This is a genomic window from Nakamurella deserti (genome assembly GCF_003260015.1).
In the GTDB taxonomy this organism is placed as follows: domain Bacteria; phylum Actinomycetota; class Actinomycetes; order Mycobacteriales; family Nakamurellaceae; genus Nakamurella; species Nakamurella deserti.
Map to the genome: position 1 here is coordinate 2,068,642 of NZ_QCXS01000002.1, position 230,686 is coordinate 2,299,327.

General features: G+C 72.2%; 213 protein-coding genes, 4 tRNA genes and 1 pseudogene (1 of these 218 cut by a window edge). 38 read left to right on the forward strand and 180 right to left on the reverse strand.

The genetic code is table 11. The features are described from left to right. The 4 genes from DB033_RS09420 to DB033_RS09435 form a co-directional block, all read right to left on the reverse strand. A protein-coding gene (locus DB033_RS09420) for an ABC transporter substrate-binding protein (RefSeq protein ID WP_111766447.1) crosses the window boundary here: on the reverse strand, positions 1–772 show its 5' portion. The gene continues 599 nt to the left of window position 1, outside the view; 772 of the gene's 1,371 nt are visible here — the first part of the coding sequence; the start codon lies at positions 770–772; the stop codon falls past the left edge of the window. Between the two features lie 111 nt (positions 773–883). After that, entirely contained in the window at positions 884–2,341 is a 1,458-nt protein-coding gene (locus tag DB033_RS09425; protein ID WP_111766448.1) for a YcaO-like family protein, read from the reverse strand. A gap of 237 nt (positions 2,342–2,578) precedes the next feature. Next, positions 2,579–3,388, reverse strand: coding sequence for an exodeoxyribonuclease III (locus DB033_RS09430; RefSeq protein WP_170315507.1), 810 nt, complete (start codon positions 3,386–3,388; stop codon positions 2,579–2,581). 19 nt (positions 3,389–3,407) lie between these two features. After that, a complete protein-coding gene (locus DB033_RS09435; protein ID WP_111766449.1) occupies positions 3,408–4,625 on the reverse strand; it encodes an NADP-dependent isocitrate dehydrogenase in 1,218 nt (405 codons plus the stop codon). A 178-nt stretch (positions 4,626–4,803) separates the two neighbouring features. Between DB033_RS09435 and DB033_RS09440 the strand changes: the two genes are divergently transcribed. Next, positions 4,804–5,274, forward strand: coding sequence for a MarR family winged helix-turn-helix transcriptional regulator (locus DB033_RS09440; protein WP_111766450.1), 471 nt, complete (start codon positions 4,804–4,806; stop codon positions 5,272–5,274). 12 nt (positions 5,275–5,286) lie between these two features. Here DB033_RS09440 and DB033_RS09445 read toward each other — a convergent pair whose 3' ends face one another. From DB033_RS09445 to DB033_RS09500, 12 genes are all read right to left on the reverse strand, one after another. Continuing rightward, entirely contained in the window at positions 5,287–5,547 is a 261-nt protein-coding gene (locus tag DB033_RS09445; RefSeq protein ID WP_111766451.1) for a DUF3017 domain-containing protein, read from the reverse strand. 24 nt (positions 5,548–5,571) lie between these two features. After that, positions 5,572–6,429, reverse strand: coding sequence for a bifunctional methylenetetrahydrofolate dehydrogenase/methenyltetrahydrofolate cyclohydrolase (locus DB033_RS09450; RefSeq protein WP_111766452.1), 858 nt, complete (start codon positions 6,427–6,429; stop codon positions 5,572–5,574). Between the two features lie 208 nt (positions 6,430–6,637). Continuing rightward, positions 6,638–7,504: a 3-methyl-2-oxobutanoate hydroxymethyltransferase gene (gene panB, locus DB033_RS09455; protein WP_111766453.1), complete on the reverse strand. Its 867-nt coding sequence runs from the start codon at positions 7,502–7,504 to the stop codon at positions 6,638–6,640. 35 nt (positions 7,505–7,539) lie between these two features. Further along, positions 7,540–8,391, reverse strand: coding sequence for a pantoate--beta-alanine ligase (gene panC / locus DB033_RS09460; protein WP_111766454.1), 852 nt, complete (start codon positions 8,389–8,391; stop codon positions 7,540–7,542). Further along, positions 8,388–9,170 (reverse strand): DUF2520 domain-containing protein, encoded by a 783-nt coding sequence (locus DB033_RS09465; protein ID WP_205843742.1) that lies wholly within the window; start codon positions 9,168–9,170, stop codon positions 8,388–8,390. The genes panC and DB033_RS09465 overlap by 4 nt, the downstream gene beginning before the upstream one ends. Before the next feature lie 83 nt (positions 9,171–9,253). Further along, positions 9,254–10,816 (reverse strand): bifunctional phosphoribosylaminoimidazolecarboxamide formyltransferase/IMP cyclohydrolase, encoded by a 1,563-nt coding sequence (purH, locus tag DB033_RS09470; RefSeq protein WP_111766455.1) that lies wholly within the window; start codon positions 10,814–10,816, stop codon positions 9,254–9,256. Then, positions 10,813–11,421, reverse strand: coding sequence for a phosphoribosylglycinamide formyltransferase (purN, locus tag DB033_RS09475; protein ID WP_170315508.1), 609 nt, complete (start codon positions 11,419–11,421; stop codon positions 10,813–10,815). The genes purH and purN overlap by 4 nt, the downstream gene beginning before the upstream one ends. Before the next feature lie 257 nt (positions 11,422–11,678). Beyond that, positions 11,679–13,790 carry a cell division protein PerM gene (locus DB033_RS20645; RefSeq protein WP_157970603.1) on the reverse strand — a complete coding sequence of 704 codons (2,112 nt, stop codon included), beginning with the start codon at positions 13,788–13,790 and terminating at the stop codon, positions 11,679–11,681. Positions 13,791–13,880: 90 nt separating this feature from the next. Beyond that, positions 13,881–15,572 carry a DUF5336 domain-containing protein gene (locus DB033_RS09485; protein ID WP_111766457.1) on the reverse strand — a complete coding sequence of 564 codons (1,692 nt, stop codon included), beginning with the start codon at positions 15,570–15,572 and terminating at the stop codon, positions 13,881–13,883. A gap of 226 nt (positions 15,573–15,798) precedes the next feature. Continuing rightward, entirely contained in the window at positions 15,799–16,680 is an 882-nt protein-coding gene (gene sucD, locus DB033_RS09490; protein WP_111766458.1) for a succinate--CoA ligase subunit alpha, read from the reverse strand. 16 nt (positions 16,681–16,696) lie between these two features. Then, positions 16,697–17,866 carry an ADP-forming succinate--CoA ligase subunit beta gene (gene sucC, locus DB033_RS09495; protein ID WP_111766459.1) on the reverse strand — a complete coding sequence of 390 codons (1,170 nt, stop codon included), beginning with the start codon at positions 17,864–17,866 and terminating at the stop codon, positions 16,697–16,699. A 168-nt stretch (positions 17,867–18,034) separates the two neighbouring features. Further along, positions 18,035–19,891 carry a hypothetical protein gene (locus DB033_RS09500; protein ID WP_157970604.1) on the reverse strand — a complete coding sequence of 619 codons (1,857 nt, stop codon included), beginning with the start codon at positions 19,889–19,891 and terminating at the stop codon, positions 18,035–18,037. Positions 19,892–19,981: 90 nt separating this feature from the next. Here DB033_RS09500 and DB033_RS09505 point away from each other — a divergent pair, with 90 nt between their 5' ends. From DB033_RS09505 to DB033_RS09515, 3 genes are all read left to right on the forward strand, one after another. Beyond that, entirely contained in the window at positions 19,982–20,689 is a 708-nt protein-coding gene (locus DB033_RS09505; RefSeq protein ID WP_111766461.1) for a CPBP family intramembrane glutamic endopeptidase, read from the forward strand. A 70-nt stretch (positions 20,690–20,759) separates the two neighbouring features. Then, entirely contained in the window at positions 20,760–21,131 is a 372-nt protein-coding gene (locus DB033_RS09510; protein ID WP_111766462.1) for a hypothetical protein, read from the forward strand. Further along, a complete protein-coding gene (locus DB033_RS09515) occupies positions 21,124–21,570 on the forward strand; it encodes a hypothetical protein (protein ID WP_240615813.1) in 447 nt (148 codons plus the stop codon). The genes DB033_RS09510 and DB033_RS09515 overlap by 8 nt, the downstream gene beginning before the upstream one ends. Before the next feature lie 41 nt (positions 21,571–21,611). Here DB033_RS09515 and DB033_RS09520 read toward each other — a convergent pair whose 3' ends face one another. The 6 genes from DB033_RS09520 to DB033_RS09545 all read right to left on the reverse strand — a co-directional run bounded on the left by DB033_RS09520 (position 21,612) and on the right by DB033_RS09545 (position 28,716). Further along, positions 21,612–22,535 (reverse strand): RNA polymerase sigma-70 factor, encoded by a 924-nt coding sequence (locus tag DB033_RS09520; protein WP_111766464.1) that lies wholly within the window; start codon positions 22,533–22,535, stop codon positions 21,612–21,614. A gap of 4 nt (positions 22,536–22,539) precedes the next feature. Further along, positions 22,540–23,148: a carboxymuconolactone decarboxylase family protein gene (locus DB033_RS09525; protein WP_111766465.1), complete on the reverse strand. Its 609-nt coding sequence runs from the start codon at positions 23,146–23,148 to the stop codon at positions 22,540–22,542. 81 nt (positions 23,149–23,229) lie between these two features. After that, a complete protein-coding gene (gene pcrA / locus DB033_RS09530) occupies positions 23,230–25,581 on the reverse strand; it encodes a DNA helicase PcrA (RefSeq protein ID WP_420814056.1) in 2,352 nt (783 codons plus the stop codon). Between the two features lie 200 nt (positions 25,582–25,781). Beyond that, on the reverse strand, positions 25,782–26,774 hold the full coding sequence (locus DB033_RS09535) for a sodium:calcium antiporter (RefSeq protein ID WP_205843743.1): 993 nt from the start codon (positions 26,772–26,774) through the stop codon (positions 25,782–25,784). A 620-nt stretch (positions 26,775–27,394) separates the two neighbouring features. Further along, entirely contained in the window at positions 27,395–28,015 is a 621-nt protein-coding gene (locus tag DB033_RS09540; RefSeq protein WP_111766468.1) for a DUF2461 domain-containing protein, read from the reverse strand. Further along, positions 28,012–28,716: a ribonuclease FAU-1 family protein gene (locus tag DB033_RS09545; protein ID WP_157970605.1), complete on the reverse strand. Its 705-nt coding sequence runs from the start codon at positions 28,714–28,716 to the stop codon at positions 28,012–28,014. The genes DB033_RS09540 and DB033_RS09545 overlap by 4 nt, the downstream gene beginning before the upstream one ends. Before the next feature lie 395 nt (positions 28,717–29,111). Here DB033_RS09545 and DB033_RS09550 point away from each other — a divergent pair, with 395 nt between their 5' ends. Continuing rightward, positions 29,112–29,414 carry a chorismate mutase gene (locus tag DB033_RS09550; RefSeq protein WP_111767380.1) on the forward strand — a complete coding sequence of 101 codons (303 nt, stop codon included), beginning with the start codon at positions 29,112–29,114 and terminating at the stop codon, positions 29,412–29,414. A gap of 7 nt (positions 29,415–29,421) precedes the next feature. On the opposite strand, the gene DB033_RS09555 is transcribed toward DB033_RS09550, so the two are convergent. Both DB033_RS09555 and DB033_RS09560 read right to left on the reverse strand, forming a co-directional pair. Then, on the reverse strand, positions 29,422–30,081 hold the full coding sequence (locus DB033_RS09555; RefSeq protein ID WP_111766470.1) for a response regulator: 660 nt from the start codon (positions 30,079–30,081) through the stop codon (positions 29,422–29,424). Further along, positions 30,078–31,511, reverse strand: a complete 1,434-nt coding sequence (locus DB033_RS09560) for an ATP-binding protein (RefSeq protein WP_111766471.1) — start codon at positions 31,509–31,511, stop codon at positions 30,078–30,080. Before DB033_RS09560 ends, DB033_RS09555 begins: the two co-directional genes overlap by 4 nt. Before the next feature lie 451 nt (positions 31,512–31,962). Between DB033_RS09560 and DB033_RS09565 the strand changes: the two genes are divergently transcribed. Then, a complete protein-coding gene (locus DB033_RS09565; RefSeq protein WP_111766472.1) occupies positions 31,963–33,444 on the forward strand; it encodes a PspC domain-containing protein in 1,482 nt (493 codons plus the stop codon). Beyond that, on the forward strand, positions 33,441–33,653 hold the full coding sequence (locus tag DB033_RS09570) for a hypothetical protein (RefSeq protein ID WP_157970607.1): 213 nt from the start codon (positions 33,441–33,443) through the stop codon (positions 33,651–33,653). Before DB033_RS09565 ends, DB033_RS09570 begins: the two co-directional genes overlap by 4 nt. A gap of 59 nt (positions 33,654–33,712) precedes the next feature. Here the strand turns inward: DB033_RS09570 and guaA are convergent, their stop codons facing one another. Next, on the reverse strand, positions 33,713–35,251 hold the full coding sequence (gene guaA, locus DB033_RS09575; RefSeq protein ID WP_240615883.1) for a glutamine-hydrolyzing GMP synthase: 1,539 nt from the start codon (positions 35,249–35,251) through the stop codon (positions 33,713–33,715). Between the two features lie 252 nt (positions 35,252–35,503). Between guaA and DB033_RS09580 the strand changes: the two genes are divergently transcribed. Both DB033_RS09580 and DB033_RS09585 read left to right on the forward strand, forming a co-directional pair. After that, positions 35,504–35,779 (forward strand): DUF4031 domain-containing protein, encoded by a 276-nt coding sequence (locus tag DB033_RS09580; protein WP_111767382.1) that lies wholly within the window; start codon positions 35,504–35,506, stop codon positions 35,777–35,779. Positions 35,780–35,815: 36 nt separating this feature from the next. Beyond that, positions 35,816–36,892: a magnesium transporter CorA family protein gene (locus tag DB033_RS09585; protein ID WP_111766474.1), complete on the forward strand. Its 1,077-nt coding sequence runs from the start codon at positions 35,816–35,818 to the stop codon at positions 36,890–36,892. A gap of 52 nt (positions 36,893–36,944) precedes the next feature. On the opposite strand, the gene DB033_RS09590 is transcribed toward DB033_RS09585, so the two are convergent. From DB033_RS09590 to DB033_RS09615, 6 genes are all read right to left on the reverse strand, one after another. Beyond that, the gene (locus DB033_RS09590) at positions 36,945–37,658 is read right to left on the reverse strand and encodes a DUF559 domain-containing protein (RefSeq protein ID WP_111766475.1); all 714 of its coding nucleotides are present in this window, start codon (positions 37,656–37,658) and stop codon (positions 36,945–36,947) included. A gap of 284 nt (positions 37,659–37,942) precedes the next feature. After that, entirely contained in the window at positions 37,943–39,082 is a 1,140-nt protein-coding gene (locus DB033_RS09595) for a GuaB3 family IMP dehydrogenase-related protein (protein ID WP_111767383.1), read from the reverse strand. A 39-nt stretch (positions 39,083–39,121) separates the two neighbouring features. After that, entirely contained in the window at positions 39,122–40,645 is a 1,524-nt protein-coding gene (gene guaB, locus DB033_RS09600; protein WP_111766476.1) for an IMP dehydrogenase, read from the reverse strand. Between the two features lie 145 nt (positions 40,646–40,790). Beyond that, positions 40,791–41,987 carry a hypothetical protein gene (locus DB033_RS09605; protein ID WP_111766477.1) on the reverse strand — a complete coding sequence of 399 codons (1,197 nt, stop codon included), beginning with the start codon at positions 41,985–41,987 and terminating at the stop codon, positions 40,791–40,793. Next, positions 41,984–42,571 (reverse strand): RNA polymerase sigma factor ShbA, encoded by a 588-nt coding sequence (gene shbA / locus DB033_RS09610; RefSeq protein WP_111766478.1) that lies wholly within the window; start codon positions 42,569–42,571, stop codon positions 41,984–41,986. The genes DB033_RS09605 and shbA overlap by 4 nt, the downstream gene beginning before the upstream one ends. A gap of 891 nt (positions 42,572–43,462) precedes the next feature. Further along, on the reverse strand, positions 43,463–44,059 hold the full coding sequence (locus tag DB033_RS09615; protein ID WP_111766479.1) for a response regulator transcription factor: 597 nt from the start codon (positions 44,057–44,059) through the stop codon (positions 43,463–43,465). 494 nt (positions 44,060–44,553) lie between these two features. Between DB033_RS09615 and DB033_RS09620 the strand changes: the two genes are divergently transcribed. Beyond that, a complete protein-coding gene (locus tag DB033_RS09620) occupies positions 44,554–44,841 on the forward strand; it encodes a WhiB family transcriptional regulator (RefSeq protein WP_170315509.1) in 288 nt (95 codons plus the stop codon). Between the two features lie 783 nt (positions 44,842–45,624). Here the strand turns inward: DB033_RS09620 and groL are convergent. The 5 genes from groL to tsaB form a co-directional block, all read right to left on the reverse strand. Beyond that, a complete protein-coding gene (gene groL, locus DB033_RS09625) occupies positions 45,625–47,244 on the reverse strand; it encodes a chaperonin GroEL (protein ID WP_111766481.1) in 1,620 nt (539 codons plus the stop codon). Positions 47,245–47,407: 163 nt separating this feature from the next. Further along, positions 47,408–47,743 (reverse strand): co-chaperone GroES, encoded by a 336-nt coding sequence (gene groES, locus DB033_RS09630; protein ID WP_111766482.1) that lies wholly within the window; start codon positions 47,741–47,743, stop codon positions 47,408–47,410. Between the two features lie 213 nt (positions 47,744–47,956). Next, on the reverse strand, positions 47,957–49,033 hold the full coding sequence (gene tsaD, locus DB033_RS09635) for a tRNA (adenosine(37)-N6)-threonylcarbamoyltransferase complex transferase subunit TsaD (RefSeq protein ID WP_111766483.1): 1,077 nt from the start codon (positions 49,031–49,033) through the stop codon (positions 47,957–47,959). Then, positions 49,033–49,482, reverse strand: coding sequence for a ribosomal protein S18-alanine N-acetyltransferase (gene rimI / locus DB033_RS09640; protein ID WP_111766484.1), 450 nt, complete (start codon positions 49,480–49,482; stop codon positions 49,033–49,035). Before rimI ends, tsaD begins: the two co-directional genes overlap by 1 nt. Then, positions 49,479–50,144, reverse strand: coding sequence for a tRNA (adenosine(37)-N6)-threonylcarbamoyltransferase complex dimerization subunit type 1 TsaB (tsaB, locus tag DB033_RS09645; RefSeq protein ID WP_111766485.1), 666 nt, complete (start codon positions 50,142–50,144; stop codon positions 49,479–49,481). Before tsaB ends, rimI begins: the two co-directional genes overlap by 4 nt. A gap of 118 nt (positions 50,145–50,262) precedes the next feature. On the opposite strand from tsaB, the gene DB033_RS09650 reads away from it, so the two are divergent. Further along, complete coding sequence (locus tag DB033_RS09650) at positions 50,263–51,282, forward strand: LacI family DNA-binding transcriptional regulator (protein ID WP_111766486.1); 1,020 nt, start codon at positions 50,263–50,265, stop codon at positions 51,280–51,282. 22 nt (positions 51,283–51,304) lie between these two features. Here the strand turns inward: DB033_RS09650 and tsaE are convergent, their stop codons facing one another. The 7 genes from tsaE to DB033_RS09685 all read right to left on the reverse strand — a co-directional run bounded on the left by tsaE (position 51,305) and on the right by DB033_RS09685 (position 59,468). After that, positions 51,305–51,781 (reverse strand): tRNA (adenosine(37)-N6)-threonylcarbamoyltransferase complex ATPase subunit type 1 TsaE, encoded by a 477-nt coding sequence (tsaE, locus tag DB033_RS09655; RefSeq protein WP_111766487.1) that lies wholly within the window; start codon positions 51,779–51,781, stop codon positions 51,305–51,307. After that, entirely contained in the window at positions 51,778–52,968 is a 1,191-nt protein-coding gene (locus tag DB033_RS09660; RefSeq protein ID WP_157970608.1) for an alpha/beta fold hydrolase, read from the reverse strand. The genes tsaE and DB033_RS09660 overlap by 4 nt, the downstream gene beginning before the upstream one ends. Then, entirely contained in the window at positions 52,965–54,083 is a 1,119-nt protein-coding gene (gene alr, locus DB033_RS09665; RefSeq protein ID WP_111766489.1) for an alanine racemase, read from the reverse strand. The genes DB033_RS09660 and alr overlap by 4 nt, the downstream gene beginning before the upstream one ends. After that, positions 54,080–55,480, reverse strand: a complete 1,401-nt coding sequence (locus DB033_RS09670) for an NAD(P)H-hydrate dehydratase (protein ID WP_111766490.1) — start codon at positions 55,478–55,480, stop codon at positions 54,080–54,082. The genes alr and DB033_RS09670 overlap by 4 nt, the downstream gene beginning before the upstream one ends. Next, positions 55,480–55,848: a holo-ACP synthase gene (locus DB033_RS09675; RefSeq protein ID WP_111767384.1), complete on the reverse strand. Its 369-nt coding sequence runs from the start codon at positions 55,846–55,848 to the stop codon at positions 55,480–55,482. The genes DB033_RS09670 and DB033_RS09675 overlap by 1 nt, the downstream gene beginning before the upstream one ends. Positions 55,849–55,888: 40 nt before the next feature. Beyond that, on the reverse strand, positions 55,889–57,742 hold the full coding sequence (glmS, locus tag DB033_RS09680) for a glutamine--fructose-6-phosphate transaminase (isomerizing) (RefSeq protein ID WP_111766491.1): 1,854 nt from the start codon (positions 57,740–57,742) through the stop codon (positions 55,889–55,891). A 76-nt stretch (positions 57,743–57,818) separates the two neighbouring features. Next, positions 57,819–59,468, reverse strand: coding sequence for an AAA family ATPase (locus DB033_RS09685; RefSeq protein WP_111766492.1), 1,650 nt, complete (start codon positions 59,466–59,468; stop codon positions 57,819–57,821). 176 nt (positions 59,469–59,644) lie between these two features. Between DB033_RS09685 and DB033_RS09690 the strand changes: the two genes are divergently transcribed. Both DB033_RS09690 and DB033_RS09695 read left to right on the forward strand, forming a co-directional pair. Beyond that, entirely contained in the window at positions 59,645–60,454 is an 810-nt protein-coding gene (locus DB033_RS09690; protein ID WP_111766493.1) for a dienelactone hydrolase family protein, read from the forward strand. A 232-nt stretch (positions 60,455–60,686) separates the two neighbouring features. Next, positions 60,687–62,120 (forward strand): GH1 family beta-glucosidase, encoded by a 1,434-nt coding sequence (locus tag DB033_RS09695; protein ID WP_111766494.1) that lies wholly within the window; start codon positions 60,687–60,689, stop codon positions 62,118–62,120. A gap of 1,030 nt (positions 62,121–63,150) precedes the next feature. On the opposite strand, the gene DB033_RS09700 is transcribed toward DB033_RS09695, so the two are convergent. The 7 genes from DB033_RS09700 to eccCb all read right to left on the reverse strand — a co-directional run bounded on the left by DB033_RS09700 (position 63,151) and on the right by eccCb (position 73,215). Then, positions 63,151–63,906: a hemerythrin domain-containing protein gene (locus tag DB033_RS09700; RefSeq protein ID WP_111766495.1), complete on the reverse strand. Its 756-nt coding sequence runs from the start codon at positions 63,904–63,906 to the stop codon at positions 63,151–63,153. A 1,019-nt stretch (positions 63,907–64,925) separates the two neighbouring features. Further along, entirely contained in the window at positions 64,926–66,275 is a 1,350-nt protein-coding gene (gene glmM, locus DB033_RS09705) for a phosphoglucosamine mutase (protein ID WP_111766496.1), read from the reverse strand. Between the two features lie 10 nt (positions 66,276–66,285). After that, positions 66,286–66,753, reverse strand: coding sequence for a 30S ribosomal protein S9 (rpsI, locus tag DB033_RS09710; RefSeq protein ID WP_170315551.1), 468 nt, complete (start codon positions 66,751–66,753; stop codon positions 66,286–66,288). Positions 66,754–66,857: 104 nt separating this feature from the next. Beyond that, positions 66,858–67,301 carry a 50S ribosomal protein L13 gene (rplM, locus tag DB033_RS09715; protein ID WP_111766497.1) on the reverse strand — a complete coding sequence of 148 codons (444 nt, stop codon included), beginning with the start codon at positions 67,299–67,301 and terminating at the stop codon, positions 66,858–66,860. Positions 67,302–68,615: 1,314 nt separating this feature from the next. Further along, a complete protein-coding gene (locus DB033_RS09720; RefSeq protein WP_111766498.1) occupies positions 68,616–68,918 on the reverse strand; it encodes a WXG100 family type VII secretion target in 303 nt (100 codons plus the stop codon). A 150-nt stretch (positions 68,919–69,068) separates the two neighbouring features. Then, a complete protein-coding gene (locus DB033_RS09725; protein WP_111766499.1) occupies positions 69,069–69,380 on the reverse strand; it encodes a hypothetical protein in 312 nt (103 codons plus the stop codon). A 142-nt stretch (positions 69,381–69,522) separates the two neighbouring features. Continuing rightward, the gene (gene eccCb, locus DB033_RS09730) at positions 69,523–73,215 is read right to left on the reverse strand and encodes a type VII secretion protein EccCb (protein ID WP_170315510.1); all 3,693 of its coding nucleotides are present in this window, start codon (positions 73,213–73,215) and stop codon (positions 69,523–69,525) included. A gap of 165 nt (positions 73,216–73,380) precedes the next feature. On the opposite strand from eccCb, the gene eccD reads away from it, so the two are divergent. After that, positions 73,381–74,694 (forward strand): type VII secretion integral membrane protein EccD, encoded by a 1,314-nt coding sequence (gene eccD / locus DB033_RS09735; protein WP_111766501.1) that lies wholly within the window; start codon positions 73,381–73,383, stop codon positions 74,692–74,694. 7 nt (positions 74,695–74,701) lie between these two features. Here the strand turns inward: eccD and eccB are convergent, their stop codons facing one another. Beyond that, entirely contained in the window at positions 74,702–76,147 is a 1,446-nt protein-coding gene (gene eccB / locus DB033_RS09740) for a type VII secretion protein EccB (RefSeq protein ID WP_111766502.1), read from the reverse strand. Positions 76,148–76,359: 212 nt separating this feature from the next. Between eccB and DB033_RS09745 the strand changes: the two genes are divergently transcribed. Next, complete coding sequence (locus DB033_RS09745) at positions 76,360–77,517, forward strand: type VII secretion protein EccE (protein WP_157970610.1); 1,158 nt, start codon at positions 76,360–76,362, stop codon at positions 77,515–77,517. A gap of 84 nt (positions 77,518–77,601) precedes the next feature. Here DB033_RS09745 and truA read toward each other — a convergent pair whose 3' ends face one another. The 22 genes from truA to rplN all read right to left on the reverse strand — a co-directional run bounded on the left by truA (position 77,602) and on the right by rplN (position 91,929). Beyond that, complete coding sequence (truA, locus tag DB033_RS09750) at positions 77,602–78,807, reverse strand: tRNA pseudouridine(38-40) synthase TruA (protein WP_205843744.1); 1,206 nt, start codon at positions 78,805–78,807, stop codon at positions 77,602–77,604. 30 nt (positions 78,808–78,837) lie between these two features. Next, positions 78,838–79,485 (reverse strand): 50S ribosomal protein L17, encoded by a 648-nt coding sequence (rplQ, locus tag DB033_RS09755; protein WP_111766504.1) that lies wholly within the window; start codon positions 79,483–79,485, stop codon positions 78,838–78,840. A gap of 194 nt (positions 79,486–79,679) precedes the next feature. Then, on the reverse strand, positions 79,680–80,720 hold the full coding sequence (locus DB033_RS09760; RefSeq protein ID WP_111766505.1) for a DNA-directed RNA polymerase subunit alpha: 1,041 nt from the start codon (positions 80,718–80,720) through the stop codon (positions 79,680–79,682). A 135-nt stretch (positions 80,721–80,855) separates the two neighbouring features. Continuing rightward, on the reverse strand, positions 80,856–81,461 hold the full coding sequence (gene rpsD, locus DB033_RS09765) for a 30S ribosomal protein S4 (protein WP_111766506.1): 606 nt from the start codon (positions 81,459–81,461) through the stop codon (positions 80,856–80,858). A gap of 17 nt (positions 81,462–81,478) precedes the next feature. Next, a complete protein-coding gene (gene rpsK, locus DB033_RS09770; RefSeq protein WP_111766507.1) occupies positions 81,479–81,889 on the reverse strand; it encodes a 30S ribosomal protein S11 in 411 nt (136 codons plus the stop codon). Positions 81,890–81,894: 5 nt separating this feature from the next. Next, the gene (gene rpsM / locus DB033_RS09775) at positions 81,895–82,269 is read right to left on the reverse strand and encodes a 30S ribosomal protein S13 (protein WP_111766508.1); all 375 of its coding nucleotides are present in this window, start codon (positions 82,267–82,269) and stop codon (positions 81,895–81,897) included. Between the two features lie 166 nt (positions 82,270–82,435). Beyond that, positions 82,436–82,549, reverse strand: coding sequence for a 50S ribosomal protein L36 (gene rpmJ, locus DB033_RS09780; RefSeq protein ID WP_111766509.1), 114 nt, complete (start codon positions 82,547–82,549; stop codon positions 82,436–82,438). Between the two features lie 42 nt (positions 82,550–82,591). Next, positions 82,592–82,813 carry a translation initiation factor IF-1 gene (infA, locus tag DB033_RS09785; protein WP_111766510.1) on the reverse strand — a complete coding sequence of 74 codons (222 nt, stop codon included), beginning with the start codon at positions 82,811–82,813 and terminating at the stop codon, positions 82,592–82,594. 488 nt (positions 82,814–83,301) lie between these two features. Next, positions 83,302–83,988 carry a response regulator gene (locus DB033_RS09790; RefSeq protein ID WP_157970611.1) on the reverse strand — a complete coding sequence of 229 codons (687 nt, stop codon included), beginning with the start codon at positions 83,986–83,988 and terminating at the stop codon, positions 83,302–83,304. Positions 83,989–84,270: 282 nt separating this feature from the next. Next, positions 84,271–85,104 carry a type I methionyl aminopeptidase gene (map, locus tag DB033_RS09795; protein WP_111766512.1) on the reverse strand — a complete coding sequence of 278 codons (834 nt, stop codon included), beginning with the start codon at positions 85,102–85,104 and terminating at the stop codon, positions 84,271–84,273. A gap of 3 nt (positions 85,105–85,107) precedes the next feature. Next, positions 85,108–85,671, reverse strand: coding sequence for an adenylate kinase (locus tag DB033_RS09800; protein ID WP_111766513.1), 564 nt, complete (start codon positions 85,669–85,671; stop codon positions 85,108–85,110). Then, complete coding sequence (secY, locus tag DB033_RS09805) at positions 85,671–87,008, reverse strand: preprotein translocase subunit SecY (RefSeq protein ID WP_111766514.1); 1,338 nt, start codon at positions 87,006–87,008, stop codon at positions 85,671–85,673. The genes DB033_RS09800 and secY overlap by 1 nt, the downstream gene beginning before the upstream one ends. A 554-nt stretch (positions 87,009–87,562) precedes the next feature. Further along, positions 87,563–88,006: a 50S ribosomal protein L15 gene (gene rplO, locus DB033_RS09810; RefSeq protein ID WP_111766515.1), complete on the reverse strand. Its 444-nt coding sequence runs from the start codon at positions 88,004–88,006 to the stop codon at positions 87,563–87,565. Next, complete coding sequence (gene rpmD / locus DB033_RS09815) at positions 88,003–88,200, reverse strand: 50S ribosomal protein L30 (protein ID WP_111766516.1); 198 nt, start codon at positions 88,198–88,200, stop codon at positions 88,003–88,005. Before rpmD ends, rplO begins: the two co-directional genes overlap by 4 nt. 2 nt (positions 88,201–88,202) lie before the next feature. Continuing rightward, a complete protein-coding gene (rpsE, locus tag DB033_RS09820) occupies positions 88,203–88,850 on the reverse strand; it encodes a 30S ribosomal protein S5 (protein ID WP_111766517.1) in 648 nt (215 codons plus the stop codon). Positions 88,851–88,892: 42 nt separating this feature from the next. Beyond that, a complete protein-coding gene (gene rplR, locus DB033_RS09825) occupies positions 88,893–89,300 on the reverse strand; it encodes a 50S ribosomal protein L18 (RefSeq protein WP_111766518.1) in 408 nt (135 codons plus the stop codon). A gap of 3 nt (positions 89,301–89,303) precedes the next feature. Next, positions 89,304–89,843, reverse strand: a complete 540-nt coding sequence (gene rplF / locus DB033_RS09830; protein ID WP_111766519.1) for a 50S ribosomal protein L6 — start codon at positions 89,841–89,843, stop codon at positions 89,304–89,306. Between the two features lie 11 nt (positions 89,844–89,854). Next, positions 89,855–90,253: a 30S ribosomal protein S8 gene (rpsH, locus tag DB033_RS09835; protein ID WP_111766520.1), complete on the reverse strand. Its 399-nt coding sequence runs from the start codon at positions 90,251–90,253 to the stop codon at positions 89,855–89,857. 200 nt (positions 90,254–90,453) lie between these two features. Next, positions 90,454–90,639, reverse strand: a complete 186-nt coding sequence (locus DB033_RS09840; protein WP_111766521.1) for a type Z 30S ribosomal protein S14 — start codon at positions 90,637–90,639, stop codon at positions 90,454–90,456. Positions 90,640–90,641: 2 nt separating this feature from the next. Next, on the reverse strand, positions 90,642–91,232 hold the full coding sequence (rplE, locus tag DB033_RS09845) for a 50S ribosomal protein L5 (RefSeq protein WP_111766522.1): 591 nt from the start codon (positions 91,230–91,232) through the stop codon (positions 90,642–90,644). After that, a complete protein-coding gene (gene rplX, locus DB033_RS09850) occupies positions 91,232–91,552 on the reverse strand; it encodes a 50S ribosomal protein L24 (protein ID WP_111767387.1) in 321 nt (106 codons plus the stop codon). Before rplX ends, rplE begins: the two co-directional genes overlap by 1 nt. Positions 91,553–91,560: 8 nt before the next feature. Next, positions 91,561–91,929 carry a 50S ribosomal protein L14 gene (gene rplN, locus DB033_RS09855; RefSeq protein ID WP_111766523.1) on the reverse strand — a complete coding sequence of 123 codons (369 nt, stop codon included), beginning with the start codon at positions 91,927–91,929 and terminating at the stop codon, positions 91,561–91,563. Positions 91,930–92,391: 462 nt separating this feature from the next. On the opposite strand from rplN, the gene msrA reads away from it, so the two are divergent. Then, on the forward strand, positions 92,392–92,904 hold the full coding sequence (gene msrA, locus DB033_RS09860; protein WP_111766524.1) for a peptide-methionine (S)-S-oxide reductase MsrA: 513 nt from the start codon (positions 92,392–92,394) through the stop codon (positions 92,902–92,904). Positions 92,905–93,196: 292 nt separating this feature from the next. Here the strand turns inward: msrA and rpsQ are convergent, their stop codons facing one another. The 21 genes from rpsQ to DB033_RS09965 all read right to left on the reverse strand — a co-directional run bounded on the left by rpsQ (position 93,197) and on the right by DB033_RS09965 (position 109,542). Next, entirely contained in the window at positions 93,197–93,496 is a 300-nt protein-coding gene (gene rpsQ, locus DB033_RS09865; RefSeq protein ID WP_111766525.1) for a 30S ribosomal protein S17, read from the reverse strand. Then, positions 93,493–93,723 carry a 50S ribosomal protein L29 gene (gene rpmC, locus DB033_RS09870; protein ID WP_111766526.1) on the reverse strand — a complete coding sequence of 77 codons (231 nt, stop codon included), beginning with the start codon at positions 93,721–93,723 and terminating at the stop codon, positions 93,493–93,495. The genes rpsQ and rpmC overlap by 4 nt, the downstream gene beginning before the upstream one ends. Continuing rightward, positions 93,723–94,142 carry a 50S ribosomal protein L16 gene (gene rplP, locus DB033_RS09875; RefSeq protein ID WP_111766527.1) on the reverse strand — a complete coding sequence of 140 codons (420 nt, stop codon included), beginning with the start codon at positions 94,140–94,142 and terminating at the stop codon, positions 93,723–93,725. Before rplP ends, rpmC begins: the two co-directional genes overlap by 1 nt. A gap of 3 nt (positions 94,143–94,145) precedes the next feature. Continuing rightward, a complete protein-coding gene (rpsC, locus tag DB033_RS09880) occupies positions 94,146–94,997 on the reverse strand; it encodes a 30S ribosomal protein S3 (protein ID WP_111766528.1) in 852 nt (283 codons plus the stop codon). Further along, the gene (gene rplV / locus DB033_RS09885) at positions 94,997–95,452 is read right to left on the reverse strand and encodes a 50S ribosomal protein L22 (RefSeq protein ID WP_111766529.1); all 456 of its coding nucleotides are present in this window, start codon (positions 95,450–95,452) and stop codon (positions 94,997–94,999) included. Before rplV ends, rpsC begins: the two co-directional genes overlap by 1 nt. Positions 95,453–95,500: 48 nt before the next feature. After that, positions 95,501–95,782, reverse strand: coding sequence for a 30S ribosomal protein S19 (gene rpsS, locus DB033_RS09890; RefSeq protein WP_111766530.1), 282 nt, complete (start codon positions 95,780–95,782; stop codon positions 95,501–95,503). A gap of 24 nt (positions 95,783–95,806) precedes the next feature. Continuing rightward, a complete protein-coding gene (gene rplB, locus DB033_RS09895; protein WP_111766531.1) occupies positions 95,807–96,646 on the reverse strand; it encodes a 50S ribosomal protein L2 in 840 nt (279 codons plus the stop codon). 25 nt (positions 96,647–96,671) lie between these two features. Beyond that, on the reverse strand, positions 96,672–96,968 hold the full coding sequence (gene rplW, locus DB033_RS09900) for a 50S ribosomal protein L23 (protein ID WP_111766532.1): 297 nt from the start codon (positions 96,966–96,968) through the stop codon (positions 96,672–96,674). Beyond that, a complete protein-coding gene (rplD, locus tag DB033_RS09905; RefSeq protein ID WP_111766533.1) occupies positions 96,965–97,693 on the reverse strand; it encodes a 50S ribosomal protein L4 in 729 nt (242 codons plus the stop codon). Before rplD ends, rplW begins: the two co-directional genes overlap by 4 nt. Beyond that, positions 97,693–98,349, reverse strand: a complete 657-nt coding sequence (rplC, locus tag DB033_RS09910) for a 50S ribosomal protein L3 (protein WP_111766534.1) — start codon at positions 98,347–98,349, stop codon at positions 97,693–97,695. Before rplC ends, rplD begins: the two co-directional genes overlap by 1 nt. A gap of 50 nt (positions 98,350–98,399) precedes the next feature. Continuing rightward, positions 98,400–98,705 (reverse strand): 30S ribosomal protein S10, encoded by a 306-nt coding sequence (rpsJ, locus tag DB033_RS09915; RefSeq protein WP_003938093.1) that lies wholly within the window; start codon positions 98,703–98,705, stop codon positions 98,400–98,402. Between the two features lie 490 nt (positions 98,706–99,195). Continuing rightward, positions 99,196–100,038, reverse strand: coding sequence for a DUF1206 domain-containing protein (locus tag DB033_RS09920; protein WP_240615819.1), 843 nt, complete (start codon positions 100,036–100,038; stop codon positions 99,196–99,198). Between the two features lie 96 nt (positions 100,039–100,134). After that, positions 100,135–100,386, reverse strand: coding sequence for a DUF6458 family protein (locus tag DB033_RS09925; RefSeq protein WP_111766536.1), 252 nt, complete (start codon positions 100,384–100,386; stop codon positions 100,135–100,137). A 201-nt stretch (positions 100,387–100,587) separates the two neighbouring features. After that, positions 100,588–100,986 (reverse strand): hypothetical protein, encoded by a 399-nt coding sequence (locus DB033_RS09930; protein ID WP_111766537.1) that lies wholly within the window; start codon positions 100,984–100,986, stop codon positions 100,588–100,590. A 250-nt stretch (positions 100,987–101,236) separates the two neighbouring features. After that, positions 101,237–102,370 (reverse strand): polysaccharide pyruvyl transferase family protein, encoded by a 1,134-nt coding sequence (locus DB033_RS09935; RefSeq protein WP_111766538.1) that lies wholly within the window; start codon positions 102,368–102,370, stop codon positions 101,237–101,239. A 46-nt stretch (positions 102,371–102,416) separates the two neighbouring features. After that, on the reverse strand, positions 102,417–103,484 hold the full coding sequence (locus DB033_RS09940; RefSeq protein WP_157970612.1) for a glycosyltransferase: 1,068 nt from the start codon (positions 103,482–103,484) through the stop codon (positions 102,417–102,419). Beyond that, a complete protein-coding gene (locus tag DB033_RS09945) occupies positions 103,481–104,383 on the reverse strand; it encodes a glycosyltransferase (RefSeq protein ID WP_111766540.1) in 903 nt (300 codons plus the stop codon). Before DB033_RS09945 ends, DB033_RS09940 begins: the two co-directional genes overlap by 4 nt. After that, entirely contained in the window at positions 104,380–105,708 is a 1,329-nt protein-coding gene (locus tag DB033_RS09950; protein ID WP_157970613.1) for a hypothetical protein, read from the reverse strand. The genes DB033_RS09945 and DB033_RS09950 overlap by 4 nt, the downstream gene beginning before the upstream one ends. Next, entirely contained in the window at positions 105,705–106,985 is a 1,281-nt protein-coding gene (locus DB033_RS09955; RefSeq protein WP_111766542.1) for a polysaccharide biosynthesis protein, read from the reverse strand. Before DB033_RS09955 ends, DB033_RS09950 begins: the two co-directional genes overlap by 4 nt. Continuing rightward, the gene (locus DB033_RS09960) at positions 106,982–108,037 is read right to left on the reverse strand and encodes a glycosyltransferase (protein WP_111766543.1); all 1,056 of its coding nucleotides are present in this window, start codon (positions 108,035–108,037) and stop codon (positions 106,982–106,984) included. The genes DB033_RS09955 and DB033_RS09960 overlap by 4 nt, the downstream gene beginning before the upstream one ends. Next, positions 108,037–109,542 (reverse strand): tyrosine-protein kinase domain-containing protein, encoded by a 1,506-nt coding sequence (locus DB033_RS09965; RefSeq protein WP_111766544.1) that lies wholly within the window; start codon positions 109,540–109,542, stop codon positions 108,037–108,039. Before DB033_RS09965 ends, DB033_RS09960 begins: the two co-directional genes overlap by 1 nt. 565 nt (positions 109,543–110,107) lie before the next feature. On the opposite strand from DB033_RS09965, the gene DB033_RS09970 reads away from it, so the two are divergent. After that, positions 110,108–110,860 carry an ANTAR domain-containing protein gene (locus DB033_RS09970; protein ID WP_111766545.1) on the forward strand — a complete coding sequence of 251 codons (753 nt, stop codon included), beginning with the start codon at positions 110,108–110,110 and terminating at the stop codon, positions 110,858–110,860. A 574-nt stretch (positions 110,861–111,434) separates the two neighbouring features. Here DB033_RS09970 and tuf read toward each other — a convergent pair. The 6 genes and pseudogenes from tuf to DB033_RS10000 form a co-directional block, all read right to left on the reverse strand. Next, positions 111,435–112,625, reverse strand: a complete 1,191-nt coding sequence (gene tuf / locus DB033_RS09975; RefSeq protein WP_111766546.1) for an elongation factor Tu — start codon at positions 112,623–112,625, stop codon at positions 111,435–111,437. A gap of 423 nt (positions 112,626–113,048) precedes the next feature. Then, entirely contained in the window at positions 113,049–115,151 is a 2,103-nt protein-coding gene (gene fusA / locus DB033_RS09980) for an elongation factor G (RefSeq protein ID WP_111766547.1), read from the reverse strand. A 132-nt stretch (positions 115,152–115,283) separates the two neighbouring features. Continuing rightward, positions 115,284–115,754 (reverse strand): 30S ribosomal protein S7, encoded by a 471-nt coding sequence (gene rpsG / locus DB033_RS09985; protein ID WP_111766548.1) that lies wholly within the window; start codon positions 115,752–115,754, stop codon positions 115,284–115,286. Beyond that, positions 115,754–116,128 carry a 30S ribosomal protein S12 gene (gene rpsL, locus DB033_RS09990; RefSeq protein WP_111766549.1) on the reverse strand — a complete coding sequence of 125 codons (375 nt, stop codon included), beginning with the start codon at positions 116,126–116,128 and terminating at the stop codon, positions 115,754–115,756. The genes rpsG and rpsL overlap by 1 nt, the downstream gene beginning before the upstream one ends. A gap of 493 nt (positions 116,129–116,621) precedes the next feature. Beyond that, positions 116,622–117,143 (reverse strand): annotated as a pseudogene (locus DB033_RS09995) (gluconokinase); the annotation flags it as partial. 1 nt (position 117,144) lies between these two features. Further along, entirely contained in the window at positions 117,145–118,542 is a 1,398-nt protein-coding gene (locus DB033_RS10000) for a GntP family permease (protein WP_111766551.1), read from the reverse strand. Positions 118,543–118,764: 222 nt separating this feature from the next. Here DB033_RS10000 and DB033_RS10005 point away from each other — a divergent pair, with 222 nt between their 5' ends. Further along, positions 118,765–119,586 carry a FadR/GntR family transcriptional regulator gene (locus DB033_RS10005; RefSeq protein WP_111766552.1) on the forward strand — a complete coding sequence of 274 codons (822 nt, stop codon included), beginning with the start codon at positions 118,765–118,767 and terminating at the stop codon, positions 119,584–119,586. Between the two features lie 43 nt (positions 119,587–119,629). Further along, complete coding sequence (locus DB033_RS10010) at positions 119,630–120,085, forward strand: DUF6194 family protein (RefSeq protein ID WP_111766553.1); 456 nt, start codon at positions 119,630–119,632, stop codon at positions 120,083–120,085. On the opposite strand, the gene DB033_RS10015 is transcribed toward DB033_RS10010, so the two are convergent. The 22 genes from DB033_RS10015 to DB033_RS10120 form a co-directional block, all read right to left on the reverse strand. Continuing rightward, complete coding sequence (locus DB033_RS10015) at positions 120,073–122,388, reverse strand: 6-phosphofructokinase (protein WP_111766554.1); 2,316 nt, start codon at positions 122,386–122,388, stop codon at positions 120,073–120,075. The genes DB033_RS10010 and DB033_RS10015 overlap by 13 nt on opposite strands. A gap of 130 nt (positions 122,389–122,518) precedes the next feature. Continuing rightward, a complete protein-coding gene (locus DB033_RS10020; protein ID WP_111766555.1) occupies positions 122,519–123,676 on the reverse strand; it encodes a mannitol-1-phosphate 5-dehydrogenase in 1,158 nt (385 codons plus the stop codon). Continuing rightward, the gene (locus DB033_RS21105; protein ID WP_205843745.1) at positions 123,673–124,113 is read right to left on the reverse strand and encodes a PTS mannitol transporter subunit IIA; all 441 of its coding nucleotides are present in this window, start codon (positions 124,111–124,113) and stop codon (positions 123,673–123,675) included. Before DB033_RS21105 ends, DB033_RS10020 begins: the two co-directional genes overlap by 4 nt. Positions 124,114–124,320: 207 nt before the next feature. Continuing rightward, positions 124,321–125,892: a PTS mannitol transporter subunit IIBC gene (locus DB033_RS10025; protein ID WP_205843746.1), complete on the reverse strand. Its 1,572-nt coding sequence runs from the start codon at positions 125,890–125,892 to the stop codon at positions 124,321–124,323. 665 nt (positions 125,893–126,557) lie between these two features. Continuing rightward, a complete protein-coding gene (locus DB033_RS10030; RefSeq protein ID WP_111766556.1) occupies positions 126,558–130,526 on the reverse strand; it encodes a DNA-directed RNA polymerase subunit beta' in 3,969 nt (1,322 codons plus the stop codon). A 132-nt stretch (positions 130,527–130,658) separates the two neighbouring features. Continuing rightward, on the reverse strand, positions 130,659–134,120 hold the full coding sequence (gene rpoB, locus DB033_RS10035) for a DNA-directed RNA polymerase subunit beta (RefSeq protein ID WP_111766557.1): 3,462 nt from the start codon (positions 134,118–134,120) through the stop codon (positions 130,659–130,661). Between the two features lie 1,363 nt (positions 134,121–135,483). Next, a complete protein-coding gene (locus DB033_RS10040) occupies positions 135,484–137,631 on the reverse strand; it encodes an Ig-like domain-containing protein (RefSeq protein WP_170315511.1) in 2,148 nt (715 codons plus the stop codon). 219 nt (positions 137,632–137,850) lie between these two features. Then, positions 137,851–138,243, reverse strand: a complete 393-nt coding sequence (gene rplL, locus DB033_RS10045) for a 50S ribosomal protein L7/L12 (protein WP_111766559.1) — start codon at positions 138,241–138,243, stop codon at positions 137,851–137,853. A gap of 121 nt (positions 138,244–138,364) precedes the next feature. Next, on the reverse strand, positions 138,365–139,003 hold the full coding sequence (rplJ, locus tag DB033_RS10050; protein WP_111766560.1) for a 50S ribosomal protein L10: 639 nt from the start codon (positions 139,001–139,003) through the stop codon (positions 138,365–138,367). A gap of 677 nt (positions 139,004–139,680) precedes the next feature. Further along, positions 139,681–140,625 (reverse strand): SCO4651 family lipoprotein, encoded by a 945-nt coding sequence (locus DB033_RS10055; protein ID WP_157970614.1) that lies wholly within the window; start codon positions 140,623–140,625, stop codon positions 139,681–139,683. A 215-nt stretch (positions 140,626–140,840) separates the two neighbouring features. Continuing rightward, positions 140,841–141,557, reverse strand: coding sequence for a 50S ribosomal protein L1 (rplA, locus tag DB033_RS10065; protein WP_111766563.1), 717 nt, complete (start codon positions 141,555–141,557; stop codon positions 140,841–140,843). Between the two features lie 113 nt (positions 141,558–141,670). Next, entirely contained in the window at positions 141,671–142,105 is a 435-nt protein-coding gene (gene rplK / locus DB033_RS10070) for a 50S ribosomal protein L11 (RefSeq protein ID WP_111766564.1), read from the reverse strand. Between the two features lie 86 nt (positions 142,106–142,191). Further along, positions 142,192–142,992, reverse strand: coding sequence for a transcription termination/antitermination protein NusG (gene nusG, locus DB033_RS10075; RefSeq protein WP_111767388.1), 801 nt, complete (start codon positions 142,990–142,992; stop codon positions 142,192–142,194). A 292-nt stretch (positions 142,993–143,284) separates the two neighbouring features. Beyond that, complete coding sequence (secE, locus tag DB033_RS21420) at positions 143,285–143,887, reverse strand: preprotein translocase subunit SecE (protein ID WP_240615821.1); 603 nt, start codon at positions 143,885–143,887, stop codon at positions 143,285–143,287. Positions 143,888–143,965: 78 nt separating this feature from the next. Further along, positions 143,966–144,038, reverse strand: a tRNA-Trp gene (locus tag DB033_RS10085). A gap of 198 nt (positions 144,039–144,236) precedes the next feature. Beyond that, positions 144,237–144,668, reverse strand: a complete 432-nt coding sequence (locus DB033_RS10090; RefSeq protein ID WP_111766565.1) for a MaoC family dehydratase — start codon at positions 144,666–144,668, stop codon at positions 144,237–144,239. Further along, positions 144,665–145,111, reverse strand: a complete 447-nt coding sequence (locus DB033_RS10095) for an FAS1-like dehydratase domain-containing protein (protein ID WP_111766566.1) — start codon at positions 145,109–145,111, stop codon at positions 144,665–144,667. The genes DB033_RS10090 and DB033_RS10095 overlap by 4 nt, the downstream gene beginning before the upstream one ends. Positions 145,112–145,118: 7 nt before the next feature. Continuing rightward, positions 145,119–145,289 (reverse strand): 50S ribosomal protein L33, encoded by a 171-nt coding sequence (gene rpmG / locus DB033_RS10100; protein ID WP_111766567.1) that lies wholly within the window; start codon positions 145,287–145,289, stop codon positions 145,119–145,121. A gap of 103 nt (positions 145,290–145,392) precedes the next feature. Next, positions 145,393–145,465 (reverse strand) — tRNA-Met (locus DB033_RS10105). A 104-nt stretch (positions 145,466–145,569) separates the two neighbouring features. Beyond that, a tRNA-Thr gene (locus DB033_RS10110) sits at positions 145,570–145,642 on the reverse strand. Between the two features lie 204 nt (positions 145,643–145,846). Beyond that, positions 145,847–148,447 (reverse strand): putative bifunctional diguanylate cyclase/phosphodiesterase, encoded by a 2,601-nt coding sequence (locus DB033_RS10115; RefSeq protein WP_157970615.1) that lies wholly within the window; start codon positions 148,445–148,447, stop codon positions 145,847–145,849. Between the two features lie 590 nt (positions 148,448–149,037). Beyond that, positions 149,038–149,118: transfer RNA gene (locus DB033_RS10120), tRNA-Tyr, on the reverse strand. Positions 149,119–149,473: 355 nt separating this feature from the next. Here DB033_RS10120 and DB033_RS10125 point away from each other — a divergent pair. Both DB033_RS10125 and rarD read left to right on the forward strand, forming a co-directional pair. Continuing rightward, positions 149,474–149,965 carry a YajQ family cyclic di-GMP-binding protein gene (locus tag DB033_RS10125; protein ID WP_111766569.1) on the forward strand — a complete coding sequence of 164 codons (492 nt, stop codon included), beginning with the start codon at positions 149,474–149,476 and terminating at the stop codon, positions 149,963–149,965. Between the two features lie 43 nt (positions 149,966–150,008). Then, complete coding sequence (rarD, locus tag DB033_RS10130) at positions 150,009–150,911, forward strand: EamA family transporter RarD (protein ID WP_111766570.1); 903 nt, start codon at positions 150,009–150,011, stop codon at positions 150,909–150,911. On the opposite strand, the gene DB033_RS10135 is transcribed toward rarD, so the two are convergent. From DB033_RS10135 to DB033_RS10225, 18 genes are all read right to left on the reverse strand, one after another. Beyond that, a complete protein-coding gene (locus DB033_RS10135; RefSeq protein WP_111766571.1) occupies positions 150,908–151,882 on the reverse strand; it encodes a polyprenyl synthetase family protein in 975 nt (324 codons plus the stop codon). The two genes, rarD and DB033_RS10135, sit on opposite strands and share 4 nt — an antisense overlap. Before the next feature lie 28 nt (positions 151,883–151,910). Then, positions 151,911–153,482, reverse strand: coding sequence for an NADH-quinone oxidoreductase subunit NuoN (gene nuoN / locus DB033_RS10140; RefSeq protein ID WP_111766572.1), 1,572 nt, complete (start codon positions 153,480–153,482; stop codon positions 151,911–151,913). Continuing rightward, entirely contained in the window at positions 153,479–155,131 is a 1,653-nt protein-coding gene (locus DB033_RS10145) for an NADH-quinone oxidoreductase subunit M (protein WP_420814057.1), read from the reverse strand. Before DB033_RS10145 ends, nuoN begins: the two co-directional genes overlap by 4 nt. A gap of 65 nt (positions 155,132–155,196) precedes the next feature. Next, entirely contained in the window at positions 155,197–157,107 is a 1,911-nt protein-coding gene (gene nuoL, locus DB033_RS10150; protein ID WP_111767390.1) for an NADH-quinone oxidoreductase subunit L, read from the reverse strand. A gap of 144 nt (positions 157,108–157,251) precedes the next feature. Then, the gene (gene nuoK / locus DB033_RS10155) at positions 157,252–157,551 is read right to left on the reverse strand and encodes an NADH-quinone oxidoreductase subunit NuoK (protein ID WP_111766574.1); all 300 of its coding nucleotides are present in this window, start codon (positions 157,549–157,551) and stop codon (positions 157,252–157,254) included. After that, entirely contained in the window at positions 157,548–158,423 is an 876-nt protein-coding gene (locus DB033_RS10160; RefSeq protein WP_111766575.1) for an NADH-quinone oxidoreductase subunit J, read from the reverse strand. The genes nuoK and DB033_RS10160 overlap by 4 nt, the downstream gene beginning before the upstream one ends. Next, positions 158,420–158,968 carry an NADH-quinone oxidoreductase subunit NuoI gene (gene nuoI, locus DB033_RS10165; RefSeq protein ID WP_111766576.1) on the reverse strand — a complete coding sequence of 183 codons (549 nt, stop codon included), beginning with the start codon at positions 158,966–158,968 and terminating at the stop codon, positions 158,420–158,422. Before nuoI ends, DB033_RS10160 begins: the two co-directional genes overlap by 4 nt. Beyond that, positions 158,968–160,329 (reverse strand): NADH-quinone oxidoreductase subunit NuoH, encoded by a 1,362-nt coding sequence (gene nuoH / locus DB033_RS10170; protein ID WP_111766577.1) that lies wholly within the window; start codon positions 160,327–160,329, stop codon positions 158,968–158,970. Before nuoH ends, nuoI begins: the two co-directional genes overlap by 1 nt. Further along, positions 160,326–162,806, reverse strand: coding sequence for an NADH-quinone oxidoreductase subunit G (locus tag DB033_RS10175; protein WP_111767391.1), 2,481 nt, complete (start codon positions 162,804–162,806; stop codon positions 160,326–160,328). The genes nuoH and DB033_RS10175 overlap by 4 nt, the downstream gene beginning before the upstream one ends. 64 nt (positions 162,807–162,870) lie before the next feature. Continuing rightward, a complete protein-coding gene (gene nuoF, locus DB033_RS10180; RefSeq protein ID WP_240615824.1) occupies positions 162,871–164,202 on the reverse strand; it encodes an NADH-quinone oxidoreductase subunit NuoF in 1,332 nt (443 codons plus the stop codon). A 9-nt stretch (positions 164,203–164,211) separates the two neighbouring features. Then, entirely contained in the window at positions 164,212–164,961 is a 750-nt protein-coding gene (nuoE, locus tag DB033_RS10185; RefSeq protein ID WP_111766578.1) for an NADH-quinone oxidoreductase subunit NuoE, read from the reverse strand. A gap of 124 nt (positions 164,962–165,085) precedes the next feature. Beyond that, entirely contained in the window at positions 165,086–166,432 is a 1,347-nt protein-coding gene (locus DB033_RS10190) for an NADH-quinone oxidoreductase subunit D (RefSeq protein WP_111766579.1), read from the reverse strand. A 52-nt stretch (positions 166,433–166,484) separates the two neighbouring features. Then, positions 166,485–167,114 carry an NADH-quinone oxidoreductase subunit C gene (locus DB033_RS10195; protein WP_111767393.1) on the reverse strand — a complete coding sequence of 210 codons (630 nt, stop codon included), beginning with the start codon at positions 167,112–167,114 and terminating at the stop codon, positions 166,485–166,487. A gap of 245 nt (positions 167,115–167,359) precedes the next feature. Next, positions 167,360–167,905, reverse strand: a complete 546-nt coding sequence (locus tag DB033_RS10200; protein ID WP_111766580.1) for a NuoB/complex I 20 kDa subunit family protein — start codon at positions 167,903–167,905, stop codon at positions 167,360–167,362. Between the two features lie 75 nt (positions 167,906–167,980). Then, the gene (locus DB033_RS10205; protein ID WP_111767394.1) at positions 167,981–168,346 is read right to left on the reverse strand and encodes an NADH-quinone oxidoreductase subunit A; all 366 of its coding nucleotides are present in this window, start codon (positions 168,344–168,346) and stop codon (positions 167,981–167,983) included. 225 nt (positions 168,347–168,571) lie between these two features. After that, positions 168,572–169,855: a geranylgeranyl reductase family protein gene (locus DB033_RS10215; RefSeq protein WP_205843874.1), complete on the reverse strand. Its 1,284-nt coding sequence runs from the start codon at positions 169,853–169,855 to the stop codon at positions 168,572–168,574. 297 nt (positions 169,856–170,152) lie between these two features. Continuing rightward, positions 170,153–170,758: a sigma-70 family RNA polymerase sigma factor gene (locus DB033_RS10220; protein WP_157970616.1), complete on the reverse strand. Its 606-nt coding sequence runs from the start codon at positions 170,756–170,758 to the stop codon at positions 170,153–170,155. A 240-nt stretch (positions 170,759–170,998) separates the two neighbouring features. Further along, positions 170,999–171,796 (reverse strand): putative protein N(5)-glutamine methyltransferase, encoded by a 798-nt coding sequence (locus tag DB033_RS10225; RefSeq protein ID WP_111766584.1) that lies wholly within the window; start codon positions 171,794–171,796, stop codon positions 170,999–171,001. Positions 171,797–171,931: 135 nt separating this feature from the next. Here DB033_RS10225 and DB033_RS10230 point away from each other — a divergent pair, with 135 nt between their 5' ends. Together DB033_RS10230 and DB033_RS10235 are read left to right on the forward strand one after the other, a co-directional pair. Next, the gene (locus DB033_RS10230; RefSeq protein WP_111766585.1) at positions 171,932–172,330 is read left to right on the forward strand and encodes a CopG family transcriptional regulator; all 399 of its coding nucleotides are present in this window, start codon (positions 171,932–171,934) and stop codon (positions 172,328–172,330) included. Between the two features lie 112 nt (positions 172,331–172,442). Then, positions 172,443–173,600 (forward strand): extracellular catalytic domain type 1 short-chain-length polyhydroxyalkanoate depolymerase, encoded by a 1,158-nt coding sequence (locus DB033_RS10235; RefSeq protein WP_111766586.1) that lies wholly within the window; start codon positions 172,443–172,445, stop codon positions 173,598–173,600. Positions 173,601–173,631: 31 nt separating this feature from the next. Here the strand turns inward: DB033_RS10235 and DB033_RS10240 are convergent, their stop codons facing one another. Together DB033_RS10240 and DB033_RS10245 are read right to left on the reverse strand one after the other, a co-directional pair. Beyond that, positions 173,632–174,324: a class I SAM-dependent methyltransferase gene (locus DB033_RS10240; protein ID WP_111766587.1), complete on the reverse strand. Its 693-nt coding sequence runs from the start codon at positions 174,322–174,324 to the stop codon at positions 173,632–173,634. Between the two features lie 144 nt (positions 174,325–174,468). Beyond that, the gene (locus DB033_RS10245; RefSeq protein ID WP_111766588.1) at positions 174,469–175,857 is read right to left on the reverse strand and encodes a dicarboxylate/amino acid:cation symporter; all 1,389 of its coding nucleotides are present in this window, start codon (positions 175,855–175,857) and stop codon (positions 174,469–174,471) included. Between the two features lie 344 nt (positions 175,858–176,201). On the opposite strand from DB033_RS10245, the gene DB033_RS10250 reads away from it, so the two are divergent. Then, the gene (locus tag DB033_RS10250; RefSeq protein WP_111766589.1) at positions 176,202–177,665 is read left to right on the forward strand and encodes an FAD-dependent monooxygenase; all 1,464 of its coding nucleotides are present in this window, start codon (positions 176,202–176,204) and stop codon (positions 177,663–177,665) included. Positions 177,666–177,736: 71 nt separating this feature from the next. On the opposite strand, the gene DB033_RS10255 is transcribed toward DB033_RS10250, so the two are convergent. The 6 genes from DB033_RS10255 to DB033_RS10280 form a co-directional block, all read right to left on the reverse strand. Continuing rightward, a complete protein-coding gene (locus DB033_RS10255; RefSeq protein WP_111766590.1) occupies positions 177,737–178,807 on the reverse strand; it encodes an NADH:flavin oxidoreductase/NADH oxidase in 1,071 nt (356 codons plus the stop codon). After that, positions 178,804–179,772 carry an amidohydrolase family protein gene (locus DB033_RS10260; protein WP_420814058.1) on the reverse strand — a complete coding sequence of 323 codons (969 nt, stop codon included), beginning with the start codon at positions 179,770–179,772 and terminating at the stop codon, positions 178,804–178,806. Before DB033_RS10260 ends, DB033_RS10255 begins: the two co-directional genes overlap by 4 nt. Then, positions 179,772–180,200 carry a cupin domain-containing protein gene (locus DB033_RS10265; protein ID WP_111766592.1) on the reverse strand — a complete coding sequence of 143 codons (429 nt, stop codon included), beginning with the start codon at positions 180,198–180,200 and terminating at the stop codon, positions 179,772–179,774. The genes DB033_RS10260 and DB033_RS10265 overlap by 1 nt, the downstream gene beginning before the upstream one ends. A gap of 34 nt (positions 180,201–180,234) precedes the next feature. After that, complete coding sequence (locus tag DB033_RS10270; RefSeq protein ID WP_111766593.1) at positions 180,235–181,425, reverse strand: FAD binding domain-containing protein; 1,191 nt, start codon at positions 181,423–181,425, stop codon at positions 180,235–180,237. Beyond that, positions 181,422–182,828: an MFS transporter gene (locus DB033_RS10275; protein ID WP_170315512.1), complete on the reverse strand. Its 1,407-nt coding sequence runs from the start codon at positions 182,826–182,828 to the stop codon at positions 181,422–181,424. The genes DB033_RS10270 and DB033_RS10275 overlap by 4 nt, the downstream gene beginning before the upstream one ends. 116 nt (positions 182,829–182,944) lie before the next feature. Beyond that, positions 182,945–184,447: an aldehyde dehydrogenase family protein gene (locus DB033_RS10280; protein WP_111766594.1), complete on the reverse strand. Its 1,503-nt coding sequence runs from the start codon at positions 184,445–184,447 to the stop codon at positions 182,945–182,947. 225 nt (positions 184,448–184,672) lie between these two features. On the opposite strand from DB033_RS10280, the gene DB033_RS10285 reads away from it, so the two are divergent. Further along, positions 184,673–186,439, forward strand: coding sequence for a helix-turn-helix domain-containing protein (locus tag DB033_RS10285; protein WP_111766595.1), 1,767 nt, complete (start codon positions 184,673–184,675; stop codon positions 186,437–186,439). A 101-nt stretch (positions 186,440–186,540) separates the two neighbouring features. Here the strand turns inward: DB033_RS10285 and DB033_RS10290 are convergent, their stop codons facing one another. Continuing rightward, positions 186,541–186,975 carry a DUF3592 domain-containing protein gene (locus tag DB033_RS10290; RefSeq protein ID WP_111766596.1) on the reverse strand — a complete coding sequence of 145 codons (435 nt, stop codon included), beginning with the start codon at positions 186,973–186,975 and terminating at the stop codon, positions 186,541–186,543. A gap of 160 nt (positions 186,976–187,135) precedes the next feature. Continuing rightward, complete coding sequence (locus DB033_RS10295) at positions 187,136–187,579, reverse strand: hypothetical protein (protein ID WP_157970617.1); 444 nt, start codon at positions 187,577–187,579, stop codon at positions 187,136–187,138. A 143-nt stretch (positions 187,580–187,722) separates the two neighbouring features. Between DB033_RS10295 and DB033_RS10300 the strand changes: the two genes are divergently transcribed. After that, positions 187,723–188,250 (forward strand): RNA polymerase sigma factor, encoded by a 528-nt coding sequence (locus DB033_RS10300; protein ID WP_111766598.1) that lies wholly within the window; start codon positions 187,723–187,725, stop codon positions 188,248–188,250. Positions 188,251–188,330: 80 nt separating this feature from the next. Here the strand turns inward: DB033_RS10300 and DB033_RS20930 are convergent, their stop codons facing one another. The 4 genes from DB033_RS20930 to DB033_RS20940 all read right to left on the reverse strand — a co-directional run bounded on the left by DB033_RS20930 (position 188,331) and on the right by DB033_RS20940 (position 194,401). Continuing rightward, the gene (locus tag DB033_RS20930) at positions 188,331–189,881 is read right to left on the reverse strand and encodes a dynamin family protein (protein ID WP_170315513.1); all 1,551 of its coding nucleotides are present in this window, start codon (positions 189,879–189,881) and stop codon (positions 188,331–188,333) included. An 83-nt stretch (positions 189,882–189,964) separates the two neighbouring features. Next, entirely contained in the window at positions 189,965–192,052 is a 2,088-nt protein-coding gene (locus tag DB033_RS20935) for an Hsp70 family protein (protein WP_111766600.1), read from the reverse strand. Next, positions 192,049–192,411 (reverse strand): nucleotide exchange factor GrpE, encoded by a 363-nt coding sequence (locus DB033_RS10315; RefSeq protein WP_157970618.1) that lies wholly within the window; start codon positions 192,409–192,411, stop codon positions 192,049–192,051. Before DB033_RS10315 ends, DB033_RS20935 begins: the two co-directional genes overlap by 4 nt. Positions 192,412–192,472: 61 nt before the next feature. Continuing rightward, complete coding sequence (locus DB033_RS20940) at positions 192,473–194,401, reverse strand: dynamin family protein (protein WP_111766602.1); 1,929 nt, start codon at positions 194,399–194,401, stop codon at positions 192,473–192,475. A 236-nt stretch (positions 194,402–194,637) separates the two neighbouring features. On the opposite strand from DB033_RS20940, the gene DB033_RS10325 reads away from it, so the two are divergent. Then, positions 194,638–195,927: an isochorismate synthase gene (locus DB033_RS10325; RefSeq protein WP_205843748.1), complete on the forward strand. Its 1,290-nt coding sequence runs from the start codon at positions 194,638–194,640 to the stop codon at positions 195,925–195,927. A gap of 31 nt (positions 195,928–195,958) precedes the next feature. Here DB033_RS10325 and DB033_RS10330 read toward each other — a convergent pair whose 3' ends face one another. The 3 genes from DB033_RS10330 to nicT all read right to left on the reverse strand — a co-directional run bounded on the left by DB033_RS10330 (position 195,959) and on the right by nicT (position 200,433). Continuing rightward, complete coding sequence (locus DB033_RS10330) at positions 195,959–197,500, reverse strand: hypothetical protein (protein WP_111766603.1); 1,542 nt, start codon at positions 197,498–197,500, stop codon at positions 195,959–195,961. 130 nt (positions 197,501–197,630) lie between these two features. After that, positions 197,631–199,295: a 2-succinyl-5-enolpyruvyl-6-hydroxy-3-cyclohexene-1-carboxylic-acid synthase gene (menD, locus tag DB033_RS10335; RefSeq protein WP_111766604.1), complete on the reverse strand. Its 1,665-nt coding sequence runs from the start codon at positions 199,293–199,295 to the stop codon at positions 197,631–197,633. Positions 199,296–199,335: 40 nt separating this feature from the next. Further along, on the reverse strand, positions 199,336–200,433 hold the full coding sequence (gene nicT, locus DB033_RS10340; RefSeq protein WP_240615825.1) for a Nickel transporter NicT: 1,098 nt from the start codon (positions 200,431–200,433) through the stop codon (positions 199,336–199,338). A gap of 359 nt (positions 200,434–200,792) precedes the next feature. Here nicT and DB033_RS10345 point away from each other — a divergent pair, with 359 nt between their 5' ends. Further along, a complete protein-coding gene (locus DB033_RS10345; RefSeq protein ID WP_170315514.1) occupies positions 200,793–201,143 on the forward strand; it encodes an ArsR/SmtB family transcription factor in 351 nt (116 codons plus the stop codon). Positions 201,144–201,259: 116 nt separating this feature from the next. Here the strand turns inward: DB033_RS10345 and DB033_RS10350 are convergent, their stop codons facing one another. Beyond that, entirely contained in the window at positions 201,260–202,240 is a 981-nt protein-coding gene (locus tag DB033_RS10350; protein WP_111766605.1) for an o-succinylbenzoate synthase, read from the reverse strand. 52 nt (positions 202,241–202,292) lie between these two features. On the opposite strand from DB033_RS10350, the gene DB033_RS10355 reads away from it, so the two are divergent. The 4 genes from DB033_RS10355 (at position 202,293) to DB033_RS10370 (ending at position 206,316) form a co-directional block, all read left to right on the forward strand. Then, positions 202,293–203,231 carry a 1,4-dihydroxy-2-naphthoyl-CoA synthase gene (locus DB033_RS10355; RefSeq protein WP_111766606.1) on the forward strand — a complete coding sequence of 313 codons (939 nt, stop codon included), beginning with the start codon at positions 202,293–202,295 and terminating at the stop codon, positions 203,229–203,231. 13 nt (positions 203,232–203,244) lie between these two features. Continuing rightward, positions 203,245–204,354: an o-succinylbenzoate--CoA ligase gene (menE, locus tag DB033_RS10360; protein ID WP_111766607.1), complete on the forward strand. Its 1,110-nt coding sequence runs from the start codon at positions 203,245–203,247 to the stop codon at positions 204,352–204,354. Further along, positions 204,351–205,364, forward strand: a complete 1,014-nt coding sequence (locus DB033_RS10365; RefSeq protein ID WP_111766608.1) for an aminoglycoside phosphotransferase family protein — start codon at positions 204,351–204,353, stop codon at positions 205,362–205,364. Before menE ends, DB033_RS10365 begins: the two co-directional genes overlap by 4 nt. 82 nt (positions 205,365–205,446) lie before the next feature. After that, positions 205,447–206,316 carry a 1,4-dihydroxy-2-naphthoate polyprenyltransferase gene (locus DB033_RS10370; protein ID WP_111766609.1) on the forward strand — a complete coding sequence of 290 codons (870 nt, stop codon included), beginning with the start codon at positions 205,447–205,449 and terminating at the stop codon, positions 206,314–206,316. Positions 206,317–206,328: 12 nt separating this feature from the next. Here the strand turns inward: DB033_RS10370 and DB033_RS10375 are convergent, their stop codons facing one another. After that, positions 206,329–206,655: a DUF4229 domain-containing protein gene (locus DB033_RS10375; protein WP_157970619.1), complete on the reverse strand. Its 327-nt coding sequence runs from the start codon at positions 206,653–206,655 to the stop codon at positions 206,329–206,331. A 56-nt stretch (positions 206,656–206,711) separates the two neighbouring features. After that, positions 206,712–207,176 (reverse strand): Lrp/AsnC family transcriptional regulator, encoded by a 465-nt coding sequence (locus DB033_RS10380; RefSeq protein WP_111766611.1) that lies wholly within the window; start codon positions 207,174–207,176, stop codon positions 206,712–206,714. A 672-nt stretch (positions 207,177–207,848) separates the two neighbouring features. Between DB033_RS10380 and DB033_RS10385 the strand changes: the two genes are divergently transcribed. Together DB033_RS10385 and DB033_RS10390 are read left to right on the forward strand one after the other, a co-directional pair. Beyond that, a complete protein-coding gene (locus DB033_RS10385) occupies positions 207,849–208,052 on the forward strand; it encodes a BldC family transcriptional regulator (RefSeq protein WP_111766612.1) in 204 nt (67 codons plus the stop codon). A 386-nt stretch (positions 208,053–208,438) separates the two neighbouring features. After that, positions 208,439–208,654 carry a hypothetical protein gene (locus tag DB033_RS10390; RefSeq protein WP_111766613.1) on the forward strand — a complete coding sequence of 72 codons (216 nt, stop codon included), beginning with the start codon at positions 208,439–208,441 and terminating at the stop codon, positions 208,652–208,654. 404 nt (positions 208,655–209,058) lie between these two features. Here DB033_RS10390 and DB033_RS20665 read toward each other — a convergent pair whose 3' ends face one another. From DB033_RS20665 to DB033_RS10425, 8 genes are all read right to left on the reverse strand, one after another. After that, a complete protein-coding gene (locus DB033_RS20665) occupies positions 209,059–209,217 on the reverse strand; it encodes a hypothetical protein (protein WP_157970620.1) in 159 nt (52 codons plus the stop codon). A gap of 83 nt (positions 209,218–209,300) precedes the next feature. Continuing rightward, positions 209,301–210,332, reverse strand: a complete 1,032-nt coding sequence (ccsB, locus tag DB033_RS10395; protein WP_111766614.1) for a c-type cytochrome biogenesis protein CcsB — start codon at positions 210,330–210,332, stop codon at positions 209,301–209,303. Between the two features lie 56 nt (positions 210,333–210,388). Continuing rightward, positions 210,389–212,032, reverse strand: a complete 1,644-nt coding sequence (gene resB, locus DB033_RS10400) for a cytochrome c biogenesis protein ResB (RefSeq protein ID WP_240615827.1) — start codon at positions 212,030–212,032, stop codon at positions 210,389–210,391. Continuing rightward, positions 212,029–212,814 (reverse strand): cytochrome c biogenesis CcdA family protein, encoded by a 786-nt coding sequence (locus DB033_RS10405; RefSeq protein WP_111766615.1) that lies wholly within the window; start codon positions 212,812–212,814, stop codon positions 212,029–212,031. The genes resB and DB033_RS10405 overlap by 4 nt, the downstream gene beginning before the upstream one ends. Positions 212,815–212,827: 13 nt before the next feature. Further along, positions 212,828–213,538: a TlpA family protein disulfide reductase gene (locus tag DB033_RS10410; protein ID WP_111766616.1), complete on the reverse strand. Its 711-nt coding sequence runs from the start codon at positions 213,536–213,538 to the stop codon at positions 212,828–212,830. Next, complete coding sequence (locus tag DB033_RS10415; protein ID WP_111766617.1) at positions 213,535–214,215, reverse strand: histidine phosphatase family protein; 681 nt, start codon at positions 214,213–214,215, stop codon at positions 213,535–213,537. Before DB033_RS10415 ends, DB033_RS10410 begins: the two co-directional genes overlap by 4 nt. Then, a complete protein-coding gene (locus tag DB033_RS10420; RefSeq protein WP_111766618.1) occupies positions 214,205–214,588 on the reverse strand; it encodes a hypothetical protein in 384 nt (127 codons plus the stop codon). The genes DB033_RS10415 and DB033_RS10420 overlap by 11 nt, the downstream gene beginning before the upstream one ends. Positions 214,589–214,650: 62 nt before the next feature. Beyond that, a complete protein-coding gene (locus DB033_RS10425; RefSeq protein WP_111766619.1) occupies positions 214,651–215,271 on the reverse strand; it encodes a hypothetical protein in 621 nt (206 codons plus the stop codon). Positions 215,272–215,370: 99 nt separating this feature from the next. On the opposite strand from DB033_RS10425, the gene DB033_RS10430 reads away from it, so the two are divergent. Further along, entirely contained in the window at positions 215,371–215,886 is a 516-nt protein-coding gene (locus tag DB033_RS10430) for a PH domain-containing protein (protein WP_111766620.1), read from the forward strand. Between the two features lie 247 nt (positions 215,887–216,133). Further along, a complete protein-coding gene (locus tag DB033_RS10435) occupies positions 216,134–217,510 on the forward strand; it encodes a PH domain-containing protein (protein WP_111766621.1) in 1,377 nt (458 codons plus the stop codon). Positions 217,511–217,814: 304 nt separating this feature from the next. Here the strand turns inward: DB033_RS10435 and DB033_RS10440 are convergent, their stop codons facing one another. From DB033_RS10440 to DB033_RS10455, 4 genes are all read right to left on the reverse strand, one after another. Further along, positions 217,815–219,341, reverse strand: a complete 1,527-nt coding sequence (locus DB033_RS10440) for a bifunctional uroporphyrinogen-III C-methyltransferase/uroporphyrinogen-III synthase (protein WP_111766622.1) — start codon at positions 219,339–219,341, stop codon at positions 217,815–217,817. After that, positions 219,338–220,240 (reverse strand): redox-sensing transcriptional repressor Rex, encoded by a 903-nt coding sequence (locus DB033_RS10445; RefSeq protein ID WP_205843749.1) that lies wholly within the window; start codon positions 220,238–220,240, stop codon positions 219,338–219,340. Before DB033_RS10445 ends, DB033_RS10440 begins: the two co-directional genes overlap by 4 nt. Positions 220,241–220,521: 281 nt before the next feature. After that, positions 220,522–220,773, reverse strand: coding sequence for a glutaredoxin family protein (locus DB033_RS10450; protein WP_111766623.1), 252 nt, complete (start codon positions 220,771–220,773; stop codon positions 220,522–220,524). Further along, positions 220,770–222,674, reverse strand: coding sequence for a class I adenylate-forming enzyme family protein (locus tag DB033_RS10455; RefSeq protein ID WP_111766624.1), 1,905 nt, complete (start codon positions 222,672–222,674; stop codon positions 220,770–220,772). Before DB033_RS10455 ends, DB033_RS10450 begins: the two co-directional genes overlap by 4 nt. 269 nt (positions 222,675–222,943) lie before the next feature. Here DB033_RS10455 and DB033_RS10460 point away from each other — a divergent pair, with 269 nt between their 5' ends. Beyond that, positions 222,944–223,843 carry an HAD family hydrolase gene (locus tag DB033_RS10460; RefSeq protein ID WP_111766625.1) on the forward strand — a complete coding sequence of 300 codons (900 nt, stop codon included), beginning with the start codon at positions 222,944–222,946 and terminating at the stop codon, positions 223,841–223,843. A 37-nt stretch (positions 223,844–223,880) separates the two neighbouring features. Here the strand turns inward: DB033_RS10460 and DB033_RS10465 are convergent, their stop codons facing one another. The 5 genes from DB033_RS10465 to proC form a co-directional block, all read right to left on the reverse strand. Further along, the gene (locus DB033_RS10465) at positions 223,881–224,801 is read right to left on the reverse strand and encodes a lysophospholipid acyltransferase family protein (protein ID WP_111766626.1); all 921 of its coding nucleotides are present in this window, start codon (positions 224,799–224,801) and stop codon (positions 223,881–223,883) included. Then, a complete protein-coding gene (locus tag DB033_RS10470; protein ID WP_111767400.1) occupies positions 224,798–225,937 on the reverse strand; it encodes an NAD-dependent epimerase/dehydratase family protein in 1,140 nt (379 codons plus the stop codon). Before DB033_RS10470 ends, DB033_RS10465 begins: the two co-directional genes overlap by 4 nt. 104 nt (positions 225,938–226,041) lie before the next feature. Beyond that, positions 226,042–226,143: a 30S ribosomal protein bS22 gene (locus tag DB033_RS10475; RefSeq protein ID WP_111766627.1), complete on the reverse strand. Its 102-nt coding sequence runs from the start codon at positions 226,141–226,143 to the stop codon at positions 226,042–226,044. Positions 226,144–226,332: 189 nt separating this feature from the next. Further along, positions 226,333–226,542, reverse strand: coding sequence for a helix-turn-helix domain-containing protein (locus tag DB033_RS10480; protein ID WP_111766628.1), 210 nt, complete (start codon positions 226,540–226,542; stop codon positions 226,333–226,335). A 201-nt stretch (positions 226,543–226,743) separates the two neighbouring features. Then, the gene (gene proC, locus DB033_RS10485) at positions 226,744–227,580 is read right to left on the reverse strand and encodes a pyrroline-5-carboxylate reductase (protein ID WP_111767401.1); all 837 of its coding nucleotides are present in this window, start codon (positions 227,578–227,580) and stop codon (positions 226,744–226,746) included. A gap of 76 nt (positions 227,581–227,656) precedes the next feature. Here proC and DB033_RS10490 point away from each other — a divergent pair, with 76 nt between their 5' ends. Continuing rightward, positions 227,657–228,865, forward strand: coding sequence for an MFS transporter (locus DB033_RS10490; RefSeq protein WP_111766629.1), 1,209 nt, complete (start codon positions 227,657–227,659; stop codon positions 228,863–228,865). Between the two features lie 9 nt (positions 228,866–228,874). On the opposite strand, the gene ispF is transcribed toward DB033_RS10490, so the two are convergent. The 3 genes from ispF to DB033_RS10505 form a co-directional block, all read right to left on the reverse strand. Then, positions 228,875–229,360 (reverse strand): 2-C-methyl-D-erythritol 2,4-cyclodiphosphate synthase, encoded by a 486-nt coding sequence (gene ispF, locus DB033_RS10495; protein ID WP_111766630.1) that lies wholly within the window; start codon positions 229,358–229,360, stop codon positions 228,875–228,877. Next, the gene (locus DB033_RS10500; protein ID WP_157970622.1) at positions 229,353–229,988 is read right to left on the reverse strand and encodes an IspD/TarI family cytidylyltransferase; all 636 of its coding nucleotides are present in this window, start codon (positions 229,986–229,988) and stop codon (positions 229,353–229,355) included. The genes ispF and DB033_RS10500 overlap by 8 nt, the downstream gene beginning before the upstream one ends. Positions 229,989–230,169: 181 nt before the next feature. Next, positions 230,170–230,652 carry a CarD family transcriptional regulator gene (locus tag DB033_RS10505; protein ID WP_111766632.1) on the reverse strand — a complete coding sequence of 161 codons (483 nt, stop codon included), beginning with the start codon at positions 230,650–230,652 and terminating at the stop codon, positions 230,170–230,172. Between the last annotated feature and the right edge of the window lie 34 nt (positions 230,653–230,686).

Below are 230,686 nucleotides of genomic sequence, written 5' to 3' on the forward strand. Positions count from 1 at the left end.
CGGACGGGATCGCCGCCTTGGTCAGGTCGTCGGTGAGCAGCGTGCCACCGGCCTGGTACAGGAAGGACAACCAGCGGAAGGCGCCGGCCTGGGTCCACGGATAGGCGAACGGGAACTTCGTCTCGGGCAGCGAGGCACGCAGCTTGGTCGCGACCTCGGAGAACTCGTCCCAGGTCCAGGCGCTCTCCAGGGAGTCCGGCACCGAGGTGATGCCGGCGGTCTCGAACGCCGCGGTGTCGTAGATGACGCAGCTGGTGTCGGTCTGGTGCGGCACGCCGTAGGGGACGCCGTTGAACTTGACGGCGTTCCACAGGGCGGGCAGGAACGCCTCGGTCTCGGCGGTGGTGAAGTACGGCGTCATGTCCAGCAGCAGCTCCTCGCTGGAGTACTTGCCGATGGTCGTGTAGTCGACGCGGAACACGTCGGGGGCGTTGCCGGCCTGGAACCCGCGGTCGATACCGGAGAAGAAACCGTCGTACGGCGAAACCTTGAACTCCACGGTGGCGCCCGGGTTGGCCGCCTCGAACTTCTCCTTGGCGTAGCTGAAACCCTTCAGCTCGCCCTCACTGCCGCCCCAGAACGCGAACGTGATGGTGCCGGTGGGGGTGCTGGACGGACTCGCCTTGGCCCCGGCGGACTCGGTGCTGCCGGTCTGGCCGCCCGCGGCGGGCGGGCCGCCGACGCCGGTGCTCTCGTCGGAGCAGGCCGCGAGGCCGAGCAGGGCAGCGCTGCCGAGCGAGGTCTGGATGAAGGAACGACGGGAAAGCGGCATGGGATCAGGGATCTCCTGGTTCGATCTCGGGTGGCGTCGGTGGCATTCAGGTCCGCGGGGTGGCTACCGCGGGGCGTGCGGCGGTGGATGCACTCCGCGGTGGAACAGACCTCACGGCAGGGCCGCGAGCCGTTGCACGGCGTGCCGGCGGGGCTCGCGGTACAGCGGGTACAGCTCGCCGACGGTCGCGTCGACGACGGTGCGGTCCACCCACACCGGGCCGCCCAGCCGTTCTGTCGCGTCGGGAGTCAGGTGCAGCGGCAGCTGGGCGGCGGTGCGGGGGGTGCCGCGCCCGACCAGGGGGCTGCCGCGGTCGAGGAGCCGGCGGGCGACCCGCTCGCCGATCCGCAGGTACGACAGCGTCTCCACCTCCAGGCCCGGGGCCAGCACCTTCGCGGTGACGATGCCGCCGGCGCGGCCGGTGGCGACCAGCACGTCGAAACCGGCCAGCCGTTCGAGCATCAGGTCGAGCAGGTCGGCCGGGGTGGCGTGGCGTGACGGGTCACCGGCGGGCAGCTCGGCGAGGTCGACGGTGCGGGTGACGTGCAGCAGGGTCGGTTCGAGCAGGGCCCGGAGTCGTGCGGCGGGCATCTCCGACCAGGCCCGCATGGTCTCCAACGCGCGCGGTTCCTGGGGTCCGACGGACAGGGTGAGCTCGTGCGCCCAGTAGTCGGGCAGCAGCCGCTCCACGTCGGCGGCCGGACCGAAGGCGAACGCCTTGCGCGCGCGGGAGGAGGCGTACTCGAGCAGCGCCTTGCCGATGGCGACCTGGGGGTCGGGGTGGGCGGCCTCCCCCATCGAGGCGATGGCCGTCGCCGGGGCGTCCGGGTCGGTGTCGGCCGCGGCCACGTAGACGACGGTGGCGAACTCCGTCGAGGCCAGTTTGACCACCGGCTCGATCCCGACCGAGCGGAGCCGCTGCAGGGCCCGCCGGGCGGCCGGGTCGGTGAGGCCGGCGAGATCCAGCGCGACGCCCTGGTCCAGGGCCCGGAACGACACCGTGTCGCCGTCCCGTTGGACGAGCTCCAGGAGCGCGTGCCCGACCGCGCGGTCCAGGGTGTCGCCCGCCCCCAGACCGTTGCTGATCGGGGTGACGAGCGGCTCGTAGCCCGCGGGCAGCCCGGCGCCGGACGACGCGACGAACTCGACCGGGACGAGTACCTCCTCGCCGGTGCGGTGCCGGGTCATCGGCACCCAGGCGCGGCGCATGCCGGGCGTGTACGGCGAACCGGCCGGCAGGGTCAGCGTCACGGGATCGACGGCGGTCGGGCGCAGGTCGTCGTAGGAGCCCCAGGTGACCGGCAGGGCGGCGACCGCCTCGGCCATGACGACCTGCTCGGCCAGCTCGCCGAGGGCGCCGATCGCGGCGGCGTCACCGGTGGTGCCGTAACCCACCCCGTTCGCGGCGTGGCCGTCGGGGGACTCCCACCCGGCCGTCGCGACCGGGATGCCGGTGCGGTCGAATCCGTCCAGGCGGTGCTCGGTGAGCGAGCCCGACGCCGACAGCGCCGCCCGGTAGGCGGCGAGCACACCTGCGGTGGCGTCCGTGGCGGTGGTTCCGTCGGTCATCGCACTCCTCGTCACGACATCCGCCGTGCGGCGGAGGTGGCACGGCGGATGATGCCCGTAAAGGCCGAGGCTGTAAACCGCGTGACGGGTGGTGCACGGGTGCTGTCTGTGCCACCGGGTCGTGACCGGGAGTCGGCGGGCGTGACGGCGCGGTACCGGACGTCCGACCGCCGCACCGGGACCCGTGCCGCCCACCGGGCGGGGCTCGGCGGACGGTCTGTGTGTCCGCCCCGACCGTCAGCCGGCGTAGTCCACGACCACCGGGGCGTGGTCGGAGATGCGTGCGTCGAACGACGCCTCCCGGTCGACCCGGCCGCGGACGGCGCGCGCGGCGAGACCGGGTGTGGCGAGGTGGTGGTCGATCCGCCAGCCGGCGTCGGCGTCCCACGCGGAGGTCCGCCACGACCACCAGGTGTAGGGCCCGTCCTGGTCGGGATGCAGTCGCCGCAGCACGTCCACCAGCCCGGCCGACGACTGCAGCGCGGCCAGCCACGCGCGCTCCACCGGGAGGAACCCGGGGGCCTTCTGGTAGCGCTTCCACCAGCGCAGATCCGCCGTCGTCTCGGCGATGTTGTAGTCGCCGCAGACCAGGAACTCGCGTCCGGCCGCCACCGACGACGCGGCCCGCCGGGTCACGTGCGCGGCGAACTCGGTCATGAACGCCAGCTTGTTGTCCAGCACCGGTCCGGCCTTGTCGCCCTTGGGCAGGTACAGGCTGGCCACCGTCAGGCCGGGCAGGTCGACCTCCAGATACCGCCCCTGGCGGTCGAATTCCGACGACCCCGGCGTGCCGAACCCGACCCGGACATCCGAGGGCTCGTCACGGCTGAGGACGGCGACGCCGGCCCGGCCCGGTTGGTGTCCCTCGTGGTAGCTCAGGTGGTAGCCGTCCACCGCCTCCGGCGGGATCGCGGCGAGCGGGGAGCGCACCTCCTGTAGGCAGACGACGTCCGGTGCGGTGGCCGTCTGCCACCCGACATAGCCGCGCCGCACCGCCGCCCGGATGCCGTTGACATTCACGGAGGCGATGCGGCGCGGTGGTGCCACGGTCGGACTGCTCGGGGGACTACTTCAACCGGGTCTGCAGGTTGGCGTCCAGCGAGTCCAGGAAGTCCTCGGTGGTCTGCCACTGCTGGTCCGGCCCGACCAGGGCGGCGAGGTCCTTGGTCATCTTGCCGCTCTCGACGGTCTTGATGACGACGTCCTCCAGCGCCTCGGCGAAGCCGGTGACCTCGGGGGTCGAGTCGAGCTTGCCGCGGTGCTTGAGGCCACCGGTCCAGGCGAAGATCGACGCGATCGGGTTGGTCGAGGTCGGCTTGCCCTGCTGGTGCTGCCGGTAGTGCCGGGTGACGGTGCCGTGCGCGGCCTCCGCCTCCACGGTGCTGCCGTCGGGGGTCATCAGGACCGAGGTCATCAGACCCAGCGAGCCGAAGCCCTGCGCCACGGTGTCGGACTGCACGTCACCGTCGTAGTTCTTGCAGGCCCAGACGTAGCCGCCCTCCCACTTCATGGCCGAGGCGACCATGTCGTCGATGAGGCGGTGCTCGTAGGTGAGGCCGGCGGCGTCGAACTGGTCCTTGTACTCGGCGGCGAACACGTCGGCGAAGATGTCCTTGAACTGGCCGTCGTAGGCCTTCAGGATCGTGTTCTTGGTGCTCAGGTACACCGGGTAGTTGCGCTGCAGGCCGTAGGCGAACGACGCGCGGGCGAAGTCGGCGATCGACTTGTTGAAGTTGTACATGCCCATCGCCACGCCGCCCTCGGCCGGCATGTCGACGACCTGGAACTCCATCGGCTCGCCACCGTCGGCCGGGGTCCAGCTGATGGTGACCTTGCCGGCACCCGGGACCTTGAAGTTGGTCGCCTTGTACTGGTCGCCGTGGGCGTGACGGCCGATGACGATTGGCTTCGTCCAGCCCGGGACCAGCCGCGGAACGTTGGAGATGATGATCGGCTCGCGGAAGACCACGCCGCCGAGGATGTTGCGGATGGTGCCGTTGGGCGAGACCCACATCTTCTTGAGGCCGAACTCCTGCACCCGGGCCTCGTCGGGGGTGATGGTGGCGCACTTGACGCCGACACCGTGGGTCTTGATCGCGTTCGCGGCGTCGATGGTGATCTGGTCGTCGGTCGCGTCGCGGCTCTGGATGCTCAGGTCGTAGTACGCCAGGTCCACATCCAGGTACGGCAGGATCAACTTCTCCTTGATGAACTCCCAGATGATGCGGGTCATCTCGTCGCCGTCGATCTCGACGACAGTGCCCTGGACCTTGATCTTCGCCATGAGTTGCGCGACTCCTCTCGACTGCGCCCACCGCGCGGCGGCGCGCCGTCGAGCCTAGTGCGTGCTCCGACGGCGCCTCGACCCGGAGCGGCGGCGGCCGCGCGATCTTGCTGTGACCTGCGTCTGATTGGATTCCCTGCGCAGCCGCAGCTTCTGTGCACAGGGGGAATGACAGGGCATGAAGAAACCGCTCGCGATCCCGGACCGGCAGATGGACGCCTGGGTGCTGTTCGTGCACGCCCACGCGCGGCTGATGGCCCGTCTTGGCGCCGATCTAGACGCCGCCCACGAGGTGCCGCTGGGCACGTACGACGTGCTGGTGCAGCTGAGCCAGTGCGGCGGCAAGCTCCGTCTGAAGGATCTGCTGGACCGGGTCATCCTCAGCCAGCCGGGGCTGTCCCGGCGGGTGGAGCGGCTGGAGGCGGCGGGTCTCGTCGAACGCCGGCCCGACCCGAACGACGGTCGCGGGGTCGTGGTGGTGCTCACCCGCGCCGGCCGCTACGCGCTGCGGTCGGCGGCGGTGGTGCACATGGCAGGCATCGACCGGGAGTTCACCCACGACCTCACCGACGAGGAGGCCGAAGTGCTGATCCGGGTGTTCAGCCGGATGCTGCCCGCCGACGTGGACCGGGCGCAGCTCACCGCCTGACCGGACGTCCGGTCACTCGAGCAGCACCAGCCACATGACCGCCCCGCCGAGGGCGGTGCAGAACGCGACGTCGAAGCCCCGCGACCGGACGGCGAGCGGACCCAGCCGTTCGGCGGGCAGCAGCAGCCGCATGCCCGCGGTGAGCAGCAGCGCGGCCGCGAGGACGGTGGACCCGCGACGGAACCGGGACATCGCGACGAGGGTCACCGCGGCGATCAGCAGCGCACCCACGACCAGGAACGGCACGGCGTTGCGGATGCTCCGGCGGGCCATCGGTGCGGTCAACGCCCGGCGAGGTCAGACACCGGCGACCCGGCGCTCGGCCGCGGTCACCACGTTCGTCTGCAGCATCGCCCGCGTCATCGGGCCGACGCCACCCGGCATCGGGGCGATCCAGCCGGCGACCTCCCGCACGTCCGGGTGCACGTCGCCGACGAGACCGGCGTCGGTGCGGGTGATCCCGACGTCCAGCACGGCGGCGCCGGGCTTGACCATGTCCGCGGTGACGATGCCGGGCACACCGGCGGCGGCGACGACGATGTCGGCCCCGCGCACCTCGGCGGCCAGGTCGCGGGTCCCGGTGTGGCACAGCGTCACGGTGGCGTTCTCCGAACGGCGGGTGAGCAGCAGCCCGAGCGGCCGGCCGACGGTGACGCCGCGGCCGATGATGACGGCCTTCGCGCCGTCGATGGGGACGCCGTGGGCGCGCAGCAGGGCGACCGCCCCGGCCGGCGTGCACGGCAGCGGACCGGGCTCGCCGAGCACCAGCCGGCCCAGGTTGACCGGGTGCAGGCCGTCCGCGTCCTTGTCGGGGTCGATCGCCTCCAGCACCTCGCCGGCCTGCAGGTGTGCCGGCAGCGGGAGCTGGACGATGTAGCCGTCGCACGCCGGGTCGGCGTTGAGCTCGGCGATCACCTCGAGCAGGGCGGCCTGGCTGAGGTCGGCCGGCAGGTCGCGGCGGATCGAGTGCACACCGATGCCGGCGGAGTCCGCGTGCTTGCCGCGGACGTAGGCCGCCGAGCCGGGGTCGTCACCGACGATCACCGTGGCCAGCCCCGGGGTGTGCCCGGCGGCGGTCAGGGCCGCCACCCGCTTCCGCAGGTCCGCGAACATCCGTTCGCGCAACGCCTTGCCGTCGAGGAGGGTCGCAGTCACCGCCACATCCTTCCACGGCGGTCCGGCCGGTCCGGGCAGGTCGGCCGGCTACGCCCGTCGGAAGCGTCCCGGTGCGGGCGTCGGGCCGCCGGTGGGTCGGGCCCGGTACGACGTCAGGTGCAGGTGGCGGGCGCAACCCACCCCGGGATCGCGGCCGGGCAGGCCCCCGGTGGGCCGAGCGGTGATCACATGCGGCGCGGGGCCGGGCTCACGACGCCGCGCCGCCCGCCGGCCCCTCCCCGAGCGCGGCCAGGAACCCCGCCCACTCGTCCGGCGGCATGTCGTAGGTGTGCTCGACGGCCGGGAACGCGCCCGACCGGACGTCCTCGGCGTAGCGGCGCACGCCCGCGTCCATCGCCTGCTGGAGGTCCGCGTAGCGCCGGACGAACCGCGGTCCCCCGCCCGCCCGGATGCCGAGCAGGTCGTGGAAGACCAGCACCTGCCCGTCGGTGGCGGTGCCGGCTCCGATACCGATCACCGGGACCGCGAGCCGCGGCATCACCGCCCCGGTCAGCTGCCGCGGGATCGCCTCGAAGACCAGCGCGAAGCAGCCCGCGTCCTGCAGCGCCAACGCCCCGTCGAGGACCCGACACGCGGACGCCGCGGTGCGGCCCTGGGCGCGGTAGCCGCCCAGGGCCGTCGCCGTCTGGGGGGTGAGCCCGACGTGTCCCATCACCGGGACGCCGGCGTCGACCAACGCCCGCGCCCGGGACACCGGGACCCGGCCGCCGCCCTCGAGCTTGACCGCGTCGGCGCCGGCCTCCTTGAGGAAGCGCACCCCCGTCGCGACCGCCTGCTCGTCGCTGATCTCGTACGACCCGAACGGCAGGTCGACCACGAAGAGGGGCGTGCGCACCGCACGGCGGGCCGCCCGGGCCAGCACGAGCATCTCCTCGACCGTCACCGACACGGTGTCGGGGTGACCGAGGACGGTCATCGCGCCCGAGTCACCCACGAGCACCACGTCCACCCCGGCCGCCTCCGCGGCGGAGCCGCTCGGGTGGTCGTACGCGGTGACCATCACGATCGGCCGCCGCTGCCGCTTCAGATCCGCCAGCAGCGGGATGGTGACCATCGGGCGGTCCGCCCCCGGCCCCGTCGGGTGGCTGCTCACGGTGCGCTCAGCAGCACGTTGTCGATCAGCCGGACGGCTCCCAGCGGCGCCGCGACGAGCAGCAGGGCCGGCCGTTCCAGACGGTCGACCGGCAGGAAGGTGCGCTCGTCCACGACCGCGAGGTAGTCCGGCCGGATGCCGGCCGCGTCCAGGGGGGCGCCGGCGATCCGCAGCAGGGCGGCCGCGTCGCGCTCGCCGTCGGCCAGTGCGGCCGCCGCGGCGGAGAGCCCGCGGCTCAGCGCGACGGAGCGCGTCCGGTCGTCGGCGGTCAGCCGGACGTTGCGGCTGGACAGGGCCAGACCGTCGGCCTCCCGGACGGTGGTCACCGGCACCACCTCCACGTCCAGATCGAGGTCGGCGACCATCGCCTGGATGACCCGGAGCTGCTGGGCGTCCTTGCGCCCGAAGTACGCCCGGTCGGCACCGACCATGCCGAACAGCTTCGCCACGACGGTGGTGACCCCGGTGAAGTGCCCCGAGCCCCGGGTCGCGCCCTCGAACGTCTCCACCAGCGGTCCCCGCAGGGCGACCGTCGCGGTGAAGCCCGCCGGGTACACCTCGGCGACCGGCGGCACGAAGGCGACGTCCACCCCGGCCCGGCGGGCCAGCTCGAGGTCACGCTCCTCGGTGCGGGGGTAGGCGGCCAGGTCGGCGGCGTCGTCGAACTGGGCGGGGTTCACGAAGACGGTCAGCACCACGACGTCGCAGTCGGCGCGCGCCCGCCGCACCAGCTCGAGATGGCCGTCGTGCAGCGCACCCATGGTCGGCACCACCCCGACGGTGGTGTCCGGCCGGCGCCGGGCGGCGACCCGGGCGCGGAGGTCGGCGACGGTGCGGGCGACGATCATGGGGTCTCCTCCCGGGAGGCCAGCCGTTCGGTGGCGCGGACGAGTTCGTCGAACAGCGGCAGCAGGTCGGGGGTGCGGTCGGCGACGGCGGACCGGTGCGCGGCGACGGTCCCGACGTCGCCGCGGGCGACCGGTCCGGTGAGCGCGTCGGGTCCGAGCTCGGACCAGGCGGCCAGGGCCTGCCGGGCCAGCGGCAGCACCGCGGTGGGCGGCACGCCGGCGGTGGTGAGCAGCCGGGCGGCCGCCCACTGCACGGTCACCAGGAAGTTCGCCGCCATCGCCGCACCCGCGTGGTAGGCGGCGCGATCGGTCTCGTCGAGGACGAACGGACGCATCCCCGCCGTGACGGCGATGGTGGAGGCGACGGCACGCGCGCCGCGGGAACCCCCGGCGACGGCCGCCGACGCGCCGGTGAAGACGGCCCGGGCGGTGGTGGCGGTGATCAGGGGGTGTACGGAGAACCGGCGTTCGGGCGGCACGGTCGCGAGCACCGACAGCGGCAGGGCGCCGGCGCAGTGCCCGACGAACGGACCTTCCACCAGCAGTGCCGCCGCGGCGGCGATCCGGTCGTCCGGCACGCAGAGCAGCACGGCCTCCGACCCGTCCCCGGCGAAGCCGCGTGGGTGCGGTCCGGACACCGCGGCGCCGGCCGTCCGGAGGGCCACCGACATCCCGCGGCCCATGCGGCCCTGCCCGACGATCGCCAACCGTCCCGCCCACCGCGGGCCGGCGAGGAACCGCTGCGACCTCGGCCTCTCGGGCACCCACGGATCCGTCACCGGTGCATCATCGCCGGACCGACGCCGGTCGGCGGCCTGGAGTGACCACGGCCACTCGGTGCGGCGCGGCGACGCCGGAACCGTCAGTGGAAGAAGTGCCGGGTGCCGGTGAAGTACATGGTGGCGCCGGCGTCGCGGGCCGCGGCGATCGACTCGGCGTCGCGGACGGAGCCGCCCGGCTGGACGACGGCGCTGACCCCGGCGTCGAGCAGCACCTGCAGGCCGTCGGCGAACGGGAAGAACGCGTCGGACGCGGCGACCGCACCGGCGGCCCGGCCGGCGGCCCGCTCGACGGCCAGCCGCGCGGAGTCGACCCGGTTGACCTGCCCCATCCCGATGCCGACGCTGGCTGCGTCCGACGCCAGCAGGATGGCGTTGGACTTGACCGCCCGGCAGGCGCGCCACGCGAAGACGAGGTCGGCCAGCACCTGCTCGGAGACCGGCTCGCCGGCGGCCAGCGTCCAGGCCGCCGGGTCGTCGCCGGGGGCGGCGATGGTGTCGACCGACTGGACGAGCAACCCGCCGCTGATGGCCCGGCTCTCCACCGCGGTGTTCGGCCCGCCGGGGACGGCCAGCAGCCGGATGTTTTTCTTCCGGGTGAGGACGGCCAGCGCGGCGTCGTCGAAGCCCGGGGCGAGCAGCACCTCGGTGAAGATGTCGGCGACCTGCTCGGCCATCTCGGCGGTCACGGTCCGGTTGGTGGCGATGACCCCACCGAAGGCGCTCACCGGATCGCAGGCGTGGGCCTTGCGGTGCGCGGTCGCGACGTCGGCGTCGACGGCGATGCCGCAGGGGTTGGCGTGCTTGATGATCGCCACCGTCGGCCGGTCGCCGTGGTCGTGGGCGGCCCGCCAGGCGGCGTCGCTGTCGACGTAGTTGTTGTAGGACATCTCCTTGCCGTGCAGCTGCGTCGCCTGCGCCAGACCCGGTGCACCGGCGGCGTTGCGGTACAGCGCCGCCTCCTGGTGCGGGTTCTCGCCGTAGCGCAGCACCGCGTCCCGCTCCCAGGTTGCGCCGATCCACTCCGGGAAGCGGCTGCCACCGGGGGTGGCGACGACGACGTTGCCCAGCCAGCTCGCCACCTGCACGTCGTAAGCGGCCGTGTGCCGGTAGGCCTGCGCGGCCAGCGCCTGCCGCTCCGGCAGCGTGAAACCGCCGGCGGCGACGGCCTCCAGGACCGCGGGATAGGCGGCAGGATCGACCACGATCGCGACCGACGGATGGTTCTTGGCCGCCGCGCGCACCATCGCCGGACCGCCGATGTCGATCTGCTCGATCACCTCGGCCGGGGCCGCGCCGGACGCCACCGTGGCGACGAACGGGTACAGGTTCACCACGACCAGGTCGAAGGGCTCGATACCGAGCTCGCGGAGCTGGGCGACGTGCTCGGGCTTGCGGCGGTCGGCGAGCAGCCCGCCGTGGATCGACGGGTGCAGGGTCTTGACCCGGCCCTCGAAGGCCTCCGCGAAGCCGGTGACGCTCTCCACCGACGTGACCGGGATGCCCGCCTCGGACAGGGTCTTCGCCGAGTTGCCGGTCGACACGATCGACACCCCGGCGTCGGCGAGGCCGCGGCCGAGTTCGAGCAGCCCGGTCTTGTCCGAGACCGACACCAGGGCGCGGCGGAGGGGGAGGCGGTCGGTCATGAGGGGACAACCTTTCGTCCGGCGACACGCCAGCCGTGGGTGGCCAGCGACGTCACCACGGAGACCAGCAGGCCGCGTTCGGCGACCTTGATGCGTTCGTGGAGCGATGCGACGGTGTCGTCCGGAAGGACCCGGACGGCCTCCTGCGCGACGATCGGTCCGGCGTCGACACCGGCGTCGACCAGGAAGATGGTGCAGCCGGTGACGTGCACCCCGTACGCGAGGGCGTCCCGGGCGGCGTGCATGCCCGGGAACGACGGCAGCAGCGACGGGTGGGAGTTGATCATCTTCCCGTCGTGGGCGGCCAGGAACGCCGGCCCGACCAGCTTCATGAAGCCCGCACTGACGATCAGGTCGGCGTCGGCACAGGCCGCCGCCAGGGCGGCGTCCCAGTCGGCGCGGGTCGGGTGGTCGGCGAGCGCCACGGTGAACGTCGGGACGCCGGCGGCGGCGGCCCGGTCGAGGGCCTGACAGGAGTGCAGGTCCGAGCCGACGGCGGTGACGGTCCAGCTCCCGGCGGCCGGTCGGGCGTCCAGCAGGGCCTGCAGCAGGGTGCCGGTACCCGAGGCGAGTACGACGACGCGCAGCGGGGCGGTTCGGGGCACGCAGGATCCCTCGGATGACGGCGGAAAGGGCGGCTCCAGGGTAACCACTCCGCGGGCCCGTTCCCGCCGCGCTGTACGGGCACCGTCGCGGACGGTGTGACAGGGGCGGTCTGGCGGGGCGGTATCGCGCGGCGGGGTGCCGCGGCAGCGCGGCGCGGCAGCGCGGCGCAGCGCGGCGGAACGTCCCCACCCAGCCGGGGACTGCGGCGTGACCGACCCTGTCCCCGCTGGCTGGCGCACCGGGCGGGAACGAACGGTCAGGCGTCGTCGCGGGACGGGCGCCGGGTTGCGTCCGGGTCGTCGACCGGGTGCGACCCACCGCCGGACCCGACGGTGCCGACGGTCGGGTCGTCCGGTTCCGGGTCGTCGACGCCGCCGGTGGTTATGGCGCCGCCGGGCGTGGTGAGGTCGGCAGTGGTGCCGTCGGGCGCGGGGATGCCGCCGGGAGTGGTGATGCCGGCGGGAACGCCGTCGGCCCGGCCGGCCGTGGTTCCTCCACCGGTCGTGCCGCCGCCGGGCGTGCCGCTGTCGGGCGTGCCGCTGTCGGGCGTGCCGCTGTCGGGAGTGGTGAGGCTGCCGTCGGTGCCGGCGCCATCACCGGTCGTGCCGTCGGAGAAGGGAACGCCGTCGGGCCGCTCGTCCGCACCCGCGGTGGACTTCGTGGGGGTGACGGCGTCGGTGGCGGGATCGTCGTGGGCGTCGGCCGGGGCCGGTCGGTCCCCGACCGCCCGGACGTCGTCCCGCGCGTCTCCGGTCGCCGGTCGCTCCGGGGAGGCCTCGTCCGCGTCGAACGTGTCGGACCCGTCGAACGCGTCGAACCCGGTTCCGGTCGCCGCGGGGGCGTCGGCGTCCGGGACGGTGCCGTCGCCGGCGCGGTCTGCGCCGTCCCCGTCGGGCCACGTCGTCGTGTCGTCGTCCTCGGCGGGTCCGTCCGCCCCGTCCCCGTCGGTCGCGGGTGCGTCGGCCGGGTGGGCGTCGTCAGGCGCCGGATCCGGCTCGTGTCCGTTGGGGCCGACCGCCGCGCCCCGTGCGGCGGCGCCGACCCAGGCGCCGGCCACCACGAGGACGACACCGGCGAGCACCGGACCCACCTGCCATCCCACCGCGCCGATGTGCGGCCACGGTCCCCCGCTCACCCCGCCGGACCCGGCCCAGACGAGCACTCCGACGGTCACCCCGGCCACGCCGGCGGCGGTGGCCACGCCCGCCCACCGCTGCCGACGATCGGCCACCCGGCGCAGCACCGCGAGCCCGGCGACGATCCCGGCGGCGAGCGGCACCAGCAGCGTCACCAGCCCGACCGCGGACACCCCGGTGGTGCCGGGCACCGCCGCGAGCAGCGGGAACGGGGGCAGGTCGGCAGGTACGGAGCCCAGCGGCGACCAGCGGCCGGCGCCGATCCCCACCCCGACCCCGGTGACGTAGCCGACGGTGCCCAGGACGGCGTTCGGCACGTAGGCGAGCCCGGCCAGCGCCAGCCCCACCGCGTCCCCGGCACCGTCGGCCAGCGTCGAGCCGAGGTCGGAGGCGGTGCCGAAGGCCAGCGCCAGCGACACCGCGAAGACGGCGGCGGCGCCGGCGACCACGGTGAGTGCCGCGGCACCGCCGGCCACGGCGCCGGCGCTGGCCCAGGCCGGGAGCCGCCCGGCCAGCCACCCGCGCAGTGCCTCGCCGCGGCGGACCATCCCCAGCGACAACGCCGCGGCCGCGACGAGCAGGGCGCCGACGGCCGCCCCGAACACCGCCACCCCGGGCGGTGCCAGGGTCACGGCGGCGACGACGACGAGAGCGGCGTAGGTGAGGGCGCCGGCGATCACGGATGCCGCTTCGGCGGCGATCGACGGTCTCGCGACCCGACCGCGGCCGGGGCCGGCGCCGAGGAGCAGCGCGAACACCAGGGTCAGCGACAGCGGGCTGAGGGTGAGCGAGGCGCCGGCGATCCCGACGTGGCCGAAGTGGGCGAGTACGTAGGCGGCGGTGGCGGCGCGGACCGCGGGTTCGGCCCCGAGGTCCGTGCCGGGGTTGATCGCCCACAGGACGAGCCCCAGGGCGACGGTGCCGGCGAAGCCGGCGAACATCACCAGAGCCGCGCGCAGTGCCCCCTCGCCGGTGGCCACGCCGAGCTCGGTGAGGTCCCGGGACGGCGGTGCCGCGGTGACGGTCCCGGCCGGGTGGGCGACGGAGTCGGGCCTCAGGTCGGGCGCAGCATCGGGCGCGGTGTCGGGCGTCCGTCGTCCGACGGCCGACTCGGCCGGTCGGGACGCGGTGGTGCGGGGGGTACGGGCGCCGGGGCCCTGCGGGCGTCGTCCGGTGCGGGCGCGGGAGTCGCGCCGACGGCGTGCGGATGCGCCGCGGTCGTCCTCCCTCACGCCACCACCCTCACACAGTCGGTCCGGGCGGACGGGCCCGGCGCGCCGCCACCCGGGGGTGATGCGTGCCGGACCCCGCCCGCCGCGGGATCACTCGGCGCGCGGGATGGGCCGGTAGCGGTCGTTCTGCTCGGCGGGTGGCTGTCCGGTCCCGTTCAGGGTGTCCTCGGCGAAACCGGCGTCCCAGCCCTCGTGCCGGGCGGAGTCCAGCTTGGGCGGCGCGTACTGCGGGCGCTGCTCGGGCGTCTCGTACCGGACCACGTCCTCGCGCTCCGTCTCGTCGGGGTCGTCGGCGGCGGCCTCGCTGTACGTCGGTTCCCATTCGAAGTCCGACGCTCCGTACCCGGTGCGCTCGTACTCGACCGTCGGGGCCGGGTCCGGTCGCAGCGCGCGCTCCGCCTCCCCCGGCTCGGCCGGGGCGGGCTCGGGGATCCACGGCGGCGGCGGCACGGCCTTCGGCGTCTCGGTCAGGCCGGTCTGCACCTGGCGTCCGGACTGCGGATCGAAGAACGACGGGGACCCGGCCGCCGGCCCGTCCGCCGTTGCCTCGCGGGCGTCGACGCCGAACCGGGCGGTCGGGCTGTACTGGTCGTAGGGGGCGATACCACCTGCGGCCGGATGGGCCGGGGAGTATCCGGCCGGTCCCGCGGACGACGGGTGCGGGGTCTCGCCGCCGGGCTGCGGGGTGTACGCGGTCCAGCCGCCCGCCGAACCCGGCAGCGGCGAGGATCCGGACGGCTGCCGGTAGTCCTGGTACCGCTCGGCCGAGGCGGGCTGACCTGCACCCGGACCGCTCCGGTCGCCCGCACCCCACGACGGTGGCCCGGCCGGGGCCGGTCGTGGCGGCTGCTGCGGACCCCAGGACCCGGCAGCGGCAGGCTGACTCTGCTGACCCTGCTGACCCGGCTCACCCTGCTGACCGAACTGACCAGGCTGTCCCTGCTGACCAGGCTGCCCCTGCTGACTCTGCTCACCGGGCCGGCCCTGCCGCCCGGGGAAACCCGGGCCGCCGTCGGCCGGCCCACCCGCGGCCGAACCGCCAGCGGCGTCGGGGACCGCGCCGGACGCGCGACGGGCCAGCTGCGGCGACTGGGTGAGCAACAGCCCACCGAGGGCGGCCACCAGCTGCAGCAGCCCGAACAGCACCACGAGCACGAGACCGGCGGACACCCCGGACTCGACCGAGCGGTCACCGGCCGCGAGCACGAACCCCAGTCCGGCGTCGGCGCCCTCGCGGGACACCAGGTAGAACAGTCCCCCCACGCCGCCCATGACGGCGGTGGCGGCGCTGACCGCCCACAGGGTCGGGACGGAGACGCCCTTCAGCCGGGTGGCCGCGGCGGCCAGCCCACTGACGACGAGCAGCGCGGGGATCCAGCCGGCGACCGCGTACACCGATCCGAGCGGAACGGACTCGTCGCCCGTGCGGGTCAGCTCCGCCGCCCGGAGGAAGCCGAAGACGGCGTTGAGCAGCGCCAGCGCACACACCGTGAGCACGGCGAGCACCGGCAACGACGGCAGCCCCGCGCGCGGCGCGCGCGGGCGTCCCCCCGGGGTCGGCGATCCGGGCTGCGGTTGACCGGACGGGGCGTATCCGAACTGCTGACCGCCCTGGGGCGTCCCGGACGGGGAGTACGGCTGCTGAGGCGGACCGAACCCGCCCTGCGGTGACGCGCCGTACCGCGGGCCGCCGTACTGCTGACCGCCGTGCTGCGGGCCGCCCGGCTGCGGGTTGTTCCGGGGGGCATCGGCCTGCGGACCACCGCCCTGCGGATGGTTCACCGGGTGGCCCTGTGGCGGACCGGAGGCGTGGGGGTCGGGGTACCCGGGCGGCGTTGGGTTCACGATGCTGCTCCTGTCGAGTTCGTCGTCCAACCCTACGACGCGCCGCCCGGGGCACCCGCAGGGCACGCGGGCACGCGGGACCCGACCCCGGAGACGCCGCTGGGCACCGCCCGGCGGGTGCCGGACGATGCCCAGAGAGGTGCGTGCGGTGCGGACGCGAGGACTAGGCGATGACCTCGCGCAGCAGCCGCGCGGTCTCCGACGGGGTCTTGCCGACCCGGACGCCGACGGCCTCGAGGGCCTCCTGCTTGGCGGCGGCGGTGCCGGCGGAGCCGGACACGATGGCGCCCGCATGGCCCATCGTCTTGCCCTCGGGGGCGGTGAAGCCCGCGACGTAGCCGACGACCGGCTTGCTCACGTTGTCCTTGATGTAGGCCGCGGCCCGCTCCTCGGCGTCGCCGCCGATCTCACCGATCATCACGATCGCGTCGGTCTCGGGATCGTTCTGGAACGCCTCGAGCGCGTCGATGTGGGTGGTGCCGATGACCGGGTCACCGCCGATGCCGATGGCGCTGGAGAAGCCGAGATCGCGCAGCTCGTGCATCATCTGGTAGGTCAGCGTGCCCGACTTGGAGACCAGGCCGATGCGGCCGGGGCCGGTGATCGTGGCCGGGATGATGCCGGCGTTGGACTTGCCGGGGCTGATGATGCCGGGGCAGTTCGGCCCGATGATGCGGGTCTTGTTGCCCGTGCTCACCGCGTGCGCCCAGACCACGGCCGAGTCGTGCACCGGGATGCCCTCGGTGATGATCACCGCGAGCTCGATGCCGGAGTCGATGGCCTCCAGGGCCGCGTCCTTGGCGAACGGCGGCGGCACGAACAGCACGGTGACGTTGGCACCGGTCTCGTTGATCGCCTCGGAGACGGTGCCGAAGACCGGCTGGTCGCCGGAGTCGAAGGAGGCCTTGGTGCCGGCCTTGCGGGCGTTGACGCCACCGACCACGGTCGCGCCGGAGGCGAGCATGCGGGCGGTGTGCTTCATGCCCTCGCCGCCGGTCATGCCCTGGACGATGATCCGGGAGTTCTCGTCGAGAAAGATTGCCATGGTTGTCTGCTCCTGATCAGGCTGCGGCGTGCGCGAGTTCGGCGGCCTTGTCGGCGGCCTCGTCCATGGTGGCCACGACGGTCACCATGGGGTGGGCGGCCTCGGCGAGGATCCGCAGGCCCTCCTCGACGTTGTTGCCGTCGAGACGGACGACCAGCGGCTTGCTGGCCTCGTCGCCGAGGATCTCCAGCGCCTGGACGATGCCGTTGGCCACCGCGTCACAGGCGGTGATGCCACCGAAGACGTTGACGAAGACGCTCTTCACGTCGGTGTCGGACAGGATGATGTCCAGCCCGTTCGCCATCACGGTCGCGCTGGCGCCGCCGCCGATGTCCAGGAAGTTGGCGGGCTTGACACCGCCGTGGGCCTCGCCGGCGTAGGCGACGACGTCCAGGGTGGACATGACCAGGCCCGCGCCGTTGCCGATGATGCCGACCTGGCCGTCGAGCTTGACGTAGTTGAGGTTCTTCTCCTTGGCGCGCGCCTCGAGCGGGTTCTGCGCCGCGGTGTCGGCGAAGGCGGCGTGCTCGGGGTGGCGGAATTCGGCGTTCTCGTCCAGCGAGACCTTGCCGTCCAGCGCCAGCACCTTGCCGTCCGGGTCCTTGACCAGGGGGTTGACCTCGACGAGGGTGGCGTCCTCGGCGACGAAGACCTCCCACAGCTGGACGAGGATGTCGATGACCTGATCGCGCACCTCGGCCGGGAACCGGCCGGCGTCGGCGATCTCGGCCGCCTTGGCGCGGTCGACCCCGGTGACGGCGTCGACGGGGACCTTGGCCAGCGCCTCGGGGCGCTCGACGGCGAGCTGCTCGATCTCCATGCCGCCGTCCTTGCTGGCCATGGCCAGGAACGTGCGGTTGGACCGGTCGAGCAGGTAGGAGACGTAGTACTCCTCGGCGATGTCGCTGGCCGTGGTGATCAGCACCTGCCGGGTGACGTGACCCTTGATGTCCAGGCCCAGGATGGCCTCGGCCTTCTCCCGAGCGTCGGCCGGGGTGGCGGCGAACTTCACGCCGCCGGCCTTGCCACGGCCGCCGATCTTGACCTGGGACTTGACCATGACGGCGGTGCCCAGCTCGGTCGCGGCCGCCTCGGCTGCCTCCGCATCCGTGACGACGACGCCCGGGTTGCCGGGTACGCCGTGCTTCGTGAACAGTTCCTTCGCCTGGTACTCGTAAAGATCCACCTGCTGGCCTCCGGGAATCCGCTGGCGGGTTCCTCCCGCTCCAGCTCGACGGGCCCACCGCTGCCCGTTCCCAGGCGCGCCGTGGACCTGAGGAATCACCCTAGCCACGTGTCCTCGGGGGATGCACACCGAGGAAGCTGCGCGTGACGAACGACTCAGCGACGCTGGTCAGGCCCGCTTTCCGCGCGGCGCGCCGACCGGCCGGCGGGCACCGTCACGCCTGGTCGACCCACCGGCCGGTGCGGTCGCCGGCTCCGGCCGCAGCGCGAGCAACGCCGCCGCGGCCAGGGCCGCGGCCGCCAGCACCGCGGTCAGGACGAGCCCCGCCCGGAGCTCGAAGCGGACCTGGTGGGCCACCGCCGGAGTGACCACGACCCGGGTGAGTGCGACGGCGGCGACGGCGACCAGCAGGGTGGCCGTGGTCAGCCGGGACCGGCTCAGGCAGGCGGCCCACAGACCGGCCGCGAGTCCCAGCGCCAGCAGCCAGGCGGCGTAGACGTCGACCCGTGACCCGGCGACGAACAGCGCCGCCGACGGCCGGTTGTTGGCCTCGAAGACCGGCACCGCGAACGCGACGGCGATCAGCGCGGTCAGGCCGGCACCGACACCGGTCCGCAGCCGGCGGGCGGCGTCGGACCGGTCGGGCGGGTCCAGGTCGGTGGCGGAGTCGCGGTCGGCGAGCCGTCCGTCCAGGACCGCGGCGACGACGGCCGCGACGAGGGCGAGCCCGGCGGCGGCCATCCCCCACCAGGTGCCGGCGGCGCGGGTGACGCCTCCGGAGGTGAAGACGGCCGAGCTGACCCAGATCGACGACGAGCTGAACTCCAGGGTGATCAGCACCGCGGCGACCGGAGGCAGCCAGCCCAGCCGCAGCGCCCGGCGGGCGGGTGCCGCGGTGGGCGGCACCAGGGCCAGGACTCCGATGAGGGCCAGCAGGACCGCCGCCGGCAGGAAGGCGGCTCCGGCGGCGTCGAAGGAGGCCGGCCGGTCACCGATCAGCGTCGTGGCCTGTGGCTCGCGGTACGCGAGCAGCGCAGCCCCCGCCGCGAGCAGCGCGAGCACCGCCACGGCCACCGGCCCGACCCGTAGTGCCGTCGTCAGCGGACCGGGCCCGGTGTCCGGGGCGGCGGCGGGCGCCGTGGGGAGTTCGGCGGTCGCACCACTGCCGCGCACCAGCAGCCCGGCCAGCGCCACCAGGACCGCACCGACCAGGCCCAGCCAGGCGGCGCCGGACGGGACCGTGTCGCCGCCGGCGAGGAGGGCGATCAGTGGTGCGACGGCCGCGGCGGCGCCCGCCCCCAGGAACACCCCGCGCGCCGACCGCGGCGACAGCGCGGGCGCGACCACCGCGACCAGACACAGGACGAGACCGCCGGCCACCGCCCCGGCGGCGCCGAACAGCCCGATGTCGGCCAGGCCGAGCGGCCGCACCAGCGGCACCGGGATGTCGTAGAGCACGCCGAACGACGCGGTGATCACCAGCGCCACGCCGAGCAGTCCCACGAACGTCGCGGGAGTCGCCCGGAAGGGCCGGGGCCGGTCGCGGACGTCCGCGGTCGCCGGGGCGGTCGGGTCGGGCGACTCGAACCCGTCGAACACCTGCCGCGCGGCCAGCGCGGCGGCCACCACGGCCAGCACGTCCGCGGCGACCGGCAGCACCGCACCCCACGACGGGCTGAGCGGGAAGGCGCTGACGGACTCCACACCCAGCAGCTCGGGACGCAGCACGGTGTCCGGGGCGAACAGCAGGCCCAAATCGGCGAGCAGCCGGCCGACCGCGATCGCGCCGGCTCCGGCGAGCACCCCGAGGGTGCCGTCGGTGCAGATCCGGGTCATGACCAGCGCGACCACCAGCGGCAGGGCGATCAGCCAGCCGGTGCCGACGGCGGGGGCCGCGGACGACCCGTCGGCGGTGCTGACCACCGGCACCAGCAGGGTCAGCAGGGACAGCACCACCGACGCCACCAGCGCCGCCATCGGCGGCAGCCACCGGGCCCGGCCGCCGGACATCGAGCGGTCAGTCATGGCGTCGACCCTAGTGGCGTGCACCGTTCCCACCGGTGCGTCGCGGAGCCGTCGGCGCAGCGCGCGACCGGCGGCCGCTAGCCTCCGCGCGTGGACAGCCCCCGTCGCCGCGCGCTCGGTGCCGCCGTCACGGTGCAGGTCAGCCGCTTCCTGGTGCTGTACGCCACCGTTCTGCTGGCGCCGCTGGTGGGGATCTCCGGATGGTTCGTGGGGCTGGCGGCCAACGTCACCTGCACGGTGTTCGCGGTCGTGCTCGTCACCCGGTACCGGCTGTGGCACCGGATCGGCTGGTCGTGGCGGCCGCGCGGGCGGCGGTCGTTGCCGTGGCTGGCGCCGTTCCTCGTCGAGGCCCTGCTGTGGACGCTGCCGGCCGGTCTCGTCGACCGGCCGCCCGGGTACGGGTGGTGGTCGCTGAGCCTGCTCCTGGTGGGGGTGAACGAGGAGCTGACGAGCCGGGGCGTCGTGCTGAGCCGGCTGGAGCGGGCGTTCCCGCCGGGCGTGGCCGTGGCGGTCACCGCCGCACTGTTCGGCCTGCAGCATCTGTCCGCCTTCGCCACCACCTCCCGCGGCGGCGTCGACATCCTCGGCAACGTGCTCGCCTCGGCCTGTTTCGGGGTGGCCCTGGGCGCCTACCAGTCGCGCTTCCGGTGGATCGTGCCGCTGATCGCGGCCCACGCCGTCCTCGACCTCACCCCGACCCTGGGGGCGTGGTCGTTCGGCGACCTCGCCGTCGCCGCCATCTCGGTCGCCTACCTCGCGGTGGGGGTGGCGATCCTGCGCGGACGGGCGCCGTCCTGACCGCACGGCCACCGCACGGGCGGCCGTTACGCTGGCGGGCGACCTGTCCCACCCACGATCGGAACCACGAGTGACCGGCCCGCTGGCGTACGCGCTGATGGTGGCCGGGCTGCTGCTGGCGGCGTGGACCGGGCTGTGGGCCCACCGGCGCAGGCCCGTGAACGCCGGGCAGATCATCGGTGCGCTGGTGCTCGAGGCAGGCCTGCTGGTGCAGTCGGTCATCGGCATCGTGCGGCTCGCCGGGGACGCGACCGTGGCCGAGCCCGTGACCTTCGTCGCCTACGCGATCGGGGTGCTGGCGCCGCTGCCGCTGGGCGTCTACCTGGCGCGCATCGAACGGACCCGCTGGGGATCGGTGTCGTTGTGCTTCACCGCGGTGGTCGTCGCCGTGATGGGTCTGCGGTTGCTGCAGTTGTGGCGGATGGGAGTGCCCGTTGTCTGAGTCGGAGTCCCGGCCGGTGTCCGGCGGACCGCCGGAGGGCGCCGAGCGGACCGGCCCCCGGCGCGCCCTGGTCGCCGTGTACGCCACCTTCGCCCTGGCGGCGACGGCCCGTGCCGCGGTCCAGCTGGGTACCCAGTTCGACCGGGCCCCGCTCGCCTACCTGCTCTCGGCCTTCTCCGGACTCGTCTACATCGCCGCCACCGTCGGGCTCGTCTCCCACCGCCCGTGGTCACGGCCCCTGGCGTGGGCCGCGTGCAGCGTCGAGCTGGCCGGGGTGCTGGTCGTCGGGGTGCTGTCGATCCTGGACGCCGAGGCGTTCCCCCGGGACACCGTCTGGTCGAAGTTCGGCAGCGGCTACGTCTTCATCCCCCTGATCCTGCCGATCGTGGGCCTGTACTACCTGCACCGCACCCGGCCGGCCGCCGCCGTACCCGCCTGACGCGGACCTCCCGCCACGGTCCCGGGACGACCCGGGATCGGTCACGGACCCGGTGACCGCGCCGGCAGGTCGAGAGGGCCGACGCCGCCGGACAGACCGGACAGCTTGTCGGGGTTGGCCACCAGCAACAGCTGCCGGATCAGCCCGTCGGCGACCACGAGCTGGAACACCCCGTACAGCGCTGCACCGGTGGTGATCCGCCACGCCGGCGCCCCGTTGACCTGGACGACCTCCAGAACGGTGTCCGGGTCGGCCTTGCCGGCGATCCCGACCATGAAACGGGCCACGTTCCACGGGCCCACCACCGGATTGCGGGCGGCCTGTCGTTTGCCGCCACCGTCGGACAGCAGCACGACCTCCGGCGCCATCAGGTCCATCAGCCCCTGCACGTCGCCGGTGTGCAGCGACTGCTGGAAACCCGTCATGACCTGCCGCACGACCTGCGGGTCGGTGTCGAAGCGGGGGCGGCGTGCCTGCACGTGTGCGCGCGCCCGGTGCGCGATCTGGCGCACCGCGGCGGGGCTCTTGTCCACCGCCGCGGCGATCTCGTCGTAGTCGTAGCCGAACACCTCGCGCAGCACGAACACCGCCCGCTCGGGCGGTGCGAGCGACTCCAGCACCACCAGCAGCGCCATCGACACCGACTCGGCGAGCACCACGTCGTCGAGCACGTCGGGCACGGTGAGCAGCGGCTCCGGCAGCCACGGGCCGATGTAGTCCTCCCGGCGGCGGGCCGTGGTCCGCATCCGGTTCAGCGCCAGCCGGGTGGTGATCCGCACGAGGTAGGCGCGGGGATGCACGATCTCGTCGGCTCCGGTCGCACCGGCGTCGGCGTGCGCGGCCGACCACCGCACCCACACCTCCTGCACGACGTCCTCGGCGTCCGCGGCGGAGCCGAGCATCTCGTAGGCGACCGTGAACAGCAGCGACCGGTGTTCGGTGAACCGGCGTTCGGCGGCGCTCATCCGGTCAGTGTCCGGGCAGTCGACAGGCCGCCGAGAATCCCTGCGCGACCAGGCCGAGGGCCGCGTTCATCCGTGACCGCTGGTTCTCCAGGGCGACGACGGCGGTCAGCTCGATCGTCGCGGCGTCACCGAGCTCGGCCCGCAGGGCGGCCACCATCGCGTCGGTGACGGCCGGCGGCGTCGCCGTCATGGCCTCGGCGAACTCGATGACGGCGCGTTCGACGGGGCTGTAGAGGGGGCTGTCCCGCCACTGCCGGACGTGCTGCAGCTTCGCCAGGTCCAGCCCGTCCTTCTCGGCCAGGAACCAGCCGAAGTCCACGCACCAGCTGCAGCCGATCTCCACGGCCGCGGTCAGCGTGGCCAGCGTCTTCAGCTGTGGATCCAGCGCCTTCCACGACGCGACCCGGCGTTCGAAGCCGAGGATGCCGAACAGCACCCGGCGGTTGCGGGCCAGGGCCCAGCCGTTGTCGGGGATGTCGCCGTACATCCGGCGGCCGATCCGGCCGGCCAGCGACCACAACCGGCCGGGCGGCGGGGTGATGGGTACCCGCGCGAGCTGCTGCCGGGCGACGTACTCGGTGGCGGCGGCGGGGTGGACGAGCGTGTCGGTCATGGCGTGCTCCTGGACGATCGGCCGGGACCGTTCCCGGCTCGACCACTCCGACACCGCCCGCCGGCCCCGTGTGACACCGACTCAGAGTTTGGTCATCGGGACGCCGCCGATGAGCATCAACCGCACCGTGCCGGCGGCGCCGAAATCGATGGTCGCCGTCGCCCGCACCCCGCTGCCGTCGGAGGCGACGACCTTGCCGAGCCCGTACTTGTCGTGCGAGACGCGGTCACCCACGGCCAGCACCAGGGCCGGCTTGTTCTGCCAGCCCTTGAACCCGGTGCTGCGCATGCCGCCGGCGGCGATCCGGGTCTGCGCCGATTCGCTGGAGGCGTTCTGGTAGCGGCCGCCTCTGTCGCCACGGTCACCGAACCGGCCGGCACTGACCGGTGCCGAGCGGGTCCAGTCGGTCTCCTGCGCCTCCACGAGCCGGCGCCAGTCCATCAGCTCCGGCGGGATGTCGTCGAGGAAGCGCGACGGCGGGTTGGCCCCGGGCTGTCCCCAGTTCGACCGCATCGCCGCGCGCGAGACGTACAGCCGCTGCTGGGAGCGGGTGATGCCGACGTAGGCGAGCCGGCGCTCCTCGGCCAGCTCCTTCTCGTCGGTCAGCGCCCGCATGTGCGGGAACAGGCCGTCCTCCCAACCGGTCAGGAAGACGACCGGGAACTCCAGCCCCTTGGCGGTGTGCAGCGTCATGAGCGTGACGACACCGGCGTCGGAGTCCGGGATCTGGTCCGCGTCGGCGACCAGCGACAGCTGCTCGAGGACGGCGGAGAGCAGCTCGATGCCCGGTGCGTACTCGTCCTCCCCCTGCTGCAGCAGCTCGGCCCGCTCCCGCAGCACGGTGACCAGCTGCTCGAGGTTCTCCACCCGGGGGGCGTCCTGCGGATCGGCGCTGTTCTCCAGCTCGGCCAGGTATCCGCTGCGCTCCAGCACCGTCGACAGCAGGTCGGCGGGCTCCATGCCGTCGGCGAGGAGCTCGCGCAGTCCGGCGATGAGCGTGTTGAACGACTCGATGGCGTTGACCGATCGCGCCACCAGGAACGGGATCTCCCGGACCCGGGTCATCGCCTCGGCGAACGGGATCCGCTCGTTGGCCGCGAACACCGCGATGGACGCCTCGGCGCGGTCACCGATGCCGCGCTTGGGCACGTTCATGATCCGGCGCAGCGACACCTCGTCGGCCGGGTTGGCCAGCGCGCGGAGGTAGGCCAGCGCGTCCTTGACCTCGCGACGCTCGTAGAAGCGCACCCCGCCGACGATCTTGTAGGGCATCCCGAGCCGCACGAAGATGTCCTCGAAGGCGCGGGACGAGGAGTTCGTCCGGTAGAAGACGGCGACGTCGCCGAAGCGGATCTCCCCCGCGTCGACCAGCCGGTCGATCTCGCCACAGACGAACGACGCCTCGTCGTACTCGTTGTCGGCGACGTAGCCGACGATGGGTTCGCCGCTGCCGGACGCCGTCCACAGGCTCTTGGCCCGGCGCCCCGGATTACGGGCGATGACCGCGTTCGCCGCCGAGAGGATGTTCTGCGTCGAGCGGTAGTTCTGCTCCAGCAGGATCGTCCGGGCGTCCGGGTAGTCCCGCTCGAACTCGACGATGTTGCGGATGGTGGCGCCACGGAAGGCGTAGATCGACTGGTCGGCGTCACCCACCACCACCAGCTCGGCGGGCGCGACGGCCTTCGGATCGTCGGGGTCGGCGGTGCCGACCAACTCCTTGACCAGCATGTACTGCGCGTGGTTGGTGTCCTGGTACTCGTCGACCAGGACGTGCCGGAAGCGACGGCGGTAGTGCTCGGCGACGGCGGGGAACGCCTGCAGCAGCGCGACGGTCTCCATGATGAGGTCGTCGAAGTCCAGCGCCGAGGCGCCCTTGAGGCGGGCCTGGTAGCGGGCGTAGACGTCGGCGACGGTGCGCTCGATGTCGTTGTCGGCGCGGTCGGCGGCGGTCGCCGGGTCGATCAGCTCGTTCTTGAGGTTGGAGATCTGCGCGGCGATGCTCTTCGGCGCGAACTTCTTCGGATCGAGCTCAAGATCGTTGGCCACCAGCGCGACCAGCCGCTGGGAGTCGGCCGAGTCGTAGATGGTGAAGCTGGACCTGTAGCCGAGCTGGGTGGCCTCGTTGCGCAGGATCCGCACGCACATCGAGTGGAAGGTGCTGACCCACATCGCCCGCGACCGCGCACCGACCAGATCGCCGACCCTCTCCCGCATCTCGGCGGCGGCCTTGTTGGTGAAGGTGATGGCGAGGATCTCGCCGGGGGTGGCACCGCCCGCGGCCAGCAGGTAGGCGATCCGGCGGGTGAGGACGCGGGTCTTGCCGGAGCCGGCGCCGGCCACGATCAGCAGCGGGGCCCCGCGGTGCTGCACGGCGTCCCGCTGGCGGTCGTTGAGGTCCTCCAGCAGCGACGCGGCGCGCGCCCGGCGGGCCATCGAGGCGTCGTCGGCGGCACGCTGCTCGGCCGTCGGGACGACGTCGACCGCGGGTGCGGCGAACAACCCGTCCTCGACCGGCACAGCGCGGGGGGACACGGAACGGGGGTACGCGGCGGACTGCTGAGTCATATCGGGAACCACGCTACCGCCGCGCACCGACAGCGACCCCCGCCGCGGGACACGGCCGGGCGCGTCGCTCAGTTGATCACCGCGGCGGTGGCCAGGAACGCGACGTAGATGCCGCCGGCGATGAGCAGCGTGCCCGAGGTGAGCCTGCGCAGCCGGCCGAGAGTGACCAGCACGACGATGGACAACAGGGTGACGGCTCCGGCGATGATCAGCGTGGTGTCGAACAGCCACGGGGTGAAACCGATGCCCAGCGCCGAGGGGATGGTCGCCTGGATCATCATCGAGCCGCTGACGTTGCCGATGGCCAGCTCGGTCTTGCCCTGCCGGACCCAGATCACCGCGTTGAGCACCTCGGGGAGCTCGGTCGCCACCGGGGCCAGCAGCAGCGCGACGACGGCCGGAGCCAGGCCGAGCGCGGGTCCGATCCGCTCCAGCTGGCCGACGAACACCTCGGACGCGACGAAGATGACGGCCAGCGTGCCGAGGGTCTGGACGGCGATCGCCCAAGTCGCGGGCCTGCCGGCGCGGGGTTGCAGCTTCAGCGGCTCGAGGTCGTCGTCGGAGTGACCGCCGTCGGCGCCGGCGCTGCGCAGCTCGCGGACGGCGTAGACCACGTACGCGGCGAGGAAGCCGATGGCCAGCCACGGCTTCCAGTTGAACGCGATCAGACCGAGGCCGAGCTTGGCCAGGAAGATGACCAGGAACCAGCGCTGGTCGGAGATGAGGTCGGTGCGGTTGGGCAGCCGCGTGGCCAGCGACTTGGTGGTGACGGCGAGGACGACGCCGATGGTGGCGTAGGCGATGGTCGACAGCGCCAACGGGCCGCCCATCGCGGCCCCGACGCCGATCTCCTTGCGCTCGGGCGAGTCGCCGAACACGACGGCGACGAAGGTGACGACACTCTCCGGCAGTGCGGTACCGATGGCGGCGAGCACGGTGCCGACCGCGACGGTGCCCACGTTGAGCCGGGCACCCAGCCACTCGACCGCGTTGACGAACCATTCGCACGCCAGGTAGATCGCCACCGCCGAGGCGAGCAGCAGCAGGACAGTGAGGAACAACGGAACTCCGAGCGGTGGGTCGAACGCCCGGATCACGTCACGGGCAGCGGAAAGCCCACCCACGCTGGCCGGCCGCATCCGACGCTAACCGCAGGATCGCCGTTTCTGAATCGATTCGGCCCCCCGAATCCGACGTGGAAGGCCCCCCGAACGACACCCCGCCCCGGTGCCGGTCCCCCTCCGCGCCTCCCACCCCGCACACGCCGAACGACACCGCCGCTCTGAACGACACCGCCCGCCCCGGACGGCTCCCTACGCCCCCACGGTCCCGATCCGGAGCACCGCCGTCCGCTCCCTCCCCAGCCGACGAGCGCGACACATCCCCCGAGCGGCCCGGACGGCCACCGAACGGTGCTGCTTCCCTCCGTCGCCGCGAGATGGCTGTTCACGTCACTCGGCAACCACCCGGTTTCGCACCGCCCCGAACGACACCGCCCGCCCCGGACGGCTCCCCCACGCCCCGCGGTCCCGATCCGGAGCACCGCCGTCCGCTCCCTCGCAAGGCGACGACCGCGGCACATCCCCGAGAGGCCCGGACGGCCACCGAACGGTGCTGCTTCTCTTTGTCGCCGCGAGGTGGCCGTCCAGGCCACTCGGGGACCACCGACTTCCGCAACCGACTACACCGCGTGCACCGCCAACCACTCCACGACCGGCCCCACCTTCCGCAACCGCGCCCCAATCTCGTCCACCGCATCCGGTGTGCACAGCCAGTCCGGCGCCCCGAGATCGGCGCCGGCCGTCATGGACCGGTACTTCAACAGCTCCGCCCGCGGATGGTCCTTCGCGAACCCCGAGGGCACCCGCGTCATCAGGTCGCCGTTCACGTCGAATCCGGCGCGCCGGACCGTGGCGACGGCCTTCTCCAGCGCCGGACCGTGACGCTCGTCGTCGACGGCGCGCCGGAACCCGGCCAACTGCTCTGGGCTCAGTTGCCACCGGCCGCCGCCCAGGAGCAGGCCGGCCGCGGAGATCTGCAGGTAGCGGTCGGTCTCGCCGAACCAGGCCCCCTGGTGGGTCTTGTAGGGCGTCTTGTCCTTGGCGAACCGCACGTCCCGGTAGGGCCGGAACAGCTTGGCCGGGCCGAACTCCGGTTCCAGCGCGGCGGTCAGCGCCAGCATCGGCGCCTTGACCGACTCGTCGTACACGGCCTTGTGGGCGGTCCAGAACGCCTTGGAGTTGTCGGCCTCGAGCTCCTCGTAGAAGTCGAGGGCGGCGAACGGAATACCGGCGGTGCTCAAGGGATCTCCCGGTCTCGGGGTGGGCGCAGGACGGTGGCCCGGCGCAGCGCGGCCGGACCCGGAGCCGCCGCCCCGTCGTGGACCGACCAGCGGTCCCAGTCGGCGGTGAACGGGAACGCTCCCGGTCCGGCGGCGGCCAGCGCCTGCCGGCCGGCGTCACGGACGCGGGCGGCGTGCTCCGCCGTCACGGTACCCACCGCTTCGCACCAGGCGAGCTCGTCCGCGTCCTTCCAGTGGGGCCGACCGTCGCCGTCCAGCACGAGGTCCAGGACCCAGTCGCGGGTGTCGAAGCCCAGGCGCGTCCGCCGCCAGGGCTCTTCGAGGTTGACGTAGCAACCAGGACGCCAGCCACCGGCGTCCCACCACCGCCACACCGACCACGGGTCGCCCCGGCGGTGCACCCGCAGCACCCCGGTGCCCGACCACGGCGACTCCCGGTGGCCGCCGTCCCAGCCGTCGGGGTACATGTTGCGGCCCTGCGGTCCGCCGCGGCGGCCGGTACGGGTGACGAGGGTGCTGCCGGCCGGCTGGTAGAGGGCCGCGTACGACGCCTCGTCGGCGATGACCACCGACGGGATGGCCGCCCCGACGTGGTCGTCGAACACCGACCGCAGGACGACGGCCGACCCGGCCGGCCAGACCGGCGGGTGTTCGGTCGCCGACGCCGGATGCGAGCCGCCTGCGGGCCCGTTGAGGTGCACCGTGGTCGCTTCCTTCCGGGTGGGCGTCAGTGTCGTGCCTCCGTGCGGGGGCCGCGACCGGCACAGCGGCGCCGGCGGCACCGGCCGGTGGACTCCTCCCGCGAAGCACCCGGACGTTCGGATCATCCCGCCGCGGAGGGCAGGTCGACCGCACCGCACCGGCCCGCCGAGGCTACGCCGCTGGACGACGCGCCTCCGGGTGTGCCATGCTCCAGCCATGTCAGCGCGCCAGTTTTACTACGGGTACCGGCCTCCGGTGCCCGTGAGCGGCTGATCCAGCTCCCACGACGCGCCCCGAGGTCCACCGGACCCGGGGCGTTTTTCGTGCCTGGACCCGGCTGGGCCCGGGGCAGAATGAGGTTCCCATGCTCAGCACCAGGGTCCGGAAGGCCGACATGACCGAAGACCGGATGCAGCTCCCCCACGTCGCCGTCCCGCAGTCCGAGGACGAGATCGCCGCGCTCCGGCTGGAGATCGACTCGATCGACGCCGAGCTCGTGCGTCTCATCAAGCAGCGCACCGCCATCTCCCACGCCATCGGCGCCGCCCGGATGAAGCTCGGCGGCCCCCGGGTGGTGCACAGCCGCGAGATGAAGATCCTGGACCGTTTCCGCGACCTGGGTCAGCCGGGCGTGGACCTCGCGTTGATGCTGCTGGACCTGGGCCGCGGCAAGCTCGGCCGGTCGCGCTCGTCCTGACCGGTCGTCAGACCAGCCGGCGGTCGGTCGCCCAGCGCGAGAGCTCGTAGCGGTTGCTCATCTGCGTCTTGCGCAACACCGACGAGACGTGGGTCTCGACGGTCTTGATCGAGATGAACAGCTGCGACGCGATCTCCTTGTAGGCGTAGCCGCGGGCCAGCAGCCGCAGCACCTCGCGCTCGCGGGGCGACAGCATGTCCAGTTCCGGGTCCACCAGCGGTGCCGCCCCGGCACGGTCGGAGAACGCGTCCAACACGAAGCCGGCCAGCCGCGGCGAGAACACCGCGTCACCGCCGGAGACCCGGACCACGGCGTCGGCGAGCTCCGTCGCCGAGATGGTCTTGGTGACGTAGCCGCGGGCCCCGGCGCGGATCACGTTGATGACGTCCTCGGCGGCATCGGACACCGACAGCGCCAGGAACACCGCCTCCGGGTAGCGCGCGTGCACCTGCTCCAGCACGGCGCGGCCACCGCCGTCGGGCATGTGCACGTCCAGCAGCACCACGTCGGGTCGCTCGGCGCTGATCCGCACGACGGCCTCGGCGACGGTGCCGGCCTCCCCCACGACGGCGATGCGGTCGTCGGCCAGTCCGGCGAGTTCGGCCTTGACCCCGGCGCGGAACAGAGCGTGGTCGTCGACGAGGAAGACGGTGACGGGAGTGCTCATCGCGGGAGGACCTGCCTGGGTTCGGGGCCGGCGCCGGACGGCGCCACGGCGTCGGACGCTACCGGCTCGGCGGGGCGAACCGGGATGGGCATCGACAGCTCGATCTCGGTGCCCTCACCACGGGTGGAGCGCACGGTGGCCCGGCCGTGGTGACGGTCCATCCGGCCCCGGATGCTCTCGGCCAGCCCGCGTCGGTCGGACCCGACCTGGTCAGGGTCGAAGCCGACGCCGCGGTCGCGGACGAAGACGGTGACCGCGTCGTCCTCGACCTCGGCGTAGAGGCTGATGTCGGGGTTGCCGGCGTGCTTGGCCGCGTTGACCATCGCCTCGCGGGTGGCGGCGACCAGCGCGTGCATGTCGGAGCCGACGCCGCCCATCGCGGTGTCGCCGACGACGACCGGCGTGACCTTGACGGCGTAGGTGTCCTCGACCTCGCCGGCGGCCGTCGCCAGCGCCGCGGCGACGGTGGCGTCGGACTCGGTCACCGCGGCGGCGCTGGACGTCGCGTAGCCGGCCGGGCCGTAGAGCCAGGCACGCAGCTCACGCTCCTGCGACCGGGAGAGACGCAACACCTCCCGCGGGTCGGCGGCCTGCCGCTGGATCAGCGCCAGGGTCTGCAGCACCGAGTCGTGCAGGTGCGCGGCGATCTCGGCGCGTTCCTGCTGGACGACGACCTCGCGGCGCTCCGCCCCGAGGTCACGTACCAGCCGGATCCACCACGGGATCGCGATGATGGCGACCCCGACGAGGGTCAGGACCACCGCGACGAGCGCGCCGCCGGTCGCGCCGACGTCGAACTGACCGAGCGCGAAGACGGCGAGGCCGCCGACGACCAGGGTGATGCCACCGACGAGTCGCCAGAGTCCGCTGCGGGTCTCCCCCACCACGCCCGCGGCCGAGCGGCGCCACCGCTGGCGCTGCGCGTCGTCGGCCTCCCGCCAGATGAACGCGGCGCCGACCGACGCCAGACCCAGCGGGCCGACGATCCAGCCGACGCTCTGGCCCAGCCCCAACGCGGTGCCCAGGACGGCCAGGGCCGCCCCGACCGCGGCGATGCCGATGGCCTGCCGGCGTTCGGTGGCGCTCGGACGGTGCGGCTCGGCGCCCCGGCTCTGCGGCACGAAGATCCACAGCAGCGCGTAGGCGAGAACGCCGACGCCGGACAGCAGTGCGAGCATCGCGAACGTCAGCCGCACCCACAGCACCTTGACCCGCAGGTGATCGGCGATGCCGACCGCGACGCCGCCGATGATGCGTCCCCCGGCGGGACGCACGAGCTTCGCGATGGGGTCGCCGTGACGGTCGGTGCCGACGACCCGGAACGGGTTCTCCACCGGCACGGCCGGCGACGCCGCGACGGTGCCCGGCGTCAGCAGGTCGTCGACAGCGTCCCGGACGGACCGAGCCGGGGGCGCCGGGTGGGTGGCCATGGCGGTGGCCGTGCCCGGGGACGCGGACGGGGCGGTGGTGTGCGGGGCGTGCGTGCCGGGCGTGACCGCGACCCCGCCGGCGGGCGGCGTCCACGGAGCGCCGGACGGCGCCGCGGGCGACGGACCCCACGGGCCCGGACCGGCCGGGGCCCACGGACCGGGAGCGGCCGGTGCGGTGGACGGCCACGGACCGGGGGCCGTCGACGGCGCAGCCGGGTGCGACCCACCCGCTGCCGCCGGGGAGGGCGGCGCAGCCGGGTGCGACCCACCCGCTGCCGCCGGGGAGACCGGAGCAGCCGGGTGCGCCGGCCGGGCAGGCTCGCGCCGAGGATCGCTCACCCTGCCATGGTGGCAGCCCACGGGGCCCCGGGGCATCGGGGAGCACCCTGGTCCGGGAAATCAGGGTGGTCCCCGATGGTGCCAGGACAGCTCCGACGACGAGGCTCGTCCCATGACAGAGACCGGGTTCCCACCCCACACCGAGCACCGCGACTGGTGGTCGCGGCGCCCCCGTCGCTCCCGCTCCGACTCCAAGGTCGCCGGTGTCGCGGGCGGACTGGCCCACTACCTGGGCGTCGACCCCATCCTGTTCCGGGTCGGCTTCGTGGCGCTGACCATCCTCGGCGGCGTCGGCATCCTCGCCTACACGCTCCTCTGGCTGCTGCTGCCGGCGGAGGGCGACGAGGTCTCGGCCGGTGAAGCGCTGCTCGGCCGCGGCCGGTCGTCGGTGTCGCCGATCGTCGCCGCCGTCCTCGCGATCGCGGTCGTGATCAGCGTCTTCGCCACCTTCAACTGGGGCTTTCCGTTCTGGCCGGCGTTGATCATCGGGGCCGTCGCCTTCCACGTGGCCCGCAAGCAGCGCCGCGGACCGTTCCGTCCGGGCAGCGAGTGGGAGCGGCGGATCCGGGCCACCGCCGACGACGTCGCCGCCAACCGCTGGTCGAACGCCGCCACGGCCGGCCCCTCGTGGGGCGACCCCGGCACGGCCGGCGGCTCCCACGGCTGGGGCAACTGGGGCAACTGGGGCGGTGGTTGCGGCGGTTCCGGCCGTCGGCCCGCCGCCACATCGCCGGAGGCCGGCGACAGCCCCTTCGATACGCCCGCTTTCTGGGACGCGTCCCCCGGGGACGCTCCGACGACCACGCAGCCCCGGGTCGACCTCCGCAAGGAGGCACCCGGTCCGGACCCACGGTCCACGGCCGCCGGCGCGCCCGAGGTCCGGGACACCCCGCCCGCCTGGGATCCGCTGGGTGCCGCCCCGTTCGCCTGGGACCTCCCGGAGATCGACCTGGCACCGCCGTCCGACGTCGCGACCCGCACCCGCACCGCGTCGCCGGTGATCGCCCGGGTGACCGGCGGTCTCGCGCTGCTCGTCGTCGCCGTGCAGGTGCTCGGCATCCTGGCCGGCCTGTGGTCGCCGGCCTGGGCGATGGTGGCCGCGAGCGCGCTGACCGTCGTCGCCCTGGGTGTGCTGGCCCAGGCCCTCCGCGGTCGCACGCTCACCCTCATCGGGCAGGGCGTGTTCCTGTCCTTCGTCACGCTGGCGCTGACCGTCGCGGGTTTCACCGGCACCCCGACCTTCGGCGACCGCAACTGGGCACCGACGTCGGTCGCCGACGTGCAGAGCACCTACGAGCTGAGTGCGGGCAACGCCACCCTCGATCTCACCGGGATGGCCCTGCCGGCGGGCGACAGCCTGGTCACCGCCGTCGACGTCGGCGCCGGCGACGTCCGGGTGTTCCTGCCGGACGACGTCGACTACGCCGTGACGTGCTCGAGCAACGCCGGCCGGATCGACTGCCTCGGCCGGGTCGCCGACGGCCTGCACAACGAAGTCGGCCCGATGGTGGCGGACCTGCCGGGCAGGACCGCCAAGGTCACGCTCGACGTGCACGTCGGTGCCGGCAACGTCACGGTGGAGGTGGCCCGATGAGCGGCCCCACTCCTCGCGGCCGGGTGAGCATCACCGGCATCGTGATGGCCCTGGTGTTCCTCGCCGTCGCCACGGTCGGCTTCACCGGTAACCCGTTCTGGCTGCTCGACGAGGGCACCAAGTGGGTGGTGGCCGGCCTGCTGGCCCTCGTCGGACTGGGCCTGGTGGCCAGCACGGTGCCCGGGATCCGGCGCCGCAGCAAGAACTGACCACGACGTGACGAAGGCCCGGCGACCACATGGTCGCCGGGCCTTCGTCGTGCGTCAGGTCATTCCCACTCGATGGTGCCCGGTGGCTTGCTCGTCACGTCGAGCACCACCCGGTTCACCTCCGGCACCTCACCGGTGATCCGGTTGGAGATACGGGCCAGCAGGTCGTACGGCAGCCGCGACCAGTCGGCGGTCATGGCGTCCTCACTGGACACCGGGCGCAGCACGATCGGGTGGCCGTAGGTCCGGCCGTCGCCCTGTACCCCGACGGAACGCACGTCGGCGAGCAGCACCACGGGGCACTGCCAGATCTCGGTGTCCAGCCCGGCGGCGGTCAGCTCGGCCCGGACGATGCTGTCGGCGGCCCGCAGGATCTCCAGCCGTTCGTGGGTCACCTCACCGATGATGCGGATACCCAGCCCGGGCCCGGGGAACGGCTGCCGGCCGACGATCTCCGGCGGGAGTCCGAGCTCACGGCCGAGCAACCGCACCTCGTCCTTGAACAGCTTGCGCAGCGGCTCGACCAGCGCGAACTTCAGGTCCTCGGGAAGCCCGCCGACGTTGTGATGGCTCTTGATCGTCGCCGTACCGGTGCCGCCGCCGGACTCGACGACGTCCGGGTAGAGGGTGCCCTGGACGAGGAAGTCGACACCGCCCTCGGCCTCGGCGATCGACGCGGCCGCGTCCTCGAACGAGCGGATGAACTCGCGGCCGATGATCTTGCGCTTGGTCTCGGGTTCGGTGACCCCGGCCAACGCGTCGAGGAACTGCTGCTCGGCGTCGACGGTGACCAGCTTGATGCCGGTGGCGGCGACGTAGTCCCGCTGCACCTGCTCCCGCTCCCCCGCCCGCAGGAGTCCGTGGTCGACGAACACGCAGGTCAGCTGGTCGCCGACGGCGGCGTGCACGATCGCCGCGGCGACCGCGGAGTCGACCCCGCCGGACAGCCCGCAGATGACCTTCCTGGTGCCGATCTGCTCCCTGATCAGCGCGATCTGCTCGGCCAGGATCGAGTCGGCGGTCCACGATCCGTCGAGGCCGGCGACGTCGTGCAGGAAGCGGCGCAGGACCTCCTGACCGTGCTCGGAGTGCCCCACCTCGGGGTGGTACTGCACGCCGGCGAGGCGCCGCTCGAGGTTCTCGAAGCCGGCGATCGGGGTGTCGGTGGTGCTGGCCGTGACGGCGAATCCCGGGGGCGCCTCGGCGACCGAGTCACCGTGGCTCATCCAGACGTTGAGTGAAGTCGGCAGATCGTGGAACAGCGCCGACGTGGAGTCGGTGACGTCCAGCGCGGTGCCACCGTACTCACGGCGGCCGGTGCGGTCGACGCGGCCGCCGAGAGCGGTGGCCATCGCCTGGAAGCCGTAGCAGATGCCGAAGACGGGGACGTCGGCGTCGAACAGGCCGGCGTCGACCTGCGGTGCGTCGTCCGCGTACACCGACGACGGTCCGCCGGACAGCACGATGGCGGCCGGGTTCTTCGCCAGCATGTCGGCCGTGGACATCGTGCTGGGCACGATCTCGGAGTAGATGTTGGCCTCCCGCACCCGGCGGGCGATCAGCTGCGCGTACTGCGCGCCGAAGTCCACGACCAGCACCGGGTGCTCGCCGACGGCGGCCGCGGCCGCCGTCGGCGGTTCCGCCGCGGGTTCGACGACGAGCGCCGGATCGTCGGTCCCGACCGGGTCGATGACCGGGTCGGTGGTGCTGTCGGCCACGGGGGTGCCGCCTTCCTGGGTCCGCAGTGGTGGTCCGGACGGGTCGGCGGGCGCGGGCCTGTTCGGTGTCCACCGGAGCGGTTGGAGTCTATCGAGCCCGGTCGGTGCGTCCGGCCGCCTACCGTGGGGACGGTGACCGTGCTCATCGACCCGCCGCGCTGGCCGGCCCACGGCCGGCTGTGGGCGCATCTGGTCAGTGACGTCAGCTACGCGGAGCTGCACGCGTTCGCCGAACGCTTCGAGATCCCCTCCCGCGGCTTCGACCACGACCACTACGACGTGCCCGACCAGCGCTACGACGAGCTGGTCGCCGGCGGCGCCGTCCCGGTCGATTCCCGCGAGCTGCTGCGGCGTATCACCGCGGCCGGGCTCCGGCAGCCGCGCCGCGACCGCCGGCCGGTGAACTGACATCCGGTTCGCAGGTGGCGGGGCGATGATGGGGCGATGACCGCCGAAGTCGACCGGCCCGCGCCGGTCCGCCGTACCCCCGCCCACCACTGGTCGCTGCGCTGGGACGGCGGCGCCGCCGAGCACGTCGCGGACCTGCACGCGCTGCGGGTGCTCATCGACGAACGCCGGTCGCGACCCGGTGCCGCCCGCGGCGTGGCCTGGGCCAACCTGGAGCGCGGACAGGGGGCGGAGCTGGCGTCACTGGCCGACGAGCTGCACCTGGACGACGAGGCGCTGGAGGACCTGACCGGGCCGATGGAGCGGGCCAAGCTCGACGTCGGGCGTGACGTCGCCGTCGTGGTGACCCGGGGGTGGACGTTCGACCCGGCGACCTGCCGGCTGACCACCTATCCGGTGTCGGCCGTGGTCAGCGACGGCGTGCTGATCACGATCGCCGACCCGGACCCGTTCGTCACCGGCTTCGACCGCCGGGTCAGCGGCTGCACCGGGGTGGTGACCGCCGGGCACCTGCTGTACGAGATGCTCGATCTCATCGTGGACGGGTACGCCGCGATCTACGAGCAGGTCGCCGACGCGGTCGACGAGCTGTCCGAGCGGGTCTTCGAGGACAAGCCGCTGACCCGCGACGAGCAGATCCGCTCCTTCCACCTGCGCCGGTCGCTGACCCTGATGCGCAAGGTCGGCGTGCCGATGCGGGACGTGACGACGGCGCTGGCCAAGGCGGCCCGCACGGACGGCGCCGACGGCGGGGTCGAGGACGGCGCGGACTGGCTGACCGGTCAGCTGCCGACCAGCACAGCCCGCCGCTTCGACGACGTCGCCGACCACGTCGCGCACGTCGCCGAGGGCGTCGACGGTCTGCGCGAGGTGATGAGCACCCTCATCGAGACCAACCTCTCGCTGGCCGACGTCCGGCTCAACACGGTGATGAAGAAGCTCGCCAGCTGGGCGGCCCTAATCGCCGTCCCCACCCTGATCACCGGCTTCATGGGGATGAACGTGCCCTACCCCGGGTACGACACCGAGGCCGGATTCCTGGGTGCGCTCGTGGTGATGGTCGTCGCCGTCGGCACCCTCATCGTGTTGTTCAAACGCCGCGACTGGCTCTGAGCACTTTCCTCCCCGAGTCGGGTAGCTTTCTGCCCGCCCAGCGGGAACTTGTCTACCCGATCTCGAGGGCGGCGATGGTGGCCGCGATCTCGGAGACCACCGCGACCAGGTTCGTGCGGATTTCGTGGGGTGTGTACCGCAGGACCGTCCAACCGGCCCGTACCAGAGTGTTCTGGCGTGCCCGGTCAGCCCGGAACACGGCGGGCGCCGTGTGCGCCGCGACGCCGTCGACTTCCACGACGAGACGGAGTCCGACGACGGCGAAGTCCAGCCAGAACGACCGCCCGGCGACAGTCACCCGTACCCCCGCACGGACCTGGGTCAGCCCCGCCTGCCGCAGACCCGCGGCCAACTCGCGTTCCGGCGGCGACACCGTCCCGTCATAAGCGTCGTGCAATGCCTCCCTGGCAGCGATGACCCCGGTGGCACCGCCCAACCTGCTGAGGGCGTCCGTCATCTCCGGGACGCTGACGAAGCGCTGCAGAGCACGGTCGAACACATCGGGGCCGCGCTCCACGCGGACGCTCTCGAGCGCCGTCAGCGCACGGGTCGTCACCCGCTTGCCCCGGACATCGCACACGTCCGCCGGGTCGAGGTCGCGCCGTCGAACGGCCGCCCCGGGATGATGGAACGCGGACGACGCGCGGGGAACGGTCAGCGAGACGGGACTGGACGGCGGTTCACGGAGGTCGTGCCACCAGGCCGCCCACCGACCGGAGATGACCGCCGTCGGTCCGAGCCACAGCAGTGCCGCTTCCAGGCGCACCGACGGCGATGGCGCCGTCGCGACGTGCCGGTACACCCCGGGAACTGCGACACCCACTCGCCACTGGTCACCGAGCGGCCGATCCGTGAGGCGCTCGATCCTGCGGCCAATGCCTGCCGTCGGGTGATGAGACCGCCCTGGGCGGCCAGCAGAGTCAGAACATCCACCGTCGCAGACTGACCGCTTGCGGTGACAGCCGTCGACCGCTGTCCACAGTGACGCGGTTGTGTGGACACGTTCCCGCTGAGCGGGCAGAAAGCTACCCGATTCGGGAAGGAAAGTGCTCAGCCCTGGACGCTGAGCTCCACCTTCTGGAACTCCTTGAGGTCGGAGTAGCCGGTCTTGGCCATCGCGCGGCGGAGTGCGCCGAAGATGTTGGTGTCGCCGAGGGTGGTCGACGCGGGGCCCAGTAGCAGGGTCTCCAGCGGGACGTCGGCGCCGCCGCAGTAGGACACGTGCCCGCGGGGCAGCTGCGGGTGCGAGGCGGCGGACACCCAGTAGAAGCCCTGACCGGGCACCTCCTCGGCGGCGGTCAGCTGCTCGCCGAGCATCACCGCGTCGGCCCCGCAGGCGATGGCCTTGACCACGTCGGCCGAGGTCTGCAGATCGCCGTCGGCGATGACGTGCACGTAGCGGCCGCCGGTCTCGTCGAGGTAGGACCGGCGGGCGGCCGCGGCGTCGGCGATGGCGGTGGCCATCGGCACGTCGATGCCGAGCACCTCGTTGGTGGTGGTCGTGGAGCCCGCGCCGTAACCGACGATCACGCCGGCGGCTCCGGTGCGCATCAGGTGGGTGGCCGACTGGTAGTTGCTGCAGCCACCGACGATGACGGGCACGTCCTGGTCGGCGATGAAGCTCTTCAGGTTGAGCGGCTCGCCGCCCTTCTCCACGTGCTCGGCGGACACGATGGTGCCCTGGATGACCAGCATGTCGATGCCGGCGGCGACGACGACCGGCGTCAGCGACGCGGCGTTCTGCGGCGACACCCGCACCGCGACGGTGTTGCCGGCGGCCTTGAGGTCGACGATGACCTGCTTCAGCAGGTCGGGATCGACCGGTGCGGCGTACAGCTCCTGCAGCAGGTCGACGGACCCGGCGAGCAGGCCCTCGGCCTCGTCGTCGGACGACTTCTCCAGGATCCGGGCGAGTGCCGCCTCCGGGTCGGCGTAGCGCGCCCAGAGTCCCTCGGCGTTGAGCACCCCGAGCCCGCCGAGGCGGCCGACCTCGTTGATCACCCGCGGCGAGGAGATCGCGTCCGACGGGTGCGTCAGCATCGGCAGCGCGAAGCGGTAGGCGTCGATCTGCCAGGAGGTGCTGACCTTGCTGGAGCTGCGGGTCCGCCGGGACGGCACGATCGACACGTCGCCGAGTCCGTAGCTCTTGCGGGCCGTGCGGCCCATCCCGATCTCGACGCTGTCCACCACGCGGGTCATCTCCTCAGATCGGCGGGCACCGCCACCCGCTCAGCGGCCGAAGTAGTTCGGCGCCTCGGAGGTGATGGTGATGTCGTGCGGGTGTGATTCTTTCAGGCCCGCGGAGGTGATCCGGACCAGCTTGGCGTCACGCAGCTGCTCGATGGTCGCCGATCCGGTGTAGCCCATCGCGGCGCGGAGTCCGCCGACGAGCTGGTGCGCGACGTCGGCGAGCCGGCCCCGGTAGGGCACCCGGCCCTCGATGCCCTCGGGGACCAGCTTGTCCTCGCTGAGCACGTCCTCCTGCGAGTAGCGGTCCTTGGAGTAGGACTTCGCGTCGCCGCGCGACTGCATCGCGCCCAGCGAGCCCATGCCGCGGTAGGACTTGTACTGCTTGCCGTTGACGAAGATCAACTCGCCCGGGGACTCCTGCACACCCGCCAGCAGCGACCCCAGCATCACCGAGTGCGCGCCCACCGCAATGGCTTTGGCGATGTCACCGGAGAACTGCAGCCCGCCGTCGCCGATCACCGGAATGCCCGCCGGACGGCACGCCTTGGCCGCCTCGTGGATGGCGGTGACCTGCGGGACACCGATCCCGGACACGATGCGGGTGGTGCAGATGGAGCCGGGTCCGACGCCGACCTTGACCGCGTCGGCACCCGCGTCGACCAGCGCCTGCGCGCCGGCCCGGGTGGCCACGTTGCCGCCGACGATGTCGATCTTGTGACCGACCTCCTTCTGCAGCTGCGCCACCATCTCCAGGACGCGGTTCGAGTGGCCGTGCGCGGTGTCGACCATGACGACGTCGATACCGGCATCGACCAGGTGCATCGCCCGCTTGTAGCCGTCGTCACCGACGCCGACGGCCGCGGCGACCAGCAGCCGGCCGTCGCGGTCCTTGGTGGCCATCGGGTACTGCTCGGTCTTGACGAAGTCCTTGACGGTGATGAGCCCACGGAGCCGGCCGTCGGCGTCGACCAGCGGCAGCTTCTCGATCTTGTGCTTGCGCAGCAGTCCGAGGGCGGCGTCGGCGGTGACCCCGACGGCCGCGGTGACCAGCGGCATCGGCGTCATCACCTCGCGGACCGGCCGGGAACGGTCCATCTCGAAGCGCATGTCGCGGTTGGTGATGATGCCCAGCAGCCGGCCGGTGCCGTCAGTGACCGGGACGCCGGAGATGCGGAACTTCGCGCACAGCGCGTCCGCCTCGAACAGCGTCGCATCCGGACGGCAGGTCACCGGGTCGGTGACCATCCCGGCCTCGGAGCGCTTGACGATCTCGACCTGGGCGGCCTGGTCCTCGGCGGAGAGGTTGCGATGCAGCACCCCGATACCGCCCTGGCGGGCCATCGCGATGGCCATCCGGGCCTCGGTGACGGTGTCCATGGCGCTGGACACCAGCGGGATCTTCAGCTGGACGTTGCGCGTCAGTTGGGTGGTCGTGTCGGCCTCGCTCGGCACCAGGTCCGAGGCGTCGGGCAGCAACAACACGTCGTCGTAGGTCAGCCCGATCAGGGCGAACTTGTCGGCGTAGTCGGCCCCGTGGGTGGTGGGGTCGGTTTCGGTGTCCATGGGTTCAGGTGTGCCTTTCACTCGCTACCCGCAACGGGGTCGACCGGGCGAAGAAGCATCGCGGCGGTGAGCTCCATGGTAATGACCGGCGCGCGCCGTTCGGTGCGGGCGCGGGTGCCGTCGCCCACGCGGTCGAGACCGGCACTCAGCCCGCGCTGGGCTCCTCCGCCGGCTGCTGCTCGCTGCTGCTGGTGCCGCCTTCCGGCTCCTCGTCGGGCCGGATGTTGGTGGTCAGCGGTATCTCGTCCTCCGGCGGCGGGGACGTGGTGGTGGTCTCGGACGACGTGGGGTCGACGGGCGGATCGACCGGCGTCTCCACGGGGGTGGTCGGATCGACGGGCGGGGGCGGCGGCACGCTGGTCACCGGCTCCTCGGTCGTCACCGGCGGGGGTTGGACGATCACCGTGGTCGGGTCGGCCGGGGGCACGACCGGGACGGAGCCCGCGGGCGTCGTCGGGGCGGCGCCGCCGCCGTCCGAGGCCGGGTCGTTCGGAGCCGGAGCCGGAGCCGGAGCCTGAGTCGGAGCCGGAGCCTGAGTCGGCGCGGGCACCGTGGGCACGGTCCCGGAACCGGCGGGAGCGCTCGACGACGGCGTCGGGGTGACGGAGGACGACGCCCGACTTGACTCGATCTTGGCCTGGACGCGGTCCAGGTCCGACTGCAGCGTTTCCTGCACGCTCTTGTCGGCTCCGGTGAGCGCCGCGTTGACGCTCTCGAGCGCCGCCTCGGCCTGCTCCGGGTAGCCGGCGTCGATGGCCTTCTCGGCGGCATCGATTGCCTGCCGCGCGTCGATGCTGGCCTTGACCTCGGCGGCGCGGTCCGACCACAGGATCTCGGTGACCGACCACAGCAGGGCGTTGTCGGGGGTCGCCGACCGGGCCCCGACGGCGGTGGAGCCCATCAGCAGCGCGGCGATCGCGGCGGCGACGGCGATCGCCGGGCGCACCGAACGACGGCGCGTCGGCGCGGAGCGGATGACGGCGGCGGCGATCTGGGTGTCGACCGGCGGCGGCAGCGGCACCGCGTCGAGCTCCTCGCGCCAGGAGCGCAGTAGGGCGGCCACCTGGGCGTCGGACGCGACCTCCTGCGGGTCCCGCAGGTCCAAGAAAGCGGCGAGATCCTCGTTCGCGTCGACGGTGTCGTCGTTGGCGTCGTCGTCAGCCCCGGGGGGGACGTCGCCGGCCCCGACGGTCCGCAGCCAGCGTGTCGGCGCCTCGGCGGGATCGTCGAAGAGCGGAGTGCCGCGCAGCGCCTCGATGAGGGCGTCGTCGGCCCGGACCTGCGCCAGATCCACGGGGGTGTCGTCGCCGTCGTTCGGCGTCCGCGAGAAGAAGTCCCTCACAGCAGCTGCTCCGCGAGTCCGTCGTCACCGGCGACGATGGTGCGCAGCTTCGCCAGCGCGCGGTGCTGGGCGACCCGCACGGCGCCGGCCGAGGTACCCAGGGCCTGGGCGGTCTCGTCCGCGGACATGCCGGCACCGACCCGCATGAGGAGGATCTCGCGCTGCGTGGCCGGCAACTCCCGGAGCAGCTCGTGCATCCGGGTGGCCACCGCGGCGTCGACGGCGACCTGCTCCGGGTTGGGATCGCCCGAGATCACGTCGGGAAAGTCGGCGACCGGGTTGCTCTTGGACCGGCCGGCGGCCCGGTGCGCGTCGACGATCTTGTTCGACGCGATGCCGTAGACGAAAGCGAGGAACGGGCGGCCCTCGCGCCGGTACGTGGGCAGGGCGTTGAGCACAGCCATGCACACCTCCTGCGCAATGTCGTCTGCCGTCATCAGAGAGCGGTGCCCGCCCGAGAGCCGGGCACGGCAGTAGCGGACGATCATCGGGTGGATACGTCCCAGGAGGGCCCCCACTGCGACGGTGTCGCCAGCCACCGCACGGTCGACGATGACGTCGAACTCGTCCGCTGCTGGATCCATCGCTTGCGGGCACTCTCTCGTTACACCCAGTTCACACCGGGTCCGGGTCGGCGTTCTGTCACACGCGGATCCGCCGGCGGCCCCACTCCTTCGGGTGGTCCCGAGGGGCGTCGGGTCACGTCCGGCGAACTGTGCCTGATCTTTGTATCAGTGCGGCGCCGTCGATCTGGCCCGTTCGAACGAATCTGCAGAACGCCCCCCGGCTACGGCCGGCGGAGAAACCGCAGGTCATCGTGATCATGGACCGGGAGCCGCCGACAGCCGCCCGCGGTCCCGCATCCGCCACGGACGCCGACGCGCCGACACCCGAACGGTGAGGCCCGGGCGCGTCCCGACGAGCCCGGCGGACCCGTGAGCGGCGCCGCTCCCCCGTCGTGACGACGGAGCGGCCCGGCCCTGTGACAGAGGCGACACCGGCGGCAACCCGCCACGCGGAGGGCGACGCCACCGGACCGCCGCACCGATGGCCCGGCGTGCCGCCGCGCGGCTCCCACCCGGGGGCGCGCCGGCGAGAGGAGGCCCTCGACAACGTCGTCACCACCGGACGGCCCCACGGTCACGGGCCGGACGGCACCCGACGACCACCCCGCGGGTGACGGGACGCCCTCGACGGCGTCTCGCCTCCCTGTCGGCCTGCCGTCAGACCCCGGACGGCACCCGACGACCCACCCCACGAGCGACGGGACACCCTCGACAGCGTCATCGCCACCCGACGGTCCCGTCCGACGCCGGACGGCACCCGACGACCCACCCCACGAGCGACAGGACACCCTCGACGGCGTCGTCGCCACCCGACGGCCCGCCGTCCGACGCCGGCCGAAACCCGACGACGACCCCCCGGCCCGGTGGGCGACGACGAACGACCGACCTGCGTCAGGCGATCCACCAGCGTCAGGCGACCAACCCGCGACGGAACCCGACCGCGACGGCCTGCGCCCGGTCGCGGGCACCGAGCTTGCGGAACAACCGGCGCGCGTGGGTCTTGACCGTGTCCTCGGACAGGAACAGCTCCCGGCCGATCTCGCCGTTGGACTGGCCCTGACTCATCCCGCGCAGCACCTGCAGCTCGCGCTCGGTGAGGTTGACCTGGCTGTCGTCGGCCGCCCTCGGCGACGGCAGCCGTGGGGAGGAGACGGTGTCGGCCAGGGCGGCGATGATCTCCGGCTGGGTGGCGTCCCAGCGGAGGAAGCCGCGGGCACCGCAGGCGATGGCGGCGGCGATGGACGCGGTGTCGTCGGGCGAGCCGAAGACGATGACCACCCCGTTGGGGTGCACCGCGAGCAGCCGCCGGGTGGCCTCGATGCCGCCGGTGAGGGCGCGCTGAGTGCCGATGAGCACGATGTCGGCACTCTCCCGCCCGTACCGGGCGAGCAGCTCGTCGCCGTCGGCGACACAGTCGATGGAACCGATGGACGGCAGGGCCGCCATCACACGGGTCAGGCCGTCACGGGCGCTTCGCCGTTCGTCGCAGATCAACACGCTGGTCACTGCAACCTTCTTTCTCTGGGGATGTGCTGCAAACGGAGGAAGACAGCACGGGGTGATACGGCACGGGGTTCGACGGCGGCGCGGAACGGCATTTCCGCGGTGGCGTCGGCGGCATTTCCGGGTGAACCCGGGTCCGTCGACAGAGCAATCGCGACGGCCGTCATTCCGACCCGTTCGGCGGTACCGCGACGGGCGGTCGACGGTGGGTGAATCCGCACCGGAAACCGATTCAGCACCTGTCCCCGACCGGACCGGGCGTCACGGCCGGACCCCTCGTGAACAGCGGCGGAAATGATTTGATCTTGGTCTTGATGGTGACGGCCACGGACTCTAGGGTCAGTCGTGCGGGTCGTTCCGAGAGGTGGCCGGACCGCGTATTGCCGATCAGTTGCACAACGACGTCTGGGCTCTGCACCAGCGTGCCGCTGAGGTGCCGCGTCCTGCGCGCGCCTTGCGCCACTCCGGTCAGCCCCGTGACCAGAGGAGTGAGTCGAATGGCAGATACGCGACGCTTGCCCGGGCCGAATGCGGACCGGTGGGACTGGCAGCTGGATGCGGCGTGCCGGGGTATGGCCAGTTCGTTCTTCTTCCACCCCGAGGGGGAACGCGGCCCCGCCCGCGCCCGCCGGGAAGCCAACGCCAAGGCCGTCTGCATGGAGTGCCCGGCGATGCTGGCCTGCCGTCGGCACGCGATCGAGGTGCACGAGCCCTACGGCATCTGGGGCGGGCTGTCCGAGGGCGAGCGTCACCACCTCCAGGCGCTGGCGGTCGCGCGCTCCTGACCGCAACGGCGCCCGTGACGGATCCGGGGGCCGATCCGCCTGCGAAAGATCCCCGCCCCGCGCCCGCGGCGCGGCGACGGGCGGCGTCAGCTGAAGGGGATGGGCGACGCCGATCCACCCGCGCGGCATGGCGACCGCGGGAGGACGAGCGCGACGGGTTCGCGGATGGCCGCGTCCAGCACCGCCGGTCCGGCGAGCCGCGGTGTCCACGGACGACCGGACGTGCACCCGTACGGGAGCGCCACCGGTCGAAGCGAACATGGCCGTCAGCCTAACTGATGAAAACGCCGCCGTCACTCCATCGCGCTTGAAACCGCGTCACCCGACGGTGTCTGTGCCCTCGATCCGGCCCAAGATCGGCGTTCTCGCACCGTTCGGTGCAACATTTCCCCGTCTGAGCCACGGTGTGACCTCCTCCGGGTGCGCCCTGACGAGTTCCGAAGTCGCCGCGACACCGCTGGGCCGAATGGGACGACGCAGCGTCCGATCGGTGACGCTGGGCACCGATCGCCTGGGTTCGCCCCGCCCAGCCGGTCATCCGGGTGACCGACGTGTCGGCGTGCTGACCCTCGGTGGCAGCGACCACCGGCTGGTTCCGGACTGCTGCGGTGGTCAGCGGCGATCGGCGGCCGTTCGGCGGCCACCTGCGACCCGCGCCGGCCACCTGTGACCACCCGGGCCGCCCTGCGGCCACCGGGTCCGGAAACACCGCACCCCGCGGCCCCGGCCGGAGCCGGGAACGCGGGGTGCGGGTGAGCCGGGCGGGCCGCAGGCCCGATCCGGTCAGTGGCTGTGCGAGTGACCGCCGTGTGCGTGGGTCTCCGGCTCGTCTTCCTTCTTGTCGACGACCGTGGTGGCGGTGGTCAGCACCATGCCGGCGATGGACGCGGCGTTGACCACGGCGGAGCGGGTCACCTTGACCGGGTCGATGACGCCGTCGGCGATCAGATCGCCGTACTCACCGGTGGCCGCGTTGTACCCGTGGCCGCGCTTGAGCTCGGCGATCTTGCCGACCACGACGGCGCCTTCGACGCCGGCGTTGCTGGCGATCCAGAACGCCGGAGCGGTGAGGGCGCGCCGCACGATGTCGGCACCGACGGCCTGGTCACCGGTCAGCTCGAGGAACTCCAGCTCCGCGGCGGCGTGGACGAGAGCGGAACCGCCACCGGCGATGATGCCCTCCTCGACAGCTGCGCGGGTCGCGGCGACCGCGTCCTCGATGCGGTGCTTGCGCTCCTTGGCCTCGGTCTCGGTGGCCGCGCCGACCTTGATGACGGCGACGCCGCCACCCAGCTTGGCCAGCCGCTCCTGCAGCTTCTCCTTGTCCCAGTCCGAGCTCGACTTCTCGATCTCGGCCTTGATCTGCTTGACCCGGCCGGCCACGGCGTCGGCGTCGCCGCCGCCGTCGACGATCGTGGTGGCGTCCTTGGTGACCACGACACGCCGGGCGCTGCCCAGCGACTCCAGGCCCGCCTCGGAGAGCTTCAGGCCGACCTCGGGCGAGATGACCTCCGCCCCCAGGCTGATCGCCAGGTCCTGCAGGAACGCCTTGCGGCGGTCACCGAAGAACGGCGCCTTGACCGCGACGACCTCGAACGTCTTGCGGACGGCGTTCACCGCCAGGGTGGACAGCGCCTCGCCCTCGACGTCCTCGGCGATGATCAGCAGCGGACGCTTCTGCTCAATGATCTTCTCCAGGATCGGCAGCAGGTCGGCGAGCGCGCTGATCTTGTCGCGGACCAGCAGCACGGCCGGGTTCTCCAGGACCGCCTCGGCGGCCTCCGCGTCGGTGATGAAGTGCGGGGAGATGTAGCCCTTGTCGAACTGCAGGCCGTCGGTGAACTCGAGCCGGGTGCCCGGCGCCGAGTCCTCCTCGACGGTGACGACGCCGTCGGCGCCGACCCGGACGAGGGCCTGACCGAGCAGCGCACCCACGGTCTCGTCGCGGGAGGCGATGGTGCCGACCTGCGCGATGGCCGCCTCGTCACCGGCGACCGGGGTGGCCCACGAGATCAGCACGTCGCTGACCTTGTCGGCGGCGGCCATGATGCCGGTGCGCAGCGCCAGCGGGTCGCTGCCGGCGGTGACGTTCTTCAGGCCCTCGGTGATGAGGGACTGGGCCAGCACGGTGGCGGTGGTGGTGCCGTCACCGGCGACGTCGTTGGTCTTGGTCGCGGCGGTCTTGGCCAGCTGCGCGCCGAGGTTCTCCCGGGCGTCGTCCAGCTCGATCTCGCGGGCGATGGTGACGCCGTCGTTGGTGACGGTCGGGCCGCCGAACTTCTTGGCCAGGACGACGTACCGGCCGCGCGGGCCGAGGGTGACCTTGACCGCGTCGGCCAACTGATCGACGCCGCGCAGCAGTGCCTGCCGGGCGTCGGTGTCGAAGTTGATCTGCTTCGCCATGGGGCGGTTGCTTCTTCCTGTATGGGTGCGCCGGCGGTGCAGGGCTCTGCACGGCGCCCGGCGCGGGATGACTGGTGCTGTCGCACAACGCATTTCGCCCCGGCGACCCGATCAACGGGCCACCGGGGCGAAAGGACGTCAGCGATGGTTCATCGCTCGGGGACTACTTGGTGACCTTGGCCAGCACGTCACGCGCGGACAGGATCAGGTACTCCTCGCCGCTGTACTTGACCTCGGTGCCGCCGTACTTCGAGTAGATGACGATGTCACCCTCGGCGACGTCGACGGGGACGCGGTTGCCCTTGTCGTCGATACGGCCCGGCCCGACGGCCTTGACGGTGCCTTCCTGAGGCTTCTCCTTGGCCGTGTCCGGGATGACGATGCCGGAGGCGGTCGTCGTCTCGGCCTGGTTGGCCTGGACGAGGATCTTGTCCTCGAGCGGCTGGATCTTCACGCTCGCCACGATGTGGTCCCCCTTCTGGGGTGTTTCGGTTGCCATGTGCGGAAAACTGCTGGGCTCCGGTCGTGGTGACCCCGTCGTCGCGGGTGCCGGGATCGCCACCGTCGCCTGTTAGCACTCTAGCCTCGCGAGTGCCAGATTCTCAACCGGGGTGACCGGGTCCGGCCGTTGCTCCCGGGTGTTTCCCCGGCGGTCACCGCAGCGCTGTCCGGCGGTCGCCGGACGGCCGCGGGCCCGACACCGGACCCGCCGTCAGGCCGCCACGACCCGGGCCACCGGCATCCCCGGATCGCCGCCCAGCGTGGGCGCCGACGGCGCCACACCGGCGGCGTAGACGTGCGCGCCGAGGGCGGCGATCATCGCGCCGTTGTCGGTGCACAGGCCCGGCCGCGGCACCCGCAGCGTCACTCCGGCGGCGGCACAGCGTTCGCCGGCCAGGGCCCGCAGCCGACCGTTGGCCGCGACTCCCCCGGCGATGACCACGGTGCGGGAGCCCAGCTCCGTGGCGGCGCGGACGGTCTTGGCGGTGAGCACGTCGACCACCGCCTCCTGGAACGAGGCGCACACGTCGGCGACGGGGACCTCGCGGCCGTCCCGGCGGGCGGTCTCGACCCAGCGGGCCACCGCGGTCTTCAAGCCCGAGAAGGAGAAGTTGTAGGGATCGTCCGACGCACCTGTGAGACCGCGCGGGAACCGGATAGCCGTCGGATCACCGTCGGCGGCCAGCCGGTCGATGACCGGACCGCCCGGGTACCCGAGGTCCAGCAGCCGGGCGACCTTGTCGTAGGCCTCGCCGGCGGCGTCGTCGATGGTGGTACCGATCTCGACGACGTCACCGGCCAGCGAGCCGATCCGCAACAGCTGCGTGTGGCCGCCGGACACCAGCAGCGCCAGCGTGTCGGCGGGCAGCGGGCCGTGTTCGAGGGTGTCGGCGGCGACGTGGCCGGGCAGATGGTTGACGCCGATCAGCGGCACGTCCCAGGCGGCGGCGTAGGCCTTGGCCGCCGCGACGCCGACGAGGAGCGCGCCGGCCAGACCGGGGCCACTGGTCACCGCGACCGCGTCGACGTCGGCGGGGCGCAGCCCCGCCGCGGTGAAGGCGCCGTGCATCGTGGCGGTCATCGACTCCAGATGGGCCCGGGAGGCGATCTCGGGGACCACGCCGCCGAAGCGGGAGTGCTGGTCCTGCGAGGAGGCCACCGACTGGCCGAGGAGTTCGACCCCGCCACCGTCGGTGAGCCGGACCAGCCCGACGCCGGTCTCGTCGCACGAGGACTCCAGCCCGAGCACCACCGCGCCGGGTCCGAGGGTGACGGTGCCGTCGGTCATCAGGGCCTTCCCATCGTGTACGCGTCGGCGCCGCTGGGCTGGTAGTACCGCTTGCGGACGCCCTGGATCTCGAAGCCGAACGAGTGGTACAGCGCGATCGCCGGCTCGTTGTCGGTGCGCACCTCGAGGTGGATCGGCCGGCCGCGGGCCTCGCTGATCAGCGCGGTCATCAGGCGGCGGCCGATCCCGGCGCCCTGGTGGCGGCGCTGCACCCCGATGGTCTGCACGTCGGCACCGTCGGGGTGCACGGCCAGCCCGGCGTAGCCGACCAGCTCGGAACCGTCGAAGACGGCCAGGTAGGTGTGGCCCTGCGCGAGCTCGGACCAGAACATCGCCTCCGTCCACGGCGAGTCACCGGCGAAGAGGTCCTCCTCGAGCGCGGCGACCGCGCCGAGGTCCCACCACCGCAACGGCTCCATCGCGAGGTCGGGGTACAGCGGCGCCGTCATCGGCCGAGCACCGACTTGCGCACCGCGGACGGCTCGGTGGCGTCGGGTCGACGCAGGTAGAGCGGCACCGGTGGCACCGGGGCCGCGGTGAGGTCGACGGCCCCGACGAGGCCGGCGGTCAGCGGCAGCGCGGGCGCGGCCACCGGCAGCAGCCCGTCCAGCAGTGCGACGCCGGGTCCGGTCATCACCGTCGGAACGGCGCCGGCGTCGGCCAGCCATCCGGGGACGGCGGCCGGCGCGACGGGCGCCGGCCCGGCGACGACGACGCCGTCGGCGTGGACGGAGACGTAGACCTCGCGGCGGCGGGCGTCGGTGACGACGAGGACGGTGCCGGGCAGGCCGGCGGCCAGCCCGTCGTGCGAGCCGGTGCCGAAGACGGGGATCCCGAGCCCGTCGGCCAGGGCCGCGCCGGTGGCGATGCCGACACGCAGACCGGTGAACGGGCCGGGCCCGAGCCCGGTGACGACCGCGTCGAGCTCGGACAGGGTGCGGCCCGCGTCGGCCAGCGCGGCCCGGACCAGCGGCATCAGTTCCTCGGCGTGCGCGAAGGCGTCGGTGAGCGTGCGCTCGGCGAGCACGGTCACGCCGGCCGTGCCCTCACCGGAGCGGGCCACCCCGGCGGTGAGGACGGGGGTCGAGGAGTCCAGCGCGAGCACGAGCACGCGTCGATGGTACGAGTCCGCGGCGGGACCACCGACCGCCGCCGGACCGGCGGCTCTTCGCCGGGCCGCGCCGACCTGCGACGATGGGCACCGGACACGGGGACGTGAGGAGGTCGGGATGGGCACACAGGCGACCCTGGCCGACGTGGCCACGCTGGCCGGGGTGTCGTTGGCGACCGCGAGCCGGGCGCTGAGCCCGACCAAGGGCAGTGCCGTCGGGCCGGAGCTGCGGGCCCGGGTGCGGGCCGCGGCGGCCGAACTCAGCTACGCGCCGAACGCCCACGCGCAGGCCATGCGCAGCCCGACGGCGAGCAGCGCCGGGCTCATCGTGCACGACATCGCCGATCCGGTGGCGGCGGCGATCGCGTCCGGGGTGCTGGCCGCGGCGGCCGACCAGAACCTCATCGTCACCATCGGCGCCAGCGGCGGGGACGCGGAGGCGGAGGTGCGGCTGGTGGAGACGCTCCGCCGGCAGCGCGCCCGCGGCATCATCCTGGCCGGCTCGCGGTTCGCCGACTCCTCGGCGCAGCGTTGGCTCGCCGACGAGGTCTCGGCGATCCGGGCGGGCGGCGGGCGGGTCGTCACCATCGGTCAGCACACCCCCGGCACCCACGCCGTCGTCGTCGACGACCGTGCCGGGGCCGACGGTCTCGCCCGGGCTCTGTGGGCGCGGGGCTACCGCCGCTTCGCCGTCCTGGCGGGGCCGGAGTTCCTGATCACGTCCGAGGACCGGGTGGGCGGGTTCCGCGACGCGGTCACCGCCCTGGGCGGCGAGCTGCCCGAGGAGCAGGTGCTGGCCAGCCAGATGAGCCGCGACGGCGGGTACACCTCGCTGCGGGACCTCCTCGACCACGGCGTCGAGGTGGACTGCGTGTTCGCCGTGGACGACTCGATGGCGATGGGTGCGGTGGCGGCGCTGCGCGATTCCGGGCTGCGGGTGCCCGACGACGTGGCGGTGGCCGGCTTCGGCGACATCGCCGCCCTGCGCGACGTGGTTCCGGGGCTGACCACCGTCCGGCTGCCGCTGGCCCAGATGGGCCGTACCGCACTGCAACTGGCCTTCGACAGCCGGGACGAGGCGCAGCTGCGGCACGTCACCGGGACGGTCGTGCTGCGGGACAGCACACCCGCGCGCTGACCGGCGTCGCCGGCAGACAGGCTCAGACCGGGTGCGGACCCAGCAGGAACGTGAGCCGCTCGGCCCAGCGCCCACCGCGCGGGTGCAGCACCGCGGTGCGGGTGTCGTCCGGGTGCCGCTGCAGCTCGATGAGGAGGTGGTCGTCGGCGAGCTGCTCGGCGACGCCCACGCCCCACTCCACCACGACGGCCGCGCGGGCCAGGTCGGTGTCCAGGTCCAGGTCGTCGAGCTCGACGCGGCCGTCGAGCCGGTAGGCGTCGACGTGCACGAGCCCCGGGTGCGGCGGGGTCGCCCGGTGCGAGCGCGCGATCACGAAGGTCGGCGAGGTGATGAGGTCATCGATGCGCATCCCGGCGGCGATGCCCTTGGTCAGGGCCGTCTTGCCCGCACCGAGGTCACCGGCGAGCAGCACGACGTCACCCGCCTCCAGCACGGCGCCGAGCCGCCGCCCGAAGTCGTCGGTCGCCGCGGGGGTGGGCAGGGTGACGGTGCGGGTCATGCGGTGCTCCGGGACGGGGTGAGGGGGTCCTGCTGGGCTTCCATCCGCCGCACGTAGGCCTGGGCGCGGTGCAGCAGCCGGCGTAGCGCGTCGTTGGTCTCCTCCGGCGCCTCCATCATGGCGAGGTGCCCGGCCCGCTCGACGAGGACGAACTCGGCGTCGGGCAGGGCGTCGGCGAGGAAGCGGGACTGGGCCGGCGGGGTGATGCGGTCGCTGTCCCCGCAGAGCACCAGCGCCGGGATGCCCGCGAGCGCGGGCAGCGCCGCGGTCTGGTCGTGGGCGAGCACACCGGGCACGAAATCGGCGATGACCTCGATCGGGGTGTCGCTGAGCATCTCATCGAGGTAGTCGACCAGTGACACCGGGACGTCCTTGCGGGCGAAGCCGATCAGCCGGGTGACCAGCCAGACCGCGTCCCGGGCGACCGGGCGGCTGCGCTCCAGGACGGTGGAGTAGCGGGCCGCGACGTTGCTGACCACCTTGACCACCGGGTTGGACCCGCGCAGGAAGATGCGGCCGATCTCGGCGGTCGGCGTCTGGGTCGCCGAGGTGCTGAGCAGACCGACGCCGGCGACCCGGGCGGCCATGTAGGTGGGGTCGGCACCGGCGAGCGCGAGCACCGACATCCCTCCCATCGAGTGCCCGACGAGCACGACCGGGCCGTGCGGCACCGCGGTGGCCAGCACCGCGGCGAGGTCCTGGCCGAGCATCTCCACCGAGGGGTGCGGTTCCGGGCCGCGGCTGGAGCGGCCGTGCGAGCGCTGGTCGTAGAAGACCAGCCGGACGGGGACGGCCGGCGCCGACGCGGTCGACGCGGTGGCGGCCACCGTCTCCGCGCCCACCTCGACGGCGGCCGGCGGGGTCGCGGCGCCGAAGTCCGGGCCGGTGAGACCGCGGCGCTGGTAGTACCAGGAGCCCATCCGCAGCGCCCAGCCGTGCACCAGAACGACGGTCAGCGGCGCGTCCAGCGGACCGACCTCCTCCACCTGCAGGGCGGCCCCGTCGGCGGCGACGACCGAGTAGTTGCGGTCGGCGTCGATGCTGTCGTAGGTCTCGCCGCCGTTGTCCACCGGTTTGTGGGCACGTCTGACCGCCACCTTCTGCGCCGTGACCCCGCCGAGGGCGACGGCACCGACGACGCCGCCGACCACCCCCGCGGCACCGAGCACTCTGGTCAGGACGCTCACCGCACGCCCCCGAGGTGGACGCGCGGCACCCGGGCGCCGATCCGGGTGACGATCTCGTAGTCGATGGTGTCGCACGCCGTGGCCCACTCCGCCGCGGTCGGCTCACCGCGACGGCCGTCGCCGAAGAGCGTCACCTGGTCACCCGCCCGCACCTCGTCGTCCCCCACGTCGATCACCACCTGGTCCATGGCCACCCGGCCGGCGATCCGGTACCGCCGGCCGCCGACGGCAACCTCGGCCCGGGAACTCGCCGCCCGCGGCACACCGTCGGCGTACCCGATCGGCACCAGGGCCAGCGTCGACTCGGTGGCCGTGCGGTAGGAGAAACCGTAGGAGACGCCGGACCCGGCGGGGACGCGTTTGGTCAACGCCACCGTGGCCCGCAGGGTCATCGCGGGCCGGAGGCCGTGGGTGTCCCGCAGGCCGACGCCGTCGAGGGGGTCCAGCCCGTAGATGCCGATGCCCACCCGGACCAGGTCGTACCGGGTGTCCGGGGTGCCGATCGCGGCGGCGGTGTTGGCCAGGTGCCGGTACCGCGGGGTCAACCCGGCGTCGGCGGCCGTGGCCAGGGCCGCCTCGAACGTCGCGCGCTGCTCGCCGATGCTCCGGTCGCCGATCACCTCGGAGCTGCCCAGGTGGCTCATCACCCCCTGGACGGTGAGCTCGCCGGCGTGCTGGGCGGCCGCCGCGGCCCGGCACAGCGCCGCCCAGTCGGCCGGCCCCGCGCCGCCGCGGCCCAGGCCGGTGTCGACCTTGAGGTGCACCGTGGTGCCGGGGACACGGGCGGCGCGGACGCGGTCGAGCTGGGCCAGGGAGGAGACGCCGAGCATCGTGCCGGCGGCGAGCGCCGGGGCCACGTCCTCGTCGGGGGTCCACAGCCAGGCCAGTACCGGTGCGTCGACTCCGGCCCGCCGCAGCGTGAGCGCCTCGACCGGGTAGGCCACACCGAGCAGGTCGGCGCCACCGGCCAGCGCGGCCCGGGCCACCGGGACGGCGCCGTGCCCGTAGCCGTCGGCCTTCACCACGGCCATCGTGGCGGTCCCGGCGAGCGCCTTGAGGGTGGCGACGTTGGCGGTGACGGCGCCCAGGTCGACCTCGGCGACGGCCCGGGTCATCGCAGGTGCTCCCACAGGGCCTGCGCCCCGGCGTGGCCGGCGGCCTCGGCCTTCTCCCCGGCGCGGCCGTGCACGAAGGCGCCGAGCGCGGCCGCGGTGAACGGGTCGAGGCCGGCGGCCAGCAATGATCCGGTGACCCCGCTGAGGACGTCGCCGGAGCCCGCGGACGCGAGCCATCCGGAACCGGACAGCGTGATCGCGGTCCGGCCGTCGGGGGCGGCGACGACGGTGTGATGTCCCTTGAGCAGGACGAACGCCCCCGATCGGGCCGCGGCGGTGCGGGCCGCGTGCAGCCGGCGGGCGGGGTCGAGGTCGGGGAAGAGGGCGCTGAACTCGCCGGCGTGCGGGGTCAGCACGGTCGGGTGTGTGCGGCGCGCCAGCAGCTCGGGACGCTCGGCGAGCAGCCGCAGCCCGTCCGCGTCGACCAGCACCGGCACGTCGGCGGCGAGCACCTCGGCCAGGACGGCCCGGCCGGTGTCGTCGCCGCCCAGCCCCGGACCGACCACCCACGCCTGCACGCGGCCCGCCTCGGCGACGGTGGCGGTGGCGACGACCTCGGGCCACCGGGTGACCACGGCGTGATGGCTGCCGCCGGCGAAGCGCACCATGCCGGGTCGCAGCCGCACCGCTCCCCCGGCGCACATCACCGCCGCGCCCGGGTACTGCGTCGAGCCGGCGGCGATCCCCACGACCCCGTTGCTGTACTTGGAGTTCGCCACCCCGGAGCGCGGCAGCAGTGCCGCGGCGTCGGCGTCGTCGAGGATCAGGGCGTCGAACGGCGCCCCGGCCAGCGGGAAGTCCAGCGGCTGCACCTCGACGACCCCGGCGTGGTCGCCGACCAGCAGACCGGTCTTGGCGCCGCCGAAGGTGACGGTGTGGTCGGCGGCGAGGACCGGCCCGTCGGTGGTGCCGTCGTCGGGGTCGAGGCCGCTGGGGAGGTCCACCGCGAGCCTGGCGGCGTTCGCGGCGTTCGCCAGTTCCACCAGGCGGGCCGCGGGAGGCCGCAGCGGCGGCCGGGCGCCGATGCCGACCAGCCCGTCGACGATCAGGTCGGCGTGCCCGAGCAGGGCGGGCGCGTCGTCGGTGGTGGCGACCCGTCCACCGGCCCGCCGGAAGGCGTCCAGCGCGGCGGCGTGGGCCCGGTCGACGTCGGTGCAGACGGCGTCCACCCGGAGGCCGCGGCGGGCGAGGTTCGCGCCGGCGAACAGCGCATCGCCGCCGTTGTTGCCCCCTCCCACCAGCAGCACCACCCGGCGGCCGCGCAGCGGTGTGCCGAGTGCGCGGACCGCGGCCAGCGCGACGGCGGTGGCCGCCCGCCTCATCAGCGGGAGCTGCCCCTGTGCGGCGAGCGCGGCGTCCTCGGCGGCGAGCACCTGCGCGACCGTGTAGCTGTGCATCACGCGCCCAGGGCGATCACCACGGCCGCGGCGATACCGGCGTCGTGGGAGATGGACAGCTGCCAGCCGGTCACCCCGGCGGCGGCGGCGGCGGTCGCGACGGTGCCCACCACCGCGAGTTCGGGGCGTCCCGACGGCAACGTGATCACCGAACAATCGTGCCAGTCCATGCCGCGGGGTACCCCGATCGCCTTGGCCACCGCCTCCTTGACCGCGAACCGCGCGGCCAGCGAGGCCGCCGACCGGGGGGCGCCGGCCGGGGTGGTCGCCTCGGCGGCGGTGAACAGCCGGTGCCGCAGCGCCGGGGTGCGCGCGAGCGACGCGACGAACCGGTCGATGGCGACCACGTCGATACCGACTCCGACCACCCGCGCGCCGGACGGAACGTCGGGGAAGGACACGGCGGCGCTACTCGACGGTGACGGACTTGGCCAGGTTGCGCGGCTTGTCGATGTCGTAGCCGCGGGTGCGGGCGATCTCGGCGGCCAGCACCTGCAGCGGCACCGTGGCGACCAGGGGCTGCAGCAGCACCGGCACCGGCGGCAGCTCGATGAGCGTGTCGGCGAACGGCGCGACGATGTCGTCGCCGTCCTCGCAGATGACGATGGTGCGGGCGCCGCGGGCCTGGATCTCGCGGATGTTGCTCAGCAGCTTCGAGTGCAGCAGCGGCCGCAGCTTCGGCGACGGGGTGACCACCACGACCGGCAGCCCCTCCTCGATCAGCGCGATCGGGCCGTGCTTGAGCTCGCCGGCGGCGAAGCCCTCGGCGTGCATGTAGGCGAGTTCCTTGAGCTTGAGCGCACCCTCCAACGCCACCGGGTACCCGACGTGCCGGCCGAGGAACAGCACCGCGCGGGAGTCGGAGATCTCCTTGCCCAGTGCGCGGACCCTGTCCATCCGGGTCAGCGTCTCGCTGATCGCCGCCGGCATCTTCTCCAGAGCGGCGAACTCGCGGCCGATCTCGTCGGCGTACATCAACCCGCGGGCCTGCGCCAGCGCCAACCCGACCAGGTAGTTCGCCACCACCATGCCGAGGAAGGCCTTGGTGGAGGCCACCCCGATCTCGGGACCGGCGTGCATGTAGACGACGGCGTCGGACTCCCGCGGGATCTGCGAGCCGTTGGTGTTGCAGACGGCCAGCACCCGGGCCTTCTGCTCGCGGGCGTGCCGGACGGCCTCCAGGGTGTCGGCGGTCTCGCCGGACTGGGAGACGGCGACGACGAGGGTGTCGCGGGTCAGCACCGGGTCGCGGTAGCGGAACTCGCTGGCCAGTTCGACCTCGACGGGCAACCGCGTCCAGTGCTCGATCGCGTACTTGGCGAGCATCCCGGAGTTGTAGGCGGTGCCGCAGCCGACGACGACGACCTTGTCGACGGTGCGCAGCTCCTCGTCGCCGAGGCGCTGCTCGTCCAGGACGATGCGGCTGCCGTCGAAGTGGCCCAGGAGGGTGTCGGCGACCGCCTGCGGCTGCTCGGCGATCTCCTTGTCCATGAAGAACTCGAAGCCGCCCTTCTCGGCGGCGTCGGTGTCCCAGTCGACGTGGAAGGTGCGGAAGTCCGCGGAGCCGCCACTGAACGAGCTGACGTCGTACCCCTGCGCGGTGATCGACACCAGCTGGTCCTGGCCCAGCTCGACGGCCTCGCGGGTGTGGGCGATGAACGCGGCGACGTCGCTGGCGACGAACATCTCACCGTCGCCGACGCCGACCACCAGCGGCGAGTTGCGGCGGGCGGCGACCAGCTGGCCGGGGGCGTCGGCGTGCACCGCGACCAGCGTGAACGCGCCGTGCAGCCGGCGGCAGACCGCGCCCATCGCGGCGGCCAGGTCACCCGGCCGGGCGTCGTACTGGGCGGCCAGCAGGTGTGCGACGACCTCGGTGTCGGTGTCGCTGGTCAGTTCGACCCCGGCGCTCTCCAGTTCGGCCCGCAGCGGCGCGAAGTTCTCGATGATGCCGTTGTGGATGACCGCGACCCGCCCGGTCACGTCACGGTGCGGGTGGGCGTTGCGGTCGGTGGGGCCGCCGTGGGTGGCCCAGCGGGTGTGTCCGATGCCGGTGCTGCCGGGCAGCTTCAGGTCGTCGTCGAGGATCAACTTCTCGAGGTTGGCCAGCACCCCGGCCTTGCGGGCCACGCCCACCGCCCCGAGATCGTCCTGCACGGCCACCCCGGCGGAGTCGTAGCCGCGGTACTCCATGCGGCGGAGTCCGTCCATCACGAGCGGCAGAGCCTGCTGGGGACCGACGTATCCGATGATTCCGCACATGGGGTTCGAGCCTAGCCGCCGTGGAGGCCGCGACGGCCGACCCGCGGACCCGGCGTGGTGGCGGCGCGCCGGGTGGTCAGACCTCCACGGGACGGCCGCCACGCTGCAGCGCGGCGGCGGGATCGGTCACCGGTGCGGTGGCCGGCGGGACCACCGTGTACCCGGTGCGGTCGGCGACGGTCGAGGCCGACACCGCCCGCAGTGAGGCCCAGGAGCGCAGCGCCGCGATGTCCTCGGCCTGGGTCACCGACAGCGGCACGGTGGTCGCGATGGCGTGCCGGAGGTCGTCCACCGCGAGCGGCCGCCGCCCGTCGAAGGCGTCGAAGCAGGCCGACACCACGGCCTGCTCGATCTCCGAACCGGTGAACCCCTCGGTGGCGTCGGCGAGTTCGGCCAGCAGCGCGTCACCGACGTCGAAGGCCCCGAGATCGGGGCCGGCCGCGAGCCGCAGCCGCAGGTGCAGCCCGAAGATGTCCACGCGCTCCGCCCGGGTCGGCAGGTCGATGAAGAAGATCTCGTCGAACCGGCCCTTGCGCATGAACTCCGGTGGCAGCCGGGAGATGTCGTTGGCGGTGGCGATGACGAAGACCGGCTCGACGCGCTCCTGCATCCAGGTCAGGAACGATCCGAAGACGCGGGCACTGGTACCCGAGTCGCGCTCCCCCGAGGCCGACGCGAAGCCCTTCTCGATCTCGTCGATCCACAGCACACAGGGCGCGATCGCCTCGGCGGTGTCCAGCGCCTTGCGCATGTTCTCCTCCGACGCCCCGACGAGGCCGGCGAAGATCTTGCCGATGTCGAGCCGGATCAGCGGGATGGACCACGCCGACGCCATCGCCTTGGCCGTCATGGACTTGCCGCAGCCCGGGACACCGGTCACCAGCGCGCCTTTCGGTGCGGGCAGGCCGTACCGGGCGGCGTCGGCGGTCCACGCCCCGGTGCGCTTGACCAGCCACGCCTTGAGGTTGGCCAGCCCACCGATGTCGGACAGCGCCAGCGTCGAGGTGACCACCTCGAGCACCCCGGAGCGGCGGATGATCTGCCGCTTCTCGTTCAGCACCACCGGGATATCGTCGGTGTCGAGCCGGTTGTCGTCGGCCATGGCGCGGGCGAAGGCGTTCTCCGCCTCGGCCAGGGTGAGCCCCAGGGCGCCGCGGGCCAGCGCGTCGATCACCGCGTCGGGGCCGTCGCCGAGATCGATGGTGACCGACTTCGAGGCGCGGTTGGCCTCGATCATCCCGACCAGCAGCTCCCGCAGCCGGGCCTGGTCGGGAAGCGGGAAATCGACCACGGTGACGGTGTTCTCGAGCTCGGTGGGGATCCGCAGCACCGGCGACACCAGGATCAGCATCCGCGGCTGGCCGCCGTCGCGGTACTGCCGGGCGAGGTCGCGCAGCTGCCGGACGAGCTGGGGGTCGGCGGGCTGGTTGGCGGTGCCCAGCCACGGGTGCAGGTCGAAGAACACCACCACGGACGCGAGGTCGAGCTTGGCGGCGGCGGCCAGCGCGGAGCCGGGGTTGCGGGTCTCCGGTGAGCCGGCGTCGCCGAGCAGGGCCAGCCCGTTGGTGAACGTCCACGTGTAGATCTCCCGGCGGCGCACCGAGGGATCCGCGACGGCGGCGACCACCGCCTGCAACGCCCGGGTCTCCTCGGGGGTCTGCAGGTAGAGCAACGGGAACCGGGCCCGGATCAGTTGTCGCAGGTCGTGCTCGAAGGTCTCGGCCACCGGGGTGCACCTCTTCTGGTCGGCAGTGCGGCGGAACCGGGTGAGCAGCTGGCGGACGCGGGGCCCCGGGTGCAGAACCGTTAGTCTACGAACGCACCGGGCACCGTCGTGACGACCACCCGTGCGAGCACACCGCCCGAAGACTGCGTGATGAGACCGGAAGCGAGGGCTGCGGCATGGCCGGCTCACCGAGCATCTCCAAGCCCACGATGGACTACCTGACCCACCTGGGCCCGTACCGCGTGGCCGTGGGCGAACTGGCGCTGGCGGGTCTGCCCGGCGTCATCGTCGCCCCGGTCAGCGGGCAGGACCTGCCCGCCGTCGCGTTCGGCCACCACTGGCTGCAGCCCGCGTCGCGCTACCTAGGGACGCTGCGGTACTTCGCGTCGTGGGGCATCGTCGCGGTCGCCCCGACCACGGAGAAGGGCCCGCTGCCGTCGCACCGTGGGCTCGGCCAGGACCTCTCGACCGCGCTGCAGCTGGTGGCGCACTCCCGGCTGGCCGACCGCGCGGTCAGCGTGGACCCGGCGAAGCTCGGCGTCGCCGGACACGGGACCGGCGGCGGCTCGGCCGTGCTGGCCGCCGCCGACGACGACCGGATCAAGGCGGTGGCGACGGTCAACGCCGCCAACACCCGCCCGTCCTCGGTGACGGCGGCCGGTCTGGTGCTGGCCCCCGGTCTGCACCTGGCCGGTGGCCGCGACGACTACACGCCGCTGCGCAGCAACGCCGAGCTGATCGCCCAGGGCTGGGCCGGCAAGGTGCAGCTGCGGACGATCACCAAGGGTGAGCACCTCGGGATGGCCGAGGGGCCGCACTGGACCTCGACCGTCTACGGCAGCAGCCCGCAGCGCAAGACCCAGTCGGTGGCCCGGGCGCTGATGACGGCGTTCTTCCTGCGCTACCTCGACGACCAGGACCAACTCGCCGACGAGCTGGACGACAGGATCGCCGGCACCGTCCGGGCCGACTTCTCCACGATCTGACCGCCGCCGGGGGACGCACGGTGTGCCGGAGCCACACGGCGGCGGCACGCACGAACAGCTTAATCGGGCCCGGTATCGTTCCCGCGGTGCGCCGCCGGCCGCGCCCCGCCGGTCGGTGGGCCAGGATCGACGTGACACCGCCGGTCCCGGCGGCACCACCCACGGCCGCCGACCCTGTGGCCGACGCCCGAGCCGCCGACGGTGGCTCCCGACACCTGAGGTCCTGACGCCGATGTCGCTGTTGTCCGATCGCTCCCGTTCCTTCCCCTCCGACTTCGTGTGGGGCTCCGCCACCGCGAGCTACCAGATCGAGGGGGCCGCACAGGAGGACGGCCGCGGCCCCTCCATCTGGGACACCTTCAGCCACACTCCGGGCAAGGTGGAGGGCGGTGACACCGGCGACGTCGCCGACGACCACTACCACCGCTACGTCGAGGACCTGGACCACATCAAGGGTCTCGGTCTGGACGCCTACCGGTTCTCCATCGCGTGGCCGCGGGTGCAGCCGGGCGGCGCCGGCGCGCTGAACGACAAGGGCGTCGACTTCTACAAGCGCCTGCTCGACGGGCTGCTGGAGCGCGGTGTCCGGCCGGTGGCCACGCTCTACCACTGGGACCTCCCGCAGGAGCTCGAGGACGCGGGCGGCTGGCCGGTCCGTGACACCGCCCTGCGCTTCGCCGACTACGCGACCGCGATCGTCGGGGCGCTCGGTGACCGGGTGCACACCTGGACCACGTTCAACGAGCCGTACTGCACCGCCTACCTCGGGTACGCCTCGGGTGTGCACGCCCCGGGCCGGACGAACGGCGCCGACGCACTGGCCGCGGTGCACCACCTGAACCTGGCGCACGGGTTGGCCGGCCGGATCGTCCGAGACCTGGCGCCGACGGCCGAACTGTCGGTCACGCTGAACCTCGCGGTGATCCGGCCGGCGTCGGATTCGGCCGAGGACGCGGCGGCCGTGCGCAAGCTCGACAACATCGCCAACGGCGCCTTCCTCGGGCCGATGCTCGAGGGGAAGTACCCGGCCGACCTGCTCACCCAGACCGCGCACGTCACCGACTGGGCGTTCGTGCAGGACGGTGACCTCGCGACCGCCCGGGTGCCGATCGACGTACTGGGGATCAACTACTACTCGACGATCCTGGCCGGCCACTGGGACGGCACCGGCGAGCGCCAGCAGGCCGACGGTCACGGCGACTCCGCGGCGACCCCGTGGGTCGGCGTGGACGACGTGAACTTCCTGCTGCAGCCCGGCCCGTACACCGCGATGGGCTGGAACATCGAGCCGCAGGGGATGACCGATCTGCTGCTGCGGATCAGCCGCGAGTACCCGGATCAGCCGATGATGATCACCGAGAACGGTGCCGCCTTCGACGACGAGGTCTCCCCCGACGGCCGGGTGCACGACCCGCTGCGGGTGGACTACCTGTACCGGCACATCGACGCGGTCGGCGCCGCGATGGAGGCGGGCGCCGACGTCCGCGGGTACTTCCTGTGGTCGCTGCTGGACAACTTCGAATGGGCCTACGGCTACTCCAAGCGGTTCGGAATCATCCGGGTCGACTACAACACCCTCGAGCGCACCTGGAAGGACAGCGCGATCTGGTACTCGAAGCTGATCGCCACCGACCAGCTGCCGGACGTGACCTCCGCGGCCGAGTAGGACCCGCCACCCGGCCGGGCCTGGCGACCTTCGTCCGTTGTCCGGCCGGGGAGGAACCGCGCTCCGGCTCGGCCTCCACGGCCGAGCCGGGCCAGGCGACACCTGCCCAGGCTCCCTCTGTTGGCGGTCCAGACGGCGAGGTACCGCCGTCTGGCCTGCGGCGCTGACTTCCGTCGGCGGCCCGGCCGGGTTTCACCGGCCAGGGCTCGGCCTCCGCGGCCTGGCCCCGGCAGGGCGAGACCTGCCCGGGCTCGCCCTGGCTACCTCCGTCGGCGGCCCAGCCGGGTCGAACCGCCAGCCGGCCTGCGGCGCAGGCTTCCGTCGGCGGCCCAGCCGGGTCGAACCGCCAGCCGGCCTGCGGCGCAGGCTTCCGTCGGCGGCCCGCCGGGGAGGAACCGCCAGCCGACCTGTGGCACTGACCTTCGTCGGGGGCCCGGCCGGGTCGGAGCGGCCAGGGCTCGGCCTCCACGTCCGGTCCCGGCCACGCGAGACCTGCCCAGGCTCGCCCTGGCGACCTCCGTCGCCGCCCCGGCCGGAGAGGAACCGCCAGCCGACCTGTGGCGCCGACCTCCATCGGGGGCCCGGCCGGGGAGGAACCGCCAGCCGACCTGTGGCGCCGACCTTCGTCGGCGGCCCGGCCAGAGATGAGCCGACTCCGGCTCGGCCTCTACGGCGGGGCCCCGACCAGGCGAGGCCTGCCCAGGGCTCGCCCTGGCGACCTCCGTCGGCGGCCCAGCCGGGGAAAACCCGCGAGCCGGCCTGCGGCGTCAACCTGCGGCGCCGACCTCCGTCGGTGGCCCGGCCGGACATGAAACGCGCCCCGGCTCGGCCGCCACGGCCGAGTCGACGTGTCCCACCGCCCGATCTCGACGGCCTGGTAGGACCCGCCGGCCGGCCTGCCCCGTCGACCTCCGTCGGCGGCCCGGCCGGTGGGACCGGTCATCCTGCCGGGCGTCGACTCTCGCCGGCGGCTCGGACGTCGTCGTCCGCGGGCGGTCCGTCGCGTGCCGGTCACCGCCGCGCCCACCGGTCAGTGGCGTGACAACGCCGGCCGTCGCGACCGTCGCCTGGTCGGTGTGGTCAGCCGGCGCTCGTAGCGGCGGTAGACCGGACGGCTGACCAGCTTGATGCCCCACATCGCAGCGGGCTCCAGCCTGGTCATGTCGGCCATCTCCTCCGGCGACATCTGGCGGTAGATCATGCCGCCCTCGAGGAGCAGATGGTACGGACGGGTCGCCTTCGTGGCGTAGGTGCTGAAGGCGTTCCACTCCTCGACGCTGAGATACCGCTGGAGGAGCGGCAGCAGGTGCTGCTCCTCGTCGTCGAGGTGCTCGTTCAGTGCCGCGCACAGCGCGTCGAGCCGGTCCGCGAGCGGCTCGCCGGTCGCGGGCTGCGGGTCGTCCTGGAACGCGTCCCACGCCGTCGGGAGGGCGGCGAGATGCTGGGCCACCCTCGCGTGCTGCGTCTCCATGCGGTGCGCCAGGGCGGCGTCGGCCGGCGCCCGTTCCACGATCGTGGGCCAGATGTGTTCGTCCTCGTAGCCGTGGTGGCGGTCCAACGAGGACGACACCATGTCGTAGTGGCGGCGCAGCCGTCGGGCGTGGTCGCGGTCTCCGGGACGGACCGAGCGGACCAGTGCGGGTAGCACACCCAGGCCGGTCCGGAAGATGCGGTGCGAGATGGTCATGCCGTGGACGTACGGCACGCCAGGGGTGTAACGCTGGATCATCGGGAGCGGGTCGGCGGCCGGCTCGTCGGGAGTGGGTCGCTCAGCGTCTGCGGACATCGCGTCGCCTTTCACGTCGTTGTGAGGAGCGGGTCGAGGCGATCGTAGGACGCGAGGTCCGGCCCGTCATCGACCGCGGAGGGTGATCGAGGGCCGTCGGCTGCAGACCTGGAGCCTGCATCGGAGGCGTGACCCGGCACCCGGGCGGACCTGCGCGGACGGGTCAGGGGCGACCCGTCCGGAGGTCCTGCACAGCCCGCAGGTGCCACGTCGGTCCGTCCAGGGCGGTCGGCGTCGGGCAGGACGCCGACCGGTGGGAAGGTCCGGGCGGGATGGCGGTACCGATGGGACCCGGTCCCGGGCGGCGCACACGGCAGTGGGCGGGTCGACAGAGCGAGCGGACTCACGTTTGCGGGTGCCGCGCGGGTCTTCCTCTCCCCGCCTCTTCTTGCTAACTTTCAGTTGTACACCGGTTACGCAATGTCCATTCGCGCAGCTCAGCACACGCTGCTGCTGCCTGGGGTCATGGTCGGTCGGGATGCGTGCGACTGGAGGGGTACGCACGGACCCCGACCGACCACTCCCCCGGTCGGAGCATGGCGGCGCCGACGGCGGCGACACACCGTCCGCACGGCGGCTCGGCCCTCCGGTCGACCGACGCACGACCGTCCGGCGCGGGCCTCCGAGGGACCGGTCGCACGTGTGGTAACTAACGGCCGGTCTCAGGTCCGCCGGAACCCCGTCACTGACGCACGACCGTCGGCCCCGGACCCGTCGTCCGCGCGGCGCGGACCTCCGACAATCGGTCCCACGTGTGGACCGCCGGCCCGGCCTCAGGTCCGCCGGAACCCCGTCACTGACGCACGACCGTCGGGCCCGGACCCGTCGTCCCCGCGGCGCGGACCTCCGAAAAACCGGTTTCACGTGTGGACCGCCGGCCCGGCCTCAGGTCCGCCGGAACCCCGTCACTGACGCACGACCATCCGGCCCGGACCCGTCGTCCCCGCGGCGCGGACCTCCGAAAAACCGGTGGCACGAGGGAAACCCACCGGCGAGGCCTCAAATCCGCCGGAACCCCGTCACTGCCGGCCGACCACCGCGGCGAGGCGTTCGGCGATTCCCGACGCTGCTTCCGCGGTCGGCGCTTCGACCATCACCCGCACCAGAGCCTCGGTGCCGGAGGGACGCAGCAGTACCCGCCCAGAGTTCCCGAGCTCGACCTCGGCGGCCTCCACGGCCTCGGCGACCTGGACCGAGGACGCGACGGCGGCCTTGTCGGCCACGCGGACGTTGAGCAGCACCTGCGGGAACTTGGTGACCACGGAGGCCAGCTCGGCGAGTGACGTGCCCGTCTGCGCCATCTGGGCCATCAGGTAGAGGGCGGTCAGCAGCCCGTCGCCGGTGGTGGCGTGCTGGGCGAGCACGATGTGACCGGATTGCTCGCCGCCGAGGCTGTAGTTGCCGGCGCGCATCTCCTCGAGCACGTAACGGTCACCCACACCGGTGGTTCGGACCCGGATCCCCTCGGCCCGCATGGCCTGGTGGAAACCGAGGTTGGCCATCACGGTGGTGACGACCGTGGCGTCGGCGAGTTCACCGCGGCTGTGCATGGCGGTGGCGAGGATGGCCAGGATCGGGTCACCGTCGACGACGTTGCCGGTCGCATCGACGGCGAGGCAGCGGTCGGCGTCACCGTCGTGGGCGATGCCGAGGTCGGCGCCGTGAGCGACGACAGCGGCTCGGAGGTGGTCGAGGTGGGTGGAGCCGACGCCGTCGTTGATGTTCAGACCGTCGGGCTCCCCGGCGATCACGATGACGGTGGCACCGGCTCGCCGGTACGCCTCGGGCGCGACCGTGGAGGCGGCGCCGTGGGCGCAGTCGACCACCACGGTCAGACCGGCCAACGGATGCGGGGTGACCAGCAGCAGGTGGTCGAGGTAGCGCCGGGCCGGCTCGTCCGCCGTGGTGATGCGGCCGATCCCGGCGCCCACGGGCAGCGGGTGACCGGATCCCATGCCGGCCTCGATCGCGTCCTCGACGGCGTCGGGCAGCTTGACCCCGCCGGCACCGAAGATCTTGATGCCGTTGTCCGGCATCGCATTGTGCGACGCGGAGATGACCACCCCGAGGTCGGCCCCGAGGTGGTCGGTGAGGAACGCGACCGCGGGCGTCGGCAGAACGCCGAGCAGAATCACGTCGGTGCCGGCCGAGGCCAGGCCGGCGGCGACCGCCGCCTCCAACATCTCGCCGCTGGCCCGGGGGTCGCGACCGACGACGGCCGTGGCCCGTGTCCCTGACGCCAAACGGCCCTGCGCCCGGGCCTCGGACAGCACGAATGCCGCCGAGGTCGCGAGGCGCAGGGCCGTTTCGGGCGTCAGTTCGACGTTGGCCAGACCGCGTACTCCGTCTGTGCCGAACAGTCTCGCCATGAGGCCTGAATTACCGCTTCGAGTACTGCGGAGCCTTACGGGCCTTCTTGAGACCGTACTTCTTCCGCTCCTTGACGCGGGCGTCGCGGCTCAGGAAGCCGGCCTTCTTCAGCGGGGGGCGGTCGTTGACGTCGAGGTCGATCAGCGCACGCGCGATCGCCAGACGCAGCGCGCCGGCCTGTCCGGTGATGCCGCCACCGACGAGCGTGGCGTGGATGTCGAAGGATTCCGCCTTCTCCAGGGTGACCAGCGGCTCCTTGATCAGCTGCTGGTGCACCTTGTTCGGGAAGTACGAATCCAGGGTGCGGCCGTTGAGCGTGAACTCGCCGGTGCCGGAGGTCAGGCGGACCCGGACCACGGCTTCCTTGCGACGACCGACGGTCTGGATCGGACGGTCGACGACGATGCGGAGCGGGGCCGAGGTGACCGACGGCGGGGCGTCGGTGTCGCCGTCGACGGGGCCCTCCGTGCCTTCCAGACCCAGGTGGCTGAGGTCGATGTCGGCGGTCAGTTCGCCGTCAGGGGTGAACGCATCGGTCACGGTGTCGTCGTCTTTCGGGTCGGTGCCGGAGGTGGGCTGGCTCACTGGGAGACCTGGCTGATCTCGAAGGGCGCGGGCTTCTGCGCGGCGTGCGGGTGGTTCGGGCCGGCGTAGACCTTCAGCTTGCTCGAGAGGCTGCGGCCGAGCGGACCGTGCGGGAGCATGCCGGTGATGGCCTTCTCCACGAGACGCTCGGGCTTGGTCTCGAGCATCTGGCCGACGGTGCGCTGGCTCAGACCACCCGGGTAACCGGAGTGCGTGTAGAGGATCTTGGTGTTCTTCTTGTTACCCGACACCGCGACCTTGTCCGCGTTGATGATGACGACGAAGTCACCGGTGTCGACGTGGGGCGCGAAGATCGCCTTGTGCTTGCCACGCAGGAGCTGCGCCGCCTGGCTGGCCAGTCGGCCGAGAACGACGTCGGTGGCGTCGATGACGTGCCAGGCGCGGGTGATGTCACCGGGCTTCGGGCTGAACGTACGCATGCCTCTTCTTTGTCCTTTGTGCTGGGTTTTCGGTGGTGGGTCCGCTCCCCGGGGGAACCAGCGTGACCAGCACACCACCAGGTAACACACAGTCGTGAACGCCCGTCGCCTGGAGTGGACCCCCGGGTCACCCCGGGACTGCATCTCCGACCGACGAGCGGTCCTACTCCACATGTCGAGGTCCATGGCGTTCCGGTGTCGCGGCCGGTACGACCGAGGTCGCTCCATGCTGCTGCACCGACCCGATCCGGGCCTGTACTGCCGTACTGCTGTTGATGCTCGAGGTGACGCTTCGTCCGCGCGGACAGTTCGTCCTTGCGCACGACGATCGAGAATACCGCGCCAGGGGGCGGCGGGTCAAAGTGAGCCGTGACGGACCGGGACGCCGAGCCCACCGGCGGCGCCGGTGACGGCCCAGCGCACGGACGGTAGCCACGGTATCGAACGTCGCCGGGCTGCTGCACCGCCCGACGCGACTCTGGACCGGGAGTCAGAGAGTCCTCGATGCAGCCGGAATACGGGGTAACGACGGCGGACGGCACTGCGGTGCCGGGCCACCGCCCTACGACCGGGCGTCCCACCGGGTGGGCCGCGGACCCGCCACCGCTGTCCAGTCCGGTGCCGGTGCCTGAGCACGACGACGGCGCTCGACCTTGCGGTGCCGGGGCCACCCCCCTGCGCCCGGCGTCCCACCGGGTGGCGCAGCGGACCCGCCCCCGATGCTTGGTGCCGGTGACCACGACGGCAGACGGCACTGCGCTACCGGACCGTCGCTCCCGCCTCGGCGTCCGACCGGGTGCGCAGCGGTCCGCCCGGCCGGCGCCCGCCGCCCTGGCGGTAGCGGACACCGGACCACACGGCGCGACGTCCGCACGCGCCGTGCGGCGCCGGCCCGACCGCCGACCGTTGCCGCTCCCCGTCCGCAGGCCGGCGGACCTTTCCTCACAAGCCGAGTGCGACTGGTCGGTCGCCGCCGTGCTCAGTGCCCTCCAGGAATGACAGGCCCACGCCGACAGGCGGCTATCGCCTCCGGACGACGGCCCCGGCCACGCCCGCTGTGCCGTACCGCCCCGGGCCCGGTGCTGATCCCTGCTGTGGCCGCACCGCTCGGGGCCCGGTGCCGGCCACCCCCCGCTGTGGCCGGCACCGACCCGACGCCCGGAATCCCTCCCGTCCCGGCTGCCGCCCGTCGGACGGATCCGGGCGACGCGACGCGTGGTCGCCGCTGATCGCGGCCGGCAGCTTCCTGGTTCCCGTCAGCCGCCCCTCACCCGCCGGCGCCGCTGCGCCGCGGTCCGCCCCACGCGGACGGGGTCAGAGACCGGACCAAGCGGCGGCCACCCGCTGGTCGGTGGCCAGGTACCGGCGGTTGGCCTCGCCGACCGTGACGTGCACCGCAGCGAGCGTGCGGTTCAGCTCGTCGGCCGCGGCGTTCCATTTCGTCTGCTGCCGCAGGTAGGCCTGCTTGCCGTCGCCCTCCCAGGTGGCGAGCAGCGGCGCGAGGTCGCTGTCGAGTTCGGCGAGTGCGGCGGCGATCTGCCGCTGGGACGCCGCCATGGCGACCTCCGCAGCGGTCAACTGGTTGTAGTCGACCAGGATGGGTGAGCCACTGGACATGGATGTGTTCCTCTCGTGTCGAGACAGGCGTCTCGGTGGTGTGGGTGGGTGCGGTTCACGGCGTGGTGCCGGTGCGCAGGTGGTGGAGCCCGGCACCGGCGCCCGGCGGCGGCAAGTGCCGGACGGCCGGGCCGGGCCGGGCCGGGAACGTCACATGCGCAGACCGCCGCCGGCTCCCAGCAGGGCGGTACCGGCGTTGTCGTCCTCGATGCCGTAGGCCTTGGCCTGCTCGGCCAACATCGACTCGAAGGTCGCGATGGCCTTCTGCAGCGCCCGGGCGTGGCGGTCGTACCCGACCATCAGTGCGCGCAACGTGTTGCCGCCGTTGCCCTTCCAGCTCTTGAGCGTCCCCTCCGCGGTGATGCCGATCTCGTTGATCTGGCGGTCGATGGTGCTCTTCGCCGCGGCCATGTCGGCCACCGCCTGCTGCATGACGGCGACGCTGGTGCTGAATGTCCCCATGGAATTCCCCCTTGGATGCACAGCGCCGGACGGTCCGGCGCTCGGTAGAGCGGTCCTGCGGTCATGGCGGGAGGTGCGGCGGGCGGTGCGGGGCCCGCCACGGCCTCCCGAGCCCGGTGGTCGGGTGGCCTGTCGAGGTGGGTCAGTCGTCGGCCAGGGCGAGCTGGATCAGCTCCGACGAGGTGCGGGTGACGAAGAACCCCCGGCCGGGTGGTTGTGGAGCGGCACGCCGGTCGCCGTGCAGCGGGCCCTCGTCGGGCGGTCCGGACAGTACGAGTCCACTCGCCCCCAACTCACGCATCTGCTGCAGCAGCGGGTCGTAGAGAGCGCGGCCGCCTCCGGCGGCGCGTCGACAGACCACGATGTGCAGACCGATGTCCCGCGCGTGGGGCAGCAGGTCCAGCAGGGGCAGCAGTGGATTGGCCCCCGCCGCCACGAGGTCGTAGTCGTCCACGAGCACGAAGAGGTCAGCGCCCGTCCACCAACCGCGGTCACGGAGCTGCTCGGCGCGGACGTCGCCGGACGGCAGGCGGCCGGTCAAGAGCTCGACCGCGTCGGCGATGAGTCCCGCGGTGGCGCGGGGTGCGGTGGAATGACCGGCGAGCCACGGCTCGGGCAGGCGTCCCAGCAGGGTCCGGCGGTGGTCGACGATCAGGAATCGTGCCTGCGTCGGGGACCACCGGGCCGCGACCGTCGTGGCGAAGGTCCGGAGGAACGAGGTCCGGCCGCTGCCACCGTCTCCCCAGACCAGCAGGAACGGTTCGGCGGCGACATCGACGCCCACGGTGCGGAGGTCGGACTCCGCGACTCCGATGGGTACGCCCGCGACAGCCTCCGCCCGGGGGCGGGGCAGGTCCCGGACCGCGACCGTCGCCGGCAGCAGCCGGATCGGCGGAACACCGGCGCCCGGCCACCGGGTCCGGCGCTGGCTGATCAGCTCCTCGACCGCCTCCCGGGCGCCGAGCGGACCAGGCGGCGCCACCAGGAAGTGCAACCCGTCGGCGGTGAGGCCGCGGCCCGGTGTCCGCGCAGGCACGCCCGCCGCGCGCCGCCGGTCGATCTCCGACTCGGCCGGATCGCCGAGCCGCAGCTCGAAACGCAGCGTCATCAGGTCCCTCATCGCGGGACGGACGTCCGCCCAGCGCGCCGTGGCCAGGATGACGTGGATGCCGTGGGCCAACCCCCGTTGCACCAGAGCGGTGACCGTGGGCTCGAGCTCCTCGAACGCGGCACGGAACGTCGCCCAGCCGTCGATGACCAGGAAGACGTCGGGACGGTCGTGGCCACCCGACTCCCCCGTCCCGGACGCCTCGCGGTCTCCCAGCTCGGCCGCGAGTTGGGCCAGCATCCGGTGCACCAGCCGGGGGTCACCACGGCGACCGACGGAGCCGACCTGCGGCAGTCCGGCCAACGGCGTGAGTCCGCCGCCACCGAGATCCAAGACGTGGCAATGGATACGGTCCGGTCCGTGCCCGCGACTGAGGGCCAGCAGCATCGACGTCAGCAGGGTCGTCTTGCCCGACCGGGCGCCACCCACGACGAGAGCGTGCCCGGTGCTGCCGGTGAAATCGGCCCACAACAGGTCACGCCGCTGATCGAAGGGCCGGTCGATGAGTCCGACGGGGACCCGCAGGTCGAGGGGATCCGTCCCGACCGCCAGATCGTCGATCGGAGGAGCCTTGTCGAGGGGCGGGAGCCAGATGGCGGTGGCCCGGGGGCCGTGTGCCAGCAGACGCGACACCCAGAATTGGAGCAGGGAGGGCGTTCCCGGATCGGCCGCAGTCGGCGGAGCGGGCGGCGCGTCGTCGGCGGGTCGCCCGGCGCGCGGCACCGCACCGAAGAGCCGCACGGCCGCGGCCACCGACCGCACGCGCGCGGGCTCCGGGGCCGCGACCGCACCGGAGACGAAGGCGGCGGTGAAACGGTATGCCGTCTCCGCGCCGTCCTTGAGGTAGCCGACACCCGGAGTGGTCGGCAACCGGTACGCCGCGTCGTCGCCCAGCACGGCCCGTGAATCGGCGGCGGAGAACGTCTTCAGCGCGATGCGGAACGACAGGTGCGCATCGAGCCCCCGCATCCGCCCCTCCTCGAGCCGTTGCGACGCCAGGATCAGGTGGACTCCCAGAGACCGCCCGAGACGACCGAGTGCGACGAAGGTCTCGGCGAGATCGGGCTGTTGGACGAGCAGTTCGGTGAACTCGTCACAGACCACCACGAGTGTCGGCAGCGCCGGCAGTGCAGGCGTGTACGTGCGGATCCGCTGGTACTCGACGGTCGACGACGCACCCGCGGTGCGCAACAACTGCTGCCGTCGGCGCAGCTCGCCGTTCAGCGCATCTCGCATCCGCTCGACCAGCACCGCCTCGTCAGCCAGGTTCGTGATCACCGCTGCGACGTGCGGCAGTCCTTCGAGACCGAGAAACGCCGCCCCACCTTTGAAGTCGATCAGAACCACGTTCAGGGTGGCGGGGCCGTGCGTGACCACCAGAGCCAGCACGATCGTCCGCAGGAGCTCCGACTTACCGGATCCGGTCGCGCCGATCACGAGTCCGTGCGGTCCCATGCCGCCGAGCGCGGCTTCCTTGAGGTCGAGATGCACCGGCGTACCGGCATCGTCGGTGCCGATGGGGATCCGCAGGAGGTCGCGGCCGGCGGCGGTCTGGTGGGTTTCGGGCCGGTGGTCCGCAGCCGCCCGCAGACCGAGCAGCGCCACCAGATCGGGTACCGGGTGCCCGCCTCCGGACATGCCACCGGGAGGCGCAGCGTGCGGCGGACCGGCGAGCGCGCGCGCCGCGACGTCGGCCATGGCGGCTCCCACGAGATCCGGTGTGCCCCAACGGACGAGCCCGCCACTGCGCTGGCGGTACAGAGCGGTGGCGGTGGCATGCAGTGCGACAGCACCGGGGACCGTCGAGGTGCCGAGCCCGTCGACGACGACGGCCACGACCGGGAGCCGATCCGCGACGGCGAGCATCTCGACGATCCCGGCCGGCGGTGACACCAGCACCACCACCGTCCGAGCGGCCCTGCCTGGTCGGTCGATCCACCGGAGGAGCCGGCCGACGTCAGCGGTCCGCAACGGCTGATCGTGGTCGACGCCGCCGCGGTGGTGCGGAAGCCACTTGAGCCAGTCCCACCCGGTGACGTCGTCGGCGACGAACACCGCGATACGGCAGTCGGTCGGCCCGGCGGCCCGCGCGCACCGCAGCACCATCCCACGCACCAGATCCGCTGCGCGCGAACCGGACACGGACACGACGACGCCGGGGCGCAGGTCGACGGTCAGCGGCATGTCCGGAGTTTCGGCCCGCGCTTCGAGGAACCACCGGCGGGCGAGAACCGCGAAGGGCTCGGGTTCGGTGTCCGGGTCGTCGGCGGGCCGGACACACGACACCACCGCCGGAACCGCCCCGGTGCCCACCCGGACGGCCGAGCGTGGCGCACCTGCACCGCCGCCGGCGACGACCAACGCGTCGGCGTGCGGATGCCGACGGCGGTCGGTCGCACGGTGCTCGGCCTCGGCGGCGTCGACCGCGGCGCGGGACCGCTCCAGTCGCCGCAGGAAGCGGTCACGTTCGGCGGCCACGGTCGCGGCGGGCTGTGTCTGCCGCCCCCCGCCGGCGATCATCATGCCCACCAGCGACACGACCATCAGACCGCCCATGAGCAGGGAGGTGGTCCCGCCGCCACCGATGACGAGGAAGCCGACGGTGCCGGCGAGCATCACCGCCGGGAGGATCACGACGAAGACACTGCGCGGTGCCGGGGGCTCCAGGACAGGAAGCGGCGGCACGGTGACATCCGTTGCTTCCTTGACCTTTTCGGCGTCGCTCATGGTTCCCTCCCCCCGGAGAACGTGGCGGTGGACAACTCCACCGGGCCATCGAGCGGCAACCATACGATGGCGGCGCGATGCCTCCGGGCGTCTGTCCACATCCCGTCCGGGCGGTTCCACGAGCACCGGTGATCCCGCCGCGACACCCCAGAAACGAGCCCGCCCATGCACGACGCCACCTCGACGACGCACCGCCGTGTCGCGGTCATGGTTCCGACGGGGAGGGTCGATCTGGTGGTTCCGGCGGAGCTCACGGTTGCCGATCTGGTGCCGGTCGTGCTCGAACTCGGTCGGGTCGCCGCCGACACCAGCGGGCACGGCTGGCACCTCGGACGGGTCGGCCGTCCGGCACTGGACCCAGAACGGTCGCTACCCGCTGCGGGCGTCCGGGACGGCGACCTGCTCGACCTGCGGCCGTCGACCCTCAGCGGGGTGGCGCCCGTTTTCGACGAGATCACCGATGCAGCGGCGGCTGTCGCCGCCGACAGCATCCACGCCCGGCGCAGCTTCGCTCGGCCGTCGGCGCTCGCCACCGCAGCGCTGCTGCTGGCGTTGTCCGTCGTGCAGGCCTGGACCGGCGGCAGCGCCGCCTCCAGCGCCGCCGTGGCCGTCGTCCTGCTGGTCGCGGCCTGCCGCGTCGCCCGGCGGATGCGGGACCACCCGGTCGCTGTCGTCCTCGGGTCCGCGGCGGTGGGTTTCAGTGCGGCGGCGGTCGCGGTGTGGGCACCGGGACCGGACGTTGCGACGGCGGTCGCCGCGACGGTGGCCGGCGTCGCTCTCGTGGCGACGCGGCTAGTGGCCGCGGGTCGGCCCGTGTTCGTGGCGCTGGCCGGAACCGGCCTGATGGTGAGCGCCGGACGTGCTGCGTCGCAATTACTCTCGTGGTCGTCGACCGAGGCCGCCGCGATCGCCGTCGTGGTGGCCGTGGCGGTGCTACCGCTGGTGCCGCGGGTCGCATCACGGGCCACCGGTCTGCGGCGGGCGGCCTGGTCGGGGCGAGCCGGCGTGTCCGGTGACGGGTTGCCCGCGGTGATGGCGTCGGCCCGTCGCGCGGTGGACACGGTGGCGGGTCTGTACGCCGCGGTCTCCGTGCTCGGGTGCGGCGCCGGTACCGTCCTCACCGGTGCGGGCGGCCTGGCTGTGGTGCTGGGGGTGGTCGTTCCGCTGGTGTTCCTGCTGCGGACGCGGTCGGTCGCCGTTCCCACGCAGGCGGCGGCGCTGGGTCTGCCGGCGGTCCTGTCCCTGCTGGTGGGCGGCGCGCTGATCGTCCGGCAGCTGTCGGTGTCGCCGGGGGTCATGACGGTGGGTGGCGTCATCGTGGCGTGCATGCTGCTCGCGGTCGGGCGGCACGAGGCGGGGCACCACCGGCCGCCGTCGTGGGGTCGGGTCCCGCGGTTCGTGGAGGGGGTATCGGTGCTGTCGGTGGTTCCACTGGCGGTGGCCGTCGTGGACGGCTACCGCGCGGTCCGTCACTGGTGAGTGCCGGTCAGGGTCCTTCCGCGGGTTGCGGGGACGGCCCCGTGGTGGGCGCGGCCGTCGGCACGCCCGTGATCTCACCGGGATCCCACGCGACACCCGCACTCTCCACAGTCAGCGGCGGTCCCGCCGAGAGCAGGCCGACGAGGGCGGCGGGAACCGCTGGAGGCGTCGCGCCGTCGTCGGTCAGGCCCAACCGCGTGGCCACCTCCGCGCCGAGTGGGTACACCACCCCGGCTCCGGTGATCAGGCGGTCGACCGGATCGGCGTCCCCGGCGGCGTCGACGACCCGCACGACCGCGCCGGCGCCCGGCGGCATCAGGATGCGGTCCACCCGGCTGCCGGGCGCGCTGACGGACGTGCCCTCGAGCGCACCTCCGGCGCTGAGGCCCCAACCAGCGGTGGTGCCCTGCCACGTCGCACAGAGGGAGTCGTCCGCCGGGACGAGCCGGGGGGCCGTCGGGGGAAGCGCCGTGGTGACCGTCGGCGGCTCCTGGGTGTCGGGCAGCGCGGCGACCTGCCATCCCTGGACGGGGACCACACCGGAGCCGATCCGGGCGGCCGCGAGGTCGGCCACCACCGGTGTCAGGGATTCCACACCGTCCCGGTGCAGCAGATGCAGCGTCATGCGCCCGTCCGCCTGTTCAGTACGCAGCACCGCTCCGACCGGGACGGGATCACCGGCTGCATCGGTGATCTCGACGTCGGCGCGGCCGCCGGCGCCGCTCGGCACGGGGGCCGTGGGCGCGGCGACGGCGGGCAGTACCGACGTCAGGGCGCCATCCACCGGTCGTGGAGATGCCCCGGTGACGCCGAGCGCGTCGGTCAGCGCGCGGTCGGTCGGGTCGACCGGGATGCTGCGGCCCGCCCAGATCAGGTGATCCGCCGATCCGCCGGCGCGGTCGTCAGTCCTCACCAGTGCGGCAGTGCTCGCCGGCATCGAGATCCCCGGCGCGGGGGCCCCGAAGACTGCCGTGGTCGAGCTCGACCCGTCAGCGGCCGACTGCACGCACAGCGTCCACCCGGTGGTGATCAACCGGTCCCTCGTCGGCAGTTCCGCAGGGGCCCCCGCGATGCCGATCAGCGGCCCGCGGGGCACACCCTCGATGTCGGCGCCCGACACCTGCAGGGGCTCCGGCGCGACGGGTGTGTCTGCCGCCAGGAGCGCCGACACCAGGTTCAGCGCGGGGTGCAGGACTCCGTCGCGGTTGAGATACACCGCTCCCGAGCCGGTGTCGACCAGCACTTCCGCGGCGGACCAGTCCGGTGCCGGACGGACCGCGGCGATCACCCCGGCACCGGCCAACAAGGCGAGGGCCAGGCCGAACGACGCCACCGTGCTCCGCCGGGCGAGGCGGCCGGGATCGACCGTGGGTGATGTCGTGCCCACGGTCAACGCGAGGTCCATCCGGCGCCGCGCGTAGCGGTGTGCCCGCAGTTGTGCGGGTCCGATCACGCCGCCTCGTTCCACCGTGTCACCTCCTTCGTGGACGCCCGGTCCGTCGCCGACGAGGACGGATGCCCGGCGACGCTAGCGAGTCGCGGGTGGTCGGCCCGCCGGTTGTCCACAGCGCCCCGTCACCGCCCGCAGCTGTGGACAACGTCGGTGCCCGCACCGCCTGATGCCTACGGTGGGCGTTCGGTCGGCGGGTGGGGTGCGGACCGTGGGTGAGGGGGTCGGTGGTGTGGGGACACGACGCGGGACGGGCGCAGTCGCGCGCCTTCCGGTGGCAGGCCGCGGTGGTGGTGCCGGTCGGAGTCGCTCTCTGGCGCCCGGCGGACACGGCCATCGCCCTCGCCGCGATCGTGGTGGCGACGATGGTCGTCCTGCTGCTCACCGTTCCGGCGGCACTGCGGTGGTGCCGTTGGGCGGGTCGGGTCACCCGGCGTGGGTGGCGGATCGCGGAGGACGTGGCACCTGAACCGGGTGCGGCTCCTGGCCGAGCGGTGCTGTCCGACGCCCCGCCGCTGGACCTGGTGTTCCGCCGTGGCCGATGGGTGGTGGTGATGGAGGTCCGCGGGCCGACGGGCGGGTCCGGTGACGGCGCTCCGCTCGCGCTCCTGGCGCCGTTGCTGGAGTCGGCCGGCGTGGTGATCGAGACCATCCAGTGGCTGCAGACGTTCGTGACGACGACCCCGGCTGCCCTGCCCGACGGTGTCGCGCCGGGGCGGACGCTGCTCGTCCTGCGCATCGATCCCGCCCGCAACCTCTCGTCGCTGCAGGCTCGCGGAGGTGGTGAGGACGGTGCGCGGCGGCTCGTCGCGGTGACGGTCGCCCGCGCGACGGCCCTGCTCGCGCCGCGGGGGCTGCGTCCGCGGCTGCTCGACGGTGCGCAGACCCGCGCGGTGTTCGCCGCGGCCGACGCCGCCCCAGGACCGTCCGACCCGGCGGCTCTGCGCTCGGCAGGCGCCGGAACGTGGGAGCGCCGCCGCGATCTGCGGCGTTCCGGCCGGCACCACCGGTTGTTGTGCTGGGCATCGGGAACCGACGATGACACCGACGTCGGCACACTGTTGACGCCGGGTCACGTGGATTCCGAGCCGGTCGCGGCTCCCGTGCACACGGCTGTGGTCGGATCGGAGTGGATCGGATCGGAGTGGATCAGGGCCGGTCCCGGCGGTCGGCGCACGGGCGTGCTGCGGCTGACGGCTTCCCGCCCGGCGGATCTGGACCTGCTGGAGCGCTGGGCCCGCCGCCGTCTCGCGGCCGGCGGGCGGGAGTCGGCAGCCGGAATCACACCCCGGGTGGGTGTCGATCAGCAGTGGCCGTTGTACCTGGCGACGCTGCCGGGTGGCCCGCCGGGCGGGCGAGGTCCGGACCGTTGACGCGGACGCCGCGCGCGTCGCGGTCGCCCACGTCCGAGACCCGCCGCCCGGCGCGCAGTCATGGGCCGGCCGGTTCCCGGAGGTTCAGGCGGCCGGCGGCCGGTCCTGGGCTCCCCCGCGGTCCGACACCGCTGCGGACCGCTCGGTGGCGGCGTCGGACGCCGCCCGCACCGCGCGCGTCAGGTCCGCCCGCTGCCGCAGCGCGGCGTCATCGGGGTAGTCGACCCCCATCAAGGTCAAGCCACGGGCCGGCGCCCCGTGGACGGCGCTGGTCCGCCGACGGGCGGCCAACAACTCGCGGGGACGTGCCACGGGCATGCGGCCGTCCCCCACCGCCAGCAACGCACCCACCAGTGACCGGACCATCGAATGGCAGAAGGCGTCCGCGGACACGTCCACGGCGACGACACCGGGTTCGTCGGGCACCTCGCGGACGCTGAGCGCCTGCAGCTCGCGGATGGTGGTCGCGCCGTCGTGGGCGGGGGGCTTGCAGTACGCGGCGAAGTCGTCGAGCCCGATCAGCGTCTGCCCGGCCGCCGCCATCCGGTCCACGTCCAGCGGACGCGACCAGGCCAGGGTGTCGCGCCGCCGTAGCGGGTTCACCCCGAACTCGGTGGCGGCGATGCGGTAGCGGTAGTGCCGCCGGAGAGCGGCGAATCGGGCGTCGAAACCGTCGGGCGCGACGGTGATCCGCCGGACCCGCACGTCGTCGTCGAGCAGCCCGGCCAGGCGGCGCAGCAGGCCGAAGGCGCCACGCTCCACCGGTGTCAGTCGGTCATCCTGACCGGCTGGTGACCGCCGCGCCAGGGAGATCAGCACCGCGGGGTCGACGTCGATGTGCGCGACCTGCCCCAGCGCGTGAACGCCGGCGTCGGTCCGTCCCGCGACGCCGAGGGGCACCGGGCGACGGAACAACAGTGCCAACGCCGTCGACAGCTCCCCGGCGACGGTCCGGCGGCCCGGCTGCGCCGCCCACCCGGAGAAGTCCGTGCCGTCATAGCCCAGGTCGAGCCGCAGCCGCAGCAGGCGCCCGGACTCCGGTCGCCCAGCCGACGCGGCGACCGCACCGACCGCACCCGAGACGCCCGGATCCGGGGCGTGCGTCGACGACGGATCACCAGCAGCCTCGACCGGTTCCCCGACACCCACCGACCCGGCGGGCCCGGTGTCGCCGGAGCCGGTGGCGCCGGAGCCGGTCTTCCCTGAGCCGGCGTCCCCGGAGACGCCGACGGACCCGGCGGTGGGAGCTGTGGGCTCCACACCACCGGGTCCGTCGGTGGGGTACGTCATGCTGTGTGGCCGGGTGGCCGCACCCGAGAACTACTTGGTGTTCTCGGTGCCGTCGGCCGGGGCCTCGGTGCTCTCGGTTGCCGGAGCCACGGAGATCTCCTCGGCGACGGCCTCCTGAGCGGCCGCCTCGGTGGTGACGTCGGCGGCCGGGGCCTCCGTCGTCGCGTCGGCGGTCACGGTCTCGTCGGTCACGGTCTCGTCCGCGACGGTCCCGTCGGCGGGCGCGGCAACGGCTGCGCCGCCCTTGGCCTGCTTGGGGCGGTCGGCGTTGTTGGACGTCGCCGCACGACGGGCGACCCGCGAAGCGGCCGAGGTCACGGTCTCCTCGGTGATGATCTCGATGATCGCCATCGGGGCGTTGTCGCCCTTGCGGGGCAGCACCTTGACGATGCGGGTGTAGCCACCCGCACGGTTGGCCACCGCCGGCGCGATGTCGGCGAACAGGGTGTGCACGACGTTCTTGTCCGAGATCACCTTCATGACCTCACGACGCGAGTGCAGGGTGCCCCGCTTGGCCGAGGTGATGAGCTTCTCGGCCAGCGGACGGAGCCGCTTCGCCTTGGCCTCGGTGGTGGTGATCTTGCCGTGCTCGAAAAGGGACTGCGCCAGGTTGGCCAGGATCAGTCGCTCGTGGGCCGGCGATCCGCCGAGGCGGGGACCCTTCGTGGGGGTGGGCATCAGGTGCTCCTGCAGTCGTTCCGCGGGAGGTGGTTCCCGCTGTCTGGGCGATCGGAGCGGAGCCGGTCTCCCGGCTCCGCCCGATCAGGGCGTGGTGGTGGTCCCGCCGAGGCGGCACCGGGTCCGTCCCCGAGAGGCCGGACCCTGGTCGTGCGGCAGGTCCCGGCCGTCTCCGGCGCGGGACGAGCAGATCGTCAGATCTGCTCCGTCTCGGCGTAGTCGGTCTCGGTGGTCTCTTCGTCGTCCGACCAGTCGTCGTTGGCGTAGGCCAACGCGGCGGTCGCCGGGTCGAACCCGACCGGGGAGTCCTTGAGCGAGAGGTTGAGACCGGCGAGCTTGATCTTGACCTCGTCGATCGACTTCTGACCGAAGTTGCGGATGTCGAGCAGGTCCGCCTCCGTGCGGCCCACGAGCTCACCCACGGTGTGGATGCCCTCGCGCTTGAGGCAGTTGTACGAGCGGACGGTGAGGTCCATCTCCTCGATCGGCAACGAGAACGCGGCGATGTGATCCGCCTCGGCCGGCGACGGCCCGATCTCGATGCCCTCGGCGGCCGTGTTGAGCTCGCGGGCGAGCCCGAACAGCTCCACCAGGGTGGTACCGGCCGACGCGAGCGCGTCACGCGGGGAGATGGAGGACTTGGTCTCCACATCCAGCACGAGACGGTCGAAGTCGGTGCGCTGCTCGACTCGGGTGGCCTCGACGCGGTAGGTCACCTTGAGCACCGGGGAGTAGATGGAGTCGACCGGGATGCGGCCGATCTCGGCACCGACGACCTTGTTCGGGGCGGCGGGGACGTATCCACGACCGCGCTCGACGACGAGCTCGATCTCCAGCCGGCCCTTGCTGGTGAGGGTGGCCAGGTGCAGGTCGGGGTTGTGCACGACGACCCCGGCCGGCGGAGCGATGTCCTCGGCGGTGACCTCACCCGGGCCCTGCTTGCGCAGGTACATGGTGACGGGCTCGTCCTCCTCGGAGGAGACGACGAGTTCCTTGAGGTTCAGGATGAGCTCGGTGACGTCCTCCTTCACCCCCGGGACGGTGGTGAACTCGTGCAGCACGCCGTCGATGCGGATGCTGGTGACCGAGGCACCCGGGATCGACGACAGCAGGGTGCGTCGAAGCGAGTTGCCGAGGGTGTAGCCGAAGCCGGGCTCGAGCGGCTCGATGACGAAGCGCGAGCGGCTGCCCGAGATCGTCTCTTCGGTGAGTACGGGGCGCTGGGAGATCAGCACAGGGGTCCTCCTTGATCGGTGGCATCCGCTATATGACGCCACGTTGTGACGGGCTCGGTCCGCCATATGACCGGGCCCGGTACCGCGGACACACCACCGCACCCACCCCCGGAGGGGGCGGGTGCGGCAGGTGGCTTACTTCGAGTAGAACTCGACGATCAGCTGCTCGCTGATCTGGGTGTCGATCTGCTGCCGGATCGGCAGGGAGTGGATCAGCACGCGGAGCGAGTTCGGCACGACCTGCAGCCAGGCCGGGGTCGGACGCTCACCGTAGGACTGGCGGGCCAGCTCGATCGGGAACTTCTCCACCGACTGCTTGCGCACGTCGATGATGTCGTACTGGCTGACGCGGTAGGACGGGACGTCCACGCGCTGGCCGTTGACGGTGAAGTGGCCGTGGCTGACCAGCTGGCGCGAGTGCCGACGCGTGCGGGCCAGGCCGGCACGGTAGATCACATTGTCCAGACGCGACTCGAGGATCTGCAGCAGGGTCTCGCCGGTCTTGCCGGGGCGGGACGCGGCTTCCTCGTAGTAGCGACGGAACTGCTTCTCCATCACGCCGTAGCTGAAGCGGGCCTTCTGCTTCTCCTGCAGCTGCGACAGGTATTCCTTCTCCTTCGAGCGCGCACGACCGTGCTGCCCGGGAGGGAACGGACGCTTCTCGAAAGCCGCGTCGCCGCCGACCAGGTCGGTCTTGAGGCGACGGGACTTCTTGGTCATGGGACCGGTGTAACGAGCCATATCTCAATCTCCCCGTATCAGACCCGGCGCCGCTTGGGCGGCCGCGTCCCGTTGTGTGCCTGCGGGGTGACGTCGGAAATCGCACCGACCTCGAGTCCAGCGGCCTGCAGCGAACGAATTGCCGTCTCGCGACCCGAACCCGGGCCCTTGACGAACACGTCGACCTTCTTCATGCCGTGCTCGATCGCCTTGCGGGCGGCGCTCTCGGCCGCCATCTGCGCGGCGAACGGGGTGGACTTACGCGAGCCCTTGAAGCCGACATGGCCGGCGGAGGCCCACGAGATGACCGCACCGGTCGGATCGCTGATCGAGACGATGGTGTTGTTGAACGTGCTCTTGATGTGAGCGTGGCCGTGGGCCACGTTCTTCTTCTCCTTGCGCCGGATCTTCTTCGGGGCTCCAGCGCCCTGGCGAGTCTTGGGGGGCACTGTGCTTACCTAGCCTTCTTCTTGCCGGCGATGGTCTTCTTCGGACCCTTACGGGTACGGGCGTTGGTCTTGGTGCGCTGACCGCGGACCGGCAGGTGGCGGCGGTGACGGATGCCCTGGTAGGACCCGATCTCCATCTTGCGACGGATGTCGGCCTGCACCTCGCGGCGCAGGTCACCCTCGACCCGGTAGTTGGCCTCGATCTGATCGCGGAGGGCGAGGACGTCCTCGTCGGTCAGATCCTTGCTGCGCAGGTCCGGGCTGATGCCGGTGGCCGTGAGCAGCTCGAGCGCGCGGGTGCGCCCGATTCCGTAGATGTAGGTGAGTGCGATCGCCATCCGCTTGTCGCGGGGGAGATCGACACCGGCGAGACGTGCCATCTGGCGAACGCTCCTTCGGTACTCGGAGGTGTCGGTCGTGATCCGTCCCTGATCGATCAGGGCCCCGGCCTCCGACCGGGGGTGTCCGTCCTCGACTGCCGGACGGTTGGAATCACGATGCTTCTGGACGGCCCGTCCACTTCTCGGACGGGCGCAGCCCCGGGGCTCAGCCCTGGCGCTGCTTGTGACGAACGTTCTCGCAGATGACCATGACGCGGCTGTGGCGACGGATCACCTTGCACTTGTCACAGATCTTCTTGACGCTCGGCTGGACCTTCATGGGGCACTTCTTCCTGCAGGCACGTGCCTGCTGTAGCGCTGCTTACTTGTAGCGGTACACGATCCGTCCCCGCGACAGGTCATAGGTGGAGAGCTCCACCACGACCCGGTCCTCGGGGAGGATACGGATGTAGTGCTGCCGCATCTTGCCGCTGATATGGGCCAGAACCCGGTGGCCGTTCTCGAGTTCCACCCGGAACGACGCGTTGGGCAGTGCCTCCACGACCCGGCCCTCGACCTCGATGGCTCCGTCTTTCTTCGCCATATCCTCCGCAATCCGCTGACGTATCCGTTGGTCTTACTGGTACTGCCCGACCGGAACCGCCCGGTCGGTACCGCCCTGCTGGTGCACAACCATTGCCGGCCGGCACGGCCGCGTCCGGGCGAACCGCACGGGTCCTCCGGACACAGCACAAACCAACCAGTTCGGGACGACCCGGCTGGCTGGCTCGGCAATCCTGGGGCACGTCGTACGGTGGTGTTCCCGGCTGTTGCACCGCTCCGGACCACCGCACTGTCGACGCCGATCACCCGCTCCCACCCGGTGGGGACACCGGAACGAGAGGGACATGACGCAGCGCCGGACATGCCGACTACTCAGTGTACGTCCGGGAGGCCTCGACGGCCAACTTCACGGCCGGGTCCGGGCGCGACGGCCGTCACGCACCGTGGTGACCACCCGGCGTCGGCGCTGCGACCGCACCGTCGACGGGAACCGCCGACCGCGACTGCCGCGCCGGCTACACCGACGGCTCAGCCGGCCTGCGCGACCGGCCGGTAGAGGGCTTCCGGACGACCGGCGCTGCGGTGACGCAGGCTGCGGGCCAGTACCCCGGCGTCGGCCAGGTAGTCCAGGTACCGCCGGACGGTGAGCCGGGAGGCACCGATCGCCGACGCCACCGCCGATGCCGACAGCCCCGGTACCTCGTCGGCGGGCGGGGCGCAGCACTCGCGGACGACGACGGTGATCGCGTCGAGAGTGTCGGGACGCATGCCGAGCGGCAGCCCCGACCGGGCGGCACGGGAGCGACGCGTGGGCACCGGCCCCGTGTCGTCGATGGGCGCCCGCTCGGCGGCCCAGGACTGCAGGACGTCGCGGACGAGTTCGAAGCTGAACGGCCGCACCAGCTCGCCCGCGACCCCGGCGGGGAGCGGGCCGGCGGCGGCCACGCGGTCCGCCGCAGCGGTGGTCAGCAGCACGTCACCCCGGAAGCCCTGTTCCCGCAGTCGTGCGGCGAGCTCGACCCCGTCGGCGTCGGGCAACCTGCGGTCCAGCAGCACCAGGTGGACGTCCCCCTTGGCGAGCCGCCGCAGCCCGGCCGCGGCGCTGCCGACGGTGGCCGTGGCGCGGAATCCGGGCAACCGGTTCACCAGCGCGGCCTCGGCCCGTGCAGCCGTCCGGTCGTCCGCGACGACCAGCACGTTGACCACTGTGGACACGCCGATCTCCGTTCCGATCGAGAACTCCCAGGTGACCCGACGGGTCGCGTCCGGCGCATCGACGGCCCGGGCGGTACCGGCGGGCGTGACCCGACCGGCACTCACGAATGGTGACACACACACCCGTTGAGCCCAAGGTGTTCACACACACGATCACTTCTGCTCGACCGTTCATCACCGTGCGCGACGACGATGGACGATCCCTCGTCCCGATCAGGGGACGACGGAACGCCACGCCGCCGGTCGGACTCGGGCGGCGTCGGAGGGCTCGGGCGTGACGGATCAGTCCAGGCTGACGGGCACCACGCCGAACGGCGCCAGACCCGCCACTCCCCCGTCTGCGGCGCTCAGCACGCAGATCCCGTCGTCGGTGATGGCGATGCTGTGCTCGACGTGCGCCGCGCGCGAACCGTCCTTGGTCACGACCGTCCAGTGGTCGTCGAGTTCGCGGGAGGCCGACGTACCCAGGGTGAGCATCGGTTCGATGGCCAGGGCCGTGCCCGGAGGCAGCTTGAGACCCTTGCCCTGCCGGCCGTGGTTGGGCACGAACGGATCCATGTGCATGGCGGTCCCGATGCCGTGACCCCCGTAGCCGTCCACCTCGCCGTAGCGCCGGCCGTCGTTGGCGCCGCTCTTGCGCACACTCGACTCGATGGCAGCGGTGATGGCACCCAACCTGCCGTTCGGCCGGGCGGCGGCGATACCGGCCCACATGGCGTCGTTGGCGGCGGCGATGAGGTCGACCTCGTCCATCGAGGGCGGCTCACCGACGTGGACCGACACCGCCGAGTCGGAGTGCCAGCCGTCCAGGATGCACCCGCAGTCGATGGAGAGCAGGTCGCCCTCCCGCAGGACCCGGTCGGCGGAGGGGATGCCGTGCACGATCTCGGCGTTCACCGAGGCGCAGATCGTGCCCGGGAAGCCGTGGTAGCCCTTGAAATTGGACGTGGCCCCGGCGTCGGCGATGACCTGAGCGCCGATGGCGTCGACGTCGGCGGTGGTCATGCCCGGCGCGACCGCCGCGGTCATCGCAGCGATGGCCCGGGCCAGGATGACCCCCGACGCACGCATCGCCTGCAGTTCATCGCGGGTCTTGAGTTCGATGCCCTTCGACACGGTTCAGCCGTGTTCCAGGTCGCTGCGGCCGAGCGCACGCAGGATGCGGTGCTGAACCTCGCTGATCTCGCCGACACCGTCGACCTCCAGCACCAGGTCGCCGTAGAACTCGACCAGCGGCACCGTCTCCGCGTGGTAGATCGCCAGCCGCCGCTGGATCGCGTCCGCGGTGTCGTCGGCACGACCCCGGGCCATCATGCGTTCCATCAGGATCTCGTCCGGGGCGTCGATCACCAGCACGCTGGTCAGTGCCGACCCGCGTTCGGCCAGCAACTCACCCAGCCACTTGGCCTGGGACAGGTTGCGGGGGAAGCCGTCGAGGATCCAGCCGTTGACCATGTCCTCGTCCTCGAGACGGGCCGCCACCATGGCGCTGGTGACCTCGTCCGGGACGAGTTCACCCTTGTCCATGTAGGTCTGCACCGTCTTGCCCAGCGCGGTGCCGTGGCCGATGTTGAGTCGGAACAGATCGCCGGTGGAGACGTGCGGCACTCCGAGGTTCTCGGCCAGCAACGTGGCCTGCGTGCCCTTGCCCGCTCCCTGCGGACCGACGATCAGCACTCGCATCAGCGCAGGAACCCTTCGTAGTTGCGTTGCATCAGCTGGGTCTCGATCTGCTTCACCGTGTCGAGACCGACGCCGACCATGATGAGCACCGCGGTGCCACCGAAGGGGAAGTTCTGGTTGTTGCCGTCACCGGTGACGTCGAGGAAGAGGTTGGGCAGGATCGCCACGATACCGAGGTACAGCGACCCGGGCAGGGTGATGCGGCTCAGCACGAACTGCAGGTACTCCGCGGTCGGCCGGCCGGGCCGGATTCCGGGGATGAACCCGCCGTACTTCTTCAGGTCGTCCGCACGTTCGGTCGGGTTGAAGTTGATGCCGACGTAGAAGTAGGTGAAGAAGATGATGAGTGCGAAGTACAGCGCGATGTGCGACCAGGTCCCCTGCGCGATGATGTTCTGCTGCACCCACAGCTGCCAGCCGCCGGTGAAGTTGCCCTCGGCGTCGACGGTGGGGTTGCCCACGAGCTGGATCAGCAGCGTGGGGATGTAGAGCAGCGACGTCGCGAAGATGACGGGGATGACGCCGGCCTGGTTCACCTTCAGCGGCAGGTAGGTGGTGGTCCCGCCGTACTGCTTGCGGCCGATCATCCGCTTCGCGTACTGCACGGGCAGCCGCCGCTGACCCTGCTCGACGAACACGACGGCGGCGATGACCAGCAGCGCGATCAGGATGAAGATCGCCAGGATGACGCCGTTGGAGTTGGTGAGGATCGTGCTGCCCTCGCTCGGGATCCGCGCCGCGATCGAGGAGAAGATCAGCAGCGACATGCCGTTGCCGATCCCCCGGTCGGTGATCATCTCGCCCATCCACATGATGACGGCGGTGCCGGCGGTCATGGTGAGGACCAGCACCAGCAGCGCCAGCGGCGACTGGTCGGGGATGATCTGGTCGCCGACGCTGCAGCCGGCGAACATGGTGCCGTTGAGGGCGAGCGCGAGGAACGCCGCCGACTGCAACAGGCCCAGCCCGATGGTCAGGTAGCGGGTGTACTGCGTCATCTTCGCCTGGCCGGCCTGGCCCTGCCGCTTGAGCTGCTCGAAGCGCGGGATCACCACGGTCAGCAGTTGCACGATGATGCTCGCGGTGATGTAGGGCATGATGCCCAGCGCGAACACGCTGAGGCGCAACAGTGCGCCACCGGAGAACAGGTTCAGCAGGGTGTAGACGTCCGACGTCCCGCCCGACGTCTCCTGGATGCACTGGTCGACGACGGCGTACGACACCCCCGGGGACGGGATGGCCGCACCCAGCCGGTAGATGGCGATCATGGCCAGCGAGAAGAGGATCTTCTTACGCAGGTCGGGCGTCTTGAGCGCCGACACGAACGCGGTGAGCAATGATCCTCCTGGCTTTGCCACCGCCGAGCACTCCGTGCGGTGGTGACGTTTCGCGCAGCGGGCCGCGCGTCGAGATGTGGTGACGGACTACGGGTACGTACCGGGTACTGCCTGCTTCGTGCACTGCTTCGTCGCTGTGCCGCTCACTGCGTAGTGCTGATGTCGCTGCGTAGTGCTGGTGTCGCTGCGTAGTGCTGGTGTCGCTGCGTACTGCTGCTCGTACTGCGTCCTGCTGTTCTCACCGCCTACTGCCGGTCGATCCGACCGCCGTACTGGTTGCCGCACTGACCGCCACGACGCCGGACGGGCACCGACGGCGCCGACGGACACCCGACCGCAGAACGCGCAGGGATGCCCGACCCCAAACTCTAACCCACCCGGGACGGTGAACGGCCCGGTTGACCCACGGACCGCGGACTCCCCCGCGCGCGCGGCCGTCCGCGGCCACCGGCCGCCCGGACCGCCTGCCGCCGAACGGTTCCCGGCGGTGGCGAGCCGCCCCGGAACGCCACATGCCCCCCGGCGTGAGCCGGGGGGCATGGGAGCGGTACGGACTACAGCGCGGTGGCGCTGCCGCCGGCCGAGGCCAGCTTGTCCTTCGCCGAGCCGGAGAACGCGTGTGCGCTCACCTGCAGCGACACCCCGGCGATGTCGCCGTCGCCGAGCACCTTGACCAGCTGGCCGCTGCGGACAGCGCCCTTGCCGACCAGGTCCTCGACGGACACGGAGCCACCCTGGGGGAACAGCGTCGCCAGCTGGCCGACGTTGACCACCTGGTAGGTGGTCCCGAAGCGGTTCTTGAAGCCCTTGAGCTTCGGGAGCCGCATGTGGATCGGGACCTGGCCACCCTCGAAACCGGCGGGGGTGTTCTTGCGGGCGCCGGTGCCCTTGGTGCCACGACCGGCGGTCTTGCCCTTGGAGCCCTCACCGCGGCCGAGACGGGTCTTGGCCGTCTTGGCGCCGGGGGCGGGCCGCAGGTGATGCAGCTTGATCGTCATTCGGAACCACCCACTTCTGAAACTTCCTCGACCTCGATCAGGTGCCGCACGGTGTGCAGGTAACCGCGGTTCACCGCGTTGTCCGGCACGACCACCGTGTGGTTGATCCTCTTCAGACCGAGCGAGCGGACGGTCTCCCGCTGGTTCGGCTTGACTCCGATGATGGAGCGCTTCTGCGTGACCTGGAAAGCCATGGTCAGACCCCCACTCGCGCCGAGAGGGCGTTGGCCTGGGCCAGCAGCATCTTGTGCGGAGCGACGTCCTCGACCGGGAGACCGCGGCGGGCCGCGACCTCTTCCGGACGGACCAGACCCTTCAGACCCGCGATCGTGGCGTGCACGATGTTGATCGGGTTGTCCGAGCCCAGCGACTTGCTGAGGATGTCGTGGATCCCCGCGCACTCCAGGACGGCACGCACCGGGCCACCGGCGATGACGCCGGTACCCGGGGAGGCCGGACGCAGCAGGACGACGCCGGCTGCGGCCTCCCCCTGGATCGGGTGCGGGATGGTGTCGCCGATGCGCGGCACCTTGAACATGCTCTTCTTGGCCTCTTCGACGCCCTTGGCGATGGCCGCGGGGATCTCCTTGGCCTTGCCGTAGCCGACGCCGACCGAGCCGTTGCCGTCGCCGACGACGACCAGGGCGGTGAAGCTGAAGCGACGACCACCCTTGACGACCTTGGCGACACGGTTCGTCGCCACGATGCGCTCGAGCAGCGGGTTCTTCTCTACCGGTGCGTCACGGCGGCCGTCGCGACGGCCTCCGTCACGACGGTCACGACGGTCACCGTCGCGAGCGCCGCCACCGGCGGCGTTGTTGTCGCGCCGTGCGGGTCCGGGCATCAGATGTCCCTCTCGATCTTCAAAACGTGCGGTGCAGTCATGTCAGAACTCCAGTCCGGCGCCGCGGGCGGCGTCGGCCAGAGCGGCGATCCGGCCGTGGTACTTGTCGCCACCACGGTCGAAGACCACGGTGGTGACGCCGGCGGCCTTGGCGCGGTCGGCGACGAGCTCGCCCACGCGCTTGGCCTTGGCGGTCTTGTCGGCGGTCAGCCCACGCAGATCGGCTTCCAGGCTCGAGGCCGACGCCAGGGTGTGACCCTGGGCGTCGTCGACGATCTGGGCGACGATGTGGCGCGCGGAGCGGGTGACCACGAGACGCGGCCGCGCGGCGTCGCCGACGACCTTCTTGCGCAGACGGAAGTGGCGGGTGGCCCGGGCCGTGGCCCGCTTCTGCGAGATGTTCTTGCCGGCGCGGACGCCGATCTCGGTGTTGCCTGTCTTGATAGCCATCGCTTACTTACCCGTCTTCCCGACCTTGCGCCGGACGACCTCGCCGGCGTACCGCACACCCTTGCCCTTGTACGGGTCGGGACGGCGCAACTTGCGGATGTTCGCGGCGACCTCGCCGACCAGCTGCTTGTCGATGCCCTCGACGCGGAAGCGGGTCGGGCTCTCGACCACGAACGTGATGCCCTCGGGCGCGGTGACCGGCACCGGGTGCGAGTAACCGAGGGAGAACACGAGGTTGCGACCCTCGGCGGCGACGCGGTAACCGACGCCGACGATCTCCATCGGCTTGACGTAGCCGGTGGTGACACCGACGACCATGTTGTTGACCAGCGTGCGGGTCAGGCCGTGACGGGCCCGGGAATCGCGCTCGTCGTCGGGACGGGTGACCGACAGCGTGCCGTCGGACTCCTTCGTCACCGAGATGGGCTCGACCACGACGTGGCTGAGGGCGCCCTTGGGGCCCTTGACCGCGACGGACGAACCGTTGATGTTGACCTCGACGCCCGCGGGAACGGGGATCGGGAGCCTACCGATACGAGACATGAGACCCTCCCCTACCAGACGTAGGCGAGGACTTCCCCGCCTACCTTCTTCTTGTGGGCCTGACGATCGGTCAGCAGACCGTCGGAGGTCGAGATGATGGCGATACCGAGACCGCCGAGGACCTTGGGGAGCTCGGTCGAGCGCGTGTAGATGCGCAGCCCGGGCTTGGAGACGCGCTTGATGCCGGCGAGCGAGCGCTCACGGCTGGGCCCGTACTTGAGGGTGATCTTGAGGGTCTTGCCGACCGTGGCGTCCTCGGTGGTCCAGGAGCCGATGTAGCCCTCCTTGACCAGGATGTCGGCGATGTGCCCCTTCAGCTTCGAGAAGGGCATCGTCACCTCATCGTGGAACGCCGAGTTGGCGTTGCGGATGCGCGTGAGCATGTCCGCGATGGGATCCGTCATTGACATAGCAGGTGTACTACCTCTCTCGCCCTGGTTCCCCGCCGGGGATTCCGGGTCGGGCCTGGGGCGAAGTGCGTCCCGGCCGGAGCCGGGACTGCCGATGCATCCGGCGGGCGGCCGGGTGCGGATGGGTGGTGCGGATGATGCGGAACGGCGTCCAGCCGGACCCGGGACGCCTCGCGGCTACCGGGCCCGGCTGGGACCGACTACCAGGAGGACTTGGTGATACCGGGCAGTTCGCCGGCGTGCGCCATGTCCCGCAGGCAGATGCGGCACAGACCGAACTTCTTGTACACCGAGTGCGGACGACCGCACTTGTTGCAGCGGGTGTACCCACGGACCTTGAACTTCGGGGTCTTCTTGGCCTTGTTGATCAGGGACGTCTTGGCCATGGTCAGTTCTCCTTGAAGGGGAAGCCGAGCTGCTTGAGCAGCGCACGGCCTTCGTCGTCGGTCGCGGCCGAGGTCACGACGGTGATGTCCATACCGCGCGGCCGGTCGATCCGGTCGATGTCGATCTCGTGGAACATCGACTGCTCGTTCAGACCGAACGTGTAGTTGCCGTTCCCGTCGAACTGGGTGGCCGACAGACCGCGGAAGTCACGGATACGCGGCAGCGCGATGGTCAGCAGCCGGTCCAGGAACTCCCACATCCGGTCGCCGCGCAGGGTGACCTTCGCGCCGATCGGCATGCCCTCACGGAGCTTGAACTGCGCGATCGACTTGCGGGCCTTGCGGACCAGCGGCTTCTGCCCGGTGATGGCCGAGAGGTCGCGGACGGCACCCTCGATCAGCTTCGAGTCACGCGCGGCCTCGCCGACGCCCATGTTGACGACGACCTTGACCACACCGGGGATCTGCATGATGTTGGCGTAGCTGAACTGCTCGTTCAGGCCGCTGCGGATCTCGTCGTTGTAGCGCTGCTTCAGCCGCGGGACCGGACGGGCGAACTCGTTGGTCGGGACACTGTTGATAGCGGTGGTCATTACAGCTCCTTCCCGGTCTTGCGCGAGAAGCGGATGCGACGGGACTCGTCGCCCTCCGTGCCCCGCTTGCCGACGCGCGTCGGCTTGCCGTCGTTGTCCACGACCATCACGTTGGAGATGTGGATCGCGGCTTCCTGGGTGACGATGCCGCCGGACTTCGCGCCACGCTCGGTGCTGGACACCTTGGTGTGCTTCTTGATCCGGTTGACGCCCTCGACGAGGACGCGCTGGGTGTCCGGGTAGGCCTGGATGACCTTGCCCTTGGCGCCCTTGTCCTTACCTGCGATCACCAGAACGGTGTCGCCCTTCTTCACCTTCATGGCCATGTTCAGAGCACCTCCGGTGCCAGCGAGATGATCTTCATGTAGCGCTTGTCGCGCAGTTCCCGGCCGACCGGCCCGAAGATGCGGGTACCACGGGGATCGCCGTCGGCCTTGATCAGCACAGCGGCGTTCTCGTCGAACTTGATGTAGGAGCCGTCCTGACGACGCTTCTCCTTGACGGTGCGGACGATGACGGCCTTGACCACATCGCCCTTCTTCACTCCGGCGCCGGGGATGGCGTCCTTCACGGTGGCGACGATGATGTCGCCGATGCCGGCGTAACGCCGCCCCGAGCCGCCGAGCACGCGGATGCACAGAATCTCCTTGGCGCCGGTGTTGTCAGCCACCCGGAGCCTGGACTCTTGCTGAATCACAGCAGCCCAACCTTCTCGTCTCTCCCGCGGCGTGCCGCGGGAACGTACGCACTGGTCTCGCCCTGAACCGCGGATCCGCCCTCGCGGTGCTCACCCTCGGGTGACCGGCCGCATGACACACGAAAAGACAAGAGGAAGTTCGAGCAGACGCTCGACTTTTCGCTCTTGTCCGTCGGCGTGACGCCGAACCACCCCGGACGGACCGGTGTGGTCAGAAGGCACAGATTCGGGAACTGACGACGTCCTGGCAGAATTTCCGACCCTGCCAGGCCAGAGGCAGGATGCTCGCGCACCCACACCCAAGGGTCCAGAGTACCGACGACACACCGGTTCACCAAATCTGCGCAGGTGGGAGTGCTCACCGCCCGCCGCGGCGACCGTCCCCGTCCCGGAATCTTCTCCGCCACCCGGTCGTTGACCACAGAGCCGGGTCGTTCCGGCCGCGACGATGGAGGAGAGACGATGACGACGCAGCGCGCGGTACTCGCCGGTGGGTGCTTCTGGGGCATGCAGGACCTGATCCGCAAGCAGCCGGGAGTGGTGTCCACCCGGGTCGGCTACACCGGTGGTCACACGCCGAACGCGACCTACCGCAACCACGGCAACCACGCCGAGGCGATCGAGATCGAGTACGACCCGGCGGTGACGACGTACCGGGATCTGCTGGAGTTCTTCTTCCAGATCCACGACCCGTCCACCCGCAACCGACAGGGCAACGACGTGGGCGCCAGCTACCGCTCCGCGATCTTCTACCTCGACGACGAGCAGCTGGCGACGGCGAAGGACACCATCGCCGACGTGGACGCATCCGGTCTGTGGCCGGGCAAGGTCGTGACCGAGGTGGTGCCGGCCGAGGAGTTCTGGGAGGCCGAGCCCGAGCACCAGGACTACCTCGAGCGGATGCCGTGGGGCTACACCTGCCACTTCCCCCGGCCGAACTGGAAGCTCCCGCGACGGGCCACCGTCAGCAGCTGACCCACCGCGACGAGCCCCGCTCCGGAACCTCTCGGGGCGGGGCTCTTCCGTCTCCGGTCCGCGGTCGGCGACCGATGCGCCCGCACCTCGCTCCCCCACCACGGGACCGATACGGTCACCGTGACGAAACCACGCCGGCCCCCCACACCCCCCTCTGACCCGGCGCGGAGCGCCACACCCCTGCGAGGACGAGCCGGAGGCGGTGACACCGTCGCCTGCCGACGCACCCACCCGCGGACAGCAGAAAGCCCCGCCCGGACGAACCGGAGCGGGGCTTTCCCGTGATGCAGACCTACTTGGCCTTCTCGAGCACCTCGACGAGGCGCCAGCGCTTGGTCGCCGACAGCGGCCGGGTCTCCATCAGCAGCACGCGGTCGCCGATACCGGCGATGCCGTTCTCGTCGTGCGCCTTGACCTTGGAGGTCCGGCGGATGACCTTGGAGTACCGCGGGTGCTTGACCCGGTCCTCCAGCGCCACCACGATCGTCTTGTCCATCTTGTCCGAGACGACGAGGCCCTCGCGGACCTTGCGGTCGTTGCGCTTCACGGCCGCCTCAGCAGTCTCGGCTGCCACTTCCTGCGACTCGCTCATGCGGTCACGCCCTTTCCGTCCGGCCCGACCGACAGGCCGAGTTCACGTTCGCGCATCACGGTGTAGATCCGCGCGATGTCGTGCTTCACCGTGCGCAACCGGCGGTTGTTGTCCATCTGGCCGGTGGCCATCTGGAACCGCAGGTTGAACAGCTCTTCCTTGGACTCGCGGAGCTTGATCAACAGCTCGTCCGCGTTCAGTTCACGCATCTCATTGGCTCCGGCCATCAGGATTCACCGCCCTCACGCGTCACGATTCGGCACTTCATCGGCAGCTTGTGGATCGCGCGGCGCAGAGCCTCGCGGGCCACCTCGTCATTCGGGTAACTCATCTCGAACAGCACGCGGCCGGGCTTGATGTTGGCCACCCACCACTCGGGCGAACCCTTACCGGAGCCCATGCGGACCTCGGCGGGCTTCTTGGTCAGCGGGCGGTCCGGGAAGATGTTGATCCAGACCTTGCCGCCACGCTTGATGTGCCGGTTGATGGCGATACGAGCGGACTCGATCTGCCGGTTGGTCACGTAGGCCGGCTCCAGAGCCTGGATGCCGTAGCTGCCGAACGTGACCGCGGTGCCACCGGTGGCCATGCCCGTCCGGTGCGGACGGTGCTGCTTGCGGTGCTTGACCTTGCGGGGGATCAGCATGGCTCAGGCCTCCGTCTCTGCGGGAACGGGCGTGGCCGCAGCCGCGACACTGCCGGCCTCGGGTGTGCCCTCGGCGGCGGCGCGACCGGCGTCGGTCGACGTCGGCGTGGTGCCCGAGGCACCCGAACGACGGCCACGCGGACGCTCGGCACGGTCGCCGCCACGGGCCGGACCACCGGCGGCGCGGGACGCGGCCGCAGCGGCCTCGGCCTTCTGCTCGCCGAGGGTGCCCAGCAGGTCACCCTTGTAGATCCAGACCTTGACGCCGATGCGGCCGAACGTGGTCTTGGCCTCGAAGAAGCCGTAGTCGATGTTCGCGCGGAGCGTGTGCAGCGGCACCCGACCTTCGCGGTAGAACTCCGAGCGGGACATCTCGGCCCCACCCAGACGGCCGGAGCACTTGACCCGGATGCCCTTGACGGCGCCCGAGCGCAGCGCGCTCTGCATGGACTTGCGCATCGCGCGACGGAAGCTGACGCGGTTAGACAGCTGCTCCGCGACGCCCTGGGCGACCAGCTGCGCATCCGACTCGGGGTTGCGGACCTCGAGGATGTTCAGCTGCACCTGCTTGCCGGTCAACTTCTCCAGCTGGGTGCGGATGCGGTCGGCCTCGGCGCCACGGCGGCCGATGACGATGCCGGGGCGGGCCGTGTGGATGTCCACCCGGACCCGGTCACGGGTGCGCTCGATCTCGACCTTGGAGATGCCGGCGCGGTCCATGCCCTTGGCCATCAGCTTGCGGATGGCGACGTCCTCGGCCACGTACTCGGCGTAGGCCTTGTCGGCGTACCAGCGCGAGCTCCAGTCGGTGGTGATACCGAGTCGGAAACCGTGCGGGTTGATCTTCTGACCCACTAGGAGGTCCTGCCCTTCTGGTTCTGCGCGGTGCCCTGGGCCCTGCGGGCCCGGTTGGACCCGCCGGTGTCCGCACCGGACACCGAGACGACTTCGATGGTGATGTGGCTGGAGCGCTTGCGGATCCGGAACGCGCGACCCTGGGCCCGCGGCTGGAAACGCTTGGCGGTCGGACCCTCGTCCACCGTCGCGGTCGCGATGACCAACGTGCTCCGGTCGAGACCGGCGTTGTTCTCGGCGTTGGCGGCGGCAGAGGCGATGACCTTCGACACCGGCTCGGCGGCGGCCTGCGGGGCGAACTTCAGGATCGTCAGTGCGTCCTCGACCGAGCGGCCGCGGACGAGGTCGACAACGCGCCTGACCTTCATCGGCGTCATGCGCACGTACCGCGCCTGCGCCCGGGCACCCTGGAGCGGTGCTCCCTGGGTGGCCCTTGTATCTGGGCGAGCATTCATTGGCTAATTCCTCGAATGATTTGTATTTCGGAAACGGATACGTGCGAACTAGCCGCGACGGGCGCGACGGTCTTCCTTGACGTGGCCCTTGAAGGTCCGCGTCGGGGCGAATTCGCCCAGCTTGTGACCGACCATCGACTCAGTGACGAACACCGGGACGTGCTTGCGGCCGTCGTGCACCGCGATCGTGTGTCCCAGCATGTCCGGGATGATCGTGGAGCGGCGTGACCAGGTCTTGATCACGGCCTTGGAGTTCTTGTCGTTGGCGACGTCCACCTTCTTGAGCAGGTGGTCGTCGACGAACGGGCCCTTCTTGAGGCTGCGTGGCATCGTGGTTTTCCTCCTACTCGGGTGTTAGCGCTTCTTACCGGACTTGCGCCGGCGGCGGACGATGAGGGCATCGCTGGCCTTGTTCGGCCGACGGGTGCGGCCTTCGGGCTTACCGGCCGGGTTGACCGGGTGGCGGCCACCGGAGGTCTTGCCCTCACCACCACCGTGCGGGTGGTCGACCGGGTTCATGGCGACACCACGGACGGAGGGGCGCTTGCCCTTCCAGCGCATACGGCCGGCCTTGCCCCAGTTGATGTTGCTCTGCTCGGCGTTGCCGACCTCGCCGATGGTGGCGCGGCAGCGGATGTCGACGTTGCGGACCTCACCCGACGGCAACCGGAGCTGCGCGTAGGGGCCGTCCTTGGCGACGAGCTGCACCTTCGACCCGGCGGAGCGGGCCATCTTGGCGCCGCCACCGGGGCGGAGCTCGATCGCGTGGATCACGGTGCCGACCGGGATGTTGCGCAGCGGGAGGTTGTTGCCGGGCTTGATGTCGGCCCCGGCCCCGGTCTCGACCTGCGCGCCCTGGACCAGCTTCTCCGGGGCGATGATGTAGCGCTTCTCGCCGTCCGCGAAGTGCAGCAGCGCGATGCGCGCGGTGCGGTTCGGGTCGTACTCGATGTGAGCGACCTTGGCCGGCACGCCGTCCTTGTCCGCGCGACGGAAGTCGATCAGACGGTAGGCGCGCTTGTGACCGCCACCCTGGTGCCGGGCGGTGACCCGACCGTGGACGTTGCGGCCGCCCTTGCTGTGCAGCGGCGCGATGAGGGACTTCTCGGGGGTCGTGCGGGTGATCTCGGAGAAATCCGCCACCGAGGAACCGCGACGACCCGGAGTCGTCGGCTTGTACTTACGAATGCCCATGTTGGTCTGTCTTCCCTATCCCGGCTCAGGCGCCCGTGAAGATCTCGATCGGCTTGCTGTCCGGGGACAGCGAGACGATCGCGCGCTTGGTCGACTTGCGGCTGCCGAAGCCGGCGCGGGTGCGCTTGCGCTTGCCCGTACGGTTCAGCGTGTTCACCGAGACGACCCGGACGGAGAAGATCTGCTCGATGGCGATCTTGATCTGCGTCTTGTTGGCGTCGGGGTGGACCTCGAAGGTGTACCGGCCGGACTCGAGAAGGCTGTAGCTCTTCTCCGAGACGACCGGCTTGAGGATGATGTCGCGAGGATCGGTGACGCTCACTTCTCCTCCTCCTTCTCTGCGGCGGGGGCCTTGGCCAGGCTGACCTCGGCGTCGTCGGCGGCGGTGAGCTCGGTGAGCTCGGCGGCGGTGACGACGGAGACCTGCTGGAACGCGAGGAACTCGTCGAGCGCGGACTTGGTGAAGACCACGTCGTCGGAGAGCAGCACGTCGTAGGTGTTGAGCTGGTCGGCGAAGAGCAGGTGCGTCTCCGGCAGGTTGCGCAGGCTCAGCCAGCCGGCCTCGTCGGTGCGCGACAGCACGATCAGCACGTTCTTGGACGTGGCCACCGCAGCGAGAGCGGCCCGGGCCGTCTTGGTGGACGGCGTGGTGCCCTCGACCAGCGACGACAGCACGTGCACGTTCCCGCCACGGGCCCGGTCGGAGAGGGCGCCGCGCAGCGCGGCGGCCTTCATCTTCTTCGGGACCTTCTGCGTGTAGTCACGCGGCTGCGGGCCGTGCGAGATGCCACCGCCGACGAACTGCGGCGAGCGGGTCGAGCCCTGGCGGGCGCGGCCGGTGCCCTTCTGGCGGTACGGCTTCTTGCCGCCACCGGAGACCTCGGCGCGCGTCTTCGTGGAGTGCGTGCCCTGGCGACCGGCGTTGAGCTGGGCCGTGACGACCTGGTGCATCAGCGGGATGCTGGCCTGGACGTCGAAGATGGTGTCCGGCAGCTCGACGGTGCCGGTGGCCTCGCCGGCCGGCGAGGTGATGGAGACGGTGGTCATCAGGCGCCCTTTCCAGCCTTGACAGCGGAACGGACCAGCAGCAGCCCGCCCTTGGGGCCGGGGACGGCACCCTTGATGAGCAGCAGGTTCTTGTCGGCGTCGACAGCGTGCACGGTGAGGTTCTGCGTCGTCACCTTGCTGTTGCCGTGGCGACCGGCCATCCGCATGCCCTTGAACACGCGACCGGGGGTCGAGCAACCGCCGATGGAGCCGGGCGAGCGGTGCTTGCGGTGCACACCGTGACCGGCGCCGAGGCCCTTGAAGCCGTGACGCTTCATGACACCCGCGGTGCCCTTGCCCTTGCTGGTGCCGGTGACGTCGACGGACACGCCCGCCTGGAACACCTCGGCCGCGGTGAGCTCCTGGCCCACCTCGTAGCCCGAGACGTCCTCGGTGCGCAGCTCGACGACGTGGCGACGCGGGGTCACACCGGCCTTGCTGAAGTGCCCGGTCTCGGGCTTGTTGACCTTGCGCGGGTCGATGGCGCCGAAGGCGAGCTGGACCGCGCTGTAGCCGTCCTTCTCCACCGTGCGCACCGCGGTGACGAGCACCGGGCCGGCGGCGACGACGGAGACCGGGACGACCCGGTTGTTCGCGTCGAAGACCTGGGTCATCCCGAGCTTGTGGCCCAGGATCCCCTTGATCGAGTCAGTCATTGGTTGAAACCTTTTCTCCTCGAGAGCACCCGAGGGGTCCGTGAGAATCCCTACTGGATGTTGACGTCGACCGACGCCGGCAGATCGATGCGCATCAGGGCGTCAACGGTCTTCGGGGTCGGATCGAGGATGTCAATCAGACGCTTGTGCGTACGCATCTCGAAGTGCTCGCGCGAGTCCTTGTACTTGTGCGGCGAGCGGATGACGCAGTACACGTTCTTCTCCGTCGGCAACGGCACCGGACCGACGACACGAGCACCCGTACGGGTCACTGTCTCGACGATCTTGCGCGCGGACGCGTCGATCGCCTCGTGGTCATAGGCCTTGAGCCTGATGCGGATCTTCTGTCCCGCCACGCTTGCCGTCCTTCTCATCTAGCTGCTCTGGTCGTTGTGGCGCGCATGCGCACGCCACTGCTGTTGGGCGGCCCCTCGGGGCCTTCCCGCCGCGGGCAAGACTCACCCGCCGCCACTATGGAGATGTCCAGGTCCTCCGGTCCACGCGGTCGGGCGTGTCGCCTTCGGCGCACACGGTTCAACCCTGCTCGGGCGGAACCCCCCGGTTGACCGGGGACCTTCCCCACGTCGGAGCCGGATGCGCTCGCGAGGAGCGCGACGGTACCGGTGTGGTCATCGCACATCGACTGTTGATCGGGCGACGCCGTCTGATGTAACCCTCGAGGACCGGCCCGGGCGAACCCGGACCCCCGCTCCGACATCGGAGCGCACCGCGGGGCTGACAGCACACAGCATCGACCTGGCAACAGGCAACCTGACAAGTATGCCTCAGCGGCCCGGGGAGATCAAATCACCGTGACGTCGTCGCGGCCGCGGCCGCGTCCGGCTCTCAGGTCTGCTTGACGTGCCGGGACCACGCGAAGCAGTACACGCCGAAGCAGGCGATGCCCAGCGCCAGCGCGGTGAGCAGGTACGGCCCGTACGGCTGCCCGTTCAGCGTGCGCAGGGCGGTGTCCAGACCGCCGGCCCGGTCGGGACTGTAGGTCAGGGCCGCGAGGAGGAAGAGCGCTCCGACGATGGCCAGCACGACTCCCTTGGCCGCGTACCCCACCTGACCGAGCCGCACGACGCCCTGCCCCACTCCCCCGGCGAGGTCGCGGGTGAACTTGCGGGACAGGCCGCGGTAGACGAGCCGACCGCCGGCCACGATCACCACGACCCCCAGGGCGATGACCAGGATGCGGCCGGTGCTGCTGCCCATCAGCGAGGCGGTCATCTCCTTCTGGGTGTCGCCGGACGACGACGAACCGGTGACCACGCGCACGGCACTGACCCCCAGCGCGACGTAGAGCACCACCTTGCCGGCGGATCCGACGCGTTTCACCGTGCGCTTGCGGCCCTCCTCGCGGTCGCGATGGCCCCAGAGCGCTTCGAACAACTGCCACACGGCGAGGGCGAAGAGGCCGACGGCGACCACCCACAGGGTGATCCGGCCGAGGGTGGTGGACGCGAGCTCCTGGAAGGCACCCTGCTGCGAGGCCTCCTCCTGCCGCCCGAACCAGGCCAGCTGCACGGCCAGCCAGGCGACGACCAGGTGGACCACCCCGTAGGAGATCAACCCGACCCTGACCAGCAGGCGGAAGGCGTCACTGCTCTGCACGTCCCGCCCGGCCCGCTCGGCCTGGTCCGAGGCGCGCCCGGCGGCCCGGCGGGTGTTGTCGGCTGCGGTCACTGCGACCTTCTCTCGGGAGGGCACCGCGGACGGCGCCGGGGGCACGGCGCGTGAGCGCCGTGGCATCGCAGGTCCCGGCGCGGCCGGGCGAGCAGGTCAGAGGCCGCTGATGCGGTCGTCGCGCTCGACGACGGCCTGGCGGCCCAGGGAGTCCGTCGTGACGGTGGTGCTGCGGGCGCGGCGGTTGCGCGGCATCAGGAAGGCCGCGCTGAGGATGATCACCAGCAGGCCGCCACCCATCAGGATGTAGCCGATGGTGGTCAGGTCGAAGTCGGCCAGGTTGGCCTTGACCCCGAAGGCCAGGATGGCGCCGGCCACGATCAGGAAAACGCCGAGTCCGATACCCATGACTTACCCCTTGATGCAGTCGGCGGGCCGGTGGGCCCGCGGATGGCCGATGCCGTACAGCGCCGGTGCGTCAGAACTATGCCCGCTCCGGAGTAGTCGCATGCGGCATTCGACGAATCGACCGCGCGGCGCGCCGCCGGTCGGCCGCGTGCGGTCCCGACGTCTGTCACCCGTATGCGCGGGCCTTGTCCTTCCGCCGGGTCAGCTGCCGGGCGGATGGACACGGGGTGTCGCCGCGTGTCCACCGGAGGAGGAGATGCCGTCGGTGGGGATCCGCGGATCGGCGGCGGTGCGCTGCCGCGGAAGCCGGAACTCGTCGCGCGGGGCGGCGGTCGTCCCCGGTGGGGCCGGCGGCACCGGCCGCGGTCCGGCGATGGGTCCGGTCCGCACGCGGCGCCCGGTGCCGGGGGTGGGCACGGTGCCGGTGCCGGTCGCGGCGGACGGGCCACCCGACCCGGCGACCCCGTCGACGTCGGCGTCCACCGCCATCGCGTAGTCGTCCGTGGACGACAGCGGGCGGCGGCTGAACCAGCGGAACCACACCCGCATCAGCGCGACGACCAGCGCCAGTACTGCCACGACGATCAACCACACGTTCATCGCGCCCCCTGCGATGCCTGCCCCGGTCGAGGTGCTGCGTTGCGGCGGCCGGGTCGCGGTTCGCGGCCGGTGACGCCCGTGCAGTGGTGACGTATACGTGATACGCGTCCATTGTGCACCCCGGTTGACCTGCGGCGTCCACGGGAGTCACCCGACCGGGGCGGCTGCCGCGGGCGCGTGGCCGACGTCGGCCACCGGGCGCCGGGCGGCCGCGGCCGGCCCGCCGGCCACCCGCCGATCCGCCGGCCGGTCAGGCCGGACGGCCCGCCGCCGCCAGCGTGCCCACCACCAGCGCGCGCTGCTGCACCCGCTCGTCGGCGGTGGTCTTGAGCGCGTTCCAGAACGCCGCCGGATCGGACTCCAGGGCGGCCACCGCGGCCAGCACGTCCGCGGGGTCCGCGGTCCGGGCGTCGAACACGTACGCCGGCAGTCCGAGATCGCCGTACGCGGCGAAACCCTTGCGTTCGTAGCTCAGGTGCACCGCGGGGACGCCGAGCAGGATCGACTCGAGGGCACCGTGCAGCCGCACCGAGGTGCACACGCCGATCCCGGCGTCGCGGACCGCGTCCAGCAGCGACAGCTCGGCCGCCACTCCGAGCCGCCGGTAGAACAGGACGTCGTTGTTGCCGCCCCGGGCGGACTGCACGATCGGCACCCAGTCCGACGCGGCCAGCAACGCCCGGGCGTTGTCCTCGTACTCACCGGCGTCGGGCAGTGCGCGCAGGATCAGGCCGCGACGGACGGGGGTGCGAGTGCCGGCCCCGTCGGCGCCGCGGCCCGTCGCGCCGCCGGTGGCGCCGATCGCCAGCACCGCCGAGTCGCCCACGCGGTGCGTGTTGGTGAGCCCGGCGAACTCCCGGACCGACTTGTCGTCGCGCAGGAACACCGCGCCGGCCCGGGCCAGCCAGCGCGAGACCAGGGTGTGCGCCACTCCGGTGAACGGCCCGATGCTCTGCGGCAGCAGCACCCACCCGGTGCGCTTCGCCAGCCGGCTGGCGTGCGCCAGCTGGGAGCCGTGCACCAGCAGGCACTTGACCAGCTCCGAGGCGAACCCGCCGCGGAGGTAGGCCCCACCGACGGACACCAGCACGTCGGCGTCCCGCGTGGCCGCCCGGAATCTCCGCGAGAAGCCCAGCCGCCCACCGGTGATCAGCGCGATCGCCCCGCGGATCGCCACCAGCGCACCGTGGGCCGACCCGAAGGGGCTGAGAACGGTGACGGGTGAACCGAAGTCGGTGTCGTCGAACGACGCCGGGTCGTGCGCGGCGACGGTGAAGGTGGTGTCCGCGCCGTAGGCGTCGCGGCCCATCGCGACGGCGAGTTCGGCGAGCAGTCCGTCGCCACGGTTGCGGGCGCTGTAGACGTTGAGGATGACGACGCGCATGCGGGGGCCTCTCACTGCGGGGTGCCGGTCGGACGCTGGAGGTCGGTCACCGCGGTGACCCGGTGCGCAGGAACGTGGTGAGCACGTCCTCGCCGTGTTCGACCGCCTGCACGGCGCGGACCGCCTCGGTGTGCAGCCGTTCACGCTCGCCGTGGTCGCCGAGGGTGCGGACCGCGGCGGCCAGCTCGTCGCCGTCGTCGGCGAACAGCACCGGCCCCTGCGCGGCGAGGTCGACGAAGACGTCCAGCCGGGTCGCCACCACCGGCTTGCCGCGCTGCCAGGCCTCCCAGACCAGCATCGGGTTGAGCTCCTGACGGCTGGGCATCAGCACCGCGTCGCAGGCGTCGATCTCGTCGGTGAGATCACCGACGTGGCCGAGGAAGTCGACGCGGTGCCGGTCGGGCAGCGCGGTCATCGACGCCCGGAGGGCGGTTTCCTGCGAGCCCTGGCCGGCGATGCGGAGCTCGACCGGGGTGGTCACCGCGGCGAGCCAGTCGGGCAACCGGTCCATGCCTTTCTGGTCCTCCAGGCGGCCGGCGCACAGCAGGCGCCCACCAGGGCCGGGCGTCACCGGCAGGGCGACGCCGACCCGCTTGAGCCGGTTGGGCACGTACCGCGTCCGGTCGGGGTGGGACAGCCCGAAGGTCCGCAGCTGGTCCACCGCCCGGTGCGACGGGCTGGTGACCAGCGACGCCTGCCGGGTCGCCCGTCGCAGCGCCATCTCCTCGAGCCGCCAGACCGGCCCGGACCGGTCGTCCACCGGCAGCATGTGGAAGCTCATCGCCAGCCGTTGCACGTCGGACAGTCCGGGCACCAGGCCGATGACGACGTTGCTGGCCCGCATCAGCGAGTACACCCGGTGCGAGTGCCGCAGGTGGGGGCGCAGCTTGACCGCGGCCCGCAGCACACTGACCGGGTTGCGTCGGTCGGCACCGAGTTCGACCACCTCGTCGAACTTGTCCAGGACCGCGCCGTGGTTGCGCGAGCCGCGGAAGACGATCACCAGCCGCTTGGACACCGAGGGGGTGGCGTCGATCAGCCGGGACAGTGCCTCCTGGGCGCCGCCGCCCTGCAGCCACGGCACCACGACGGTCAGCTCCATCGGGGGCGTCACGGGACGAACGGGGGGACGGAGCGGCGGACACCCCAGCGGCGGATCTCCGACAACCGGGCGAGCCGGGCGGAGCGGCTGGCCGACGACGACCGGCCCGCGCTCTGCGCGAGTCCGGCGACGGCCACGGCCACGGCTTCGGCGCGGGCCAGCAGGGCGACCGGGTGCGAGTGGTGCAGCGACACCAGCCGCAGCGCGGCGTCCTGGCGGGCCCGCTCGACCAGCGAGCCGAAGCTCGACGCCGAGCTGCCGCCGACGTGGTCGACCGGCGCGGCGGGCACCGCGAGCAGCGAGAACCCGGCCCCCACCGCCCGTAGTGACAGGTCCGCGTCCTCGCCGTAGAGGAAGAACTGCTCGTTGAACGGCCCCAGTTCGACCAGGTCGTCCCGGCGGCCGAAGAGGGCGCCGCCGGAGACCTTGCGCACCGGGAAGGCGGTGCCACCGGCGCGTGACCGTTCGAGCTCCCGGCGGCTGCGGGACCGCCGCCAGAGCCGGCCACTGGAGAACATCCACAGGGTCAGCGCATCGACCTGCACTCCCCCGTCGTTGAGCAGGAACGCGACGAGCAGGCTCCGGGTGGACTGCGCCCGCAACGTCTCGGCCAGGGTGGCCAGTGCGGTGGGCGACAGCGCGGCGTCCGGGTTCAGGCACAGCACCAGGTCCCCCGCCGCCGCGGCCACCGCCCGGTTCATCGCCTTGGCGAAGCCCAGGTTGGTGGGCAGCCGGACCAGGGTGAGTGGCACCGTCGTCACCGGCAGCACCGGTTCGGTCCGGCTGCCGTTGTCCACGATCACCATCTCGACCGCCTCCCCGGAGGGGAGCCGGCTGGCGGCCACCGACTCCACACAGGCGGCGACGAGTTCGGGTTCGGTGTTGAACAGCACGACGCAGATCGAGATCATGACTCTCCTCGGGGAGCAGGCGGGTCGGAGGCGACCGGGACACCGGTACGGGCGGATGTCCCGCCGTGCCGTGCCGGGTTCCGGGCGTACAGCAAGAAGCCGAGCAGGAACGCCGCCGACGAGACGTACAGGGCGTCGTAGAACAGGCACATCGCCATCACCGACAGCACCCCGACGGCACCGGCCCGCGCCGGGACGTCCCCGACGGTGCCGAGCACCCACAGCGCCCGCGCCACCGGAAGCGCCAGCAGCAGCGCTCCGATCACGCCGAAGTCCCAGTAGGCGGTGAGGAACTGGTTGTCGACGACGGAGACGCCGTTGACCCCCGCCCCCATCCGGAGGCTCTCGCTCAACGAGCCCTGACCGGACCCGAAGGCGGTGCAGAAGGTGCCGCAGGGGCGCAGGTCGGACAGGTCGGAGATGATGGTGACGGCCTTGCTGCGCACCTCATAGGAGTCCGACCCGGACAGCCCGGTGAAGTCGAACAGCCGGGTGGTGCCGAGCAGGTCGCGCCCCCACAGCAGAAAGGCCACGAGCAGGGCGACCCCGACCCCGGTGGAGGCGCCGAGGAAGCGGCGCAGCTCGCCGCGGCGGCTGCGGTGGGTGCGCTCCACCCAGATCAGCAGCCACAGCACGGCGACCAGGATCAGCCCGGAGCGCGTCCCGGTGGCGTACAGCGCGCACAGGGCCATCGCCACCAGCGACGCCGTCAGCCACCGCCGGGCCGCACGGCCGGCCGGCTTCGCGGCGATACCCACGTAGACCAGCAGCGTGACGGTGAGCAGCGCCGCGGGCAGCGGCTGGCCGATGATGCCCTGGGCGCGGAACCGGTCGTCGAGCACGGACGGGAAGTAGGTGGCGCCGAACAGCGACATGAAGACGTGGTCGTGCGCGAGCAGGTCGACCGTCAGCGCCGCCGTCGACGCGGCCGCCATCAGGTAGGCCGCCACCACACCCGACCGGCAGAGCCAGCGCAGCGAGTAGCCGGCGACGATCTGCAGCAGCATCGTGGTGGTGGGGTTCAGCGACCGGTCCTGCAGCCAGGCCACCAGCAGCAGGAAGCCGAACGCCACCGTGAGCAGCGGCAGCAGCCGGTCGCCGCGGTACATCATCACCAGTCCGGTGAGTGCGGCGACCCCGAGCACCAGCGTGTAGAACTGCAGCGTCACGCCGGTGAGCACGGCGAAGTTCAGCGGCAGGAACCACAGCGTGACCAGCAGTCCGGCGACGGTGTGGCGGAGCAGCGAGGCCCCGGGCATCCGGGCGGGCGCCGGATCGGTGACGGCCCGGACGTCGGTGACGGGCGGCGTGGCGAGGGCGGTCACGGCGCGGCCGCGGCCCACACCCGGGGCGCCCGCACCAGCAGGAACCACAGCGAGGTGAGCCCGAGCGCGACACCCGCCCCGTAGATCATCACCGCCGTGCTGCCGGTGACAACGCCGATTCCCCAGCAGATCCCGGTGGCGACCAGACACGGCACCAGGTACCGCAGCTCCTCCTGTGGGCGGCCGATGCCGGTGGCCATCAGGGTGGACGGGGCGGTCGCGGCGTTGACCCCGAACCAGACGAGCATCGCGGCGAACATCCACCACGAGCCGACCACCAGCGACGAGTGGGCGGACAGCAGACTGAGCACGACCATCAGCACGACCGACCCGAGGCTGGACACCAGCACCGCGGCGACGGTGATGCGGGTGGCCTTGCGGGCCAGGTCGGACAGGCCGTGCTGCCGGGCGGCGCGACGGGCGCCGTCGGCGACCAGGACCAACGCCAGGTTGATGGCGACCACCCGCGGGATCGAGGCGAGCCGGACCGCGGTGTCGTAGTCGGCGAGCAGGTCGGGGCTCGCCACGATGCCGAGCACCCAGCGGTCGGCCTGGGTCAGCGCCAGACCGACCATCGTCACCATCGTGCGGCTGGTGGCGAAGGTCCGGAATTCACCGGCGGGCAGGTCGGCCCCGCCCGTGGGGTGTCGCCGCAACACCAGCAGCGCCGCGACGAGCGCGATGCCCGACGACACCGCGGTGGCGATGACGAGGCTGGTCACGCCCACCCCGCGGGCCAGCAGCAACCAGGTCAGACCCAGCTGGAGCAGGGCCTGGGCGAGGACGATCAGCCCGCGCTGCAGCTTGCTGCCGTAGGCGAGCAGGGCGCTGGTGACCACGACCAGGACGGCCCGTACGGCGCTGGCCGCGCCGGCGCTGACGAACAGCAGCACCCCCGCCCCGGCCACGGAGACGTCGGAACGGATCGGGTAGACCGTCCACGCCAACGCGCCGAGCACACCGATGACCAGCGATCCGAGGACCGACGCGAGGGTGCCGCGGACCACCGCCTTCGCGCCGGAGCCACCGATGGCGATCGCCCGCATGACGTAGGCCGGCGCCCCGAAGTCCAGCACGATGGACATGGTCACGACGGTCGAGGCCAGCGCCCAGACCGCGTAGGCGTCCGGGGTGAGGTAGAGGCGCCCGATGAGCGGCACGGCGAGCGAGATACCGGCGGCCAGCACGGTGGGCAGCCCACCGGCGATCATCCCGCGGGCCAGCGAGGCCGTCCGGACCGGTGTGTCGGCGACCGTCGCCACCGGGCCGCCGTTCACGGCGCGGTCCGGACGAGCGGGCGGGGCGCCACCGTGTCGTAGAGCCCGGTCAGGGCGGCCGCCATGGTGGTGGAGTTCATCCCGGCGAGCAGCAGCTCCCCGGCGGCCTGCAGCTCGGCGCGGTAGCCGGGGTCGGACACGGCCCGCAGGACGGCGTCGGCGCAGGCCGCCTCGGTGTCGAACAGGTGCAGCGGCGAGTCGGCCAGCGCGTCGATGCGCCGGGCGACGACCGGCCGGTCGAGTGCCGCGGCGTCCAGCACGGACAGCGGGAAGCCCTCGTAGTTGGCGCTGTGGAAGTAGACCGTCGCGGCGGACAACTCGTCGGCGAGCGCCGGTCCGCGCACCCATCCGGTGATCCGGACGCCCGCGGCGCTCAGCCCGGCGGACAGCGTCGGGTCCCCGTCACCGATCCACACGAACGACACGTCCGGGCGGCGGGCGGTGACGTCGCGGGCGACCCGGGCGAAGAACGCCGGGTCCTTCTGCGGCGAGATCCGGCCCACCATGGCGACCACCGGTGGACCCGCCGGTGCGACGGTGGCCGCTCGCTCGACGGACGGCCGGTTGGGCACCAGGACGGCGGGTACCCGTGCCCGTAGCGAACGGGCCAGCCGCTGCTCGTGCGGGGTGAGCACGACGAAGGCCGCGGTGCGCCGCGCCAGTACCGACTCGACCGCCCGGAACCCGGCCCGGACGGCGGGCCGCCGGGTCTGACCGTCGAAGACGAACGCGTGCGGCTGGTAGACCACCGGCACCCCGAGGCCCGCCACCCTCGCGGTCATCCCCGCCCAGCTGGAGTGGGCGTGGACGACGTCGGGCCGCAGCTCCCGCACGGCCCGCCGGACCGTCCGCACCGCGTCGAGACCGTCGCCGAGCGGACGGATCTCGGTGAACACGGCGGCATCGTGGGCGTGCGGCTCGGGGGTCAGCAGCAGGTGGGCGTCGTCGGGGTCCACCGCGGCGAGCATGTCGACCGCACGGGGCACGCCACCACCGCGGCACTGGGTGACGTGCAGGATCCGCCGCGCGGGGGCGTCGCTGGACTCGCCCATCACTCGGCCCGGATCAGCGACTGGTCGGTGGTGTCCGCGGCGTCGCGCACGGTGTCGTCGGCGTGCCGGGGGGCGCGCCGGCGGGGCGGTGTCCCGGTGGGGGCGCCGGCAGCGGCCGGGGCGGGCCGCGCGTCCGGGGCGACCGGATCGGGGGTGGTGGTCGAGTCGTAGTAGACGGCGCCGTAGCGGTAGCCGTCGACGCCCTTCGCGGGCACCCGGGTGACCACACAGCCGACCAACCGGCCGCCGACCGTGGCGAGCGCCTTGACCGCCTGCGCGGCGGCGGGCGCCGGGGTCGAGCCGTGTCGCACCACCAGGATCACCGCGTCGGCGACCGTGGCCAGTACCGCGGCGTCGGTGACCGCGAGCAACGGCGGCGAGTCGATCACCACGACGTCGAACCGCTCGCGGGCCTCTGCCAGCAGAGCGGCCATCCGCTCGCCGCCCAGCAACTCGGCGGGGTTGGGCGGTGTGGCTCCGCTGGCGAGCACGCTGAGGTTCTCCCGCGACGGCTGGACGGCCTCCATCAGCGGGATGTCGTGGGTGATCACCGTGGTGAGCCCGACCGAACCCTCCAGGCCCAGGTAGGACGCCACCCGGGGGCGGCGCAGGTCGGCTTCGATGAGCAGCACCCGGCGGCCCGCCTCGGCGAGCACGACGGCGAGGTTGGTGGACGTGGACGACTTGCCCTCGTCGGGCAGGGCGGAGGTGACCACGACCGTGCGGGCGGGTTCGGCGGCGTCGATGAACTGGAGGTTGGTCCGCAGTTGGCGGTAGCCCTCGGCCCGCAACGACTGCATCTGGCCGGCGAGCAGCACCGGCGCGGACGCGGCCTCGTTGTCGGCGTAGATCGTGCCGATCACCGGCGCTCCGGTGAGCTGCTCGACCGCGGCGACGTCGCGCACGGCCTTGTCGGTGGCGTTGCGCAGCAGCGCCAGGCCGATGCCGGCCAGCAGGCCCAGGACGCCGCCGATGATCATGTTGCGCAGCGGCGCGGGCTCCACCGGCTGCGGGTTCAGCGTGGGGCCGTCGACGACCTCGAGACGCACGGCGGGTGCGCCGGTCTCACCGCCGGCCTCCATCTCGGCGACGAGCTCGACGAACTCGGTGGAGATGGCGGTCGCGATGTCCAGCGAGCGCTGCGGCGACGGGTCGAGGACCGTGGTGGTCAGCAGGACGGTGTTGAGGTCGCCCTTGGCCGTGATGTGCCGGGTCAGGTCCGCCGCCGTCGTGCCGTCGTCCAGGATCGCGGCCACCCGGGAGGTGGAGCGGTCGGTGGTGATCAGCTGGACGTAGGTGTTGACCCGCTTCTGCCCGAAGGTGTCACCGGTGGCGGAGCCGGCGATGGTGTCGGAGGGGGTGTTGACGAAGAACGTCACCGTGCTGGCGTACTGCGGCGTCGTCGCGAGCGCCAGCCCGGCACCGGTGGCCAGACCGACGGTGGCGGCGACGAGCACGATCCACCAGTGGGCGCGCAGGACCCTGACGTAGGACCAGATGTCCATCAGTTGGTCTCCTCGGCCGGGTGCACCGTCGGACGGCAGGCGGCCGGCCGGGACGACAGGAGGACGGACCGGTCGAGCGCCTGGTCGGACGCCGGCACGGAACGGCGGGCGGCGGCGGGATCCGGCGCGGTCCGGGGGTGAGCGAACACAGGGATGACCCTCTCGGGGCGACGGAGCGAGCAGTGGCGTGCCTGCCAAAAATATCACCGTCTGCAACCGGGTGGTGATCCTGAGTGAGAATTAGCAGGTCGAGTGATTCCCGACGATCCCCTCACAGCCCTCGACGACGCTTTCTCACCAACAGTGACCGTCCGATTCGACGCACTGGTCTCGCCGGGTGGCGCCGGGGCGTCCGCGCGCGCCGCGGTCACGGGCCCGCCGGCGGGGCGCCGCCGGTCCGCCGGACAGCTCGGCGTCCTGCGGCCACGAGGCGTGACCGCGACAACGAGGGTCCGCAACGGCGCGGGGGGCGCCGCTGCCCGTGATACGTCGTAAGGTCGGACGGACCGGCCGCGATGGCCGGAGCGATGCCCATCGGCCTCGCCGGCGGGGCGGAAGCGGGAGCATGCAGACATCACCGGACGGTTCGACCCGTCGCGCGCCGGGTTCGGCGCTGTCCATCGCCGAGCGCCTCCGCAGCGCCTCGGAACGTCCCGCCCCGGCCGAGACGGTCGGCGCGCTCATCGTCATCGCCGTGGAACTGGACGCCTGCGACTCGGTCGGTGTCGTCGGCGCGGTGGGTGCACCGTCGGGTCGCGCGGTGGCACCCGCGCTGGCCACCGACGATCTCGCCGCGGACGCGGACCGCGCCCAGTGCGAGCGGGCTGACGGCCCGTCCCTGGCGGCGATGCGCAGCGGGCGACCCGTCATCGCCGTGGATCTCGACGCCGATCCGGCCTGGGCCGACGCCTGCGCACCCGCTCCGGTCGGCGCCCTGCTGGCGGTGCCCCTCGATCCGGGAAACCCGCTCGGGGCTCTCACCCTCTACTCCCGCGCACCGCGTGACTTCAGCGACGAGGACCGCGCGCTCGCCGAGACCCTCGCCGCGCACGTGTGCGTCGCGCTGCGACACGGCGACGCCATCGACACGCTCCGACGCGCCGTCGACTCGCGGACGGTGATCGGCCAGGCGCAGGGCATCCTGATGGAGCGGCACCGCATCACCGCCGCCGACGCCTTCGCCGCACTGGTCCGGTGCTCCCAGAACCGGAACGTGAAGCTGGCCGTCCTCGCCCAGGAGCTGACGGCCACCGGGACGGTCGACGGCCTGGCCACCGCGCTCGGACGACTGTCCCCCGGGGCCACGCCCGGCGCCTGAGCACCGCACCGGAACCACGCTCGCCCCGGCCGGCACCCAGCCCCCGAGTACCGGGCGGGAGCGACCGTCCCCCGCTCTACGCCCCGCGACCCGGGCAGCCGGGTCGGTCCGGTCCGCTCCTCACCGGCGCGAGGTACAGGCCTGGACGGGGCCCCGAAGGCCTCCGGGACACCGGTACCGCCGTCGCTCACACCATCGGCTTTCGCACCGGCCGGGCCGTCCACCCCCGCGAGGAGGCCTGGCAGTCGACGTCCATCCGACCCGGCCCCGGGTACCGGCCCTGAGGTCATCCGCCGTCGCGAAACGCCCCCTGTGCCCGTCACACCCGCCGCCGGCGGCAGTCGGCTCGCGCCCACCGGGTGCCCGACCGTCGGAGCGCACCGCCCGGCACTGCAGGCGTCAGGCGACCGGTTCCCGCTGTGTCGGCGCATCCACGCCCGCGGCGGTGACGGCCGGCCGACCGCGGCACGGAAGACCCCGGAACGCCGAAAGACCCCGGACCCGAAGGCCCGGGGTCTCCCGAGGTGATGCGGCGGCCGGCGGACCGGCCTTCCGTCCCAGAGGACGGAGTGGACTACTTGACGATCTTCGTGACCGAGCCGGCGCCGACGGTGCGGCCACCCTCACGGATCGCGAAGCGCAGGCCGTCCTCGATGGCGATCGGCTGGATGAGCTTCACGACCATCTCGGTGGTGTCGCCCGGCATGACCATCTCGGTGCCCTCGGGCAGCGAGACGACGCCGGTGACGTCGGTGGTGCGGAAGAAGAACTGCGGGCGGTAGTTGTTGAAGAAGGGGGTGTGACGCCCGCCCTCGTCCTTGCCCAGGATGTAGACCTGAGCCTCGAACTCGGTGTGCGGGGTGATCGAACCCGGCTTCACGACGACCTGGCCGCGCTCGACGTCCTCGCGCTTGGTGCCACGCAGCAGCAGACCGGCGTTGTCGCCCGCCTGAGCCGAGTCGAGCAGCTTGCGGAACATCTCGATGCCCGTGACCGTGGTGGTCGAGGACTTCTCCTTGATGCCGACGATCTCGACGGTGGAGTTCACGTTGATGGTGCCGCGCTCGACCTTGCCGGTCACGACGGTGCCACGACCGGTGATGGTGAAGACGTCCTCGATCGGCATCAGGAACGGCTTGTCGGTGTCGCGCTCCGGCTCCGGAACGGACTCGTCGACGGCGTTCATCAGCTCGACGATGGACTCGACCCACTTCGGGTCACCCTCGAGGGCCTTCAGACCGGAGACACGCACGACCGGCGCGTCCTCGTCGAACTCCTGCGACGCGAGCAGCTCGCGGACCTCGAGCTCGACGAGCTCCAGGATCTCCTCGTCGTCGACCATGTCGGACTTGTTCAGCGCGACCAGGATGTAGGGCACGCCGACCTGGCGGGCCAGGAGCACGTGCTCCTTGGTCTGCGGCATCGGGCCGTCGGTGGCGGCGACGACGAGGATCGCGCCGTCCATCTGCGCGGCACCGGTGATCATGTTCTTGATGTAGTCGGCGTGGCCGGGGGCGTCGACGTGCGCGTAGTGACGCTTCTCGGTCGAGTACTCGACGTGCGCGATGTTGATGGTGATGCCGCGCTGGCGCTCCTCGGGAGCCTTGTCGATCTGGTCGAACGCCGACGCGGTGTTGATGGCCGGGTACTTGTCGGCCAGGACCTTGGTGATGGCCGCGGTCAACGTGGTCTTGCCATGGTCGACGTGACCGATGGTGCCGATGTTGACGTGCGGCTTGCTGCGATCGAACTTTGCCTTCGCCACTGCTGTGTCCTCCTCGGACTGATCTGTTGGTGCCCCACGAGTTTCAGAGGCCCGTGGAACTTGTTACTCGTGCCAGCGGAGGACCGCAGACACAAACCTGTAAGAGCTTAGTGCGTGATCCGCGGTCCGGTGACCTCAGCGGCGGATTGCCGCGAGATCACCCGACCCGGACCGTCACGCGCCGGTCGCCTTCGCTCTGCCTCTCGGCTCGGCGACCGGCGCGCTCCGGTCCTCGGTCGCCAGCGCGACCTGCGTCACTGCCGAACTCCCGGGCGGATTCCGGACCTCGCTCGCTGGCGCTCGCTCGTGTCCTCATCCACCCTTCGTTCAGGAGTTCCTCACGCGCCGGTCGCCTTCGCGCTGCCTCTCGGCTCGGCGACCGGCGCGCTCCGGTCCTCGGTCGCTAGCGCGACCTGCGGTTCCTCACGCGCCGGTCGCCTTCGCGATGACTTCCTTGGCCACGTTGGCCGGAACCTCCGCGTAGGAGTCGAACACCATCGAGTACGACGCGCGGCCGGCGGTCTTGGACCGCAGGTCGCCCACGTAGCCGAACATCTCCGACAGCGGCACCAGGGCGGTGACCACACGGGCGCCGGAGCGCTCGTCCATGCCCTGGATCTGGCCACGGCGGGAGTTCAGGTCACCGATGACGTCACCCATGTTGTCCTCGGGCGTGACGACCTCGACGTTCATCATCGGCTCGAGCAGCACGGGCTTGGCCAACCGGGCGGCTTCCTTCATCGCGATGGAACCCGCGATCTTGAACGCCATCTCGGAGGAGTCGACCTCGTGGTAGGCACCGTCGACCAGGGTCAGCTTGACCCCGAGCATCGGGTAACCGGCGAGGATGCCGTACTGCAGCGCGTCCTGCGCACCGGCGTCGACCGACGGGATGTACTCCCGCGGGATGCGCCCACCGGTGACGGCGTTGACGAACTCGTAGGTCGCGCCCTTGTTCTCCTCGGCGGTCATGTCCAGCGGCTCGACCGTGATGAGGATCTTCGCGAACTGGCCGGAACCACCGGTCTGCTTCTTGTGCGTGTAGCCGTACTTCTCGACCGTGCCGCGGATGGTCTCGCGGTACGCGACCTGCGGCTTGCCGATGTTGGCCTCGACGTTGAACTCCCGCTTCATGCGGTCGACCAGGATGTCCAGGTGCAGCTCGCCCATGCCGGAGATGACGGTCTGCCCGGTCTCCTCATCGTTCTTGACCTTGAACGTCGGATCCTCTTCGGCCAGCTTCTGGATCGCGGTGCCCAGCTTCTCCTGGTCGGCCTTGGTCTTCGGCTCGATGGCCACCGAGATGACCGGGTCCGGGAACGTCATGGACTCCAGGACGATCGGCTTCGCCGGGTCGGCCAGGGTGTCACCGGTGGTGGTCTGCTTCAGACCCATGACCGCGCAGATGTCGCCGGCGCCGACCGAGGCCAGCTCCTCACGCTTGTTGGCGTGCATCTGGTAGATCTTGCCGATGCGCTCCTTGCGGTCCTTGGTCGCGTTGGTGACCTGGGTGCCGGAGATGAGCTTGCCGGAGTAGACGCGGACGTAGGTGAGCTTGCCCAGGTGCGGGTCGGTGGCCACCTTGAACGCGAGACCGGAGAACGGCTCGTCGTCGCTGGGGAGCCGCTCGGCCGGGGTCTCGCCGTCGGTCAGGGTGCCGTGGGTCGCCCCGATGTCCAGCGGCGACGGCAGGTAGGCCACCACCGCGTCCAGCATCGGCTGCACGCCCTTGTTCTTGAACGCCGAGCCACACACGACCGGGTTCACCTTGCCGGCGATGGTCGCGCGGCGGATCGCGGCGTTGAGCTGCTCCAGGGAGAGCTCCTCGCCCGCGAGGTAGGCCTCCATGGCCTCGTCGTCGTTCTCCGAGATCGTCTCGATGAGACGCTCGCGCCACAGCTCGGCGTCCTCGGCCATGTCGGCCGGGATCTCCTCGACCGCGTAGTCCTCGCCCTTGGCGGTCTCGCCGCGCCAGGTCAGGGCCCGCATCTGCAGGAGGTCGACGACACCGATGAAGTCACCCTCGGCGCCGATCGGCAGCTGCAGCACGGCGGGGGTCGCGTTCAGCCGGTCGATCATCATGTCGATGCAGCGGAAGAAGTTCGCACCGGTGCGGTCGAGCTTGTTGACGAAGCACATCCGCGGCACGTGGTACTTCTCGGCCTGACGCCAGACCTGCTCGGTCTGCGGCTCGACACCGGCGACCCCGTCGTACACCGCGACCGCGCCGTCGAGCACGCGCAGCGAGCGCTCCACCTCGACGGTGAAGTCGACGTGACCGGGGGTGTCGATGATGTTGATCTGGTGGTTCTTCCACGACGTGGTCGTCGCGGCGGAGGTGATGGTGATCCCCCGCTCCTGCTCCTGCTCCATCCAGTCCATGACGGCGGCACCTTCGTGCACCTCGCCGATCTTGTACGTGATGCCGGTGTAGAAGAGGATGCGCTCCGTCGTCGTGGTCTTACCCGCGTCGATGTGCGCCATGATGCCGATGTTGCGGACGCGATTGAGGTCCTTTGCAGCCACGTGCTGTGTCTTCTCTCGTCAGTTCGAGCTTCTTGTACGACGTCTGTCCAGCGGTCCTGCCCGACGCAGGTGTACAACGCGGCGGGCCGGGGTCGGCATTCCTGGCGGAAGCCGCCCCCGGCCGGGCGTCGACTACCAGCGGTAGTGCGAGAAGGCCTTGTTGCTCTCGGCCATCTTGTGGGTGTCCTCGCGGCGCTTGACCGCAGCACCCAGACCGTTGCTGGCGTCCAGCAGCTCGTTCATGAGCCGGTCCTTCATGGTCTTCTCACGGCGGGCCTTGGAGTAGCCGACCAGCCAGCGCAGGGCCAGCGTGGTGGCGCGACCGGGCTTGACCTCGATCGGCACCTGGTAGGTGGCGCCACCGACACGACGGCTCTTGACCTCGAGCGTCGGCTTGACGTTGTCCAGCGCGCGCTTGAGCGTGACGACCGGATCGGTCTGGGTCTTCTCGCGGCAGCCCTCGAGGGCGCCGTAGACGATGGCCTGGGCCACCGAGCGCTTGCCGTCCAGCAGCACCTTGTTCACCAGCTGGGTGACCAACGGGGAGTGGTAGACGGGGTCGGCGACCAGCGGGCGCCGGGGAGCGGGTCCCTTGCGAGGCATTAGCTCTTCTCCTTCTTGGCGCCGTAGCGGCTGCGGGCCTGCTTGCGCTTCTTGACACCCTGGGTGTCGAGCGAGCCGCGGATGATCTTGTAGCGGACACCGGGGAGGTCCTTCACCCGGCCGCCGCGGACGAGCACGATGGAGTGCTCCTGCAGGTTGTGGCCCTCGCCGGGGATGTACGCGGTGACCTCGGTGCTGGAGGTCAGGCGGACGCGGGCGACCTTGCGGAGCGCGGAGTTCGGCTTCTTCGGGGTGGTGGTGTACACGCGGGTGCACACGCCGCGGCGCTGCGGCGAACCCTTCAGGGCCGGGGTCTTGGTCTTGGAGACCTTGTCCGTGCGGCCCTTGCGGACCAGCTGTTGGATCGTTGGCATGGAGCTGGGTACTTCCTTCTCACTCGTTGGCTTGGTACTCGAATCGGCGGCCGTCGGCCCCCGACGTCGGGCGTGTCGCGCACCGGGAGGACCCGGTGACGCACCCGCCTGTGCAACGCTGGTGCTCGCGCGCGACCCCGATCGCCGCCCGTTTCCGGACAGGTCTGGACGCACACGAACGGCCCGGCGTGAAACTGCATCCGGGCCGACCACCGATGTTATCAGCCGGGGCGCTTCGTCTCAATCCGATCACGCAGTGCAACCGCGGCTGACGGCCGTGCGGGCGCTCCCCCGGGCCGCCGGCGCCGGGGCTGAGCAGCGGTCAGCGCCCACCGTCGGTGTGCGTCGCCCCGGGACCGTCCGCAGCAGCGGGAGAAGCGACGGCCGGGGATCCACCCGACGGGCCCGACGACCACAGGTCACCCAGCGGCGGCGCGGACGAGTGTCCCGGGACGCGGGCACCCAGCGCGGAGGAGAACGGCTCCGGCACCAGCTGCAACCGCGCGATGATCTCGGCGGCGAGCTGCGCGGGCGGCCGCCCGACGTCCACCACGAGCACGTTCTCGTCGGGCCCCGGCGGCTCCAGAGTGGCGATCTGGGTGTCCAGCAGGCTCGGCGGCATGAAGTGGTCGAGCCGGCTCGCGAGCCGCTGGCCGATCTGGTCCCGGGAGCCGGCCAGGTGCACGAACACCACGTCCGGTCCGCGCATCACGTCGCGGTAGATGCGCTTGAGCGCCGAGCAGGTGATGATGCCCGGGATGCCGGCCATCGTGTGCTCGGTGATCCAGGCGGACACGATGTCCAGCCAGGGCCACCGGTCCTCGTCGGTCAACGGATGCCCGGCGTGCATCTTCTCGACGTTGGCCGCGGGGTGCAGGTCGTCGCCCTCGGCCAGATCCCAGCCGAGCTGCCCGGCCAGGATGCCCGCGACGGTCGACTTGCCGGAGCCGGACACCCCCATGATCACCAGCACCGGCTGCTGGGTGCGTGCGGTCCGGTCGTCGGGGACGGTCATGTCAGATCACCAGGTTCAGCAGCAGGACACCGACCAGGCTGACGACGGAGATGATGCACTCCATCACGGTCCAGGTCTTGAGCGTCTGCGCGACGCTCATCCCCATGAACTCCTTGACCAGCCAGAACCCGGCGTCGTTGACGTGGGACAGGAACAGCGAACCGGCGCCGATGACCAGCACCATGAGGGCGACCGTACCGCTGGGCAGCGTCTCCGCAACCGGGGCGAGGATGCCGGCGGCCGTGGTGATCGCGACGGTGGCCGATCCGGTCGCGACCCGGATGAGCACGGCCACGAACCAGGCCAGGATCAGCACCGAGACCCCGCTGCCGGAGACGGCCCGGGAGATGACCTCCCCGATCCCGGTGTCGATGATGACCTGTTTGAGGCCGCCACCGGCGCCGACGATGAGCAGGATGCCGGCGATCGGCGGCAGCGAGGTCTCCAACGACTTCGCGACCGCGGCGCGGTTCATCCGGCCGCCGCGCGCCAGCACCAGGATGCCGACCACGACGGCGATGCCGAGCGCCACGGTGGGCGTGCCGAGGAAGTCCAGGACGCCCTTGAGGCCGCCCTCGGCGTCGGGGGCGATGACGTCGGCGAACGCCCGGGCCAGCATCAGGATCACCGGCAGCAGCACGCAGAACAGTGCGGCGACGAAGGTGGGCCGCGGCCGGGAGGACGGGTTCTCACCGTGGTCCTCGGCCGTTTCGAACAGCGCCGGGACCGGCACATCGGCCCAGCGGGCGGCGTAGCGGGAGAACAGCGGGCCGGCGATGATGACCGTCGGGATGGCGACCACGATGCCCAGCGCCAGGGTGAGTCCGAGGTTGGCGTTCAGCGCGGTGATCGCGACCAGCGGGCCGGGGTGCGGCGGCACGAGACCGTGCATCACCGACAGGCCGGCCAGTGTCGGGACGGCCACCCGCATCAGCGGCAACCCGGAGCGGCGGGCCACCAGGATGATCACCGGCATGAGCAGCACCAGGCCGACCTCGAAGAACATCGGCAACCCGATGAGCGCGCCGACGGCGGCCATCGTCCACGGCAGCGCCTTCGCGCTGGACCGCCCGACGATGGTGTCCACGATCCGGTCGGCGCCGCCGGAGTCGGCGAGCAGCTTGCCGAACATGGCCCCGAAGCCGACCAGGATGCCCACGCTGGCCATGGTGTTGCCGAAACCGGTGGCGAAGCTCGCGACGGACTTCCCGCCGCCCAGATTGGCGGCCATGCCCAGTCCGACCGCACCCAGCGCGAGCGACAGGAACGGGTTCACCTTCAGCCAGGTGATCAGCACGATGATCAGCGCGATGCCCGCGAGACCGGCGATCACGAGCTGGGTGTCACCGGCACTGGGCACGATGGGTGCCGCAGCGGCGACGAACGATGGTGCGCTCACAACTCTCCCTTGAGTTCTGCCGGCCGGGCCGGCGGCGGTGGCATCTCCGGACGCGTCTCGGACGATCGACGAATAAGCTCACTCTGACGCATTCACATGCTCTACACAAGACTCTGCGGCGATAAGTATGGTGAATGCGGACTTCCGCAACCGGGCCGTGAGACATACGTAGGATGAGTGCCACCGGAACAGCCATCCACTCCCGGCGAAACGGACGACGCCATGACCCCGCCGCCCACCGGCCGCGCGACGGAGGCCGCCGCCACAGCGCCTCCCGTTGATGTCGCGCCGTACGCACAGCTCCACGACACCGTCATCGAGACCCTCGGTTCGGAGATCGTGACCGGCGTGCTGCCGGCGGGCAGCGTCGTGGGCGCGGACGAACTGGCGGCCCGCCTCGGGGTGTCGCGCACCGTCGTCCGCGAGGCCACCCGCGTCCTGGAGTCGGTCAACCTGATCCGCGTGCGGCGCAAGGTCGGCATCACCGTGCTGCCCGCCGACGCGTGGAGTCCCTACGACCCCAACGTCATCCGCTGGCGGCTCGCCGGCCCCGACCGTTACGAGCACCTCAACGCGCTCAGCGAACTGCGGTCCGCGGTGGAACCGCTGGCGGCCCGGCTGGCCGCCCGGCAGGCGACCCCCGAGCAGTGCGGGGCCCTCACCGCCGCGGTGATCGGGATGTCGGCCACCGCCCGTGCCGCGAACTCCGAGGACTACCTGCGCCACGACGCCGACTTCCACCGCACCCTGTTGGCCGCGTCCGGCAATCCGATGCTGCACGGCCTGCGGGACGTGGTGGTCGCCGTCCTCGAGGGCCGCACCGCGCACGCCCTGATGCCGCGGGTGGCCGAACCGGAGGCGGTGCGGCTGCACGGCGTGGTCGCCGCCAGCATCCAGGCGGGCGACCCCGAGGCCGCGGAGACCGCCATGCTGGCGATCGTGCGGGAGTCGAGCACGGCGGTGGAGACCGTGCGCGCGATGGAGACGCTGACCAACGCGGCGCAGGTCATCGGCGAGATGGCGCGCGAGAACCTCTCGCGGTGAGCGTCCCTGGCGCGGCCCGGACGGCGGTGGCAGGCTCGACGACATGACCGTCGACGACATCGCCGCCTGGGTCGAGGGGCTCGGCGGCGTGCTCACCCTCCGCCCGGCGCCGGGTGACGGCTCCCCCGCACTCGCCCACGGCGATCTGTTCTTCTACTGGGCGCCGGACGGGGTGCTGCCACCCGGGCAGCCGTTCGCGACGGTCGTCACCAAGGACTATCCCGGCGAACCGTCGTCAGGGCTCGACCGGCCCGGCGCCTTCCGCGTCAACGTCGCGGCCGGGTCGGAGGAGTTCCGCCGCCGCACCGGGGTGGCGCCCCACGACGCGACCCCGGGCGCGACACCCGACGACGAGGTCGTGGCCCATCCCGTCTACGCCGCCCTCGGGTGGCTGTGCGTGGTCAACCCCGGCGAGCGCGCGGCCGCCGACCTCCGTGACCTGCTGACCGCCGCCCACGGGCTGGCCCGCGGCCGCCGGGAGCGCCGTCAGGAGATCTGAGCGGCCGGTGCGGTCCGGTCCCGGTGCGAGTACGTGCCGGACGGCGCCGCGGCGATCTCCTCCGCGTCGGCCTCCAATGTCGGCACCTCGAGCCGGGCGGCCAGGGTCTCCAGGATGATGCCGAGCTCCTCCCACCACTGCTCGGTGGGCCGGCGGAACTCCCAGTCGGCGAGGTCCTCGGACTGCCGCAGCGAGATGGTCTTCACCCGCCCCTCGTTGAGCCCGATGACCGCGCTCTGACTCCTCCCCTCGGAGATCTGCTTGCTCAGGTAGTCGATGCTGTGCGAGGCCAGCCGGGTCGCCAGGATGCGGTCGAACGGGGTCGGGTTGCCGCCCTGCTGGATGTGTCCGAGCACGACCTCGCGGGCGTCGAACATGCCCTCGCTCTCCTGCTCGAAGACCCGGCACAGGAAGTCCGTCGAGTACATCGTCGAGGCTTTCTCGTTGCGCACCGCGAGGAAGAGCCGCTGCCCGATCTTGAACGAGGCGACCATCCGGTCCACGTCCTCGGCGAGCTGCTTGAGGGTGATGCCCTCCTCGTGCAGGTACACCCGGACCGCGCCGCCGGAGAGGCCGCCCATCGTCGCGAGGTAGCCGCAGTAGCCACCCATGACCTCGATGACGAAGCACCGCTTCGCCGCGGTGCCGGTCTGGCGGATCCGGTCGATGGAATCCACGATGAGGTTCAGGGCGGTGTCGGCACCCACCGACAGCTCGCTGTTGGGGATGTTGTTGTCGATGGTCGCGGGCAGCACGATCATCGGGATCTGGAACGCCGGGTAACGCTCGCGCTCGTTGTGCATCTGGTGGACGGCGTTGAACGCGTCCCAGCCGCCGATGATGAGCAGCGCGTCCAGCCCGTGCCGCTCGATGCCGCGGCCGATGGCGTAGAGGTCCTTGACCGTGGGCACCCGCCGGCTGATCCCCAGCTCGGTGCCGCCGAGACCGGTCCAGCCCTCGACGTCACCCCACTGCAGGTCCTTGACGTCGCCGTCGATGAGCCCCTGCAGGCTGCCGTGGATGCCGACCATCGTGTGTCCGCGGTCCAGCCCCAGCCGTACCGCGGCCCGCGCCGCGGCGTTCATCCCGGGTGCCAGCCCACCGACGTTGACGATGCCGATCCGGCTGGGATGCCGGGGCGGCCGGACGCTGGGCAACGCGTGCGCCATCGCCTCGAAGATGCCGAACATCTCCTGGTAGCTGCTGCCGCGCAGCGCCATCGCGCCGGTGAAGTCCTTCGCGGCGATCCGCTTGGGGACCTCCCGGGTCTGGGCGACGCACTCCACCAGCGGGGCCTTCGCCACCCGGTTGTAGCGGATGCCGATGAGCTGCGGCACGCTCTCCGGCGTGGCGGCGAGGACCTCCTCGACGGCGTGGTACCCCAGGATCGAGGGCATCGACCGGTCGTAGGCGCTCGGGGCGCCGCCGCGCTGGACGTGTCCGAGGATCGTCACCCGGGTGTCCTCGCCCAGCCGCTCCTCCAGCACCGACCGCACGTGGTCGCTGGTGATGGGGTTGCCGTCGGTGTCGATGGCCCCCTCGGCCACCACGACGATGCTGTTGCGGCGGCCCGCCGAGCGGCCGGTCCGCAGCAGCTCGCACATGTGCTCCTCCCAGCCCGGGAAGGCGGGGTTCTCCGGGATGAGCACGTAGTCGGCGCCGCCGGCGATGGCGCTCATGAGGGCGAGGTAGCCACAGTGGCGGCCCATGACCTCGATGACGAAGCTGCGCTGATGGCTGGCCGCGGTGCTCGCCACCGCGTCGATCGCCTCGACGATCCGGTGCAGGGCGGAGTCCGCGCCGATGGTCATGTCGGTGCCGACCATGTCGTTGTCGATGGAGCCGACCAGGCCGGCGATCATCAGCGCCGGGTGCCGGGCGGCATCGTCGGCGGTGATGGAGCCGTCCGCGACGAGCTCGGCCAGCAGGGACGCCCACTCCGACCGCAGCAGGTCGGCGCCGGTGAGGCTGCCGTCGCCGCCGATGACGATCAGCTTGTCGATGCCGTGGGACAGCAGGTTGCGCACCGCCTTGCGGCGGCCGTCCCGTTCGCGGAACTCCAGCGAGCGGGCCGTCCCGATCGTGGTGCCACCGTGCTGCAGGATGCCGCTGACGTCGTCCCAGTCCACGGCGCGGATGAGATCACCGCCCACCACGAGGCCCTGGTAACCCTCGTACACGGCGTAGATCTCCGCACCCCGGTTGAGTGCGGTCCGCACCACCGCCCGCACGGCCGGGTTCATGCCCTGCGCATCGCCCCCACTGGTGAGGACGGCCAGCCGGGGCACCACGGTTGTCGACATTCGGCTCCCACCATCATGTGCGGCCTGTACGGCCGCAGGGGAATCGTAAGGTGCGACGCGGCCCGGCCCGTCCAGCACCTCGGCCCGTCCCCCGGCGGCGTACGCCGGGGGGGACGGGCGCGGGGTGCGGTCAGCCCGTGGTGCGGGCCGTCACCAGGTCGACCACGTCGTCGTACAGCGGGTGGCCCGGTTCCAGCCCGGTGATGCGGGTGGCCGCCTCGTCGGGACCGTGGGTGGCCAGGATCTCGGCGAGCTCGACGCTCTCCGGATCCGCCGGCACGTCGAAGCGCAGCGCCGCCGCCACCGTCTTCAACAGGAACTCCGGGTGCTGACCCCGCTCGGCCAGCTCGGCGGCCGGCCCGATGAGCCGCTCGTGGCGCGACAGTTTGCGCAGCGGCTGCCGCCCCACCCGGTCGACCGTGTCCGGCAGGTACGGGTTCTCGAAGCGGGTGAGGATCTTCTCGAGGTAGGCCTGCTGGACCTCCGGCGGGAAGTCGTGCTTGGCCACCAGCAGCGCCTTGGTCTCGGCCAGCACCCCCTCCACCAGGCCCCGCACCTCCGGGTCGGCGAGCGCGTCGCTGAGCTTGGAGATGCCCTTGACGTAGCCGTGGTAGGCCGTGCTGGCGTGCCCGGTGTTGACGGTGAACAGCTTGCGTTCGATGTAGGGCGCCAGGTCGTCGACCCAGGTGGCGTCCGGGATGACCGGCGCCTGACCCGCGGGAAGTGCTGCGAACGGCGGCTTCTCGATCGCCCACTCGAAGTAGGTCTCGACCGTGACGTCCAGACCGGCGTCGGCCGCCTGCGCCGGCACGATCCGGTCGACCGCGGTGTTGGCGAAGACGGCCTTGGCCGACACCGTCTCCCAGTCGTCGGCGTGCTTGCGGATCTCGGCGACCAGCACGTCGGTGGCGTTGATGGCGTTCTCGCACGCCATCACGGTGAGCGGCTTCTCCGAGGTGCGGGCATGCAGGCCGGCGGCGATCACCGGGGCCACGAACCGCAGCACCGTCGGGCCGACGGCGGTGGTCACGATGTCGGCCGCGGCGATCTCGGCGATGACGTCCGCCTCGTGGGTACGGCTGTTGATCGCGCGGTAGCCGTCGACGGTCTCGTCGTGCGGCTCGTGCCCGACCGCCTTGACCACGTAGCTCGGCGTGTGCGCCAGCGCGTCGATGAGGGTGTCGGCGACGTCGGCGAAGACGACCTCGTAGCCGGCCCGGTGCAGGATCAGCCCCACGAACCCGCGGCCGATGTTGCCGGCCCCGAAGTGGACGGCGGTGCCGCTCATGCCTCGTTCACCGCGTTGAGCTTGGCGAAGACCTCCTCGGCCGAGCCGGCGGCGATCAGCTCGTTCACCTCGTCCTCGTCGGAGAAGATGATGGCGATCTTGGACAGGATCTCCAGGTGGCCGCCGTCCTTGCCGGCGATGCCGACGACGAAGCGGGCCTGCCCCTTGCCGCCCCAGTCGATCGGCGGGTCGTAGCGCACCACCGACAGCGCCGACTCGAGGATGGCGTCCTTGGCCTCGTTGGTGCCGTGCGGGATCGCGAGCGAGTTGCCCATGAACGTCGAGACGGACTTCTCCCGCTCGAACATCGCGTCGATGTAGGCCGGGGTGACGGCGCCGGCGTCGACCAGGATCTGGCCCGCCTCGCGGATCGCCTCCTCCTGGGTGGTGGCCGTGCCCGGCACCTTCACCTGCGACAGCGTCAGAATCTCGGTCATCCGGCGATCTCCTCCTGATATCGGTGGCGCCCGGCGGCAACGGCGCGGTACGCCGTCGCCGCCAGGCGTGTGCTCGTCATGTACCCGGGCGGCCGGGCCCGGACACGACTGTGGGGGGACGCTACGCCGCGTCCCCCCACCTCGTGCGGCCGGGAGCGTCGGTGCTCACGGCCACGGTGTGCGACCGGCTGATGCCGGCCCGCCTGCCTACTGGCCGCGACTCCGTCGGACCTCGTCGACGACCTGGTCGTACTTCGGGCTGTTCATGAAGTTGTCCACCGAGACGTGCTCGGCACTCGGGGCCATCCCCCGGGCGCGCTGCGTCAGGTCCTGGTGGGTCACGATCAGATCGATGTTGTCCTCGAGGTTGGCGATGGCGACGTTGGTCACCGACACGTCGGTGATGCCCGCCTTCTTGATCTTGTTGCGCAGCACCGAGGCGCCCATCGCGCTGGAACCCATGCCGGCGTCGCAGGCGAAGACGATGGTGTTGATCGGCCGGGTGCGGACATTCCCCGCACCCGTCGTGGTGTCGATGTGGTCGCTGGCCGCGGTCGCCGGGCTGACGTTCGCCGCGGCTCCCTGGGCGGCCAGGGCGCCGGCGACCGAGCTCTTCTTGCCCTTCATCGACTCCATGGAGGCGGTCGCCGCGGCGAGGTCGTCCTCGCCGGTGTCCTTGCTGGTCTTCAGGATCACCGAGGCGATGAGGAACGACACACCGGCCGCGATCAGCACCGACAGGATGACCCCGACGTAGGAGTCACTGGCGGTCTGGGCGAGGACGGCGATGATCGAGCCGGGGGCGGCCGGGGCACGCAGGCCGGCGCCGGTCACCACCAGGGTCAGGATGCCGGCGGCGCCACCGCCGATGGCGGCGAGCAGCAGGATCGGCTTCATCAGCACGTACGGGAAGTAGATCTCGTGGATGCCACCGAAGAAGTGGATGATGACCGCGCCGGGGGCGGTGCTCCTGGCCATGCCGCGGCCGAAGATGCAGTAGGCGAGCAGGATGCCGAGGCCCGGGCCGGGGTTGGCCTCGAGCAGGAACAGGATCGACTTGCCGGTCTCCTCCGACTGCTGCACGCCGAGCGGCGTCAGCACGCCGTGGTTGAGCGCGTTGTTGAGGAACAGCACCTTGGCCGGCTCGATGATGATGCTGGCCAGCGGCAGCAGGCTGTTGTCGACGAGGAAGTCGACACCCTTCTCGAACAGGTTGGACAGGCCGGTGATGATCGGGCCGAAGGCGAAGTAGCCGGCGACCGCCAGGATGAGACCGAGGATGCCGGCCGAGAAGTTGTTGACCAGCATCTCGAAGCCGGGCTTGATCTTGCCGTCCCAGATCTTGTCGACCTGCTTCATGACCCAGGCCGCGAGCGGACCCATGATCATCGCGCCGAGGAACATCGGCTGGCCGGTGCTGACGATGACGCCCATGGTGGCGATCACACCCACCACACCGCCGCGGACGTTGTAGATCATCCGGCCGCCCTGGTTGGCGATGAGCAGCGGGAGCATGTACATGATCATCGGGCCGACGAGGCCCGTGTAACTCTGTCCGACCAGCTCGCCGGCGTCGTTCTGGATGAGCGGCTTGTCGGGGTCGACGCCCCACCCGCCGAGCTTCGCGACCGGGGTCCAGCCCTTCTCGATGAACAGCGCGGTGATGAAACCCCAGGCGATGAACGCCGCGATGTTCGGCATGATCATGCCGGACAGGAAGGTGCCGAACTTCTGGACGGCGACTCTCGTCCCGCCCTTCGAAGTGGTGGCTGTGGTCATGGAACGGCCTTTCAAACGATGTGCAGACGGTGAGAGCCCCGCGGGAGTTACGCGTGTGGCGCCTGTCACGATAAACCTCATGCGGGTGAAAGCAAGCTGCCGCACCCGTTCAAGATCAACTGCGGCCGATTCGTCATCTGCGCACGGGCTTTCGACGGGAGCGCGCACCCGGTGGCAACGCGGACGCCGGCCGTCACCCGAACGATCGGCAGCGCCGTGCGGCGACGGCGGCCGCACGGTCTCCTGATGCAGGCGCACCTCCGTGTGTCGCCGCCGACCTCGGGGCCGCGGGACTGCGTGCGGGCCGGCGCCGTCGCGTCGAACTGACACTCCGGCCCCCGCTGGCGCCACCGGGCGGGCTGCTGCGAGCCGGCCCGGGGACATGTGGACAGGTCCGCCGGGTCGGACCGCAGTGCCGTCACTGTGTCCCGGTGGAACTCCGTACGGCGAACTCCCCCGGGCCTCGGCGACCCCGGACGCGATCGACCGGACCCGGCGGCGGGCGCCACCTCGCCGCGGTGCACGGTGCGTGGTGCGGCGCGGGCGCCCACGCCGACCGCCCGGACGGGCGAGCCGTCACCCCCGGGAACGCGGCCCTCCCCCGGGAACGCCGAAGGCCGGCCCCCTGGAGCAGGGGGCCGGCCTCGGTGAACTGCGGACTGCGACTACCGGTAGTCGCGACCCAGGTCGAAGTCGTCCAGCGGCACGGCGGCACCACTGGAAGCCCCGAACGAATCGGCCGAGTAGTACGTGTCGTCGAAGTTCGGCAGCGAGTACGCGGCCGCACGGGCTTCCTCGGTCGGCTGCACCGTCAGGTTGCGGTAGCGGTTGATACCGGTACCGGCCGGGATGAGCTTTCCGATGATGACGTTCTCCTTCAACCCCACGAGCTTGTCGCTCTTGGCGTTGATGGCCGCGTCGGTGAGCACCTTGGTGGTCTCCTGGAAGGAGGCCGCCGACAGCCACGAGTCGGTCGCGAGCGACGCCTTCGTGATGCCCATCAGCGCGGGACGGCCGGCCGCGGCCTCGAGGCCCTCGGCGAGCATCCGCCGGTTCTGGGTCTCGAACTCGCGACGCTCGACGACGGCTCCGGGCAGGAACTCCGTCGAACCGGAGTCGATGATCGTCACGCGGCGCAGCATCTGCCGGATGATGACCTCGATGTGCTTGTCGTGGATCGACACGCCCTGCGAGCGGTACACCTCCTGGACCTCACGGACCAGGTGGAGCTGCACGGCACGCGGGCCCATGACGCGGAGCACCTCGTGCGGGTCGACGTTGCCCTCCAGCAGCTGCTGGCCGACCGCGACCGCGTCGCCGTCGGTGAGCAACCGCTCGCTGCCGTCGACCACCGTGGTGGCCAACCGCTGCGACTTGGGCAGCTTGTCGTACTCGACCTCTTCGCTTCCGTCGTCCGGGATGATCGTGATCTTGAGGAACTTGTCGCTCTCCTCGATCCGGATCCGTCCGGCGGCGTCGGCGATCGGCGCACGGCCCTTCGGGATACGGGCCTCGAACAGCTCCTGCACACGCGGCAGACCCTGGGTGATGTCCGACGAACCCGACGCACCACCGGTGTGGAAGGTACGCATGGTCAGCTGGGTACCCGGCTCACCGATGGACTGGGCCGCGACGATGCCGACGGCCTCGCCCACGTCGACCCGGTTGCCGGTGGCCAACGAACGGCCGTAGCAGGTCGCACAGGTCCCGATCAGGGTCTCGCAGGTCAGCACCGAACGGATCTTCACCGAGGTGGCGCCGGCCGCGATGGCCGCCTCCACGTGCTCGTCCCGCATGTCGGTGCCACGGGCCACGACCACGTTGCCGTCGGAATCGACGACGTCGGTGGCCAGGACACGCGCGACCACGGAGGTCTCGGTGAACTCGTCCTTGACCAGCGCCCCGCCGGCGCCGCGGTGGGCGATCGGCAGCTCGGCGCCACGCTCGGTGCCGCAGTCGGTGTCGCGGACGATGACGTCCTGCGACACGTCGACCAGACGACGCGTCAGGTAGCCCGACTCCGCCGTACGCAGCGCGGTGTCGGCCAGACCCTTACGGGCGGAGTGGGTGTTGATGAAGTACTCCAGCACCGACAGACCCTCACGGAAGGAGGACCGGATCGGACGCGGGATCTCCTCGCCGCGCGAGTTGGCCACGACTCCCTTCATGCCGGCCAGCGACCGGACCTGGATCCAGTTACCGGCGGCACCGGCCGCGACCAGCGTGTAGACCGGGTTGTCCTTCGGGTAGGCGCCCGGGATGGCCGCCTCGATCTCCTTGGTGGCCTGCTCCCAGATGCGCACGAGGTCCTCGTTGCGCTCGGAGTGCGAGAGGTTACCGCGCTGGTACGCGGTCTCCACCTTGTCCGCCTGGGCGTCGAACTTGGCCAGGATCTCGGCCTTCTGCGGGGGGATGATGACGTCGCCGATGGCGATGGTCATCCCCGAGCGGGTGGCCCAGTGGAAGCCGGCTTCCTTCAGCGCGTCCAGGGTCTTGGCGACCAGGGACATCGGGTAGCGCTCGGCCAGATCGTTGACGATCACACCCTGGCGCTTCTTCGGCATCTCCTCGTTGACGAACGGGTAGTCCGCCGGCAGGAGCTCGTTGAAGATGACGCGGCCGAGGGTGGTGTGCGCCACCCACGGATCGCCCGCCGTCCAGCCCTCGCCCAGCGACTCGACGCTGACCTCGGGACCGGGGACCACACCGGTGAGCCGGATGTGGATCGGGGTGCGGACGCTGATGATCTTCGCGTCCAGCGCCATGGTGGCCTCGGCGACCGACGAGTACGTGCGCAGCTGGCCGCGGGCCTCGTCGACCTCACCGGCCATGCCGTGCTCGTTACCGCGCGCGTTCTCGTCCCAGCCGCACAGGTAGTACAGACCGGTCACGAGGTCCAGCGACGGCATGGCGAGCGGCTTGCCCGATGCCGGCGACAGGATGTTGTTGCTCGAGAGCATCAGCACGCGGGCCTCGGACTGCGCCTCGGCCGACAGCGGCAGGTGGACCGCCATCTGGTCACCGTCGAAGTCGGCGTTGAACGCGGCACAGACCAGCGGGTGCAGCTGGATGGCCTTGCCCTCGACCAGCATCGGCTCGAAGGCCTGGATGCCGAGGCGGTGCAGCGTGGGCGCGCGGTTCAGCAGCACGGGGTGCTGGGAGATGACCTCTTCGAGGACGTCCCACACCTGCGAGCGCTGACGCTCGACCATCCGCTTGGCGGACTTGATGTTCTGCGCGTGGTTGAGGTCGACCAGGCGCTTCATCACGAACGGCTTGAACAGTTCCAGCGCCATCAGCTTGGGCAGACCGCACTGGTGCAGCTTCAGCTGCGGGCCGACGACGATGACCGAACGGCCCGAGTAGTCGACGCGCTTGCCGAGCAGGTTCTGACGGAACCGGCCCTGCTTGCCCTTGAGCAGGTCCGACAGGGACTTCAACGGCCGGTTGCCCGGGCCGGTGACGGGACGACCACGACGGCCGTTGTCGAACAGCGCGTCGACGGCCTCCTGGAGCATCCGCTTCTCGTTGTTGACGATGATCTCGGGCGCGCCGAGGTCCAGCAGTCGCTTCAACCGGTTGTTGCGGTTGATCACGCGGCGGTACAGGTCGTTGAGGTCGGAGGTGGCGAAGCGGCCACCGTCGAGCTGCACCATCGGGCGCAGGTCCGGCGGGATGACCGGGACGGCGTCCAGCACCATGCCGAGCGGCGAGTTCTGGGTCGCCTGGAAGGCGGCCACCACGCGCAGGCGCTTGATCGCACGGATCTTGCGCTGCCCCTTGCCGGACTTGATGGTCTCGCGCAGCGAATCGGCCTCGGCCGCGACGTCGAAGTCGCGGATGATGGCCTGCAGCGACTCCGCGCCCATGCCGCCGGTGAAGTACTCACCGAAGCGGTCGTGCAGCTCGCGGTAGAGCACCTCGTCGACGATGAGGTCGCGGACGGAGAGCTTCTTGAAGGTCGACAGCACCTCGTCGAGCCGGTCCAGCTGACGCTGGGCGGCCTCGCGGATGTGGCGCTGCTCGCGCTCGCCGCCTTCGCGCACCTTGCGGCGCACGTCGGACTTCGCACCCTCGGCCTCGAGCTCGGCCAGGTCGGTCTCGAGCTTCTTGGCGCGGGCCTCGATGTCGGCGTCGCGGTTGTTCTCGATCTGCTTGCGCTCGACGCCCATCTCGGCCTCGATGGTGGGCAGGTCGTTGTGGCGCAGCTCCTCGTTCACCGAGGTGATGAGGTAGGCCGCGAAGTAGATGATCTTCTCGAGGTCCTTGGGGGCCAGGTCGAGCAGGTAGCCCAACCGGGACGGGACGCCCTTGAAGTACCAGATGTGGGTGACCGGCGCGGCCAGCTCGATGTGGCCCATGCGCTCACGGCGCACCTTGGCGCGGGTGACCTCGACGCCGCAGCGCTCGCAGACGATGCCCTTGAAGCGGACGCGCTTGTACTTGCCGCAGGCGCACTCCCAGTCGCGGGTCGGACCGAAGATCTTCTCGCAGAAGAGCCCGTCCTTCTCCGGCTTGAGGGTGCGGTAGTTGATCGTTTCCGGCTTCTTGACCTCACCGTGCGACCAGGCACGGATGTCCTCGGCAGCAGCGAGGCCAATACGCAACTCATCGAAGAAGTTGACGTCCAGCACTATTTCATTCCCTGTCTGTTGACACACTCGGTGGGAACAAGCGATCTGCGCCGGTCAACGGCACAGCTCCTCGAACCCGGGGGCCGTCGGGGAGCCCGGGATGGGTGGATTCCCACCCCGGGCCCTGACGAATCAGTTGATGATCTCGTCCACGGACGCGGACTCGTTGCGCGACAGGTTGATCCCGAGGTTGGCCGCAGCCCGCTCGAGGTCGTCGTCGTCGGAGTCACGCATCTCGATGGTCGAGCCATCGCTGGAGAGCACCTCGACGTTCAGGCACAGGGCCTGGAGCTCCTTGAGGAGCACCTTGAACGACTCGGGGATCCCCGGCTCAGGGATGTTCTCGCCCTTCACGATGGCTTCGTAGACCTTGACGCGGCCGACGATGTCATCGCTCTTGATGGTGAGCAGTTCCTGCAGGGTGTAGGCGGCGCCGTAGGCCTGCATGGCCCAGCACTCCATCTCACCGAACCGCTGACCACCGAACTGCGCCTTACCACCCAGCGGCTGCTGCGTGATCATCGAGTACGGGCCGGTGGAGCGGGCGTGGATCTTGTCGTCCACCAGGTGGAGGAGCTTGATGATGTACATGTAGCCGACCGACACCGGGTACGGGAACGGCTCCCCGGAGCGGCCGTCGATCAGGGTGGCCTTGCCGTCTGTCTTGACCAGGCGCTCACCGTCGCGGGTCGGGGTCGTCGAGTCGAGCAGACCCGCGATCTCGTCCTCGGTGGCCCCGTCGAACACCGGCGACGCGGTGCGCGTCCACGGCTCGGCGGTCTTGATCTCGTCGGAGAGGTCGGCGGCCCAGCCCGGGTCACCGGCGATCTCCCAGCCCTGGGCCGCGGCCCAGCCGAGGTGGGTCTCAAGGATCTGACCCACGTTCATCCGTCGCGGCACACCGTGCGGGTTGAGCACGATGTCGACCGGGGTGCCGTCCTCGAGGAACGGCATGTCCTCGACCGGCAGGATCTTGCCGATGACGCCCTTGTTGCCGTGACGGCCGGCGAGCTTGTCGCCGTCCTGGATCTTGCGCTTCTGGGCCACGTAGACGCGGACCAGCTCGTTGACCCCCGGCGGCAGCTCGGCGGCGTCGTCGTCCCGGCTGAAGACCCGGATGCCGATGACCTTGCCGGTCTCGCCGTGGGGCACCTTCAGCGAGGTGTCGCGGACCTCGCGCGCCTTCTCACCGAAGATCGCGCGGAGCAGGCGCTCCTCCGGGGTCAGCTCGGTCTCGCCCTTGGGCGTGACCTTGCCGACCAGGACGTCGCCGTCCTGGACCTCGGCACCGATGCGGATGATGCCGCGCTCGTCGAGGTCGGCGAGGACCTCCTCGGAGACGTTCGGGATGTCCCGGGTGATCTCCTCGGGGCCCAGCTTGGTGTCGCGGGCGTCGATCTCGTGCTCTTCGATGTGGATCGAGGTCAGCACGTCGTCCTGGACGATGCGCTGGCTCAGGATGATCGCGTCCTCGAAGTTGTGGCCTTCCCACGGCATGAACGCCACGAGCAGGTTCTTCCCGAGAGCCATCTCACCCATGTCGGTGCAGGGGCCGTCGGCCAGCACCTGTCCGACCTCGACGCGCGCGCCCTCCTCGACGATCGGCTTCTGGTTGAAGCTGGTCCCCTGGTTGGAGCGGCGGAACTTGTGCAGGCGGTACGTCCGGTGCTGCCCGTCGTCGGCCATCACGGACACGTAGTCGGCGGTGACCTCCTCGACCACACCGGCCTTCTCGCAGACGATCACGTCACCGGCGTCGACCGCGGCACGCAGCTCCATGCCGGTACCGACCAGCGGGGCCTCCGAGCGCAGCAGCGGCACGGACTGGCGCTGCATGTTGGCGCCCATGAGCGCACGGTTGGCCTCGTCGTGCTCCAGGAACGGGATCATCGCGGTCGCGACGGACACCACCTGGCGCGGCGAGACGTCCATGTACTGCACCTCGGACGCGCGGACCTGGTCGACCTCGCCGCCACGGCGACGGACCAGCACGCGGGCCTCGGTGAAGTTGCCCTCGCCGTCGAGCTTGGCGTTGGCCTGCGCGATGACGAAGCGGTCCTCCTCGTCGGCGGTCAGGTACTCGGTCTGATCGGTGACGCGGCCGTCCTCGACCTTGCGGTACGGGGTCTCGATGAAGCCGAACGGGTTGACCCGCGCGAACGTCGACAGCGAGCCGATCAGGCCGATGTTCGGGCCCTCGGGGGTCTCGATCGGGCACATGCGGCCGTAGTGGGACGGGTGCACGTCACGGACCTCGAGGCTGGCCCGCTCACGGGACAGACCACCGGGGCCGAGCGCGGACAGCCGGCGCTTGTGGGTCAGACCGGCGAGCGGGTTGGTCTGGTCCATGAACTGCGACAGCTGGCTGGTGCCGAAGAACTCCTTGATGGAGGCGACGACGGGCCGGATGTTGATCAGGGTCTGCGGGGTGATCGCCTCGCGGTCCTGGGTGGTCATCCGCTCGCGGACGACGCGCTCCATGCGGGACAGGCCCACGCGGATCTGGTTCTGGATGAGCTCGCCGACGGTGCGCAGGCGGCGGTTGCCGAAGTGGTCGATGTCGTCGACCTCGACCGCGCGGTCCTCACCGTTCGGCTGCCAGAACTCGTCGCCCTGGTGCAGACGCAGCAGGTACTCGACGGTGGAGACCAGGTCGTCCTCGGTGAGGATGCCCGTGGTCGTCGGCTGGTTCACGCCCAGCTTCTTGTTCAGCTTGTACCGGCCCACCTTGGCCAGGTCGTAGCGCTTGTCCTTGAAGAACAGGTTCTCCAGCAGGGCCTGCGCGGACTCACGCGTCGGCGGCTCTCCCGGACGCAGCTTGCGGTAGATGTCCAGCAGCGCCTCGTCGGTGCCGGCGATGTGGTCCTTCTCCAGGGTGCCCAGCAGCACGGGCGACCAGCTGAAGCGCTCACGGATCTTCTCGACGTCCCAACCGAGCGCCTTCAACAGCACGGTGACCGGCTGGCGGCGCTTGCGGTCGATGCGGACGCCGATGGTGTCGCGCTTGTCGATGTCGAACTCGAGCCAGGCGCCCCGGGACGGGATGACCTTGACCGAGAACACCTCCTTGCCGGCGAGCTTGTCCATCGTCTTGTCGAAGTACACGCCCGGGGACCGGACCAGCTGCGACACCACGACACGCTCGGTGCCGTTGATGATGAAGGTGCCCTTGCTCGTCATCATCGGGAAGTCACCCATGAAGACGGTCTGGGACTTGATCTCACCGGTCTCGCCGTTGACGAACTCGGCGGTGACGAACAGCGGCGCCGAGTAGGTCATGTCCTTGTCCCGGCACTCCTCCTCGGTCGCCTTGACCTCGTCGAAGCGCGGGTCGGAGAACGACAGGCTGAGCTCGCCGGAGAAATCCTCGATCGGCGAGATCTCGGCCAGGATCTCGTCGAGACCGCTGGACAGGGAGGGGTCTTCCTGCCGTGCGCGCCACGCCGGTCCGCCGACGAGCCAGTCGAACGATTCCGTCTGCAGGGCGAGCAGGTTGGGTACTTCCAGCGGCTCACGCAGCTTGGCGAAGGAGACTCGCTTCGGAGCGCCGGGAAGTGTGGGCAGGGAGGGGGTGGACGTGCTGCTGACTGCCAAGATTCGTCCTTCCAAGGACCGCGGTAAAGATAACCGTCGTTGACTTTCCCGCTGCTCCCGGCGGGCTGTCGACGGTCACCGCGATCCGGTCGATCTGCACGTTCGCATGCAGTGTGTCGGTGGGACGTGACACACTTCTGGCGTAGACGGTGCGGTCGGCGGGTCGGGGCTGAACGAGGGCAGCACAAAGAGGGCAGCGCAAAGTTCAAGAGTAACGCTCAGGAGCGCGTCTGTCCACTCGGACGGCAGTCGCGCGGCGACGGATAGCGCTTCGACAGCACTCACATCGGGGCGGCGACCTCAGGCACGTCGCAATTCGTGGACTTCACTGCCTCTCGTGCACTCAGCGTGAGCCCTGACCGGGGGTTTCGTCAAGACTCCGCGCCGAATGACCGTCCCCGGTTCGTCCGCACTCCCCCACCCCGGCTGTCCGCGGGTCGGACGGCACCGTGCGCGCTCGCTTCGAGGCGCGGCGCCCCCGGCACGTCACCTCCGGCACACCGGACGGGCACCCGCGCTGAGTGCTCGCCGGCCGCCCGACTGAAACCCGACCGGCGCGGGGGACGCTCACGGCGGCACCGCGCGGGCGACGTTCACACGGGCGGCACCGCGCGGGTCGCGCCAAGGGCGGCACCGTGCGGGCCGGCACCGGGCCCCGGCGCTTCTCCGCACGTCACCTCCGGTGCCGGAGGGACACCGGACGGGGAGGCGCCCCGCGACTCCCGGAGAGCCGGACCAGCACACCCGCCCGACGCCGGAGGACGTCCCGGCGCGTCGCGATCAGACACCGGCAGGCGCAGGTCGGATAAGTCCGGGAAGCCGAGCCGGTCAGGCCTCGGCCCGACAATCCCAGGACGCGGCCGGTCACGACCCCGGCTCGACAATCCCAGGACGCGGCCGGTCACGACCCCGGCTCGACGCGGGGACGCCCGGGGCGGCACGGCGCGGACCCACTCCGAGACCAGCCGCTACGGGCACGTCACCTCCGGTGCCGGCTGGACACCGGGCGGGGAGTCGTTCCGCGAACTCTCCGGCAGCGGAGCCCGAACGCCGGCCCGACATCGGAGGACGTTCCAGGGCGCCGGTCAGGCCTCGGCCCGACGAAGGTCGACAATCCTGGGGCGCCGCCGGCCAGGACCCGCCTTGACGCGTGGACGCGCAGGGGCGGCACGGCGCGGACCCACTCCGAGACCAGCCGCTACGGGCACGTCACCGCCGGTTCCGGGTGGACACCGGGGCGGACGTTGTCCCCGCGACTCTCCGGCAAACGGGGCCTGGACACCGGCCCGACGTCGGTGGACGTTCCGGAGCGCCGGTCAGGGCCCGATCCCACGCCGGTTCGAGGATCCCGGGACGCCGCCGGTCAGGACCCCGGGCGCCGCCGGGCGACCAGCACGAAGCCGCTCCCGAACAGGGTCAGGGCCGCCGCGGCGCCCAGCGTGGTCGCCGGATCGGTGCCCGTGTAGGCGAGGTCGCCCGGCCCGCCCGGGATCGAGCGGAGCGGTGGGGTGCCGTCGGCCCCGCCAGGACCGTCGTAGTCCGAGCCGTCGTAGCCCGAGCCGTCGTAGCCCGAGCCGTCGTAGTCAAGACCGTCGTAGCCCGAGCCGTCGTAGTCAAGACCGTCGTAGCCGGAGGCGTCGTAGTCAGGACCGTCATAGCCGGGGCCGTCGTAGCCGGAGGCGTCGTCGAACGGACTGTCGTCCAGCGGGCCGCCGGAGCCGGTCGCGTCCCCGGGCTGACCGACCTCCGGCTCGTCGACCGGCTCGGCGCTCCCGTCCGCGGGCACGTCGACGGTGAGCGTCCGGACGACCGTGGTGACATTGCCGGCCGCGTCGGTCACGGTGACCCGGACCTCGTGGGAACCATCGGCGAACGGCGGGGCCACCACGGACCAGCGGCCGTCGTCACCGACGATGGTGGTGACCGCCCGCCCTGCGATCGTGACGGTGACCGGCGATCCGGCGGGCGCGTCGGTGCTCCCGGCGATCACGGGGGTGGCCGTGGTGCCGGTCAGGCCGCCGTCCGGCGTCACGATCGGCGCCACGGTGTCGACGGTGAGCTCGTCGCTGACGAGCGTTTCGTTGCCGGCGGCGTCGACGAACCGCACGACCACCGGGTGCAGTCCGTCCGCCAGGTCTCCCGTCCGGACCGTCCATCGGCCTCCGCTCACCGTGGTGGTCAGCGGCACGTCGTCGACGGTCACCGCGACCGGGCTGCCGGCGGGCAGGTCGGTGCCGCCCGACAGGGTGACGTCCCGGGTCGACGTGACGCCCGGTGCGGCGATGGTGCCGGTCGGGGCGACGGTGTCGACGACGAGCCGTTGACGCGCTCCGGTGGTGTTGCCCGCCGGGTCGCTGACGGTGACGGTGACGACGTACCGCCCGTCCGGCCACACGGCGGGGTCCGCGGGGGCGTCGGTCGGCGCGGTCAGGGCCACCGTCCAGGATCCGTCGGCCGCCACCGTACCGGTGAACTCCCGGCCGTCCACGGATGCCGTGACCGCGGTGCCTTCAGGGGCGTCGGTGGCACCGGTGACGATCGGGGACGGCGAGCGGACCTGCCGCTCGGCGGCCAGCGTGAGGCGGGGTGCGGTGGTGTCGACGGTGAGGCGGCGTGGTACTTCGGTGACGTGACCGGCGGGGTCGGGGGCGGCCACGGTGACCGCGTGGTCGCCGTCGGGCAGCCGCGGCAGCGTCACGGCCCAGACGCCGTCGGTGACGGTCGCGGGATGACGCGATCCGTTCACGGTGACGGTGACCGCGGCGGCGTCGGTCTCTCCGGTCAGCGTCGGTGTCGCAGTGGCGACCAGGACGGGCACGGCGCCGTCGACGGACAGCGTCGGAGCGACGGTGTCGACCACGACCGTCTGCCGCACGACGGTCACGTTGCCGGCGCCGTCGGACACGGTGGCGATCACGGGGTGGTCGCCGTCCGCGACCGGGAGCGGCGTGAGCGACCAGTGGCCGTCCGCACCGACCACCGTCTCCAGCAGCGCGTCGGCGACCTCGACGGTGACCGTGGTGCCGGCGGGGGCACCTGAGGTGCCGCTGACCATCAGGTCGGCAGTGAGCCGGTACGTGGCCGGGCCCCCGTCGAGAGTGAGCGTCTCGGGCACGGTGTCGACGGTCAACGTCGCCAGGGTGCGGCTGCCGTCCGACGCGACCACGGCCACCGGATACCGGGCGTCGGCGAGCGGGTCCGTCAGGGCGAGAGCCCAGACACCGTCCACGACCGGCACCGGGTACGCACGGTCGGCCACGGTGATCGTGACGACCCCGTCGGACGGCGCCGTACCGGTCAGCGTCGGGGTCCGGACGTTCGTCAGCAGGGTGGGGCCGCCGTCGACGGTGGGTTCGGGTGGCAGTGGTTGCAGCGCCAGCACCTCGATGGACGGGCTCGAACCGCCCGCTGTCGGAGCTGCCGCCGCCACCGCCGGGGCCCCCACCGAGCCCAGCAGGCAGAGCAGGAGGGATGCGGCGGCAGCCGCCCTCCGGATCACGGTGCGGCGCATGGAGTCCACCTCGGTCATCGGGACTCGCGCACTGCGAGTGACTACCGATTACCTTAAGTCATCATTGCTGTCAGTGTCGATAGACGTACGGACTGTCACAGCCGGCTGCACGTCATTCACTGGGGACACCTCTGGAAATGCAGAAAGCGGGTGAGCCGCCTCTCGGCGACCCACCCGCTCGATCCTGCAGTGCGGACGGATCCGCGGTGGAACTCGGAACTACTTGACGGTCGCCTTGGCGCCGGCCTCTTCGAGCTTCGCCTTGGCGGCCTCGGCCTGGTCCTTGGCGACCTTCTCGAGGATGGCCTTGGGGGCGGCGTCGACGAGGTCCTTGGCTTCCTTCAGACCCAGACCCGAGACGAGCTCGCGAACGGCCTTGATGACCTGGACCTTCTTCTCGCCGGCCGAGTCGAGGATGACGTCGAACTCGTCCTGCTCCTCAGCGGCCTCGGCGGGCGCGCCACCGGCGGGGCCGGCCGGGCCGGCGACAGCGACGGGAGCCGCGGCGGTGACGCCGAAGGTCTCCTCGAACTGCTTGATGAACTCGGACAGCTCGATGAGGGTCAGTTCCTTGAACGCGTCGAGCAGTTCATCGGAGGACAGCTTGGCCATGATGGCTTCCTTTCACTTCTGCACCCCGACCGGGCGAACCGGGCGGGACATCGATTACGGATGGATCCGGTCGAACTGACCGGGGTGGCTTCCCCGACGGATGTCGGATCGGCCGGCCAGCTCAGGCCAGATCGGCCGGGGCTTCGGTACTGGCGGCTTCCGCCTGGTTCTGCTCGGCGTTCACCACGCCGTCGTCGGACGTCGCGTCGGCGGCCGGCGCGGCGTCGGCCGGAGCAGCCGCCTCGCCGGAGGCCTTCTGCTCCTGCAGCGCCGCGGCGAGCCGCGCCATCTGCGAGGGCAGTGCGGAGAACGCGTAGGCGGCCTTCGACAGGTTGCCCTTCATCGCGCCGGCGAACTTCGCCAGCAGGACCTCGCGGCTCTCCAGATCGGCGATCTTGTTGACGTCGGCCGGCTGCAGCGGCTTGCCGTCGAGGTAGCCGCCCTTGACCACGAGCAACGGGTTGCCCTTGGCGAACTCGCGGATCGCCTTGGCGGCCTCGCTCGGCTCGCCCTTGACGAACGCGATCGCGGTGGGACCGGAGAGCAGGTCGTCCAGACCCTCCACTCCGGCGTCGGCCGCGGCGCGCTTGACGAGGGTGTTCTTGGCGACGGTGTAGTCGGTGGTGGTGCCGAGGGCCCGCCGCAGAGCAGTGATCTGCTTCATGGTGAGACCGCGGTACTCGGTGATCACCGCAGCCGACGAATTGCGGAACTGGTCCGCGAGATCAGCGACGGTGGACACCGATTGTGCCTTGACCATCTCGCCTCCTTCCTGCGTACGTGTGCGTCCCGATAGCGAAGAGCTACCGGCCACCGTGACCGCGGAAGGCAGACTGCTGGCATCAGGTCCGGAAACGACGAACGCCCCGGCGCAGTGGCACGGGGCGTGGAGACGCACATCGCCTGGCGACGTGCGGATCGGAACCTCGTCCTCCTGCGTGGGTCGCCCGCTGTCGCGGACCTTCGTCCTGGAGCCCGCACGCGGGCAGCAGAAAACCGACGGTCTTCGGTGGATCACCGATCACTGTACGGGACGCGAGCCGCACCGACAACCGCGCGACGACGCGGCCACCACCCCGCGCGCCCCGGCTCCGTCCGGCAGGGGGCACCTCGGGAACGACCTGACCCCACGGCGCGGCCTGTGACTGCGCCTCACCACGGAACGCTGAAGGAAGCGCACCTCGGGAACGGCGCGGCCCCGGGGCGGAGCGCCTCGGCACGACCTGGCTCAACAGCGCACTCGGGAACTACCTGACCCACGGCGCAGCCCGTGACTGCACACCTCGCCACGACACAGCCCAGCACACCACACCACGCGACCGGCGCTGCCAGGGGCGGAGCACCCCGTCCAGGCCGGCGCCGTTGTGAGCGCCCCAGCTCGGTGTAGTGCAATCGGCAGCACCCAGGCCGGCAGCCCCCTGCGCGACGCCGACGGGGTCAGGGTGCGACGACGATGAGCGAGGCGTCCGGTACCGCGATCTCCAGCGGGGCGTCGAAGTCGGTGAACGCCGCGACCGTGGTGATGTTCTCGCTGCCGACGGCCAGCGTCTGCTCGGCGCGCAACAACCGGCCCTCGCCGTCGATCCAGTACAGGCAGGGGACCTCGGTGATGCCCTGCGCGACCACCGCCTCCAACGAGGCGCGGACGCTGTCGTCGATGTCGACCTCGTCGAGTGCGGTCAGATCGAGCGTCAACGCGTACCGCCGGGCGTCCACCCCGTCGACCTGATCGGGTCCCTCGTCGGTGGTGTCCCGGGCCAGGGTCAGGAAGGTGACGTACTGCGTGACCGAGGCGCTGTTGATCGAGTCGGCGAGCGAGGTGTACAGCTCGCTGAGCGTCGGATCGGTGGTGTCGGCGGTGATCTCCACCCAGGTCCCGTCGTACTGCTCGGCGATCACACCACCGATGAAGAAGCGGTCCTCCACCAGCAGGATGGGCAGCGACGTCGGCCCCTCGGCGCCGGGGACCGTCACCTCCATCTGCAGCGCGGTCACCTCGGCCCCGTCGGTGAGCTGGCCGAACGTGGCCAACGGCTCGTCCCCGCTCAGCCCGCCGCCGTCCACGCTGATCGTTCCGGTCAACGACGAGGTGGCCGCCGCCCCGGCGAGCAGTCTGCCCACCAGCTCGGCGGCGACCGGGTCGGTGCCGGCGGTACCGCCCGTGGTGCTCCGCCCGGTCGACCCCGTGGTGGCGGTGGACGTACCGGAACCCGTCGCCGACGACGTCGTGGGTGGGGCACTGGTGGTCACGGTGGGGCTCTCGATCGACCGGGAGACGCTCGTCAGGGTGGTGGCCGGCGCGGGCGACCCGTCCTGTGTCGTGCCGCAGGCGGCGAGGGTGAGCATCAGGGTCGCGGCGAGCGCGACGGGGAGCGTCTTCACGGTGGTCCTCGTCAGCAGGGGTGCGGCCGGTGTGCGTGCGGTCCGCCGCACCGGAGGGATCACCCCACGCTAACCCGCCGCCCCGACAGCACTCCCCCGGCCCGTTCCACCCGGGAACTCCACCCGGGACGCCGACAGCCCCGGCGCACACCTGGCAGGTGCGACGGGGCTGTCGGGATGACACGGGTTCCGACCCCTGACCGGGTCGGAGAGGATCAGACGGCGGCGGTCTCGTCCAGCATGTTGCGGGTGATGGTCGAGTCGACCGGGATGCCCGGGCCCATGGTGGTCGTGAAGAAGATCTTCTTCAGGTAGCGGCCCTTGGAGGTGGCCGGCTTGGACCGGAGCACCTCGTCCAGGGCGGCGGCGTAGTTCTGCACCAGCTGCTCGGGGGTGAAGGACACCTTGCCGATCACGAGGTGCAGGTTGGCCGCCTTGTCGACCCGGAAGTTGACCTTGCCGCCCTTGATCTCGCTGACGGCCTTCGTGACGTCGGCGGTGACGGTGCCGGTCTTCGGGTTCGGCATCAGGCCGCGCGGCCCCAGGACGCGCGCGATGCGACCGATCTTGGCCATCTGGTCGGGGGTGGCGACGGCGGCGTCGAACTCGAGCCACCCACCCTGGATGCGGGCGATGAGGTCGTCGCTGCCGACGACGTCGGCGCCGGCCGCGATGGCCTCCTCGGCCTTGTCGCCGACGGCGAACACGATGACGCGGCTGACCTTGCCGGTGCCGTTGGGCAGGTTGACGGTGCCACGCACCATCTGGTCGGCCTTGCGCGGGTCGACACCGAGCACGAGGGCGACCTCGACGGTGGCGTCGTACTTCGTGTTCGAGGTCTGCTGGGCCAGCTTGACGGCCTCCAGCGGGGTGTACTGCTTCGTCTTGTCGACGAGTTCGGCGGCCTTGCGGTATGCCTTGCTGCGCTTCATGAGCTCTCCTCGAGCGGAAATCGGAGGTGTGGGTAGCGGGCCGGCGCGGGCCCTACCACCACCGTGACCGGACGGTCACGGCGTCGCGGCACCCGGAGGTGCCGACGGGGTGATCAGTCCTTGACGGTGATGCCCATGGAACGGGCGGTGCCGGCGATGATCTTGATGGCCTGGTCGACGTCGTTCGCGTTCAGGTCGACCTGCTTGACGGTGGCGATCTCACGCAGCTGCGCGGTGGTCACCGTGGCGACCTTGGCGGAGTGCGGGGTGGCCGATCCCTTGTCCACACCGGCGGCCTTGAGCAGCAGCCGGGCGGCCGGCGGGGTCTTGAGCTCGAACGAGAACGAGCGGTCCTCGAAGATCGAGATCTCGACGGGGACGACCTCGCCGCGCTGGGTCTCCGTGGCGGCGTTGTACGCCTTGCAGAACTCCATGATGTTGACGCCGTGCTGGCCGAGCGCCGGACCGATGGGCGGTGCCGGGTTGGCCATTCCGGCCTTGATCTGCAGCTTGACGATCGCCGCAAGCTTCTTCTTCTTGGGAGGCATGGTGTCGCTTCTTCTTCCTGGGGAGGTTTCCCGGTGGTCTCACCGGGGCTTCCGACCGGGCCGCTGCCAGGGCGGCCGGCCGGCGGTCAGAGTTTCGAGACCTGCGAGAACGCCAGCTCGACCGGGGTCTCGCGTCCGAAGATGGACACCAGGACCTTCAGCTTCTGCTGGTCGGCGTTGATCTCGTTGATGGTGGCGGGCAGCGTCGCGAACGGACCGTCCATGACGGTGACCGATTCGCCGACCGAGTAGTCGACCACGGTGCGCGCCGGGGCGCGGCCGGCGGTGCTGACCTTCTCGGTGGTCTTCTTCGGCCCGGTCGGGGCGAGGATCTTGACCACGTCGTCCAGCGAGAGCGGCGACGGGCGCGAGTTCGCGCCGACGAAGCCGGTGACGCCGGGGGTGTTGCGGACCGCCGACCACGAGCCGTCGGTCAGCTCCATCCGGACCAGGATGTAGCCGGGGTAGACCCGGCGCTGGACCTTCTTGGGCTGGCCGTTCTTGATCTCGGTGACTTCCTCCTCCGGCACCTCGATCTGGAAGATGTAGTCCTCCATGTCGAGGGACTTGATCCGGTTCTCGAGGTTGGCCTTGACCTTCTTCTCGTAGCCGGAGTAGGAGTGCACGACGAACCAGTGACCCGGGGCCCGGCTGAGGGCCGACCGCATCTCCGTGGCCGGATCGACCTCGGGCTCGTCGTCCGCGGCGTCGTCGGCGCCCGCGGTGGCGTCGTCGGCGGGCACGTCCGCGTCGGCGGCGGCGAAGGGATCGGCGACGTCGGAGGCGTCCGCGCCGTCCGAGACGTCATCGGACTGCGTGGAGGCCTCGTCGGCGGCCGTCGCGTAGTCCTCGATGAAGGGGTCGACGTCGGCCGCGGTCGGCGACAGGTCGAACGGGTTGTCGAGACCGGTGTACCCCGTCGAGTCGTCGTCGGCGCGCGAACGCTCGCTTGCGAACGGATCGTTGTCGGACACGGTGCTCACTCTCTTCCGTACTGCTGGTCCGGCCGTGCTGCTGACCGGTACTGCGATGGATCACTCTTCGGACACTGCTCTGTGGGCCCTATGGGCTCTGTCGGGCGGAGGACGCGGGCGGTACCGCCCCACGGCGGGCCGGCCCGCCGACGTGCCCCGGTGGCCGGACCACCGACGCGCCACCCGGCCCCGGAGGACCGGGAACTCAGCCCAGGACGTTGCTGACGATCAGGTGGAACAACAGGTCCAGCCCGGAGACCAGCGCCACCATGATCACCAGGAAGACGATGACCACCACGGTGTAGGTCACCATCTGCTTGCGGCTGGGCCAGATGACCTTGCGCAGCTCGGCGACGACCTCGCGGAGGAAGCGGCTCAACCGGGCGAACATGCCTTCCCGGTCGGCCACGTCCCGCGACTTCGTCGGCGCGTCCTTCTTGCCGGTCACAGCGGCCGAGGTGTTCCCCCGCCGCCCACGGCTGCCGCCGCCGACACCGGCGCCGACCAGTTCTTCGCTCTCGACCCGCTCGCCGTCGGCCTCCTCGGCGCGCTGGGCGGCAGCGGACTCGGTGGCGTCGTCGGACGCACCCGGCTCCAGGCCCGCCGACTCCTCCGCCGCCTCGATCTGGGCTTCGACCTCGATGGCGTCCGGTGCGGTCGTCTCGGGATCGTGCAGCACGTCGTCGCTGTCACCAGCCGCCGAGCTCGCCCGGAACGGGGTCGAGCCGGTCGACGGAACTCCGTCGGCGCCGGGGACACCCGGTGCGAGGTTCTCGTCGTCGGAGAACCCGTCGCGGTCCTTGCTCACTCGGTCCCTCGTCTTCTGCTCTGCGGGTGCTGCGGTGCGCGGATCCGCGCGAGCCCGGTCCCCACGACGGGACCAGAGCAGGGGTGACAGGACTTGAACCTGCAACCTACGGTTTTGGAGACCGTTGCTCTACCACTTGAGCTACACCCCTTCGGCGGTGAACACCCCGTCCCCACCCACCCGGAGAACCGGAGCGGAGGGGGATCCCGGGAGATCCACACCGAACCGGGGCGTCACCGTCACCCACCCGCGAGCGGGCACGTGGGGTCACACCCCGGACAACCCAGTGTAGGCCACTGACGACGGATGGCCTAAACGGAAAGCCCACGACCCCCGGTCGGGGTCGCGGTCAGGCCAGCGCGACCACGGCTCGGGCCCTGCCCAACACCGTCTGGCCCTCGAACGTCGCGGTGACGTCGACCCGTACCGTCCGGGCCTGTTCGTCCAGCGCGCCGACGACCGCGGAGATCTCCAGCAGCGCACCCTCGTCGTCGTCAGGAACGACGACGGGGCGCGTGAACCGGACGCCGTACTCGCGGACCGCCGCCGGATCGCCCACCCAGTCGGTGAGGACCCGGGCGGACAGCGCCATGGTCAACATGCCGTGGACGATCACCCCGGGCAGTCCGACCGAGGTGGCCACCCGCTCGTTCCAGTGGATGGGGTTGAAGTCGCCGGAGGCGCCGGCGTAACGGACCAGCTGGGCCCGGGGTACCCGCAGTGACAGCGGCGGCAGCACGGTGCCGACCGCGACGTCGTCGAAGTGCACCGAGGCGGTCATGCCGCGGCCCGCGAGACGAGCGTGCCGTGGGCGGTGGCGACCGCCGCACCGGCGGCGTCGGTGACCTCGGTGCGGACCGCGATCACGTCGTTGCCGGCGAGCACCTTGATCGAGTCGACGTGCACGGTGGAGTGCAGCACGTCGCCGGCCACGACCGGCCGGTGGTGCACGAAGCGCTGGTCCAGGTGCACGACCCGGGAGAAGTCGAGCCCGAGCGCCGGGTCGAACATGACCCTGTCCTGGGCCCGCGCCACGACGGCGATCAGGAAGGTCGGGGGCGCAACGACGTCAGGGTGGCCCGCTGCTCGAGCGGCCACCCTGTCGACGTACATCGAATTGTCATCGCCGATCGCGGAGGCGAACTGGCGGATGCTCTCGCGGCCCACATCGTAGGGTTCGTCGAACGGAAAGCTCCGGCCGACGAAGGCCCGGTCCATGGCCACGCGCGGACTACCGGGTCTCTTTGTGGTTCCGGTGGCACTTGCAGTTCGGGCAGAACTTCTTGATCTCGAGGCGATCGGGATCGTTGCGCCGGTTCTTCTTGGTGATGTAGTTCCGGTGCTTGCATTCTTCGCACGCCAAGGTGATCTTGGGGCGGATGTCAGTCGATTTCGCGGCCACGGCCGTCGGCCTCTTTCTGCTTCTCGTACGGGCGGCACGGAAGACCCGTGCCGGCTGTGTGGTGAGCGGTCCGGATCGGGAACACCTGATCCTGGCCTGTGGGTAGCGGTGGCCGGACTTGAACCGGCGACCTAACGATTATGAGCCGTTTGCTCTGCCAGCTGAGCTACACCGCCACAAGGTGCGCGTACGGCGCGAGCACCGTACCCACGAAAGAACGGCCGCAGACGGAGAACCATTCCCGTTCCCGGGTGGTCCCAGCCCACGGCCGCGTCCTCCGAGCCCCCTTACGGAATCGAACCGTAGACCTTCTCCTTACCATGGAGACGCTCTACCGACTGAGCTAAGGGGGCCTGTCCTCTTGGCACTTCTACTTCGTTACTGCCAACTGCGATCTGCGGTACTGCTGCCGGTTCGCGAGCCGGTCTCCTGCACTGTCGTCCTCGGTCCCGGGATTCGGTGTCCCGGCCCTCGTCCGCAGCCTCGACCACTGTACATGAGCTGATGCCGCTAACCGAAATCGCTGGTCCGGGGCGGTCTGCCGGGGCGCGGACGGCTCAGCCGACCACCCGCATGATCGGCATGTCGACCCCGTTGGTGGTGCGCACGGTGCGGGAATCCAGCCAGGCCTCGAAACGGTCCACCGGTTGCGGCCGGCTCAGCAGGAACCCCTGGATCCCGTCGCACTGCATCGACTTCAGGACCACGCGCGAGGCGTCCTCCTCGACCCCCTCCGCGATGACCTTCAGCCCCAGCGAGTGCCCGAGATCGATGATCGACTGGACGATGGCCAGGTCGCCCAGCGCGGTGGACATCCCGAGCACGAACGACCGGTCGATCTTGATCTCGTCGATCGGCAGCCGCCGCAGGTAGGCCAGGGACGAGTAACCGGTGCCGAAGTCGTCGACCGACAGCATGATGCCCATCGAGTGCAGCGCGTCCAGGATCGGCATCGCCGTCTCGGGGTCGGTCATCACGTTGGACTCGGTGAGCTCGAAGGTGAGCAGCTCGGCCGGTACCTGATGGCGCTCCAGGGCGGCCCCCACGCGCTCCGGGAAGTGCTTGCCGGTGAGATTGCGCATCGACAGGTTGACCGCGACGCTGATCCGCAGCCCGCGGTCGAGCCAGCCGCGGATCTGGGCGAGCACGATCTCCAGCACGTGGTTGAGCAGGATGTCGATGGAGCCGGTGGCTTCGATGGCCTTGACGAACTCCCCCGGCGTGACCATCCCGAACTCGGGGTGCACCCAGCGGACGAGGGCCTCGACCCCACGGAGCTGGTTGTCCTCCAGGCTGACCTTGGGCTGGTAGTGCACGACGATGTGGCCCTGGTCGACCGCGCCGCGGAACTGGGTGACCAGCTGGAAGCGACGGCGGTACACCTCGCCCATCGTCGGGCGGAAGATCTCGAAGCGCTCGTGGCGGTTGCGGCTGGCCAGCAGGGCCATCTCGGCACGTTGCAGCAGCGCGGCCGCGTCCGGATGCTCCAGGGAGTGCTCGTCGACCACGACGGCGATGCCGGCGTGCGGCTCGACCTCCACGTCCACCCCGGCCAGGCTGTACGACGGGCTGATCCGGCGCAGGATCGACGACACCTCCAGCGCGAGCTCGGCCTCGGGCATCGGCTCGAGCAGGATCGCGAACAGGTCGGACTCCAGACGGGCCACGGCCCGGTCCCCCGCCTGCAGTATCCGCTGCCCCGCCTGGACGAGGAGCTCCTCGCCGTGCCGGTGCCCCAGCGCGTTGTTGACCTGCGAGAGCGTGTCGAGCTGGATCAGCGCGAGTGCTCCCAGCCGGTTCTCGGCCAGCAGCTCCTCGGCGTCCACGGTCAGCCCGGCGCGGCTGCGCAACCCGGTCACCGAGTCGCGGTAGGCCTCGTGCCGTAGGTTGGCCAGCAACTGGACGTTCTCCAGCGCGGTCCCCATGTGCACGCTGAGGGTTCCCAGGAACTCGGCGTCCTCCTCGGTGAACTCGCCCCACCGGCTGAGCCGGTCACGGACCTCGACGTACCCGCGGACCTGGTGCGAGGCGGTGAGGGCGACGATCATCACCGCCTTGGCGCCACGGGCACGCAGCGCCGCGAGCACCGCCGGGTCGGTGTCCTTGTCCACCGACGCCCGCACCACGCCGTGGGTGCCGGCCAGGGCGAGCAGGTGGTCGTCGGCGTCGAGCGGCGCCACTCCCACCTGGCCGTGCAGGTCGACCGCCAGTCCCACCAGCTTCGCCGGTGCGGGCCCGGGGGCGGTGGCCTCGCCGGTGAAGTCGGCGACGTCTTCCAGGTACAGCACCGCGGTGGTGGCGTTGTTGTGGGACCGCACCATCTCCATCATCTCGGGCCAGCGGGTGTTGTCGGCCTGGGTGACGCCGACGCTGCGGATGAAGGTGTAGAGCTGGTTGAGGTTCGCGTGCCGGCTCATCATCGACCGGAAGGCGAGGTAGATGAGCACGGCGAAGGCCATCAGCGCGGTGGCGATGTAGGGCCCGGCGCCGACGTCGGACGTCCACAGCAGGAACTCCACGAGCGCGAACACGATGACGAAGCAGGCGCCGCCGCTGGACCGGGCGATGACCTTCCACACCGGCTCGACCGGTCCGAGCAGCCGGTAGGCCAGGCCGACGATCACCGGGCTGGCCATCGTGCCGGCCAGGACGCCCGCGGCCACGACGAGCGGCCAGGCGAGGTCATCGGGCTTCACCCCGGTGGCCGCGCCGAGTGCGATCATCGCCGAGAGGGCGACACCCGTGTCGGCGAGCACGAGCGCCACGTTGAGCAGCGAGTGCGGCCAGTCGTCCTTGCGCAGCACGTACACCGAGACACCGACGACCAGTTGCGCGCCGAGCACCAGGAACCAGGGCAGCACGAGGAACCCGATGACCAGCGGGAACTCCAGCAGCGCCACCATCATGGTCTCGGTGCGGAACTCCACCCGCAGGGGCACGAGCTCGCAGAACACCAGGATCCCGATGAGCAGCGCCGTCAGCCCGGCGGTGGGCCAGAAGCGCAGGTCAGGCGCGTCGATGGCGTCGGGGTGGTTGACGATCAGGGTGTAGATCGGGATGCAGGCCGCGAACACCAGCGCGGTGGTCGCCGGGAACACCTGACTGGGCCGCCAGGTGCGCCGCGGCGGCGCCGGGGACTCGGCGAGGACCTCGCTCATACCGCCGCTCCCGTCGCCGGCGCCCCGGGCGCGCGGACCGCTGAACGACGCGCGCGCGGAGGACGGGAGGGCATGCACGGAGCGTAACGTTCCGTCGCGATCAAGGGAATCTTGCGCCACAAACCCGACAGCGCTGGTCTGCCCGTGCAGAGCCGTTCGAGTGACCGACGGCAGGGCGTCCCTCCAACGGGTCGCTACGTCGAGACGACCCCCGTCGGCACTCATCCGACAGTGGCAGCAGACGGCGAGTCGCCGTGACCACCGCCCCTTCGGATCACCGGATGCTGACCCGCCGTCATCGGGAGGTTCGCTCTTTCGGGACTCTCCAGGCCCGGACGAGCGCTCGACGACGTCCGTGAGATCGCTCACATCGGCCGGATCGGCACCAACCCGGATCGTGGTCCGGAGATTTCACCTCATCGCCGTACCAGGAGTGCCCGTTCGGGGAGCACCCGCCGGGGCCCGCCGGCTCCGACCGTCCCGCCCGGTACCGGCCCACGCAGGGCACCACGGCGCGGAACCGCCCCGACGACACCGGCCCGGGCCCGACCCCCGGAGGGGCCGGCCCCGGGCCGGTGGATGGTGCGGTGTGGCAGGTGAGAGATTCGAACTCCCGTAGCTTGCGCGGCTGATTTACAGTCAGCTCCCTTTGGCCACTCGGGCAACCTGCCCCGCGGGACGATCCGCCACCCGCGGTGGCGCAACGTCCGGTTGTCGATACTACAAGTGGCCCCGCGGTGGACGAAATCCGCTGGTGGGAGCCCGCAGACCGCCCCCCGGTGCCGTGCGCCGTGGGCCGTGGTCGTGGCCGCGTCGTGGCCCGCGGCACCTGGCGGCACGGGACGGCGACGGACGGCGGGGACCGCGCGGCGACGCGCGGGACGACCGGCTGACGGAGGTGGTCTTCCGGCCGCGGTCCGCCGCGCCGGGCGGGCCGGTGGAGAATGGGCCGGGGTCGCGCCGCCCTGGGGGCGGCGCCCGTGACGTCGAGCGTCCCGGTCGGGACGCACCGGAGAAGGAGGCACCATGGCGGACGCATCGTTCGACATCGTCAGCAAGGTCGATCACCAGGAGGCGGACAACGCGCTCAACCAGGCGGCGAAGGAGCTCTCCCAGCGGTTCGACTTCCGCGGCGTGAACGCGACCATCGTGTGGGCCGGCGAGGACACCGTGACCCTGACCGCCGACACCGAGGAGCGTTGCGCCGCGGCGATCGACGTGTTCAAGGAGAAGCTGATCCGGCGGGACATCTCCATGAAGGCGCTGGAGATCGACAAGCCCCAGGCCTCGGGCAAGATCTTCAAGGTCACCGGCACGCTGGTCTCCGGCATCCCGACCGACAAGGCGAAGCAGATCGCCAAGCTGATCAAGGAGCAGGGACCCAAGGGCGTCCAGGCCCAGATCCAGGGTGATCAGCTCCGCGTGACCGGCAAGAAGCGCGACGACCTGCAGGCGGTCATCGCCCTGCTCAAGGGCGCCGACCTCGATCTGGCGTTGCAGTTCACGAACTACCGCTGACGGTGCGCACGCTCCCCCGCCCCTGGGCGCCGGTGGTGTCCTGATGCGCCGGGGGATCGTCTTCGGCCTCGTCGCGTACGGCGTCTGGGGCCTGTTCCCGCTGTTCTGGCCGTTCCTGGAGCCGGCGTCCGCGCCGGAGATCCTGGCCCACCGGGTCGTCTGGTCCCTGGTGTTCATGGCCGTCGTGCTGACGGTGCGGCGACACTGGCACGCGCTGCGGTCGCTCCCCCGGCGAACCTGGCTGCAGGTCGCGGCGGCGTCGGTGCTGATCGCGGTGAACTGGGGCGTGTACATCTTCGCCGTCAACAACGGCCTCGTCGTCGAGGCGGCGCTGGGTTACTACATCAATCCGCTGGTCAGCGTCGCATTGGCCGTGCTGGTGCTGCGCGAGCGGCTGCGGACGTTGCAGTGGGTCGCGGTGGGCATCGCCGCGGCGGCCGTGGTGGTCATCGCCACCGGCACCGGCGGGCTGCCGTGGATCGCGCTGACGCTCGCGTCGTCGTTCGCGCTGTACGGACTGGTGAAGAAGGTGATCCCGCTCGCGGCGGCGGAGTCGCTGACGGCGGAGGCGCTGGTGCTGGCCCCGGCCGCACTGGCCTTCCTGACCTGGCTGCAGTTCGCCGGCCGGTCCACCCTGACCGACCACGGCGCGGGGCACGTGCTGCTGCTGGCCGCCGGCGGGCTGGTGACCATCGTCCCGCTGGGCGCGTTCGCGGTCGCGGCGCAGGCGTTGCCGCTGTCGGTGGTCGGGTTCCTGCAGTACCTCACGCCCACCATGCAGTTCGTGCTCGGGGTGTTCTGGGCGCACGAGCACATGTCGGCCACCCGGTGGGTGGGCTTCGTGATCATCTGGGCGGCGTTGGCGGTCTACTCCGTCGACGCCGTCCGCCATTCCCGGGGCGGCCGGCGGGAGCCCGCGGCAGCGACGGTGGCCGGGCGCAGCTAGCGGGTGCGCTCCACCACGAACCGGGTCAGGGAGGTCAGGGCGTCCCGGGCCGACGACGGCGGCAGGTCGCTCAGCGCGGCGGCCGCCTCCCCGGCGTAGCTGTCCAGGGTCTGCCGGGCCTGGACCATGCCGTCGGACGCCGACAGCAGCGCGACCGCCTCGGCCACCTCGGCCTCGTCGCGCAGCGGCCGGGACACCAGGTCGATGAGCCGGGAGTCGGTGCCGGCGGCGATCGTGTACAGCGCCGACAGGGTCGGGACACCTTCACGCAGGTCGGTGCCCGGGGTCTTGCCGGAATCGGCGGACACGATGTCGATGATGTCGTCGGCGATCTGGAAGGCGACGCCGACGGCGCGGCCGTACCGGCGGAGTGCGGCGATCTCGGCGTCGGTGGCGCCGGAGAACATCCCGGCGTAGCGGGCACAGGTGTCGATCAACGAGGCGGTCTTCTCGTCGAGCACCAGCAGGTGGTGCTCGATCGGGCTGCCGGTCGGCCCTGGGCCGACGGTCTCCCGGGTCTGCCCGGTGACGAGTTCGGCGAAGGTCTCGGCGATGATGCGGACGGCATCCGGACCGAGGTCGGCGACCAGCCGGGAGGCGTGGGCGAAGAGGAAGTCGCCGGTGAGGATGGCGATCGAGTTGTCCCAACGGGCGTTGGCCGACTTCGCGCCACGGCGCACCTCGGCCTCGTCCATGACGTCGTCGTGGTACAGCGTCGCCAGGTGCACCAGCTCGACCACCGCCGCGGCGATGGCCACCTCGGGGGCGTCCGGTCGCGGTCCGATCCCGGCGGCGACCAGGGTGAACAGCGGGCGGAACCGCTTCCCGCCGGCGTGCATCAGGTGCGAGGCGGTCTCGGTGACGAACCCGAACTCGGACTGCAGTTCCTTGTCGAGCAGGTCTTCGACCGTGGCCAGGCCGTCGGTCACCCGCCGGGCGAGCGCCGGGTCGGCGAGCTCGATCCCGGCCATCACGCGAGGAGCAGTCACACCGACGACATTACGACAGCAGCGGAACCTGGACGGCCAGAACGTCCAGGGCGGCGCTCGGGTACAGCCCCAGGCCCAGGGTCACCACGCCGCACACCACGACGACGGTCAGCACGAACGGGCTCGGCACGGTCACGGCGGGGCCACCGTCGACGGGCTCGGCGAAGAACATGAGCACCACGATCTTGAGGTAGAAGAACGCGGTGATCGCGGTCGCGACCATCGCCACCACCACCAGCGGCCCCATCCCCTGCTCCATCGCGGCGCTGAACACGGTGAGCTTGCCGATGAAACCGCTGGTCAGCGGGATGCCGGCGAACGACAACAGGAACAGCGTCATCAGTCCGGCCACCCACGGGGACCGCCGGGCCAGACCCGCCCACTGCGACACCTGGGTGGCTTCGCCGTCGGCGTTGCGGACCAGCATCACCAGGGCCAGCGTCCCGATCGTGGCGAAGCCGTAGGTCAGCAGGTAGAACAGCGTGCCGGTGACGCCGTCGCTGGTGAGAGCCATCACGCCGAGCAGCAGGAAGCCCGCGTGGGCGACCGAGGAGTAGGCCAGCATCCGCTTGACGTCGCTCTGGGTGATGCCCAGGATCGCGCCGATCAGCATCGAGGCGATGGCGACACCCCACAGCGTGCCCTTCCAGTCCCACACCGAGGGCGCGAACGCGGAGTACAGCACCCGGGCCATCGCGGCGAACGCGGCGACCTTGGTGCAGGACGCCATGAACGCCGTGACCGGGGTCGGCGCCCCCTGGTAGACGTCCGGCGTCCAGGTGTGGAACGGCCCGACCGACCCCTTGAACAGCAGTCCGACCATCAGCAGCGCGAGACCGCCGAACAGCAGCGCATCGGTCCGGCCACCGGCCTGGGTGGCCAGGCCGATGTCGGCGTACCGCAGGCTGCCGGCGTAGCCGTAGAGCAACGCGATGCCGTACAGCAGGATGGCCGACGCGAAGGCGCCGAGGAGGAAGTACTTGACCGCCGCCTCCTGCGAGATCAGCCGGCGACGGCGGGCCAGCCCGCACATCAGGTACAGCGGGAGCGACAGCACCTCCAGACCGACGAACAGGGTGATCAGGTCCGCCGACGCCGGGAAGATCAGCATGCCGCCGGTGGCGAACAGCGCCAACGGGAAGACCTCGGTCTGCATGGGGGCGATCGTGCGGGTGCGGGCCCGCTCGCGGACCGCGGCGAGCGGCGCGGCCTGGGCCACGAAGGCCCCGCCCGGCTCGGCGGTGCGGTCGGCCATCAGCAGCACCGACGCCAGCGCCAACGCCAGCAGCACCCCCCACATCGCATACGTCGCCTGGTCGATCGACAGGGCCCCCGCCAGGGTCACCGCGTAGTGGCCGCCGGTGCCCTGCAGCACGGTGACCACCCCGGCCGCGACGATCGCCGTCACGGTCAGCGCGACCTGTGCGGCATAGCGCTGCCGGGCCTTGAGCAGCGCCTCGACCAGCACCCCGAGGCAGGCCGCGCCCAGGATGATCAGGATCGGCAGGATGGCGCCGTAGTCGATGCTCGGCGCGCTGATCGGCGCCACGGACACGGGGGCGGCCAGGATCACCGTGGTCACGGGTTGGCTCCTTCGATGGCCGGCGCCGGGTCGCTGTGCCCGGAGTCGGTGACGATCTGGGCGGCGGTCGGGTTGATGACGTCGAGCACCGGCTTGGGATAGACGCCGAGCAGCAGGATGAGCGCGACGAGCGGGGTGAGCACGGCGATCTCGCGGGCCTTCAGATCACCGAACCGCAGCCGCGCGCGGACGGCCCCGAGCGGATCGGCGCTGTGCGCGTTCTCCTGCCCGGTCTCCTCCTCGTCCTCCAGGACGGCGTGCCGGGCCGGGGCGGTCAGCACCGCCGTCGAGGTGCTGCCGGTCAGCCGGCCGGTGGAGCCACCGCCGGGAACGGCCCCGAGGTCGGGCTCGGGCAGCAGCACACCGGCACCGCGGACCGGGCCGGTCATCGTCCGCTGGAAGATCCACAGCATGTAGATCGCGGCGACGACGATGCCCACGGTGGCGATCGCTCCCCACACCGGCTGGGTGGCGAAGGTGCCCAGCAGTACCAGGAACTCGGCCACGAAGGAGCTGGTGCCGGGCAACGCGATGGTGGCCAGTGAGCCGATGAGGAACATCCCGGCCAGCAACGGCGCCACCTTCCAGACCCCGCCGTAGTCGCCGACCAGCCGGGAGCCGCCGCGGGCGGTGAGCATCCCGACGACGAGGAACAGCAGTCCGGTGGCCAGGCCGTGGGCGACCATGTAGAACACCGCGCCGCTCATCGCCTGGGTGGTGAACGCGAAGACCCCCATCGCGATGAAGCCGAAGTGCGCGATCGAGGTGAAGGTGACGAAGCGCTTGAGGTCACGCTGGCCGGCCGCGACGAGCCCGCCGTAGAAGATGCCGATGACCGACAGCGTGATGATCACCGGCGCGAGCTTCGCCGACGCGGCGGGCAGCAGCGGCAGGCAGATCCGCAGGAAGCCGAAGGTGCCGACCTTGTCCAGCACGCCGACGATCAGCGTTCCCGATCCCACCGGCGCCTCGGCGCCCGCGTCGGGCAGCCAGCTGTGCAACGGGAACAGCGGCGCCTTGATGGCGAAGGCGATGGCGAAGCCGGCGAAGATCCACATCTGGGTGGACTCCGGGATCTGGTCCGCGATGGCCCGCAGCTCCGCCCAGTCCAGCGTGCCGACCCCGGTCGCGGTGTGGCTCTTGCTCGTGACGTAGAGCCCGATGACCGAGGCCAGCATCATCAGGCCGCCGAACAGCGAGTACAGGAAGAACTTGGTCGCCGCGTACGTCCGCCGCGGCCCGCCGAACGCCCCGATGAGGAAGTACATCGGGATGAGCATCAGCTCGAAGGCGACGTAGAAGACGAAGACGTCGGTGGCGGCGAAGACGGCCATCATCGTCGACTCGAGCACCAGCAGGAGCGCGAAGTAGCCGCCGATGGTGCGCCCGGCCGGCAGCTTCTCCTCCCAGGAGGCACCGAGCACGATCGGCACCAGGACGGCGATCAGCGCGATCATCACCAGCGCGACGCCGTCGATGCCGACGGAGAAGCCGATGCCCAGCGCCGGGATCCAGTCCGCGGACGCGGCGAACTGGTAGCCGGTGGCCGCCGGGGTGTACCCCACCCAGATCAGCGCGACCACCACGAGCTCGACGAGCGAGATCGCCAACGCGACCGTCTTGACCGTCGACGCGGGTGCGGTCTTCATCGCGCCGACGACGACGCCGCCGACCAGCGGCAGCAGCAGGACCACCAGCAACAACGCCGGACTCGTCACACGAACCTCACCAGCAGCAGGGCGGCGACGACCAGGAAGGTGCCGCCGAGCATCGACAGGGCGTAGGACCGGACGAAGCCGGTCTGGGTACGGCGGGCCCGCGCGCTGAACGCGGCCAGGACGGTGCCGGAGCCGCTGACCGTCCGGTCCACCGCGGAGGTGTCCAGGTCGGTGAGCGCGCGGGTGAGGGCGATCCCGGGACGGGCGAAGAGCGTCTCGTTGACGAGATTGCCGCCGACGTCGGCCCGGGCCAGCCGGACCAGCGCGGGCACCCGGGCCGGTGCGGTGACCGGCACCGGCCGGTTGCCCACGCGGACCCAGGCGACGGCGATGCCGAGCGCGATCACCACCAGCGTCGCGACGGTGATCACCAGCGGCGACAGGATCTCCGGGTGGGGCTCGGTGAACTCCCCCACCGAGGGGGTCAGCCAGTGCGCGAGCCGCTCGCCGCTCGCGAGGACGAACCCGGCGAAGACCGAGCCGAACGCCAGCACCACCATCGGCGCGGTCATCGTCACCGGCGACTCGTGCGGGTGGTAGTCGTGCCCGTCGGCCGAGCGCTGTCCCTGCCAGCGCTGCTCGCCGAAGAACGTCATCAGCATCAGCCGGGTCATGTAGAACGCGGTCAGGCCGGCGCCGATCAGCGCGGCGCCGCCGAGCAGCCAGCCGCGCACGCCGCCCGCGGCGAACGCCGCCTCGATGATCGGGTCCTTGGAGTAGAAGCCGGACAGGAACGGGAAGCCGATCAGCGCCAGGTAGCCGAGGGTGAAGGTGGCGAAGGTGACCGGCATCAGCCGCCACAGCCCGCCGTAGTGGCGCATGTCGACGTCGTCGTTCATCGCGTGCATCACCGAGCCGGCCCCGAGGAACAGCCCGGCCTTGAAGAAGCCGTGGGTGAGCAGGTGCAGGATGCCCAGCGCGTAGACGCCGGCCCCGAGGCCGACGGCCAGGAACATGTAGCCGATCTGGCTGACCGTGGAGTACGCCAGCACCTTCTTGATGTCGTCCTTGGCGCAGCCGGCGATGCAGCCGACCAGCAGGGTCACCGCGCCGATGATGGTGACGACGAGCCGCCCGTCGTCGGTGAGGTCGAACACCGGGTAGGACCGGGTGATCAGGTAGACGCCGGCGGTGACCATGGTGGCCGCGTGGATGAGCGCCGACACGGGGGTCGGGCCCTCCATGGCGTCGGGCAGCCAGGCCTGCAGCGGCACCTGGCCGGACTTGCCGCACGCACCCAGCAGCAGCAGCAGCGCGATCAGCGTGACGGTGCCGGGTGACACCTCACCGATGCGGCTGAACACCCCGTCGAAGCTGGTGGTGCCCAACTCCTTGAACATCAGGAAGATCGCGATGGCCAGGCCCACGTCACCGACGCGGTTCATGATGAACGCCTTCTTCGCCGCGGTCGCCGCGGCCGGGCGGTACGACCAGAACCCGATCAGCAGGTACGACGCCAGACCCACGCCTTCCCAGCCGGCGTACAGCGTGACGAACGAGTTGCCCAGGACGAGCAGCAGCATCGCCGCGACGAACAGGTTGAGGTAGGCGAAGAACCGCCTACGGTCGGGGTCGTGGGCCATGTAGCCCAGCGAGTAGACGTGGATGAGCGAACCGACACCGGTGATCAGCAGCACGAAGGTCAGTGACAGCGGGTCGATCCGCAGGCCGAAATCGACCTGCAGCGCCTCCACCGGGATCCACGAGAACAGCTGGACGTCGTTGATCCGGGCACCCTCGGGCAGCCCGGTGACCTGGAGGAACATCAGCACGCTGAGGACGAACGGCGCCGCGACCATGGCCACGGCCAGGTACGGCCCGACGGCGTTCAGCCGCCGGCCGCCGATGAGCAGCAGGGCGCTGCCGACCAGCGGCAGGGCGACCAGCAGCAGGGCCGCGGCGGAGATCCCGGTGGCGGCGGCCGCGGGGACGTAGCCCTCGGCGGCGAGCGCTTGGGCAGCCGGTGCGGCCTGGGTGAGAACGGTCATTGTCCTGGGGTCCCCGGTTCGGCTCGGGTGAGTCTGGGAGGCGGTGGCGAAGCGGCGGGTGGGTCAGTACTTCAGCAGGTTCGCGTCGTCGATGGAGGCGCTGCGGCGGCTGCGGAAGATCGACATGATGATGGCCAGCCCGACGACGACCTCGGCGGCGGCGACGACCATCACGAAGAAGGCCATCACCTCGCCGTGCAGGTTGCCGTTGATGCGGGAGAAGGTGACCAGCGTCAGGTTGACCGCGTTGAGCATCAGCTCGATGCACATGAACACGACGATGGCGTTGCGACGGACCAACACGCCGACGGCCCCGATGCCGAAGAGCAGCGCGGACAGCAGCAGGTACCAGGTGGGGGTCATCGGTTCTCCCTCTCCGACCGCGGCTGGGGACGCGCCGGCGGACGGCCGGCGGTGAGCTCGGACGTCTCGGACGCGGTGTCGCCCGCGTGCCCGACCTGCTCCAGTGGCGACAGGTCCCGGTCCTCCCGGTGCCGTCGGGCCACCTGTTCGCTGACACTCTGCTCGACCAGCGACGACACCGACTCGGGGGCGACGGTGCCGTCGGGCAGCAGCGCCGGGGTGGCGTTGGACGACGAGGTGGCGAACACGCCCGGGCCGGGCAGCGGCGACATCCGGCCCGACCGCATCCGCGCGCGGACCATCTGCTTCTGACTGCGCTTCTGGCCGGGGGTGCGCTCCACGTGGGCCAGCACCATCGCGCCCAGCGCCGCGGTGATCAGCAGCGCACTGGTGAGCTCGAACGGGAACAGGAACGTCGTGAACAGCTCCTCGGCGATGGCGCCCATCTCACCGCGTTCGGCGATCGCACCCTGCAGGCCGAGCGGCTCGATCCCCGACAGCGCGTGCACCAACCCGGTGACGAGCAGCCCGACGAGCCCGATGCCGACCATGAGGGCCGCGACCCGCTGACCGCGCAGGACCTCGATGATGGAGTCGCCGGAAGCGCGGCCGGTGAGCATCAGCACGAACAGGAACAGCATCATGATCGCGCCGGTGTAGACGATGATCTGCACGAAGCCCAGGAACTGGGCGCCCTGCACCAGGTACATCACGCCGATCGAGAGCATGGTGGAGGCCAGCCACAGCGCCGAGTGCACGGCGTTCTTCGCGAACACCATGCCGATCGCGCCGAGCAGGGCCAGCGGACCGAGCACGAAGAAGGCGATCTGTTCGCCGGTCCCCGCGGCGCCGGTCAGGGCGTCCGGGTTCACCGGGCCGCCCCGTGCTGGACCGGCGTCAACGGCAGCTTCTGCCGCAGGAGCTCGGGCCCGTGGACGTAGTAGTCGTCGGAGTCGCCGAGCCGTAGCGGGTGCGGCGGCTGCTCCATGCCGGGCAGCAGCGGGGCCAGCAGCATGTCCTTGGTGTAGATCAGCCGCTGCCGTTCGTCGTCGGCGAGCTCGTACTCGTTGGTCATGGTCAACGAGCGCGTGGGGCAGGCCTCGATGCACAACCCGCAACCGATGCAGCGCAGGTAGTTGATCTGGTAGTTCGCGCCGTACCGCTCGCCCGGTGAGTACCGCGCCTCCTCGGTGTTGTCGCCGCCCTCGACGAAGATCGCGTCGGCCGGGCACGCCCAGGCGCACAGCTCACAGCCGACGCACTTCTCCAGCCCGTCGGGGTGCCGGTTGAGCTGGTGCCGCCCGTGGTACCGCGGTGCGGTCGGCTCGGGGTTCTTGGGATAGTCCTCGGTGACCACCGGCTTGAACATGGTGGCGAAGGTGACGCCGAAACCCTTGACCGGATCGAAGACGGACATCAGGGCCTCCCTTCCTGGGCGACGGACGACGCGGCGGCGGCCGACGGTGCGGTGGGTACGGTCGTCCGCTGGGCGGGCGCGGGGATGCGCAGGTCCAGCGCCGGGATCGGGTAGCTGGTGGCGGCCGGTCGGACGACGGTGGGCAGCGCCGTCCCCGGCGGCGCGTCGAGCAGGTCGTCGTCGTAGACGGTGCCGTCGTCGTCCGGGTCGTCGTCCGCAGCCGCCTTCGCGGGCCAGAAGAACGCCACGACGAGCAGCACCAGGACCGGCCCGGCCATCCAGAGCACGACCTGGCCGGTGCTCAGGTCGGTGGCGTTGTTGAGCACCCGAGCGGTGCCGACGAGCACGATCCAGGCCAGCGAGACCGGGACGAGCACCTTCCAGCCCAGGGCCATGAACTGGTCGTAGCGGATGCGCGGCAGCGAGCCGCGGATCCAGACGAAGAAGAACATCACCAGGACGACCTTGATCAGGAACCAGACGAAGGTGATCCAGCCGCTGTTGGCGCCGTCCCACAGCGACAGCGGCCACGGGGCCCGCCAGCCGCCGAGGAACAGCGTGGTGGCGATGGCCGAGACGTTGATGACGTTGATGTACTCGCCGAGGAAGAACAGCCCGAACCGCATGCCGGTGTACTCGGTGTTGAAGCCACCGACGAGCTCACCCTCGGCCTCGGCCATGTCGAACGGCGCCCGGTTGGTCTCCCCGACCATGGCGATCGCGTAGACCACGAAGCTGACCGGCAGCAGCCAGAAATACCAGCCGTGCTCCTGCTGGGCGACGATGCCCGAGGTGGACAGCGTCCCGGAGTAGAGGAAGACGGCGACGAAGCACAGACCCATCGCGATCTCGTAGGAGATCAGCTGGGCGGCCGAGCGCAGGCCACCGAGCAGCGGATAGGTGGAACCGGAGGCCCAGCCACCGAGGGCGATGCCGTAGACGCCGATCGCGGCGAAGGCCAGCACCGCCAGCGCACCGGCCGACAGGTCGGTGAGCTGCAACGCGGTCTCGTGGCCGAACATCGTCACCGGCCCGCCCATCGGGATGACGGCGAAGGTGAGGAACGCCGGGATCGAGATCATCAGCGGCGCGAGGACGAACACCACCCTGTCCGCCCCGGACGGGATCATGCCCTCCTTGAAGATGAGCTTCACCGCGTCGGCGACGGGCTGCAGGATCCCCCACGGACCGTTCCAGTTCGGGCCCGGACGGTGCTGCATGCGGCCGACGACCTTGCGTTCGAACCAGATCGCGAACAGCGTCATCAGCAGCAGGAAGACGAAGACGCCGATCGCCTTGATCAGCATCAGCCAGACCGGGTCGCCGGCGAGCAGCCCGGCGACGGAGCCGTCGTCGCTCATGTGGTCCTTCCCTGGGAACGCGGAGACGGTGCGGGAACGCTGATCTCGACGGGGTCGCCGTGCTGCGCGCCGAGCACCCCGGCGAGCGGGAGGCCACCCGGACGCCCGGGCAGCCACACCACGTCGTCGACCATCTCGGAGACGGCCAGCGGCAGCGTCACCGCGCCGCGCCCGCCGCGGACGGTGATCTCGGCGCCGTCGGCGAGGCCGAGCCGGTCGGCGGTCGCGGCACTGAGCCGCGCGAGGTCGGGTCGAGCCGTGCCCGCCAGGTGCGGCTCGCCGTCGAGCAGCGCACCGCCGTCGATGGCCGTCCGCCAGGTGGCCAACCGCAGCCCGGCCGGCGAGCCGGTCCGCGACGGAGAACCGAGCGGGGCGGGCGCGCTGCCGGCCCGGCTGCCCAGCCGGCGCAGCTCGCCGGCCGCGGCCCTGGGGGTCTGGGTGTACAGGTCGACGTCCATCTCCACGCCCAGCGTGTCCAGGATGCGGCCGTCGTCGAGCATCCCCTTGCCGGCGACGGTGGCGTCGAACGAACCGAGCCGGCCCTCCCAGTCGAGGTAGCCACCGGACTTCTCGACCGAGGCGGCCACCGGGAAGACCACGTCGGCCAGCGCCGTGACGGCGGTGTGGCGCAGCTCGAGGCTGACCACGAAACCGGCGGCGGCGATGGCGTCCCGGGCGGCCTCCGGATCGGGCAGGTCGTCGATCGACACCCCGCCGATCAGCAGCCCGCCGAGGACGCCGTGGTGCGCGGCGGCGAGGATCTGCGCGGTGGTGCGGCCCGGCTCGGTGGGGAGGCTCGCGCGCCACAGGTTCTCCACCTCGGCACGGGCCGCGTCGTCGGCGACCGGTCGACCACCCGGCAGCAGGGCGCCGAGCGCACCGGCGTCGACCGCACCGCGGTCACCGGCTCGGCGGGGCACCCAGGCGACCCGGGATCCGGTGCGCTGCACCAGCTCCGAGACCGCCGACAGCAGTCCGGGCACGTCGGCGGCGCGTTCGCCCACGAGCACCACCGTGTCACCCGCGACCCGGCCGGCCAGAGCCCCGCCCGGGTCGGTCAACTCCTGCACGACCCGCGGCTCGTCGCCGGGTGCGGCGGGCACCAGGGTGCCGCCGACCTTGCCCAGACCCCGGGACGCGACCGCGGCGACGGCGAACACGGAGGTCCGCGAGCGCCGGAACGCCTTGCGCAGCCGCAGGAACAGGATCGGTGACTCCTCCTCGGGCTCCAGCCCGACGAGCACCACGGTGGCGGCCCGCTCGACGTCGGCGTAGCTCACGCCCCCGCCGTCCGGTCCGACGCCGGCCACGTGGTGGGCCAGGAAGGCGTCCTCCTCGGCGCTGCCGGCCCTGGTGCGGAAGTCGATGTCGTTCGTGCGCAGCGCGAGTCGGGCGAATTTCGCGTAGGCGTAGGCGTCGGTGACGGTCAGCCGCCCGCCGGTCAGCACCCCGACGCCACCGCGGTCGCGGGCCTTCGACAGGCCCTCCGCGGCCGCGGCCATCGCCGCCGTCCAGGACACCTCGACCAGCTCACCGGCGTCGTTGCGGGCCAGCGGACGGGTCAACCGGTCGGGGGCGGCGACGTAGGTGAAGCCGAAGCGGCCCTTGTCGCAGTTCCACTCCTCGTTGACGTCGGGGTTGGCGGCGGCCATCCGGCGCATCACCTGACCCCGCCGGTGGTCCACCCGCAACGAGCAGCCACTGGCGCAGTGTTCACAGGTGCCCGGGGTGGACACCAGGTCGAACGGCCGGGACCGGAAGCGGTAGGCCGCCGACGTCAGCGCACCGACCGGGCAGATCTGGATGGTGTTGCCCGAGAAGTAGCTCTGGAAGGGCTGATCCGGACTGATCCCGATCTGCTGGCTGGAGCCACGCTCGATGAGGTCGATGAAGCGGTCGCCGGCGATCTGGTCGGAGAACCGGGTGCAGCGCTGGCACAGCACGCAGCGTTCCCGGTCCAGCAGCACCTGGGTGGAGATCGCGATCGGTTTGGTGAAGGTGCGTTTCGCGTCCAGCAGACGCGACTCGGCGGCGCCGTTGGCCAGCACCTGGTTCTGCAGCGGGCACTCGCCGCCCTTGTCGCACACCGGGCAGTCCAGCGGGTGGTTCAGCAGCAGGAACTCGAGGTTGGAGCGCTGCGCCTTCTCGGCCACCGGCGAGCTGATCTGGGTCTTGACGACCATCCCGTCGGCGACCTCCTGGGTGCACGAGGCCTGCGGTTTGGGCATCGGCCGGCCGCCCATCTCGACCTCCACCAGGCACTGCCGGCAGGCTCCGACCGGAGCGAGCAGCGGATGGTCGCAGAACCGCGGGATGGCGATGCCGATCCGCTCCGCGGTGCGGATGACCAGCTCGCCCTTGGGCGCGACGACCTCGACACCGTCGACGGTGACGGTGACGTGGCCCTCCGGGACAGGCGTCTTCGCCGGCCGTTCGCCGGCCCTCGAGTCCGGCGCGTTGGCGGTGTTGGTGTCCACCTTCGGTACCGCCACCGGCGGGTTCGCGCTCGTCACAGCAGTTCTCCCGGGAGGTAGGGCTTCATCAGTGCGCGCCGACGAGCTGGTCGGCGGTGACCGGCGGGGCGGTCGCCCCGCTGACCAGGTCCTCGAACTCGTGGCGGAAGTGCTTGAACGAGCTGAGCACCGGGGTCGCCGCGGCGTCGCCGAGCGCGCAGAACGAGCGGCCCGCGATGTTGGACGCGGCGTCGGTGAGGGTGTCCAGGTCGGCCGGGGTGCCCTGTCCGGAGACGATCCGGCGCAGGATGGCGACCAACCAGCCGGTGCCCTCGCGGCAGGGGGTGCACTTGCCGCACGACTCGTGCTTGTAGAACTCGAGCCACTTCCACACCGCCCACGGCACCGACACGGTCTCGTTGAAGCACATCAGCGCGGTGGTGCCGAGCATCGAGCCGGCCGCGGCGACGTCGTCGAAGGACAGCGGCACGTCGAGCTGGTCGGGGGTGAAGATCGGCGTCGACGAGCCCCCGGGGGTGAAGAACTTCAGCGGGATGCCGTCCTTCATGCCGCCGGCCATCTCGAGCAGCTGACGCAGGGTCGTGCCCATGGGTGCCTCGTACTGTCCGGGGCGGGTGACGTGACCGGACAGTGAGTAGATCTTGGGGCCGGGCGACTTCTCGGTACCCATGCTGCGGTACCACTCGGCGCCGCCGAGCACGATCGGGGCGACGCTGCAGATGGTCTCGACGTTGTTGACCACCGTGGGCGAGGCGTACAGGCCGGCCACCGCGGGGAACGGCGGCTTCAGCCGCGGCTGACCGCGGCGGCCCTCCAGCGAGTCCAGCAGCGCCGTCTCCTCGCCGCAGATGTAGGCGCCGGCCCCGGCGTGCACCACGATCTCGCAGTCGAAGCCGCTGCCCAGGATGTCCTTCCCGACGTAGCCCCTTGCCCGGGCCTCGTTGACCGCGTTGACCATCCGCCGCAGCGGGTGCACCGCCTCGCCGCGGATGTAGATCGCGCAGAATTCGGCGCGGATGGCGAAGCAGGTGATGAGGCAGCCCTCGATGAGCGAGTGCGGGTCGGCCATCATCAACGGGATGTCCTTGCAGGTGCCCGGTTCTCCCTCGTCGGCGTTCACGACGAGGTAGTGCGGCTTGCCGTCACCCTGCGGCAGGAACGACCACTTCAGACCGGTCGGGAAGCCGGCGCCGCCACGGCCGCGCAGGCCCGAGGCCTTCATCAGTTCGATCAGCTGACCGGGCTGACCCTGCAGCGCACTCCGCAGCCCCTGGTACCCGTCCAGCGACTCGTAGGTGTCGATCGTCCACGAGCGCGGTGACGCCCAGCGCCGGGTGAGAACCGGCGAGAGCGGTGCGGCGACCGGCTTGTCGGCCGCGTCGGTCAGCGGAGTGCTCACGGTGGTCCCCTACTTCTTCTCGGGCAGTGGTGGCAGTGCGGGCGTCGTGTCCGGCATCGCCGGCGCCCGCCAGTGCTGCTGTTCGGCCAGGGTCGACCCGCGCAGCGTCGGCACGGTCGCCGACGGCCCGCCGACGGCGGTGTCGAGATCGGTGTACACGCCCGCGATCTGGAGCTCGGTGTCGCGGAAGTCGGTGAGTGGCGCACCCCGAGTCGGATCCGGCTTCTCACCGCGCTGCAGCGCCTGCACGAGGTCCAGCGCCGAGTCCGGGCTCTGCTCGTCGTAGAACTCGTAGTTCACCGTGACGACCGGCGCGTGGTCACAGGCGGCGAGGCACTCCGCGTGCTCCAGCGTGATGCTGCCGGGCGCGCCCGGGGTGCCGGCGGTCCCGTCCGGCGCCACCCCCAGGTGCCGGGTCAACGTGCTCAGGATGGCGTCGCCGCCGAGCACCGCGCACAGCGTGTTGGTGCAGACGCTGACCAGGTGCTCACCGCACGGCTGCCGCTTGTACATCGTGTAGAACGACGCGACCGCCGCCACCTCGGCGGTCTCCAGCCCGAGGTGCTCGGCGCAGAACCGCAGCCCCGAGACGGAGACGCAGCCCTCCTCCGACTGCACCAGGTGCAGCAGCGGCAGCAGCGCCGAGCGGCTCTGCGGGTAGCGGGCGATGATCGTCGCCGCCCGCTCGGAGGTCAGCGCGCTGAAGATGTGGCCGGTCTCGAGGAACTCGGGCAGGCCGATCCGGTGCGAGGTGCTCACGGGGCGCCGCCTTCCTGGCCGGGTTTCGGGGTGATTCCGTTCGCTGAGCGGGCGCTTTCACCCCGGAACCGGGACGGGGGACGGCGCCTCGTCTCCGTCACCTCTGGTCTGTCCGGCATCCGGCTCACCGGTCCACCCCGCCCATGACGGGGTCGATCGACGCGACGGCGGCGACGAGGTCGGCGATCATGCCGCCCTCCGACATCGCCGGCATGGCCTGCAGGTTCACGAAACCGGGGTCCCGCAGGTGCACCCGCCACGGACGGGTCCCGCCCGCCGACACGAGGTGGCAGCCGAGCTCGCCGCGGGGTCCCTCGATGGCGACGTACGCCTGGCCCGGCGGCACCGCGAAACCCTCAGTGACGAGCTTGAAGTGGTGGATGAGGGCTTCCATCGACTGGCCCATGATGTGCCGGACGTGCTCGAGCGAGTTGCCCATCCCGTCGGCACCGATCGAGAGTTGGGCCGGCCACGCGATCTTCGCGTCCGCGACCATCACCGGAGAACCCTCGACCTCACCCAGCTTGTCGATCGCCTGCTCCATGATCCGCAGCGACTGCCAGATCTCGGCCAGCCGGAGCTTGAACCGCGCGTAGCAGTCGGCCTCCTCGAGCACCGGCACGTCGAAGTCGTACTCCTCGTAGCCGCAGTAGGGCTCGGTCTTGCGCATGTCCCAGCCCAGGCCCGCCGACCGCAGCACCGGACCGGTGATGCCGAGCTGCATGCAGCCCTCCAGCGGCAACACCCCGATGCCCTCGGTGCGGGCCTTCCAGATCGGCTGCCCGGTCAGCAGTTTGTCGTACTCGGGGAGCCGCGACCGCATCACCTCGATGAACTTCCCGGTGCGCTCCCGGTAGCCCTCCGGCAGATCCTGGGCGACCCCGCCGGGCCGGATGAACGCCATGTTCATCCGCAGGCCGGTGAAGAACTCCATAAGGTGCAGCGCCTCCTCCCGCTCGCGGAAGCCGGCGGTCATCCCGGTCAGCGCACCCAGCTCCATGCCGCCGGTGGCCAGCGCGACGAGGTGCGAGGAGATGCGGGTCAGTTCCATCAGCAGCACCCGGATGATGGTGGCGCGCCGGGGAACCTCGATGTCGAGCAGCTTCTCGACGGCCATGCAGTAGACGGCCTCGTTGAACGCCGGCGACAGGTAGTCGGCGCGGGTCACGAAGGTGACGCCCTGCGTCCAGGTCCGGAACTCACAGGACTTCTCGATGCCGGTGTGCAGGTAGCCGATCACCGAGCGCGCCTGCGTGACGGTCTCGCCCTCGATCTCCAGGATCAGCCGCAGCACGCCGTGGGTCGACGGGTGCTGCGGACCCATGTTGACGATGATCCGCTCGTCCTCGGCGAAGTTCTGGTCGGCGACGAAGTCGTCCCAGTCGCCGCCGGTGACGGTGAACACCCGCCCCTCGGTGGTGTGCGTCTCCTGGGCCGGACGCGCGGCCCGGGGTTCGTCCAGCGTGCTCATCCCGATCCTCCTCGATCGCCCCGACGCGACATCGCCGATGTGCCGGTGGTTGTCATGTGTACGCCCGTCGCTGGTCGGGCGGCGGGACCTCCGCGCCCTTGTACTCGACCGGGATGCCGCCGAGCGGGTAGTCCTTCCGCTGCGGATGGCCCTCCCAGTCGTCCGGCATCAGGATCCGGGTCAGCGCCGGGTGCCCGTCGTAGATCAGCCCGAACATGTCGTAGGCCTCGCGCTCCTGCCAGTCCGCGGTCGGGTACATCTCGACGGCACTGGGCAGGTGCGGGTCGGACACGTCGACGCAGACCTCCAGCCGGACGCGCCGCCGCCAGGTCATCGACGTCAGGTGGTACACCGAGTGCAGCCGCTGCGGGACACCCTCGCCGTAGTCGACACCGCTGATGGACGAGCACAACTCGAACCGCAGCTGCGGCTCGTCGCGCAGCGCCCACAGCACCCCGGTGAGGTGCTCGCGGGCCACGTAGAAGGTGATCTCGCGGTGGGCGACGGTGGTCTGGTAGACCGCCGACGCGGGCACGCCCCGGCGGCCCAGGGCGGCCGCGAGCTCGTCGGCCACCTCGTCGAACCACCCGCCGTACGGGCGCTCGCTCGGAGCGGGACTGTAGGCGGCGCTGACCAGGCCGCCGAAGCCGGAGGTGTCGCCGGAATCGCGGGCACCGAACATGCCCTGGCCGCCGCGCCCGGTCACCGGGGCCGCGGTCAGCGACAACAGCCGCCGCCCGGCCGCGCCCGACGGGGTGGTCCCGACGGCGGCCGGCACCGTGGTGTCGACGGCGGCGCCCTGGGTCTCGGCGCTGACCGCGTCCGCGCTCGCCGCCGCGGTGGAGTCGACCTGCCCGGGGGCCGCCGGATTGGTCGGGACGGCCTCCACCGCAGGCTCTCCCGAGCCCGGTACCCGGCCCGGACCGGTCACAGCTTCTTCCCGTACTTGACCGACGACGCGACCAGCTCGGTGCGCCGGTCCCCCCACTCGGCGGCCCGCTTCGGGCCCATCGGATCGTCGAGGATCTTCGCGTGCAGCTTCAGGATCGCGTCGATGAGCATCTCCGGACGCGGCGGGCACCCGGGCAGGTACATGTCGACCGGCACGATGTGGTCCACGCCCTGGACGATCGCGTAGTTGTTGAACATCCCGCCCGACGAGGCGCAGACCCCCATCGAGATGACCCACTTGGGCTCGGCCATCTGGTCGTAGATCTGCCGCAGGACGGGGGCCATCTTCTGCGACACCCGGCCGGCCACGATCATCAGGTCGGCCTGCCGGGGGGAGGCCCGGAACACCTCCATACCGAAGCGGCCCAGGTCGTACCGCGGGGCGCCGGTCGTCATCATCTCGATGGCGCAGCAGGCCAACCCGAAGGTGGCCGGGAACAGCGACGCCTTCCGGGTCCAGTTGACGAGCTTCTCGACACTGGCCAGCACGATCCCGTTGGGCAGCTTCTCTTCGAGTCCCACTGCGGCGCCTCCCTTCTCGATTTCATCGTTGAAATACGGAGCAGAAATGCAGGTGGTCGGGGCGGGCCCGGCCGGTCAGTCCCAGTCGAGCCCGCCCCGCCGCCACACGTAGGCGTAGGCGATGAAGACGGTGCCCATGAAGATCGCGATCTCGACGAGGCCGAGGATGCCCAGCGGGATGGCCGACGCCGCCCACGGGTACAGGAACACGATCTCGATGTCGAAGATGATGAAGAGCATGGCGGTCAGGTAGAACTTCACCGGCAGCCGCCCGGACGCGCCCGCCGGCAGCGGCGTGGGTTCGATCCCGCACTCGTAGGCGTCGAGCTTGGCGCGGTTGTAGCGGCTGGGCCCGATCTTGTCGGTGACCACGGTGGCGTTGGTGACGGCGAACCCGCCCGCCACCACGAGCAGCAGCAGGATCGGCAGGTAGGCACTCAGCTCCACGGGAAGCCCTCCTGGGTCGCGACGGTGCGAGACGGCGGGCGGCTCTGCCCACCGCGGGGTGCGGGGATCGGCGGCACGGCGGCCGGCCGATCGGCACCGGGTCGGCGTGTGCACGCCGGCCCGCTGCCGATCCGCCGGAACGACGGGGTGCGGATCGTGGTCACCGGCGGACGACACTGTCCGCCGGCGGGGAGCATCGCCGTGCTCCCCGGGTCGTGGTCACCGGACACCGGGCACCACCTTCGTCAGCCCGACGACGACCCGGTCGGCCCAGTCGCCGTCGTGCGTGTCGTACAGCCCGGCCAGCAGCTTGAGCACCAGGTACATCAGCCGTTTCCGGGGCAGGCCCAGTTTCGTCGCCGCCGCCATGATCTTCGGCTGGCCGATCAGCTTGGAGAACGCCGATCCGAGTCGGTAGTACTGACCGAGGTGCTCGGTCATCGCGACCGGGTACCCGTGCAGCGCGGACTCGCGGCTCGGGCCCTCGGGACGGCCGAGGGCCTGCAGGACGACCTCGGCGGCGATCGCCGCGGATTCCATCGCGTAGGCGATGCCCTCCCCGTTGAACGGGTTGACCATCCCGCCGGCGTCGCCGATCAGCAGCAGCCCGTCCTTGTAGTGCGGGGTGCGGTTGAAGCCCATCGGCAGCGCCGCACCCAGGATCGGGCTGCTGGCGGTGTCCTCGTTGAGCTGCCAGTCACCGGGGGTGCCGGCCATCCACGTCCTGAGCAGCGCCTTGTAGTCGGTCCGCCCGAACGCCTTCGACGTGTTCAGCACGCCGAGTCCCACGTTGACCGACCCGTCGCCCATCCCGAAGATCCAGCCGTACCCCGGCATGAGGATCGGGTTGGCCGGATCGCTGCGGTCCCACAACTCCAGGTGCGACTCGAGGTAGTCGTCGGAGGTCTTCACGTCGCTGTCGTAGTACCGGCGGACGGCAACGCCCATCGGGCGCTTGTCGTTCTTCTGCAGGCCCAGACCGAGCGCGGTGCGGGCGCTGACCCCGTCGGCGGCGATGACCAGCGGGGCCGAATAGGTGACCGGGCCGGCCGCGGTCTTCGCGGTGACCCCGGTGACGCGGCCGGTGACGTCGTCGACGACCGGGCCGGTGACCGTGGTGGCCTGACGCAGCCGGGCCCCGGCCTTCACGGCGAGGGACGCGAGCATCTCGTCGAAATCCTTGCGTGGGCGGACGAGGCCGAACGGCGGGAAGTCGGCCAGGTCGGGCCAGTCCAGCTCCAGGGTGACACCGCCGCCGACGACGCGCAGGCCCTTGTTCTTCATCCAGTCGTCACCGCTGACGTCGACGCCCAGCGCCAGCACCTGCTTGACCCCGCGGGGCGTCAGACCGTCGCCGCAGACCTTCTCCCGGGGGAAGGTGGACTTCTCCAGCAGCAGGACGTCGATCCCGGCGCGGGCGAGGTAGGTGGCGGCGGTGGCACCGGCCGGCCCGGCACCGACGACGATGACGTCGGCGCTGTGGTCGGTCGAGGGCGCGTGCATGTTCATTCCGTCCATGGTGCGGCCCCGGGGCGGCGGGCCCGGGGAGCGAGCTTGTGATTCGTTTCACGAGCTCGACCGTCCCAGTGTAAGCCGCGCCACACCCCCCACCGCCACCGACCCGCCCGCGGATGATCATGGTCGGCGGCGCGAGTCCAGGGTCCCGCCCGGTGGGTCGCGCGGCAGGCGGGGCGCGACCGCGGCGGTCCCGCTCCCACCGAGGGCGGCGGGACGCCACCCGGGGGGAAGCACGGCGCATGCCGCGACGGGGGCGGCGACCGCGGCGCACCGGCGGCCGGGTCAGGAGGTGGCGGCCAGCAACGTGCGCAGCGCCCGCACGGCGTCGCGCACCCGGCTCTTGAAGGTGCCGAGCGGGATGCCGAGCATCGAGCTGGCCTGGGCGTAGGTGTGATCGGTGAAAAAGGCGTAGACCAGGGCCTGCTGCCGCACTTCGCTCAGCCGGCCGATCGCCGCACGGATCTCCTCCACCTCCGTGGCGGCGAGGATGCGCTCCGGGGTGTCGTCACCGGGGCGGCGGTAGGCGTTGCGGGTCCAGGCGGTGTCGCGCCGGCGGGCGCCCTCCGTGGAGCGCACCCGGTCGACGGCCCGATGATGGGCGATCGCCATGATCCACCCGGTGCCGGCGCCGCGGCCGGGGTCGAAGCTCCCCGCCTTGCCCCAGATCTCCAGGTACGCCTCCTGGGCGACATCCTCCGCCTCGGCGACGTCACGGATGAGCCGGCGGCAGACGCCGAAGACCCGCGACGACGTGAGGTCGTACAGCGCGGCGAACGCCTCCGCGTCACCCGCGCCGATACGCACGAGCAACCCGTCGACGTGTCGCTGGAATTCGGTGCGGACGCCGACCGTGGTCGGCGCCGGCTCCGTGCAGGTGGGAGTGGCCACCATCGTCTCCGTACGTCCGCCCGGGATCTCCACTACCGTCCCGGCGCCGAGAGCGGCCGTCGGGCAGGGGATCTCCACGGGGGATGGATGACCGCCGGTTCTTGGACGTGTCGTGCACGAGCACAGCACGCCCTCGACGCGGGCACAGCAGGTCGGCGGGGTGACCGCCCGTCCGCCAGCGGAAAGCCACCGAATGCACGAAAGGGGTCACCCTGCGTCACCTGAGCGTGGCGAGCCGGGTCATCCGGCCGGGGTGGTCACGCAGCCCTCCACCACGGCCGTCACTCCGTCGCGGGCGCGCCGGACGCCCGCACGGAGACCGGCGTCGGCCACCGCCTGGGCAGTCAGGGGCGCCTGGTCACGACCGGTCTCGATCAGCAGCCGGCCGCCCGGGGCGAGCCAGCCGGGCGCGTCCGCCGCCACCCGGCGGTGCAGCGCGACCCCGTCCGGGCCGCCGTCCAGGGCGGTCGGCGGCTCGTGGTCACGGGCCTCGGGGGGCATCGACGCGATCGCCCCGGTGGGCACGTACGGGGCGTTGACCGCCAGCACCGTGACCCGTCCGCGCAGCGCGGGCGGCAGCGGGTCGTAGAGGTCACCGAGGTGGACGGCGGCCCCGAGGGGGTCGAGGTTCTCCGACGCACAGGCCACCGCCACCGGGTCGATGTCGGCGGCGTGCACCTCGAGCCCGCCGGTCTCGGTCGCCAGCGCCAGCGCCACCGCGCCGGACCCGCAGCACAGGTCGACCAGGACATCGCCCGGGCGCAGCACGGCGGCGGCACGGTCGACGAGGAAACCGGTCCGCCGGCGCGGGACGAACACTCCCGGCCGCACGCGCACCCGGATGCCCCGGAACGCCGCCCAGCCCAGGACGACCTCGAGCGGTTCGCCGGCGACGCGGCGGGCGAGCATCGCCCCCAGATCGCCCTCCCCATCGCGGGCGGCCCGCCACAGCAGCCGGGCCTCGTCCTCGGCGAACACGCAACCGGCGGCCCGCAACGTCGCGGTGACAGCGGCGCGGGACGGCGGGGCGGCGGCCATCCCGGCATCGTGCCCGGACGGCGTCACCGCGGCGACCGCTTTCCGGCGAAGCGCGTCGACTCATCCCAGAGCCATCCATGCACCATCCCGGCGGATGGTGTACGGTGATGTCATCGACCGGGAGAGGATGGTGGCATGGCCGACGGCATCGAGAAGACCGAGAAGATCACCATCAACCTGGGCCTGGTCGACCTCGGCGAGATTGACCTGCTGGTCGCCGAGGGGTTCTACGCCAACCGCACCGACTTCATCCGCACGGCCATCCGGCGCCAGCTGGAGACCCGCTCGGGCGCGGTGCGCGACACGGTGGCCCGGCGGACGTTGGAGCTGGGCACCGTGCACCTGACCCGCACACAACTCGAAGCCGCCCGCGACGCCGGCGACACCGTCCGGCTGCACGTCCTCGGCCTGGGCAGCATCGCCGACGACGTCTCCCCCGAGCTCGCCGCGGCCACCATCGCCTCCGTCGAGGTGCTCGGAGCGTTCCGGGCGTCCCGCGCGGTGAAGGCCGCCCTGGCCGACCGCACCGCCTGAGCGACCCACCCCACCGGTCCCCGTCGGCCGTCTTCCCGACGGCCGTGCCCCACCCCCGCGTGACCCGTCACGCCCTCGTTACTGATGCACGCCCACTATCTCTGGAGCAGCCATGTCCGATCTGACCGCCACCCTCGCCCGGGCCCGCCGCATGATGGCCGACCTGCCCACTTCCGGCGCGACCGGGTCGCTGCCCGATCCCACCGGGATCCTGGGCCGGCTCGGACTCTCCGCCACATCCGCCGCATCCGCCGCATCCACTGCTACGACGGCCCCGGTGGGCGAACGGTTCTCGTCCCTGCGGACCGCCTTCGCCGGTGCACCGCAGGCGCTCTCGTCACTGCCGCAGGGTCTCGGCTCACTGCCGCAGGGATTTCCGGGCCTCGCCGCCGGTGCCGGTGGGGCGCGGCACGGCGACCGGGCCGCGGCGGCGGCGGCGCCCGGCGGCCGCCTGGAGCGGCACACCCACCGCGGGACCGCGGGCTCCCGCGACTACGAGCTGTACCTGCCGACCGGACTCGACGGCACGCCGGTGCCGCTGGTGGTGATGCTGCACGGTGGCACCCAGGACGCGACCGACTTCGCCGCCGGCACCGGCATGAACGCCCTCGCCGAGCAGCACCGCTTCGTCGTCGTGTACCCGGAGCAGTCCCGGTCGGCCAACCCGAGCGGCTACTGGAACTGGTTCCGTCCCGAGGACCAGCGGGCCGGGTCCGGCGAGCCGGCCGTCCTGGCCGGCATCGTGGCGGAGGTGACGGCGCGGCACCCGGTCGACGCCGCGCGGGTCTACGTGACCGGGCTGTCCGCGGGTGGCGCGATGGCGGCGGTGATGGCCGCGACGCATCCGGAGCTGTTCGCCGCCGCCGGCGTGCACTCGGGACTCGGCCACCGCGCCGCCACCGACGTCGCCTCGGCGTTCGGGGCGATGTCCACCGGCGGATCCCCGACACCGGGTGGCTCCGTGCCGCTCATCGTCTTCCACGGAGCCGCCGACAGCACCGTCGCTCCGGTCAACGCGGAGAAGATCGTGGCCGCCCGGGTGGCGGGGACGCGCAGCACCGCCACGACCTCCCGCGGCAGCGACGGTGGCCGCAGCTACCGGCGGACCACCCACACCGGGGACGACGGCAGTGTGATCGCCGAGTCGTGGCTGATCGACGGGGCCGGGCACGCCTGGTCCGGCGGCGACCCGGTGGGCAGCTACGCCGACGCCCAGGGACCCGACGCCTCCGCGGAGATGGTCCGGTTCTTCCTCGCCCACCGGCGCTGACCGGGGAGCACCCCGGCCGAGCCGGCCGGGGTCAGCTCTCGTCGCGGATGGCGTGGTGCAGGGCGACGACGCCGAAGGTCATCTGCCGCCAGGCGACGCCCGTCCAGCCGGCGGCGGCGATCGTGCGGCCGAGGTCCTCGGGGTCCATCCACGCCTCGGTGGATTCGGCCAGATAGGTGTAGGCCGCCGGGTTGGTGGAGAAACGGCGCGCCATCATCGGCAGCACCTTCCGGAGGTGGAAGCGGTGCCCGGCCCGCAACGGCGCCAGCCGCGGACGCGACACCTCGCAGACCAGCAGCTGCCCGCCGGGACGGGTGACCCGGGCGAACTCGGCGAGTGCGGCGTGCGGGTCCTGCACGTTGCGCAGGCCGAAGGAGATGGTCACCGCGTCGAAGACGCCGTCGGCGAAGGGCAGGTGCATCGCGTCCCCGGCGACCTTGGGCACCGTGCGCTTGCGGCCGGCGCGCAGCATCCCCAACGAGAAGTCCAGGGCGACCGCCCAGGCGCCGTGCCGGGCCAGCTCCGAGGTCGACACCGCGGTGCCGGCGGCGACGTCGAGGACCTTCTGGCCGGGGAACAGCTGCAGCGTGCGGACCATGTGGCGTCGCCAGCGGCGATCCTGGCCCAGCGAGATGAAGAGGTTGGCCCGGTCGTAACCGCCGGCCACGTCGTCGAACATCTCCGCGACCTGGTGGGGGTCCTTCTCCAAGCCGGCGCGTCCCATAGCGCCCCACCTTACCCAGCGGGGGTCGCCGGTCCGGGTGTGCGCAGGACCGGTCCGGTTCCCGGCGGTGGCCCGGGAACGCCGCACGCCCCCGCACCGGGGGAACCGGTGCGGGGGCGTGCGAGGGGAACTGCGGTGGAACCGTCAGGCGGTGGCGCCGACCGGGACCCGGGTGGGCTCCTGCGGGCTGAGGCCGTCACCGTTCGGTCCGTTGTAGCGGTCGAGATCGAGGATGCCCTCACGCTTGGCCACGATGACCGGGATCAGCGCCTGGCCGGCCACGTTGGTGGCGGTGCGCATCATGTCCAGGATCGGGTCGATGGCGAGCAGCAGGCCGACGCCGGCCAGCGGCAGACCCAGGGTGGACAACGTCAGCGACAGCATCACGATGGCGCCGGTGAGTCCGGCGGTCGCGGCCGAGCCGACCACGGAGACGAAGGCGATCAGCAGGTAGTCGGTGATCGTCAGGTCGATGCCGTAGATCTGGGCGACGAAGATCGCGGCCAGGGCGGGGTAGATCGCTGCGCAGCCGTCCATCTTGGTGGTGGCGCCGAGCGGCACCGCGAAGCTCGCGTACTCCTGGGGCACGCCGAGGTTGCGGGTGGTGACCTCCTGGGTGACCGGCATGGTGCCGACCGAGGAGCGGGACACGAAGGCCAGCGTGATGGCGGGCCAGGCACCGGCCAGGAACTTGCGGGCCGAGAGTCCGTGCAGGCGCAGCACGACCGGGTAGAGCACGAACAGCACCAGCAGGCAGCCGATGTAGACGTCCAGGGTGAACTTGCCCAGCGGCGCCACCAGGTCCCAGCCGTAGCTGGCGATGGCGTGGCCGATCAGGGCACCGGAGCCGATGGGCGCGAGCCGGATGATCCACCACAGCACGGTCTGCACGACCGACAGCGCCGACTCGGCGAAACCGAGGAAGCTGCGGGCCTTCTCGCCGGCCTTGAGGGCGGCGGCACCGATCACGATGCCCACGACCACCAGCTGCAGCACGTTGAACGAGACCGAGGTGGTGGCGGATCCGCTGTCACTGACCGAGGTGCTGGCCTGGATACCCAGGAAGTTGGCCGGCACCAGACCGGTCAGGAAGTCCGTCCAGCTGCCGGCGCGGCCGGACCACTCGGCGTCGGCGACGGCCGCGGTGGAGAGTCCGGTGCCCTGACCGGGGTTGGTCAGCAGGCCCAGGCCCAGACCGATGCCCACCGAGACGAGCGCGGTGATGGCGAACCAGATCACCGTCTGGACGGCGAGCCGGGCGGCGTTGGCGACCTGACCGAGGCGGGAGATGGAGACGATGAGCGCCAGCAGGATCAGCGGCACCACGACGGTGCGCAGCAGCGTGACGAAGATCGACCCGATACGGGCGAGGGTGTCGTCGAGCCAGACGACCTCGAACTGCCGGGCGACGACGCCCAGCAGCGCGCCGATGGCCAGACCGATCAGGGTCTGCGCCCAGAACGGCACCGACCGCCGCTTCGCGGTGGCGATGGATGACGGGCCCGACCGGGCCACGTCGGAACGCTGTGACATTCGAACACCTTTCGTATCTCCGGTCGCAGTTCGCGGGCCCGGAGGAGAACCACGCCGCAGGTTCGAGCGGCACCGGATCGGGGGGGTGGACCTTGTGGGGCCACGGTGTGCAACCCCGGTGGGCAGGTGCCCATTCCGTGGAGTTCCGCCCGCCGTTGTGGTGCTGCGCACCCTGACCGGGGCCGGCGCACGGCCGAAACGGCGTGGATCCCCCCGCCGGGACGATGGTCACCGGCCGCGCCCTCCACCGGCGCCACTGCCACCGTACGACGCGGTGGGGGGCTTGCGGCAAGACCCCCTCGGGCGTCGAGACTGCTGACCCGGTACCGCGGACGGAGGTCGGGATGGCTCGGGTGATGGTGGTCGGCGCCGGGCCGGCGGGGATGATGCTGGCGGCCGAACTGCGGCTGGCCGGGGTCGAGGCGGTCGTGCTGGACGAGCGGGAGTCCGCCGGGCTCGTCGGGTCGCGGGGCGGCGGCATCCACGCGCGGTCGATCGAGCTGCTGGACCAGCGGGGCCTGGCCGGACGGTTCCTGGCCGCCGGCCGCACCCTGGACCGCATCACCTTCGGCGGGACCGCGCTCGCCCTGGGTGGCCTGCCCACCCGGCACCCGTACACCCTGGCACTGTTCCAGAACGAGATCGAACGGCTGCTCGCCGAGCGGCTCGACGAGCTCGGGGTGCGGGTACGGCGCGGCACCGTCGTCACCGGGCTCACCGTCGACGACGACGGTGTGACCGTGCACCGCGAGGACGGCGACCCGCTGCGCGCCGACTGGGTCGTCGGCGCGGACGGCGGTCGCAGCACCGTCCGGCGGGCGGCCGGGATCGACTTCCCCGGAGTGGACGCCACCCGCAGCACGCTGATCGCGGACGTGCGGGTGACCGGCGCACCCGTCGCCACCGGCAAGGTCGACGCGCGCGGCGTGCACGGGCTGCACCCGATGGGTGACGGCACCGTGCGGGTGGTGGTCACCGAAGCGGTCCTGCAACGCGGCCGCCCGACCCTGGACGACCTGCGCCGGGAACTCACCGCGGTGTTCGGCACCGATTTCGGCGTCCATGATCCCAGCTGGCTCTCCCGATTCACCGACGCCACCCGGCAGGCGGCCACCTACCGGTCCGGGCGGGTGCTGCTCGCGGGCGACGCGGCGCACGTGCACTCACCCACGGGCGGCATGGGCATCGGTCTCGGGTTGCAGGACGCGGTCAACCTGGGGTGGAAGCTCGCCCGGGTGGTGCACGGGGTGGCGGACCCCGACCTTCTCGACACCTACACCGCCGAGCGGCATCCGGCGGGGGCGCGCGCCCTGCGCTACACGATGGCGCAGTCGCTGTTCCAGCAGGCCGATCCGCGGCGGGAGGCGTTGCGCGAGCTGCTCGACGAGGTGCTCGCCGTCCCGGACGCCGGCACCCCGATCGCGGCCCTGGTCACCGGACTGGACGTACGCCACGACCCGGGGAACGGCCATCCGCTGTGGGGGCGCCGGATGCCGGACCTGGACCTGGACACCGCCGACGGGCCCCGCCGGCTGTACTCGCTGCTGCACCACGCGGAGCCGCTGCTGCTGGCGCTGGACGACCGGCCGCTGCCCGCGGCCGCACCCTGGGTCGGCCGGGTGCGGCGGCTGCGGGCCGGCGCGGCCGCGGAGTGGGTGCTGCCGGTCGTCGGAGCGGTCCCCGCACCGGGCGCGGTGTTCGTCCGTCCCGACGGCCACGTGGGCTGGGTGGGCGGGAACCCCGGCGGCGGGGGTGGCGACGAAGGTCTCACCGAGGCACTGGCGACCTGGTGCGGACGGCCGGGCTGAGGACCGGTCGGCCGGGGGAACGAGCCGCCGGGAGCCGGTTCGAGGACGGGGCCCGGGGGTGACGGGGCGGATCAGCGCCAGACACCACGGAGGTACTGCTCGGGGTAGGGCAGCGCGCCGGCCGGGACCCCGAGTTCGTGGGCGGCGCGCAGCGGCCAGGACGGCTCCCGCAGCGCGGCGCGGGCCAGCAGCACGACGTCCGCCGATCCCCCGGCGACCACGGCCTCGGCCTGGCGCGGGTCGGTGATCAGGCCGACCGCCCCCACCGGCACCCCGGCGGAGCGCACCTCGCGGGCGAACGGCACCTGGTAACCGGGACCGACGGTGATCAGCTGCCGGGGGTCCAGTCCACCGGAGGACACGTCGACGAGATCGGCGCCGTCGGTGGCCAGCAGCCCCGCCAGCACGGTGGTATCGGCCGGCGTCCAGCCGCCGTCGACCCAGTCGGTCGCCGACAGCCGGACCAGCAGCGGCCGGTCGTCCGGCCATCGGCCGCGCACCGCCCGCACCACCTCGCGCAGGAACCGGACGCGGTGGTCGAAGGAGCCGCCGTATCCGTCGGTCCGCCGGTTGGACAGCGGCGACAGGAACTGGTGGGCGAGATAGCCGTGCCCGGCGTGGATCTCGACGACGTCGAAGCCGGCGTCCACCGCACGCCCGGCGGCCTCGCCGAACGCGCGCACGATGTCGGCGATCTCGTCCACGGTCAGCTCCCGGGGGACCGCGAGGTCGCCGAATGGGAGCGCGGACGGCGCCGCCGCGGTCCAGCCGCCCTCGGCGGCGGGCAGCGACCCGCTGCCCTCCCACGGCACCCGCGCCGACGACTTCCGCCCGGCGTGGCCGAGCTGGACGCCGATCAGCGTGCCCTGCCCGTGGGCGAAGCCGACCACCCGCCGCCAGCCGGCCACCTGCGCGTCGGTGTACAGGCCGGTGTCACGCCGGCTGCCGCGGCCCGCCGCGGTGACCGCGGTGGCCTCGGTGAGCAGCAGCCCGAAGCCGCCGACAGCGCGGGCCCCGAGGTGCACCAGGTGCCAGTCGGTGGGGACGCCGTCGTCGGCGCTGTACTGGCACATCGCCGACAGCCACACCCGGTTCGGCACGGTCAGCCCGCGCAGGGTGATCGGCGAGAACAACACGCTCACGACAGCCCCAGGAAGCCGCGGCCGTTGGCGGCCAGGGTGGCCGCGTCCGGGCCGTGGCTGACGGCGAAGCCGACCGGGTCGGCCTCGGCCATGTCGAAGGGGTAGTCGCTGCCGCACACCACCCGGTCCGGCGAGGCGAGCGTGGTCAGCAACGCGAGGGTGTCCGGGTCATGGGTGACGGTGTCGAAGTACAGCGACGTGAAGGTCTCGGCGGGCGGCTTGACCGAGTGCGCCCGGACGTCGGCGCGGGAGCGCCAGCCGTGACCCCAGCGGCCCACCAGGGCCGGGGCACAGCCGCCGCCGTGGACGAAGCAGATCCGCAGGTCCGGCAGCGCCTCGACGACCCCGCCGAGGGTCGCCGCGGCCACCGCGGTCGCGGTCTCGGTCGGGTTGCCGATCAGGTTGGCCAGATAGTGGCTCCCCCACTCCGGGCGCGGCAGTTGCATCGGGTGCACCAGCACCGACAGCCCGAGAGCCGCAGCGGTGTCGACGATCCCGCGGAGCACTCCGACGTCCAGCGAGGTGCCGGCGAGCAGCGGCGGGATGGCCACCCCGGCGATGCCCTCGACCGACGCCAGTGCGGTGAGTTCGGCCCGGGCCACGTCGGCGTCGTGCAGCGAGACCAGGCCCAGCCCGACCAGGGCACCCGCGGAGCGGGCGACGAAGGCGGCCAGCGCCTCGTTGTAGGCGCGGACGTAGTCGGGGTCGGGGCCGTCGACCGGGAAGGCGAACGGTGGCGCCGACAGCGCCCGGACCCCGACGCCGGAGGCCGCCATGTCGGCCAGCACGGCGTCCTCGTCGCTCATCGCCGAGGTGGCGATGGACAGCGGCAGGGTCCCCAGGTACAGCTCACCGTCGCGGTCGTGCAGACCGCCGAGCGGGGAGCCGGCGGGCAGGCCGAACAGGGCGGCCGGCAGCCAGTGGGCGTGCACGTCCACCACCCCGGGCCGCAGCTCGCCGGTGATCACGACAGGTCCAGCGGCGGGTTGGCGCTGTCCAGGTGCTCGACGGTGGTGAAGACGAGCTCGGTGTCGCCGATGTTCTCGATGTCGTGCAGCAGGAACTCGCCGGACCGGAAGGCGTAGAAGCGGGTCTCGCCGGCGTCGTAGGCGACCTCCCGGGTGGTGCCGTCGGACGTGTGCTGACGGCTCCGGCCGGCGTTGACCGCCGTCCAGAAGTAGTCCAGGACGTGGCGGTGCACGTGCCAGCGCTCGCCCGGAACGAGCCGGATCTCCCAGACCCGGGCCCGTGGCGTCTCACTCAGCAGCCGGGAGCCGACGTGGCCGTCGTGCGAACGGGCCTCGAACTCGGCGCGCAGCGCGTCGGTCCAGCCGTCGAAGCCGGTGCCGGTGAGGGTGCCGGCCAGTGGGGCGTCGGGAAGTGCAGTGGTCATGGGGTTCTCCTGTCGGGGGTGCAGCGGGGATGGGTCAGCGGCCCGGGCCGTAGAGCCCGAAGCGCAGGTCCGGATCGCCGGGCGTCCAGGTGTTGGTGAACTGCGAGCGGGCCCCCATCGCCACCACCCGCTCGACGAGAGCGGCACCGAGGGCCAGCTGGGCCGGCTCCCACTTCCGCAGCGCGGTGCGGATGTCGCCGTCGGCGGACTCCAGGGCGGCGCTGAGCGCCCAGGCGTCGGCGGCGGCCTTGGCGGTGCCGGCGGCGGCGTGCGGACGGGCCGCTGCGGCGGCGTCACCCAGCAGCGCGACCCGGCCGGACGCCATCTTCGCCGAGCGGACGTCGTTGACCACCTGCACGTAAGGCGTCGCCGTGGACAGCACCACCTCCGCCGCGGCGGGCGCCAGGGTGTCGCGGGCGGCGGCACGCAGTTCGTCGATGTAGCGGTCCTGCACCTGGCCCGGGTGCAGGCTCACCGCCCCGGCGAAACCTCGCTTGTCGATGAGCATCTCGGACAGCTCCGGGCCGGCGGGGGCGTTGCGGTACCAGACGTAGTTCATCAGCCGGTCGCCGGCGCCGGTCCCGGATTCCCCCGGGATCGGGTACAGCGTGATGTGCGAGTGCGGCACCACGTTGTAGGTGATGGCGTCACCGAGGAGCTCCACGGTGTGGGGCGTGAGCTCGCGCAGCGGGACGGTGCCGCGCCACCCGAGGTACCCGGAGTAGGTCATCTGCGACTCCGGGTCGAGCCGCTGCCGGCCGATGGAGGTGATGCCGTCGGCGAAGACGAGCAGGTCGGCGGTGGCCTCGAGGCCACTGACGAAACGGACCGTGACCGCGTCGGAATCCTGGTCGAAGCCGCAGGCGAACTCGCCGAGATGGTAGTGCTCGTCCCCGAAGTCGGCCAGCAGCGCCCGGTAGAACGTGCCCCACGAGGTGTAGGTCCAGGTCTTGCGCTCACGGTCGACGATCCGGTCGTCCCCCTCGATGTACTGCACCCAGTCGGTCCTGGTGCTCAGCGTCTCGGGGTGCTGCGAGCTGCGCTCGACGAACCAGCGGACGGTGTCGGGCTGCAGCACGATGCCACTGCCGCGGCCGTCCAGCGCGGACGGGGTGCGTTCGTAGACGTCGACGGCAAACCCCAGGTCGCGCAACAGGAGTGCGGTGGTGAGACCACCGATGGAGCCGCCGATGACGATCGCACGGGAGCCGGTGTAGCTGGTCATGACAGCCTCGCTTCTGCGGTGGTGGAGGGGTTCCCGGGCACGGTCGGCGTCGGCGGACCGGTGGGGGTGGACGGGTCGGAGGGCAGTGCGGCGCCGCGGGTCTCCTTCGCGAAGGCCAGCCCGACGAGGGCGATCAGGCCGACGGCGGCGACCCAGGTGGTGGCCACCCCCAGGTCGCCGTCGAACCAGGACACCGCGATGACACCGGCGACGAGCGGCCCGAGGGCGGTGATGTAGCGGCCGACGCTGTTGGCCAGCGCCATCCCGGTGGCGCGGACGCTGGGCGGGAACAGCTCGGGGCCGTAGACGAAGGTGCCCGACAGCGCACCGAACAGCCCGAAGCCGACGACCGGCATGGCGACCAGGAACTCGGTGTAGCTGCGGTCGAACGGGAACAGGTAGATCACGCTCGCCGCGGAGACCGCGAAGCTGACGGCGAACGTCCGGCGGCGGCCGATGGCGTCGGCCAGGAAGCCCCAGGACGCGTAGCCGAGCACTCCGCCGGCGTTGAACAGCAGCGACGCCATGGCGACCCGGTGGTTGGCCGCGTCCGGGGTGAGCGAGGCGGCCAGCGCGGCCTGCCGGAGGATCTGCGGGTACCAGGTCGAGACGCTCCAGAACGCGATCAGCGAACCGGTGGCCAGCGCGGTGCAGATCAGCGTGCTGCGCAGGAACGGCGGGGTCAGCAGCCGGCGGAGCACGAACCGGTCCTCCGGGGCGCGCTCACCGCGTTGCCGGCGGACCTGGCGGGCGGTGATGGCGGTGCGGATCTCCGGCGGTTCGGGGACGTAGCGGCGGATGAACCAGACGAGCACGGCGGGGACGACGGCGAGAGCGAGCATCAGCCGCCAGCCGTGGGTGCCGAGCAGGCCGTAGGCCAACGAGGCGAGGAAGAAGCCGGCGGCGTAGCCGGACATCATCACGCCGCAGGCGCGGGCCCGGAAGCGGTTGCGCCAGACCTCGGCGATGAGGGCGGCGCCGACGGGCGCCTCGACCCCTGAGCCGAGACCGGCGATGAAGCGCAGAACACCCAGCTGCCACCAGTTCTCGGCGAACGCGGCGGCGGCGGTGAACACCGCGTAGGTGATGATGCCGACCGACAGCACCCGCACCCGGCCGAAGTAGTCGGCCAGGATGCCGAACAGGATGCCGCCGGTGGCCCAGCCGGCCAGGAACAACGCCACGGTCAGCCCGCCGTACAGGCCGATGCTCGAGGGCTGGACGGCGATGTCGCTGTGGGGCAGCAGCTCGGTCATCGCCGGCCCCAGGACGAGGGCGTAGAGGCTGCCGGCGAAACCGTCCAGCGCCCAGCCCATCGTGGTGCCGAGCAGCACCAGCCACTGCATCTTCGTGATCTCGGAACGCCAGCCGGGAGCGGCCGGTGGTGCGGGTTCGTGCGACATGCGCGAGCTCCTTCCGGGCGGGCGCGCGGGCGCCCGTCGACGGTGACGGGTGTGGGGGCGGTGCCGTGCGGGGCGTGCGGGCGGCGGATCGCCGCGGGGCGGCGGCCGAGCCGGGATCAGTTGAGGCGGCCGGGGTCCGCCGAGCCGTACCAGTCGACGTCGTCCTCGGCGATGCGGACGACGACGGTCTTGATCCAGGTGAAGTCGTCGAAGGACTCGGTGCCGGCGTCGCGGCCGGTGCCGGACTCCTTGACCCCGCCCCAGGGCAGCGACGGCTCCAGCCGGTGGTGGTCGTTGACCCAGACCATGCCGGCGACGATGCGCTCGGCGACGCGGTGTCCGCGGGCGAGGTCGTCGGTCCACACGCCGGCGCCGAGCCCGAAGCGGTTGTCGTTGGCCATCGCGACGGCCTCGTCCTCGGTGTCGAACGGCACGACGACGGCCACCGGGCCGAAGATCTCCTGCTGGGCGACGCGGTCACCGTTGGCGACGTCGGCGAGCACGGTCGGCTGCAGGTAGAACCCCTCGTCCAGCGGTGCGGGCAGCTCCGGCACGCCGCCACCGGTGACGAGGGTGGCGCCGTCGGCCAGGCCGGCCGCGATCAGCGCCGCGACCTTGTCACGCTGCACCGCGCTGATCAACGGGCCGAGCTGGGTGCGGGGGTCGGCCGGGTCGCCGATCCGGATGGCCGCCGCCCGGGCCGCGAGTGCGGTGACGAAGGCGGGATAGACGCTGCGCTGCACCAGGAACCGGGATCCGGCGACGCAGGACTGGCCGGCGGCGACGAAGGCGGCGAACGCCGCCCCCTCGGCGGCGCTCACCGGGTCCACGTCGTCGAACACCAGGATCGGGGTCTTGCCGCCGAGTTCGGCGGTGACCCGTGCGAAGCGGCTCGCGGTGGCCACGGCGGCGGCGCGACCGGCCTCGGTGCCGCCGGTCAGGGTGATCTTGGCGATGTCGGGATGGCCGGTGAGGGCCTGCCCGGCCTCGCGGCCACCGGTGACGACCTGCACCACACCGGCGGGCAGTCCTGCGGCGTAGAGCATCTCGACCAGGGCGAGGGTGGTCAGCGGGGTCAGCTCCGACGGCTTGACCACCACGGTGTTGCCGGTCGCCAGGGCCGCGGACAGGCTGCGGGCCAGGATCAGCAGCGGGTGGTTGAACGGGGTGATGATGCCGCAGACGCCGAGCGGGCGGCGCCGCTGGTAGGTCAGGTACGGGCCGTCGCTGGGCAGCACCGCGTCGCGCTGGGCGGCGAGCAGTCCGGCGTTGTAGCGGAACCACTCCGGCACCCGGGACAGCTGCGCCCGGGTCTCGGTGATCGGCCGGCCGTTGTTGGCGGTCTCCAGCTCGTACAGGGCGGCCGAACCCGCCTCGACCGCGTCGGCGCAGCGCAGCAGCAGCCGGGCCCGCTCGGTGCGGGTCAGCGCCGGCCACGCACCGGTGGTGAACGCGGCGTGGGCGGCGGCGACGGCACGGTCGACGTCGGCGGCACCCTGCTCGGGCACGGTGCGCAGCACCGCTCCGGTGGCCGGGTTGCGGATCTCGCGCACCGGCGCGACCGGCGCCGGCGGCGTGGCGGTGGGCGGCAGGGCCGGGGCGGCGATGGTGTCCGTCATGGGGCGTCCTCTCGGGCGGGGCAGCCGCAGCGGTGCGGCCACCCACCCTCCGGAGGGACGGCGTGTGCCCTCCGGTGGGCGGGTGCCGGACCGGGCGGCGGGCGGACCGCCGGGCTGACAACGACGACTGTGCCGTGGCTGCGCCCGCCCCACCATGTCCCGGTGACCACTGATCGCGGCGCGGTGTGTGCGGTGGGACATGGGCGGATCTGTCAAGCTGGTGGCATGACCGAGGCGCCGTCCGACGAGCTCCGCCGCTGGCTCAGCGCGGTGGAGACCCTCAGCGCCGCGGTGACCAGCGGCCGGGACCTCACCGACGTCCTCGACCTGGTCGCGGCGACGGCTCGGGACCTGCTCGGCTTCGACTTCTGCGCGGTCCTCATCCCCGACGAGCCGGCCCGGACGCTGGTCATCACCGGCTGGAGCGGGCTGAGCGTGGCCTACGTCGAACGGGTCAACGCCGACCGGCCGGTCCGGCTGGACGCCGCCGACCCGGTGCTCGCCCCGTCGAGCCGCGCTTTCCGGTCCGGCGCCCCGGTGACCATCGACGACATCGCCGACGAACCGGACTTCCCGTGGAGCGGCGTCGCCCGTGAGCAGGGCTACCGCTCGATGGTGTCGGTGCCGCTGCGCTCCGGCCCCGCGGTCGTCGGCACCCTGAACGGCTACTACGTCACCGCGCACCGCTTCTCCGACCAGGAGCTGGAGCGGCTGGCCCTGCTGGCCAACCACGCCGCGATCGCCCTCGCCTCGGCGACGTTGCTGACCCGGTTGAGCCGGCTCAACGCGTCGCTGCGGGACCAACGCGACCTGCTGCACCGGTCGGAGGAGATCCATGAGCAGCTGCTGGTGGTCTCGGTCCGCGGCGGCGGTGTGCCGGGGCTCGCCCGGTCGCTGTCCGGCCTGGTGGAGCGGGCGGTGCTCATCGAGGATGCGCGCGGCGACATCCTCGCGTCGGCGGGCGATCCCGCCGCCCTGCCCGGTGACGCCGACCGGGCCGGGGGCGACGCCGACCGGGCCGGGGGCGACGCCGACGCGCCGCACACCGCCTGGGACGTCCGGCCGGTCGAGCTGGACGGCGAGACCGTGGCCCGGCTGTGGTGGCCGCGGGAGCCACCGCTGTCGGCGCTGGACCGGCGGGCGGTGGACCATGCCGCGGTGGTGGTGTCGCTGGAGCTCGCCCGGCTGCGGACCGGCCAGGAGGCGGAGTACCGGTTGCGCGGTGAACTGCTCGCCGATCTGCTGGCCGGCGTCCCGGTCGACGAGGTGCGGGAGCGGGCGACCCGGCTCGGACACGATCTCGACCGGCCGCACGTCGCCGTGGTCGGGCGGGTCACCGGCACGGCCGGTTCCGGGACGGCGCTGCAGCGGGCGCTGCGGGCGGTGAGCGCGCTGGCCGCCACCGAAAAGCCGCGTCCGCTGGTCGCGGTGCACCGCGGCGATCTCGTCGTGCTCTGGCCGGCGCCGGACGACGAACGACCCGGTGCCCCCGACGGCGGCCCCGCGGCCGCGATCCGCCGCACGATGGCCGCCGCCGCCCCGGGGGCGACCACGACGGTGGCGGTCGCCGGCTCACCGACACCCCGCGACCACACCCGGGCCTACCGGACGGCGCGGGGATCGCTGGACCTCGCGGTCCGGGCCGGGCGGACCGGCACCGTCCTGACGCTGGACGACCTCGGGGTCACCGGGCTGCTGCTGCAGCTGGACGATCCGGCCCAGCTGCTGGCCTTCGCCGACCGCACCCTGGGCCCGGTCCGCCGGCACGACGCCGAGCGCGGCACCCAGTTGCTGCGGACCCTGCGTACCCACCTGGACAGCGGGCTGCACCGGGCCGAGACGGCCCGCCGGGCCCACGTGCACGTCAACACCGTCGCCCAGCGGCTGCACCGCATCGAGACGCTGACCGGTCTCGACCTGACCGCACCCGCCACGCTGGTCGAGATCGGCGCGGCGATGACCCTGCTCGAGGTCGCCGGCGTCGGCGGCTGATCGCGCGGCGGCCGGACCGGCCCTCAGCCGGCCCTCCCGGCCGGCCGCCTCAACCGGCGGCCTCAGCCGGCCGCCTCAACCGGCCCTCTCGGCCGGCCGCCTCAGCCGGCGGCGGCCCGTCGGCGCAGCGGCCCCCGACGCCGGCGGACCGGGGTGCCGCCGGCGGTCCGTGCGTCGCGGGACCGCAGCCACCACAGCAGCGGACCGGCCAGCACCCAGGTGGCCACGACGACGCCCACCGGCATCACCAGCCCGTTGACCGCCGACCGGCCGGCCACCCGGGCCAGCGTCGGGTCGTCGGCGGCGTACTCGACCACGAATTCCTGACCGACCCGCAACCCCCCGGGATAGAGCACGCCGTCCGGCGGGCGCTGCGAGACACCGGTGTCGTCGACGAACTCGATGCCGGTGCTCAGCGCCGACACGGTGAGCACGGTGGCGGTGGTCCGGACGGGCGCCGCGTCGATGACCATGTCGTTGCGCCACATCCCGATCGCCAGCAGCAGCATCATCCCGGTGACGATCCAGGCCAGCACCCCGACGATCAGCGAGGCACGGCGCCACGGCGACCGCCGCGACCAGGTGTTGCGGTGCGGCCGCGGCGGCAGACCGTCCCCGGGACGGTCGGGGGTCAGGGGCCCCGGAGCGCCGGCGACGGACCCGGCCGTCGGGTCGGTGCCGCCGGGGCGCGCCGGATCAGAAGCCGTGATCGTCGTGCGGGTCGGACCACGTGGGGCCGCCCGGGAACCCGGCCGGTCCGCCGAGGTCGTGAGCGGACGGATCGTGGGCGGGGAACGCATCGGCGGAGGGCAGCAGATGCGCTCCCCCGTCGTGCGGGTCGTGGTCGACCATCCCGCCGGAGCCGTCGTCGGAGGCGTCGTCCGCGTCGGAACCGCCGGCCGCATCGTCGCCGTCGGTCCCGTCGCCGGCCGGGTCCCCGGCCGCCGCGGCGCCGTCGTCGGCCGGCCACGTCGCGTCGTCCGCCGGGACCAGACCCGGGTTCACCGGTGCCGTGTCGGGGTCCATCGCGTTGGCCAGCAACCGCATCCACACCGTGTCCGGCAGTTCCGGGACGGCCAGCGCGTCCAGCCCGCCGGTGGTCGATCCGTTCATCTCTGACCCCTCGTCCCTGGTCGCCATGTCCGTTCCTCGCCTACCTTCGCCTCGGGCCGCTTTGCTATCTTCGGCGCACCCACCCGCACCATCTCACGACATCGTGTGTACGCGGACCTCCCGGCCCGGCCGCTCCCGCAGCCGTCCGGTGGTCCGCCGGAAGAGGAAGCGTGCTGCCAGACGTCACCGAGAGCGCCCTGGTGGCCCGCGCCCGGGCGGGCGACGGGCAGGCGTTCGCCGAGCTGGTGGGCCGGCACCGGACCCACATCTGGGCCGTGTGTGTGCGGATCACCCATCACGGGTCCGACGCCGAGGACGCTCTGCAGGAGGCGCTGACCGCCGCCTGGCAGCACCTGGACAAGTTCCGCGGGGACGCGAAGTTCTCCACCTGGCTGCACCGGATCGCCGCCAACGCCGCCCTGTCGGTCGTGCGCCGACGGCGGGACGTCCTCGTGGACGAATTCGAGCTGGAGGACCCCACCACCGACCGGTACCGCGAGTTCGACGAGCGCGACCGGGTGCAGACCGCGCTGCGGCAGGTGCCGCCGGACTTCCGGGCCGCCCTGGTGCTGCGGGAGTACGGCGGTCTGTCCTACGACGAGATCGCCGTCCACCAGGGCATCCCGGTGGCCACGGTCAAGACCCGGCTGAACCGGGCCCGCAAGGCGCTCACCGAGGCACTGGCCGTACCCGGCTGACGCCGGCCGCACGGTCGGAGACGGCCCGTCGGTTTCCGGCGACCCGGCCACCGGTCGGCGGTGCACCCCGGTCCGGCGCGTCACCACGGTCCCCGTCCGGCGGTCGCCGGTTCCTGCCGGCGGGCCAGTAGCAGGTAGGACCGTGCGACGACCCGGGCCGCCTCGGCCTCGGCGGGTGAGGTGGCGAACCCGACCCGGGCCTGCGCCCGGGCACCGGCGTCCCGGGCCGCGGCGACCAGCTGCTGCGGGGCGGTGCCCGGCGGGGCACCGAGCATCTCCGTGTCGGAGCCGGCGTCGACCAGATGCGTGAGTTCGGCGCGCAGCGGCGATCCGGGCGCGGCCCGCATCAGCAGGCCGAGGGCCCGCAGCTGCCGGATGGGATGCAGCTCAGGGCTCTGCCGGGCCGCCTCCACGATGGCCTGCACGATGCCGCGGCCGGGTCCGGTCGCCGCGCGTTCCAACCGGATCAACGCGCGGTCGGCCTTGAGGGCGTGCGCCCTCCGCAGGAACTGACGGTGGATCAGTTCCTCGACGGCGCGGATCCCCGAGACGTCCTCCAGCCAGCCGATGAGTTCGCCCGCGCCTCGACCGGCCCTGGACCGGCCGGCGACCACGCCGTGCGGGCCGAGCAGCGCGAGCAACGCGTCGAAGCCGGCCTGGTCGACCCCGGGGGGCAGGGTGCCCTGACCCGCGAGCTGCAGCAGCACCGGGTCGACGGCGGCCAGCGCGGCGAGGCGGCGGGCGTCGTCCTCGCGGAGCCGTCCGGTGCGCGCGGTCTGGGCGAGCAGACCGGCGACCGGGACGACGGCGCCGAGCTCGGCGGACCGTTCACCGGCCAGCCGGCGGGCCTGCGCTGCGGCGACGGCGAACGGGTCGGTGCCGCCCCACGGGTCGCCGCCCGCCAGGTCGGCGTGTGACAGCAGCCCGGCGACGGTGGTCGCGGACGGCCCGAGCGTGCCGAAGGAGTCCTGCAGGTCGCGGAGGAAGTCGACCTCGTGGCGGCGCTCGGCGTCGCGGAACAGGTACAGCACCGCGTCGGCCTGCGAAGTGGCCCGGACCGAGGCCGCGGCGGGGCCGTCGGCGGGATCCGGTGCGGGCGGCGCGTCCGGGGCGCCGGTGCGGGGGTCGGTGTCCACGCCGCCGAGCAGCGCCCGGCGGGTGCTCTCCTCGTGGCCGGTGTTCGTGGTCGCCAGGCCCGGGGTGTCGATGAGGGTCAGGTGGCGCAGCGTCCCCGACTGCAGGTGCACCTCGAGGTGATCGATCTCCCGGACCGGCATCCCGAGCTCCTCGGGCAGCCGTCCGGTGAACGCCAACGGGATCCGGGCGCCGTCCCGTCGGACGATCTCGGCCCGGTCCGGCGAGCCGTAGCGGTACCAGGTGACCACGCGGGTGCACTCCCCCGCGCGGGTCGGCGCGACCATCCGGCCGACGAGGGCGTTGACCAAGGTGGACTTGCCGGCCTTGACCCGCCCGGCCACGGCCAGCCGCAGCGGCTCGCCGAGTCCGGCGAGGACGTCGTGACCGGTGCGGTGCAGACCGGGGTCCAGATCGGGCCGGGTGCTGCGGAGGATCTCGTGGCAGACCCGGCGGACCGCGTCGAGCAGCGGTGCGGGGGTGGTGGGGACGGTCACGCCGCTCTCCTCTCCGGGGTCGGGTCGATGGGGCTCATGGGTGCTGTAGAGGTGGTCGTCGCCGGGACTGGTGGCTACGGCGCTCAGACGGCGCCGCGCAGGTCGATGCTCTCGGGCGACTGGAACAGTGCGCCCGCCATCCAGGCCTGCTCGGACTGGGCGCCGACACCGTCGGGGTCGTTGAAGTAGACCAGCATCGAGTACGGCACCGACTTGTACGCGACGGCCCGCTCGGTGACCGGGCTGGTGGTGCCGTCGTCGTTGGGGACGTCGACGCGCTGGGTCCACTCCAGGGCCGACCCGGTGTCGCCGTCGCCCTCGAGCCGGAAGTCGACCGGCTCCCCGCCGTTGGTGGTGAACTGGCCCTTCGCGGTGTCCGCCGCGTCCCACCGGGACAGGAAGATCGTCGTCTGGGCCAGTTCCTCGACGTGGCACTCGTAGACCTCCAGCTCGCCGACGTACTTCTCCTTCTCGTACGGAGTGCAGCTGCGGGTCCAGCCGTCGGCGGCCGGGAAGATCCACTCCAGAGCCGCCTGCCCCTCCAGCGCGGGGCACAGGTCGGCGCTCGGGGCGGTGCTGGCGTCCCAGCAGTTGACCGGCTTGTCGGTCGGGCAGGTGTCGTCGGCGGGGACGGTGGTGCCGTTCGGGCAGCGCTGCACCGGCCCGGCGGACGTGGTGGTCGAGACCACCGGGGAACCGGTGGTGCCCGCCGCGGTGTTGCTGACCGTGGTCACGTCCGCGGTGGTCCCACCGACGGTGGTCGTGCCGGTCGACAGCACGCGGGGATCGTCGCCGCCGCGTCGGGTCACCAGGACCACGACGACGGCCAGGACCGCCACCAGCGCCGCCGCGATCGCCGGGACCAGCCAGCGTGGCCGCCGGGATCCGGCCGCGTCCGGAGCGGCCGACGGCACCGACTGCGGTACCGGTGCGGTCGGCCCCGGTGCGGTCGGTCCCGGTGGAGTCGGTCCCGCCGTGGGTGGGGGCGGACCGGCGACCGGCCGCACCGGGGCGGCGAACGGCCCGGTGGCGGCGCCGGTCACCGCGGGGGGCGGCGGTCCGGGCTGCGGGGAGCGGGCGGCGACCGGGGCCAGCAGGGCCCCCTGGGCGACCACCAGCTTGGGATCGTCGAAGGTGGCGGGCGGGCGGCCGAGCAGCTCGGTGAGCTTGCGGTGCACCGACCGCAGGTGCGACGACCCGCCGGTCAGGTACAGCGCGTGCAGATCGGCCGGGGTCTGTCCGGACGCCACCAGCGTGCGCCGGGTCAACGCGACGGCCTCGTCGATGTCGGCCTCCACCAGCCGGTCGAACTCGGCGCTGGTGATGGTCACGACCGCCTGCCGGGTGCCGACCGCCACCGGGATCCGGGCGCTCTCGTACTCGCTGAGCTCGTGCTTGGCGTGCCGGACCTGCTCCTTGAGGGTGATCAGGGCGCCCAGGTTCTCGGGTGCGGCGAGGGCGTCGGCCATCTCGCCGTTCCCACCGGCGCGCAACTGCTCCAGCGTCCAGGTCAGCAACCGGACGTCGAGCAGCTCACCGCCCAGCGGGTCCACGCCGTCGGCGGCCAGCACGGTGAAGTCCCCCAGCCGCCCGGGCTCGGCCCGCAGCACCGCGACGTCGCAGGTCCCACCGCCGAAGTCGAAGACGGCGACGCACCGCCCGGGCGGGACCGGCTGGGTCGCGGCGTACCAGGTGGCGGCGGCGACCGGCTCGGTGACGAGCACGACGGTGGCCGGGTCGAAGCCGGCCTCCGCGGCCGCGCGCACCAGCAGGCCACGGCGGCCCTGGGCCCACTGCTGCGGGCAGGTCAGCACCAGCTGCCGGGGCGGCGCACCACCGGCCATCCAGCGCGCCTTCTGCGCGACGTGGGCCAGGACGGCCGCGATCAGCCGGGTGACCGGCCACTCGTGCGGACCGAGGAGGATCTCGCCCTCGCCGATCCGCCGCTTGGGGGTCGGTTCGAAGCGCTGCGGGTCCAGCCGGGCGGCCCGGACCGCGGCGCCGCCGACGGTGATCCCGGTGTCCAGTGCGAGCACCGCGGACGGCACCTGCTCGGCCTGGTCGGACAACCGGACGGGCTGCACCGGCCCGGAGCCCAGGCGGTAGGCGGCAGCGGTGTTCGACGTGCCGAAGTCGACGGCGAGCGTCCACGGTGGGTGCGGCGCGGTCACGGCGTCGTCCCCGGCATCCAGACCACGACCTCGGCGGGCCGCAGGATCCCGGCGGCCGACATCCAGCCGGCCCGCACCTCACGCGCGACGCGGCGGTCGAGGTCCGGCCGCGGAGCGGCCTCGGTGGCCACCGCGAGGTGGAAGGCCGGGTCGAACACGTCGCCCTCGGCGACGGCGACCCGGTCGACACCCGCCGCGCGCAGGGTGCGTTCCAGCTGGACCTGCACCGCCACTCCCCCCTCACTGCCGTCGGGTCCGGACGCCATGGCCAGGTCGTGGGCCGCGATGAGCCCGGCGACCAGCTCGTCCACGGACGCCGAGGGAGCGGGCAGCGCGGGGCCGCCCATGGGGCCGCTCACGCCGACCACGCCGGGCCCAGCGGGCCGCGTCCGGTCGGGATCACCGTTCGGGGTTCGGTCGTCATGGTCGTTCTCCTGCCGCGCGCGTACCGGGAGGGCCGGTCGTCGGGTCATGGGATGCCGCAGCCGCCCCGGATGTTCCCGCACCCGCCGGAATCTGCCGGGGTGGCCTGGTCAGCACCGCCGCCAGCGCCCGGTCCACCTCCTGGCGCTGCGCCTCGACGACGGCCAGGTGCCGGTCGACGGCGGCCGTCCGCTGCTCGCGTTCCCGGCGGTCCGCGGTCGCGGCGGCCTCGGCCTCCCTCAGCGACGAGCGCACCGCCGCCGTGGCGGCGGCCAGGAACTCCCGGAACCCGACGACGATCTCGGGACGGAAGTCGCGGATCACGTTGTCGGTGGTGGTGACCACCTCGGCCTGCACCGCCTGCACGGATTCGGCCAACCAGGTCTGCAGCTGGGTCCGGCCCCCCTTGACCACCCGGTAGGTGACGTTGACGGCCAGCCAGCCGCCGGCCAGCGGCAGGATGAGGGGGCTGAGCAGGGACGCCCCGGCCGCCGCGCCGAACATGCCCTTGGCCATGCTGACCCCGAAGAACGCGGTGGTGACCAGCGAGGGATCGAGTCGGCTGACGCCGCTGGGACGCAGCGGCCGCGGTGCGGGCTGCAGGCGCCCGAGCTCCGGTGAGACCGCCCGGAACACCGTGTCGGCGGCGGCGACGTCGGCGAAGAGCTGGTGGACCATGGCGTACAGCGCCCGGTAGAAGGCCGCGGCGACCCGGCCGGCGGCCGCCTCGAGCTCGGCCGAGATCTCCGCCATCAGCTGGCGCCGACCACCGGCCAGCATGGCCCGGCGGTCCGTGGCGATGAGCGCGGTCCAGCGGTCGCGGACGGCGCCGAACTCGCGCTGGGCCATCGCGATGGCCTGCGCGCGCACGGTGCCCATGTCGCGGTCGAGGTCGAGGTTCCACCGGCTCTGCTGGTCGGCCAGGTGTTCCAGGCGGGCCCTCTCCGCCCGCAGGTCGCCGAGCAGCTCCGCGGAGCCGGCGGCGGCCCGGCGCCGGAGCTCCAGCTGGGCGGTCACCTGGTCCAGTCCGGTACGGACCGTCCGCAGCGCGTTCGCCGCCGCGGTCCGGTCGGCGTCACCGGCCCGGGCGGACAGCAGTGCACCGAGCTCCGGGATACCGGACGCGGCGAGCAGCGCCTCCGCGGTCGCCGGCTCCCCGACCCTGGCCGCGGTCGCGGCCAACGTGCTGGAGACCACCACGATGTCCACCTCCGCGAACCGCGGGGCGTGCGCGCGCAGCAGCCGGCGGTTCTCCGCGGCGACCTCCCGCCACCCGGCCGGGTACAGGTCCTTCTTCGTCATGACCAGGACCACACCGTCGACGTGGGCCGACAGCCCCGCCAGGTAGCCCAGCTCACCGGCGGTCAACGGCTGGCCGCAGTCGCTGACGAACACCAGCAGCGACGCCCAGTCCGCGGAGTCGCGGGCGATGTCGGCGTGCGCGCCGCGCAGCCCACCGAGCCCCGGGGTGTCGACCAGCTCGAGTCCCGGTGCCCACCGGGCGTCGACGCCGACCTCCACCCCGCGGACCAGTGGTTCGTCGCCGCGCGGCTCGGTGTGGGTGCCGCCGACCGCGGCCCACGCCGCGATCTCCGCGGTCGGGATCGTCTCGGACCCACCGGCCAGGACCACCCGGGCGGTGCCGGCCGGGAGCTCCTCCTGCGGCGGGGTGAACCGCAGGAAGCAGTCGGTCGCGACGTCCACGCCCACCGGGGACAGGCCCGGCGTGCCGAGGAGTGCGTTCACCAGTGAACTCTTGCCGCGCTTGACCTCACCGACCACGACGACCACGGGGGCGGCCTGCCGGCCGGGTTGCAGCCGCTGCAACGCGAACCGGGCGAGATCGGGGAGGCCGCGCTCCTTGAGCAGCTTCGTCGCCCCGAACAGCGCGGTCCGGGTGGGCTGGTCCAGCCGGATGCCGGTCACGGCCGGGCGTCCGGGACGGCCGGCGGGCGGGAGCAGACGGAGACGCCGAGCGGGCTCCGCCGGTGTGCGTCCATCGCGGTCATCCTAGTTCGGGCCGGTCCGGCGGGGCCGGTGGCGGTGCTGGTGCGTGGGGGTGACCGGCCGGGCCGGGCGGGTGTCGCAGCGGGTTCCGGACACCCCGGAGGTGTCGATCGTCGCACCGGGGCCACCCGTCCGGCGCACTACGCTGGGGCATCGTGTCCGCCTCACCGCTGTCTCCGCCGTCGGCCCCCCGCCGGGTCGCGCCGGACCGTCCGGTGGTGGCGAGCCGCTTCCTGGACACCCTGCCGTCCGATCCGCTCGCGGCGCTGCCGGAGCCGACCGGGACCATGTCGTTCGTGTCCGGCGGTGACGGTCTGGTCGGCTGGGGCGAGTACGCCCGGATCGGCGTCAGCGGCCCGGACGCCGCCGACCGCATCGCGCAGTGGTGGGCCGGCCTGTGTGACGGCTTCGAGGTCGACGACGCGGTGGGCCTGTCCGGTTCCGGGCCGGTGGTGTTCGTGTCGTTGGCCTTCTCCCCCGGTGACGAGTCGGTCGCCGTGGTGCCGCGCACCGTCGTGGGCAGCCGCGACGGCCGCCGCTTCTGCACCACCGTCGGCGGCACCGAGGCGCTGCTGACCCCGTCGACCCCGGTGCGGGCGCCGGGCCGGATCAGCTACCACGACGGCAGCCAGCCGGTCACCGAGTTCGTCGCCGCGGTGGGCGCCGCGGTCGGGCGGATCCGTGCCGGCGGGCTGCGCAAGGTGGTGCTCGCGCACGACCTGATCGCCTGCACCGAGTTCCCGCTGGACGAGCGGCACCTGCTGACCCGGCTGGCCGCGGCCTACCCGACGTGCTGGACGTTCGCCGTGGACGGGCTGATCGGGGCGTCGCCGGAGATGCTGCTCCGCCGCCACGGGCGCAAGGTCAGCTCGCGGGTGCTGGCCGGCACCGCGTGGCCCGAGCACGCCGGCGAGCACACCGCCGGCACCGTCGCCACCCACCTGCTCGGCTCCGGGAAGGACCTCGCCGAGCACTCCTACGCCGTCGATTCGGTGGCCGAGGTGTTGCGGCAGGTGGCGCCGGACGTGCGGGTGCCGCGCGCTCCGCGGGCGTTGCCGCTGGCCAACCTGACCCACCTCGTCACCGACATCACCGCACGGCTGCCGTCGGAGCGGCGGCGCACCCCCGCGTCCCCGTCGAGCGCGCTGGCCCTCGCCGCCCGCCTGCACCCGACGGCCGCGGTCGGCGGCACCCCCCGCAGCGCCGCCCTGGAGCTCATCCACACGCTGGAACCCGGCAGCCGGGGCCGCTACGCCGCCCCCGTGGGCTGGCTCGACGCCCACGGTGACGGCGAGTTCGCGATCGCCCTGCGGTGCGCGCAGATCCAGGGCGACCAGGTCCGGCTGATCGCCGGCTGCGGCATCGTGGCCGACTCCGATCCGCAGACCGAGGCCCGCGAGGCGCAGGTCAAGATGATCCCCGTCCGGGACGCCCTGGAGGGCTGACCCCCGTGGGCGCCCCGGCCGCGACCGGCGGTCAGGCGCCGACGACGTCCCCGGTGAGCGGGACGTCCAGCAGCTCGGTGAGACCCGGGATGGCCTCGTCGAGGTCGGCACGGGTCATGGTCCGCTCCTTCTCGAACTCACCGTCGGCGTCGGCGTCCTGCGCGAGGGTGTAGGTGCCGTCGCCGTTGTCCCAGATCGCGATGTTCGGCGTGGCGTCACCGTCGGTGTCGACGAGCACCACGTCGGGGTCCGCGTCGGCGTCCAGATCGATGACCTGCTGCCAGGTCCCGTCCGGGTAGCTCCACTGCAGCAGGTCCGCGTCGCCGTCGTCGTCGGTGTCGTAGGCCACCGGCCCGGTCGCGTCGCCGCCGTCCAGCGGGTTGTCGACCGGCTCGGCGGGGGCGTCCGGGGTGGGCTCCGCGCCCGGCCCGGACGGCGCCATGGTGCCGTCCACCCGGGTGTCGAGCAGCTCGGGGACGCCGGGCAGCGCCGCGTCCAGCTCGGCGCGGGTGAGGGTGGTGGTCTCCTCGTCCCAGGCCCCGTCGTCGTTCGAGTCGGCGTACACCGTGTACGTCCCGTCGCCGTTGTCGACGATGCCGACGTTGCCCACGTCGTCGGCGTCGGTGTCGAGAACGAGGACGTCGGCGTTGCCGTCGCCGTCCAGGTCGCGCAGTTCCTGCCAGGTGCCGTCACCGAACGACCACGCGACGGTGTCGACGACGCCGTTCCCGTCGGTGTCGAGCGGAACGGCCGTGTCGCCGTTCTGGGCGACCGGTTCGGCCGGTTCGGTGGGTTCGGTCGGTTCGGTCGGCCCGGTGGGCTGTCCGGCGCCGAGGTCGAGGTCGAGCAGGTCGGTCACCCCGGGCAGGGCGGCGTCCAGATCGGCGCGCCCGACCGTGGTCTCGTCCTCGAAGACGCTGTCACCGTCGGCATCGCGCAGCACCGTGTACGTGCCGTCGCCGTTCTCCATGATCTGCACGTCGGCGAGGCCGTCGCCGTCGGTGTCGATCAGCAGCACGTCGGCCTGGGCGTCACCGTCGAGATCCACCACGGTCTGCCAGGTGCCGTCCCCGAACTGCCACTCCACGGCGTCGACGACCCCGTCGCCGTCCACGTCGTGCTCGACGACGAGGTCGTCACCGGCGGGTGCGTCGACCGGGTCGCCGGACCCGCCGAGAGCGGTGTCGAACAGCTCGGTGACACCGGGCAGGGCGGCGTCGAGCTCGGCGCGGGTGAACGTCCCCTCGGCCTCGTACACGCCGTCGCCGTCGGCGTCCTGGGCCGCGGTGTAGGTGCCGTCGCCGTTGTCGTGGATCTGCACGTCCGCGGCACCGTCACCGTCGGTGTCGATCAGCAGCACGTCGGCGGCGCCGTCGGCGTCGAGGTCCACCAGCTGCTGCCAGGTGCCGTCGCCGAACACCCACTCGACGACGTCGTCGCGGCCGTCGCCGTCGGTGTCGTAGCTCCACGGCTCCGCGCCACCACCGGTGGTGCTCGACCCGCCGTCATGGGTGCCGTCGGTGGGGTCGGAGGCGACCGTGGTGTCGCTGCCGCAGGTGTCGTACTCGGTCATCGCGCGTCCTCGGGAATCGGGGTGCCGTCGGCACCGGGGCGGTGAACGACCGGGGCGGCGACTCGCGCCGTCCGGGTCCTCTCACACGTCAGAGGCGCCGGGACGGCCGAATGTTCCCGTCGGGGCGTGGTCAGCGCAGCGCGGTGGTCACGGCGGCCTTCACGGTCGCCAGCAGGTCCCGCAGCGCGTGCCGGTCGGTGCGCACCTCGACCACCCGGATCCCGGCGGGCGCGGCCAACGCGGCGGTCAGCTCCGCGCGGGTGCCGACCAGGGTGTGCCGGTGACCGGCCCCCCGGACCAGGGCGGCGAGGTCGGCGCCGTGGGGGGTGCCGAAGACCCGCTCGAAGGCGTCGCCGTGCTGCGGCAGCCCGGACTCGAGGATGCCGAAGATGCCGCCCCCGTCGTTGTTGGACACCACGATGGTCAGGTCGGGTCGCGGCTCGTGCGGGCCGACGACCAGGCCCGTCAGATCGTGCAGGAAGGTCAGGTCCCCCAGGTAGGCGACCGTCGGGCCGGGGTGCGCCAGGGCCGCACCGATGGCCGTGCTGACCGTGCCGTCGATACCGGCGGCGCCGCGGTTGGCCAGCAGCCGCACGCCGTCGCGGGGGGCGGGGGCCACGCTCAGGTCACGCACCGGCTGTGAGGAACCGACGACGAGCAGGGTGCCGTCGGCGAGGTCCCCGACCAGCGACCGGGCCAGGGCGGGCGAGGCGGCCAGCGGCTGCGCGTCGACCACCGCGGACACCGCCGCGGCCGCCGCGGTGTCCGCGTCCCGCCACAGCGCCGACCAGTCGTGCGGCTCGGCGTCCGGACCGGCGTCCAGGATCGGCGCCACCCGGCGGACGTTGCCGTTGGCGCCGCGCCAGCCCGTCGCCGGGCCGACCACGTCGACGTGCACTGCCGGATCGGACAGCAGCGCGCTGACCGGGCGGCTCAGCGTGGGCCGGCCGAGCACGATGACCCGGTCGGGGCGGTTGACCTTGCCGAACTCGGGCTGGCCCAGCAGGTGCCCGCCGGCGGCGAGGACGCCGGCGCCGGCGGCGCCACCGGCCTCGGAGACCACCAGATGCCCGGCGGCGGCGAGTCCGGCGGCGGCGGGATGCACCAGGTCGGCCACGACGAGCACCCGTTCGCCGGGGGCGGGCGCCGGGATCGCCGGCCCGGCGGGGGTGCCCGCGTCGACCGTCGTCCACGGTCCGCCACGGCCGTCGAGCGGTTCGGGCCAGCTGCCGTCGGTGGCCGCGGTCCCGGAGTCGGGCAGCAGCGGCTCGGCCAGGCACAGGTTCAGCTGCACCGGCCCGGGACGCACACCGGTCGCCGCGCCGAGCGCCCGGCAGACCATCGAACGCCAGCGCGCGTTCTGGCCGGCGACCGCGGTGGACGTCTCGAACTCGTGGAAGAAGCGCAGCGAGCCACCGAACAGCCGGACCTGGTCGATGGTCTGGTTCTCGCCGACATCACGCAGCCACGGCGGCCGGTCGGCGCTGAGGACCACGATCGGGACCCCGCTGAGGTCGGCCTCCACGACGGCCGGGTGCAGGTTGGCCACCGCGGTGCCCGACGTGGTGACGACCGGTACCGGGCGACCCGACGACCGGGCCAGGCCCAGCGCCAGGAACCCCGCGGTGCGCTCGTCGATGCGGACGTGCAGCCGCAGCCGGCCGTCCCGGTCGGCCCGGTGCAGAGCCATGGACAGGGGTGCGTTGCGCGAGCCGGGGCACAGCACGGCGTCCGTGACGCCGCCCGCGACGAGCTCGTCCACGACCACCTCGGCGATGGCCGTCGAAGGGTTCACCCCGTCATTCTGCGCCCGGCCGGTCGACGTCCGGGAACGGTCAGCGGGCCGGCGGCGACAGCCGCGCCGTCCAACGCTGCTCGACCCGGCCGAACCGCCAGTACCCCACGGCCAGCACCCAGGTCGCCACGAACAGTCCGACCAGCAGGTATCCCACGTTCTCGAGGTCGAGGCCGGCGATCGCGGTGGTCACCGGATCGGTGAGGCCGGCCTTGTCGTGCAGGATCGAGATCACCTCGATGCCACCGATCAGCAGGGCGGCGGCGACGGAGAGCCCGGTGGTGGCGAGGTTGTAGTAGATCGTGCGGACCGGCCGGATGAACGCCCACTGGTAGGCGGCCTGCATGAAGGCGCCGTCGAGGGTGTCGAACAGGCTCATCCCGGCGGCGAACAGCAGCGGCAGCACCAGGACGGCGTACCAGGGCAGCCCGGTCGCGGCGCCCGTGCCGGCCAGCACCAGCAGACTGATCTCGGTGGCGGTGTCGAAGCCCAGCCCGAACAGCAGACCGACGGGGTACATCTGGCCGGGGCGGCTGACCGAGCGCAGCAGCGGGGCCAGCAGCCGGGTGAAGAGACCGCGGGACTCCAGCGCCCGCTCCAGCCCGGCCTCGTCCATCCGGCCCGTCCGGGCGTGCCGCCACACTCGCCAGATGGCGACGAACGCGATCAGGTTGACCACCCCGAGCAACAGCAGGAACAGCCCGGACACCGAGGTCCCGATCAGACCCAGGGTGTCGTGCGCCGTGGAGTTCTCGTCGACCAGGGTGCCCACGACCCCGGCTCCGGCGGCGACCAGGACGGCCATCACGAAGACGACGCTGGAGTGCCCGAGGGAGAAGAACAGCCCCACCGAGACGGGGCGTCGACCGTCGGTGACGAGCTTGCGGGTGGTGTTGTCGATCGCGGCGATGTGATCGGCGTCGAAGGCGTGCCGGACCCCCAGCAGGTAGGCGGTGACGGCCAGTCCGACGCCGAACACGGCACCGCCGATCTCGTGGCGGCCCGGCAGCACGACGGCCACGAGGACCACGATCGGCACCACGTGCAGCAGCGCGACGACCAGCATCGCGCCCCGGAAGCGGCGGCGGGAGTCGGCGTCGAAGAGGGCCCGGCGGGCGGGCGGGTCGGTCGCGGTCACCGGGCTCCTCGAAAAGGTCGGTCCGGGTCCGCCCCGGCACCGGGGAAGCGTAGAACACCGGCCCAGACGCTCCGATGACCCGGTGTCGTCGGTGAGGCGAGGGTCGGTGACGCGAGGTGGCGTGGACGCCGGGGCCACGTCCGTGCCGCTGTGGACGGACCTGCGGGGTGGACGTTCGGGGTGGATGTGCGAGGCGTACGCGCCCGGTGACCGGGACGCAGGACCGCACGCGTGGCGCCGGACCGGCGCGTGGCGCAGCACGCCTGACCGGACGCCGCGCTCAGACCGGTCCGCGGGGCCGCCGGACCGGCGCGTGGCGCAGCACGCGGGTGCACCCGACCGGATGGGAGGATCGGGCGGTGGTCACCCCGCACGCTCCCGACGTCCACCTGACGCTGGCCCGCGCCGCGGTGGCGGCCGCGCCCGTCGACGACTGGGCGACCGTGTTCGCCGCCCTCGGCGACCCGAACCGGCTGCGCATCCTGCTGGCGGTCCATCACGCGCCGGGCATCAACGTCTCCGCGCTGGCCGCTGCCACCGGGATGACCGACAACGCGGCGTCCCACGCACTGAGCGCCCTGCGGCTGCGCGGCCTCGTACAGGTGCGGCGCAGCGGCCGGGAGCGGCAGTGGGAGCTCTGCGACGACGCCGTCCACGATCTGCTGCACCGCGTCGGTGCAACCCACTCCCCGCTGCACCCGGAGCACTGAGCCGCCGCCGGTCGAGCACGGTCCGCCCGACGGTTACTGCGCCGTCTGCCGATCCGGGCAGGAAACGTCCGCCGATCCGGGCAAAAAACGTCCGCCGGGCCCGGGCCCGGCCGGGCTCAGAGCAGCGCCGCCACCCGGGCGAGCCGTTCCCGCCACCAGCGTTCCCGGTCGGCGGTGGCGCGCACCCCGGCGAGCAGGTCCGGCTCGGGGGCGGACCCCGGCACCGGCAGGTGACCGTCCCGGACGACGAACCCGGCGGAGCCGACGTCTGCGGCCAGCAGACTGCCGGTACCCAGCCCGCAGGCCAGGTCCAGCACCGGCAGCGCGCCGGCCAGCGCCAGCCCGGCGGCCAGCCCCACCGACGAGTCGATCGCCGACGACACCACGACCCGCAGTCCGGTCACCGTCGCCACCTGCAGCGCGCGACGCACCCCGCCGAGCGGCGCGACCTTGATCACCGCGACGTCGGCCGCACCCGCCAGCGCCACCTTCTCCGGGTCCCCGGCCAGCCGTATCGACTCGTCGGCGGCGATCGGCACGCCGACCGCCCGCCGCACCGCGACCAGCTCGCCGACGGTGGCGCACGGTTGCTCCACGTACTCCAGCCCGCCGGCGGCCGCGTCCAGCGCCGGGATCGCGGCCAGCGCCTCGGCCACCGACCAGGCACCGTTGGCGTCCACCCGGATCGCCCCGCCGGGGCCGAGCGCGTCGCGCACCGCCGCCACCCGCGCCGCGTCGGCCGCCAGCACCTCGGCGAACACCCCGCGGTCGGCGACCTTGACCTTCGCGGTGCGGCAGCCGGACGCCGCCACCAGCCGGTGCGCGGTCGCCGGGTCCACGACCGGGACCGTCGTGTTGACCGGCACCCGGTCACGCAGCGGTGCCGGCCAACCCGTACCGGCGGCCTCCAGCGCGGACGCGAGCCACGGCACGCACCGGGCGTCGGCGTAGTCGTCGAACGGAGCGAACTCGCCCCACCCGGCCGGGCCGTGCAGCAGCACGCCCTCGCGGACGGTGACGCCGCGGAAGCGCATCCGCATCGGCAGCGCGAAGACCTGTGCGGTGGCCAGGATGTCCGCGCGCTCCGAGTGCTCCATGCCGCCCATCCTGCCGCCCCGGCCGGCCCGTGCCGCTGCGTAGGCTCCCCGCATGACGAACGGCAGTGTCAGCGAGACCTTCGATCCGACCGTGTGGCGGGAGGTGCAGGGTTTCGACCTCACCGACGTCACCTACCACCGGCACGTCGGCCCCGGACCGGACGGCGGCGTCGTGGACCTGCCGACGGTCCGGATCGCCTTCGACCGCCCCGAGGTCCGCAACGCGTTCCGCCCGCACACCGTGGACGAGCTGTACCGGACGCTCGACCACGCCCGGATGACCAGCGACGTCGGATGCGTCCTGCTCACCGGCAACGGGCCGTCCCCGAAGGACGGCGGGTGGGCGTTCTGCTCCGGCGGCGACCAACGGATCCGCGGTCGCAGCGGATACCAGTACGCGACGGGCAGCACCGCGGAGACCGTCGATCCCGCCCGCGCCGGCCGGCTGCACATCCTCGAGGTGCAGCGGCTGATCCGGTTCATGCCCAAGATCGTCATCGCCGTGGTGCCGGGCTGGGCCGCCGGCGGCGGGCACTCGCTGCACGTCGTCGCCGACCTCACGCTGGCGTCGGCCGAGCACGCCCGGTTCAAGCAGACCGACGCCGATGTCGGCTCCTTCGACGGCGGCTACGGATCGGCGTACCTGGCCAGGATGGTCGGCCAGAAGTTCGCCCGGGAGATCTTCTTTCTGGGCCGGGAGTACACCGCGGCCCAGATGCACGCGATGGGGGCGGTGAACGAGGTGGTGCCGCACGCCGAGCTGGAGCGCACCGCGCTGCAGTGGGCGGCCGAGATCAACGGCAAGTCCCCCACCGCCCAGCGGATGCTCAAGTACGCGTTCAACCTCACCGACGACGGCATGGTCGGCCAGCAGTTGTTCGCCGGCGAGGCGACCCGGCTGGCCTACGGCACCGACGAGGCCGTCGAGGGCCGTGACGCCTTCCTGGAGAAGCGCTCCCCCGACTTCAGGGGCTTCCCGTGGGCCTACTGAGGCCCGCACACCGATGATCGACACGGTCGTCGTCCCGACCGGGGCGGCGGTGCTGGCCCTGCTGCCCCGGCTGGCCGCCGCCCTCGACGGTGCCGGCCCGGCGCTGCGGCCGGTGACGGCGGACACCGCCCTGCCGCCGGCCGACGAGGTCCCCGGGCTCGCGCTCGTCGTCGCCACCTCCGGCTCGACCGGTGACCCCAAGCAGGTGCTGCTCACCGCGGACGCCCTGCGGCATTCGGCCACCGCGGGCCAACGACGACTCTCGCCCGGCGACCCCGGTCAGTGGCTGCTCACCCTGCCGGTGCACCACATCGCCGGCCTCAACGTGCTGCTGCGCGCCGTCGTCGCCGGCCGGGAACCGGTCGTGATGGACACCGCGGCGCCCTTCACGGCCGCGGCCTTCGCGGACGCCACCGACCGACTGGACGGTCCCGCGTTCGTGTCCCTGGTGCCGACCCAGTTGCACCGGCTGCTCGGCGACCCGGCCGGGACGGCGGCGCTGCGCCGATTCACCGCGGTGCTCGTCGGTGGCGCCGCCACCGCCCCGGCGCTGCTCGACCGGGCCCGCGCGGCCGGGGTCGCCGTGGTGACGAGCTACGGGATGAGCGAGACGTGCGGCGGCTGCGTCTACGACGGCCGACCGCTGGACGGGGTGTCGGTGAGCCTCGGCCCCGGCGGTCGCATCGTGCTGACCGGGCCCGTCGTCGGCGTCGGGTACGCCGGCCGGCCACCGTTCCCGTCCGGCCGCTTCGTCACCGGTGACCTCGGGACGATCGCCGACGGCCGGCTGACGGTGCTCGGCCGAGCCGACGACGTCCTCATCTCCGGTGGCGTCAACGTCGCGCCCCAGGCGGTGGAGGCCGCGCTGGCCGGAGCGCCCGGCGTCGGTCAGATCGCCGTCACCGGCGTCCCCGACCCGGAATGGGGCACCCGGATCGTCGCGGTGGTGGTCCCGGCCGAACCGGGCCCCCTGCTGGCCGACCTGCGCGCCCGGGCCACCGCGGTGGTCGGTGCGGCCGCCGCCCCGAAGGACCTGCTGCTCGTCGACGTGCTGCCGCTGCTGCCGGTGGGCAAGGTGGACCGCGTCGCGCTGGCCCGGCTCGCCCGGGCCGCCGTGGGATGACCGGCCCGGACCTCCCCGCGCTGCCGGAGTCGATGCTCGACGAGCCGCCCGACGCGCTGCTCGGCTGGGCCTCCCCGGTGCTGGCCGACGCCGGTTTCCGGCCGTCCGGCGAGCCGCTGGTGCGGCGGCGGGAGTGGTCGACCGTGGTCCGGTGGGACACCGACCGCGGCCCGGTGTGGGTGAAGGGCAACGCCCGCCCGTTCGGCGTCGAGGCGGCCCTGCTCGGGCTGCTCGCCCGGCACGCCCGCGACCACGTCGTGCCACCGATCGCGCTGGACCCGGTCCGCTGCCGGATGGTCCTGCCTGACGGGGGCAGGACCCTCCGGGAGTCCGGTGCGGCCACCGAGGCCGCGTGGACCGGACTGCTGACCGGGTACGCCGACCTGCAGGCGGCCATGGCGCGCCACCCGGCCGCGCTGCGGGCGGCGGGGCTGCCCGACCTGACGCCGTCGGCGCTGCCGGCGTGGTACCGCCTGGTGCTGGACCGCATCCACGCCGAGCCTGCGCTGGAGGCCCTGCTGGACGACGGTGCCCTGGAGGGTCTGGAGGAGCTGGTGCCGGCGACCGCGGCGCTGGCCGCCGAGCTCCCCGCCGACGGGCTCCCGGTGACGGTGGAGCACAACGACCTGCACCCCGGCAACGTCTTCGCCGGCGGGGGTGGCCGGGGGATGCGCCTCTTCGACTGGGGGGACGCGGTGCTCGCCCACCCGTTGCACGTGCTCGGCCGCACGGTGGCCACCGCCGTCGCCGAGCTGCCCGGTGACGATCCTCGGGCCGCGGCGGCGGTCGCCCGACGCCTGCGGGAGGCCCTGCTGCGGACCTGGTGCGCAGGCGGTCCGGTACCGGCCGAGCTGCACCGGTCGGCGACGATCGCCGCCGCGTTGTCGCAGATCACGACGACCGCGAGCCGGCTGCGGATGCCGCTGACCGCGACCCGGGAGCGCCGGCGCGCCTTCGTCGAGCTGCTCACCGGGTACGCCGGCGCGGTCCCCGCTCTCCTGCGCGGGTGACCCGGGTCGGACTCGTCACAGCCACCGCGGGGCGTCTGTTCGGTGTCCGCTCTGCCCGGATCGGCCCACGTAGGGTGCCAGGGTGGCCACGCTGAACGACTGGATCTCCGCGGCCCGTCCGCGCACCCTGCCGGCGGCGGTCGCGCCGGTGCTCGTCGGCACCGGGGCCGCCGAGGAGCTGGGCTCGTTCAGGCCCGGCCACGCACTGCTCTGCCTGGTCGTCTCCCTCGCCCTGCAGGTGGCGGTCAACTTCGCCAACGACTACTCCGACGGCATCCGCGGCACCGACGCGGTCCGGGTCGGGCCGGTCCGGCTGACGGCCAGCGGCGGGGCCAGCCCCACCTTGGTCAAGTACGCGGCCTTCGCGGCGTTCGCCGTGGCCGGGGTGGCCGGTGTGGCGCTGGCCGCGCTGGTCAGCTGGTGGCTGCTGCCGGTCGGGGCCGTCTGCATCCTCGCCGCCTGGTTCTACACCGGCGGACCGCGCCCGTACGGCTACGCCGGGTACGGCGAGGTGTTCGTCTTCACCTTCTTCGGGCTGGTGGCCGTCCTGGGCACCACCTTCGTCCAGGCCCGGGCGATCTCGATTCCCGCGGTGGCCGCGGCCATCGGCATCGGGCTGCTGGCGTGCGCGCTGCTGGTGGCCAACAATCTGCGCGACGTCCAGACCGACGCCACCGTCGGCAAGCGCACCCTGGCGGTCATCCTCGGCGCCCCGATGACCCGCCGGTTGTTCGCCGCGATGGTCGGACTGGCGTTCCTGGCGGTCCTCGTCGTCGGGTTGAGCCACCCCTGGTGCCTGCTCGGGCTGCTCGCCGCCCCGCTCGCCGTGGATCCGGTGCGGCGCGTGCTCACGGGGGCTTCCGGCCGGGATCTCATCGCGGTCCTGGGGGCCACCGGCCGACTCGAACTGGCCTACGCGGTCGCGCTCACCGTCGGTCTCCTCCTGGACTGATCCGGGACGGGCTCAGGAGTCGCCGCGCAGCGCGCTGCGCAGCCGTTCCCGCTCGGCGCGGCGCTCTCCGTGACGTGCCGCCATCGCCGCGGTGAGCCGGGCCCGTTGTCGGCCGAACAGCAGCAGTGACAGCGGCAGCTGCAGGATGATCGCGATGGTCAGCGCGATGATCAGGGGCACGAAGACGAACAGCACCGCGGTCAGGACCACGATCAGGCCGATCCGCAGGGCGGTGAAGGCCAGCAACGCCGGCATCAGGGCCGGGCGGGCGTCGGCGGGCGCGGTACCGGCCGGGCCGACCGGGGCCGGATCGGCGGGCGGGTTCATCGGGCTGCTCACCCGACCCAGCCTAACCGCGTGTTCCGTCGTCGCCGGAAGACGACGGCGCGGTGCGGTCAGGCGCGGCCGTCGTCGGCGGGCACTGAGTGCGGGCGCCCTTCGAACCAGGTGGACAGTACGACGGTGGTCCGGGTCCGGGCCACCCCCGAGATACCCCGCAGCCGCCCCAGGAACAGGTGCAGCTCGTCGACGGTGGCGACCCGGACCTTGACCACGTAGGCCTCGTCGCCGGCGACGCCGTAGCAGCTCTCGACCTCGGGCATCGACTCCAACGCGGCGACGACCTCCGCGTCGGTGGACGTCTCCCCCGGCTCGATGCCGATCAGGGCGGTCACCCCGAGACCGATAGAGGACGGCGCCACCACGGCCCGGTAGCCCGTGATGACCCCGGACGACTCGAGCTTGGCGACGCGCTCGTGGACCGCCGACGACGACAACCCCACCGCCCGGGCCAGTTCGGCGTAGCTGGCCCGGCCGTCGACCCGCAGGGCGTCGACGAGCTTCCGGTCCAGCGCATCCATCGCCACCGTCGCCTCCCCGTGGCGGTGAGCCGCCGTTACGTGTCCACCGCCGGCCGTCGGCCGCGGTGGCCGGGCCGTGCCTGGTGCACGCCCGCCAGCAGAGAGGCTAGCGGTCGCCGGGCGTGGCGGTCCGCACTCGGTGTCGTCCTCCCAAACCGGCGGCATGAGCGGCGCGGTCCCGGGGTAGGAGACTCCACGACAGCGTGACCCCACCTCGCCGGATGCTCCGGTACGGCCGTCACTGATCGCCGCATCGGCCGGCGGCACGCCACGCCGGGGTCACACACGAATCAACACCGCACCGAGCAGATCCGCACGGGTTTTCCCCGGATCGATCACCGTCGAGACCGTCCCGTGATCTGCACTTCCACCGCCGAACGGGCGGTGACCCCACCGAAACGAAACTCACACTCCGTGTCGGTTGACGCTCCCGGACGGGCGGATCCTCACGAATGAGGTTCGCAAGCCGACCGTAGGGTGGAAGCCGACCACCTGCGGCAACCCCATCGTGGCTCACGGTAGCCCGATCAGGTGGCCGACAAACGTCGCGAACCCGGCAATTCCACACGTGCGATATTGGTTGCTTATTGAGCTATTGGTCCGGGGTGTCGCATACTGGGATCAGCTGCTTCCCGCAGCGTGGCCGTCGGGGCCTGATCAAGGAGGTCATCTGTGTCGCTAGAAAGCAGCGAGCGTCTACTCACCCCGGGTGAGGTCGCACTCATGTTCCGCGTCGATCCCAAGACCGTCACCCGCTGGGCGTCGGCCGGTCGGATCGGCTCCATCCGTACGCCCGGAGGGCACCGTCGCTTCCGCGAGGCCGAGGTCCGGTCGCTGTTGACCGACCTCACCGTGGACGCCACCCGCTCCGCCTGACCTGAGCCGCGCGGGCCTGACCCGTTGCACCAGAGCCCCCGGGCGCCCACCGGCGCGACGGGGGTTCTGTGCTTTCCGGGCCCGGTGATACGGCCCCGGCCACCGTCGGCAGCCCCGCGCCCCCGGCAATCCCCGACGTCCTGGACGGCGCCGGCCGGCCCGTCCCGGCACGGTCGGGCCCGACGGCCCCACCCGGCGATACCCCGGGTCCCCTCCTGTGCGGCGCCTGCTCGCGTCCTCCTCCTGGCTCCGCCCCAGCGGGTCCGGTCCCGTGGCGAGGCCCCGCGGACCGTGGTCCGTCGTCCTGTCCCTGCGTGAACGGGCCGTTACGAGAACGTGAGACGCTCCCGCCGGGCGGTGCGTACTCTGGACCGAAAGGAGGAGCAATGCCCTATCTGCTGGTCGCTCTGGTCGTGACGGCCATCGTCGTGCTGCTCGCCTGGCGAGGGCTGGGCAACGCCGACGAAGGTCACAACGACGCCAAGCCCCGTCCCACCCTGCGTCCCCGGAACCGTGCACCCCGGGTGGTCGCACCCGACGACGATCCTGATTTCCTCGGCGAGATCGATCGCAAGTTGCGCGGTGAGGACAAGAGCGGCTGAGCCGCTGCCCCGCCTGACGACGACATCACAGCCCCGCCGGTCCTCCGGCGGGGCTGTCGTCTGTTCCAGGACTGTCCGGGCGTCCGGCCACGCCGACACCACCCCTGCGTCATCCGGCCGACCGGCCGCGGCACGCGTCCGCGCGCCGGTCGCGGCACCGCACTGCATGCCGGTCGCGGCCGGTCGCGGGTCCGCACGCCGGTCGCGGCCGGTCGCGGCACCGCTCCGCACGCCGGTCGCGGCACCGCCCTGCACGCCGGTCACGGCCGGTCGCGGCACGGGTCCGCACGCCGGTCGCGGCACCGCCCTGCACGCCGGTCGCGGCCGGTCGCGGCACGGGTCCGCACGCCGGTCACGGCACCGCTCCGCACGCCCGTCGCGGCACCGCGGAGCACCCGCCCCGGTCAGTGGGCGGACTGCAGGTCCGCGTCGCCGTCGGTCCCGCGCTCGGCGGCCGACGGGTCGCCGTGTCCGGAGCCGGTACCGGCGCTCTCGGCCGACGGGGCCTCGTCGCCGTCCGCGACGGCGCCGGATTCGGTGGTCACGTTCACGGGTTCGGTCATCGGACGAGCCTAGGCCCCGGCGCCGCCGCACGACGACCGGAGATCGACGGTGCGGGGCCGGAACGGCGAGGTGCCGCGGGAGGTCAGTTCAGGCCCGCGTAGGAGTGCAGACCGGCGATGACCATGTTGATGAAGAACAGGTTGAACACGATGGACACCAGACCCACGACGGAGATCCAGGCGGCCTTGGTGCCCCGCCAGCCGGCCGTGGCCCGCGCGTGCAGGTATCCCGCGTAGATCACCCAGGTGATGAACGCGCAGGTTTCCTTCGGGTCCCAGTTCCAGTACCGGCCCCAGGCCACCTCGGCCCACAGGGCGCCGGTGATGACCGCGAAGGTGTAGACGGGGAACGCGAGGATGGCCGTCCGGTACGCGATCCGGTCGATCCTGGCCAAGGTGGGCAGCTTCGACCAGACCGACCTCTGGTCGGCCCCCCGGCTCTCCCACCGCTGCCGCAGCACGTACAGCAGCGAGGCGATGCCGGAGAACATCAGTACGCCGCTGGACAGCGACACCGTGGTGACGTGGATCCACTTCCAGTACGAGTTCAGCGCCGGCTGCAGCTCCGCCACCGGCACGTAGAGCAGCGCGCCGTTGACGTACATGAGCAGGGTGACCGGCGTCAGCACGAACACACCGAGCGCGAGGTCGCGGTGCCGCAGCCGGACGACGAGGAAGGTGCCGATGACCGCGGCGGAGATGGCCGAGGTGAACTCGTACATGTTGCCCAGGGGCAGCCGGTCGGCCGCGAAGCCCCGGGTGACGATGGACACCAGGTGCGCCACGAACCCCAGGACGGCCACGGCCAGGCCGGCGCGACCGAACCGCTCGCCCCACGGGACGGCGGTGCGGGGAGTGTCGGTGACGTGCCCGTAGGGCGACGCGGTGGGCACGATGGGAATCCCGTCCGGGCGACCGTCGCGGGTGAGCGCGCCGGCCCTGACGAGCTGGTCGGCGGTGTCGGTGCGGGCGACGCTGCCGCTGCTCTCGTCGCGGGCGGCGATCCGCCGCGACGAGAACTCGACCGCGGTGCAGATCAGCGCCACGGTGTACGCCGCGGTGGCGGCGCCGAACGCCTGGTCGGAGAACGCGCCGAGCGTGCTGCTGACGGCCATCGATGATGCCTTTCTCGGAGCTGGGAATGCGGTGGTGCCGGTCGGACGGAGGTCCGCTAGCCGGACCGGGAGGGCCGCGCCAGGGCGGCGAGGGAACCGAATTCCTCCCCGTACCCGGCCTGGTCGGTCCGGGCCAGACCACCGACTTCGACGGTACTGCCGCCGGACCCGTCGGGTGTGATGCGGTACCACACACGGCGGCGCTTCACGATCAACGAGACCATCAGGCCGCCGAGCAGGGTGATCGCGAACACCAGGGCGTAGCCCTGGGCCGGGTCGTAGGACGTCTGCAGCTGCACCCACTGCTTGAAGCCGGTGAACTCGATCCTGGTGCCGTCGTCGAGGGTGAAGGACTCGCCGATCGTGAGGTTGGCCCGGTCCAGCTTCTCCAGTCCGCCGTTGTCGATCTGGCGTTGGTCCAGCGCGAAGATCGACTGACCGGCGCCGTCCTCCATCCCGAGATCGCCGCGCCAGGCCTGGATGGCCACGGCGGGATCGTCGGGGGCCGCACCGGCGGAGCTGAGGATGTTGGCGTTGCCGTGCGCGATGCCGGCCGTGGGCGCGAACAGTCCCTGCAGGGCGAGCTGGTGCTGCCGGACCTCGTCGCCGGTGTACCCGGGCGGGTCGGGGAACTTGACGACCCCCTCGGACAGCAACGTCGTGTCGGTCGGCTGGAAGGTCTGCCACGCGGTGCGCACCTCGCCGTTCGGGAAGGTCACCTGGAAGACGGGGCTGAAGCCGTGACCCAGCAGGTAGACCCGCTCACCGCTGATACGCAGCGGGTCGTTGACCTTCAGGTGCCGCGGGGTGAAGTCGGTGGACCCGGCCGCGACCTGTTCACCCGTCTGGTAGCCGATGGAGGCGTCGAAGTCGGTGGCCAGCCCCTGATCGGTGTACTGGGCGTCGAAGCGTTCCAGGTTGACGCAGAACGGCGCGAGGTCGGTGCCGTCGACGAGCAGGCCCGGGCGGAACGCGTCGTAGACCGACGGCGAGCTGGAGCAGAACCCCTGGCCCTCGGTGACGATCACGGTGCCCTCGAAGCCGAACATCTTGCCGACGGCGATGGCCGCCAGCAGTCCGAGCAGCGAGAAGTGGAACACCAGGTTCCCGACCTCGCGGAAGAAGCCCTTCTCCGCGGAGACGGTGACGACGCCACCGGACTCCTCGCGCCGGGTCGACCGCCAGCGGCGCAGGCCGGCGACGATGCGGGTCGCGGCCGCGTCCGGCGCCTCCGCGGTGGGGACGTCGGCGGCGTGGTGCGGCAACCGACCCAGGTTGCGGGGCGTGGCGACCGGCTTGGACCGCAGCGCCCCGACGAAGTCCCAGGTCCGCGGGACCAGACAGCCGATCAGCGAGGTGAACAGCGCCAGGTAGATGGCGGCGTACCAGGGCGATCCGAACACCCCGAAGAAGCCGAGCTCGTCCAGGATCGGCCCGAGCGTCGGGTTCTCGGTGATGAACGTGGCCGTCCGGCCGGCGTCCAGGGTCCACTGCGGCAGCAGCGCGCCCGGTAGCGAGGCCAGCGCCAACAGGAACAGCAGGATGAGCGCGACCCGCATGCTGGTGAGCTGTCGCCAGAGCACCCGGGCGACGCCGACCGCGGCCCGCACCCCGGTGGGGCGGCGGGGCGGTGCCGGAGGCGGGGGCGGCGGTTCGACCTGGTCGTCGGGCCGCAGGTGGGTGGTGTCGTGAGTGGTCACAGCAGCACTCCCCCGTCGCCGCGGACGACGCTGGTCCGCAGGAAGGTGATGAACTCGGTCCACAGCCCGGTCACCATCAGCACGCCGAGCGCGATGAGCAGCGCGCCGCCGAGGATCTGGATCTGGCGGCCGTGCCGGCGCAGGAAGCCCAGAGCGGTGCCGGCCCAGCCGAAACCCAGCGCCAGCAGCAGGAACGGCACACCCAGGCCGAGGCAGTAGAAGACGACGAGGAAGAGCCCGCGCCAGGCTTCGCCGTTCCACTCGGTGCTGAAGGTCAGCGACAGCACCGCGGCCAGCGTCGGACCGAGGCAGGTGACCCAGCCGAGGCCGAACACCACGCCGAGCAGCGGCGGGCCGACGTAGCGGCCGGTGGGCCGGGCGTGCAACCGGTACTCCCGTTGCAGCGGCCGGAAGAACCCGAGCATGACCAGGCCCATGACGATGGTGATGCCGCCGCCGATGCGGGTGAGCAGCTCCAGGTTGCCGGTGAGGGTGCGGGCGACGCCGAGGACCAGGGCGCTCTGCGCGAGGAAGACGGCGGTGAAGCCGAGCACGAACAGCAGCGTCGAGCCGACGAGCTGGCGGCGGACCCGGGTGCGGGTCCGGCCGCCCTCCTCGACGTCCTCGGCCTCCGCCCCGACCAGTCCGGTGAGGTAGGACAGGTAACCCGGGACCAGTGGCACCACGCACGGCGACGCGAACGACACCGCGCCGGCGGCCAGCGACAGCCCGGCCGCCAGCACGAACGGCCCCGAGACGATGGTGTCGGAGATGCCGGCCATCACCGGTCCCCGGTCACGAGGTGGGTGCCGCGTCGGCACCGGTGGTCGGGGTGGTGCCGCCCGTCGGAGTCACGCCGGCCGGCGTGGTCGGGTCGACCGACGGCGCGGTGGTGGGGGCGGGGTCGGGAACGCCGGCGGCCTGGTCGCCACCCTCGGCGACCAGCGCGTCGACGGCCTCGTCGAGCTCCTGGGCCTCGACCACCCGCAGGTAGATCTTGGCCACCTTGTGCTCGCGGTCCAGGACGATCGTCGTCGGGATCGACGAGGTGGGCAGCCCGCTCATCGACAGCAGCGTGCGCGTCGTCGGGTCGTAGATCGACGGGAACGGCATCGCCCGGGCCGCCATGAAGTCGGCCGCGGCCTGACGATCGTCTCTGATGTTGATCCCGAGGAACTGCACGGGATCGCCCGCCGACAACTCGGCCGCGACCTCGAGATCCTCCGCCTCGGCGCGGCACGGCACACACCACGAGCCCCACACGTTGAGCACCATGATCTTGCCGGCGTAGTCCGACAGCTTGATGGTCTGCCCGGCGTCGGTGACGCTGCTCCCGGTGAAGTCCTCGACGGTCCCCCGCTCGCCGGGCGCGTAGGTGAACTCGGACTTGCCCCCGGGCGAGACGAACACGAACGCCCCGTTTCCCGGGATCGCCGTCGCGTTCGACGTGCAGCCGCTGACGACGAGCGCCGTCGCGGCCGCGATGGCGGTCAGGATCCTTCTCATGCGCCGGCCTCCGGCTGGTTGTCGGGATCGGGGACGACGCCGCCCACCGGATCGTCGACCGCCGCGATGTGGGCGGCCGGTTCCCGGTAGTCGACCCGCTGGAAGACGCCGTCGGTGAACGTCAGCGACGTCAGCGACGCCACCGCGCACTGCCGCGACGCCGGGTTGTGCCACAGCCGCTGCCCGCTGAGATACCGCCGGAGCGTCCAGATCGGCAGCTGGTGCGACACGATGACCGCTTCGTGGCCGACCGCCCGGTCGTGCGCGGCGTAGACCGCGGCCAGCATCCGGTGGGCGATCTCCAGGTACGGCTCCCCCCACGACGGCGTGAACGGGTCCCGCATCTTCGCCCAACTGGCGGGGCGGCGCAGCACGTTGTCCCGACCGCTGGTCGGCGACCCGGCGAAGTCGTTGTCGGCCTCCAGGACCCGGTCGTCGGTGACGATCTCCAGCCCGTGACCGGCCGCGACCGGGGTGGCCGTCTCCTGGGCGCGCAGCAGCGACGAGGCCACGACGTGGATGATGTCGCGGTCGGCCAGCGCGGCCGCCGCGGCGTCGGCCATCGCCCGGCCGGAAGCGGCCAACCGGTAACCCGGCAGCCGTCCGTAGAGGATGTTGTCCGGGTTGTGCACCTTCCCGTGGCGCAGCAGATGCACCACGGTCGTCTCAGTACTCACGGGCGGCCTCCGTCGGCCGGGGAGCGAGTCCGGCGGGCGCGTCGACGGCGACCGGCGACGGCGACATCTGGGCGGGGGCCGGGGACCGCCGACCTCGCACCCACAAACCACCGGCGACGGACCAGCAGATCAGGCCGAGACCCCCGAGGGCGACGGCTCCGGCGATCCAGGGGGCGGAGTAGCGCCGCACCTCGTAGGACGGGTCACCCTGGACATACGACGGAAAGGCGTGGGCCGCGATGCCGTGCCGGAACAACGGGACCGTCACCGCGAGACAGATCACGCCGAGGACGACCAGCAGCACCGGCACCCAGGCGCGGCCCCGGGCGTCCGCGACGGCCGACGGGGTCGGCGACGCCGGTCCGTGGTGCACGGACGGGTTCGCGACGGGGTGCGACGCTCTGGCCGGGGCCGGGACGTCCGGACTGGACACGGTTATCTGATGCCCTGCGCCTTGGCCCGGATGAAGTACGTGGCGCCCTTGCCGACGTAGAGCATGGCCAGGCCGATGAGCACCAGCAGTCCGCCGAGCAGCAGCAGGGCATTGCCGAAGAATCCGAGCATGGTGCCGACGAGCAGCAACGCACCGACGATGCTGACCAGCCGGCGGGCCCAGCGCGCGCCCTTGAACAGGCCGTAGCCGCCGACCAGCAGACCGATTCCGATGGCCGTGACCACGATGCCGATCATCAGCAACTGGCCCTGCGCACCGGAGATCTGATCGGCCGTGGGGGCGCTGGCGATGGACCTGCAGAAGGTGATGAGGTCGCTGGTGTCGGTGGTGGTCACCGCGGCGCCCAGGCCGATGCCCTGGTCGGTGCACGACTGGATGTCGGCGACGAGGCCCTCGACGACCGACGTGCGGGTGAGGACGGCGTTGAGGCCGACGAACAGCGACACCACTCCGGCGAACATGGAGAAGCCGCCGGCGATCTTGACCGTGCGGGGCAGCGGGTTGGGTGCGTCCGGGTCCAGGTCGACCGGCTCACGGGGAGCCATCGCGGCCTTGAAGGTGTCCATGAAGCGCGGACGGCCCGACCCGTTGTTCATGCTCATGACCCCAACTTACCTGCTGCGACACACCGGCCGGGTCGACCGGAACGGCCCGGCACCGCTGCGGCGCCGGTGCCCGCTCCGGCTAGCGTGGGAGGCGACATGGACCAGCACACGGACTCCCCGGCGAACGCCCTCTTCGCCCCGCCGGACGCCTCCTGGCAGCGCCTGACCTCGCGGTATCTGTCGATGCGCCGACTGGTGTCGGCGGTGGTGATCGGGGTCGTCACCGTCGTCGCGGCGGCCGTGGTGACCCTCGCCACGGCCCGGCCGTGGCTCGGCGGCGTCGTCGTCGTCATCGGTGTGGTGTCGATCGCCGTCCGGCTGGTTGTCGTCACCCGGAACTGGCGCTCGTGGGGCTACGCCGAGCGGGACGAGGACCTGTATCTGACCCACGGGGTGCTGTTCCGGCGGCTCACCGCGGTGCCCTACGGCCGGATGCAGGTGGTGGAGGTGACGTCGGGGCCGTTGCAACGCGCCTACGGGCTGGCCACCGTCAGCCTGCAGACCGCCTCTCCCGGGACCGGCGCGCAGATCCCCGGCCTGCTGCCCGACGAGGCCGTCCGGCTCCGGGACCGGCTCACCGAGCGTGGCCGGACCCGGGCGATGAACCTGTGAGGCCTGCACCGGTGCGGTCCGGGCCGGTGGCCGTCGGGCGGGCGCGGTGCACTCCGGCGGGCCGCGACCCCGCCCGGCGGCGCTGGGCACCCGCGGACACCACGCGGTGGGACACCGCCGGATGACCGCGCCCGGCCCGCCGGGGTCCACACCGCCCACACCGCCCACACCGCCTTCGCAGCGCACGCCGCCCGCGCAGCTCACCCCGCCCGCGCAGCTCACACCGCCCGCGCAGCTCACACCGCCCATGCCGCCACTGCCCGTCGCGGAGACCGGCAAACGCACCGAACGACCGCATCCGCTGACTCCGTTGATCCGCGGCTGGCTGCTGCTGGTGGCGATCGTGCTGGCCGTGGGCCGGGAGTTCCTGCCCGACGGCCACCGGGACGGCGGCTTCCAGCGCGGTGACCTCCGGTGGCTGTTCATCGCCCTGGGCGTGGCCGTGCTGCTCGCCGCCGCGGCCGGCTTCGTCAGCTGGTGGTTCACCCACTTCGTCATCGACGACGACGAGATCCGGGTCGACTCGGGGGCGCTGTGGCGCCGTTCCGCCCGGGTCGGCTTCGAGCGGCTGCAGTCCGTGGACATCGTGCAGCCGTTCGCGGCCCGGCCGTTCGGGCTGGTCGAGCTACGACTGGAGGCCGGCGGCGGCGACCGGTCGCTGGTGCTGCGGTACCTGCGGCGGGCGCACGCCGACCGGCTCCGCGGCTACCTGCTGGCCCGGGCGCACGGCGAGCAGCGGTCGGTCGCCGACGACCACGGCCCCGTGGCGAGCGGGTTCACCGATCTGGGCGCCGACGACCGGCCGTTGGTCACGGTGTCGTCGGCGCGCCTCATCGGCAGCTTCCTGTTGTCCACGGAGTGGTTGCTCAGCGCGGGGGCGCTGGTCGCGATGCTGGTGCTCGGGCGGTGGTTCGCGGTGCTGTCGTTCCTGGTGCCGTCGATGATCCCGGTGGCGATCGGCACGCTGACCCTCGTCAGCCGACGCGTGCTGGCCATGTTCCGGTTCACGTTGTCCGAGTCCCCGCACGGGCTGCGGGTCGCGCGCGGGTTGACCAACCTGACCAGCCAGTCGGTACCGCTGGACCGGGTGCAGGGCGTGCGCGTCACCCAGTCGCTGCTGTGGCGGCCGTTCGGGTGGTACCGGCTGGACGTCGACGTGCTCGGGTACCGATCCGAGCGCGAGGAGAACAACCGCTCGGAGGCGACGACGGTGCTGCTCCCGGTGGCCGACCGCGGTCAGCTGGCCGGGGCGCTGAGCCGGGTGCTGCCCGGCGTGGACGTCGACGCGGTGCCGTTGCGGCGACCCCCCGCCCGGGCCCGCGCGTTGCGCTGGCTCGACTTCCGGGTGTTGCGCTCGGGGTGGGACGCCCGCGTGGTGGTCACCGATCACGGCCTGTTGGTGTGGACCCGCGACATCGTGCCCCACGGGAAGGCGCAGTCCGCGCGGATCCGGCAGGGTCCGCTGCAACGGCTGCTGCGGCTGGCCGACGTGCATGTCGACACCACCCCGGGTCCGGTGGACGCCGTCGCCCGCCAGCTCGACGTCGCCGACGCCCGGGCGATGGCGACGGGCCAACTGGACCGCACCCGGGCCGCACTGCGCACCCGCCCACCCCGGTCGTGAGCGACCGGCCGACGCCGGGCCCGCCGACTCCGGTCAGGCGTCAGCGACGATCGGGTGATCGGCACACGATGCCCGCCGGCCCGAGCGGCCGACGGCTCCGACCAGGCGTCAGCGACGCCCGGGTGAACGGCACGACACCCGCCGGCCCGACCGGCCGACGGCTTCGACCAGGCATCAGCGACGCCCGGGTCAGCGGCACGACGCCCGCCGGCCCGACCGGCCGACGCCGGTCAGGCGTCAGCGACGCCCGGATGAACGGCACGCGATGCCGCCGGCCCGACCGGCCGACGGCTCCGGCCAGGCGTCAGCGACGCTTGGGTGAGCGGCGCGGCGGCGGCAGCGCGCCCGCGGCCCGCAGCTGGTTGGCGTGCTGGGCCAGTGCCTCCACCAGCATCGACAGGTCGGGCGACTCGGGCTGCACGTCGACGCGCAGGCCGAACTCCCGTGCGGTGTCGGCCGTCTTCGGGCCGAGCACGCCGACCAGCGACCGGGAGTGCGGCTTGCCGGCGATGCCGACGAGGTTGCGCACCGTCGAGGACGAGGTGAACAGGACCGCGTCGAAGCCGCCGGACTTGATCGCCTCCCGCACCGGCGCGGGCGGCGGGGCGGCGCGCACGGTCCGGTAGGCGGTGACGTCGTCGATCTCCCAGCCGATGTCCCGCAGGCCGTCGGCGAGGGTCTCGGTGGCGATGTCCGCCCGAGGGAGCAGGATGCGGTCGACCGGGTCGAGGATCTCGTCGTACTCGGGGAAGACGTCGAGCAGACCCGCGGTGGAGGCGGTGTTCTCCGCGACCAGGTCGGGTTTGATGCCCAGCGCCCGGACGGCCTCGCTGCTGGCCTCGTCGGCGCAGGCGATGCTGACGCCGGAGAACGCTCGCGCGTCCAGCCCGAACTCGAGGAACTTCTCCCAGATGGCGCGGACCGCGTTCACCGAGGTGAACACCACCCACTGGTAGCGGCCGTCGACCAGGCCCTTGATTGCCCGTTCCATCGGCGCCGGGGTGCGGGGCGGCTCGACGGCGATGGTGGCCACCTGCTCGGGGCTGGCCCCGTGCCGGCGGAGCAGCTCGAAGATCGCGTCATCGGTGTCGCGGGTGCGCGGGACGAGCACCCGCCAGCCGTACAGCGCCCTGGACTCCCACCACGACAGCGACGGCCGGGTGGACACCCCGGCCCCGATGGTGACGACCAGCGGGCCGGCGAGGTCACGGCCCAGCGCCGAGAGCGTGGCCAGGGTGGCGTCGACCGTCCGCTGGCTGGGCAGGCTTGTGCCGGCGGTGATGGTGGCCGGGGTCTCGGGCGCGAGACCGTGCTCGACCAGGTTCGCCGCGGTGTCGGCGAGGTGCCCGGCCGCGGCCTGCAGCAGCAACGTGCCGGGGGCCCCGGCGAGACTCCGCCAGTCCGAGCCGGTGCTGGACCGCACGTCGGCGCTGGTGTGCGACGACCCGAGGGCCACACCGGAGTAGGACGCGGCGGCCGCCCCGACGGAGATACCGGGGATCAGGTCGAAGGCGGCCCCGGATTCGGCGACGGCCTGGATCTCGGCGACCACCGGGTCGGCGGTCAGCACGTCCCCGGCGACCAGCCGGACGACGGCCGCACCGGCGCGGGCCGCGGACACCAGGGACGCGGCCACCGTGGCCGGATCGCCGACCGCGGGCCGGACCTCGGCCGACGGCGCCAGCGCGGTGATCGTGTCGGGGACGTCGGGATCGTTCAGGACGAGCGTGGCGGCGGCCAGCAGTTCGGTCGCCCGGACGGTCAGCAACCCGGGATCGCCCGGGCCGGCCCCGACGAAGGCGATACGGCCGGCGACCGTACGTGTGGTCATCGATGGCTCCTTGGGCTGTGGGCCGGCGCAGCAGCCGCGGTCAGAGGGGTGACGAGGGAGGACGGGGAGGCTGCGGTGGTGCGGTCGGAGCCGACGGGCCGGTCGGGCGTCCCACCGGGGGACGCGCCGGCACCGACGTCCACGAATGTGCGAATCGGAGCCACGAGCGATGGTGTCACCGATGCATCATGGGTCCCGCCGATGACGTCGTTGTTAAGCGCAGTGTTCGACCGGCGTTCACCGGGCTGACGCCGGGACTCGTGGAACGCCAGGATCTGCAGCTCCACCGCCAGGTCGACGGTGCGCAGGTCGACGTCGTCAGGGACGTGGATCACCCCGGGGGTGAACGCGAGGATGGCCCGGACGCCCGCCCGGACCAGAGCGTCGGCCGCGCTCTGCGCGGCCGGCTCCGGGGTGGCGATCACGCCGATCGTGATTCCCTCGCGTGCACACGTCGAAACGATGTCGGCCACGTCGCTCACCACGACGCCGCCGACCGTCCGGCCGATGCGCCGGGGGTCGACGTCGAAGAGCGCACCGATGGTCAGCCCGCGGGAGACGAACCCCGGATAGCCGGCGAGTGCGGCGCCGAGATTGCCCACCCCGACGAGGGCGACGCGATGCTGCCGGTGCGAGCCCAGGATGCGGCCGATCTCGGCGACCAGCACCTTGATCTCGTAGCCGACACCGCGGACCCCGTACGTGCCGAGGTGGGACAGGTCCTTGCGCAGGGTGGCCGGGGTGACCCCCGCGACGGCCGCCAGTTCCTCCGACGAGATGGCGTCGGCGGGGCCGTCCATCGCGGTCAACTCCCGCAGGTACCCGGCGAGCCGGGCGATGGTGGCCTCCGGGATGTCCCGCGGTCTGCCGCCGGGTGCCCCGTCCACCTGCTGGCTCACGCGCGGAACCTCCTGCGGATCGGGTCCCACGGACGTGTCGGGGAGCGCTCCGCCACCCGGGCCGGAACGCCCTCACCCTAGCCACCGCTGCAGTCGGGGACAAAGTCGTCACGGGGACGCGGCTCACCCGGCCGCGTGGAAGGTGCCGGGCCGGCCGGCTTCCACCCGCGAAGCGTTACCCACGACCGGGGGTGTGGACGGCCACGCCGTCCCCGTCGGTGACCCGCCGGACGGGGCGGGGCGGATTCCCGTCTCCGGCGCGCCCCGCCGTCCTAGCAGCCCTAGCGGGCGGACGGACCGTTCGCGACCCGCCGCACGAGGGCGTCCCGGTCGACGTCGAAGTAGCTGAACATCTCGTCGTCGACGAGGACGACCGGCACCTGCTCGCCGTACTCGGCGCGCAGCTCGGGGTCGCTGTCGACGTCGAGCTCGGTGAGGGTGAACGGCTGCCGGGCGAGGGCGGCGAGCACCTCGACCCGCGCCTCCTCGCACAGGTGGCAGCCCCGCCGGCCGATCAGCGTCACTGCGGTCATCGCCGGTCCTCGGGGTCGGCCGGCGGCACGGCGGCGGCCGGGGCGCCGACCAGGTCGTCGTCGAAGAGGTCGGAGTCGGTGTCCTGCGCGCTGCGCTGCGACCGGCTGCCGACGCCGGGCAGCCGGGTGCCCAGCCGGTCCAGCTGGTCGACCTCGATGATCTCGGGCGGCTCGGTGGGCTCGGGTTCCGGCGCCGCGGCGGGCGGCTCGACCGGCCCGCCCGGAGCCGGTGACGCCCCGGCGGGCGGGGCGGGCAGGTCGGCGGTGTCCATGTCCGTGTCCGTGACCGAGTCGGTGTCGGGAGCGGGAGCGGAAGCGGCGTCCGGCACCGCGGCGAGCCGCGTCGGCGTGGGTGGCGGCACCAGGGTGAGCCCGAGCAGGTGCGCCCACTCCTGCCGCACGAGGTCGCGGTCCAGCCGGCCGAGCTCGGTACGCGGCAGGATCGGCAGCACCCGGTAGCGCCGCGGCCGCTTGAACGGCGCCAGCAACGCCCCGAGGTGGTCGGTGAGGTCGTCCTCGGTCGGGGTGGTGCCGGGTGCTGCGACCACCGCGGCCGCGAGGTCGACGCCGCCGTCCGCGGCGGGAAGGCCGACGACCGCGGCGTCGCGGACGAACGGGTGCGTCAGCAGGGCCGCCTCGATCTCGCGCGGATAGACGGTGAAACCGGCGACCGCGATGGTCTCGGCCACCCGGTCGATGAGGTGCAGCTCGCCGCGGTGGTCCAGGTAGCCGATGTCGCTGGTGGTGAACCAGCCGTCGGCGTCGGGACCGCCGTCCCCGTCGGGCCAGTAACCGGTGAACAGCTGCGGGCCGCGGATGCTGATGGGGCCGGGGTCGGTGTCGGCCTCGAGGTCGGCGAGGGAGTCCTCGGCGGTGCCACCCGGTGCGGTGCCGGCGTCGACGGCCTCGATCCGCAGCTCGACACCCGGCAACGGCAGCCCCAGCGACCCGGCCCGCGGGACGCTCGTCATCAGGGTGCTGGCGACCGCGGACGCGGCCTCGGAGATGCCGTAGCCCTCCCAGACCGGGGAGCCGCTGCGGCTGCGGACGGCTGCGCCGTCCTCCCGGCTCAGCGGGGCCGCCGCCGAGGTCATCAGCCGCACGGTCGCCAGCGACCGCTCGAGCTGCGGTGACCGCAGCAGCAACCGGTAGAGCGCGGGTGCCCCCGGGATGACCGTCACCCGGTGGTGGTGGACGGCGGTCAGCACGGCGTCGGTGTACGCGGTCCAGGCCGCGGTGCCCTCGACGTCCGGACCGGTGACGGGCGGGGTGTCGGCGATGACGGCCGCCGCGCCGACGGTGGCCAGCGGCAGGAACGCGGTGACGAAGCCGGCGAGGTGGAACAGCGGCAACACCAGGAGCACCCGGTCGCCGCCGGCGAGCTTGAGCTGCGGAGCGGCCACGATCGCCTGCACCGACGCCAGCAGGGCGCGGTGCGACAGCATCACCGCCCGGCCGCCGCGGGACGCCCGCGCGAGCACGCCGATGTCCTCACCGCCACCCTGCGGTTCGACCGGTGCGGCAGCGACGCCGAACCAGCCGGTGACCTCGTCGGCGTGCACCACGGCGGCCGGGTCGAGGCCGGCGCGGTCGCCGGTGACGGTGACGGTGACGCCCAGCCGGGAGGCGATCTCCGGCGCCGCCCGCGACGGGTCGACCGGCACCGCGACGAGGTCGGCGCGGAGCACCGCGAACAGGGTCACGGCCAGCGCGGCCCCGGTCGGCAGGTGGACCAGGACCCGGTCGCCGGGTGCGGTCCGGGCACGCAGGGCCGCCGCCCCGGCGTCGGCCGCCGTGTCCAGCTCGCGCCAGGTCCAGGTCCGGTCGTCGGTGATCAGCGCGGCGGATCCGGGGTGGGCCGCGGCGGCCGCCCGGAGCAGGCCGGCGACGTGTGGGGCCATGGCGCTCCTCCTCGTCCGGGGCCGTCGCGGCAGCCGGGAACCCGGCGCCTGCGCGTCGGGATCGACCCTACTGCCGGTCACCGACCGACCGCCGGGCGACGACGACCCTGCGACCCGCGTCCCGTCGCGCCGTCCGCCACCCGTCCGGGCGGACCCGGAGTGAGCGTCCCGGTGGCCGCCGTCGCGGCGTCGATCCCGGACCACCCGGACTGGCTACGCTGGACCGGCAACCGACGGGGCGGGCGGAACAGTGGAAGGGGTGTCACCAGGTGAGCCGGTTCTCGCGCAGGGCCGACCGGGTGGCGGTCGAACGCGCCGAGCTCGCCGGCGAGGCGTCCGCGGAGGCCGCCGCGACGCTGGCCCTGGACGAGCCGCCGATCGCCGCCGGCGCCGACCTGACCGCCGCCGCCTTCTTCGACGTGGACAACACGATGATGGTGGGCGCGTCGATCTTCCACTACGCCCGCGGCCTGGCCGCGCGGAAGTACTTCACCAGCTCCGACCTGCTCAAGTTCGCGTCCCGGCAACTGCGGTTCCGGCTGCGGGGCGCGGAGAACCTGGCGGTGGTGGGCACCGCCCGCCAGGAGGCGCTGTCGTTCGTCGCCGGCCGCAGCGTGGACGAGATCATCCGGCTCGGTGAGGAGATCTACGACGAGACGATGGCCGACAAGATCTATCCCGGGACCCGCGCGATGGCGCAGCGGCATCTCGACGCGGGCCAGCGGGTCTGGCTGGTCACGGCGACGCCGGTGGAACTGGCCCAGCTGATCGCGCAACGGCTGGGTCTCACCGGAGCGCTGGGCACGGTGGCCGAGTCGGTGGACGGCATCTACACCGGCGCCCTGGTCGGCGAGATGCTGCACGGCCGGGCGAAGGCCGCGGCGGTCCGCGCGATGGCCGCCCGCGAGGGGCTGGACCTGCGCCGCTGCACCGCCTACTCCGATTCCATCAACGACCTGCCGATGCTGTCGGCGGTCGGGACCGCGGTGGCGGTCAACCCCGACTCGGAGCTGCGCGACGTGGCCCGCCAGCGCGGCTGGCAGATCCGCGACTTCCGCACCAGCCGCAAACCCGCCGTCCGGATCGGCGTGCCCTCCGTGCTGGGCGTCGGGGCCGTGGGCGGTGCGGTCCTGGCCGGCGCGGCCGTGCGTCGGCGGTTCCGCGGCTGAGCCGGTCCGGCGGTACGTCCCCGGCCGGGACGGGTGGTCAGCCGAGGAAGGGATGGCCGCGTTTGACCAGCAGCCTGTACAGCGTCTGCTGGATGGTCTCCCGCACGTGGTCGGTGAGATCGAAGATGACGGCCGGGTCCTCGGCGGCGTTGGCGTCGTGGCCGTCGGTGGGGATGGGTTCGCCGAACTCGATGAGCCACTTGCTCGGCAGCGGCACCGCGCCCAGCGGTCCCAGCAGCGGGAACGTCGGGGTCACCGGGAAGTACGGCAGCCCCAGCGCCCGGGCCAGCGGCCTGATGTTGCCCAGCAGGGGATAGATCTCCTCGGCCCCGACGATCGACACCGGGATGATCGGCGTGCCGGTGCGGATCGCCGCCGAGACGAAGCCGCCGCGTCCGAACCGCTGCAGCTTGTAGCGCTGGCTGAACGGCTTCCCGACCCCCTTGAAACCCTCGGGGAACACCGAGACCAGCTCTCCCGCGGTGAGCAGTCGTTCGGCGTCGGGGTTGCAGGCCAGCGTGTTGCCGGTCTTGCGGGCGACCGGTCCCAGCACGGCCGTTTCGAAGACCAGGTCGGCGGCGAGATTGCGCACGATCCGCCGCGACGGGTGGTGGTCGGCGACCCCTGCGGCGAGCATCACCGCGTCGACGGCGATGGTCCCGGAGTGGTTGGCGACCAGCAGCGCACCGCCGGTGTCCGGCAGGTTCTCCAGGCCGAGCAGCTCGACCCGGAACCACTTGTCGTACAGCAGTCGCAGCGGCGGCAGCACCATGTTGCGGGTGAAGTCCTCGTCGTAGCCGAAGTCGTCGACCTGGTAGTCGCCGGTGATGCGGCGACGCAGGAAGGCCAGGCCGCCGGCGACGCCGGCCTTCCAGCCGGTCTCGGGGGGCGACGGCTCCCCCGCGGGCGCGTCGGGCGCGTCGGTGGGCGCCTCGGGGTGCGGGTCCGGGTCTCTCATCGGGTCCTCCGGGGGGCGCGGGGCGGGCCGACCCGGTCCCCCGTGATGCCGACGAGTCTGGGTGCGGTCCGGGTGGCGTCCGGCGGACCGCCGGGCCGGAGGTCGTCGGCGACACCGAGGCCGGTGAGCAGCCGCGTCTCCGCCCGGCGCACCGACTCCCGGTCGACGGTCGGCTCGAGGGTGTGGGCGAAGTCGTCGAAGGCGGCGGCGGTGCTGAACTCGGGGGTGAAGCCGACCTCGGCGCGCAGCCGCGTGGTGTCGACGACCCGTCCGGCCTGCAGCATCCGGACCTGCTCGGGCGAGAAGGTGCCCAGGCCCAAAGCCCGCAGACCGCGGCCCACGGTGTCCAGCAGCGGCAACGGCAGCGGCAGCGGGATGCGGCCCGCCCGGTGGATGGCCTGCGACAGCATCAGCACGCCGTCGCCGGCGACGTTGACGGTGCCGCGGAACGGCGCGAAGACGAGGTGCTCGAGGAGCCGTACCGCGTCGCTCTCGTGGACCAGTTGCAGCCGCACATCGTGTCCGAGCACCGTGGGCACGACCGGAGACAGGGCGAAGTAGCGGGTCAGCGGCGTCTGCACGGTGGGGCCGACGATCTCGGCCAGCCGCGGCACGGCGACCCGGACGTCGGGGCGGCGTCGGGCGAAACCCCGGACGTAGCCCTCGATGTCGATGGCGTCGCGGGCGGGCCCGCGGCTCGGGACCGAGCGCGGCTCGGTGGCCTCGGTGCAGATCGCCGGGTCCTTCGAGCTCTGCCCGTAGACAGCGGTGGTGGACCGGACGACGAGATTGCGCACTCCGCCGGAGCGCTGGCAGGCGGCGAGAAGCTGCATCGTGCCGAGGACGTTCATCTCCTTGGCCAGCGTGCGGGCCTGAGCGGAAGCCGGCGTGGCCGACGCCGAGGCGTGAACCACGGTGTCGACGCCGGCGGCGTCGAGGATGCGCGAGATGAGCGGATTGCGGATGTCGGCGCGGGCGAACTCGGCACCGCCCATCCGGGTCCGGGCCGCGGGTTCGGGCAGCGTGGCGTCGACGCCGATGACGCGGGCCACGCCGGGGTGGGCGGCGAGGCGACCGGCCAACGCGGAACCGACGAAGCGGTTCACCCCGGTGACCAGCACGACGAGTCCGGGCACCTGCTCCCCCACTTCCGCCGCGGCGCGGCCGCGGCTCGGACGGTCCCGGTGCGAGCCGGCGGCGGGCGCATCACGGCGCCCGCCGCCGGCTCAGCGGAGATCGGTTACTTGCCGGCCTTGCGGCGGGCCACACGGGTCTTGCGCAGCAGCTTGCGGTGCTTCTTCTTCGCCATCCGCTTGCGGCGCTTCTTGATGATCGAACCCATGTGTGACCTCTGAGGGGACAAGCCGGACCGCACGGACCGGCGGGATGTGCGTGGAACCACCCGGCAGCGTCCACGGAGGGTCTCTCCACGGCACGGCCCGGCGGGTGCGACCGGCGCGCAGCGGCGCCGACCCGGTTCATCCTAGCGGCTGGGACCGGGCCCGCCGACAGTCCCGCGGGGCGTCACGGCTCAGCCGACGTCGTTGAACGCCCGCTGCAGGTAGTCGTTGACCGCTCTCTCCGACACCCGGAACGAGCGGCCCACCCGGACCGCGGGCAGCTCCTCCGAGTGGACCAGGCGGTACACGGTCATCCTGGAGACGCGCATCAGCGCGGCGACCTCGGCGACGGTCAGGAATCTGATCTCGGCGAGGGCAGGGTCGTGCGGCGTGCGTGCCATACATACACCGTCATTTCGTCCACGTCGTGGCTGCCGGCTTCCCCTCCGGCAACGCGAGCACACGTGGTGGGAGGACTCTATCGGTACCGGTGGGACGAATGCGATACGAGGGTCGGCTGTTCACTCCACCAGCCCTCTCGACACGCCGCCGGGTGGGAGACGGACAGGGCACACGTCACCCGCGACCCGTGTCGGTGGGGATCACCGGTGGGCACGGCCGAGCTCGGCCGACCGCACCGCGGCCGCCTCGATAGCGGCCAGCAGGGCCGCCCGGACACCGTGGTTCTCCAACTCCCGGATGGCCGCGATGGTGGTGCCGCCGGGCGAGGTGACGGCTTCGCGCAGCATCACCGGGTGCTCGCCGGACTCGCGCAGCATTTTCGCCGAGCCGACGGCGGACTGGATGATCAGCTCGGCGGACACGTTGCGGGGCAACCCGAGCAGGATCCCGGCGTCGATCATCGCCTCCACGAGGAAGAAGAAGTACGCCGGTCCCGAGCCGGAGAGTGCGGTCACCGCGTCCTGCTGGGTCTCCGGCACCCGCACCACCTTGCCCACCGCGGCCAGCAGGTTCTCGACGATCTGCAGGTGCTCGTCGGTGGCGTGGGTGCCGGCCGAGATGGCCGACATCGCCTCGCCCACCAGCATCGGGGTGTTCGGCATCACCCGCACCACCGGCACGCCCGCGGGCAGCGACCGTTCGTACAGCGCGGTCGGCAGGCCGGCGCACAGCGACACCACCAGGGTCCCGGGCCGTACCGCGCCCTGCAGATCCGCCAGCACCGGCTCGATGTCCTGCGGTTTGACCGCCACCACGACGACGTCGGCGGTCGCCGCGGCCTCGGTCACCTCGACCGACCGGACGCCGTAGAGCGCGGTGAGCTGCGCCGCCCGCGCCGGGTAGCGCTCGGTGAACAGGACCGCGGCGGGGTCGAGCCCACCCGCCAGCAGCCCGCCCATCAGGGCCTCACCGATCTTGCCGGCCCCGACGATGGCGATGGTCCTCGTGGTCGGCGACGCCGCCGTGGAATCAGTCATGGGGTTCACCCTGACACACCGGTGACGGCACCCCGCCCCGTCCGGGGCCGCTCCGGGCGGGCCCTATCGTGGCCGGGTGACGACTCCCCCGGCCCGCCCCCGTCCGGTGCTCGCGGTGATCGCGATCGTCGTCCTCGCGCTCAACCTGCGCCCGGTGGTGAACTCCGTCGGTTCCCTGCTGCCCGAGATCCGCACGGCGCTGGACCTCTCCGGCACGGCGGGCGGCGCACTCACCTCGTTGCCGCCCTTCGCCTTCGCCGCGTTCGGGTTGCTGGCCCCGCTGCTCGCGTCCCGGTTCCGGCGCGAGCGGGTGGTGGTGGTCGCGCTGGCGGCCATGACCGCCGGCCAGGTGCTGCGCCTGGTCGGGCCCTCGACGCCGCTGCTGTTCGTCGGGTCGCTGATCGCGCTGGCCGGGCTGGCGGTGTGCAACGTGCTGATGCCGAGCCTGGTCCGGGCGTACTTCCCCGACCGGGTGGCCACCATGACCGCCGCCTACACCACCTCGCTCGCCATCGGCGCGACCTCGAGCTCGGCGCTGTCGGTGCCGTTCGCCCGCGGTCTGGACGGCGACTGGCGCACCGGTCTCGGGGTGTGGGCGGTGACGGCGGCGGTCGCGTTGATCCCGTGGGTGTGGATGCTGTGGCGTCCGGGCGGGACGACCGGCACCGGAGCCCGGCCGGCGCTGCCGCTGCGCTCGCTGCTGCGCACGCGCATGGCGTGGACCATGGCGTTCTTCTTCGGCCTGCAGTCGGCGCAGGCCTACATCGTCACCGCCTGGCTGAGCCAGATCGTGGTGGACGCGGGCGCCGACCTCACCGAGGGCGGTTACGCGGTCGGGCTGTTCGCCGGGCTCGGCATCCCGATCTCGGCCGCCATCCCGGCGTTGCTCGTGCGGCAGTCCCGGCTCCCGGTGCTGATCTCGGTGCTGTCGGCCAGCTACGTCACCGGCTACGTCGGACTGATCGTCGCGCCCGCCGCCGGCATGTGGGGTTGGGCGGTGCTGCTGGGGATCGGATCGGGGACGTTCCCGCTGATCCTCACGCTGCTGGCGCTGCGGGCCCGTACCTCGGAAGGCGTGGCGGCGCTGTCGGCTTTCACCCAGTGCACCGGGTACCTGGTGGCCACGGCGGGGCCGGTCCTCATCGGCGCGCTGCACGACCTGACCGACGGCTGGACGGTGCCGCTCGTCGTCACCGCGACGTCGGCGGCGCTGATGGGCGTCCTCGGACTGCGGGTCGCGCGGCCCCGGTTCCTCGAGGACGAACTGGCCGGCGTCCGCCCCTGACCGGACCGGTCAGCGGGTCCGCAGCAGGGCACTGGCGGTGGCCGCGCGACCCTCGCCGCGGCCGGTCAACCCGAGACCGTCGGTGGTGGTGCCGGCCACCGAGACCGGCGCACCGACGACCGCGGACAGCACCTGCTGCGCCTCGGTCCGGCGGGCGGACAGCCGGGGCGTGTTGGCGATGACCTGGACGGCGGCGTTCACCACGACGTACCCGGACCCGGTGACCAGCCGCACCGCCTCGGCGAGCAGCGCCGCCCCGGACGCGCCCGCCCACCGCGGATCCGAGGTGCCGAAGACGGCGCCGAGATCGCCCAGTCCGGCGGCCGACAACAGGGCGTCGACGAGGGCGTGCGCCGCCACGTCACCGTCGGAGTGACCGGCGCAGCCGTCGGCGCCCGCGAACAGCAACCCGGCCAGGTGGCAGTCCCGCCCCGGTTCGACGGGATGCACGTCGATGCCCGTCCCGATCCGGTACTCGCGTTCGCGCTCAACCACGGATGTCGGCTCCTCCTGGTGCGGGTGGGGGCGGCGTGGCGCCGAGCGCTCGCCGCGCCTGGTCGATGTCGGCGACGGTGAGCACCCGGGACGCGTCGGCGTGTCCGGGGACCGTGACCGGTGTGGCACCAGCGGCGACCGCGGCGGCGGGGTCGGTGAGACGGTCAGCGGCGTGCCGGGCCCGCCGGAAGACGTCGGGTGTGTAGCCCTGGGGGGTCTGCACGATCCGCAGGGTGTCCCGGTCCACCAGTGCGGACGCCCGCCCTCCGTCGCCGACGGCGCGGATCGTGTCCACGACCGGCAGGACCGGGATCACCAGCCCGGCACCGGCCCGGACGGCCCCGACGACGCGGTGGACCATGGCGACCGGCGCGAACGCACGGGTCGCGTCGTGCACGAGCAGGACGTCCGGAGCGCCCCCGGTGGACGCGGTCTCCCAGGGGAGCGACCCGGGCCGGTCCGGACCGGAGGTCAGGACGGAGACGGCCCCGCCGAGGATCGGATCGGCGGCCACCTCGGCCGCGGCCTCTCCGTCCGACGGATCGACGAGGATCACCACGTGATCGACGCCGGCGTCCAGCAATCGACGGGTCGCATGCCAGACCAGGGAACGACCGTCGACGTCCACCCAGGCGGGGGCCGACCGGTCACCGCGGTGCGGCGGAACGGGGCCGCCGGAAGGTGTGTCGGGTGGCGGTGGACCGGACGCAACGACAAGGGCGACGACCGTCACCGGTCGCCGCCCACGTCGTACGGGTGCCCGCCACCCGGGATCGGCGTGGTGCGCACGCCGCGGGTGACCGGAACGGTCAGGAAGCCAGGACCTCGTCGAGGCGGTCGCTCGCGCGCTCCTCGTCGATGCCCTCGGCCAGCGCCAGCTCGGACACGAGGATCTGCCGTGCCTTGGCGAGCATCCGCTTCTCACCGGCCGACAGACCGCGCTCGCGATCGCGACGCCACAGGTCGCGCACGACCTCGGCGACCTTCTTCACGTCACCGGAAGCCAGCTTCTCCAGGTTCGCCTTGTAGCGGCGCGACCAGTTGGTGGGCTCTTCGGTGTGCGGGGCACGGAGAACGGCGAAGACGCTCTCCAGACCCTCGGTGTCCACCACGTCGCGAACGCCGACGAACTCGGCGTTGTCCGCGGGGACCTTGACGGTGAGATCGCCCTGGGCGACCTTGAGAACCAGATACAGCCGCTCGACACCCTTGACCATCCGGGTTTCAGTTGCCTGAATGAGTGCTGCCCCGTGATGGGGATAGACGACAGTTTCGCCGACCTTGAAGACCATGAGTCTGCTGCCCCTTTCGATACCTCAGTCTACC

What these genes read in the sequence shown, in the direction of transcription:
- glmM (WP_111766496.1), bottom strand. Translation starts at nt 66,275, where the DNA reads ATGGCGAGACTGTTCGGCACAGACGGAGTACGCGGTCTGGCCAACGTC.
- DB033_RS10380 (WP_111766611.1), bottom strand. Translation starts at nt 207,176, where the DNA reads ATGGATGCGCTGGACCGGAAGCTCGTCGACGCCCTGCGGGTCGACGGC.
- DB033_RS10440 (WP_111766622.1), bottom strand. Translation starts at nt 219,341, where the DNA reads ATGACCACACGTACGGTCGCCGGCCGTATCGCCTTCGTCGGGGCCGGC.
- DB033_RS10355 (WP_111766606.1), top strand. Translation starts at nt 202,293, where the DNA reads ATGACGAACGGCAGTGTCAGCGAGACCTTCGATCCGACCGTGTGGCGG.
- DB033_RS10015 (WP_111766554.1), bottom strand. Translation starts at nt 122,388, where the DNA reads ATGTCGACAACCGTGGTGCCCCGGCTGGCCGTCCTCACCAGTGGGGGC.
- DB033_RS10405 (WP_111766615.1), bottom strand. Translation starts at nt 212,814, where the DNA reads ATGGCCGGCATCTCCGACACCATCGTCTCGGGGCCGTTCGTGCTGGCG.
- DB033_RS09440 (WP_111766450.1), top strand. Translation starts at nt 4,804, where the DNA reads ATGAAGAAACCGCTCGCGATCCCGGACCGGCAGATGGACGCCTGGGTG.
- msrA (WP_111766524.1), top strand. Translation starts at nt 92,392, where the DNA reads ATGACGACGCAGCGCGCGGTACTCGCCGGTGGGTGCTTCTGGGGCATG.
- DB033_RS10245 (WP_111766588.1), bottom strand. Translation starts at nt 175,857, where the DNA reads ATGTCACAGCGTTCCGACGTGGCCCGGTCGGGCCCGTCATCCATCGCC.
- DB033_RS09700 (WP_111766495.1), bottom strand. Translation starts at nt 63,906, where the DNA reads ATGTCCGCAGACGCTGAGCGACCCACTCCCGACGAGCCGGCCGCCGAC.
- DB033_RS09935 (WP_111766538.1), bottom strand. Translation starts at nt 102,370, where the DNA reads ATGCGCGTCGTCATCCTCAACGTCTACAGCGCCCGCAACCGTGGCGAC.
- DB033_RS10025 (WP_205843746.1), bottom strand. Translation starts at nt 125,892, where the DNA reads ATGACCACAGCCACCACTTCGAAGGGCGGGACGAGAGTCGCCGTCCAG.
- truA (WP_205843744.1), bottom strand. Translation starts at nt 78,807, where the DNA reads ATGACGTACCCCACCGACGGACCCGGTGGTGTGGAGCCCACAGCTCCC.
- rpsQ (WP_111766525.1), bottom strand. Translation starts at nt 93,496, where the DNA reads ATGAGCGAGTCGCAGGAAGTGGCAGCCGAGACTGCTGAGGCGGCCGTG.
- DB033_RS09965 (WP_111766544.1), bottom strand. Translation starts at nt 109,542, where the DNA reads ATGGACATCTGGTCCTACGTCAGGGTCCTGCGCGCCCACTGGTGGATC.
- DB033_RS10465 (WP_111766626.1), bottom strand. Translation starts at nt 224,801, where the DNA reads ATGAGAGACCCGGACCCGCACCCCGAGGCGCCCACCGACGCGCCCGAC.
- DB033_RS09670 (WP_111766490.1), bottom strand. Translation starts at nt 55,480, where the DNA reads ATGCACAGCTACACGGTCGCGCAGGTGCTCGCCGCCGAGGACGCCGCG.
- groL (WP_111766481.1), bottom strand. Translation starts at nt 47,244, where the DNA reads ATGGCGAAGCAGATCAACTTCGACACCGACGCCCGGCAGGCACTGCTG.
- DB033_RS09520 (WP_111766464.1), bottom strand. Translation starts at nt 22,535, where the DNA reads ATGAGCGCCGCCGAACGCCGGTTCACCGAACACCGGTCGCTGCTGTTC.
- DB033_RS10020 (WP_111766555.1), bottom strand. Translation starts at nt 123,676, where the DNA reads ATGAGCGGCACCGCCGTCCACTTCGGGGCCGGCAACATCGGCCGCGGG.
- DB033_RS09560 (WP_111766471.1), bottom strand. Translation starts at nt 31,511, where the DNA reads ATGGCCACCCACCCGGCGCCCCCGGCTCGGTCCGTCCGGGACGCTGTC.
- rplX (WP_111767387.1), bottom strand. Translation starts at nt 91,552, where the DNA reads ATGAAGGTGAAGAAGGGCGACACCGTTCTGGTGATCGCAGGTAAGGAC.
- nuoH (WP_111766577.1), bottom strand. Translation starts at nt 160,329, where the DNA reads ATGAGCGACGACGGCTCCGTCGCCGGGCTGCTCGCCGGCGACCCGGTC.
- rplO (WP_111766515.1), bottom strand. Translation starts at nt 88,006, where the DNA reads ATGACGATCAAGCTGCATCACCTGCGGCCCGCCCCCGGCGCCAAGACG.
- DB033_RS10270 (WP_111766593.1), bottom strand. Translation starts at nt 181,425, where the DNA reads ATGACCAGCTACACCGGCTCCCGTGCGATCGTCATCGGCGGCTCCATC.
- rplK (WP_111766564.1), bottom strand. Translation starts at nt 142,105, where the DNA reads ATGCCTCCCAAGAAGAAGAAGCTTGCGGCGATCGTCAAGCTGCAGATC.
- DB033_RS09960 (WP_111766543.1), bottom strand. Translation starts at nt 108,037, where the DNA reads ATGGGCGAGTCCAGCGACGCCCCCGCGCGGCGGATCCTGCACGTCACC.
- DB033_RS10135 (WP_111766571.1), bottom strand. Translation starts at nt 151,882, where the DNA reads ATGGCCGGGATCGAGCTCGCCGACCCGGCGCTCGCCCGGCGGGTGACC.
- rimI (WP_111766484.1), bottom strand. Translation starts at nt 49,482, where the DNA reads ATGACGGCGCCGCTGTACCCCGACCTCGCGATGGAGCCGTTGCGGTGG.
- rpsM (WP_111766508.1), bottom strand. Translation starts at nt 82,269, where the DNA reads ATGGCACGTCTCGCCGGTGTCGATCTCCCCCGCGACAAGCGGATGGCG.
- rarD (WP_111766570.1), top strand. Translation starts at nt 150,009, where the DNA reads ATGCGCCGGGGGATCGTCTTCGGCCTCGTCGCGTACGGCGTCTGGGGC.
- tsaD (WP_111766483.1), bottom strand. Translation starts at nt 49,033, where the DNA reads ATGACCGACGGCACCGTCACCCTCGGACCCGGCGCGGTGGTGCTCGGG.
- rplB (WP_111766531.1), bottom strand. Translation starts at nt 96,646, where the DNA reads ATGGGCATTCGTAAGTACAAGCCGACGACTCCGGGTCGTCGCGGTTCC.
- rplQ (WP_111766504.1), bottom strand. Translation starts at nt 79,485, where the DNA reads ATGCCCACCCCCACGAAGGGTCCCCGCCTCGGCGGATCGCCGGCCCAC.
- rpmD (WP_111766516.1), bottom strand. Translation starts at nt 88,200, where the DNA reads ATGGCTTTCCAGGTCACGCAGAAGCGCTCCATCATCGGAGTCAAGCCG.
- rpsS (WP_111766530.1), bottom strand. Translation starts at nt 95,782, where the DNA reads ATGCCACGCAGCCTCAAGAAGGGCCCGTTCGTCGACGACCACCTGCTC.
- DB033_RS10235 (WP_111766586.1), top strand. Translation starts at nt 172,443, where the DNA reads ATGTCCGATCTGACCGCCACCCTCGCCCGGGCCCGCCGCATGATGGCC.
- rpsH (WP_111766520.1), bottom strand. Translation starts at nt 90,253, where the DNA reads ATGTCAATGACGGATCCCATCGCGGACATGCTCACGCGCATCCGCAAC.
- DB033_RS10365 (WP_111766608.1), top strand. Translation starts at nt 204,351, where the DNA reads ATGACCGGCCCGGACCTCCCCGCGCTGCCGGAGTCGATGCTCGACGAG.
- panB (WP_111766453.1), bottom strand. Translation starts at nt 7,504, where the DNA reads ATGGTCACCATCCCGCTGCTGGCGGATCTGAAGCGGCAGCGGCGGCCG.
- DB033_RS10455 (WP_111766624.1), bottom strand. Translation starts at nt 222,674, where the DNA reads ATGGCCCCACACGTCGCCGGCCTGCTCCGGGCGGCCGCCGCGGCCCAC.
- ccsB (WP_111766614.1), bottom strand. Translation starts at nt 210,332, where the DNA reads ATGGCCGTCAGCAGCACGCTCGGCGCGTTCTCCGACCAGGCGTTCGGC.
- rplL (WP_111766559.1), bottom strand. Translation starts at nt 138,243, where the DNA reads ATGGCCAAGCTGTCCTCCGATGAACTGCTCGACGCGTTCAAGGAACTG.
- DB033_RS10090 (WP_111766565.1), bottom strand. Translation starts at nt 144,668, where the DNA reads ATGACCGCCTCGGTGCACTTCGACGACGTCGCGGTCGGCACCGTGCTG.
- DB033_RS09970 (WP_111766545.1), top strand. Translation starts at nt 110,108, where the DNA reads ATGCAGACATCACCGGACGGTTCGACCCGTCGCGCGCCGGGTTCGGCG.
- rplE (WP_111766522.1), bottom strand. Translation starts at nt 91,232, where the DNA reads ATGACCACCGCTATCAACAGTGTCCCGACCAACGAGTTCGCCCGTCCG.
- DB033_RS10145 (WP_420814057.1), bottom strand. Translation starts at nt 155,131, where the DNA reads ATGAAGACCGCACCCGCGTCGACGGTCAAGACGGTCGCGTTGGCGATC.
- panC (WP_111766454.1), bottom strand. Translation starts at nt 8,391, where the DNA reads ATGATCGTCGCCCGCACCGTCGCCGACCTCCGCGCCCGGGTCGCCGCC.
- alr (WP_111766489.1), bottom strand. Translation starts at nt 54,083, where the DNA reads ATGACCCGGGCCGTCGCCGAGGTCGACCTGGGCGCCGTCACCGCCAAC.
- DB033_RS09840 (WP_111766521.1), bottom strand. Translation starts at nt 90,639, where the DNA reads ATGGCCAAGACGTCCCTGATCAACAAGGCCAAGAAGACCCCGAAGTTC.
- DB033_RS09930 (WP_111766537.1), bottom strand. Translation starts at nt 100,986, where the DNA reads ATGAACGTGTGGTTGATCGTCGTGGCAGTACTGGCGCTGGTCGTCGCG.
- DB033_RS10225 (WP_111766584.1), bottom strand. Translation starts at nt 171,796, where the DNA reads ATGGCCGCCGCCCCGCCGTCCCGCGCCGCTGTCACCGCGACGTTGCGG.
- DB033_RS09445 (WP_111766451.1), bottom strand. Translation starts at nt 5,547, where the DNA reads ATGGCCCGCCGGAGCATCCGCAACGCCGTGCCGTTCCTGGTCGTGGGT.
- infA (WP_111766510.1), bottom strand. Translation starts at nt 82,813, where the DNA reads ATGGCGAAGAAAGACGGAGCCATCGAGGTCGAGGGCCGGGTCGTGGAG.
- menE (WP_111766607.1), top strand. Translation starts at nt 203,245, where the DNA reads ATGATCGACACGGTCGTCGTCCCGACCGGGGCGGCGGTGCTGGCCCTG.
- purH (WP_111766455.1), bottom strand. Translation starts at nt 10,816, where the DNA reads ATGACCGACCGCCTCCCCCTCCGCCGCGCCCTGGTGTCGGTCTCGGAC.
- DB033_RS10125 (WP_111766569.1), top strand. Translation starts at nt 149,474, where the DNA reads ATGGCGGACGCATCGTTCGACATCGTCAGCAAGGTCGATCACCAGGAG.
- DB033_RS10250 (WP_111766589.1), top strand. Translation starts at nt 176,202, where the DNA reads ATGGCTCGGGTGATGGTGGTCGGCGCCGGGCCGGCGGGGATGATGCTG.
- DB033_RS10295 (WP_157970617.1), bottom strand. Translation starts at nt 187,579, where the DNA reads ATGGCGACCAGGGACGAGGGGTCAGAGATGAACGGATCGACCACCGGC.
- DB033_RS10190 (WP_111766579.1), bottom strand. Translation starts at nt 166,432, where the DNA reads ATGAGCACGCTGGACGAACCCCGGGCCGCGCGTCCGGCCCAGGAGACG.
- DB033_RS10475 (WP_111766627.1), bottom strand. Translation starts at nt 226,143, where the DNA reads ATGGGTTCGATCATCAAGAAGCGCCGCAAGCGGATGGCGAAGAAGAAG.
- DB033_RS09620 (WP_170315509.1), top strand. Translation starts at nt 44,554, where the DNA reads ATGGCAGATACGCGACGCTTGCCCGGGCCGAATGCGGACCGGTGGGAC.
- DB033_RS10115 (WP_157970615.1), bottom strand. Translation starts at nt 148,447, where the DNA reads ATGAGCGAGGTCCTCGCCGAGTCCCCGGCGCCGCCGCGGCGCACCTGG.
- rpsE (WP_111766517.1), bottom strand. Translation starts at nt 88,850, where the DNA reads ATGCCCGGACCCGCACGGCGCGACAACAACGCCGCCGGTGGCGGCGCT.
- DB033_RS09570 (WP_157970607.1), top strand. Translation starts at nt 33,441, where the DNA reads ATGAGCGGCCCCACTCCTCGCGGCCGGGTGAGCATCACCGGCATCGTG.
- DB033_RS09565 (WP_111766472.1), top strand. Translation starts at nt 31,963, where the DNA reads ATGACAGAGACCGGGTTCCCACCCCACACCGAGCACCGCGACTGGTGG.
- DB033_RS10285 (WP_111766595.1), top strand. Translation starts at nt 184,673, where the DNA reads ATGACCGAGGCGCCGTCCGACGAGCTCCGCCGCTGGCTCAGCGCGGTG.
- rpsG (WP_111766548.1), bottom strand. Translation starts at nt 115,754, where the DNA reads ATGCCTCGCAAGGGACCCGCTCCCCGGCGCCCGCTGGTCGCCGACCCC.
- rpsD (WP_111766506.1), bottom strand. Translation starts at nt 81,461, where the DNA reads ATGGCTCGTTACACCGGTCCCATGACCAAGAAGTCCCGTCGCCTCAAG.
- rplM (WP_111766497.1), bottom strand. Translation starts at nt 67,301, where the DNA reads ATGCGTACGTTCAGCCCGAAGCCCGGTGACATCACCCGCGCCTGGCAC.
- DB033_RS09725 (WP_111766499.1), bottom strand. Translation starts at nt 69,380, where the DNA reads ATGGGGACATTCAGCACCAGCGTCGCCGTCATGCAGCAGGCGGTGGCC.
- tsaE (WP_111766487.1), bottom strand. Translation starts at nt 51,781, where the DNA reads ATGACCCGCACCGTCACCCTGCCCACCCCCGCGGCGACCGACGACTTC.
- DB033_RS10410 (WP_111766616.1), bottom strand. Translation starts at nt 213,538, where the DNA reads ATGAGAAGGATCCTGACCGCCATCGCGGCCGCGACGGCGCTCGTCGTC.
- pcrA (WP_420814056.1), bottom strand. Translation starts at nt 25,581, where the DNA reads ATGGCCCGCCGGGCGCGCGCCGCGTCGCTGCTGGAGGACCTCAACGAC.
- guaB (WP_111766476.1), bottom strand. Translation starts at nt 40,645, where the DNA reads ATGGACACCGAAACCGACCCCACCACCCACGGGGCCGACTACGCCGAC.
- sucD (WP_111766458.1), bottom strand. Translation starts at nt 16,680, where the DNA reads ATGGCAATCTTTCTCGACGAGAACTCCCGGATCATCGTCCAGGGCATG.
- DB033_RS09720 (WP_111766498.1), bottom strand. Translation starts at nt 68,918, where the DNA reads ATGTCCAGTGGCTCACCCATCCTGGTCGACTACAACCAGTTGACCGCT.
- glmS (WP_111766491.1), bottom strand. Translation starts at nt 57,742, where the DNA reads ATGTGCGGAATCATCGGATACGTCGGTCCCCAGCAGGCTCTGCCGCTC.
- DB033_RS09550 (WP_111767380.1), top strand. Translation starts at nt 29,112, where the DNA reads ATGACCGAAGACCGGATGCAGCTCCCCCACGTCGCCGTCCCGCAGTCC.
- rplC (WP_111766534.1), bottom strand. Translation starts at nt 98,349, where the DNA reads ATGACTGACTCGATCAAGGGGATCCTGGGCCACAAGCTCGGGATGACC.
- DB033_RS10430 (WP_111766620.1), top strand. Translation starts at nt 215,371, where the DNA reads ATGGACCAGCACACGGACTCCCCGGCGAACGCCCTCTTCGCCCCGCCG.
- DB033_RS09425 (WP_111766448.1), bottom strand. Translation starts at nt 2,341, where the DNA reads ATGACCGACGGAACCACCGCCACGGACGCCACCGCAGGTGTGCTCGCC.
- proC (WP_111767401.1), bottom strand. Translation starts at nt 227,580, where the DNA reads ATGACTGATTCCACGGCGGCGTCGCCGACCACGAGGACCATCGCCATC.
- DB033_RS10230 (WP_111766585.1), top strand. Translation starts at nt 171,932, where the DNA reads ATGGCCGACGGCATCGAGAAGACCGAGAAGATCACCATCAACCTGGGC.
- DB033_RS09525 (WP_111766465.1), bottom strand. Translation starts at nt 23,148, where the DNA reads ATGACCGACACGCTCGTCCACCCCGCCGCCGCCACCGAGTACGTCGCC.
- DB033_RS09435 (WP_111766449.1), bottom strand. Translation starts at nt 4,625, where the DNA reads ATGGCGAAGATCAAGGTCCAGGGCACTGTCGTCGAGATCGACGGCGAC.
- rplA (WP_111766563.1), bottom strand. Translation starts at nt 141,557, where the DNA reads ATGAAGCGCAGCAAGGCATACCGCAAGGCCGCCGAACTCGTCGACAAG.
- rplJ (WP_111766560.1), bottom strand. Translation starts at nt 139,003, where the DNA reads ATGGTCAAGGCACAATCGGTGTCCACCGTCGCTGATCTCGCGGACCAG.
- DB033_RS09695 (WP_111766494.1), top strand. Translation starts at nt 60,687, where the DNA reads ATGTCGCTGTTGTCCGATCGCTCCCGTTCCTTCCCCTCCGACTTCGTG.
- nuoK (WP_111766574.1), bottom strand. Translation starts at nt 157,551, where the DNA reads ATGACCCCCACCTGGTACCTGCTGCTGTCCGCGCTGCTCTTCGGCATC.
- nuoI (WP_111766576.1), bottom strand. Translation starts at nt 158,968, where the DNA reads ATGTCCGTCTTCGATCCGGTCAAGGGTTTCGGCGTCACCTTCGCCACC.
- DB033_RS10505 (WP_111766632.1), bottom strand. Translation starts at nt 230,652, where the DNA reads ATGGTCTTCAAGGTCGGCGAAACTGTCGTCTATCCCCATCACGGGGCA.
- DB033_RS21105 (WP_205843745.1), bottom strand. Translation starts at nt 124,113, where the DNA reads ATGACCGAGATTCTGACGCTGTCGCAGGTGAAGGTGCCGGGCACGGCC.
- DB033_RS10280 (WP_111766594.1), bottom strand. Translation starts at nt 184,447, where the DNA reads ATGACGGACACCATCGCCGCCCCGGCCCTGCCGCCCACCGCCACGCCG.
- groES (WP_111766482.1), bottom strand. Translation starts at nt 47,743, where the DNA reads ATGGCAACCGAAACACCCCAGAAGGGGGACCACATCGTGGCGAGCGTG.
- DB033_RS20665 (WP_157970620.1), bottom strand. Translation starts at nt 209,217, where the DNA reads ATGACCGAACCCGTGAACGTGACCACCGAATCCGGCGCCGTCGCGGAC.
- DB033_RS10425 (WP_111766619.1), bottom strand. Translation starts at nt 215,271, where the DNA reads ATGAGCATGAACAACGGGTCGGGCCGTCCGCGCTTCATGGACACCTTC.
- DB033_RS10240 (WP_111766587.1), bottom strand. Translation starts at nt 174,324, where the DNA reads ATGGGACGCGCCGGCTTGGAGAAGGACCCCCACCAGGTCGCGGAGATG.
- DB033_RS10040 (WP_170315511.1), bottom strand. Translation starts at nt 137,631, where the DNA reads ATGCGCCGCACCGTGATCCGGAGGGCGGCTGCCGCCGCATCCCTCCTG.
- DB033_RS09945 (WP_111766540.1), bottom strand. Translation starts at nt 104,383, where the DNA reads ATGATCTCGATCTGCGTCGTGCTGTTCAACACCGAACCCGAACTCGTC.
- DB033_RS10275 (WP_170315512.1), bottom strand. Translation starts at nt 182,828, where the DNA reads ATGTCGCACGAACCCGCACCACCGGCCGCTCCCGGCTGGCGTTCCGAG.
- DB033_RS09500 (WP_157970604.1), bottom strand. Translation starts at nt 19,891, where the DNA reads ATGACTGACCGCTCGATGTCCGGCGGCCGGGCCCGGTGGCTGCCGCCG.
- eccCb (WP_170315510.1), bottom strand. Translation starts at nt 73,215, where the DNA reads ATGAGCGACGCCGAAAAGGTCAAGGAAGCAACGGATGTCACCGTGCCG.
- DB033_RS10195 (WP_111767393.1), bottom strand. Translation starts at nt 167,114, where the DNA reads ATGTTCGGTGCCCGCGATTCCGGCGACACCTCCGGCTTCGGCGGCCTG.
- rplV (WP_111766529.1), bottom strand. Translation starts at nt 95,452, where the DNA reads ATGAATGCTCGCCCAGATACAAGGGCCACCCAGGGAGCACCGCTCCAG.
- DB033_RS09690 (WP_111766493.1), top strand. Translation starts at nt 59,645, where the DNA reads ATGGCCGGCTCACCGAGCATCTCCAAGCCCACGATGGACTACCTGACC.
- rpmJ (WP_111766509.1), bottom strand. Translation starts at nt 82,549, where the DNA reads ATGAAGGTCCAGCCGAGCGTCAAGAAGATCTGTGACAAGTGCAAGGTG.
- DB033_RS09650 (WP_111766486.1), top strand. Translation starts at nt 50,263, where the DNA reads ATGGGCACACAGGCGACCCTGGCCGACGTGGCCACGCTGGCCGGGGTG.
- rpmC (WP_111766526.1), bottom strand. Translation starts at nt 93,723, where the DNA reads ATGGCCGGAGCCAATGAGATGCGTGAACTGAACGCGGACGAGCTGTTG.
- rplF (WP_111766519.1), bottom strand. Translation starts at nt 89,843, where the DNA reads ATGTCTCGTATCGGTAGGCTCCCGATCCCCGTTCCCGCGGGCGTCGAG.
- DB033_RS10010 (WP_111766553.1), top strand. Translation starts at nt 119,630, where the DNA reads ATGACCGTCGACGACATCGCCGCCTGGGTCGAGGGGCTCGGCGGCGTG.
- DB033_RS10390 (WP_111766613.1), top strand. Translation starts at nt 208,439, where the DNA reads ATGCCCTATCTGCTGGTCGCTCTGGTCGTGACGGCCATCGTCGTGCTG.
- DB033_RS09555 (WP_111766470.1), bottom strand. Translation starts at nt 30,081, where the DNA reads ATGAGCACTCCCGTCACCGTCTTCCTCGTCGACGACCACGCTCTGTTC.
- DB033_RS10215 (WP_205843874.1), bottom strand. Translation starts at nt 169,855, where the DNA reads ATGCACGCGCCCTCGACCGACCACAGCGCCGACGTCATCGTCGTCGGT.
- DB033_RS10005 (WP_111766552.1), top strand. Translation starts at nt 118,765, where the DNA reads ATGACCCCGCCGCCCACCGGCCGCGCGACGGAGGCCGCCGCCACAGCG.
- DB033_RS09585 (WP_111766474.1), top strand. Translation starts at nt 35,816, where the DNA reads ATGACCGCCGAAGTCGACCGGCCCGCGCCGGTCCGCCGTACCCCCGCC.
- DB033_RS10350 (WP_111766605.1), bottom strand. Translation starts at nt 202,240, where the DNA reads ATGGAGCACTCGGAGCGCGCGGACATCCTGGCCACCGCACAGGTCTTC.
- DB033_RS09800 (WP_111766513.1), bottom strand. Translation starts at nt 85,671, where the DNA reads ATGCGAGTGCTGATCGTCGGTCCGCAGGGAGCGGGCAAGGGCACGCAG.
- rplP (WP_111766527.1), bottom strand. Translation starts at nt 94,142, where the DNA reads ATGCTGATCCCCCGCAAGGTCAAGCACCGCAAGCAGCACCGTCCGCAC.
- eccD (WP_111766501.1), top strand. Translation starts at nt 73,381, where the DNA reads ATGCACGACGCCACCTCGACGACGCACCGCCGTGTCGCGGTCATGGTT.
- shbA (WP_111766478.1), bottom strand. Translation starts at nt 42,571, where the DNA reads ATGGATCCAGCAGCGGACGAGTTCGACGTCATCGTCGACCGTGCGGTG.
- rplD (WP_111766533.1), bottom strand. Translation starts at nt 97,693, where the DNA reads ATGACCACCGTCTCCATCACCTCGCCGGCCGGCGAGGCCACCGGCACC.
- rplR (WP_111766518.1), bottom strand. Translation starts at nt 89,300, where the DNA reads ATGGCTATCAAGACAGGCAACACCGAGATCGGCGTCCGCGCCGGCAAG.
- DB033_RS10330 (WP_111766603.1), bottom strand. Translation starts at nt 197,500, where the DNA reads ATGACCGAGTACGACACCTGCGGCAGCGACACCACGGTCGCCTCCGAC.
- DB033_RS09925 (WP_111766536.1), bottom strand. Translation starts at nt 100,386, where the DNA reads ATGGGTATCGGACTCGGCGTTTTCCTGATCGTGGCCGGCGCCATCCTG.
- DB033_RS10265 (WP_111766592.1), bottom strand. Translation starts at nt 180,200, where the DNA reads ATGACCACTGCACTTCCCGACGCCCCACTGGCCGGCACCCTCACCGGC.
- DB033_RS10450 (WP_111766623.1), bottom strand. Translation starts at nt 220,773, where the DNA reads ATGACCGCAGTGACGCTGATCGGCCGGCGGGGCTGCCACCTGTGCGAG.
- DB033_RS10435 (WP_111766621.1), top strand. Translation starts at nt 216,134, where the DNA reads ATGCCGCCACTGCCCGTCGCGGAGACCGGCAAACGCACCGAACGACCG.
- DB033_RS10480 (WP_111766628.1), bottom strand. Translation starts at nt 226,542, where the DNA reads ATGGCACGCACGCCGCACGACCCTGCCCTCGCCGAGATCAGATTCCTG.
- rpsL (WP_111766549.1), bottom strand. Translation starts at nt 116,128, where the DNA reads ATGCCAACGATCCAACAGCTGGTCCGCAAGGGCCGCACGGACAAGGTC.